General features: G+C 63.0%; 209 protein-coding genes, 1 tRNA gene and 1 riboswitch (1 of these 211 cut by a window edge). Of the genes, 141 read left to right on the forward strand and 69 right to left on the reverse strand.

The annotated features are described in order from the left end of the window. Nucleotides 1–151 precede the first annotated feature (151 nt). The 4 genes from B5F89_RS00005 to B5F89_RS00020 all read right to left on the reverse strand — a co-directional run bounded on the left by B5F89_RS00005 (nt 152) and on the right by B5F89_RS00020 (nt 3,792). A complete protein-coding gene (locus tag B5F89_RS00005; protein WP_087429769.1) occupies nt 152–1,285 on the reverse strand; it encodes a hypothetical protein in 1,134 nt (377 codons plus the stop codon). Next, nucleotides 1,282–1,962 (reverse strand): hypothetical protein, encoded by a 681-nt coding sequence (locus B5F89_RS00010; protein WP_087429770.1) that lies wholly within the window; start codon nt 1,960–1,962, stop codon nt 1,282–1,284. Before B5F89_RS00010 ends, B5F89_RS00005 begins: the two co-directional genes overlap by 4 nt. 321 nt (nt 1,963–2,283) lie before the next feature. After that, complete coding sequence (locus B5F89_RS00015; protein ID WP_087429771.1) at nt 2,284–2,769, reverse strand: hypothetical protein; 486 nt, start codon at nt 2,767–2,769, stop codon at nt 2,284–2,286. 174 nt (nt 2,770–2,943) lie between these two features. Further along, complete coding sequence (locus B5F89_RS00020) at nt 2,944–3,792, reverse strand: ATP-binding cassette domain-containing protein (protein WP_087429772.1); 849 nt, start codon at nt 3,790–3,792, stop codon at nt 2,944–2,946. 219 nt (nt 3,793–4,011) lie between these two features. Here B5F89_RS00020 and ilvA point away from each other — a divergent pair, with 219 nt between their 5' ends. The 9 genes from ilvA (at nt 4,012) to B5F89_RS00065 (ending at nt 16,155) form a co-directional block, all read left to right on the forward strand. Next, nucleotides 4,012–5,232: a threonine ammonia-lyase gene (gene ilvA / locus B5F89_RS00025; protein ID WP_087429773.1), complete on the forward strand. Its 1,221-nt coding sequence runs from the start codon at nt 4,012–4,014 to the stop codon at nt 5,230–5,232. 827 nt (nt 5,233–6,059) lie between these two features. Next, on the forward strand, nt 6,060–7,718 hold the full coding sequence (ilvD, locus tag B5F89_RS00030) for a dihydroxy-acid dehydratase (RefSeq protein ID WP_087429774.1): 1,659 nt from the start codon (nt 6,060–6,062) through the stop codon (nt 7,716–7,718). Further along, nucleotides 7,715–9,847 (forward strand): biosynthetic-type acetolactate synthase large subunit, encoded by a 2,133-nt coding sequence (gene ilvB, locus B5F89_RS00035; RefSeq protein ID WP_343206312.1) that lies wholly within the window; start codon nt 7,715–7,717, stop codon nt 9,845–9,847. Before ilvD ends, ilvB begins: the two co-directional genes overlap by 4 nt. A 2-nt stretch (nt 9,848–9,849) precedes the next feature. Continuing rightward, entirely contained in the window at nt 9,850–10,335 is a 486-nt protein-coding gene (ilvN, locus tag B5F89_RS00040; protein ID WP_087204453.1) for an acetolactate synthase small subunit, read from the forward strand. Nucleotides 10,336–10,570: 235 nt separating this feature from the next. Further along, nucleotides 10,571–11,566 (forward strand): ketol-acid reductoisomerase, encoded by a 996-nt coding sequence (gene ilvC, locus B5F89_RS00045; protein ID WP_087429775.1) that lies wholly within the window; start codon nt 10,571–10,573, stop codon nt 11,564–11,566. Nucleotides 11,567–12,159: 593 nt separating this feature from the next. Next, the gene (locus B5F89_RS00050; protein ID WP_087429776.1) at nt 12,160–13,167 is read left to right on the forward strand and encodes an ABC transporter substrate-binding protein; all 1,008 of its coding nucleotides are present in this window, start codon (nt 12,160–12,162) and stop codon (nt 13,165–13,167) included. Nucleotides 13,168–13,208: 41 nt separating this feature from the next. Further along, on the forward strand, nt 13,209–14,231 hold the full coding sequence (locus B5F89_RS00055; protein WP_087429777.1) for an ABC transporter substrate-binding protein: 1,023 nt from the start codon (nt 13,209–13,211) through the stop codon (nt 14,229–14,231). Nucleotides 14,232–14,400: 169 nt separating this feature from the next. Continuing rightward, nucleotides 14,401–15,357, forward strand: a complete 957-nt coding sequence (locus B5F89_RS00060) for an ABC transporter permease (RefSeq protein WP_087429778.1) — start codon at nt 14,401–14,403, stop codon at nt 15,355–15,357. Nucleotides 15,358–15,360: 3 nt separating this feature from the next. Further along, the gene (locus tag B5F89_RS00065; protein ID WP_087204448.1) at nt 15,361–16,155 is read left to right on the forward strand and encodes an ABC transporter ATP-binding protein; all 795 of its coding nucleotides are present in this window, start codon (nt 15,361–15,363) and stop codon (nt 16,153–16,155) included. Nucleotides 16,156–16,472: 317 nt separating this feature from the next. Here B5F89_RS00065 and B5F89_RS00070 read toward each other — a convergent pair whose 3' ends face one another. Then, nucleotides 16,473–17,288 (reverse strand): tyrosine-protein phosphatase, encoded by an 816-nt coding sequence (locus B5F89_RS00070; protein WP_087429779.1) that lies wholly within the window; start codon nt 17,286–17,288, stop codon nt 16,473–16,475. A 198-nt stretch (nt 17,289–17,486) separates the two neighbouring features. Here B5F89_RS00070 and B5F89_RS00075 point away from each other — a divergent pair, with 198 nt between their 5' ends. Further along, nucleotides 17,487–18,041 (forward strand): PTS glucose transporter subunit IIA, encoded by a 555-nt coding sequence (locus tag B5F89_RS00075; protein WP_087429780.1) that lies wholly within the window; start codon nt 17,487–17,489, stop codon nt 18,039–18,041. A 160-nt stretch (nt 18,042–18,201) separates the two neighbouring features. After that, nucleotides 18,202–19,641 carry an asparagine--tRNA ligase gene (gene asnS / locus B5F89_RS00080; protein WP_087429781.1) on the forward strand — a complete coding sequence of 480 codons (1,440 nt, stop codon included), beginning with the start codon at nt 18,202–18,204 and terminating at the stop codon, nt 19,639–19,641. A 255-nt stretch (nt 19,642–19,896) separates the two neighbouring features. Here the strand turns inward: asnS and B5F89_RS00085 are convergent, their stop codons facing one another. Then, nucleotides 19,897–22,038 (reverse strand): TIM-barrel domain-containing protein, encoded by a 2,142-nt coding sequence (locus tag B5F89_RS00085; RefSeq protein WP_087429782.1) that lies wholly within the window; start codon nt 22,036–22,038, stop codon nt 19,897–19,899. 158 nt (nt 22,039–22,196) lie between these two features. Between B5F89_RS00085 and B5F89_RS00090 the strand changes: the two genes are divergently transcribed. Together B5F89_RS00090 and B5F89_RS00095 are read left to right on the forward strand one after the other, a co-directional pair. Further along, nucleotides 22,197–23,171: an AraC family transcriptional regulator gene (locus tag B5F89_RS00090; protein WP_087429783.1), complete on the forward strand. Its 975-nt coding sequence runs from the start codon at nt 22,197–22,199 to the stop codon at nt 23,169–23,171. 18 nt (nt 23,172–23,189) lie between these two features. Continuing rightward, nucleotides 23,190–24,404: an aminotransferase class I/II-fold pyridoxal phosphate-dependent enzyme gene (locus B5F89_RS00095; RefSeq protein WP_087429784.1), complete on the forward strand. Its 1,215-nt coding sequence runs from the start codon at nt 23,190–23,192 to the stop codon at nt 24,402–24,404. A 269-nt stretch (nt 24,405–24,673) separates the two neighbouring features. Here the strand turns inward: B5F89_RS00095 and B5F89_RS00100 are convergent, their stop codons facing one another. Next, on the reverse strand, nt 24,674–25,297 hold the full coding sequence (locus tag B5F89_RS00100; protein WP_087429785.1) for an HAD family phosphatase: 624 nt from the start codon (nt 25,295–25,297) through the stop codon (nt 24,674–24,676). Nucleotides 25,298–25,460: 163 nt separating this feature from the next. Between B5F89_RS00100 and feoB the strand changes: the two genes are divergently transcribed. From feoB to rplL, 5 genes are all read left to right on the forward strand, one after another. After that, nucleotides 25,461–27,818, forward strand: a complete 2,358-nt coding sequence (gene feoB / locus B5F89_RS00105; RefSeq protein ID WP_087429786.1) for a ferrous iron transport protein B — start codon at nt 25,461–25,463, stop codon at nt 27,816–27,818. Between the two features lie 213 nt (nt 27,819–28,031). Then, the gene (locus B5F89_RS00110; protein WP_087429787.1) at nt 28,032–28,403 is read left to right on the forward strand and encodes a hypothetical protein; all 372 of its coding nucleotides are present in this window, start codon (nt 28,032–28,034) and stop codon (nt 28,401–28,403) included. Between the two features lie 110 nt (nt 28,404–28,513). Then, nucleotides 28,514–29,059 (forward strand): uracil-DNA glycosylase family protein, encoded by a 546-nt coding sequence (locus B5F89_RS00115; protein WP_087429788.1) that lies wholly within the window; start codon nt 28,514–28,516, stop codon nt 29,057–29,059. Between the two features lie 345 nt (nt 29,060–29,404). Continuing rightward, nucleotides 29,405–29,926: a 50S ribosomal protein L10 gene (gene rplJ, locus B5F89_RS00120; protein ID WP_087429789.1), complete on the forward strand. Its 522-nt coding sequence runs from the start codon at nt 29,405–29,407 to the stop codon at nt 29,924–29,926. A gap of 99 nt (nt 29,927–30,025) precedes the next feature. Then, the gene (rplL, locus tag B5F89_RS00125; RefSeq protein WP_087429790.1) at nt 30,026–30,406 is read left to right on the forward strand and encodes a 50S ribosomal protein L7/L12; all 381 of its coding nucleotides are present in this window, start codon (nt 30,026–30,028) and stop codon (nt 30,404–30,406) included. A gap of 148 nt (nt 30,407–30,554) precedes the next feature. Here rplL and B5F89_RS00130 read toward each other — a convergent pair whose 3' ends face one another. Further along, the gene (locus B5F89_RS00130) at nt 30,555–31,409 is read right to left on the reverse strand and encodes a MurR/RpiR family transcriptional regulator (RefSeq protein WP_087429791.1); all 855 of its coding nucleotides are present in this window, start codon (nt 31,407–31,409) and stop codon (nt 30,555–30,557) included. 180 nt (nt 31,410–31,589) lie between these two features. On the opposite strand from B5F89_RS00130, the gene B5F89_RS00135 reads away from it, so the two are divergent. From B5F89_RS00135 to B5F89_RS00155, 5 genes are all read left to right on the forward strand, one after another. After that, nucleotides 31,590–32,990 (forward strand): 6-phospho-beta-glucosidase, encoded by a 1,401-nt coding sequence (locus tag B5F89_RS00135; RefSeq protein ID WP_087429792.1) that lies wholly within the window; start codon nt 31,590–31,592, stop codon nt 32,988–32,990. Between the two features lie 309 nt (nt 32,991–33,299). Beyond that, the gene (locus B5F89_RS00140; RefSeq protein ID WP_087429793.1) at nt 33,300–33,557 is read left to right on the forward strand and encodes a hypothetical protein; all 258 of its coding nucleotides are present in this window, start codon (nt 33,300–33,302) and stop codon (nt 33,555–33,557) included. Nucleotides 33,558–33,761: 204 nt separating this feature from the next. Further along, nucleotides 33,762–34,685: a hypothetical protein gene (locus B5F89_RS00145; protein ID WP_087429794.1), complete on the forward strand. Its 924-nt coding sequence runs from the start codon at nt 33,762–33,764 to the stop codon at nt 34,683–34,685. A gap of 163 nt (nt 34,686–34,848) precedes the next feature. Beyond that, nucleotides 34,849–35,376: an RNA 2',3'-cyclic phosphodiesterase gene (thpR, locus tag B5F89_RS00150; protein WP_087429795.1), complete on the forward strand. Its 528-nt coding sequence runs from the start codon at nt 34,849–34,851 to the stop codon at nt 35,374–35,376. A 103-nt stretch (nt 35,377–35,479) separates the two neighbouring features. Continuing rightward, complete coding sequence (locus B5F89_RS00155; RefSeq protein ID WP_087429796.1) at nt 35,480–38,146, forward strand: Sau3AI family type II restriction endonuclease; 2,667 nt, start codon at nt 35,480–35,482, stop codon at nt 38,144–38,146. Between the two features lie 21 nt (nt 38,147–38,167). Here B5F89_RS00155 and B5F89_RS00160 read toward each other — a convergent pair whose 3' ends face one another. Beyond that, nucleotides 38,168–39,235, reverse strand: coding sequence for an HNH endonuclease (locus B5F89_RS00160; RefSeq protein ID WP_158098367.1), 1,068 nt, complete (start codon nt 39,233–39,235; stop codon nt 38,168–38,170). 185 nt (nt 39,236–39,420) lie between these two features. Between B5F89_RS00160 and B5F89_RS00165 the strand changes: the two genes are divergently transcribed. Further along, nucleotides 39,421–39,759: an HIRAN domain-containing protein gene (locus tag B5F89_RS00165; RefSeq protein WP_087429798.1), complete on the forward strand. Its 339-nt coding sequence runs from the start codon at nt 39,421–39,423 to the stop codon at nt 39,757–39,759. 64 nt (nt 39,760–39,823) lie between these two features. Here the strand turns inward: B5F89_RS00165 and B5F89_RS00170 are convergent, their stop codons facing one another. Continuing rightward, the gene (locus B5F89_RS00170) at nt 39,824–40,870 is read right to left on the reverse strand and encodes a YeiH family protein (RefSeq protein ID WP_087429799.1); all 1,047 of its coding nucleotides are present in this window, start codon (nt 40,868–40,870) and stop codon (nt 39,824–39,826) included. A 105-nt stretch (nt 40,871–40,975) separates the two neighbouring features. Between B5F89_RS00170 and B5F89_RS00175 the strand changes: the two genes are divergently transcribed. Next, on the forward strand, nt 40,976–41,875 hold the full coding sequence (locus tag B5F89_RS00175) for a LysR family transcriptional regulator (RefSeq protein WP_087429800.1): 900 nt from the start codon (nt 40,976–40,978) through the stop codon (nt 41,873–41,875). Nucleotides 41,876–41,918: 43 nt separating this feature from the next. Further along, entirely contained in the window at nt 41,919–43,406 is a 1,488-nt protein-coding gene (locus tag B5F89_RS00180; RefSeq protein ID WP_087429801.1) for a DUF2130 domain-containing protein, read from the forward strand. Nucleotides 43,407–43,501: 95 nt separating this feature from the next. Here the strand turns inward: B5F89_RS00180 and B5F89_RS00185 are convergent, their stop codons facing one another. After that, nucleotides 43,502–46,168 (reverse strand): DEAD/DEAH box helicase, encoded by a 2,667-nt coding sequence (locus B5F89_RS00185; protein WP_087429802.1) that lies wholly within the window; start codon nt 46,166–46,168, stop codon nt 43,502–43,504. A gap of 148 nt (nt 46,169–46,316) precedes the next feature. Between B5F89_RS00185 and B5F89_RS00190 the strand changes: the two genes are divergently transcribed. After that, nucleotides 46,317–47,348 carry a bile acid:sodium symporter family protein gene (locus tag B5F89_RS00190; RefSeq protein ID WP_087430097.1) on the forward strand — a complete coding sequence of 344 codons (1,032 nt, stop codon included), beginning with the start codon at nt 46,317–46,319 and terminating at the stop codon, nt 47,346–47,348. Here B5F89_RS00190 and B5F89_RS00195 read toward each other — a convergent pair. Together B5F89_RS00195 and B5F89_RS00200 are read right to left on the reverse strand one after the other, a co-directional pair. Continuing rightward, nucleotides 47,299–48,195 (reverse strand): methyltransferase, encoded by an 897-nt coding sequence (locus B5F89_RS00195; RefSeq protein WP_087429803.1) that lies wholly within the window; start codon nt 48,193–48,195, stop codon nt 47,299–47,301. The genes B5F89_RS00190 and B5F89_RS00195 overlap by 50 nt on opposite strands. Before the next feature lie 61 nt (nt 48,196–48,256). After that, on the reverse strand, nt 48,257–49,081 hold the full coding sequence (locus B5F89_RS00200) for a class I SAM-dependent methyltransferase (RefSeq protein ID WP_087429804.1): 825 nt from the start codon (nt 49,079–49,081) through the stop codon (nt 48,257–48,259). A gap of 73 nt (nt 49,082–49,154) precedes the next feature. Between B5F89_RS00200 and B5F89_RS00205 the strand changes: the two genes are divergently transcribed. The 3 genes from B5F89_RS00205 to B5F89_RS00215 all read left to right on the forward strand — a co-directional run bounded on the left by B5F89_RS00205 (nt 49,155) and on the right by B5F89_RS00215 (nt 53,644). Next, nucleotides 49,155–51,257 carry a tRNA uridine(34) 5-carboxymethylaminomethyl modification radical SAM/GNAT enzyme Elp3 gene (locus B5F89_RS00205; protein ID WP_087429805.1) on the forward strand — a complete coding sequence of 701 codons (2,103 nt, stop codon included), beginning with the start codon at nt 49,155–49,157 and terminating at the stop codon, nt 51,255–51,257. Then, nucleotides 51,244–52,218, forward strand: coding sequence for a fused MFS/spermidine synthase (locus tag B5F89_RS00210; protein WP_239286599.1), 975 nt, complete (start codon nt 51,244–51,246; stop codon nt 52,216–52,218). The genes B5F89_RS00205 and B5F89_RS00210 overlap by 14 nt, the downstream gene beginning before the upstream one ends. 142 nt (nt 52,219–52,360) lie before the next feature. Continuing rightward, nucleotides 52,361–53,644 carry a CapA family protein gene (locus B5F89_RS00215; RefSeq protein WP_158098368.1) on the forward strand — a complete coding sequence of 428 codons (1,284 nt, stop codon included), beginning with the start codon at nt 52,361–52,363 and terminating at the stop codon, nt 53,642–53,644. A gap of 124 nt (nt 53,645–53,768) precedes the next feature. Here the strand turns inward: B5F89_RS00215 and B5F89_RS00220 are convergent, their stop codons facing one another. The 4 genes from B5F89_RS00220 to B5F89_RS00235 form a co-directional block, all read right to left on the reverse strand. After that, nucleotides 53,769–56,198 (reverse strand): DEAD/DEAH box helicase, encoded by a 2,430-nt coding sequence (locus tag B5F89_RS00220; RefSeq protein WP_087429807.1) that lies wholly within the window; start codon nt 56,196–56,198, stop codon nt 53,769–53,771. A gap of 461 nt (nt 56,199–56,659) precedes the next feature. Then, nucleotides 56,660–58,030: an ATP-binding protein gene (locus tag B5F89_RS00225; protein WP_087429808.1), complete on the reverse strand. Its 1,371-nt coding sequence runs from the start codon at nt 58,028–58,030 to the stop codon at nt 56,660–56,662. Then, complete coding sequence (locus B5F89_RS00230) at nt 58,027–59,784, reverse strand: TerB N-terminal domain-containing protein (protein ID WP_204230527.1); 1,758 nt, start codon at nt 59,782–59,784, stop codon at nt 58,027–58,029. The genes B5F89_RS00225 and B5F89_RS00230 overlap by 4 nt, the downstream gene beginning before the upstream one ends. A 359-nt stretch (nt 59,785–60,143) precedes the next feature. Continuing rightward, a complete protein-coding gene (locus B5F89_RS00235) occupies nt 60,144–60,419 on the reverse strand; it encodes a hypothetical protein (protein ID WP_087429810.1) in 276 nt (91 codons plus the stop codon). A gap of 381 nt (nt 60,420–60,800) precedes the next feature. Between B5F89_RS00235 and B5F89_RS00240 the strand changes: the two genes are divergently transcribed. Genes B5F89_RS00240 through B5F89_RS00250 form a run of 3 tightly spaced genes read left to right on the forward strand, consistent with a single transcriptional unit; the run spans nt 60,801 to nt 64,441 of the window. Then, on the forward strand, nt 60,801–62,402 hold the full coding sequence (locus B5F89_RS00240) for an FAD-binding oxidoreductase (protein ID WP_087429811.1): 1,602 nt from the start codon (nt 60,801–60,803) through the stop codon (nt 62,400–62,402). A 3-nt stretch (nt 62,403–62,405) separates the two neighbouring features. Continuing rightward, nucleotides 62,406–63,212, forward strand: a complete 807-nt coding sequence (locus B5F89_RS00245; protein ID WP_087429812.1) for an electron transfer flavoprotein subunit beta/FixA family protein — start codon at nt 62,406–62,408, stop codon at nt 63,210–63,212. Beyond that, a complete protein-coding gene (locus tag B5F89_RS00250) occupies nt 63,212–64,441 on the forward strand; it encodes an electron transfer flavoprotein subunit alpha (protein WP_087429813.1) in 1,230 nt (409 codons plus the stop codon). The genes B5F89_RS00245 and B5F89_RS00250 overlap by 1 nt, the downstream gene beginning before the upstream one ends. On the opposite strand, the gene B5F89_RS00255 is transcribed toward B5F89_RS00250, so the two are convergent. The 4 genes from B5F89_RS00255 to B5F89_RS00265 form a co-directional block, all read right to left on the reverse strand. Further along, entirely contained in the window at nt 64,438–64,764 is a 327-nt protein-coding gene (locus tag B5F89_RS00255; protein WP_239286600.1) for a branched-chain amino acid transporter permease, read from the reverse strand. The genes B5F89_RS00250 and B5F89_RS00255 overlap by 4 nt on opposite strands. Beyond that, nucleotides 64,761–65,156 carry a hypothetical protein gene (locus B5F89_RS10265; protein ID WP_255375138.1) on the reverse strand — a complete coding sequence of 132 codons (396 nt, stop codon included), beginning with the start codon at nt 65,154–65,156 and terminating at the stop codon, nt 64,761–64,763. The genes B5F89_RS00255 and B5F89_RS10265 overlap by 4 nt, the downstream gene beginning before the upstream one ends. Further along, a complete protein-coding gene (locus B5F89_RS10270; protein WP_255375139.1) occupies nt 65,075–65,515 on the reverse strand; it encodes an AzlC family ABC transporter permease in 441 nt (146 codons plus the stop codon). Before B5F89_RS10270 ends, B5F89_RS10265 begins: the two co-directional genes overlap by 82 nt. A 72-nt stretch (nt 65,516–65,587) precedes the next feature. Further along, nucleotides 65,588–66,340 carry a cyclase family protein gene (locus B5F89_RS00265; RefSeq protein WP_087429814.1) on the reverse strand — a complete coding sequence of 251 codons (753 nt, stop codon included), beginning with the start codon at nt 66,338–66,340 and terminating at the stop codon, nt 65,588–65,590. Between the two features lie 206 nt (nt 66,341–66,546). On the opposite strand from B5F89_RS00265, the gene B5F89_RS10000 reads away from it, so the two are divergent. Both B5F89_RS10000 and B5F89_RS00275 read left to right on the forward strand, forming a co-directional pair. After that, nucleotides 66,547–66,666 carry a type II toxin-antitoxin system RelE/ParE family toxin gene (locus B5F89_RS10000; protein ID WP_158098369.1) on the forward strand — a complete coding sequence of 40 codons (120 nt, stop codon included), beginning with the start codon at nt 66,547–66,549 and terminating at the stop codon, nt 66,664–66,666. Next, nucleotides 66,659–66,937, forward strand: coding sequence for a HigA family addiction module antitoxin (locus B5F89_RS00275; protein WP_239286601.1), 279 nt, complete (start codon nt 66,659–66,661; stop codon nt 66,935–66,937). Before B5F89_RS10000 ends, B5F89_RS00275 begins: the two co-directional genes overlap by 8 nt. 78 nt (nt 66,938–67,015) lie before the next feature. On the opposite strand, the gene B5F89_RS00280 is transcribed toward B5F89_RS00275, so the two are convergent. Beyond that, complete coding sequence (locus B5F89_RS00280; protein WP_087429817.1) at nt 67,016–67,912, reverse strand: HD domain-containing protein; 897 nt, start codon at nt 67,910–67,912, stop codon at nt 67,016–67,018. Between the two features lie 141 nt (nt 67,913–68,053). After that, nucleotides 68,054–69,457, reverse strand: a complete 1,404-nt coding sequence (locus tag B5F89_RS00285; protein ID WP_158098370.1) for a serpin family protein — start codon at nt 69,455–69,457, stop codon at nt 68,054–68,056. 145 nt (nt 69,458–69,602) lie between these two features. On the opposite strand from B5F89_RS00285, the gene B5F89_RS10005 reads away from it, so the two are divergent. Then, a complete protein-coding gene (locus B5F89_RS10005) occupies nt 69,603–69,890 on the forward strand; it encodes a hypothetical protein (protein ID WP_158098371.1) in 288 nt (95 codons plus the stop codon). Between the two features lie 91 nt (nt 69,891–69,981). On the opposite strand, the gene B5F89_RS00290 is transcribed toward B5F89_RS10005, so the two are convergent. Together B5F89_RS00290 and B5F89_RS00295 are read right to left on the reverse strand one after the other, a co-directional pair. Further along, nucleotides 69,982–71,574: a hypothetical protein gene (locus B5F89_RS00290; RefSeq protein WP_087429819.1), complete on the reverse strand. Its 1,593-nt coding sequence runs from the start codon at nt 71,572–71,574 to the stop codon at nt 69,982–69,984. 10 nt (nt 71,575–71,584) lie between these two features. After that, nucleotides 71,585–72,235, reverse strand: a complete 651-nt coding sequence (locus B5F89_RS00295; protein WP_158098372.1) for an ABC transporter ATP-binding protein — start codon at nt 72,233–72,235, stop codon at nt 71,585–71,587. A gap of 130 nt (nt 72,236–72,365) precedes the next feature. Here B5F89_RS00295 and B5F89_RS00300 point away from each other — a divergent pair, with 130 nt between their 5' ends. Beyond that, complete coding sequence (locus B5F89_RS00300) at nt 72,366–72,656, forward strand: hypothetical protein (RefSeq protein WP_087430100.1); 291 nt, start codon at nt 72,366–72,368, stop codon at nt 72,654–72,656. Between the two features lies 1 nt (nt 72,657). Next, nucleotides 72,658–72,918 carry a hypothetical protein gene (locus B5F89_RS00305; protein ID WP_087430101.1) on the forward strand — a complete coding sequence of 87 codons (261 nt, stop codon included), beginning with the start codon at nt 72,658–72,660 and terminating at the stop codon, nt 72,916–72,918. A 135-nt stretch (nt 72,919–73,053) separates the two neighbouring features. Here B5F89_RS00305 and B5F89_RS00310 read toward each other — a convergent pair whose 3' ends face one another. Continuing rightward, on the reverse strand, nt 73,054–76,890 hold the full coding sequence (locus tag B5F89_RS00310; RefSeq protein ID WP_087429821.1) for a phosphoribosylformylglycinamidine synthase: 3,837 nt from the start codon (nt 76,888–76,890) through the stop codon (nt 73,054–73,056). Between the two features lie 411 nt (nt 76,891–77,301). Between B5F89_RS00310 and dltA the strand changes: the two genes are divergently transcribed. The 5 genes from dltA to B5F89_RS00330 are packed head-to-tail and all read left to right on the forward strand — an operon-like array spanning nt 77,302 to nt 81,789. Beyond that, nucleotides 77,302–78,861, forward strand: coding sequence for a D-alanine--poly(phosphoribitol) ligase subunit DltA (gene dltA / locus B5F89_RS00315; RefSeq protein ID WP_087430102.1), 1,560 nt, complete (start codon nt 77,302–77,304; stop codon nt 78,859–78,861). Nucleotides 78,862–78,872: 11 nt separating this feature from the next. Next, on the forward strand, nt 78,873–80,075 hold the full coding sequence (dltB, locus tag B5F89_RS00320; protein ID WP_087429822.1) for a D-alanyl-lipoteichoic acid biosynthesis protein DltB: 1,203 nt from the start codon (nt 78,873–78,875) through the stop codon (nt 80,073–80,075). Beyond that, nucleotides 80,068–80,349 (forward strand): D-alanine--poly(phosphoribitol) ligase subunit DltC, encoded by a 282-nt coding sequence (dltC, locus tag B5F89_RS00325; RefSeq protein WP_087429823.1) that lies wholly within the window; start codon nt 80,068–80,070, stop codon nt 80,347–80,349. The genes dltB and dltC overlap by 8 nt, the downstream gene beginning before the upstream one ends. Next, on the forward strand, nt 80,346–80,501 hold the full coding sequence (locus B5F89_RS10010) for a hypothetical protein (RefSeq protein WP_158098373.1): 156 nt from the start codon (nt 80,346–80,348) through the stop codon (nt 80,499–80,501). Before dltC ends, B5F89_RS10010 begins: the two co-directional genes overlap by 4 nt. A 16-nt stretch (nt 80,502–80,517) precedes the next feature. Next, complete coding sequence (locus tag B5F89_RS00330; protein WP_087429824.1) at nt 80,518–81,789, forward strand: D-alanyl-lipoteichoic acid biosynthesis protein DltD; 1,272 nt, start codon at nt 80,518–80,520, stop codon at nt 81,787–81,789. Between the two features lie 174 nt (nt 81,790–81,963). On the opposite strand, the gene B5F89_RS00335 is transcribed toward B5F89_RS00330, so the two are convergent. Further along, entirely contained in the window at nt 81,964–83,313 is a 1,350-nt protein-coding gene (locus B5F89_RS00335) for a homoserine dehydrogenase (RefSeq protein WP_087429825.1), read from the reverse strand. 378 nt (nt 83,314–83,691) lie between these two features. Here B5F89_RS00335 and B5F89_RS00340 point away from each other — a divergent pair, with 378 nt between their 5' ends. The 15 genes from B5F89_RS00340 (at nt 83,692) to B5F89_RS00410 (ending at nt 102,745) form a co-directional block, all read left to right on the forward strand. Next, on the forward strand, nt 83,692–84,954 hold the full coding sequence (locus B5F89_RS00340) for an ABC transporter substrate-binding protein (RefSeq protein ID WP_087429826.1): 1,263 nt from the start codon (nt 83,692–83,694) through the stop codon (nt 84,952–84,954). A 74-nt stretch (nt 84,955–85,028) separates the two neighbouring features. Continuing rightward, nucleotides 85,029–85,925, forward strand: coding sequence for a branched-chain amino acid ABC transporter permease (locus B5F89_RS00345; RefSeq protein ID WP_343206313.1), 897 nt, complete (start codon nt 85,029–85,031; stop codon nt 85,923–85,925). A gap of 9 nt (nt 85,926–85,934) precedes the next feature. After that, nucleotides 85,935–87,038, forward strand: coding sequence for a branched-chain amino acid ABC transporter permease (locus B5F89_RS00350; protein WP_087429828.1), 1,104 nt, complete (start codon nt 85,935–85,937; stop codon nt 87,036–87,038). Further along, complete coding sequence (locus tag B5F89_RS00355; RefSeq protein ID WP_087429829.1) at nt 87,031–87,906, forward strand: ABC transporter ATP-binding protein; 876 nt, start codon at nt 87,031–87,033, stop codon at nt 87,904–87,906. Before B5F89_RS00350 ends, B5F89_RS00355 begins: the two co-directional genes overlap by 8 nt. Beyond that, a complete protein-coding gene (locus B5F89_RS00360) occupies nt 87,907–88,608 on the forward strand; it encodes an ABC transporter ATP-binding protein (protein WP_087429830.1) in 702 nt (233 codons plus the stop codon). It begins immediately after the preceding gene. Between the two features lie 122 nt (nt 88,609–88,730). Then, nucleotides 88,731–89,414 (forward strand): copper homeostasis protein CutC, encoded by a 684-nt coding sequence (locus B5F89_RS00365; protein WP_087429831.1) that lies wholly within the window; start codon nt 88,731–88,733, stop codon nt 89,412–89,414. A gap of 14 nt (nt 89,415–89,428) precedes the next feature. After that, nucleotides 89,429–90,823 carry a GNAT family N-acetyltransferase gene (locus tag B5F89_RS00370; protein ID WP_087429832.1) on the forward strand — a complete coding sequence of 465 codons (1,395 nt, stop codon included), beginning with the start codon at nt 89,429–89,431 and terminating at the stop codon, nt 90,821–90,823. Nucleotides 90,824–91,254: 431 nt separating this feature from the next. Continuing rightward, a complete protein-coding gene (gene recJ, locus B5F89_RS00375) occupies nt 91,255–94,623 on the forward strand; it encodes a single-stranded-DNA-specific exonuclease RecJ (protein ID WP_087429833.1) in 3,369 nt (1,122 codons plus the stop codon). Nucleotides 94,624–94,653: 30 nt separating this feature from the next. Further along, nucleotides 94,654–97,002, forward strand: coding sequence for a bifunctional (p)ppGpp synthetase/guanosine-3',5'-bis(diphosphate) 3'-pyrophosphohydrolase (locus tag B5F89_RS00380; RefSeq protein ID WP_087429834.1), 2,349 nt, complete (start codon nt 94,654–94,656; stop codon nt 97,000–97,002). A gap of 3 nt (nt 97,003–97,005) precedes the next feature. Then, complete coding sequence (locus B5F89_RS00385; RefSeq protein ID WP_087429835.1) at nt 97,006–97,686, forward strand: MBL fold metallo-hydrolase; 681 nt, start codon at nt 97,006–97,008, stop codon at nt 97,684–97,686. A 45-nt stretch (nt 97,687–97,731) separates the two neighbouring features. Further along, a complete protein-coding gene (locus tag B5F89_RS00390; protein WP_087429836.1) occupies nt 97,732–99,228 on the forward strand; it encodes a family 1 glycosylhydrolase in 1,497 nt (498 codons plus the stop codon). A gap of 121 nt (nt 99,229–99,349) precedes the next feature. After that, on the forward strand, nt 99,350–100,216 hold the full coding sequence (gene fba / locus B5F89_RS00395; RefSeq protein WP_087429837.1) for a class II fructose-1,6-bisphosphate aldolase: 867 nt from the start codon (nt 99,350–99,352) through the stop codon (nt 100,214–100,216). Nucleotides 100,217–100,413: 197 nt separating this feature from the next. After that, nucleotides 100,414–101,868, forward strand: a complete 1,455-nt coding sequence (locus tag B5F89_RS00400; protein ID WP_239286602.1) for a transglutaminase-like domain-containing protein — start codon at nt 100,414–100,416, stop codon at nt 101,866–101,868. 44 nt (nt 101,869–101,912) lie between these two features. Beyond that, nucleotides 101,913–101,999 (forward strand) — tRNA-Leu (locus B5F89_RS00405). A gap of 188 nt (nt 102,000–102,187) precedes the next feature. After that, a complete protein-coding gene (locus B5F89_RS00410) occupies nt 102,188–102,745 on the forward strand; it encodes a ferritin family protein (RefSeq protein ID WP_087429839.1) in 558 nt (185 codons plus the stop codon). A gap of 127 nt (nt 102,746–102,872) precedes the next feature. Here the strand turns inward: B5F89_RS00410 and B5F89_RS00415 are convergent, their stop codons facing one another. Continuing rightward, on the reverse strand, nt 102,873–104,051 hold the full coding sequence (locus tag B5F89_RS00415) for a cation diffusion facilitator family transporter (RefSeq protein WP_087429840.1): 1,179 nt from the start codon (nt 104,049–104,051) through the stop codon (nt 102,873–102,875). Between the two features lie 237 nt (nt 104,052–104,288). Here B5F89_RS00415 and B5F89_RS00420 point away from each other — a divergent pair, with 237 nt between their 5' ends. Then, a complete protein-coding gene (locus tag B5F89_RS00420) occupies nt 104,289–105,266 on the forward strand; it encodes a hypothetical protein (protein WP_087429841.1) in 978 nt (325 codons plus the stop codon). Between the two features lie 6 nt (nt 105,267–105,272). On the opposite strand, the gene B5F89_RS00425 is transcribed toward B5F89_RS00420, so the two are convergent. Together B5F89_RS00425 and B5F89_RS00430 are read right to left on the reverse strand one after the other, a co-directional pair. After that, nucleotides 105,273–106,175 carry a YaaA family protein gene (locus B5F89_RS00425; RefSeq protein WP_087429842.1) on the reverse strand — a complete coding sequence of 301 codons (903 nt, stop codon included), beginning with the start codon at nt 106,173–106,175 and terminating at the stop codon, nt 105,273–105,275. Nucleotides 106,176–106,363: 188 nt separating this feature from the next. Then, complete coding sequence (locus B5F89_RS00430) at nt 106,364–107,761, reverse strand: aminopeptidase (protein WP_087429843.1); 1,398 nt, start codon at nt 107,759–107,761, stop codon at nt 106,364–106,366. 223 nt (nt 107,762–107,984) lie between these two features. On the opposite strand from B5F89_RS00430, the gene B5F89_RS00435 reads away from it, so the two are divergent. The 4 genes from B5F89_RS00435 to B5F89_RS00450 are packed head-to-tail and all read left to right on the forward strand — an operon-like array spanning nt 107,985 to nt 112,653. Beyond that, on the forward strand, nt 107,985–110,555 hold the full coding sequence (locus B5F89_RS00435) for a type I restriction-modification system subunit M (RefSeq protein WP_087429844.1): 2,571 nt from the start codon (nt 107,985–107,987) through the stop codon (nt 110,553–110,555). Nucleotide 110,556: 1 nt separating this feature from the next. Then, the gene (locus B5F89_RS10015) at nt 110,557–111,798 is read left to right on the forward strand and encodes a restriction endonuclease subunit S (RefSeq protein WP_158098374.1); all 1,242 of its coding nucleotides are present in this window, start codon (nt 110,557–110,559) and stop codon (nt 111,796–111,798) included. Between the two features lie 23 nt (nt 111,799–111,821). Next, nucleotides 111,822–112,007, forward strand: coding sequence for an antitoxin VbhA family protein (locus B5F89_RS00445; protein WP_087429845.1), 186 nt, complete (start codon nt 111,822–111,824; stop codon nt 112,005–112,007). After that, nucleotides 111,997–112,653 carry a Fic family protein gene (locus B5F89_RS00450; protein WP_087429846.1) on the forward strand — a complete coding sequence of 219 codons (657 nt, stop codon included), beginning with the start codon at nt 111,997–111,999 and terminating at the stop codon, nt 112,651–112,653. The genes B5F89_RS00445 and B5F89_RS00450 overlap by 11 nt, the downstream gene beginning before the upstream one ends. Nucleotides 112,654–112,671: 18 nt before the next feature. Here B5F89_RS00450 and B5F89_RS00455 read toward each other — a convergent pair whose 3' ends face one another. Beyond that, on the reverse strand, nt 112,672–113,127 hold the full coding sequence (locus B5F89_RS00455) for a restriction endonuclease subunit S (RefSeq protein WP_087430104.1): 456 nt from the start codon (nt 113,125–113,127) through the stop codon (nt 112,672–112,674). Between B5F89_RS00455 and B5F89_RS09935 the strand changes: the two genes are divergently transcribed. The 11 genes from B5F89_RS09935 (at nt 113,066) to B5F89_RS00510 (ending at nt 124,442) form a co-directional block, all read left to right on the forward strand. Continuing rightward, complete coding sequence (locus B5F89_RS09935) at nt 113,066–113,767, forward strand: restriction endonuclease subunit S (RefSeq protein ID WP_204230528.1); 702 nt, start codon at nt 113,066–113,068, stop codon at nt 113,765–113,767. The two genes, B5F89_RS00455 and B5F89_RS09935, sit on opposite strands and share 62 nt — an antisense overlap. A gap of 35 nt (nt 113,768–113,802) precedes the next feature. Further along, nucleotides 113,803–116,973, forward strand: coding sequence for an HsdR family type I site-specific deoxyribonuclease (locus B5F89_RS00465; RefSeq protein WP_087429847.1), 3,171 nt, complete (start codon nt 113,803–113,805; stop codon nt 116,971–116,973). 59 nt (nt 116,974–117,032) lie between these two features. Continuing rightward, nucleotides 117,033–117,959, forward strand: a complete 927-nt coding sequence (locus tag B5F89_RS00470; RefSeq protein WP_087430105.1) for a site-specific integrase — start codon at nt 117,033–117,035, stop codon at nt 117,957–117,959. 82 nt (nt 117,960–118,041) lie between these two features. Further along, the gene (locus tag B5F89_RS00475; protein ID WP_087429848.1) at nt 118,042–118,971 is read left to right on the forward strand and encodes a restriction endonuclease; all 930 of its coding nucleotides are present in this window, start codon (nt 118,042–118,044) and stop codon (nt 118,969–118,971) included. 77 nt (nt 118,972–119,048) lie between these two features. Continuing rightward, a complete protein-coding gene (locus B5F89_RS00480; RefSeq protein WP_087429849.1) occupies nt 119,049–119,669 on the forward strand; it encodes an SOS response-associated peptidase family protein in 621 nt (206 codons plus the stop codon). 115 nt (nt 119,670–119,784) lie between these two features. After that, nucleotides 119,785–120,243: a MarR family transcriptional regulator gene (locus tag B5F89_RS00485; protein WP_158098375.1), complete on the forward strand. Its 459-nt coding sequence runs from the start codon at nt 119,785–119,787 to the stop codon at nt 120,241–120,243. 13 nt (nt 120,244–120,256) lie between these two features. Further along, the gene (locus tag B5F89_RS00490) at nt 120,257–121,207 is read left to right on the forward strand and encodes a transporter substrate-binding domain-containing protein (RefSeq protein ID WP_087429851.1); all 951 of its coding nucleotides are present in this window, start codon (nt 120,257–120,259) and stop codon (nt 121,205–121,207) included. Next, nucleotides 121,207–121,992, forward strand: a complete 786-nt coding sequence (locus tag B5F89_RS00495) for an amino acid ABC transporter permease (RefSeq protein ID WP_087429852.1) — start codon at nt 121,207–121,209, stop codon at nt 121,990–121,992. The genes B5F89_RS00490 and B5F89_RS00495 overlap by 1 nt, the downstream gene beginning before the upstream one ends. After that, complete coding sequence (locus B5F89_RS00500) at nt 121,976–122,710, forward strand: ATP-binding cassette domain-containing protein (RefSeq protein WP_087429853.1); 735 nt, start codon at nt 121,976–121,978, stop codon at nt 122,708–122,710. Before B5F89_RS00495 ends, B5F89_RS00500 begins: the two co-directional genes overlap by 17 nt. After that, on the forward strand, nt 122,710–123,675 hold the full coding sequence (locus B5F89_RS00505; RefSeq protein ID WP_143758311.1) for a hypothetical protein: 966 nt from the start codon (nt 122,710–122,712) through the stop codon (nt 123,673–123,675). The genes B5F89_RS00500 and B5F89_RS00505 overlap by 1 nt, the downstream gene beginning before the upstream one ends. An 83-nt stretch (nt 123,676–123,758) precedes the next feature. After that, a complete protein-coding gene (locus tag B5F89_RS00510; RefSeq protein ID WP_087429854.1) occupies nt 123,759–124,442 on the forward strand; it encodes a 4Fe-4S binding protein in 684 nt (227 codons plus the stop codon). Nucleotides 124,443–124,601: 159 nt separating this feature from the next. On the opposite strand, the gene B5F89_RS00515 is transcribed toward B5F89_RS00510, so the two are convergent. Beyond that, on the reverse strand, nt 124,602–125,228 hold the full coding sequence (locus B5F89_RS00515; protein ID WP_087429855.1) for an HAD-IA family hydrolase: 627 nt from the start codon (nt 125,226–125,228) through the stop codon (nt 124,602–124,604). Between the two features lie 157 nt (nt 125,229–125,385). Between B5F89_RS00515 and polA the strand changes: the two genes are divergently transcribed. The 3 genes from polA to B5F89_RS00530 all read left to right on the forward strand — a co-directional run bounded on the left by polA (nt 125,386) and on the right by B5F89_RS00530 (nt 130,176). After that, nucleotides 125,386–128,166, forward strand: coding sequence for a DNA polymerase I (gene polA, locus B5F89_RS00520; protein ID WP_087429856.1), 2,781 nt, complete (start codon nt 125,386–125,388; stop codon nt 128,164–128,166). Continuing rightward, entirely contained in the window at nt 128,163–129,506 is a 1,344-nt protein-coding gene (locus B5F89_RS00525) for an MFS transporter (RefSeq protein ID WP_143758313.1), read from the forward strand. The genes polA and B5F89_RS00525 overlap by 4 nt, the downstream gene beginning before the upstream one ends. 202 nt (nt 129,507–129,708) lie before the next feature. Continuing rightward, nucleotides 129,709–130,176 carry a GNAT family N-acetyltransferase gene (locus B5F89_RS00530; RefSeq protein WP_158098376.1) on the forward strand — a complete coding sequence of 156 codons (468 nt, stop codon included), beginning with the start codon at nt 129,709–129,711 and terminating at the stop codon, nt 130,174–130,176. 73 nt (nt 130,177–130,249) lie between these two features. On the opposite strand, the gene B5F89_RS00535 is transcribed toward B5F89_RS00530, so the two are convergent. Both B5F89_RS00535 and B5F89_RS00540 read right to left on the reverse strand, forming a co-directional pair. After that, entirely contained in the window at nt 130,250–130,573 is a 324-nt protein-coding gene (locus B5F89_RS00535) for a type II toxin-antitoxin system RelE/ParE family toxin (RefSeq protein WP_087429859.1), read from the reverse strand. Beyond that, nucleotides 130,548–130,823, reverse strand: coding sequence for a type II toxin-antitoxin system prevent-host-death family antitoxin (locus B5F89_RS00540; RefSeq protein WP_087204348.1), 276 nt, complete (start codon nt 130,821–130,823; stop codon nt 130,548–130,550). The genes B5F89_RS00535 and B5F89_RS00540 overlap by 26 nt, the downstream gene beginning before the upstream one ends. Before the next feature lie 156 nt (nt 130,824–130,979). Here B5F89_RS00540 and B5F89_RS00545 point away from each other — a divergent pair, with 156 nt between their 5' ends. The 7 genes from B5F89_RS00545 (at nt 130,980) to folB (ending at nt 138,713) form a co-directional block, all read left to right on the forward strand. Beyond that, on the forward strand, nt 130,980–131,702 hold the full coding sequence (locus B5F89_RS00545) for a response regulator transcription factor (protein ID WP_087429860.1): 723 nt from the start codon (nt 130,980–130,982) through the stop codon (nt 131,700–131,702). Then, nucleotides 131,692–132,969: an ATP-binding protein gene (locus B5F89_RS00550; RefSeq protein WP_239286603.1), complete on the forward strand. Its 1,278-nt coding sequence runs from the start codon at nt 131,692–131,694 to the stop codon at nt 132,967–132,969. Before B5F89_RS00545 ends, B5F89_RS00550 begins: the two co-directional genes overlap by 11 nt. Before the next feature lie 414 nt (nt 132,970–133,383). Next, on the forward strand, nt 133,384–134,022 hold the full coding sequence (locus tag B5F89_RS00555; RefSeq protein WP_087429861.1) for a C39 family peptidase: 639 nt from the start codon (nt 133,384–133,386) through the stop codon (nt 134,020–134,022). A 420-nt stretch (nt 134,023–134,442) separates the two neighbouring features. Next, the gene (nrdD, locus tag B5F89_RS00560; RefSeq protein WP_087429862.1) at nt 134,443–136,665 is read left to right on the forward strand and encodes an anaerobic ribonucleoside-triphosphate reductase; all 2,223 of its coding nucleotides are present in this window, start codon (nt 134,443–134,445) and stop codon (nt 136,663–136,665) included. 140 nt (nt 136,666–136,805) lie between these two features. Continuing rightward, nucleotides 136,806–137,399, forward strand: coding sequence for an anaerobic ribonucleoside-triphosphate reductase activating protein (nrdG, locus tag B5F89_RS00565; RefSeq protein ID WP_087429863.1), 594 nt, complete (start codon nt 136,806–136,808; stop codon nt 137,397–137,399). Nucleotides 137,400–137,459: 60 nt separating this feature from the next. Then, nucleotides 137,460–138,008, forward strand: a complete 549-nt coding sequence (locus tag B5F89_RS00570) for an HD domain-containing protein (protein WP_239286604.1) — start codon at nt 137,460–137,462, stop codon at nt 138,006–138,008. A gap of 216 nt (nt 138,009–138,224) precedes the next feature. Continuing rightward, the gene (gene folB / locus B5F89_RS00575; RefSeq protein WP_087429864.1) at nt 138,225–138,713 is read left to right on the forward strand and encodes a dihydroneopterin aldolase; all 489 of its coding nucleotides are present in this window, start codon (nt 138,225–138,227) and stop codon (nt 138,711–138,713) included. Nucleotides 138,714–138,761: 48 nt separating this feature from the next. Here folB and B5F89_RS00580 read toward each other — a convergent pair whose 3' ends face one another. Further along, the gene (locus B5F89_RS00580) at nt 138,762–139,412 is read right to left on the reverse strand and encodes a SprT family zinc-dependent metalloprotease (RefSeq protein ID WP_239286605.1); all 651 of its coding nucleotides are present in this window, start codon (nt 139,410–139,412) and stop codon (nt 138,762–138,764) included. A gap of 179 nt (nt 139,413–139,591) precedes the next feature. Here B5F89_RS00580 and B5F89_RS00585 point away from each other — a divergent pair, with 179 nt between their 5' ends. Continuing rightward, nucleotides 139,592–140,020 carry a peptidylprolyl isomerase gene (locus B5F89_RS00585; protein WP_087429866.1) on the forward strand — a complete coding sequence of 143 codons (429 nt, stop codon included), beginning with the start codon at nt 139,592–139,594 and terminating at the stop codon, nt 140,018–140,020. Between the two features lie 236 nt (nt 140,021–140,256). On the opposite strand, the gene B5F89_RS00590 is transcribed toward B5F89_RS00585, so the two are convergent. The 3 genes from B5F89_RS00590 to rnhA are packed head-to-tail and all read right to left on the reverse strand — an operon-like array spanning nt 140,257 to nt 142,332. Beyond that, nucleotides 140,257–140,685: an acylphosphatase gene (locus B5F89_RS00590; RefSeq protein ID WP_087429867.1), complete on the reverse strand. Its 429-nt coding sequence runs from the start codon at nt 140,683–140,685 to the stop codon at nt 140,257–140,259. A gap of 24 nt (nt 140,686–140,709) precedes the next feature. Beyond that, the gene (locus B5F89_RS00595; RefSeq protein WP_087429868.1) at nt 140,710–141,801 is read right to left on the reverse strand and encodes a Gfo/Idh/MocA family oxidoreductase; all 1,092 of its coding nucleotides are present in this window, start codon (nt 141,799–141,801) and stop codon (nt 140,710–140,712) included. 42 nt (nt 141,802–141,843) lie between these two features. Next, complete coding sequence (gene rnhA, locus B5F89_RS00600) at nt 141,844–142,332, reverse strand: ribonuclease HI (RefSeq protein WP_087429869.1); 489 nt, start codon at nt 142,330–142,332, stop codon at nt 141,844–141,846. A gap of 169 nt (nt 142,333–142,501) precedes the next feature. On the opposite strand from rnhA, the gene B5F89_RS10275 reads away from it, so the two are divergent. The 3 genes from B5F89_RS10275 (at nt 142,502) to B5F89_RS00610 (ending at nt 144,805) form a co-directional block, all read left to right on the forward strand. Beyond that, the gene (locus B5F89_RS10275; RefSeq protein WP_255375140.1) at nt 142,502–142,627 is read left to right on the forward strand and encodes a hypothetical protein; all 126 of its coding nucleotides are present in this window, start codon (nt 142,502–142,504) and stop codon (nt 142,625–142,627) included. 98 nt (nt 142,628–142,725) lie between these two features. Next, nucleotides 142,726–143,916, forward strand: coding sequence for an aldo/keto reductase (locus B5F89_RS00605; RefSeq protein ID WP_087429870.1), 1,191 nt, complete (start codon nt 142,726–142,728; stop codon nt 143,914–143,916). 22 nt (nt 143,917–143,938) lie between these two features. Continuing rightward, nucleotides 143,939–144,805 carry a deoxyribonuclease IV gene (locus B5F89_RS00610; protein ID WP_087429871.1) on the forward strand — a complete coding sequence of 289 codons (867 nt, stop codon included), beginning with the start codon at nt 143,939–143,941 and terminating at the stop codon, nt 144,803–144,805. On the opposite strand, the gene B5F89_RS00615 is transcribed toward B5F89_RS00610, so the two are convergent. The 4 genes from B5F89_RS00615 to B5F89_RS00630 form a co-directional block, all read right to left on the reverse strand. After that, nucleotides 144,802–146,052 (reverse strand): glycoside hydrolase family 3 protein, encoded by a 1,251-nt coding sequence (locus tag B5F89_RS00615; RefSeq protein WP_087429872.1) that lies wholly within the window; start codon nt 146,050–146,052, stop codon nt 144,802–144,804. The genes B5F89_RS00610 and B5F89_RS00615 overlap by 4 nt on opposite strands. Before the next feature lie 116 nt (nt 146,053–146,168). Beyond that, nucleotides 146,169–147,410 (reverse strand): iron-containing alcohol dehydrogenase, encoded by a 1,242-nt coding sequence (locus B5F89_RS00620; RefSeq protein WP_087429873.1) that lies wholly within the window; start codon nt 147,408–147,410, stop codon nt 146,169–146,171. Nucleotides 147,411–147,458: 48 nt separating this feature from the next. Then, entirely contained in the window at nt 147,459–147,800 is a 342-nt protein-coding gene (locus B5F89_RS00625; RefSeq protein WP_087429874.1) for a hypothetical protein, read from the reverse strand. Further along, entirely contained in the window at nt 147,793–149,232 is a 1,440-nt protein-coding gene (locus tag B5F89_RS00630) for a DNA repair protein (protein ID WP_087430109.1), read from the reverse strand. Before B5F89_RS00630 ends, B5F89_RS00625 begins: the two co-directional genes overlap by 8 nt. A 197-nt stretch (nt 149,233–149,429) precedes the next feature. Here B5F89_RS00630 and pgi point away from each other — a divergent pair, with 197 nt between their 5' ends. The 10 genes from pgi to B5F89_RS00680 all read left to right on the forward strand — a co-directional run bounded on the left by pgi (nt 149,430) and on the right by B5F89_RS00680 (nt 158,313). Further along, nucleotides 149,430–151,124, forward strand: coding sequence for a glucose-6-phosphate isomerase (pgi, locus tag B5F89_RS00635; RefSeq protein ID WP_087429875.1), 1,695 nt, complete (start codon nt 149,430–149,432; stop codon nt 151,122–151,124). A 230-nt stretch (nt 151,125–151,354) separates the two neighbouring features. Then, nucleotides 151,355–152,389, forward strand: a complete 1,035-nt coding sequence (locus B5F89_RS00640; protein ID WP_087429876.1) for an SIS domain-containing protein — start codon at nt 151,355–151,357, stop codon at nt 152,387–152,389. A 21-nt stretch (nt 152,390–152,410) separates the two neighbouring features. Beyond that, nucleotides 152,411–152,830 (forward strand): PTS sugar transporter subunit IIA, encoded by a 420-nt coding sequence (locus B5F89_RS00645; protein ID WP_087429877.1) that lies wholly within the window; start codon nt 152,411–152,413, stop codon nt 152,828–152,830. Between the two features lie 17 nt (nt 152,831–152,847). Then, nucleotides 152,848–153,318, forward strand: a complete 471-nt coding sequence (locus B5F89_RS00650) for a PTS sugar transporter subunit IIB (protein ID WP_087429878.1) — start codon at nt 152,848–152,850, stop codon at nt 153,316–153,318. A 98-nt stretch (nt 153,319–153,416) separates the two neighbouring features. Continuing rightward, entirely contained in the window at nt 153,417–154,199 is a 783-nt protein-coding gene (locus tag B5F89_RS00655; RefSeq protein WP_087429879.1) for a PTS sugar transporter subunit IIC, read from the forward strand. Further along, entirely contained in the window at nt 154,183–155,040 is an 858-nt protein-coding gene (locus tag B5F89_RS00660; protein WP_087429880.1) for a PTS system mannose/fructose/sorbose family transporter subunit IID, read from the forward strand. Before B5F89_RS00655 ends, B5F89_RS00660 begins: the two co-directional genes overlap by 17 nt. Nucleotides 155,041–155,197: 157 nt before the next feature. Continuing rightward, nucleotides 155,198–155,935 (forward strand): GntR family transcriptional regulator, encoded by a 738-nt coding sequence (locus B5F89_RS00665; RefSeq protein WP_087429881.1) that lies wholly within the window; start codon nt 155,198–155,200, stop codon nt 155,933–155,935. Between the two features lie 53 nt (nt 155,936–155,988). Then, entirely contained in the window at nt 155,989–156,684 is a 696-nt protein-coding gene (locus tag B5F89_RS00670; protein ID WP_087429882.1) for an HAD family phosphatase, read from the forward strand. A 111-nt stretch (nt 156,685–156,795) separates the two neighbouring features. Further along, complete coding sequence (locus B5F89_RS00675) at nt 156,796–157,632, forward strand: Cof-type HAD-IIB family hydrolase (protein ID WP_087429883.1); 837 nt, start codon at nt 156,796–156,798, stop codon at nt 157,630–157,632. 3 nt (nt 157,633–157,635) lie between these two features. After that, the gene (locus B5F89_RS00680) at nt 157,636–158,313 is read left to right on the forward strand and encodes an HAD family phosphatase (RefSeq protein ID WP_087429884.1); all 678 of its coding nucleotides are present in this window, start codon (nt 157,636–157,638) and stop codon (nt 158,311–158,313) included. A gap of 194 nt (nt 158,314–158,507) precedes the next feature. On the opposite strand, the gene B5F89_RS00685 is transcribed toward B5F89_RS00680, so the two are convergent. Together B5F89_RS00685 and B5F89_RS00690 are read right to left on the reverse strand one after the other, a co-directional pair. Continuing rightward, nucleotides 158,508–159,293, reverse strand: coding sequence for a TatD family hydrolase (locus tag B5F89_RS00685; RefSeq protein ID WP_087429885.1), 786 nt, complete (start codon nt 159,291–159,293; stop codon nt 158,508–158,510). A gap of 5 nt (nt 159,294–159,298) precedes the next feature. After that, the gene (locus B5F89_RS00690) at nt 159,299–160,093 is read right to left on the reverse strand and encodes a tRNA threonylcarbamoyladenosine dehydratase (RefSeq protein WP_087429886.1); all 795 of its coding nucleotides are present in this window, start codon (nt 160,091–160,093) and stop codon (nt 159,299–159,301) included. 351 nt (nt 160,094–160,444) lie between these two features. On the opposite strand from B5F89_RS00690, the gene B5F89_RS00695 reads away from it, so the two are divergent. The 3 genes from B5F89_RS00695 to B5F89_RS00705 all read left to right on the forward strand — a co-directional run bounded on the left by B5F89_RS00695 (nt 160,445) and on the right by B5F89_RS00705 (nt 163,845). Beyond that, on the forward strand, nt 160,445–160,819 hold the full coding sequence (locus B5F89_RS00695; RefSeq protein ID WP_087204317.1) for a hypothetical protein: 375 nt from the start codon (nt 160,445–160,447) through the stop codon (nt 160,817–160,819). A 190-nt stretch (nt 160,820–161,009) separates the two neighbouring features. After that, entirely contained in the window at nt 161,010–162,689 is a 1,680-nt protein-coding gene (ettA, locus tag B5F89_RS00700) for an energy-dependent translational throttle protein EttA (RefSeq protein WP_087429887.1), read from the forward strand. 259 nt (nt 162,690–162,948) lie between these two features. Then, entirely contained in the window at nt 162,949–163,845 is an 897-nt protein-coding gene (locus tag B5F89_RS00705) for an ROK family protein (RefSeq protein WP_087429888.1), read from the forward strand. 382 nt (nt 163,846–164,227) lie between these two features. Here B5F89_RS00705 and B5F89_RS00710 read toward each other — a convergent pair whose 3' ends face one another. Both B5F89_RS00710 and B5F89_RS00715 read right to left on the reverse strand, forming a co-directional pair. After that, nucleotides 164,228–165,499, reverse strand: a complete 1,272-nt coding sequence (locus tag B5F89_RS00710) for a hypothetical protein (protein ID WP_087429889.1) — start codon at nt 165,497–165,499, stop codon at nt 164,228–164,230. A gap of 93 nt (nt 165,500–165,592) precedes the next feature. Continuing rightward, entirely contained in the window at nt 165,593–166,639 is a 1,047-nt protein-coding gene (locus tag B5F89_RS00715; RefSeq protein ID WP_087429890.1) for a hypothetical protein, read from the reverse strand. A 199-nt stretch (nt 166,640–166,838) separates the two neighbouring features. Between B5F89_RS00715 and B5F89_RS00720 the strand changes: the two genes are divergently transcribed. The 5 genes from B5F89_RS00720 to B5F89_RS00740 all read left to right on the forward strand — a co-directional run bounded on the left by B5F89_RS00720 (nt 166,839) and on the right by B5F89_RS00740 (nt 173,879). Then, nucleotides 166,839–168,941: an NAD(+) synthase gene (locus B5F89_RS00720; RefSeq protein ID WP_087429891.1), complete on the forward strand. Its 2,103-nt coding sequence runs from the start codon at nt 166,839–166,841 to the stop codon at nt 168,939–168,941. A gap of 39 nt (nt 168,942–168,980) precedes the next feature. Next, on the forward strand, nt 168,981–170,144 hold the full coding sequence (locus B5F89_RS00725; RefSeq protein WP_087429892.1) for an aminotransferase class I/II-fold pyridoxal phosphate-dependent enzyme: 1,164 nt from the start codon (nt 168,981–168,983) through the stop codon (nt 170,142–170,144). 218 nt (nt 170,145–170,362) lie between these two features. Then, a complete protein-coding gene (locus B5F89_RS00730; protein ID WP_087429893.1) occupies nt 170,363–171,313 on the forward strand; it encodes an L-lactate dehydrogenase in 951 nt (316 codons plus the stop codon). 1 nt (nt 171,314) lies between these two features. Further along, nucleotides 171,315–172,715, forward strand: coding sequence for a DUF2974 domain-containing protein (locus tag B5F89_RS00735; RefSeq protein ID WP_087429894.1), 1,401 nt, complete (start codon nt 171,315–171,317; stop codon nt 172,713–172,715). 159 nt (nt 172,716–172,874) lie between these two features. Next, complete coding sequence (locus B5F89_RS00740) at nt 172,875–173,879, forward strand: nucleoid-associated protein (protein WP_087429895.1); 1,005 nt, start codon at nt 172,875–172,877, stop codon at nt 173,877–173,879. A 99-nt stretch (nt 173,880–173,978) separates the two neighbouring features. On the opposite strand, the gene dapD is transcribed toward B5F89_RS00740, so the two are convergent. From dapD to B5F89_RS00760, 4 genes are all read right to left on the reverse strand, one after another. After that, a complete protein-coding gene (gene dapD, locus B5F89_RS00745) occupies nt 173,979–174,707 on the reverse strand; it encodes a 2,3,4,5-tetrahydropyridine-2,6-dicarboxylate N-acetyltransferase (RefSeq protein WP_087429896.1) in 729 nt (242 codons plus the stop codon). 76 nt (nt 174,708–174,783) lie between these two features. After that, entirely contained in the window at nt 174,784–175,533 is a 750-nt protein-coding gene (gene dapB / locus B5F89_RS00750) for a 4-hydroxy-tetrahydrodipicolinate reductase (protein ID WP_239286606.1), read from the reverse strand. Beyond that, nucleotides 175,526–176,416 (reverse strand): 4-hydroxy-tetrahydrodipicolinate synthase, encoded by an 891-nt coding sequence (dapA, locus tag B5F89_RS00755; RefSeq protein WP_087429897.1) that lies wholly within the window; start codon nt 176,414–176,416, stop codon nt 175,526–175,528. Before dapA ends, dapB begins: the two co-directional genes overlap by 8 nt. Before the next feature lie 3 nt (nt 176,417–176,419). After that, on the reverse strand, nt 176,420–177,796 hold the full coding sequence (locus B5F89_RS00760) for a diaminopimelate decarboxylase (RefSeq protein ID WP_087429898.1): 1,377 nt from the start codon (nt 177,794–177,796) through the stop codon (nt 176,420–176,422). Between the two features lie 9 nt (nt 177,797–177,805). Beyond that, nucleotides 177,806–177,971, reverse strand: a riboswitch (Lysine riboswitch). A gap of 183 nt (nt 177,972–178,154) precedes the next feature. On the opposite strand from B5F89_RS00760, the gene B5F89_RS00765 reads away from it, so the two are divergent. From B5F89_RS00765 to B5F89_RS00780, 4 genes are all read left to right on the forward strand, one after another. Continuing rightward, the gene (locus B5F89_RS00765) at nt 178,155–179,300 is read left to right on the forward strand and encodes an amidohydrolase (RefSeq protein ID WP_087429899.1); all 1,146 of its coding nucleotides are present in this window, start codon (nt 178,155–178,157) and stop codon (nt 179,298–179,300) included. Nucleotides 179,301–179,430: 130 nt separating this feature from the next. Next, on the forward strand, nt 179,431–180,609 hold the full coding sequence (locus B5F89_RS00770; protein WP_087429900.1) for a CDP-glycerol glycerophosphotransferase family protein: 1,179 nt from the start codon (nt 179,431–179,433) through the stop codon (nt 180,607–180,609). Nucleotides 180,610–180,619: 10 nt separating this feature from the next. Next, a complete protein-coding gene (gene tagD / locus B5F89_RS00775; RefSeq protein ID WP_343206314.1) occupies nt 180,620–181,141 on the forward strand; it encodes a glycerol-3-phosphate cytidylyltransferase in 522 nt (173 codons plus the stop codon). Nucleotides 181,142–181,353: 212 nt separating this feature from the next. Further along, nucleotides 181,354–182,832, forward strand: coding sequence for a family 1 glycosylhydrolase (locus B5F89_RS00780; protein ID WP_087429901.1), 1,479 nt, complete (start codon nt 181,354–181,356; stop codon nt 182,830–182,832). Nucleotides 182,833–183,213: 381 nt separating this feature from the next. On the opposite strand, the gene B5F89_RS00785 is transcribed toward B5F89_RS00780, so the two are convergent. The 3 genes from B5F89_RS00785 to B5F89_RS00795 form a co-directional block, all read right to left on the reverse strand. Next, nucleotides 183,214–183,942: a DUF6198 family protein gene (locus B5F89_RS00785; RefSeq protein ID WP_204230531.1), complete on the reverse strand. Its 729-nt coding sequence runs from the start codon at nt 183,940–183,942 to the stop codon at nt 183,214–183,216. A 1-nt stretch (nt 183,943) separates the two neighbouring features. Next, entirely contained in the window at nt 183,944–184,393 is a 450-nt protein-coding gene (locus B5F89_RS00790) for a MarR family transcriptional regulator (RefSeq protein WP_158098377.1), read from the reverse strand. Between the two features lie 172 nt (nt 184,394–184,565). Beyond that, nucleotides 184,566–184,769: a cold-shock protein gene (locus tag B5F89_RS00795; RefSeq protein ID WP_087205308.1), complete on the reverse strand. Its 204-nt coding sequence runs from the start codon at nt 184,767–184,769 to the stop codon at nt 184,566–184,568. Between the two features lie 289 nt (nt 184,770–185,058). Here B5F89_RS00795 and B5F89_RS00800 point away from each other — a divergent pair, with 289 nt between their 5' ends. From B5F89_RS00800 to B5F89_RS10335, 15 genes are all read left to right on the forward strand, one after another. Then, the gene (locus tag B5F89_RS00800) at nt 185,059–185,718 is read left to right on the forward strand and encodes a recombinase family protein (RefSeq protein ID WP_087429903.1); all 660 of its coding nucleotides are present in this window, start codon (nt 185,059–185,061) and stop codon (nt 185,716–185,718) included. 298 nt (nt 185,719–186,016) lie between these two features. After that, entirely contained in the window at nt 186,017–186,529 is a 513-nt protein-coding gene (locus B5F89_RS00805) for a hypothetical protein (RefSeq protein ID WP_143758314.1), read from the forward strand. 129 nt (nt 186,530–186,658) lie between these two features. Further along, the gene (locus B5F89_RS00810; RefSeq protein ID WP_239286607.1) at nt 186,659–187,483 is read left to right on the forward strand and encodes a sugar transferase; all 825 of its coding nucleotides are present in this window, start codon (nt 186,659–186,661) and stop codon (nt 187,481–187,483) included. After that, on the forward strand, nt 187,483–188,253 hold the full coding sequence (locus B5F89_RS00815) for a WecB/TagA/CpsF family glycosyltransferase (protein WP_087429906.1): 771 nt from the start codon (nt 187,483–187,485) through the stop codon (nt 188,251–188,253). The genes B5F89_RS00810 and B5F89_RS00815 overlap by 1 nt, the downstream gene beginning before the upstream one ends. Next, entirely contained in the window at nt 188,250–189,359 is a 1,110-nt protein-coding gene (gene wecB / locus B5F89_RS00820; protein WP_087429907.1) for a UDP-N-acetylglucosamine 2-epimerase (non-hydrolyzing), read from the forward strand. The genes B5F89_RS00815 and wecB overlap by 4 nt, the downstream gene beginning before the upstream one ends. Beyond that, nucleotides 189,307–190,470 (forward strand): polysaccharide pyruvyl transferase family protein, encoded by a 1,164-nt coding sequence (locus tag B5F89_RS00825; RefSeq protein WP_158098378.1) that lies wholly within the window; start codon nt 189,307–189,309, stop codon nt 190,468–190,470. Before wecB ends, B5F89_RS00825 begins: the two co-directional genes overlap by 53 nt. Continuing rightward, nucleotides 190,467–191,636 carry a Coenzyme F420 hydrogenase/dehydrogenase, beta subunit C-terminal domain gene (locus B5F89_RS00830; protein ID WP_087429908.1) on the forward strand — a complete coding sequence of 390 codons (1,170 nt, stop codon included), beginning with the start codon at nt 190,467–190,469 and terminating at the stop codon, nt 191,634–191,636. The genes B5F89_RS00825 and B5F89_RS00830 overlap by 4 nt, the downstream gene beginning before the upstream one ends. Then, nucleotides 191,636–192,808: a glycosyltransferase gene (locus B5F89_RS00835; protein ID WP_087429909.1), complete on the forward strand. Its 1,173-nt coding sequence runs from the start codon at nt 191,636–191,638 to the stop codon at nt 192,806–192,808. Before B5F89_RS00830 ends, B5F89_RS00835 begins: the two co-directional genes overlap by 1 nt. After that, on the forward strand, nt 192,799–193,848 hold the full coding sequence (locus B5F89_RS00840; RefSeq protein WP_087429910.1) for a glycosyltransferase family 2 protein: 1,050 nt from the start codon (nt 192,799–192,801) through the stop codon (nt 193,846–193,848). Before B5F89_RS00835 ends, B5F89_RS00840 begins: the two co-directional genes overlap by 10 nt. A gap of 86 nt (nt 193,849–193,934) precedes the next feature. Continuing rightward, complete coding sequence (locus B5F89_RS00845; RefSeq protein WP_204230533.1) at nt 193,935–194,522, forward strand: acyltransferase; 588 nt, start codon at nt 193,935–193,937, stop codon at nt 194,520–194,522. 168 nt (nt 194,523–194,690) lie between these two features. Next, the gene (locus B5F89_RS00850) at nt 194,691–195,986 is read left to right on the forward strand and encodes an O-antigen ligase family protein (RefSeq protein WP_087429911.1); all 1,296 of its coding nucleotides are present in this window, start codon (nt 194,691–194,693) and stop codon (nt 195,984–195,986) included. Further along, entirely contained in the window at nt 195,983–197,311 is a 1,329-nt protein-coding gene (locus B5F89_RS00855) for an oligosaccharide flippase family protein (protein WP_087429912.1), read from the forward strand. The genes B5F89_RS00850 and B5F89_RS00855 overlap by 4 nt, the downstream gene beginning before the upstream one ends. 12 nt (nt 197,312–197,323) lie before the next feature. Further along, entirely contained in the window at nt 197,324–198,445 is a 1,122-nt protein-coding gene (locus tag B5F89_RS00860) for a polysaccharide pyruvyl transferase family protein (RefSeq protein ID WP_087429913.1), read from the forward strand. Between the two features lie 67 nt (nt 198,446–198,512). After that, nucleotides 198,513–199,532, forward strand: coding sequence for a Coenzyme F420 hydrogenase/dehydrogenase, beta subunit C-terminal domain (locus tag B5F89_RS00865; RefSeq protein WP_255375144.1), 1,020 nt, complete (start codon nt 198,513–198,515; stop codon nt 199,530–199,532). Next, a complete protein-coding gene (locus B5F89_RS10335; protein WP_087429915.1) occupies nt 199,529–199,741 on the forward strand; it encodes a 4Fe-4S binding protein in 213 nt (70 codons plus the stop codon). Before B5F89_RS00865 ends, B5F89_RS10335 begins: the two co-directional genes overlap by 4 nt. Nucleotides 199,742–199,871: 130 nt before the next feature. On the opposite strand, the gene B5F89_RS00875 is transcribed toward B5F89_RS10335, so the two are convergent. After that, nucleotides 199,872–200,873: a hypothetical protein gene (locus B5F89_RS00875; RefSeq protein ID WP_239286608.1), complete on the reverse strand. Its 1,002-nt coding sequence runs from the start codon at nt 200,871–200,873 to the stop codon at nt 199,872–199,874. A gap of 109 nt (nt 200,874–200,982) precedes the next feature. Between B5F89_RS00875 and B5F89_RS00880 the strand changes: the two genes are divergently transcribed. Beyond that, on the forward strand, nt 200,983–201,408 hold the full coding sequence (locus tag B5F89_RS00880; RefSeq protein WP_087429916.1) for a helix-turn-helix transcriptional regulator: 426 nt from the start codon (nt 200,983–200,985) through the stop codon (nt 201,406–201,408). Between the two features lie 125 nt (nt 201,409–201,533). Here the strand turns inward: B5F89_RS00880 and B5F89_RS00885 are convergent, their stop codons facing one another. From B5F89_RS00885 to B5F89_RS00895, 3 genes are all read right to left on the reverse strand, one after another. Then, on the reverse strand, nt 201,534–201,965 hold the full coding sequence (locus B5F89_RS00885; protein WP_087429917.1) for an IS3 family transposase: 432 nt from the start codon (nt 201,963–201,965) through the stop codon (nt 201,534–201,536). A 410-nt stretch (nt 201,966–202,375) separates the two neighbouring features. After that, on the reverse strand, nt 202,376–203,149 hold the full coding sequence (gene istB, locus B5F89_RS00890; RefSeq protein WP_087429918.1) for an IS21-like element helper ATPase IstB: 774 nt from the start codon (nt 203,147–203,149) through the stop codon (nt 202,376–202,378). Continuing rightward, complete coding sequence (locus B5F89_RS00895) at nt 203,146–204,381, reverse strand: DDE-type integrase/transposase/recombinase (protein WP_087429919.1); 1,236 nt, start codon at nt 204,379–204,381, stop codon at nt 203,146–203,148. Before B5F89_RS00895 ends, istB begins: the two co-directional genes overlap by 4 nt. Before the next feature lie 209 nt (nt 204,382–204,590). Between B5F89_RS00895 and B5F89_RS00900 the strand changes: the two genes are divergently transcribed. The 3 genes from B5F89_RS00900 to B5F89_RS00910 all read left to right on the forward strand — a co-directional run bounded on the left by B5F89_RS00900 (nt 204,591) and on the right by B5F89_RS00910 (nt 207,765). Further along, entirely contained in the window at nt 204,591–205,343 is a 753-nt protein-coding gene (locus B5F89_RS00900; protein WP_158098381.1) for an ATP-binding protein, read from the forward strand. A 321-nt stretch (nt 205,344–205,664) separates the two neighbouring features. Next, nucleotides 205,665–207,050 carry an ATP-binding protein gene (locus B5F89_RS00905; RefSeq protein WP_158098382.1) on the forward strand — a complete coding sequence of 462 codons (1,386 nt, stop codon included), beginning with the start codon at nt 205,665–205,667 and terminating at the stop codon, nt 207,048–207,050. Between the two features lies 1 nt (nt 207,051). Further along, complete coding sequence (locus B5F89_RS00910) at nt 207,052–207,765, forward strand: RloB domain-containing protein (RefSeq protein WP_158098383.1); 714 nt, start codon at nt 207,052–207,054, stop codon at nt 207,763–207,765. Between the two features lie 109 nt (nt 207,766–207,874). Here the strand turns inward: B5F89_RS00910 and B5F89_RS00915 are convergent, their stop codons facing one another. The 3 genes from B5F89_RS00915 to B5F89_RS00925 all read right to left on the reverse strand — a co-directional run bounded on the left by B5F89_RS00915 (nt 207,875) and on the right by B5F89_RS00925 (nt 209,430). Next, nucleotides 207,875–208,321 (reverse strand): desulfoferrodoxin family protein, encoded by a 447-nt coding sequence (locus B5F89_RS00915; protein WP_204230534.1) that lies wholly within the window; start codon nt 208,319–208,321, stop codon nt 207,875–207,877. A gap of 74 nt (nt 208,322–208,395) precedes the next feature. After that, entirely contained in the window at nt 208,396–208,737 is a 342-nt protein-coding gene (locus B5F89_RS00920) for a hypothetical protein (protein WP_158098384.1), read from the reverse strand. 15 nt (nt 208,738–208,752) lie between these two features. Continuing rightward, nucleotides 208,753–209,430 carry a tyrosine-type recombinase/integrase gene (locus B5F89_RS00925; RefSeq protein WP_239286609.1) on the reverse strand — a complete coding sequence of 226 codons (678 nt, stop codon included), beginning with the start codon at nt 209,428–209,430 and terminating at the stop codon, nt 208,753–208,755. 27 nt (nt 209,431–209,457) lie between these two features. Here B5F89_RS00925 and B5F89_RS00930 point away from each other — a divergent pair, with 27 nt between their 5' ends. Both B5F89_RS00930 and B5F89_RS00935 read left to right on the forward strand, forming a co-directional pair. Then, the gene (locus B5F89_RS00930) at nt 209,458–209,652 is read left to right on the forward strand and encodes a hypothetical protein (protein ID WP_239286610.1); all 195 of its coding nucleotides are present in this window, start codon (nt 209,458–209,460) and stop codon (nt 209,650–209,652) included. Between the two features lie 92 nt (nt 209,653–209,744). Further along, nucleotides 209,745–210,764, forward strand: coding sequence for a protein kinase (locus B5F89_RS00935; RefSeq protein ID WP_158098386.1), 1,020 nt, complete (start codon nt 209,745–209,747; stop codon nt 210,762–210,764). Nucleotides 210,765–210,887: 123 nt separating this feature from the next. Here B5F89_RS00935 and B5F89_RS00940 read toward each other — a convergent pair whose 3' ends face one another. After that, nucleotides 210,888–212,027, reverse strand: a complete 1,140-nt coding sequence (locus tag B5F89_RS00940) for a hypothetical protein (RefSeq protein ID WP_087429926.1) — start codon at nt 212,025–212,027, stop codon at nt 210,888–210,890. Between the two features lie 388 nt (nt 212,028–212,415). Here B5F89_RS00940 and B5F89_RS00945 point away from each other — a divergent pair, with 388 nt between their 5' ends. Beyond that, a complete protein-coding gene (locus tag B5F89_RS00945; RefSeq protein ID WP_087429927.1) occupies nt 212,416–213,672 on the forward strand; it encodes an ATP-grasp domain-containing protein in 1,257 nt (418 codons plus the stop codon). 74 nt (nt 213,673–213,746) lie between these two features. Next, complete coding sequence (locus B5F89_RS00950; RefSeq protein WP_087429928.1) at nt 213,747–214,499, forward strand: aspartate/glutamate racemase family protein; 753 nt, start codon at nt 213,747–213,749, stop codon at nt 214,497–214,499. A gap of 85 nt (nt 214,500–214,584) precedes the next feature. Here the strand turns inward: B5F89_RS00950 and B5F89_RS00955 are convergent, their stop codons facing one another. Together B5F89_RS00955 and B5F89_RS00960 are read right to left on the reverse strand one after the other, a co-directional pair. Further along, nucleotides 214,585–214,974 (reverse strand): GtrA family protein, encoded by a 390-nt coding sequence (locus tag B5F89_RS00955; protein WP_239286634.1) that lies wholly within the window; start codon nt 214,972–214,974, stop codon nt 214,585–214,587. A gap of 218 nt (nt 214,975–215,192) precedes the next feature. Further along, a complete protein-coding gene (locus B5F89_RS00960) occupies nt 215,193–215,588 on the reverse strand; it encodes a GtrA family protein (protein ID WP_087429930.1) in 396 nt (131 codons plus the stop codon). Nucleotides 215,589–215,795: 207 nt separating this feature from the next. Between B5F89_RS00960 and B5F89_RS00965 the strand changes: the two genes are divergently transcribed. After that, nucleotides 215,796–216,683, forward strand: a complete 888-nt coding sequence (locus B5F89_RS00965) for a DegV family protein (RefSeq protein ID WP_087429931.1) — start codon at nt 215,796–215,798, stop codon at nt 216,681–216,683. A 173-nt stretch (nt 216,684–216,856) separates the two neighbouring features. Here B5F89_RS00965 and B5F89_RS00970 read toward each other — a convergent pair whose 3' ends face one another. Beyond that, the gene (locus B5F89_RS00970) at nt 216,857–217,387 is read right to left on the reverse strand and encodes a nitroreductase family protein (protein ID WP_087429932.1); all 531 of its coding nucleotides are present in this window, start codon (nt 217,385–217,387) and stop codon (nt 216,857–216,859) included. Between the two features lie 128 nt (nt 217,388–217,515). Here B5F89_RS00970 and B5F89_RS10020 point away from each other — a divergent pair, with 128 nt between their 5' ends. Next, nucleotides 217,516–217,668, forward strand: a complete 153-nt coding sequence (locus B5F89_RS10020) for a hypothetical protein (RefSeq protein WP_158098387.1) — start codon at nt 217,516–217,518, stop codon at nt 217,666–217,668. Here B5F89_RS10020 and B5F89_RS00975 read toward each other — a convergent pair. The 5 genes from B5F89_RS00975 to B5F89_RS00995 form a co-directional block, all read right to left on the reverse strand. Then, nucleotides 217,665–218,642, reverse strand: coding sequence for an RsmB/NOP family class I SAM-dependent RNA methyltransferase (locus B5F89_RS00975; RefSeq protein WP_087429933.1), 978 nt, complete (start codon nt 218,640–218,642; stop codon nt 217,665–217,667). The genes B5F89_RS10020 and B5F89_RS00975 overlap by 4 nt on opposite strands. Before the next feature lie 86 nt (nt 218,643–218,728). Continuing rightward, nucleotides 218,729–219,475: an energy-coupling factor transporter transmembrane component T gene (locus tag B5F89_RS00980; protein ID WP_087429934.1), complete on the reverse strand. Its 747-nt coding sequence runs from the start codon at nt 219,473–219,475 to the stop codon at nt 218,729–218,731. A 5-nt stretch (nt 219,476–219,480) separates the two neighbouring features. Further along, complete coding sequence (locus tag B5F89_RS00985; protein ID WP_087429935.1) at nt 219,481–221,334, reverse strand: energy-coupling factor transporter ATPase; 1,854 nt, start codon at nt 221,332–221,334, stop codon at nt 219,481–219,483. A 39-nt stretch (nt 221,335–221,373) separates the two neighbouring features. Beyond that, a complete protein-coding gene (locus B5F89_RS00990) occupies nt 221,374–221,949 on the reverse strand; it encodes a hypothetical protein (RefSeq protein WP_087429936.1) in 576 nt (191 codons plus the stop codon). Nucleotides 221,950–222,374: 425 nt separating this feature from the next. After that, complete coding sequence (locus B5F89_RS00995; RefSeq protein WP_087429937.1) at nt 222,375–223,295, reverse strand: diacylglycerol kinase family protein; 921 nt, start codon at nt 223,293–223,295, stop codon at nt 222,375–222,377. Between the two features lie 91 nt (nt 223,296–223,386). Here B5F89_RS00995 and rnd point away from each other — a divergent pair, with 91 nt between their 5' ends. From rnd to B5F89_RS01025, 6 genes are all read left to right on the forward strand, one after another. Next, a complete protein-coding gene (rnd, locus tag B5F89_RS01000) occupies nt 223,387–224,523 on the forward strand; it encodes a ribonuclease D (protein WP_087429938.1) in 1,137 nt (378 codons plus the stop codon). A 131-nt stretch (nt 224,524–224,654) separates the two neighbouring features. Next, the gene (gene xseA / locus B5F89_RS01005) at nt 224,655–226,202 is read left to right on the forward strand and encodes an exodeoxyribonuclease VII large subunit (protein ID WP_087429939.1); all 1,548 of its coding nucleotides are present in this window, start codon (nt 224,655–224,657) and stop codon (nt 226,200–226,202) included. A 54-nt stretch (nt 226,203–226,256) separates the two neighbouring features. Then, nucleotides 226,257–226,520: an exodeoxyribonuclease VII small subunit gene (gene xseB / locus B5F89_RS01010; protein ID WP_087429940.1), complete on the forward strand. Its 264-nt coding sequence runs from the start codon at nt 226,257–226,259 to the stop codon at nt 226,518–226,520. Between the two features lie 12 nt (nt 226,521–226,532). Further along, nucleotides 226,533–226,868 (forward strand): histidine triad nucleotide-binding protein, encoded by a 336-nt coding sequence (locus B5F89_RS01015; protein WP_087429941.1) that lies wholly within the window; start codon nt 226,533–226,535, stop codon nt 226,866–226,868. A 137-nt stretch (nt 226,869–227,005) separates the two neighbouring features. After that, nucleotides 227,006–228,178, forward strand: a complete 1,173-nt coding sequence (locus tag B5F89_RS01020; RefSeq protein WP_087429942.1) for an acetate kinase — start codon at nt 227,006–227,008, stop codon at nt 228,176–228,178. A 201-nt stretch (nt 228,179–228,379) separates the two neighbouring features. Continuing rightward, nucleotides 228,380–228,667, forward strand: the 5' end (the start) of a protein-coding gene (locus tag B5F89_RS01025; protein ID WP_087429943.1) for an acetate kinase. Its footprint extends 891 nt past the window's final position; 288 of the gene's 1,179 nt are visible here — the first part of the coding sequence; its start codon is at nt 228,380–228,382; its stop codon lies off the right edge, out of view.

Here is a 228,667-nt window from a genome sequence, read left to right on the forward strand (position 1 = left end):
GGTCCAGCCCTCCTCGAGCGCCATCAGCGCCAGCTCCACGTCCTCCCTGCTGTGCATGCGGACCTCCCGTCCGGACCGCCCCGCGGTCCAACTTTTTGTCCGCAGTCCCAAGCGTGCCGATTGCACACAGGGTGTGCCGATTGCACACGTCTCAGACCATCGCACTCCATTTGGCGTTCCAGGTTTTCGCCGCCTTAGAATCTCGCGGGATGCCAGCAGCATCCATAAGGTTGTGAAAACGTGCGGGGCGCAGGAGTTCATCGTTGGTGAACCTCAGCACGGGTATGCCGTAGATGGTCAATCGGCTTTCACGCTGACGCTCCCGAAGCATGGCTTCCTGCGCCGTTCGGGTGGTGCGTATCTTTGGGTCGAAATACTTGCCCTCTCCGTCGAACTCTCCAATGACCAGGCGCCCGTCGGGCAGACGCCATAGGAAATCGACTCGATAGGTGCGCTGAGGGTCAGTCGGATCGGTTATGGTTACTTGAAGCTCGGGTATCGCATACCCTTCGGAGATGCAGTGTGCGCGTATGCGGGATTCGCCGATACTTTCTGCGGCGCCACAGGCATAGGAAGCGACGAACAGGGGACGCTGTGCAAGGGGCTGTTGCTCCTGCTCGGATTCAAGGAGTTCAGTCAGCGTGCTGGTAGCGAGGCTCCCGCTTCGTATGGCTGCGTCTGCTATGGCAAGGGCGAATTCGAAGGGCAAATCGGAAAGGGATTCCCAAAGGGACTGCCCTATATCGGTGACGGGCATTCCTGATACGGTGACGACGCGGTCGCGCGCCAAAAGACGACGTGCGCTCAGGGCGGAGCGATTTGAGGGAATGCGTTTTGCAATGATGAGAATCAGTCGCTGGAGGATGTACGGGATATCGATATTCCACGCCAGCAGGGCACTGTGAGATCTGAAGATCCATGCTGGATGCAGCTGGTTTATGCCGCGCATGATATGGAGCGTTTGCTGGGATGTATCAAGCTCCACCCAAGAGGAGCGCCGGGCATAGAGCCCTTTAAAGGGAGAGACGAGATATTCTGACTTAAGCATGCGGAGGGCAGCCATTGCGTCTGCCCTCGTTGCTGGAACAAAACAGGAGCAGTCACGCTCTGCGGCAATAAGTCCCCGCTCAAGATCATGCTGGACCTGAAGGTACGTTCGCAGGGGGACGTGAGCGGCGTTGCCGCACGCTTGGGCATCATGCAAAGCGGAGCATTGCGCTTCGGTATTTTGCTGCTTGTTCGCGCCGGGCATATCCTGCGGCGCACTCACTCCCTCCGTCATCATGCGCTAAGGATCGACGCGCTCTTGCGGTAACGCCCGTCGATACCGATGGTGTCCCGCAGAAGCCGAAGGTAGAATCCTGCGAGCATTACCTCGGGTTTATCGGCGAGGTCCTCGGGGTGGATCATGCCGGGGCCGTCGAGAGCGGTGTAGCGCGGCTCGGCAATGTCGTAGAGATACACCTTGCCGACGTGATACCACTTGCCGTCAACCTTGGCGATGCGCTGGGCGATAGTACCGTCGCGCCAACGCTCAACCGAGCACAGGTAGGAGTCGGCCACCTCGTAGCGACGGTCGTCGCAGACGTCGATGAGAGTGCACGTGCCACGCTCGAGGTCTTTGCGATGGATCTCAAAGCGCGAGAAGAACTGTGTCCGCTCGATTTGCCTGAGCCGTATGAGCTGGTCCGCGTTCAGGCGACGCCCCGTCTGCTTGTGGTGCGTGACAAACCACGAGAACGGCGAGCGCCCCTCCACGCCGGGAAACTCAAAGAGAAGCCATTCACTAAAGAGAGGGCTAATCTCCTCGCGCGTGAGGTGGGGCTCTTTGCCAAAAAGGAATGCGGGTTCCACGAAGCCCATGAACATGGCGTTTGCGAGGTCGAGGACCTCCTCTTTGTGCGCTTGCCAGTACATGCCCACGATGTCGACGTCGTGCTCGATAGTTTTCTCGTCTGCCATAAGACCTCCTCGGTGTCGATGCGCCCGCCTTTTGCGAGCGCGTCCCCCGAGGATATGCAGGCCGTCAAACAGAATGACGCCGCTCGCTGACGCCGTTTGAACAGTCGCTTGATACGTCTTTGAGCGTTATCTAACCGGCCAGCTCAGAGGGGTCAAAAATGAGGTGCCCCGCCGCGAGGACGCATCCTCGGGCGGGGCGAATATCCATAGATTGCACAGATTGCGGGCTTTCGGGTTGCCAGGGGCGGGGACCTCGGGTCGCGAAGTCTTGCGAGCGTCGGCTCCGGGTTTCAAAATCGGACGAGCGAGCGTCCCGGCTTGTTAGGACTTGGTCTCCATGCGCGCGTGGCACTTGGGGCAGGTGACGATGATCTTGCCCTTGCCGCGTGGGACCGAGAGCATGGTGCCGCAGTTGGGACACTTGAGAAACGCCTTCTCCTTGCGCTCCTTCCACATCTTCTTGGCAACGCGGGCCTGTCGCTTGAGGTCGCTTGCGGAGGAGCCGGCTGACGACTTGGCGCTACCTGTACTGCGTCCGGTGCTACCGGCGTGCGAGCTGCCGCCGAAGTACTTGCCGATTACGGGGATGCGCGCGGCGAGGCGGCAAAACGCCTCGTTCTCCTCCCGGCGGGCGGAGATGTTTTTGGAGAAGGCGCGCACGAGGGCGAGGACGAGGATCGCGAGCGCAATGTAAGAGGCGGCGCGCACTTGGAACAGGGTGCCGACGAGCGCGAGCACCACGCCGATGCCGCCGAGTGCAGCGGAGAAATCGTCGACGCCGTTGCGGCCGTTCATGAAGTTTTGCATGTAAGACCTGCTCTTTCTGCTTTGGTTAGACTCGTGCATCTTACCCTTGCGCGCCGCATCCATCCGCATGAAGCGCAAAGACGCGCGAATCTGCGCAGGTCATTCACGGGTGTGGAGGGTGGCGCCGCGCGCTTGGCGCCTGTGCAGGTGAACAAGTGCAGGCGCGGCAGCCTCTTAGTATTTGCCGCGCAGGGCGTACCAGCCGTTATGCTCCTCGACCTCAAGCGGCACGCCAAACAGCTCGCTCAACACGTCGTCGCGCATGAGCTCAGCTTTGGGGCCGTCGGCAAAGACCTCGGCATCCTTGATGAGCAGGACACGGTCGATAGCGGGGATGATGTCCTCGGGGTAGTGGGTGACGAGTACCACGGAGCGCCCCTCGGCGGCGAGTAGGCTCATGGTCTCGCGCACGTGATACATGCCCTCGGGGTCAAGACCCGTGCAGGGCTCGTCGAAGATGAGGATCTTGGGGTCGCTCATGAGCTCGCGCGCCACGAGCACGCGGCGCACCTGGCCAGTCGAGAGGGTCATGACGTCGCGGTCGGCAAGGTCGGCAATGCCCAAGCGGTCGAGGGCCTCGATTGCGCGTGGGAGGGCAGACTCGGGCACGTCGACATGCTTGGGGAGTCCCAGTGTGCCAAAGATGCCGCCCATCACGATCTGGTCAACAGGCAGATGGACACGCACCTGGTCGTGCATGGTGGCGGACACGATGCCGAGCGCCTGCTTGATATCGGAGAGGAGGGGACGCGCCTGGCCGCGGAAGCGCACGGGCGGCTCGTCGCGATGGAGGGGGAAGACCTCGCGCGTGAGGAGCTGGATGAAGGTGGACTTGCCGGCGCCGTTGGGGCCGAGCAGGGCCACATGCTCGCCCTCGGCAAGGTCGAAATTGCCTACGGAGAGAATGGTGCGGCCAGCGCGAACCACCTCGGCATCGCGAATCTGAAAGAGCGGCTGCGTATTCGTTGCGTTCCGCGCGTCTGTTGCGTTCTGTGCGCTGGGTGCGCCCTGCGTCTCGTCCATAACGTACCCCCGTTGCTGCTGTTGCGTTTGTAACTGTACTACGGCTGCGCGCCGCCTCGCCTGTGCCCGCCGCGGATTGTTTCCAACCGTTTTCGCCCCGGGTGCGCCCGCACGCCGCGAAGAGGGCGGGCTCTGCTATGATGCTACTTTATCTAACAAAAGTATTTCATTGCCGTTTGCGCCCCCGACCGCGCGCAGGCGGCCAGGGGAGGGGGCGCCATGCCCGAGATGCTCACGCTCGACGCCTTTGAGGAGGCCTCGCAAAAGGTCAAAGAGGTCACGCAGGAGACCAAGCTCGTTGAGAGCCCGTATTTCTCCGCGCAGTGCGGCAACCGCGTATGGCTCAAACCCGAGAACATGCAGCGCACGGGAGCCTACAAGGTGCGTGGCGCGTACTACAAGATTTCGACGATGGGGCCCGAAGAGCTCGAGCGCGGCATCGTCACGGCAAGTGCCGGTAACCATGCGCAGGGCGTGGCCTTTGCCGCCACGCGCGCCGGCGCCCGTTCGGTGGTGATCATGCCCACGACCACGCCCCTTATCAAGGTGGAGCGCACCAAGGGCTACGGTGCCGAGGTCCTGCTTTCGGGCGATGTGTACGACGAGTCGTGCGACTTTGCCCTTGAGCTCGCCGAGCGCGAGGGCATGACCTTTATCCATCCCTTCAACGACCCCGTGGTGGCGACCGGCCAGGGCACCATCGCGATGGAGATCGTGCAGGAGCTGCCGCTGGTCGACACCATCCTCGTGCCCGTGGGCGGTGGCGGGCTCTCCTGCGGCGTGGCGACGTTTGCCAAGCTCTACAACCCCAAGATCCGCGTCATCGGTGTGGAACCGGCGGGCGCGCCGAGCCTCACGGCCGCGCTCGAGGCGGGCAGCCCCGTGAAGCTTCCTGGCGCGAACACCATCGCTGACGGCACCGCGGTGCTCGAGGTGGGCGATAAGGTCTTCCCGTACCTCCAGAAGAACCTCGACGACGTTATCACCGTGCCGGACGACGAGCTCATCGTGGCGTTCCTCGACATGGTGGAGAACCACAAGATGATTGTCGAGAACTCGGGTCTGCTCACGGTGGCGGCGCTCAAGCATCTAGCGCCCGAGAACCGCCGCGTGGTGTCGATTCTTTCCGGCGGCAACATGGACGTCATCACCATGAGCTCGGTGGTGCAACACGGCCTCATCCAGCGCGGGCGCATCTTCACGGTAAGCGTGCTTTTGCCGGACCGTCCGGGCATGCTCGTGAAGGTAGCCTCCGCCATCGCCGATGAGAACGGCAACGTCATCAAGCTCGAGCACAACCAGTTTGTCTCGACCAACCGCAACGCCGCTGTGGAGCTGCGCGTCACCATCGAGGCGTTTGGCGAGGAGCACAAGCGCCAGATCGTCGAGGCGCTCGAGCGCGCCGGCTTTACCCCCACGGTGGTCCAGACCGCGCTGTAGCGATTGCATCAATTCGCGCGTCTTGCACCTATCGGCACATTTCACGCCGGTAGGTACGACGCAGACACTGGGAGAATTGTGTATACCGAAAGATTGTGTATACCGAAACTTTCCCAGCGAATAGATGGCCCGTTGACGACACGTCCTTTAGCTGGGATTTTGCGAGCAATTCCGCGGCGACTTGCCCAGACGAGGGTGTTTGCGGCCTGTTTCGGTATACACAATTTGTTTCGGTATACACAATCTTTCAGCGCGCGCGACTGCGCTAGACGCTTCCGGCCTTGCGTACTTTGGCCTGATTTAGACATCTGCATCTCTTGCCGAAGTTGCCCATCCGAGCAATTGTGTTTGACTAAGAAACGGGTGCAAGCAATTCTAGGTAGAGCGCGCCTTTCGGGAAGTGCCTCCATATCCCGCGTGCGTTCCGTTCAGCCGTCGCCCGCTGCCGCCTGCCGATTGCCTTGTTTCGAGCTGGTTACCGTTGTTGCATACCACCGCGGGCACGCCTGCGCTCGGCGATACTTGCCAAACTCAGCAAATGCGTTGACAGGGCGAGTACCGGGCGTTCGTGCCACAGCGAGCGGGACAGTGTGAGAACCCGCGGCGGGTGACCGGGAACATACCCTCGAGCAGCTCGGCTGAACGCGTGCGAGCCAGCGCGGGCGATCCCCGCGAAGCACCGCCGCCAGTATGCCGCGCCGGAGCCCCCGTTACGGGCATCGCGCTTCGAGGGCCGCGCAACATGCGGCGCCTTACCTCGCATTTCTGATACATGTGAGCGAGCCGGCAGGAAGGCTCGCCTAACGGGAAGCGAGGCGTGAAGCAAGATGCGAAGCGATGCCGTAAAGAAGGGGCTGGCGCGTGCCCCCCACCGGAGCCTTCTCAAGGCGGACGGGCTCACCGACGAGGAGCTCGAGCGCCCGCTCGTTGCCGTGGTCTCGGCGCAAAACGAGGTTATCCCCGGCCACATTCACCTGCAGCAGATCGCCGACGCCGTAAAGGCGGGCATTCGCATGGCGGGTGGAACGCCGCTTCAGGTCAACACCATCGGCGTATGCGACGGCATCGCCATGAACCACGAGGGCATGCACTACTCGCTCACGAGCCGCGAGGTCATTGCCGATTCCGTTGAGTGCGCCATCCAGGGTCATCAGTTCGACGCGATGGTGCTCATCCCCAGCTGCGACAAGATCGTGCCCGGCATGCTCATCGCTGCGGCGCGTCTGAACATCCCCACAATGCTCGTCTCTGGCGGTCCCATGCTCGCCGGGCGTGACAAGTGCGGGCGCCAAACCGATCTCAACACGCTTTTTGACGCGGTGGGCGCCGTCACGGCGGGCACCATGACGCCGGAGGAGTGCGCCTGGCTCGAGAACACGGCCTGTCCTACCTGCGGCAGCTGCTCGGGCATGTTCACGGCAAACTCCATCTGCTGCCTCGCCGAGGCACTCGGCCTTGCCCTTCCCGGCAACGGCACCGTGCCCGCGGTGTACGCGGAGCGCATCCGCCTCGCCAAGAAGACGGGCATGAAGGTGATGGAACTCGTCGAGCAGGGCACCTGCGCGCTCGATATCCTGAACGAGGCCTCCGTCTACAACGGCATGGTGCTCGACATGGCCTTTGGCGGCTCCACCAACACGATGCTCCACCTGACGGCCATCGCGCACGAGGCGGGCTGCGACATCTCGATGCAGGATTGGGACGAGGTCTCTGCCAAGACCCCCAACATCGTGCGCATTGCGCCGGCGTCGAACCTCCACATCGAGGACCTGAACGCCGTGGGCGGCATCCCCGCCATCATCGGCGAGCTCGGCCGCGCGGGCCTTCTGCGCGAGGACGCCCTCACCTGCCATGGCACCATGGCGGAGTGGATTGCCGAGATTCCGCCCGCGGACGGCGAGATCGTTCGCACGGTCGACAACGCCTTCTCGCCCGTGGGCGGCCTCAAGGTCATGCAGGGCAACCTCGCGCCCGACTGCGGCGTGGTCAAGAAGAGCGCCTGCGCGCCCGACATGTGGCAGTTTGAGGGCACGGCGCGCGTGTTTGATAGCGAGGAGGCCGCCTGCGAGGCCATCTTTGGCGGCAAGATCAACCCGGGTGACGTGGTGGTTATCCGCTACGAGGGGCCGGCCGGTGGCCCGGGCATGCGCGAGATGCTCACGCCCACCTCGGCCATCTGCGGCATGGGGCTCGACCGCTCCGTCGCGCTCATCACCGACGGCCGCTTCTCCGGCGCGAGCAAGGGCCCGTGCATCGGTCACGTCTCGCCCGAGGCCGCGGCGGGCGGTCCCATCGCGCTTGTGAAGGAGGGCGATCGTATCGCCATCGACATCGAGGCCGGAACGCTTGAGCTCAAGGTGGCAGACGAGGAGCTCGCCCGCCGCCGCGCCGCTTGGCAGCCGCCGGCGCCCAAGTACACCCGCGGCGTGCTCGCGCGTTATGCCAAGCTCGTCACTTCTGCAGACAAGGGGGCGTATCTCTCATGATCGACCAGACGAACACCAGCGCTTGTGCCGCAGCTTCCATGGCGGGCAGCCCGCGCACGCCCGACATGCCCGACGACATCCGCCAGCACCGGTGCACGAGCGCCGTGGCGCCGCGCGAGGGCGCGGGCGACGGCACCACGCGTGAGGAGCGCCTCGCCTTAAAGGAGCTCGCCATCTCGGGCAAGCCCTTTGGTCCGGGCAGCCATACGGACAAAGAGGGCAAGACCATGACCGGCGCGCAGGCGATCATCGCCTCGCTTGAGGCCGAGGGTGTGGACGTGCTCTTTGGCTACCCCGGCGGCCAGGCCATCAAGATCTACGACGCACTTTACGACTCGACCAAGATTCGCCACATTCTGGCCCGCCACGAGCAGGCCGCTGTGCACGAGGCCGACGGCTATGCGCGCGCGACCGGGCGTGTGGGCGTGGTGCTGGTGACCTCGGGCCCCGGCGCCACCAACACGGTGACGGGCATTGCCACGGCCTACATGGACTCTGTGCCGCTCGTGGTCATCACCGGCCAGGTGACGCGCGGCGTCATCGGCACCGACGCGTTCCAAGAGGCGGACATCGTGGGCATCACCATGCCCGTGGTGAAGCACAGCTTCTTGCTCCAGAGCAACGACGACCTCACCCGGACGTTCCGCGAGGCGTTCTACATCGCCTCGACCGGGCGCCCCGGCCCCGTGCTCATTGACATCCCCTCCGACCTTGCGGGCGAGGAGATGGTCTTCCATTACCCCGATCAGGTGAATATTCCGAGCTACCGGCCCACGTACCGCGGCAACGCCAAGCAGGTGCGCCAGGCGGTCGAGCTCATTCGCGAGGCCGAGCGCCCCGTGCTCTACGTGGGCGGCGGCTGCGTGACGAGCCATGCCTGCGCCGAGGTGGTTGAGCTCGCCGAGAAAATGCAGATTCCCGTGGTGACGACGCTCATCGGCAAGGCCGCCGTGCCGTGCTCGAACCCCTTGAACCTCGGGCCCGTGGGCATGCACGGCTCCAAGTACGCCAACATGGCCATGACCGAGGCGGACCTTATCATCGCTGTGGGCGCGCGCTTCTCGGACCGCGTGACGGGCAAGCTCTCTGAGTTTGCGCCGCACGCCACGTTCATCCACATCGATATCGACCCGGCAGAGATTGGCAAGGTAGTGGACCCCCGCGTGCCCATTGTGGGCGACGCGCGCAACATCGTGTCCGCCATCAACGAGCGGCTCGATCGCGTAGGCGCAAAGCCCTGTGACGAGGAGTGGGTGAAGACCGTCTTCTCGTGGCGCGAGCGCTGGCCGTTCTATACCGAGGACTTTGCCGACTACCCGGACCGCATTGCCCCCGAGCAGGTGCTCGAGGCGCTCTCCGCCAAGCTCGACCCGCACGCGAGCGTGGTCACCACCGAGGTGGGCCAGCACCAGATGTGGGCGCATCAGCACATCCATCGCGAGGAGTCGCGCACGTTCATCTCCTCCGGTGGCCTCGGCACCATGGGCTTTGGCTTTCCCGCGGCGGTTGGCGCCAAGATCGGCCGCCCCGGCGCGCAGGTGGTCTGCATCGCCGGTGACGGTTCCATCCAGATGAACATTCAGGAGATGGCAACGGCCGTGGGCAACGGCGTCGCGGTGAAGATCCTGCTCATCGACAACAACGCGCTCGGCATGGTGCACCAGTGGCAGCGCCTGTTCTACCACGAGCGCTACAGCTGCACCGAGTTCACCGCCAACCCCGATTTTGTCAAACTCGCCGAGGCGTACGGCTGGGGCGCAGAGCGCATCAACCATCCCGACCAGATCGACGCCGCGCTCGACCGCATGCTCGCCTCCGACGGCCCGTACCTGCTCGACGTGATCATCCCCACGGCGCAGACGGTCTACCCGATGGTCGCCCCCGGTGCCGCCATCGACGACATCATCGGCGCCATCGACGTGACCTTGGGCGGCGTGCGTGTGACCGAGAAGGGCATGAGCCCGGCGGGCGAGACGGCGGGCGACATCGCCCATCCGTTGCCCCTGAACGAGCGTACCGACGGCGCATCGCGCACGGGCGGCGCCACGCACGTCTCCGACCCTGCGATGGGCGCCGAGGCGCGCCCGGCGATCGCCGCAGATGACGAGGCCCCGAAGGGAGGCGAGTAGCGATGAAATACATCCTCTCTGTACTCGTTGAGAACAAGCCCGGTGTGCTCAGCCGCGTGACGGGACTCATCAGCCGCCGCGGGTTCAACATCGACTCGCTCACGGTTGCCCCCACCGAGGACGTGACCATGAGCCGCATGACCATCATCGTCAACGCCGACGAGGTCGCCTACGAGCAGCTCACCAAGCAGCTGCACAAGCTCGTCTCCGTCTACAAAATCTCGGACCTCACCGAGGAGGACGCCATCGAGCGCGAGCTCGTGCTCTTCAAGGTGGTGGCTCCGCCCGACCGCCGGCACGAGATCATCGAAATCGCCAACATCTTCCGCGCCAACATCGTCGACGTGGGCAAAAACTCGCTCACGGTGGAGGCGACGGGCACGGCGAGCAAGCTGGACGCGATGGAAGACCTCTTCCGCAGCTACGGCATCCGTCAGCTCACGCGCACCGGCAAGATTGCGATGAGCCGCGGGGCGCGGGACGCCTAAGCGTGCCACGGGCTGCCGGACGGTGCCTCGCCATCCGCTTCGGGCAGTCCTGACTCGCACGGAGGCGCCGCTGGCGCCTCCGGCTCGTGCGGAACTTGCAGACGGTGAGGCACCGCCCGGCACCTTGTGCGACCGTACCTGCGTGTGAGTCAACAGTAGGGTTTTGCCGCAGTGTATCTGGATGCGGTGACCATAGCAGATAGGGTTTTAGAACCGATAAGGTAAGGAGTTGGAAATGGCCGTTACGATCTATTACGAGCAGGATTGCAAGCCCGAGGTGATCCAGAACATGAAGGTGGCCGTCATCGGGTACGGCAGTCAGGGCCACGCCCATGCGCTGAACCTGCTCGACTCGGGCTGCGACGTGCGCGTTGGTCTGCGTGAGGGTTCCAGCAGCTGGGCAAAGGCCGAGGAGGCGGGCCTCAAGGTCATGACGATGGACGCCGCCGCCGAGGAGGCCGACCTCATCATGATGCTCGTTCCCGATGAGACCCAGCCCAAGGTCTACGAGGAGCACATCAAAGACCATCTCAAGCCGGGCAACACCCTCGCCTTCGCCCACGGCTTCAACATCCACTTTGGCTACATCAAGGCACCCGAGGACGTGAACGTCATCATGTGCGCCCCCAAGGGCCCGGGTCACATCGTGCGCCGTCAGTTCACCGAGGGCTCCGGTGTGCCGGATCTGGCCTGCGTGGCGCAGGATGCCACGGGCAACGCCTGGGACATCGCGCTTGCGTACTGCTGGGGCGTGGGCGGTGCCCGCTCCGGCATCATCAAGGCAACCTTCAAGGAGGAGACCGAGGAGGACCTCTTTGGCGAGCAGGCGGTGCTCTGCGGCGGCCTCGTTGAGCTCGTGAAGGCCGGCTTCGAGACCCTTACCGAGGCTGGGTATCCGCCCGAGCTCGCCTACTTTGAGTGCTACCACGAGATGAAGATGATCGTCGACCTCATGTACGAGAGCGGCATCCACTTCATGAACTACTCCATCTCCAACACCGCCGAGTACGGCGAGTACTACGCCGGTCCCAAGGTCATCAACGCAGAGAGCCGCGCGGCCATGAAGCAGATCCTCGCGCGCATCCAGGACGGCAGCTTTGCGCAGGAGTTTGTGGACGACTGCAACAACGGCCACAAGTGGCTCCTCGAGCAGCGTGAGAAGATCAACGAGCACGAGATTGAGAAGACGGGCGAGAAGATCCGCTCGATGTTTACCTGGATTAAGAAGTAGCCCGCTCGTTTTTTGTCGTTTGGTCAAATCGGTGCGCGAGGGGGCAATCGCGCGCTCGGAAAAGCGTCCTCTGCGGTTGGCGGAGGACGCTTTTCTTCTGGCTATGGGTCATGTGGGGCGTGCGCTTGAGGCGAAATGCGTGTCTCAGCCGGTTCGCCCTCGTGGGAAATGCCCTCTCGCGGGGTGATTTGACCAAACAGGCGCCTGCGAACGCGCGCTGTGGCGTAGACTGGGAAGCAGGACAGACGGAGGGGGAGCGGCTCGTTGCGGCCCGCGCTGCGTTTGCCGAGCGGTGTGCTCCCCGGCAGCCGTCGTACCGCATCTGAGCGGGGCACAAGAGGGCCATACCTCGCAATGGGGTATCGATGGCGCAAATTCGGCGAACGGTATCTTGGGCGCGCGGAGCGTGCGCGCTAGGTTAACACTTGGTGACACCCCCGGCGACGCCGGGGGCTTGTCTATTATGGACAGCACCCGGCAAAAGCGCGCGCCGGCCTCTGGCCGATGAGCGTGTGCGGACGGCGGCTCGCATATGCACGGTGCCGCACGGAGCCGGTGGGAAGTATTCGTCTTCGAATGGAGGAGCTCGCATCATGAAGCGACTCAAGACCTTTGGCGCGGCACTTGCTACGGGAGCCCTTGCTCTTGCGCTTGCTGCCTGCGGCGGAAACGGCGGTACGGTAGGGGGCTCGTCCGCGGCATCGGACGACGCTGCTACCGGTACTACGTATAAAATCGGCGTCCTGCAGCTCACGGAGCACGCAGCGCTTGACTCCGCTAACGAGGGCTTTGTGGCCGCACTCGATGACGCGGGTATCGCCTACGAGATCGATCAGCAGAACGCGCAGAACGATCAGCCTACGTGCCAGACGATCGCGTCCAAGCTTGTGAACGACGGTGACGACCTCATCCTCGCCATCGGCACGCCCGCCGCTCAGGCTGTCTCGAGCGCGACCACCGACATCCCCGTCATCGGCACCGCCATTACCGACTTTGCCGAGTCCGGCCTTGTTGCCGATAACGACGCGCCCGGCGGTAACGTAACGGGCACCTCCGACCTCACGCCCGTCGCCGACCAGATCGAGCTCCTCGAGCAGCTCGTCCCCGAGGCAAAGACCGTCGGTTTGCTCTACTGCACGGCGGAGGCCAACTCTGAGGTTCAAATCAAGATGGCCGAGGAGGCGCTGGACGCGGCGGGTATTGCTCACGAGCGCTACACCGTTTCGAGCTCCAATGAGATTCAGCAGGTCGTCGAGTCGATGGTGGGCAAGGTAGACGCCGTCTATACGCCGACGGACAACACCATCGCCGCAGGTATGGCCACCGTCGCCATGGTCGCCAACGAGCATCAGCTGCCCGTCATCGTGGGCTGCGACACCATGGTTGAGGACGGCGGTCTCGCCTCCTACAGCATCAACTACTACGATTTGGGGTACAAGGCCGGCCAGATGGCCGTGCGCATCCTCACCGAGGGCGCCGACCCGGCCGAGATGCCCATTGAGTACCTCGAGGCCGAGGATTGCCAGCTCATTGCCAACCAGCAGACGGCAGATGAGGTCGGCGTCGATATCTCGGGTCTTGAGGGCGCAGAGATCGTCTAGCGCACCCCCGCCCTTTGGGGCTTCCAAGAAAGGATTTCACCATGGCTACGATTATCGATCGCCGCATGTTTGCTAAGGGTTTTGCCGCTACCGCCGTAGCGACGGGCGCCATCGCGCTCGCCGGTTGCAGTGGGGAAGAGGCGCCCGCCGGTTCCGGCGCCGCCTCCGGCACCTCCTACAAGATCGGCGTGCTGCAGCTCACCGAGCACAGCGCTCTTGATGCCGCCAACGCCGGCTTTGTGAAGGCGCTCGACGACTCCGGCATCACCTACGAGATCGAGCAACAAAACGCGCAGAACGACCAGTCCGCCTGCCAGACGATTGCGCAGACGCTCGTGAACGACGGCTGCGACCTCATCCTCGCCATCGCAACCCCTGCCGCGCAGGCGGTTGCGGGTGCGACGAGCGACATCCCCATCATCGGCACCGCCATCACGGACTTTGCCGCCTCCGACCTCGTTGCCGACAACGATGCACCCGGCGGCAACCTCACCGGCACCTCCGACATGAACCCCGTTGCCGATCAGATCGACCTGCTCCAGAAGCTCGTCCCCGAGGCAAAGACCGTCGGCCTGCTCTACTGCACCGCCGAGTCCAACTCCGACATCCAGATCGCCATGGCCAAGGAGGAACTCGAGGCTATCGGTCTCACCGGGGTCGAGTTCACCGTCTCGAGCTCCAACGAGATTCAGTCCGTGGTGGAGTCCATGGTCGGCCAGGTCGACGCCATCTACACGCCGACGGACAACACCATCGCCGCTGCGATGACGCAGGTCGCCTCGATTGCCAACGAGGCCAAGGTCCCCACCATCTGCGGCGAGGTCGGCATGGTCGAGGCCGGCGGCTTGGCTTCGATCTCCATCAATTACGAGGAGCTCGGTTACCGCGCCGGCGAGATGGCCGTCGAGATCCTCGCCGAGGGCGCCGACCCGGCCGAGATGCCCGTTGAGACCATGAGCGCTGCCGAGTGCGACCTCGTCTTCAACCAGGCGACGGCCGATGAGATCGGCGTCGATGTCTCGGCGCTCGTGGACGAGGGCGGCGAGGACGTGAGCGCGGCGTAAGGCGCCTGAGCGTTTCCACTCCATTTCGCGACGAGCTCCAGTGGCAGGCTCCCGCGGTCCCTGCTACACTGTCACATTACCTGCGCCTCGACGGGAGCTCCCCCGTCGAGGCACATTTGGCTGAACGGAACGGACGGAGCGTCCGTGCAACGATAGGGAGGCTTTCGCTATGGGACTCGCGCTGCTGGGTGCCGTATCCCAAGGTATTCTCTGGGGCATCATGGTGCTCGGGGTGTTTATCACCTATAAGCTGCTCGACATCGCGGATCTGACGGTCGACGGCAGCTTTGCGCTCGGCGGCTGCGTGTGCGCTGTCATGGTGGTCGGCGGGATGGACCCCCTGCTCGCCATCGTGGTCGCCATGGTCGCCGGCATGGTCGCGGGCGCCGTCACGGGCTTTCTGCACACCGTGTTTGAAATCCCTGCAATCCTCGCGGGTATCTTGACGCAGATCGGTCTGTGGTCCATCAACCTGCGCATCATGGGCAAGTCCAACACGCCGCTGCTCAAGAACGAGACCATCTTCAGCTCTGTGACCGATGCCACGGGTCTTTCCACCAATGTGGGCGCCATCATCGTGGGCGTTGTCATTGCGGTGGTCATCATCGTGGCGCTGTACTGGTTCTTTGGCACCGAGATCGGTTCGGCCTGCCGCGCCACCGGCAACAACGAGGCCATGGTGCGCGCGCTTGGCGTCAACACCAAGGTCACCAAGATGATCGCGCTCACGCTCTCCAACGGCCTCGTCGGCCTTTCCGGCGCGCTCATCTGCGAGAGCCAGAAGTACGCCGATATCGGCATGGGCACGGGCGCCATCGTCATCGGCCTTGCTGCTATCGTGATCGGCGAGGTGCTCTGGCGCGTGCTGCCGGGCGCCAAACTCCATGCCTTCGGCGGCCGTCTGACCTCTGCCGTGGTCGGCTCGATCGTGTACTTCCTCATCCGCGCCATCGTGCTTCAGATGGGTATGGACGCCAACGACATGAAGCTGCTCTCCGCCATCATCGTGGCGCTTGCGCTCTGCGTGCCCGTGGTGTGGGAGAAGTACCAGCTCCGTCGCGCCTACGCCCGCGCCTCGCGCGAGCTGCCCGAAACCGAAGGCGCCACCACCGAAGGGGGGCGATAGGCGATGCTGACACTCTCTCACGTTTCCAAGACCTTCAACGCCGGCACCATTAACGAGAAGCGCGCCCTTGTGGACTGCAATCTCCACCTCGCGCCCGGCGACTTTGTGACGATCATCGGTGGCAACGGCGCCGGTAAGTCGACGCTCATGAACATGGTCGCCGGCGTCTATCCCATCGACGCGGGCACCATCACGCTCGACGGCAAGAACATCTCGCGCCTGTCTGAGCCGGCGCGCGCCAAGTACCTCGGTCGCGTGTTCCAGGACCCGATGATGGGCACCGCGGCTGACATGCAGATCATCGAGAACCTCGCCATGGCCAAGCGCCGCGGCCGCGCCCGCACGCTCGCCTGGGGCGTCACGCGCGCCGAGAAGGAGGAGTACGCCGACCGCCTGCGCGAGCTCGGACTCGGGCTGGAGAAGCGCCCGACCGCCAAGGTGGGTCTGCTCTCGGGCGGCCAGCGCCAGGCGCTGACGCTTCTTATGGCTACGCTCACCGAGCCCAAGCTGCTGCTGCTCGACGAGCACACCGCCGCACTCGACCCCAAGACGGCGGCCAAGGTGCTCGACCTTACCGAGAAGATCGTGGCCGAGAAGAACCTCACCACGCTCATGGTCACACACAACATGAACGACGCCATCCGCATGGGTAACCGCCTCATCATGATGCACGAGGGCCGCATCATCTACGATGTTCGCGGTGACGAGAAGCGCTCGCTTACCGTGAAAGACCTGCTGCAGAAGTTCGAGGAGGTCTCGGGCGGGGAGCTCGCCAACGACCGCATGCTGCTGTCGTAGCCCGGCTTTCACCAAGGACGTAGACAACAAACGGCACCCGCGGGGTGCCGTTTTTTCTGCCGAGGGTGCGGCAACGTGCCCTCTCGCGCAAGATTGTGTATACCGAGAAATATTGTGTATACCGAAACCGCGCCCGTCCGGCGACACGAGGAACGTTTCCTGGGGTTTTCCCGGCTCGCAGGTCGAGGGGCCGAAGTTTCGGTATACACAATGTTTCGGTATACACAATTTCGCCGACAACCGCGCTTGAGCGGCTGCCTGCCGCCGCTGGTGCCGGGGACGTGGGGCGGGTAAGGTCGGCTGCGCGCAAGAAGTCGTTACTTCTCGAGGTAACGGTTCTGCAGCGTGGCGCGGTCATCCTCCGTAACGCCGAGCGCCTGCTTGAGGTAACCGTCGATGCCGCCGTACTCGCGCTTAAGGAAGCGGACGGCAGAGTTTAGGGCCGCCATGCGCGCAGCGTAGTCGATCGAGTACTCGAGCGGCGCGAAGAGGTTCGTGGCGAGGTAGTCACCCTCAATCTGGTGCCAGGACACGCCGAGCACCCACTCCACGAGCATGGACGCCATGCCGCAACGGTCGCGCCCCACCGAGCAGTGCCAGAGCGCTGCGCCCTCCTCGCAGGCAAGAAGCGCTTCGAAGAACTGCCGGTATCCCTCAAGACCGCCCGGACCTGCCAGGATAAAGGGATAGAACGCCTCCATAAAGGCATCGGGGTTCTGGGACGCCTGTGCCTTTTGCATGGCGACGGTCGCTTTGGTGGCGCGCTCCTGCGTGATGCCCGCCGCCTCCTCGGGCAGGATGTTGGCGTGCACATAGCGCACACCGGGGAAGTAGCGGACGGGGTCGGGGAGCTCGGAGAGCTCGATGTCGTTGCGCAGATCGACGATGAGGGAGAGATGATAGTCGTCGCGCAGGCGTGCGAGGTCCCCGTCGCTCGCAAAGCCGAGCGCGCCCGAGCGCAGCAGCAGACCTGGCTTGACGCGCCGTCCGTCGGCGCCAATGAGCTCGCCGAGGTCGCGTGTGTTGGGGAGCACCTCAAAATCAATGCGTCCGTAGCCCTCGCGGCCAGCGGGGCCGGGCAGCGCCGGGCGTTCGACGTAATCGGGAAGGTTCTCGGTCAGACCGGTTATCACGCAATGCTCCTTTGACGGTTCCGCGCGGGCGCTGCCGGGCGCGGTGGTTTCTCACGGTTATGTATTGTGCCACCACCGTCCGCCGCGAATGTTAGGGAACTGTATGGAATAGCGTCTAGAGCTTGAGTAAGATAGAGGCGAGCAAAACGCTCAGCGACAACGAGCGCTCGGCCGCTCTGGTATGGCGAGGAGGCCTCCATGAAGCTGTGGGACAAGATCAGAAAGACCGGTACGTCCGAGGAAGCCTATCGCCCCGAGCAGGCGACGTTCGCCGTGCGACCGGATACCGTGTACGCTCCGGTCTCGGGCGTGCTCGTGAGCGTCGAGGAGATTAACGACGAGGTCGTCTCCTCCAAGTTGCTGGGCGAGGGCTACGGCATCCTGCCCGTCGGTGACGCTATCTACGCGCCGGCAGACGGCCGCGTGGTGATGACGACCGTCACCAACCACGCCATCGGCCTTCTTACCACGACCGGTGCCGAGGTTATCATCCATATCGGCTTGGGTACCGTGGCGATGAACGGCAAAGGCTTCACCAGCTATGTCAACCAGGGCGACGAGGTCCGTGCCGGCACGCCGCTCATTGGGTTCGATTCCGCGACGATCAAGGACGCCGGTTTTGAGGATGTGGTGACCGTGGTGGTGTCCAATGCACCCCAGGTGGGGCACATCGAGTACGCCGCCGTCTCCAACACACTCATCGGCGACCGCCCGCTCGTAAAGATCGGCGACCCTCTGCTCGTCATTCGCTAACGGCGACAGCGCTCTTTACCCTGAACCCCGGCGCCCCGACGGCACGTCTCCGTCGGGGCGCCGTGTTGTCACGCGCGCTTCGGTCGCGTCTTGTCGGTCGCACCTGCTATCATGGTGTGCGCACAACATCGCCCGCACGGCGGGCTCGGAAAGGAATCGCATGGATCGCACCAAGATTGCGCAGCTCTACGCGGATGCCGAGGCGTTCGGCGGTAAAAGCGTCACCGTTGCTGGATGGGTCAAGTCCGTCCGCGACATGAAGAACTTTGGGTTTGTCACCATCAATGACGGCAGCTGCTTCCGCGACCTGCAGGTCGTTATGAACCGCGATGCGCTCGCCAACTACGACGAGATCGCGCATCAGAACGTCTCGGCGGCGCTCGTTTGCACGGGCACGGTCAAGCTCACGCCCGAGGCGCAGCAACCCTTTGAGCTCACGGCTGAGACCATCCGCGTAGAGGGCCCTTCGGCGCCGGACTACCCGCTGCAGAAGAAGCGCGCCACCGTCGAGTTCCTGCGCACCCAGCAGCACCTGCGCCCCCGCACGAACCTCTTCCGCGCGGTGTTCCGCGTGCGCAGCGTCGCTGCCGCCTCGATTCACGCGTTTTTCCAGGAGCGCGGCTTTGTCTACGTCAACACCCCCATCATCACCGCAAGCGACTGCGAGGGTGCGGGCGAGATGTTCCGCGTGACCACCATCGACCCGGCAAATCCACCGCGCGTGACGGCCGAGCAGGCCGCTGCCTCGGGCGGTACCCTCACCGAGGGCGATGTCGACTGGAGTCAGGACTTCTTCGGCGTGCCGGCGTCGCTCACGGTTTCTGGTCAGCTCAATGCCGAGAACTTTGCCATGGCCTTTGGCGACGTCTACACCTTCGGCCCCACGTTCCGCGCCGAGAACTCCAACACCACCCGCCACGCCGCCGAGTTCTGGATGATCGAGCCCGAGATCGCCTTTGCGGATCTTGCCGACGATATGGACCTTGCCGAGGCAATGCTTAAACGCGTCATTCGCGACGTGCAACAAAAGTGCCCCGACGAGCTCAACATGCTCAACCGTTTTGTCGACAAGGGCCTGATCGAGCGCCTGGAGCACGTGGCGAGCTCCGACTTCGCCCGTGTGACCTACACCGAGGCCATCGAGATTCTGGAGGAGGCCGTCGCTGCTGGCCACAAGTTCGACTACCCCGTGAGCTGGGGCATCGACCTGCAGACCGAGCACGAGCGCTTCCTCACCGAGCAGCACTTTAAGAAGCCGACCTTCGTGACCGATTACCCGGCCGAGATCAAGGCCTTCTACATGCGCATGAACGACGACGGCAAGACGGTCGCTGCGGCGGACTGCCTGGTGCCCGGCATCGGCGAGATCATCGGCGGCAGCCAGCGCGAGGAGCGCCTGGACGTGCTTGAGCGCCGTATCGCCGAGCTCGGTATGGACGCCGAGCAGTACAAGTACTATCTGGACCTGCGCCGCTTTGGCACCTGCAAGCATGCGGGCTTTGGCCTTGGCTTCGAGCGCCTCGTGATGTACCTCACGGGTGTGGGCAACATCCGCGACGTCATCCCGCATCCGCGGACCGTCGGTAACGCCGAGTTTTAAACTCCCCTCAACCAGAACGGCCCCTCCAGGCACCGTATCTTCGTCCTCGCTCGTCGGTCGCCGCCCTAAGGCGTGCCCCCTCCGTATTCGGACGAATCTACGGTACTTGGAGGTGCCGTTGTCTTTGTTGGGATAAGTTTGGCCTCCCCGGCGCTGTGCCCTTGTGGGCGGCGCCGGGGAGGCCTGTTTTCAGGGTCGGGTGCGGCTGCGTTCGCAACCGGGCGTGGCCGCGTCCGCTAACGGGTGCGGTCGCGCCTAGCCGATGAGCTCGACCTGCTTGGTGGCGCAGCGGGCGCCGTCCGCGGTTACCTCGATGGTGTGGAAGTGCTCAGGTGCGTCGATGTCGGTGGTGTAGCCGTCATCGTCGTAGAGCGTGTAGGTGATGCGCTCGGCGCTGCCCGGATTGGCGAGCACGCGCAGATGGTCGAAGTCCATCGCTTGCGTACTCGGCGCGGGCTTTGCGACGGGCACCGCGTGCCCGGGACGGATGAAGAAGACCATCTCGTTGAGGTCGGCGCTCACGTAGTGGTCGCCCGCGGCGAGGTCCTCGACGTCGTAGTCGTCAAGCGCGCGGTAGCGCACCATGCGCATGGGCTCGGGCAGATACACCATGCGGCCGCGCGCATTCTCCTCGATCACGGGCGCGATCATGAGGGACTCGCCCACAAGCAGCTGGTCCTCGACGCGGCGTGCGCGCTCGTCGTCGCCAAACTCAAAGGCGAGCGGCTTGAAGTAGAGGTCATCGGCAAGCGATGCCTTCACAAACTCGCTGTAGAGGTAGGGGAGAAGCGCGTAGCGCAGCTCCACGATATGGCGCATGGTGTCGACGTGCTTGAACGTGTCGAGCTCCTGCGCGCGGCGGCTCGAGGAGTGGTTGCGCATAAGCGGCGTGAAGACCGAGAACTGCAGCCAGCGCGTCATGAGCTCCTCGTTGGTGTCGCTACCAAAGCCGCCGAGGTCGGGGCCGCAGTAGAGGAAGCCGCACATCTGGATGCCTGGCATCTGGCAGACGGCGAGCTTCAGGTGCGACCACCAGGCCATGTTGTCGCCCGTCCAGATCCCGCTCACGCGGTGCATGCCGATCATGGAGCTGCGCGAGAAGAGCAGGATGCGCTTTTCGGGCGAGAGGCGGCAGAACGCCTCGCCCGCGGCACGCGAGAGGTTCGAGCCATAGAGGTTGTGCACGCGATCGTGGCGCACGCGCTTGCCGTCGATGGTGTGATAGAAGAGCTCGTAGTCGGCGGGGTTGTTGGAAAGGTTGGAGAAGGTGGCGACCATGTCAAAGAACGTGTTGAGGTCGAGCTCGCCCTGACGCAGCTCGTCTACCTTGGCATACGCCTCGGCGAGGCGTTCCTCGGTGTAGAAGATCGAGGGCTCGTTCATATCGTTCCAGAAGCCGTCGATCCCGAGATCGAGGAGCTTTTGGTACTGGTCACCAAACCAGCGGCGGTTGTCGGGGTCCATGACGTCGACCAGGTGGCAGTGGCCGGGCCACACGCCGAGGGTGAAGTCCTCACCGGCGGCGTTCTTGCAGAAGCGGTTCTCGGCCACGCCTTCCTCGTACACGTCGTAGCCCGGCTCGACCTTGAGGCCCGCGTCGATGATGGGGACGAGGTGGATGCCGTCGTCCTTGAGCTCGGCGGTGAGTTCCTCAAAGTGTGGGAAGCGCTCGCGGTCGACGGTGAAGCTCTTGTAGCGCTCCATGTAGTCGATGTCCATGTAGATGGCATCGAGCGGGATGCCCGCATCACGGTAGCGGCGCGCGATGTCACGGAAGTCATCCTCCGTCTTATAGGCCCAGCGGCTCTGCTGGTAGCCGAAGGCCCACTTGGGCGGGATGTAGCTTCTGCCCACGAGCGCGCGGAACTGGCGAACGATGTCGGTGGGGTCCTCGCCCTCGATGAGATAGAGGTCGCAGTCGGGGTATTCGAGCGCGACCTGGATGCGATCAATGTCGGTCTCGCCCATGTCGAAGGAGATGATGCCCGCGGTGTCAAAGAAGGCGCCGAAGGTCTCGCGCCCGCTCACGATAAAGAAGTTGTGGGCGCTGTAGAGGCTGTGGCGGTCCTCGGTGTGGCGCGCGTTGTCCATGCAGCGCGAAACGTAGGTAAAGTTGCGCTTGTTGATGCCGCGCACCTGCTCGCCAAGACCGTAGACGATGTCATCGGGATCCATCGTGTAGGTGAAGAAGAGCAGATCGGTGAGGTTGCTGGCGTCGAGCGGGTTTCCCTCCACCTCGCCGGGGTTGCTTACCTCGGTTGAGCGGTCGTGCTCGTGCTCGACGGGCTCGCCGGGGCGATGCACGGTGAAGCGGCGCACCTCGCCTGTCTCGGCCGCAGGCTTTGTAAGCACGGCATCTGTCTCGATGGGTTGTCCAAAACGATAGCGAACAATCATGAAGGCCAAACCTTTCTCGCATCGGTGCCTCGGCAGCGCGCCTTGGCTCTACGTGGGACGTTGTGCCACAAGATACCCTAGAGGGCCGGGTGGATTCTTGCGTGATTCGGCGGTATAACTATAACGATTATGACTTTTTGGCATGGAGGACGGTGCATATGCTCGCTCGCCTCAAAGAGGGTAGGGAACACGGGTCGGACCTTTTTCCGCTTGATACCTTTGACCAGCGTGCCCAAGCGGGGTGCGACATCGGCTACATCCACTGGCACGATGAGGTGGAGTGGGTCTATGTAGCCGAGGGCGCGATTGACGTGTTCGAGGACGGCAGCACGCGCCGCGTGGGCGTGGGCGAGCTCTTTGCCGTCGAGCCCCGCACCCTTCACCGCTACAGCGCAGTCGAGGACTGCCGCCTTCTTGTGATTGTCTTCGACGGTGGGCTTTTGGAGTTTGCGCAGGCAGACGTCGCATCGCGCCGTTATATCGACCCGTACCGCGCTGGTACCCTGACGGTGAGAAACCCGGTGCGCGACGAGGGCGGCGCCATCGGCGCGGCGTTTGAGCAGATTCTCTCCGACTGCCGCGATCTACCCCCGTGTTTTACGCTTGACGTGCGGATTTGCCTGCTGCGCATCTTCCAGGAAATCGTCCGCACCGGGAGCCTCGTGGAAAACGAGCGCGACCGTCACAGCCTTGCAGCAGCGGAGCGGGCGGTTCGCTACGTGCAGGATCATTACGCCGAGCAGATATCGAGCGCCACGCTCGCCCAGGTGAGCGGGTACCAGCCGCAGTACTTCTCGCGCTTTTTCAAGCGCGCGACCGGTCTCACCCCAACGGCCTTCATCAACCGCTACCGCATCGAGCGAGCCTGCGACGAGCTGTTGGATACCGACCGCTCGATTATCGATATCGGCCTGTCGTGCGGGTTCCAGTCCACGAGCTACTTCATCAAGAAATTCAAGGAGTTCAAGGAGGTCTCGCCCCAGCGGTACCGTAAGACGGTGCTCGGGAGCTATGGGGCGAACCGTGAACATTATCAGGCAATCGAGGTCGGTGGAGCAGGCGTTGACTTTGTCCCGCCTGCTGACAAAAATAGCGTTTGTGTCGCAAGAGGACTTGCCGCCCAGTGCGGCTAGGTACGGAAGAGGGAGCGCATGAAGTACGATTTCACGACCATCATGGACCGCCGCGGGCAGGATGCCGTTGCGGTGGACGGCCTGACCGACACGCCGACCGGCATGGCACCCACCAAGCCCGCCGAGGGCTTCGACGCCATCCCCATGTGGGTCGCCGATATGAACTTCCCTGTGGTCCCCACCGTGCCCGAGGCGCTTATCGAGCGCGCCCGTCAGCCGCACTTCGGCTACTTCGAGCCGCGCGACGAGTACTTCCAGTCCATTATCCGCTGGCACGAGACCCGCAACGGCGTCACGGGACTCCGCCCCGAGCACATCGGCTACGAGAACGGCGTGCTCGGCGGTGTGGTGTCGACGCTCCAGGCGTTCGCACGTCCGGGCGACGCGGTGCTGCTGCATAGCCCCACCTACATCGGCTTTACCGGCAGCATCGAGAACGCCGGCTTCAAGATCGTGCACTCGCCGCTCGTGCGCGACGAGGCGGGCGTTTGGCGCATGGACTACGCCGACATGGAGCGCAAGCTCGCCGAGCACAAGATTCACGTCGCGGTGATGTGCTCGCCGCACAACCCCTGCGGACGCGTATGGGAGCGCGCCGAGCTCGAGCAGGCGATGGAGCTCTACCGCAAGTACGACTGCGTGGTCATCTCGGACGAGATTTGGTCCGACATCATTCTCCCCGGGCACACCCACACGCCCACCCAGTCGGTTTCCGAAGATGCCCGCCAGCGCACCGTGGCGCTCTACGCTCCGAGCAAGACCTTCAACCTCGCGGGGCTTGTGGGAAGCTACCACATCATCTACAACGACTACCTGCGCGACCGCGTGGTCGCTGCCTCGTCCAAGGCGCACTACAACGAGATGAACGTGCTCTCCATGCACGCCCTCATTGGCGCCTACAAGCCGGAGGGCTACGAGTGGGTCGATGAGCTGCGCGAGGTGCTGGGCAAAAACGTCGACTGGGCGTGCCGCTATATCGACGAGCACTTCGAGGGCGTGCACGTAACCAAGCCCGAGGGCACCTACATGCTTTTCCTCGACTGCACCGAATGGTGCGCCGCACATGGGCGCGACGTCGACTGGCTGCTTACCGAGGGCTGGCGCGTGGGTGTCGACTACCAGGATGGCCGCCCCTTCCACGGCCCCTGCCATATCCGCGTGAACCTCGCGCTGCCGCTTTCGCGCGTGCAGGAGGCGTTCGAGCGCCTCGACCGCTACGTGTTCAACGCGTAGGGGCGTTCGCGGCCGGGGTAGGCTGCGCCGCGTGGAGCGAATGACACCCCTCTGCGCAAAAATGCGTTTGCTGACCTCCCATGAGCCCCAATGAGCTGGAATTTCTTTAGTGCCCTTTCGCCCCGGTGGGCAAAGGGCACTTTTTTGGGTAACAAAAGCCCAGATAAGCAGGGGGTTATTTTATAGATAGAGCTTTCAAAAAGGTCAGCAAACCATTTTTTGCGCAGAGCGACCACGGCTCGCCGCACACCAAACCTCGTTTGAGGGTTTTATTGTTGCCGTGACACGCCGATCGCCGCAGCGAGCGCCGCGACATCGCCCGTGAAGTGGAACGCCTGCATGCCCGCCACCTTGGCGCCCACACAGTTGTCCGCGTTGTCGTCGACAAAGAGGCATTCCGCCGGTACGAGCCCGTAGCGCTTGCAGAGCAGCTCGTAAATGGCGGGGTCCGGCTTCATGAGCTTCTCCTCGGCGGAGACCACGCGTCCCTTCATGAGAGGGTAGGCGGGGCAGTGGTCGAGCTGCTCATCGATACGGGTGCCGGCGTTTGAGAGCAGATAGAGGTTATAGCCTTGCTCGTAGAGGCGGCGGGCAAGGTCGTTTACCTCAGGGATAGGCTCGGAGTAGCGTGCCCAGTGCGCCGCCATATCGTGCAGGTTGGGCCAGAGCCGCTCGGGCAGGTGCGCCTCGGCGATGCGCAACATGGTCGGGTAGCCGATGGTGCCCGAGTCAAGAAGTGCCCATTCGCCGCGGCCAAAGTATGCCGCCTGCAAGAGCGCGGCGTCCTGGTCGTTATCAGAGAAGCGCGTCGCAAAGTACGGTCCGTTGAAGGTCATGAGCACGTTGCCCATGTCAAAGGCGATGTTTTTGATGGGGCGGGCGGCTGCGTTCATGGGCTCCTCCTGAGGGCGTGTTGTCCCGTACAAAAATATGATAACGATTGGCGCGCGCCGTCGCGAACGTTAGCCGAGGTGTGTATAGTAAGGCGGAATCACGTGATACTAATGCCCGGCGCGCCCGCTGCCGAGGTGTTTTTATAGGGATGGGGGACCGAGCATGACGCTCGATGAACTCGAGATTGGCAAGGATGCTATTGTTGCGTCCGTGGACTGTGACGACCCGTCGCTTCGACAGCATATCTTCGATATGGGCCTTACGCCTGGTATCGAGGTCACCATGATCAAGCTCGCTCCCATGGGTGACCCCATGGAGATTCGCTTGAGGGGCTACGAGCTCACGCTCCGGCGCGACGACGCGGCGCGCATCACCGTGTCCGACGTGCACGACGCGCATAACTGCCCGCGCCACGAGACCCCGGCGGGCGTCACGGCGCATCCCGCGCTTGGCGAGGAGCCGGCGCGCCCACGGCGCGAGGGTGCAGCGCTTTCTGAGTCGGCGCCCCTCACCTTCGCGCTCGCCGGCAACCAGAACTGCGGCAAGACCACGCTCTTCAACCAGCTCACTGGCTCCAACCAGCATGTGGGTAACTTTCCTGGCGTAACGGTCGACCGCAAGGACGGACAGATCCGCGGGCATGCAAACGCCACGGTGACCGACCTGCCGGGCATCTACTCGCTCTCGCCGTATACGAGCGAGGAGGTGGTGAGCCGCCAGTTCATTTTGGAGGAGCACCCCAACGCGATCATCAACATCGTCGATGCCACCAACATCGAGCGCAACCTCTATCTGACGCTCCAGCTCATGGAGCTCGATTGCCCCATGGTGCTTGCGCTCAACATGATGGACGAGGTGGCGGCAAACGGCGGTACCGTCGACGTGAACGCGCTCGAGGCGGCGCTCGGCATTCCCGTCGTGCCCATCTCGGCTGCCAAGAATCAAGGTATCGACGAGCTTGTCGAGCACGCGCTCCACGTGGCGCGCTTCCGTGAGCATCCGGGCCGTATCGATTTCTGTGCCGAGGACGGGCCCGATGGCGGCGCGCTTCACCGCTGCATCCACGGCCTTATCCACCTCATCTCCGACCATGCGGAGGCGGCCCAGATCCCCACGCGCTTTGCTGCGACGAAGCTCATCGAGGGCGATCAGCTGGTCATCGATGCGCTCGCGCTCGACGAAAACGAACTTGCCGGTGCCGAGCACATCATCTCGCAGATGGAGGACGAGGCCCACGCCGACCGCCTCGCCGCGCTGGCTGACATGCGCTTCTCCTTTATCGAGAGCGTCTGCGAGCGCTGCGTGGTGAAACCGCGCGAGAGCCGCGAGCACAAGCGCAGCGTCGCCGCCGACCGCATTCTCACCGGCAAGCACACCGCCATCCCGGTGTTTCTCGGCATCATGGCGCTCGTGTTCTGGCTCACGTTCGATGTCATCGGCCAGCGTCTCTCCGACCTGCTTGCCGAGGGAATCGACTGGTTCACCGGCGTGGTCGACGTGGCGCTCACCAACTTTGGAACGAATCCGGTGGTGCACGCGCTCGTGATCGACGGCATCTTTGCCGGCGTGGGCAGCGTGCTTTCCTTCCTGCCCGTTATCGTGGTGCTCTTCCTTTTGCTCTCCATCCTCGAGGATTCGGGCTACATGGCGCGCGTCGCCTTTGTGATGGACAAGCTGCTGCGCAAGATCGGCCTTTCCGGCCGGAGCTTCGTGCCTATGCTCATTGGCTTTGGTTGCTCGGTTCCCGCCATCATGGCGACGCGCACCCTTCCCTCCGAGCACGACCGCAAGATGACGGTCATGCTCACGCCGTTCATGAGCTGCTCGGCAAAGCTGCCGGTCTACGCACTCTTTGCGGGGACGTTCTTCCCCGATGCGGCCCCCGCCGTCATGCTCGCGCTCTATGTGATGGGCATGGTCGTGGGCGTCCTCGTGGCGCTTGTGCTCAAGGGGACGGCTTTCCGTGGCGACCCGGTGCCCTTTGTGATGGAGCTTCCCAACTACCGCCTGCCGAGTGCTAAGACGACGCTTCGCCTCGCGTGGGACAAGGCCAAGGGCTTTGCCACCAAGGCGTTTACCATCATCTTTGTGGCGAGCGTGGTCATCTGGGTGCTTCAGACCTTCGACATCCGCTTCAACGTCGTGGCGGACCAGGCAAACAGCATGCTCGCCGGCGTGGGCGCCCTTCTCGCCCCGGTGTTTGCGCCGCTCGGCTTTGGCAACTGGATGGCCGCGGCGGCCCTTGCCGCCGGCTTTGGCGCGAAGGAGAACGTGGTCGCCACGCTCACGGTGCTCATGGGCGGTACGACGGCTGCGCTCACAGGGCTCTTCACGCCGCTTACGGCGTTTGTCTTCCTCACGTTCACGCTGCTCTACACGCCGTGCGTGGCGGCGGTCTCGGCTGTCAAAAACGAGCTTGGCGTCCGCATGATGTGGGCGGTCATCGCCATGCAGTGCGGGGTCGCCTGGGCGGTTGCCCTCATCGTGCGGCTTGTTGGCATGGCGCTTGGCCTTGTATAGCGGCGTAGCGCCCGACCGTGCGCTCGCCTGCGCCCCGAGCGAGTCTGCCGCGCGCTGGCCGTTCTTGGCCGAGCTTCGCCACTCGCCGATTATTCCGACCGTTTGCGAGTGGAGTGGTAACTTGCGCGTTTCCTAACGGCAACAATACATGCGCAGGATGAGAGATACCCCGCGGGGCACCTCCCGCGCGGCGGAACCGAAGGGAGGACCACCATGATTCGTCCTGCTACTTCTTCCGATGCCGAGCGCGTCTTCCACCTTCTGTGCTGCGCTCAGGGCGCTCAGCGCCCGTACGGCGAGTTTGCCGAGACCTTTGCGGGCAGGCTCGCCTCGCCGGACGAGGCCTGCCTTGTTGCCGAGGAGGCCGATGGTACGGTCTGGGGCTTCATCGCCCTGCGCGCGACCGACCCGGCGGACGCGCATGATCCCATGGCAATTTCCGAACTTATTGTTGCCTCGCGCATGCGCGGCATGCAGGCGCACCTCATCGCGCGGGCCTACCGTTTGGTGCACGCCCTGCGCCACTGCGCGCGCACCCTCGCGCACCGCTCCCCGGGCGAGGTCCCGCAGCTGCGCATCGCCTAAGCGCGGTTCCGCCCCGCCATCCGCAGTTGGCCGTCTCGTCCCGCCGTCTGCAGCCGGCCGTTCGCGGTATCATCTGCTCATGGTGGCGCGTAGGCGAGCAGGGGAAGGCCATGGCGGAGTATCGGCATATCGAGCACAGCTTCGACCCCGTCTTTGACGAGCGGTCGCGCATCCTTGTGCTGGGCTCGTTTCCCTCGGTGCTCTCACGCGCGAACGCGTTTTTCTACGGTAACCCGCAAAACCGTTTCTGGCGCGTGATCGCCGCATGCACAGGCGAGGTAGTGCCGCCCAACGAGGGTGACCCGCTTGTCCCGGGCGCGCCGGCGGCGACGCTCGCTCAGTCGATCGAGGCAAAGCGTGCACTTCTCATCCGCCATCGCATCGCGCTTTGGGATGTGATCGAGAGCTGCGACATCAAAGGCTCGTCCGACGCGAGCATCAAAAACGTTGTGCCCGCTCGCATCGAGCGCATCTGCGACGTTGCCCCCATAGAGCGCGTGGTGGTAAACGGGGCGACGGCGGGCCGTCTCTACCGGCGCTACCTCGAGGCGCGGGTGGGTATCGAGGCCGAGGTGCTGCCCTCAACAAGTCCCGCCAACGCGAGCTGGTCGCTCGAGCGGCTCATCGCGCGCTGGAGCGAGGTACTTGGCGCATAAGCGGTTCGGGCATCGGTACCGCCGGCGTCTCCGCCGGCTAGGCGCAGGCTGCAGGGGCGCCGACGTGTCGGGTGTGTGTGCTTGCCATGGGTTTGCTTGACGCACGCAGCGCCATACGCGATACTATCACGCGTTAACGCACGATTCCGCTGCCAGAGACAGCCGGTGCCGCGGGGCCACAAGGCTCCAACGCTCAAAGGGGTAACCCGCCAGCCGAGGTGGTTGAGAGCCTAGACTTGCTTCTCGCCCCCGTCGCTCTTGCAGCACGGGGGTTTCTTTTTCGAGGCATCCCCGTCACGTCCTGCACGGGGTCGTGCCCGGAAAAGACGAGAAGGAGGTGTACGTATGCCAGCACAGTACAAGATCGAGAAGGTTGCCGAGATCGAGCAGCGTATCGAGGCCAACAACGGCGTCTTCGTGGTGAACTACCGCGGTCTCACGGTCAAGCAGTCCGAGGACCTGCGTCACAAGCTCCGCGAGGCCGGCGCCGAGATGAAGGTCTACAAGAACAACCTCGTTCGTCTCGCTCTTAAGAACCAGGGTCAGCCCGAGATTGACGATATCCTCGTCGGCCCCGTTGCCTACGTGTTCTATGAGAACGAGCCGGTCGAGTCCGCTAAGGCCCTGAAGGAGTTCGCTCAGAAGTCCAAGGGCGTGCTCGAGGTCAAGGGTGGTATCTCCGAGGGTAAGGCCGTTACGGCCGAGGAGGTCGCCGCTATCGCCGACCTGCCGACCAAGGACCAGCTGCTCGGCCAGATCGCCGGCCTTATCAACGGCTTCGCCCGCGATATCGCCGTCTGCGTCAACGGCGTGTCCTCTGGTCTTGCTCGCCAGATCTCCCAGATTTCCGAGCAGAAGGCCGCCTAACAGGCGTCCCGCGCGGCTTGCCGCGCACCGTGGCATTCGTGCCGCATCGTAGTTTTTCAGCTCCGCGCCATCCGGCGCGGGAACCGAAAGGATTTTAAAATGGCTAAGCTTACCAATGAGGAGATCATCGAGGCCCTCAAGGAAATGACCCTTCTCGAGGCTTCCGAGCTCGTCAAGATGATCGAGGACACCTTCGGCGTTTCCGCTGCTGCTCCGGCTGCCGTCGTGGCCGCTGGCCCGGCTGCTGGTGCTGCCGAGGAGGAGGAGAAGACCGAGTTTGACGTCGTGCTCGAGGGCTTCGGCGACAACAAGATCCAGGTCATCAAGGTCGTCCGTGAGCTCACCAGCCTCGGCCTCAAGGAGGCCAAGGAGGTCGTCGAGGGCGCTCCCAAGGCCGTTCTCGAGGGTGTCAAGAAGGAGGACGCCGACGCTGCCAAGGAGAAGCTCGAGGCTGCCGGCGCTGCCGTCTCCATCAAGTAACTCCCGGCAGGTCTGGTACCTGCTCATGGCCGCATAACATAGCGACCGCTTTGCAAGGGGTCGAGGGCATAGGTCCTCGGCCCCTTTTTTAATGCACATTTGCACATTTGGGGACGGGGTCGTTTTATGCATGCGCACTCTTGGGCGACTAACGGGTGCGCAGCGCCGTATAGGGGAGCGAGCGCTGCAGAAACGCCATGTTCTTGCGGTAGTCGCGCGCAAACACGCAGCAAAAAAGCGAGTCGAGTACAAACTGCACGGCGATATGGCTCGCAAACTGCGTGATACGGTGCTGCAGGCTCTCGCGGTCGCTCACCATGAGGTAGGCGTCGAGACTCGGCAGCGCTCGCCGGGCGCGCTGCGAGCCTACGAGGATGATGGGTGTGCCCTGTTCCCTCAGCACCGAGATGATGCGCCGATAGCTTGCCTGCAGCCCCGAGTAGCTGATGATGATGGCCGCATGCGTCTTGTCTGAGGCGAGGGCGAGCCTGCTCATACGCTCGCCCGAGAGCGGGCAGACGGCTCGTTTGCCGGCCGAGAGCAGCCGCTCCTCAAACATCTGCGCCGGGTAGACATTGTGCGAGCCGGTGTAGATCTCTACGCTCTTTGCCTGGGAAACGAGGCGAGCGGCGCGCTCGAGCTCGCTGGGCTCCAGGAGCTTTACCGTGTCGGCGACGGTGGTCTCGTAGAGCGTGGACATGTTGGCGACGATAGTGCGCTGCGCATCGCCCGGGGCAAAGGGGAAGTTCACATCGACCGTGGCGATTGGATCGGGTCGCGTGGCTTGGATCTTGCCCATCTCCAGCTTGAGCGCCTTAAAGCCAGAGAGGCCGAGCTTTTTGCAGAGGCGCTGGATGCTCGCCTTTGAGGTCGAGGTTGCGCGTGCAAGCTCCTCCAGCGTGTAACTGCCAAGACGCGCTCCCAGGTCCAACACGGCGTGGGCGAGCTGGAGCTCGGTGGGGGTGAGGTTCTCCGCTTGGGCGATGCGTTCTTCGATGGTCATGGGCGCCCCTCTCAGAAATACTCAAAACGATTCAATCTGAGTATAATCTAAGGCAAATCTGCCCTAAAAAGATGCAGAACATCTCAGACTTGCTGCGCCGCGCGCGAGCGACGGGCACACTGGAGATGTTCGGAAACGCGCGGCGCCGCACGGGGCCGCTGGGGCAGAAAGGACACCCACATGGCAGACAAGCAAGGCGTAAAGATCGTAACGATCGGCGGCGGCTCGAGCTACACGCCCGAGCTCATGGAGGGCTTCATCAAGCGCTACGACCGCCTGCCGGTGCGTGAGATCTGGCTCGTCGACATTGAGGATGGCCGCGAGAAGGTCGAGACCGTCGGCGCTATGGCGCAGCGCATGTGGGATGCCTCGCCCTACGACGTCAAGGTGCACATCTCCTTCGACCGCCGCGAGGCCCTGCCGGGCGCCGACTTTGTGACCACGCAGTTCCGCGTTGGCCTGCTCTACGCCCGCATCAAGGACGAGCGCATTCCGCTGTCCTACGGCATGCTCGGCCAGGAGACCAACGGCGCCGGCGGTATGTTCAAGGCGTTCCGCACTATCCCGGTCATCGGCCAGATCATCGACGATATGCGCGAGCTCTGCCCGGACGCCTGGCTCATCAACTTCACCAACCCCTCTGGCATGGTGACCGAGGCCGCCATCAAGCACTTTGGCTGGAAGAAGACCATCGGTCTTTGCAACGTGCCTGTGGGTTCCATGATCAACGAGCCCAAGCTCATCGGCTACGAGGAGAACGACCCGCGCCTCACGTTCCGCTTCGCCGGCCTCAACCACTTCCACTGGCACCGTGTGTGGGACGAGAACGGCCGCGAGGTCACCCACGACATCATCAGCCACCTGAACGACCGCGACAACGGCATGCCCGCCAACATCGACGAGGTCGAGCTCCCGCTTGAGATGCTCCACTCCATGGGCATGATCCCCTGCGGCTACCACCGCTACTACTACATGCACGAGGAGATGCTCGCGCAGGAGATCCGCGACTTTGGCAAGGGCGAGTGCCGCGCCGAGGTCGTGAAGAAGACCGAGGACGAGCTCTTTGAGCTCTACAAGAACCCGGAGCTCGACCACAAGCCCGAGCAGCTCGCCAAGCGCGGCGGTGCCCACTACTCCGATGCCGCCTGCGAGACCATCGCCTCCATCTACGGCGACACCAACACCCATATGGTCGTCTCCACGCAGAACAACGGTGCGGTGCCCGACCTTGCCCCGGATTCGATCGTCGAGGTCTCTGCGCTCATTGGTCGCCATGGCGCCGAGCCGCTCGCTTGGGGTCCCATGCCCAGCCAGGAGCGCGGCTGGCTGCAGTGCATGAAGGCCATGGAGGAGTGCGTCATCGAGGCCGCCATCACGGGCGACTACGGCAAGGCGCTCGAGGCGTTCTGCCTGAACCCGCAGGTGGAGAACGGCAAGAAGGCCCAGTGTGTCCTGAACGAACTCCTTGTGGCGCACGAGAAGTACCTGCCGCAGTTTGCCGAGAAGATCGCCGAGCTCAAGGCCGCTGGCGTGACGGTCACCGACGAGACCGCCGCCCGTCTGGTGGCCGAGGGCAAGTAACAAAGGTTTGCCGGCACCTCCGGTAACAACTGGTCCCCTCAATAGGCGCGCCCGCTTCCCGCGGGCGCGTTTTTGTGTCCCGCTATCTGGTGCAGGGCCGCGGGGCCGTGTCGCTCGGCACCACGGGCCGCGCGGCTCAGCGCCACGGGCAGTGCTGGGCACCGCGAGTGGCGCCGCTGCACCGGCGGACGGCGAGCGCCTTACCAAATCCTGACACGCGCCTCACGCGTGCTTGCCGCGCGCGGGGTAATCCTATCTCGTAACAGATGCCGGACGCGCAAGGCGCGGCCAGAGGATGAGGAGACGGTCATGAGCATGTTCGACGATATGGTTGGCGAGCGCGACAGCGAGTTCACCGGTCTCAAGGGCATGATCCTTCGCTATGTGGGCAACGTCTACACGCTGGTGCTCGTGGGCCTGTTTTTCCTGGCGTTTGCGCAGGCCTACCCGGGCGCTGCGCTGCCGTTGCGCATCTGCGCCGGCATCTCGTTTGTGCTCGCGGTCATCATAAAGCCCCTCAAGATGTGGTGGCAGGGGCGGCAAAACGTAGACAGCGCGCAAGGTTAGTAAGGCCGTACCTTCAATATCGTCATACCCCGTATACGTGCGCCTTTTGTGCGCAGGCGGGTTTCCAGCCCAAAACAACTCCGTTACCCCTAAACTGATTGGTCGCCGTCGGAAGACGGCTGATTTGACATGGCCGGAAGGCCCAAGATGGCGCGGAAGCGCCCCTAAGAGCGCCCGAGGTGGCGCGGAAAGTAGAAGGTCTGCATGGACGAGATGAACGAGACGATGAACGAGACCGTGGAAGAGACGATCGAGGCTCCCGTGGAGGAGGTCGCTGACGACATCGCTGCCGAGGCTGTTGAGCCCGAGGAGACCGTCGTCGAGGCCGAGGACGCCACCGAGGACGAGCCCGAGGTTAAGAACGTTCCCGAGGACCTGGACACCCAGCTCCTCGACAAGCTCAACCGCGCTGCGCGCCTTATGCGCAACCGTCGTAGCGCTCTCGAGCAGGAGGCCGAGGCCGACCGCGAGCGCAACGACAACCTGATGCGTGCCCTCAAGCTCCTGGAGCTCAAGCCCCGCATGGAGCAGAAGGAGATGGCCGACCTCATGGGCATGCGCCTGCGCGAGCTCAACGGCATCCTGGCCGAGGCCGAGAAGCACGACATCGTGGGCCGCATCGAGCCCGAGGACAACGACATGCGCGCCGTGGTGGTCTTTGCAAGCGAGGACGCCCAGGAGCTGGCTCAGGCTCAGGGCGAGAAGCGCAAGAAGTACATCCCCACGCTTTCCTCTGAGGACGCTCAGGCGCTGCTTGACCTCCTCGACAAGGTGATCGATCCGCTCGTGGGTATGGGTCTGGACGAGGACCGTGGCCCGCGCGGCGGCTTTGGCGACCGTGGTGGCCGTGGCGGCGACCGTGGTGGCCGCGGCGGCTTTGGCGACCGTGGTGGCCGTGGTGGCGACCGCGGTGGTCGCGGTGGCTTTGGCGGCGGCCGCGGTGGTGACCGTGGCGGTCGTGGCGGCTTTGGTGATCGTGGCGGTCGAGGTGGTTTTGGTGGCCGTGGCAACGACCGCGGCTTCGGTGGCCGTGGTAACGACCGTGGCGGCCGTGGTGGCTTCGGCGGCCGTGGCAACGATCGCGGTGGCCGTGGCGGCTTTGGCGATCGCGGCGGCTTCCGCGGCTAAGGCATCCCTGCCTTCTCCGAGTGTCAACTGGCGCCTTGGAACATAGATGATAGACGCGCCCTGGGCATCTGTCCGGGGCGCGTTTTGTTTTCCGGCGGACTGATACGCCGGCAGCGCCCCAAGCTGGGTATCATCGCTACATGGTCGCGGGGGGGAGGATGGTATGAGGACGTTTATCGCGCTCGAGTTGCCCGAGGCGTTTGAGGACGAGGTGGCCGACCTCGCGCGCCAACTGTCGGGCATGGTACAGGGCCGTTTCATGAAGCGGGAGACCTACCATCTGACACTTGCGTTTCTGGGCGAGATTGGCGAGGCGGAGTCTCGCGAGGTTATTGCAGTGCTTGACGAGGTGGCGGGCGTCTGCGGTACCGTTGCCCTGCGACCCACAGGTCTAGGAACGTTTGGCAAGCCACGCGATTGCACGCTCTGGCTCGGTCTCGCACAAACAGACGCGCTCATGGCTCTTGCAGGCGAGCTACTCACCCGGTTGGATGGGCGGGGCATCGCATACGATCGCAAGGCCTTCCGCCCACATATCACCCTTGCTCGTCGCGCCGTTCTTCCCAAGGCGCCGCTCGAGGACCTGGTGTTTCCCGCAGCAGACACCGCGTGCCGGCTAACGTTCTTCAAAAGCACGCTCTCGCAGGAGGGCGCCTCTTACAAACCGTTGTATTCGGTTGAGCTCGGGTAGGGTCGCGTCCCATTAGGGTTTGATAGAAGAAGATCCACGTAGAACATACGATCGATCGATACAATAATCGCGATCGAACTCATGTTCTTACGTGGTGGTTGCGATGGCCGTTTCTCAAATCGCATACGATGAGACCTCAGCGGAATCCATTGCTGCATATGCAAAGCAGCTGGAGGGAAAGACGCTTCGCACTGTTTGCGAGATTGATAGCCTTGCCGATTCCCATGTGAGGAAAGGTGCGTTCGGCAACGCCGTCGAGGAGCTGTTCTTCCACTACGATATCAACTCCAAGTCAGCGCCAGATTTTGAAGAAGCGGGCACTGAGCTCAAGACCACGCCGATAAAGAAGAGGAAGGGTGGTGGCTATTCCGCTAAGGAACGTCTTGTCATCAGCATGATTAACTACATGAAGGTTGTTGATGAGACGTGGGAGACAAGTTCGCTCCAAAAGAAGCTGCATAAGATTCTTCTTATTGCCTATCTGTACGATAAAGAGCTCAATCCGGTGGACTACCTCATCAAGCTGGTCGAGCTGTGGGGAATTCCACCCGAGGACGTTCCGACCTTCAAGAAGGATTGGGATATTGTCGTTAGCAAGATTCGTGCTGGTCACGCGCATGAGCTCTCAGGGTCGGACACGCTGTATCTGGAAGCGGCAACAAAAGCGTCTTCGGCTAAGGATCGAAGGAAACAGCCATTTTCCTCTGAGCTGGCAAAGCCGAGGGCTTGGGCGATTAAGCCGTCGTATATGACGGCGACCCTGAATCACATGCTTGACGCTCAGCGTATCGAGCGTCATCGTGGTGAGGACAATCTCGACCTCCTCAACCTCGTGAAAAAGCGCTTTGAGCCTTATATCGGGCTGACGGAGCTCGAGCTCGCCGACGTCTGTGGCTATGATTTCCGCGGCAAGCGGAAACCCAAGAATCTCTGCGCGCTCATCACCCGCTCGATTCTTGGTGTTCAAGAGGGTTCAAAGATTGCAGAGTTTGAAAAGGCGGGAATCAAGCCTAAAACGCTGCGGCTCAAATGCGACGGAGTGCCCAAGGAATCGCTTTCCTTTCCTGCATTCGACTATCGCATCTTGGCAGACACGCCCTTTGCCGAGAGCGATTTCTACGAACAACTGCACCAGAAATACCTCTTCGTAATATTCCGAGAACGAAAAAGCGAACGAGGCGTGTATCGCTTGGCAGAGGTGCTTTTCTGGCAGATGCCAGATCGTGATCTTCTGGAGGCGCGCCGTTGTTACGAGGAGATGCAGCGTCGTGTGCGCAGCGGCCATGCGGATCGATCGGTAAAGTCGACCGAGAACCGTTGTTGCCATGTTCGTCCGCATGGAAGAAATAAACAGGACGTTCTACCAACGCCCTATGGATCCTTCGAAACGAAAAAGTGTTTTTGGATCAATGCGCGCTATATCGGCGAGGAGATCGATAGAGTAAAGCGGGAACTTTTTGCCTCGACGTCGCAAGCGCTCGAGGAAAGAATCGAACGGAGAAACGTGTCGGGACATATTATTCGCGTAGCAGAACTGTTTGCCGGTGTGGGCGGGTTTCGCCTTGGCCTCGAGGGCTATGAGAACAAGGAGCATCCGGAATTCGCCATGCCTTCCGCAGGTCCTTTTGTGACGGTCTGGGCTAACCAATGGGAGCCGCCGGGATCGCCGGTGAAGCAGTTTGCTGCCCGGTGCTATGAGGCAAGGTTTGGCTACGGGTCGGTGGTGAACGAGGACGTTCATCTCGTGCTCGACGAATACGAAGCGGGCAAGATCGATATCCCCGATGTCGATATGGTTGTCGGCGGTTTCCCCTGCCAGGACTATTCGGTGGCAAAACCGCTTTCCCAGTCGAATGGTATCGAGGGCAAGAAAGGCGTTCTCTGGTGGGATATCTACCGGTTCCTTCAGCTTAAGAATCGGCCACGTTTCGTTCTGCTTGAGAACGTTGACCGTCTGCTGAAGAGCCCCGTTGGCCAGCGTGGCCGCGATTTCGCAATCATTCTATCCTGCTTTGCATCTCTCGGCTACGCGGTCGAGTGGCGAGTTATCAACGGTGCGGATTACGGCTTCCCGCAGAAGCGGCGCCGTGTATACATTTTTGCCGAGAGAACGGATGAGGGCTGGAACCTTGAGGAGCGCCTGTCTGACGGTGTGATGGCTGACGCATTCCCTGCGGAAGTGGTCGGTGGTGTGAATCGTCTCACGCTCCTTTCTGACCCGTATGAGAATTCGGAGCGCTTTGGCGCGGGGGCGAAGAAGTCACCGTTCTTGCGCGCCGGCGTAATGCAGAGCGGGGTGGTGGCGACCGCTGAAATCTCGCCGCGCTACGATGGCGACATGAAGGTGCTCGGGGACGTGCTTGTTTCTGACCAAGAGGTTCCAGACGACTTCTATGTTGAAGACGAAAAGCTAGACAAGTGGCGCTATTTCAAGGGTGGAAAGAGCGAGCCGCGCACCAACAAGAAGACCGGCTATACCTATACCTATTCGGAAGGTGCCATGGCGTTCCCGGATCCGGTGGACGCGCCGGCACGTACCATCCTCACAAGTGAGGGGGGGGGGTCAGCTTCCCGGAGCAAACATATCGTACAAGCCGGCGATGGCAGGTATCGGCGCCTGGTCCCCGACGAGCTCGATCAGCTGCAGGGTTTCCCGAAGGGCTGGACGGACACCGGCATGTCGGATGTTCGCCGTGCGTTCTGCATGGGTAACGCGCTGATTGTCGGTATCCCGCATCGCATCGGTGAGGCGATAGCGAAACGGCTGTAGTGCGCTATAGGCTCGGGAGAGCTAATTGCGTTCCAGAGCGCGTTTTGCTTGAACTGCCGTCCGCTCGCGATATTCTGCGAAATGAGCAGCGAGCCTTTGTTGAGACGGCCTGTGCCTCGTTGCGCGCGGATAGAGTATCGTCCGACCTTCAAGGTCACCGTATTCGCTTTTCATGAGGTTTGATGAGACGTGTACGGTGAGGTTATTGGGATCGATTGATATTAAATGGCGATCGAAGAGCTGGCGGATATCCGCTCGTAAGCATAGGCCGTTAGAGGGTCGGTTGCTTGCCATCCCAAGGTAAGACACGATACGGGTGACCTGGAGCGCGTTGCTTTCACTGCAGCCCGTGACCGCGCAGCGATTCTGATAGGTGGCGAGAACCTCTCTACGATACTGATGTTGACGTGCAGCCTGGATGAGAGGAATGAGGCCCTCTTGCTCCTCGCTGAGTCGTCCTGTTTTAAGGGCTCGCTCTATCTCTTCGGCGTTATTTTTGTTTATTCCACCGTCAAATTCGATCATGACGCGTTCGATTTCTGGCGTTGCGACAGATTCCGTGATGATGGGCGAGAGAGATGCCAGCGGCGTTTCAAGGCACACTGGGCCATGGAGCAGAAAAGACCGTGCGATCGTATCGTAGTGTTCGACAAAGGCCAGGCCGAGGCAAAGGTAGTCAGAGCTTGTCTTTTTTAGAAAGACTCCAACTGGAAGGCCGTCGCGTAGGCATTTGTGGAGGGCCTCGTTATATTGGGTGCTGGTAGACGTGCTGCCTTCGTTTTTTCGTTGCTCGCTATACGACATAACCCAAGTGCCGTCATCAAGCTCATGGATGCGATCTTGTGAGTAAAAGGAGTTGGCAGTAGAGGTGACCGAGAGTGCGTATTCCGCATTGCTTGGCTTATGGATTCCACGCTGAGCAGCGAGTTTAATACTGATATCTTTCGGGGCACTGCTTCCGTAGGGTCGAGGACCCCTCTCTCCCGCATGCTTATAAAACCATGCGTATGCATCGAGGAAAGCGTGTGGAGCAATACTCGTTGCTCTTTCAAGGGTTAGCGTTGCACCTTGATAGACCTGGATAGCCATATGCACTCCCATCGACTGTTCAATTAGATCACGTGGACTAGCTGTGATCAAGTTGTCGGTCGGTAAGTGGGATGACGCTTAGAAAGGCAAGCGTGGGACCAATTTCTTGTCCGCACGAGCTCGTACGCTTATTCCAGCAGAAAGGGGCACGCCAGCAAGCGCGCCCGCGAGGTTGGGAGGCAACCATGTACGAACCGTCACGCGTGCTCGCATCGTTTTACGTGGCAGGGTTTCAGTTCGGCGAAGGTGCTCTTGTCTTGGGAGATCTTACGGTTGGCGCGAGGCTGGAGATGGTCCTAGAGCCGGACAATCCGCACGATCCGTCTGCCATAGCGCTCCGTTTTGCCGGCAAGCGCATTGGCTATATCCCCGCCGAACATAACGAGCTCTTTGCGACCATGCTCTACTACGGTCATGCCGACGCTCTTGAATGCATCATCCAGCAGGTGTCTCCTGAGCGCAGCCCGTGGCATCAGGTGCGTGCTGCGGTCTATATCGCGGATGCGCGCTCTGTGCAGCAATAGGCGCATGAAAAGACCCCGCACCCTATAGAGTGCGAGGTCAGTGTGGGTGGAACTGTCTCGTGCGTTACCAGATGTCAAGCATGTGCTGCATGCCTAGGCTGACGGCGGCAATGCCAACCCAGCAGCAGAGGCCCATGAGGATGGGTTTGCCGCCCGTCCGCACGAGCTTCACCAGGTCGGTGTTGAGGCCGATGGCCGCCATCGCCATGACGATGAAGAACTTAGAGAGCTCCTTCACGGGTGCGGTGACCGTGCTCGGCAGGGCAAAGACAGTGGTGATGACGCTTGCGAGTACGAAGAAGATGATGAAGTAGGGGAAGATCTTCTTCAGGCTGAACGTGCCAGCGGACTCAGTGCCTCCCGCCGCTGCCGCCTTCTTGGCACGGCGTAGCTGCAGCACTGCCAGGGCGAGCGTAATGGGGATGATGGCGAGTGTGCGGGTTAGCTTGACGATGGTCGCGGTGTCGAGCGTGTTAGCGCCCGGATGCATGCCGTCCCAAGCGGACGCCGCCGCGGTTACCGAGGAGGTGTCGTTCACCGCGGTGCCGGCGAATAGGCCGAAGCCCTCGTTGGTGAGGCCGAGCATGCCGCCGAGTGCAGGGAAGATGAGGGCGGCGATGATGTTGAAGAGGAAGATGACCGAAATCGCCTGGGCGATCTCCTCGTCATCGGCATCGATGACAGGTGCGGTCGCAGCAATGGCCGATCCGCCGCAGATGGAGGAGCCCACGCCCACGAGCGTGGAGATCTTGGACGGGATTTTGAGTGTCCGGCACAAGATGAAGGCAATCACGAGGGAGGTGGTAATGGTCGAGATGATGATGGGGAGCGACGTGGCGCCAACCTGGGCGATCTGAGCAAGGTTGAGGCCAAAGCCGAGCAGGATGACGGCGTACTGGAGCACCTTTTTAGAGGTGTACTTGATACCCGTCTCGAGGGCGGCGGTGTCGCGGCTGCGCAGGAAGAGCGCGACGGCCATGCCGATGAGAATGGCAAAGACCGGGCCGCCGACTACCTCAAACTGCTTACCGAGCAGCCAGGCGGGGAGTGCTAGGGCTAGGCAGAGGGCGATGCCGCGGGCGTTGGTGCGTATGCTCTGGGCGAGTTGCATATGACCTCCTCAAAATCGTTTTCTCCATGCTATGCCCTTTGTCTCATAATGAGAATCTACCTAACAGTTATACTTGCATTAGAAATCGCTATAGGTTGGAGACCCGTGCTCGATTATCGCGTTCGCAGCTTTCTCGCCGTCTGCTCGCTCGGCAGCTATACCCGCGCCGCGGCAGAGCTTCATATCACTCAGCCCGCTATCACGCAGCATATTCGTGCCCTCGAGGCGCACTATGGGTGTGCGCTCTTTGAGCGAAGCGGGCGCGCGATGCGGCTGACGCCGGCGGGCGAGCTGGCGCAGCGGCGGCTTACCGTTGCGGCGAACGACGAGGGGCGTTTGCGCCGCGAGCTTGCTGCCCGCGCCGATGAGGGGGAGCGCCGGACGCTCAGACTCGGCTGCACACGCACCATTGCAGACTACCTCGCGCCGCGCCTGCTCGCCCACATAACAAGGACCGGAGGCCAGGGGAGCGTTGCCATGCGGGTGGGCAACACCGCAGAGCTCACTGCCGCGCTCGATGCCGGGGCACTCGACCTCGCGCTGGTGGAAGGTTCCTTTGACAGAAGCAGATTTGATGCCGAGGTGCTCTCTCGCGAGTCCTACATCGCCGTCGCCCGCGCCGGCGTGCGCCCTGCAGCGCTTGATGAGTTGCTCGACCGCGAGCTCGTGGTGCGCGAGGAGGGCTCGGGCACGCGCGAGATTTTAGAGCGTTTGCTTGGCTCCCACGATGTTTCTTTGGGCGACTTTGCGGGTCTGATCGAGCTCGGTAGCATCCCCGTTATCAAGGCGGTCGTGGAGGAGGGCGACGCGGTGACGTTTATCTATCGCATCGCGGTGGAGAACGAGCTCGCAAGTGGCGCGCTCGTTGACGTGACGCCTCCCGACCTCGCCTTGGAACACGACTTCACCGGTATTTGGGAACGCGGGAGCATCTACGGGGATGAGCTGCGCGCCCTTGTGGTGCAGTGGCGGGAACATCTTTGTCCGCACGGTGCGGTAGGCTGATGATGGGTACAAAGCACGCAAATGCATGCGGTTAGGAGCGACGATGAACGAGATTAGATGCCCCAAATGCGGAACGGTCTTTACCGTAGATGAGTCTGGCTATGCAGACATCGTGCGGCAGGTGCGTGACGAGCAGTTTGCTGCGGAGCTCGCAGAGCGCGCTGAGGCGTTTGAGCGCGAGAAGAGTCAGGCTGTGGCGCTTGCCGAGGCGAGCGTACGCGCGGAGGGCGACCGAGCTCTTGCTGCCGCCCGCGCCGAGGGGGAGCGTGAGCTTGCCGAGCGCACGGCAAAGATTGGAGAACTTACGGCAAAGCTCGATGCCGCTGAACGCGAGCGTGTGCTTGCGCAAGAGAGCGCCGTGGCTGCCGCACGTGAGGAGGCGTCGCGGAGTGTGGCCGATCTGCAGCGTGAGGTCGACCGTCTGACTGCTGAGTTGGGGCGTCGTGAGGATGCGGCGGCGCTTGAAGCGGCAAACGCCCGTCAGGAGATGGAGCGCAAGATAGCGGAGCGCGATCAGAAGATCGCCGAGCTCAACCAGAAGATTGCCGGTGAGGGCGCGGCGCGCGAGCTTGCCGTCACGCAAGCCGTTGCGGCGGTGGAGCGCGAGCGCGATGAGGCAAGAAGCGCCCTCGTTCACGAGAAGGCACTCTACGAGGCAAAGCAACAGCAGATTGAGGCAACCCACACGCTTGAGCTTGAGGAGGCCAAGAAGACCGCAAACGAGCTCATCCGCTACAAAGACGAAGAGATCGAGCGTCTGCGCGATATGAAGGCGCGCCTCTCCACCAAGATGGTGGGCGAGACGCTCGAGCAGCATTGTGAGACGGAGTTTAACCGCCTGCGTATGACCGCTTTCCCGCATGCGTACTTTGAGAAGGACAACGATGCGAGCGACGGCACCAAGGGGGATTTCATCTTCCGCGAGTGCGATGAGACGGGCAATGAGATCGTCTCGATCATGTTTGAGATGAAAAACGAGAACGATGAGACGGCGACCAAGCACAAGAACGAGGACTTCTTTAAGAAACTCGACCAGGACCGTAAGAAGAAGGGTTGCGAGTATGCAGTGCTGGTGACGCTGCTGGAGCCCGAGAGCGAGCTCTACAACACAGGCATCGTGGACGTGTCGTACCGCTACCCCAAGATGTACGTCATCCGTCCGCAGTTCTTCATTCCGCTTATCACGCTTCTGCGCAACGCCGCGATGAACGCGCTCGCCTACAAGCAGGAGCTTGCGCTCGTGCGCCAGCAAAACATCGACGTCACGAACTTTGAGGAAAAGCTCCTCAAGTTCCAGGACGGGTTTGCGCGCAATTACGGACTTGCGAGCCGCAAGTTCCAGACGGCTATCGACGAGATCGACAAGACCATCAGCCACCTGCAGAAGGTGAAGGAGAACCTGATTTCGAGCGAGAACAATCTACGGCTTGCCAACGATAAGGCGCAGGACCTCACCATCCGCAAGCTCACGCGCGGCAATAAGACCATGAAAGAGGCCTTTGACGCCGCACACGCGGAGGCAGGGGAATAGCCTCGCTTGGTCGAGCGAGTTTTGGGGACGGGGCCAAATCGTGCAACGAGCTGCCCCTTGTTGCACGATTCGAACCCGTCCCCATTTCACGCATTTCAGTCGAGGAGGTCCTCGATGAAGCCGACGCGGTAGTTGGTGAAGACCGCCTCGCCCTCTGCCTGCGTGGCGTCGAGGTCGACATCGGCCATGATGCCAAAGTCGCGGTCGCCTGCCTCGTCGGAGAAGATCTGGTGCACGTGCCAGACGTGTGCCGCCTGCTCGTCGGACTCGTCGATGGAGAGGAACGCCGTTGAGCGGGCATCCGCATCGGTGAGAATCTCCTCGTGCGCCTCGTGGTAGGCGTCGAGCGCCCTCTGCCAGCGGAGCTCGCCCATTCCCCATGCCTCGTCGAGCTCGCCCAGCTCGCGCATGTGGCCGCGCGAGGCGTGGCGCACGCGCGCGAAGAGCGCGTTGCGCACGAGCAACGTGACGCCGCGACGGTCCGCCACCACCTGGTCGGCGGCGGTGGGAGGTGCCGCGTCGAGGGCGACGGGGTCGCCTGCTGCCGCCCACTCGTCCACAAGGCTGGAGTCGATGGAGCGCACCATGAAGCCGAGCCAGCTTATAACCTCGTCGAGCTCGGGCGTTCGCTTGGACGTGGGTACGGTTCGGTCGAGCGCGCGGAACGCCTCGGCGAGATAGCGCAGAAGGATACCCTCTGAACGGGCAATCTTATAGCGCTGGATGTAGCCCTTGAAGTCCGACGCGGTCTCGAGCATGTCGCGCAGAACCGACTTGGGGCTGAGTTCGTAGTCGTTTGCCCACGGCACCTTCTGGCAGTACTCGGCAAAGGCAGCGTCGAGCAGGTCCTCGAGCGGCTTGGGGTAGGTGACCTCGGCAATGCGCTCGAGACGCTCCTCATAGTCGACGCCGTCCGCCTTCATGGCGGCCATGGCGGCATCGCGCGCGGCGCGCTCCTGGGCGCGCAGCACCTGTTTGGGGTCCTCGAGCGTGGCCTCCACCATCGAGATGAGGTCGAGCATATAGGTTTCGCTCTCGGGGTCGAGGAGTTCGAGCGCGGCGAGCAGAAACGGCGAGAGGGGCTGGTCGAGCGCGAAGTCCTCGGGCAGATCGACCGTGAGGGCAAAGTCGCGCTCGGGCTCGGCGTCTGCCGGCGCATCCGCCGCGAGCGGGACCTCGGTTACCACGACCACGCCGGAGTCGATGAGCGTGGCAAAGATCTCGTCGGCCCGCGCCTCGAGGGCGAGTTTTTCCTCGGGTGTCTGCAGGCTCTCCGCGATGAGCTCCGAGACGCGTGCGCGCGCGTCGCCGCCGCGCTCAACCATCGACAGCACCATGGAGTGCGTGATGGAAAGGCGCGGACGCAGGGTCTCGGGCGCGGCCTCGCAGAGGCGCTCGAATGTCTGCTTGTTCCAGGTCACAAAACCCTCGGGCGGCTTCTTGCGTTTGAGTTTACGGAGCTTCTTGGGGTCGTCGCCGGCCTTGGCGACGAGTTTGGCGTTCTCGATCTCGTGCTCGGGCGCCTCCGCTATGACCATGCCCTCGGTGTCAAAGCCCGCGCGGCCCGCGCGACCGGCGATCTGGTGGAACTCGCGCGCACGGAGGCGGCGCATCTTGTGGCCGTCGTACTTGGTGAGGGCGGTGAGTACCACGGTGTGGATGGGCACGTTGATGCCGACGCCGAGGGTGTCGGTGCCGCAGATGACGGGAAGGAGCCCCTGCTGGGCGAGCTTCTCCACAAGCAGGCGGTAGCGCGGCAGCATGCCCGCGTGGTGCACGCCCACGCCGCACGAGATGAGGCGCTTCAGGATCTTGCCAAAGGCGGTTGAGAACCGCGTGCCTCGGCTGATCTCTTTGATGCGCTCGCGCTGCTCTTTGGTGGCGACGCCAAAGTTGGCGAGCGCCGTGGCGGAGGCGAGGGCGGCGTCCTGCGAGAAGTGCACGATGTAAAGCGGAGCCTCTCCGCGGCGCAGCGCGAGCTCGACCGTGCCCTCGAGCGCAGTGTCGACGTATTCGAAGGCGAGGGGCACCGGGCGCGGCGCGTCGGCAACGGTGTCGACGGTGCGTCCGGTCTTCTGCTCGAGTGCCGCGGCGATGGCGGTGGTGTCGCCGAGGGTTGCGCTCATAAGCATGAACTGCGTGTGCGGCAGCGTAAGCAAGGGCACCTGCCAGGCCCAGCCGCGGTCGGGGTCGGCGAAGTAATGGAACTCGTCCATGGCGACGGTCCCCACGTCCGCCTCGTCGCCCTCGCGCAGCGCCTGGTTGGCGAGGATCTCGGCCGTGCAGCAGATGACGGGCGCGCCGGTGTTGATGTGCGTGTCACCGGTGATCATGCCGACGTTGTCGCGCCCGAGGACATCCACGAGGTCGAAGAACTTCTCCGAGACGAGCGCCTTGATGGGGGCGGTGTAGTACGCGCGGTGCCCCTGTGCCATCGCCATGAAAAGCTGCCCCAGCGCCACGAGCGACTTGCCGGAGCCCGTGGGCGTGCCCAAGATCACATGGTCGCCCGCGGCGAGGTCCATGAGGGCCTCTTCTTGATGCGGCCAGAGCTCGATGCCACGGTTCTCGCACCAGTCGAGGAAGCGCTCAAAGGCCTCGTCCGCCGTGAGCCAGGGTTCTGGCTCCTCGCCGTCCTCGGGTTCGAACCAGCTCGGCGAGAGCGCGCCGAGCGAGCCGGGTGCGGCGGGCGCGGTGCCGCCGGCGGCAAACGAGCTCGCGGCGGTGCGGTCGAGAGGGCTGTCGGTGGGTGTCGGCGTCATGCGCGGTAGCTTCCTTTCCAATCGCGTTCGCCTCCATTATGGCAGAGCGCCGGGTGTGTATATGACCGACGTGTTTCGGGCGTACTTCCCGTTTAGCGATCGTCTGCCGGTACTACCATTACGTGCGAACAAGAAAGGCGGCATGCGTATGCGCGGCATTCTAAAGATCGGTGACTTCATCGGCGGGCATATGCCTATTGTCGCTCCGCTGTGCGTGACGGCGGGCGTATTGTTTCCGCAGGTGTTCGGGCGCGTTTCCTGGACGGTGCCCTATCTGTTCGCCCTCATCACCTTCCAAGGGTCGCTCAACGTCACCCTCCGCCAGATTGGCGCGGCTTTCCGGCATCCGCGCGAGCTCGCCTGCATCCTTGCAACCACCATCGTGGTGATGCCCGCTCTCGCGCGCGTCCTTGCAGGCCTTGTGTTTTCCAACGCCGAGATTATCTGCGGCATCGTGATCGAATACAGCATCCCGGTGGCGGTGGTGAGCTTCATGTGGATCGACATCTTCCACGGCAACGCCTCGCTCGGTCTTGCCGCCGTGATCGTCTCCACGGTGCTCGCCCCCTTTACCATACCCGTCACGCTCCAGCTTCTCATGGGCGTTGCCGTTACAATCGACGCAGGCTCCATGATGCGCGACCTCGCCTTCATGGTGGCGCTGCCCGCCGTCGCGGGCGTGGCCGTCAACGAGCTCACCGCAGGCTGGGGGCACGAGCATCTTTCCGGCACGCTCTCGCCCTTCTGCCGCATGCTTCTTCTGGTGGTGATCACCTGCAACGCCACGGGGATGAGCTCCTACGTGCTTTCGCTCGACCCTATCGTGCTCGAGTCTGCCGCCTTCATCCTGCTGTTCGCCTCGCTTGGCTTTGTGCTGGGGATCGTCATCGCCCGCCTGCTCGATGCGCCGCTGCCCGACCTATTTTCCATCACATTCTGCACGGGGCTTCGCAACATCTCCTCCGGCTCCGTCATAGCCACAGAGTTCTTTCCCGGTGCCGTCATCATCCCGGTCATGATGGGGACGCTCTTCCAGCAGATCTTAGCCGCGGTGGCGGGAAGTGTCCTGAGGCGTATGGTGGGCGAGGAACAGGACCGTCAACGGCGACGCCTGCGTTTTACGCGGCTGCTTATGCGCTCCCGCCCGCGGCGCGCTCACGGGCACGGCGCCGGCGATTGATAAGGTTCATGACCGCCGCTTCCATACCGAGTGGAACGTAGTCAAGCAACTCGAGGTCGTCGGGCAGGTAGGCGACGAGGCTCTGCTCCACGTCGCGCCCGCGCTGAATCTGCGCCTTGGAAGGAGCGTCGCCGGGCGTTGCGCACACGCCCCATACTGCGGCGCCCTGTGCGGCGAGCCTGGCCTCGTACTCCGTCTCGGGAAAGCCCGGGTGCTCGCGGCGTACATCGTTAGACGACCAGATGATGCGATATCCTGCTGCCTCGAGCTGCACGAGCGTGTAGTCGCGCAGGGGTTGGCTGTCGGTGCGGAGTGTCAGAGTGCCGCTCGCCGCAAGAAGCCGCCGGTAGACGAGGAGGTTGTCGACCGTGGTGGTGCGCCGCCGAGCGAAGTGGCGCTTGGGGTAGGGCGTGGGGAAGTTCAAGGTTATGCCCGCGAGCTCGCCTGCGGCAAAGATGCGCTCGAGTGCAGCGGTCCCGCGTGGGATGACAAGGGCGTTTGGCACCTGCTCCTCGCAGATGCGCTGCGCGGCGTAGGCGATGCAGATGGGCTCGATGTCCATGCCAATATGGAGCTCGGCCGGGGAACGGCGGGCGCTTTCGACAAGAAACGCCCCTTTGCCGCAGCCAAGATCGAGGTGCACTGCGGCAAATCGGTCGCGTGCCGTCTGCGCCGCCCGGTCGGTCCGTGTTTCTTCAGCGGCGGGTGCGGAGGGTTCGAGCGGCCAGCACGCCTCAGCCCAACGTCCGGCATATGCCTCCGGGTGGGTTTCCATGGCGGTGCGGTAGCGCTCGAGGCGCTCCTCGAGCACGAAGTTCTTGGGCGTGCGGATGTGCGTGAGTCCCATAGGGGCCTTTCGGGCAGGTCGATGTCGATCGCTGATAGTATGGTGAGCCTGGGGCGTCCGGTCAACCGATGCGTCTGAGGACGAGGTAACGGTTCAGGGCACCCGATTTGCCGTCGGCAGAGAACCGCTCGACCTCCTGCGCGCAGTCCGCCACGCCGTGGGCGAGCTCAGAGATCTCGTTCTCGGTGAAGTGGTGGCAGTACCGCAGCGCCGAGGCATCGTCCTGCCAACCGAGGAGATAGTCGTTCGCGTCGAGTGCCGGCGCCGCCCCGCTTGCGCGGGCCTGTTCGGTGACCGTGCGCGCCTTGGCGGCCAGGCGCTCGTCATCCATGAAGCGCCAGAAGGAGAGAACGACGGTGCCGCCGGGCGCAGTCGATGTGATAAGCGTACGGATGACGGCGAGGCGGAGGTCCTTGCTAGGGACGTGGTGCATAAAACCAAAGCAGCACGAGAGGTCGCAGGCGGGGATGCCGGCAAACGACTCGAGGTTGTTGCTGGCCGCCGTGGGGGCGAGCAGCTCCTCTAGGATGTCGACTTCGCGGAAGTCCATGCGCACCTGTGCCGGCGCGAGTCTATCGCCGTCGCTCGAACAGGCGGAAGGATGACCCGCTTCAGCCAGTTCAGCGCACCGGTCGACCCCGTAGTAGTCGATGCGCGTATGGGGGAGGGCGCGGGCGAGGTGCCGTGCGAGACGCATGTTGCCGCACGCAAGGTCGAGCACGCGCAGGGGCTCGTCTACCTTGGCGTCAGTCGCCTCGGCGGCAAGTTCGGTTACGCGCGCCCAGCCCCGCCACGGCGCCGAGCGCGTGGCGGAGAAGGATGCGGCGTGGTCGCGGTAGAAACGGTTGTTGAGCGCAATGAGGGCGCGAGCGTCGTCGGTATCCATGGAGTCCTCTCGGCGCATGCACACATGCGCCCGGTCGCCGGGGAAAGCGGCTCTTAGTATAGAATCTCAGACTATGGAAGAGATTGTATTGCATATCGTCGAGCGTCTGCGCGCGGGCGAGCAGGTGGATGACCGCATGCTCGTGAAGCTCATCCATGCGGCGGCAAAGCGCGCGGGCGACGATAAGCGCGCCTTCGCCAAACGGCGTCTTCTGCCCTTTTACCAGCGTATCAAGACGGAGGAGCCCGAGCGCTGGGCATCGTGGGGCATCACGCCCGCTATTGAGCGCAAGCTCGTCCAGGTGCTTCGCATGAAGCCGCGCCGTTCGGCCTCGGGTGTGGCGACCATCACCGTCATCACCAAGCCGTGGCCGTGCTCGGGGTCGTGTCGGTTCTGCCCGAGCGACCTGCGCATGCCTAAGAGCTACCTGGCCGACGAGCCCGCGTGCGAGCGCGCCGCACAAAACGCCTTCGACCCCTACCTGCAGGTGTCTGCCCGTCTTACGGCGCTCGCGCAAATGGGGCACGCGACCGACAAGATCGAGCTCATCGTACTCGGCGGTACGTGGAGCGACTATCCGGAGGGGTATCAGACCTGGTTTATCCGCGAGCTTTTCCGGGCGTTGAACGATGGTGCCATCGCGGGCGTCGCGGAGAACCCGCTGCTGAGGGGTTTTGCCGACGAGGATACCGCCGCCCCCGCAGAGGACGACCCCGTGCCGCCCGGCGTGCGCCGCCGCCGCGCGGAGCTCGCCGCTTGGGGCATCCTGCCTGCAGCGCTCGAGTCCACTCACGGCGATGCCGCTCAGGCGCACGGTCAGCAGCCTACCCCATCCGCACCCCCGGCGTATCTGGGGATCGACGCCGCTGAGCTCGCCCGCCTGCAGGCTGAGGTCAACGCGGGCGCTACTGCCTACAACGCCGCCGTCACGCACCTCTTTGGCGAGAGTCCCGCCTGGCGCCGTGCCTCTGCCGCGCAGACCGCGTCGATCGAGGAGCTCGAGGCCGAACAGCACCGCAACGAGGATGCGCGCCACCGCGTCGTAGGCCTTGTCATAGAGACTCGGCCCGATGCCATCACACCCGCGCGCCTCGCCCTCATCCGCCGTATGGGCGCGACCAAGATCCAGATGGGCGTGCAGAGCACCTGCCAGCGAATCCTCGACATCAACGGTCGCAACACCGCGACCGACCGCATCGCCCGCTCCTTTTCGTATCTCCGCCTCTTTGGCTTTAAGATTCATGCGCACGCCATGGTGAATCTGCTTGGGGCGGACCTGGCGGGCGATAGGGAGGATTACCGTCGCCTCGTTACCGACCCCGCCTTTATGCCCGACGAGGTGAAGCTCTACCCCTGCGCCCTTATCGACGGCGCGGCACTCTGCCGCGATTGGGAGAGCGGTGCGTGGCGCCCCTATACAGAAGACGAGCTTATCGATGTGCTCTGCACCGACGTGCGCGCCACCCCCGCGTGGACGCGCGTGTCGCGCATGATCCGCGACTTCTCTTCGGGCGACATCAAGGCGGGTAACAAGAAGCCCAACCTGCGCCAGCTTGTGGAGGAGCGCCTACGGGCACAGGAACGCGCGGGCGAGGGGCCCGTGCGTGAGATTCGCTTCCGCGAGATCGGTACCCACGAGGTCGATGTGGACGAGCTCGTCCTCGATGAGGTCTCCTATCAAACCCAGACGACCGACGAACGCTTTTTGCAGTGGGTGGACGGACAGGGGCGCATCGCGGGCTTTCTGCGTCTGTCGCTGCCGCACGCGGACGCGGTCCGCGCGCTTGCGGAGGAGATGGCCGCTGCGGGGCTTGCGGCCCCTGTCCGGCCGAGCGAGGCCATGATCCGCGAAGTTCACGTATACGGCATGGCGGAGCGTGTGGGCGAGGCAGGCGCGGCGGCGCAGCACCGCGGGCTCGGCCGCGACCTGGTGGAGCGCGCCTGTGCTATTGCCCACGACGCGGGTTTCATGCACATAAACGTCATCAGCTCGGTGGGCACGCGCGCCTACTATCGACGGCTTGGCTTTGTCGATTGTGGTCTCTACCAGCGGCGCGACCTCACCAAGACGCAAAACGACGCGCATTCGGGCAAAAATGCTCAAGCCGGTTATGGGCATGAAAATCCGCAACACGGGCGGAAAGGTCAAAACGGAGGCTCTCATGAACATGCGTGACGCGCATCAGATGCTCGCGACGGTCGGCCTCATCTTGGTGATCGCCTTCGCCCTGCAGCTTGCGACTCTGCCGCCTGCGGGCATCGCCATCGTCTTGGTGGTGCTGGCGGTGGTCCTAATCGGGCTCTACCTGCACGGTCGCGCGCAGGCAAAAGCGGGCGCCGCGTCTCCTGCGCCTCAGGTGCGCGAGATCGCCTCTCCCGATGGCGAGCCGGTGCGCGTGCTCGAGAGCGATGGTGTCTACCAGTCGGCGACGTATCTTGACGAGCGGCGCTTCGAGCCGGTCTTTGCCTACCAGCGCGCCTTTGAGGTGATGTTTGAGGTAGAGGATGAGATGCGCGCCGCGTGCGGGCACGGTATCGAGCGCGCGCTCGCTATCGGCGGTGGCGGTTTTGCCTGGCCCAAGTACACCCTCACCCGCCATCCGGAGCTCATGCTCGATGTGGTGGAGTCCGACCCTTCGGTCATCGAGCTGGCACAGCGCTGGTTTTTTGTTGACGAGCTTAAGCGCCAGGTAGGCGGCAGGCTGTACATCATGGAGGCGGATGGCCGCGAGCTCATCGACGAGCTTGCACCCGGTATGGAGTTTGCGGCAACGCCCACGGCCGTGCACTGCCGCGCGCCCTACGACGCCGTGGTGAACGACACGTTCTCCGGCGCCGAGCCCGTGCTTGCGCTTGCCACCGTGGAGGCCGCGCGTTCCGTGCGCGCGACACTCCGCCCGGGCGGTCTCTACCTCACCAACGTGGTCTCGCGCGAAGAGGGGCGCGATCTCGCGTTTCTGCGCGACGAGGCGGCGACGCTCGCCGAGGTGTTCGCCCATGTGCACATCATCCCTGCGACCGACGAGCTCTGGGGCGGGGAGGACAACTACCTCATAATCGCAACCGACGGGGCGTATACGTTCACCGATGCCATTCCCTTTGACGAGGACTTTCTGGGCACGCCCCTAAGGGACTAAACGCCCAGCTGAGGCGCGAGCCCCGTTCAGGCGTCAGCGAGTGCAGACGGCGCCGTTGGCGGCACTTGCCGTGCGCGCGGTTTACCGCGCCGTTGCACCTTGCGTATACTGGCGAGAGAAGGCCGCGTCGATGGAGTGCCCCATGAAGCAGGATATGCCGAGCAACACACCGGACCGTACAGACGCGGGGCACCCTGTCCCGCATCTCGTTTCGCGCAGGAGCGTCCTTGCGGCGCTCGGCGGCGGCACAGCGTTGCTGTCGCTCTCCGCTCTTGCGGGGTGCGCGCCCGACCTTTTGGGTGGCGGCTCTGGTTCCATAGGGGCATCGGCGGGAGGCGGCCTTGCGACCATCGAGGATTCCGTCTCAGCGCCCCGGCGCGTATCCATCGCCATGGTGGGCGATGTGCTCGTGCACGAGGGCGTGTGGATGGGCGGCGAGCGTGCGGACGGCACGCGCAACTACGACCACATTTTCGCTCCCGCGCGCGAGCTTATCGAGGATGCAGACATCGCTATCGTGAACCAAGAGACCGTGCTCGGCGGCGATGCGCTGGGGCTCTCCGGCTATCCGGCGTTCAACAGCCCGCAGGAGATGGGCGATGCCGAGGCGGCAGCGGGCTTTGACGTGGCGTGCTCGGCCACCAACCATGCGCTCGACAAAGGTTTCGCCGGTATCGAGGCCACGCGCGCATTCTGGCGCGAGAACCACCCCGAGGTCGTGAGCGCGGGCATCGCCGAGACGGCCGAGGCAGCTGCCGAGATTCCGCTGATCACACGTGACGACATCACCGTTGCCATCTTGAACTACACCGAGAGCACCAACGGCATCCCCATCCCTGTGGCGAGTCCGTGGTGCGTGAACATGCTCGAGCGCGAGGCCATCGCCGCCGACGTTACCGCTGCGCGCGAGCAAGGGGCAGACATCGTGGTGGTCTGCCCGCACTGGGGCGTCGAGTACCAGCTCGAGCCCACCGACGGACAGCGCGAATGGGCGACCTATTTTGCCGAACTTGGTGTCGATGCCGTCATTGGCACGCACCCGCACGTGCTCGAACCGGTTGAGCTCATCGCGCGCTCGGATGGCGGCCAGATGCCCGTGTTCTGGTCGCTTGGCAACTTCATCTCCTGGCAGGCCCGCAAGGACACCATGGTGGGCGGATTTGCTGAGGTGACCTTTGAGATGGCTGGCGACGCGCCGCGCCTGGCCGGCGTTGCCCTCACGCCGGTGGTGAGCCACCTTTCGCTTGATACGCAGATGGCGTCCTATCCCATAGCCTCCTACACCGAGGAGCTTGCCAGCGCCAACGGCATCCGTCGATCGGGCGGGTGCGGCGACTTCACGCTCGCATGGTGCCACGACCTCTGCGCGCAGGTGCTGGGCGAGGGCTATGACCGCGAACGAGGGGTGTTTGAACTCACTGTCTAGCGCTCTAAGTGTTGCTTTGCAAGCTCTATATCTAGCGCGCTCTCCGCTAACACGTTTTTTTTGAGAACGCATCGATGTACCTGACCATGGTAGATGCGCTTCCAAATGTGTGAGCGAAATTAACCTATTGTCCAGTATTCCCGCGCCATTCTCGTACGCGCTCCCGCATGCCTGAGATATCGAGCACGCCCTCGGCAAAGCCTTTGCGCACAAGCTCGGCGGGCAAGAACTCGTCGTACTTGTCAAAGTAGGGGACCTCGCTCGGGTAGACGAGCTCGATCGGGTTCTCAATCGCTTCCGCCGCGTCCGCCACGGTGGCGAAGAACTCCTCTGAGCTGGCCTTCATCTTGAATTGCATGAAGTAGGGGCGGGCGACGTCCACGCCCGAGATGCCAAGGTCCTTGGCGCACTTGATCTTGATGAGGCGCTCGAGGGCGAGGAAGGCGTAGCTCCCGAGCCAGGGGATAAGGACCCAGGTGTCGCCGCCCAGGTTGATGAGAGGCTCGGTTGCCGCGCCCGAGAGCTCCGCGGTGCGCCGCGCCTGCGCGAGGCGGGCGCGTGCGTTCTCCAAGAGATAGGGATAGGTCTCGTGCGAGGCGAGGACCCGGCGCATGCGCTCGAGCACATGGGTATGGATGTCTCCCGGGCAGTCGCCAAAGTAGGCGGGAACGCGCCCCTTGACCTGCGTGCAGTACACGAGGTGGCGCTTCCAGTCGACCTCCTCGACCACCCAGCAGGCGCCCGCGATGGCAATGCGCTCGCCGGGCGGTGGCGGATTGACGATGGTGCCGAGCTCCGCCGATTCGCAGCGCACCGTGAACTCCTCGTTCTCTTGGAACACCGCGTAGAACTTGAACGAGTTGGTGTAGCGCTCGCCCGCAAGGCCGACGATGAGGCCGCCGCCCTCGGTCTGCTCGATATGATCAGTCTCGATGAGGTGGCGCAAAAGCACGCGGAAGTCGTCCGCCGAGACCCGGTGGAAGTAGGAGAGGGTGAGCACACGTGCGGCGAGTGCGGCCGGTGTGAGCTCGCCGGTCGACGCAAGCGTTGCCATGGTCTGGTGGTAGAGCAGGCTATAAGGCAAGCGGTCGAGGCGCGTCGGCTCGACCCATTTCTCCTCGCGATAGAGCTCTACGAGCGAGATGCCCTGCAAGAGTTTCCACGGGATAGTCTCCGGCATGGTGGTACGGGGCTCGGGCTGCTCCTCGCGCATGACAAAGTGCATCTCGGGCGGGCTCCCGCGCCTGCCGGTGCGACCCATGCGCTGCAGGAAGCTCGACACGGTGAAGGGGGCATCGATCTGGAAGGCGCGCTCGAGGCGGCCGATATCGATGCCGAGCTCCAGGGTCGCGGTGGTGACCGTGGTGTCGAGACGGTCCTCGTCGCGCATGATCTCCTCGGCGGTCTCGCGGATGGCGCTGGAGAGGTTGCCATGGTGGATGAGGAAGCGATCGGGCTCGTGCGCCGCCTCGCAGTAGGCGCGAAGCATCGTGCAGACCGCCTCGGCCTCCTCGCGGGAGTTTACGAAGACGAGGCACTTGGCGCCGCGCGTGCGTTCGAAGATGTAGCCGATGCCGGGGTCCGCGTCGGCGGGTGCCCGGTCGCTTGGGGCAAGGAGGGCACTTTCCTCAACGGGCGGGATGCGGACCTCATCGTTCTCGGCGTCGCCGTGCGGGGCTTCCGCGCCCGAGCCTCCCGCTGCGCTCGGCGTGCCGGGCAGCTCGGGCATCTCGTTTGCATCGACGCGCTCGACGGCAATGACGTCGGCCGCAATGGTACCGTCCGATCTGAGGACACTTGTCGCTGCGCCCGTGTGGCCAAACTCATCCCGCGCGCGCTCCGTCGCCTGTGGGCCGGTGATGTAGAAGTGCTCCATGGAGAGGCGCCAGGTGCGGCGGGGCTCTTCGAAGCGGGGGATGATGCAGCCCCGACTCGTGCCGGAGGCAAGAAGGGCGCCCGTGCGCTCGGGGTCGCCGATGGTTGCGGAGAGCCCTATGCGCCGTGGCTCGACGTCCGCCATGCGCGAGAGCCGCTCGATGAGGCAGAGCGTCTGGCCGCCGCGGTCACCGCGCAAAAGCGAGTGCACCTCGTCGATCACCACAAAGCGAAGGTCGCCGAAGAGCCTGGGCACCGCGGCGTGCTTGTGCATGAGGAGGGCCTCGAGCGACTCGGGCGTGATCTGGAGGATGCCGCTCGGCTCCTTCATGAGTTTGCGTTTGTGCGAGGCGGCGACGTCGCCGTGCCAGTGCCAGACGGGGATGTGCGCCTCGTCGCAGAGGTCGTTCAGGCGCAGGAACTGGTCGTTGATGAGAGCCTTGAGAGGACCGATGTAGAGGGCGCCCACGCTTGCGGGCGGGTCCTCGTCAAAGAGCGTGAGGATGGGGAAGAAGGCCGCCTCCGTCTTGCCCGAGGCGGTCGACGCCGTGAGGAGGACATGGTCATCGGTATTGAAGATGGCATCTGCCGCCGCAACCTGGATGGAGCGAAGCCCCTCCCAATCGTGGTCGTAGATGAAGTCTTGGATAAACGGCGCGTACCGTTCGAAGACGCCCATGTTTCCTCCTCCTCTCAAAGGCGCAGGCCCGTCAAACGTCAGACGCCCTAGACAACAATGGGCGTCCGACGCCCCGGTGAGACCCCGCGCTGCGTAGGGACGCGTTGGGGTATACTCGGTACGAGCAGAAGGTTTAAAGCCCTCCTGCGGTAAGGTGATAGGCGGGGAAGCCCGCGCCGAACAGCCGTCTCCGCATAAGGCGGCTGTTCCCATTTACGCGGCTTCACCCGTCGGTTAGTGTCTTATCCGATCAACAGAATCAGGATAATCACCAGTGCGAGCAGTATGGCTGCGGCGCACAGGAGACGAGTTAAAGCTGCGAGCATAGGATCCCTTCCCTCTCCCTGCGAGACTCGGAGGGCACCGCCCGCTCGATACGCTATAGTATACCACAGAATAGAACTAACGTTCGCTTACGTGATAAGACATGTTATATTGCTGGATACTTCAACCCCGAGTTCCTACAGCGTGAACTCGGCAAACGCCGACGCGTCGCGTACGGGAGAGCCTGGCGCGACCGAGGTGCCTGCTGTCGGCGCCGGAGCGCCGAGTGCGCTTGCGCCGGTACCTTCGCCCTCGTTGGGATCGCGGTCGGTTACTGCGCTGCCGCCGACCTCGCGCAGCAGATCGTCGACGGTGAGCTTGGGGTTTTGGTAGGCGATGTCAAGCAGCTCGATGAAGTCGCGGATGACCTCGCGCGGGGTGAGGTGCGTATCCGCTCCCACGCGGCCGAACTCAATCTTGAGGAAGTCAACGAGATTCTGCTCAGTGAGGCGCGGCTCGTACCCAAAGTATCCCGCATGAATCTGCTGGAGTTTCTCGATGAGGACGAGCAGCTCCTCGTAGGTGAGCGGATGCAGGTTGATGATGGGGGCGAGCATGTCGCGCATGTCCTCGCGGGCGAAGCGGCCCTGCGTGAGGCGTGAACGGAGCGCCTCGTAGGAGAAGACGCCGCGCCGCCGGTCCTCGATGGACTGCGGCGTCCCGCCCATGATGACGCCCAGGTGGTGCGCCTTGCCCTGGAGGGTGTCGTTATACATCGTGAGGATCTTCTCGTAGTTGTACTGGCGCGTGACGGTGTTGGGAATCTTGAAGAGATTCACGAGCTCGTCGATGAGGACGAGGAGCCCCTTGTAGCCTGCGCCCACAAGGAACTGCGCAAAGAGCTTGATGTAGTCGTACCAGTCATCATCGGTGATGATCGTAGTCGTGCCGAGCTCCGTGCGCGCCTCACTCTTGGTGCGGTATTCGCCGCGCAGCCACTTGATGACGCAGCTTTTGGTCTCGTCGTCCCCCTCGAGCGATGCCGCGCGATAGCGACGGAGCATGCGCGTGAAGTCGAAGCCGTGGACGAGCTCCTCGAGGGGCGCCATCTGGGCAGCGAGGGTGTCCTCACCGGTGGCATCATCGCCCGTTGCCGCCACCCAGCGGTCGAGGACGAGTGTTAGCGCACCACCCTCCGGGCGCGTTTTGGTGGAGAGGTTGCGGATGAGTTCTCGGTAGGTGGCAAGACCCTGACCCTGTCCGCCCTGCAGGCGGCGCTCAGGGGAGAGGTCCGCGTCCGCCACGACGAAGTTCTCGCCCATGGCGTGGGTGCGGATGGTCTGCAGAAGGAAGCTCTTGCCCGCGCCGTAGCGGCCCACGAGGAAGCGGAAGGACGCGCCGCCGTCCGCGATGAGGGCGAGGTCGGTCAGAAGTGCCCGAATCTCGACCTCGCGCCCCACGGTGATGTAGGGGAGACCTATGCGCGGCACGACGCCGCCCTTGAGCGAGTTCAGGATGACAGCGGCGACGCGCTTAGGAACGCGCGGTACAGATGCGGTATCGGTCATGATGCAATCAGCTCCCGTATGTCGTCACGGTAGTCGTCTATGATGCACGGGCCTGTGACGCCAAATTCGATGGCGGTGTCGCCGAGCAGGTCGAAGAGCTTCTCGTTGATGGTGTCCACCAGCAGGTCTTCAGAGATGCCGTCAGGTGTTGTTGCAGCCCGTCCGTCCAGAAGGGCGGTAACGTATGCCACTTCCTCAGGCGTGAGCAGCCCTCCTGATGGCGTCTGCACCATTGTTGGCTGAGTGGGCGCACCAGAGGGCGAGGCGAGCTCTTCCTCTGCGAGTTCCGCACGAACGGGAGGCGCCAGTGGCGCCTCCCGCAGAGCAGGACTGCTCGAAGCGGAGGGGGAGCCCGCAGCCCCCTCTTCCCGCTCCTCGTCGATGAGCAGCGCTTCTCGAGTTTCTGCCGCAGCGCTGCGGATGCCCGAGAGCTTGGAGAGGTCGATGTCTATGACGCGCGGTGCGGAAGTTTCCTTCCAGGTAAGCCACGTCTCTATCTCACGATCGATGATTTTCGCAAGATACTTGGGGCACTTGGCATCTTTGAGCTGTGGTTCGAAGGAAAGCGCCTCGCGCAGGCGGAAGTCGCAGGCACGAGCGATCTTGCCCCAGGCTTTGCTGCGCCCCTGGCCGCCGTAGATGCGTCGGCAGGTCCAAAGACCGCGACGGCAGCGGTAGCGGTGAATGGGGTCGAGCTCGTACTCGGCGTCTGCATGAGGGTGCTCCTCAAAGAAGACGGCGGAACCGAACATGGTATAGCCCATCTCGGCCTCCTCCCCAAACGAGCTTTCCACCAAACCGTGCGTACGGTTCTTTCGATAGTAGGCGAGCATGCGGACAAAGACCGCAGACGCCACATGGCGCAGGTCGTCAGGGTGCTCGTGGAAAAGGCTCGAGGCGCTCAGACGGTAGGAGGAGTGCAGGTCAATGGCCTCAAAGAGGCGCTGCTCTGTTGTCTCATCCGGTGGCAGGGGGAGAGCGGGCGCCTGGGTGCGGCGCGCCGACTTCCCGCCACCGGTTACAGTGCTGGATGCCGCTTTCTGCGGCAAGGCGGCATCTGCGAGCGGCACGTCCTCACCCAACCAATCGATAAGCGCCGGGTCAAAAGGCGCGAAGGCGCGCGCGATGGCGATGAGCTCGAGATCGAGCTTGCGGACAGGATCGTCGGACAGAAGCTCCGGGTCGAGCGCGTGGTAGATCACATAGTCATGGAGCCAGGCGCGCACGTTGCGGTCGATATCGGGGGCGAAGGCGCGAAAGTTCTCCCAGAAGGAGCGAATCTTGTGGTAGCCGTCGAGCGGGTTCTCGGCGCCGATACCGTTGATGAGCTCGTACAAGTAGACATAGGCAAACGACTTGGGTGCCTCGGCCACCTCGCCGCGGCGCACGGCAGCGCGCCAGGTGAAGTACCCCCGCAGCTGGCGGTCGCTCATATCGTTGTAGGTGGGGTAGTAGGAGGTGAAGCTCCCGTGGTAGGGGCAGTCGTCCTCAAAGTCCTCCATAAAGCGAGCCTGCCGGTAGAACAGCTCGGCCTCAGACAGCCAGCGGCCCCGCGACTCGGGCGAGCGCTCCTGCCAGCGCGAGATGCCGCGCATCTGGCGGTAGCGGTCGGGCAGGTAGCTCGCCATCTGGCGGCCGGTCCGCACGATGGGCTCGTCCTTATAGACGCTCTTTGAGAAATGGGAGCTCTGGCGCAGGCGCTCGTTAGCGTTGAGCCGTGCGATGAGCTCGTGAATATCGATGTCTGCCGTCATGTCCCACCTCCCGTTCATCTGCTACGTGGAATCTCTCTATCATACCACAGAGACAAACAGGTGTTCGTTATTGCTGCTGGATATGTTGCTGAGGTGTGGGACGGCGCTTCAGCCCATGGACCGCGACGGGCTAGCTAGATTCGTTTGTCCTGGAGGTCCCGGGCGCGCTCGATAATCGATGAGCAGGCGCGGGTTCACAAAGACCGTGGTGCCGCGCGAGACGATGGTGATGCGGTCCTGAGCCTCGCTCCCGTGGCGTCAGGCGCGCTTGCCGAGGTTCGCGCGCATGTCTTCCAGTCCCGAGAAGGTCGGGCCGCATGCGGTGACAAGCGTGCAGTCGGGCGTGGCGCATCCAGGTTTTAAGCCGCGTCACCTCCCGATTGGTAGGCGGTGGCAAGGTAGCGCTGCAGCTGTGCCTGCGCGGCGTAGGAGGTGAGGGAGGCCTGCGCGGCTGTTCCGCGTGCGGCTGTTGCAAGGCGCTCGGTGACCAGACGCCGCAGAGTGGGGTTGCGCAGTTCCGCACAGGTAGCGGATACGACACGAATGTTGGGAAACGCGTCCCGGTCAACCGGCATGCTTAGAGGGTCGTCGGTCACATCGAGAGCAACGTTGCTGTGGGGCCAGTACAGTGCCATGATCTCCTCCCGTCCTTGCGATGCGCCGGGCGCATCGTCTTCTCGCTCGATATGCCAAGCGTACGGACGAGGTCTTACAGATATTCGAAGGGGTCCAACCACAATCTGACCGGCCCAGCTCAGAGGCCCCGTTTGCGATTTTTAAAACGCTCGCGTCCGAGATGGGCGCGTGAAGGGGGTTCTTCCATATTGCGGACATATCCCCTGTATCTGGCACGATTCGCGGCGGCGCTTTCTTTCGGGACCGTTACGGCATTGGCTTGTTTGGGGGCGCATGCGGCGCGCCCGATACAATGGGGAGCACGCGCTTTTGTTTGGTAAAGTGCATCCTCACAGACGATGGTCCACGCGACGCGCCGGACCGCCCCGCAGGGAGAGACGATGGCAAGAGACAACGCCCAAGCGCTCATTCATACCTTCGACGCCGAGTTTGAGGACTACGCGCGTGACGAGTCGCGCAGCCGCGGCTGGGCAGAGAGCATCTCGTTCCCAACGGATGAGGACGAGGTCCGCGCCGTGCTGCGTGCGCTCGCTGCCGAGGGCGTGCCTGTGACAGTCCAGGGCGCCCGAACGGGCCTTGCCGCCGGTGCGGTGCCTGCGGGCGGCCATATCATGAACCTCTCACGCATGAACCGCTATCTGGGCTTGCGCAAAGACGGCGAGGGGCGCTTCTACCTGCGTGTCCAGCCGGGCGTTGTTCTGCTCGACCTGCGCAAGCATCTCTCTGCCCGCGACATTCCCGCAAGCGGGTGGGATGTGGCGTCGCGCGCAGCGCTGGACGCGTTTGCGCAGGCGCCCGTGCAGATGTTTCCGACCGATCCCACCGAGGCGTCCGCCTGTTTGGGCGGTATGGCCGCCTGCAACGCCTCGGGCGCGCGGAGCTATCGCTACGGCGCCATGCGCGGCCACGTGAGCGGCTTGCGCCTCGTGCTCGCCGACGGGGACGTGCTCGCGCTTCGTCGCGGCGAGGCGCGCGCCTGTGGCAGGGCACTTACGCTCACAACCGAGGGCGGTCGTACGATCGCGGTCGAGCTGCCGAGCTACCGCATGCCCGCGTGCAAGAACGCTTCGGGCTACTACGTTGCGGACGTTATGGACGCCATCGACCTCATCATCGGCTCGGACGGCACCCTCGGCGTCATAACCGAACTCGAGCTCGAGCTTATGCCCGCGCCTGCGGTCACCTGGGGGGTTAGCTGCTTTTTGACAGAGGAGCGGCAGGCGCTCGACGCCACGTGCGCGCTGCGCGAGCGGCTCTCGTGCGCCTCGGCAATCGAATACTTCGACCACGCCGCACTCGAGATTCTGCGCGCCCAGCGTGCGTCGGGCGCGGCGTTTGCCTCGCTTGTGGAGCCGCCTGAGGGGGCGGGGTGCTGCCTGTTTGTCGAGCTCGAATGCGCCTCTGAGGACGAGGCCATGGCGGAGCTTTCGCTTGTGGGCGAGGTGCTCGCCGCGGTGGGCGGAAGCGAGCGCGATACCTGGGTTGCCCGTACCGATACCGACCGAGAGGCGCTCACGTTCTTCCGCCATGCGGTGCCCGAGAGCGTGAACATGCTCATTGACGAGCGCCGCCGGACCGATTCTGCCATCACCAAACTCGGCAGCGACATGGCGGTGCCCAACGAGCGCCTGCACGAGGTCGTGGCGCTCTACCGCGCGACCTTGGCCGAGGCCGGGCTTGAGGCCGCCGCGTGGGGGCACATTGGCGACAACCACCTGCACGTGAACGTTTTGCCGCGCGACGCCGCAGATTACGCCGCCGGCAAGGAGCTTTTCGCCCGGTGGGCGCGCGAGGTCGCTGCCATGGGCGGTGCGGTCTCTGCCGAGCACGGTGTGGGCAAGCTGAAGCGCGACTTCCTCAAGACCATGTACGGCGAGGGGGCGCTTTGCGAGATGGCGCGCGTCAAGCGCGCGTTCGATCCCGCGGGTATGTTTGGCCGAGGAAACCTCTTTGACGAGAGCCTGCTGGAAGGGGGTGCGTGAGAGATGCATATCGTGGTCTGCGTAAAGGCGGTGCCCGCCTCGACCGAGGTCAAGATGGACCCGGTGACCAACACGATCGTGCGCGACGGCGGCGCGTCGGTGGTGAACCCATTTGACGCGACGGCGCTCGAGGTCGCGCTCTCTCTGGCCGAGGAGCGGCGGCGCGCGGGCGAGCAGTGTCGGGTGAGCGTGCTCTCCATGGGCATCCCGGCTACCGAGGCGCTTCTGCGCGATTGCCTGGCCCGCGGGGCGGACGGCGCGCTCCTTCTGTCTGACCGGGCGTTTGCCGGTGCGGATACCCTTGCCACCACCTATGCCTTGAGCTGCGGCATTGCCCATCTGGCAAAGCAGTGGGGCGAGCCTGATCTTGTGCTCTGCGGCAAGATGGCCGTTGACGGCGACACTGCGCAGATCGGCCCCGAGCTTGCCGCCACCCTTGGCGCGACGTGTGCGACCGATGTACGCGAGGTTCTCACCTGCGGCGCGGGCGCCGTAGCGGTGCGCGCCGCAGTGGATGGGGGTACCGCCGCGCTCGAGCTCCCACTGCCGGCGGTCCTTACGCTTGCACGCGAGGCGGCACAGCTGCGCATGCCGAGCATCGCGGGCGTGCGCGCCGCCGCTGAGATGCCGGTGGAGGTGCTCGGTGCCGCTGCCGTGGGCGCGGACACCGCACGCACGGGCCTTGCCGGGTCGCCCACGCAGGTGGTGCGCTCCTTTGTACCCGAGAGCCAGCATGAATCGGTGGCGGTCGACGGAACGCCGGCGGAGCAGGCGCTCCGCCTGGTAGAGATTATCGAGGGGGTGGCCTGATGGCGGGACTCGTAATCGACGCCGAGCGCTGCATTGGCTGCAAGCGCTGCGAGCGCGCCTGCGCCACGGTAGGAATCGAGGTCGTGGACCGACTCGCGCGCCCAACGGAGGGCTGCGTGCTTTGCGGGGCGTGCGTCGACGCCTGCCCGGTGGGCGCCATCTCGCTCGTGCGTGATGGGGCGGCTCAAAGCGATCTGGGGGCGTATCACGATATCTGGGTATTCGCGCAGGTGGACCGCGACGGATACCTCATGCCGGTCGCCCGCGAGCTTACCGCCAAGGCCCACGAGCTCGCCGCGGCGCGGGGCTGCGAGGTGGTGGCCCTGGTGGCCGAGGGAGAGTTCGCAGACGATGCGGCGGCGCACGAGCTCATAGCCTGCGGTGCCGACCGCGTGCTCCGGGCGCACGATGAGCGCTTCGCGCTGGTGGACCCGGAGCTGCTGGCAAGTTGGGTGTGCGCGCTCGCGCGTGCCCGGCGCCCCGAGATTGTGCTCTTTGGTGCCACGCCGCTGGGGCGCGAGCTCGCCCCGCGCGTGGCAGCGGAGCTCAAGACGGGTCTCACGGCAGATTGCACGGCGCTCTCCATCGACAGCGAAACGGGTCTTCTCCATCAGACGCGCCCCGCCTTTGGCGGCAACCTCATGGCGACGATCATGTGCCCCGTGCACCGTCCGCAGATGGCAACGGTGCGCCCCGGCGTTTTTGCGGCACCGGAGCTCGACTCCTCCCGCACGGGCGCGATTGAAGAGGCACCGCTCGATGCGGACGTACAGCCGCGCGTGCGGACCCTCGCCTTCGAGCGCGCCACCTCGTCCTCATCCATTGCGCAGGCAAAGCGGCTCGTGGTGGTAGGGCGCGGCATCGGCTCTAAGAAGAACCTCCCGCTTATGGAGCGCTTGGCGGAGCTTCTGGGGGCGCAGATCGGCTGCACACGACCGCTGGTGGAGGCGGGCTGGCTCGACTACGCGCACCAGGTGGGGCAGACCGGAGTCGCCGTCGCGCCCGAGCTCCTTGTGAGCATAGGCGTGTCGGGTGCGATCCAGCACCTGGCCGGTATCTCGGGCGCCGGCACGGTCATTGCCGTGAACGAGGACGCGCAAGCACCCATCTTTGGCGCGGCGCAGTACCGTGTGGTGGGCGATGCCGTAGAGGTGGCAGAAGAGCTCGTCGCAGCGCTCGAGGCTCGCGGTAGCGCGGGCACGCCCCCAAGCGCATCCTCGGCATGCTAGAACACGAAGTTCACGAGCACCATATAGAGCGCGGTCGAGGCAAAGATGGAAAGCAGCATGCTGTGGCGCCAGAGGTAGAGGCCGCCCGCAAGCAGGATGCCCGCCGCCTCGGGAATGCCGTGACTGCCTGCGAGGGGGTCAACGTCTTTTAAGCAGTAGACAACGAGCAGGCCAAAGACCGCGCCGGGCAGTGCGTGTCCAAGGTAGGAGATGTAGCGCGGCGTCTCGCGCCCCGGCGGGAACGCGATAAAGGCGATGGCGCGCGTGAGGACCGTTGCCGCTCCGGCGGCAAAGACGGTGATGAGCATCTGTGTGGTTGTCATGAGCGGCTCGCCTCCGCGGCGCTGTAAGCGCGCTCGATGCGCCCGCGCAGCAACGTGACGGCGATGAGGATGAGCACCATCGCGGGGATCATGAAGTTGTCTGCTCCAAAGATGGCGAGCGCCACCGCCGCAGCGAGGACGCCCGTGCAGGCGCTCAGGTGCTGCGCGTCCTTTTCCCACTGGTCGAGGAAGATCACCACAAAGAGTGCCGTCATGGCAAAGGAAACGCCCTCGATGGAGATGGCGACGACTGCGCCAAAGACGCTGCCCAGCGTGCAACCGACGATCCAGTAGAGGTGGTTGAACAGCGTCACCCAGAACATGAACCAGCCACGGTCGACGCCCGCGGGCGGCTCGGTGGCGTAGTTGATGGAGAAGGTCTCGTCACACATGCCAAAGATGAGGTGGGGACGTTTGCGACCGAGCCCCGGAAGCGCTCGAGCATTGAGAGGCCGTAGAAGAGGTGCCGGGCGTTGATGATGAGGACCACGGCAAAGGTGGTGAGGGGATCGAAGGCGCCGGCAAGCTGCGACGCTACGACAAACTCCGCCGACCCGGCGAAGATGACGATGCTCATGAGGGTGGGCATCCACCAAGGGAGGCCGAGCGAACCCGCATAGATGCCGCAGGTGATGCCTAGGAACACGAACCCGGCGAGAATGGGGATCGTGTGCGGGAACGCGGCCGCGAGCGCGGCGCGGGCACGGTTGCGGCGCGCGGCGAGGTAGGTTTGCGGGTCGGTTTCGGTCATGGGCGTATCCAGGGATAAAAGACGGCAGGACACCCTAGGGCGCCCTGCCGGTACGTGCGGTGCGTTTTGGTGCTAGGCAAAGACAGCGGCCACGCGCGCGGGAAGGCCCGTCGCGCCCTCGATGTGCGGCCACGTTACAAAGACGATGGCGCCGGTGGCGGGCACCTTGTCGAGGTTCGCCATAACCTCGACCTGAAGGTGCCCGTGGTCGAGGACCCAACGCTCGCAGGCAAGGTCATCGGCCTCGGCGGCAAGGTAGGACGCGTCGGTATCAAAGGTCTCGTGACCGTTCATCTGGATGCGGCGCTCCTCGTAGAGGAACTGGAGTGCCGGCAGCGACCAACCGGGGCAGTGCTCGCCGCCCTCGGCATCGAAGTTGTTGAGGGCGTTGTTGTCCGGCCAGCGCAGGTACCAGTCGGTGCGCAGCGCCACGAAGGCGCCCTCGGGGATGCGGCCGTGCTCGGCCTCCCACGCCTCGATATCCTCTACCGACACCGCAACATCGGGACCCTCGGCAGCAATCTTGGGCGTGAGGTCGATCACGCAAAGCGGCATGGCCATCTTATCGACGCCAAACGCCTCGGAGCCGACCTTGCCCGGGGTGAAGTGGCTTGGGAAGTCCACGTGCGTGCCAAACTGACCAGGGAACTTGTAGGTGTGGATGCGGCAGGAGAGCATCTCCTCGTCGTAGTCAAAGACAGTGCGGCAGAGCTCGACCGACCCCTCCGGAATGCCCGCCCAGTAGGGGCTCTCGTTGGTGAGCGGATGGGTAAGGTCGACCCAGGTTGCAGATTGCAGCTTCTCGAGTTCAGGCCAAAGGCTCATGGGGTCCCCTTTCCTAGGAAACAGGCTGTTGCTGAGTGTCTTGTATTGTAGGCGCCAGTTGGCTTGGCCACGGCTGAGGACGGGTTGTTTACATGGAAGCAAATCTGTGGCGCGCCCCACTAGCACGGAAAGTTTCATCTGAAAATAGGCTGTTTATGTGTAAGAATAGAACACATGTACGATATTGTGAAGTGATGGGAGGACGTATGGGATCGAGGGCGGTTGCAATATGCTCGAGCATCCGAGTCAATCGCCAGTGGCGTCTTTGTTTCCAATGGAATGGAGAGGAGGCGGTGGAAGTTGAATTCGTCGACTACCATGGCTGATATCGTGTCGACGCCAGGGGATATCCTGCTCGAGGAATTCCTTGTGCCTTTGGGCATCAGTCAATATCGGCTGGCAAAAGCGATTGGAAAACCCCAATCTGCTATTTCTGACATTGTGCGTGGGAAGCGCGCGATCACTCCAGAAATGTCGTTGCTGCTCGGTAAGGCGTTGGGGACATCTCCCATGTATTGGCTTAACCTGGAATCGACGTATCAGCTTAAGCTGCTGCAGGACCAAGATCTTTCCGACGTCGTAGCGTTGGTCGGATAGCTTCGTTCACCTCGGTCGCCAAGCTCGAGGTTAAGTCGAGCGTACTCGCGGAGGTATTGCGCCCTTGCGAACCTGTGGTTAGATTTGCTCGTCCACCCAAGCGCGCAGGTGTCCGTCCATCCGGTTCATGAGCTGCGCCGTCGCCCGGTTGGTGAAGGGGCGCTCGATGCCAAAGGGCCTCTCGAAGGGCTGGAAGATGAAGCCCTGGTCGAGTGCGATCTCGAGGCTTGCGGGATAGACGAGCTCGTAGGTGAAGCAGGAGAGGGCAACGAGGTAGTCCGCCGGCTCGGTCCTCTCGTCGCGCCGCACGCAGCGGTGCGCAAAGAACGCATCCTCGGTGGCGGGGGAGACGGCGCTGGCGAGAAGTTCGTCCTCTGTGATGCCAAGGACGGTCTGGACGTCGTCGGTGTAGGTGACGCGCAGGATGTCTATCTTGTCCGCATCGCGCACGACGTCGCAGACAGCGCGTGTGCGTATGTCAAGCTCATCGGGCAGGCGGAAGGCGCTGTGATAACCCACGGCCGCGCGGATGAGGGCGCTCGCGGCAGGATCTGAGGCGGCCTCGGGGGCAAACGCGGCGAGTGCACCCGCCTCGCGCGCATGCGCTGCGAAGGCGTCGTCTGCGCGAGCCGCCGCCACGACGTTTACGAGCACAGGGTCATCCAGGTGGCTGGCACCCTCAAAGAGCACGTCCACGCCGATGGCGGCATGGTCTGCCGAGGCGCGGTCGTTAAAGGTGTCCCAGCGCCTCAGCTGCTCAAAGCGGCCGATATCGTGCAAGAGGCCGGCGAGCCAGCAGAGGTCGATACCTGCCGGCGTAAAGCCCTGGGCGCGCGCAATCTCCTCGGCAAGTTCTGCAACGCGCAGGGTGTGTTCGATCTTGAGCGCCACGCGCGGGTTGCTCGCATCGTAGGGTGCCACATAGGCGTCAAACGCTGCTCGCGCCCTTGCGCGGTCGATTTCCAACGGTGCCATGGTTTTCAGCCTCTATTCTCGACAAAAGACAAATTGGCTAGATATGTTATCCAGTTTGCCCGGAAACTGGTAACAAACTCTTACCAGTTTTGTGAAGACATGACTGACCAGCTAGCCTGCTTCTCGCACCTGCAGTTTTCGCTATGCGTCCGGCATCGCCAGCATGGTGCCCGCAAAGACCGGCGTGCCCAGCTGATGGTCGATAATGAGGTAGGCGAAGGGCCGGTTGAGGATGACGTCGTAGACCACCGGCTCGTCAAGCGGTGCCGAGGCGCCCGCCTCCAGACCGATGGAGGTTGCCGCGGCGGCGCGCGTGCCCTCCTCGTTCACGTCGATAAAAGTCTTGTGCAACACCTGCCCGATATAGAGCGGTCCGTCCTCGTCGGTGCCCATGGGGGTAAAGTCGGCGAGCTCGGGGTCAAAGGCCGTGTTCATGCCGAGTGCGCGCAGCGCGTCCGTGAGCTCGGTGCCGTACTCGAACTTGAACTTAGGCAGGCCCGCATTGACCTCAGCGTTCACGACCGGCTGGAGGAGCGCTTCGAGCGCAGGGCCATCGAGCGCGGCGACGGCGTCGGCGAGGGAGACGCCCCCGCGCGGCAAGAGGCCCACAAAGACATAGCGATAGTCGGCGTACGGCCTAACGAAACCTTGGAGCTGCTCGTTCTCCACGTAGGCGCCTTCGTGCGAGCGCATCATCCGCACCGTTTGCTCGGTGCCGTCCTCGCACGTGAAGACGTCGTCCTCCACATCTGAGTCCTCATACGGTTCTTCCCAAGCGTCCTCAAAAGTGAGCGCGTTGATAAGGTAGAGCCGTGCCGCATCGGGGATTTCGCTGATGAGCTGCTCGATCATATGGTTGGTATGTTTGTCCACCCAGGCGTTGATGTCGTCTATGGTGGTTGCGTCAAAAGGTGCCGAGAATACGCTTGCATCGAGCTCGTTCGCGCAGGTGGCAAGGTAGTCGTCGCCCACCTCGAGAGAATCGGTTTCGCGGATCCAGATGGAGTTTGCCAGGTGGAGTGATGCCGTCGTGCCGCCTTCGTTATCGCCCTCGCCGTCGAGCTCGGTGCCCCACAGGTCGCCGGTCTCAAGATAGTGCGCATAGGTGCCCAAGTAGGAGTTGAGCTCGTCGGTGCCAAGGCCGGTTACCGCGGAGAGTTCGTCGAGCGTGGTGCCCGCGGCGCCGTTTTGTGCGAGCGCAAGCGCATAGCGAATCGAGAGGGGAGAGATGAAGGTGTTGGCGCGCTCGTCCTTTGCGCAGTCTGCCTGCGAGCAGGTGCGGAGCAGATTCGCTGTAAGCGTGTACGATGCCGATAATGCCTGTTCGTCCGACAGGATGGTATAGGGGTCCTCGCCGCTGATTGAGAAGGACGCCGCTTCGCGCGCAGGCTCGGTGAGGTCGGTTGCGGTGAGCGCAAGCGCGCCGTCTGTGTTGTCGCAGCCGGTAAGAGCCACCGGTGCCACAGCTGCGGTTCCCAGAAGCGCGGCAAGCTCCATCATCGAGCGGCGGGAGAGCACAGGGGCAACAAGGTCGTTCGTACGCATGGTGGCCTCCTTCTGGTCGGAGCGCGTTTTCCCATTGTACCCCGTGCGACGCAGCGGAATTATCGTTCGCACGCTGATTAGGGGGGGCACGTGGGGAATACTTCCCGTAAAGCCATTGCTGGCGAGAAAGAGAGAAGGTGCTGCCATGATTCCCGAGATTGTCCTATTGATCTCTGCAATCGCTGTGGTTATCAGCGCCCTGTGCGCATTGCGGGGCAGTCTCCCTAGGGCCGCTCTCGCCGCCCAGGGTGTGCTATGCACGGTGGTTCCCACGCTCATCATTGCCGATCTCAACCGCATGGCGCAAATTCCCGATTTTCAGGGGATGATTGACGTGCTACCCGCGTGGCTCTGGGGCTGCATCATCCTCATCGCCATCGTTGTGGTGCTGGACGTTGTGGCCGTCGTTCGCGAGCGTCGGAGCAACTGTTAGGCCGTTCACTCTATGCAGGACACGGTTTAGCTTGTCTCAAGGTTTTGCTTGCCAGGTTTGAGAACTCTCAGACGTTGAGCGGCTGTGCGGCTCAATGCAGCTGCACCGCCGCAAGGGTGGCGACGGCGACGGTGCCGATCCAGAATGCGAGAGGGACGGCGTTCGGCATAAGTGCTGAGGCGGCGGCAATCACGATGGCGAGGATTGCTGTCGCCGATTCGCAGGTAAGGCGAACGCGCTTAGGCATGAGGTCGACTACGTCGAGGGCGCCGATGCAAGCGAACGAGACGTCAAGCGCGACGGCGCATAGGACGAAATCAATCGTCTTGCCAGTAGAAACGCCTAACGCTCCCATGCAGAGGCCTACGGCGATCGAGGAGAGCGTGGCGACGATGAGGCCCGGCAGCACGTTCCAGATAAAGAGCACTTGCGTTGACACGGGAAGATGCTCTCGGAAGAAGCGGTTCCTCACGTCCGCGATAAAGACGCGGGCGAGCGTTCGGGGCGCATCTGAGCTGTTGATGGCGAGTAGGATCCAGCTTGCTGCGCCGAGTATGCGCGCGCCCGTCTCGCCGCCGAGTATTGCGGCCGTCGTACTTGCTTGCGCGAGCGTGCCGGATAGCAGTGCGGCTCCCAGCGGTGCGATGAGGGCGCCGGCGGCTATAAGGGCAGGTATCACAGCAATTTGCCGGACAAGCGAGATCGACGAGCGCGCAAGGACGACGAGCGAGCCTTGGGCGCGGGGCATACGGATGCGCGGTGAACGACGCGCCTCTCGACGACTTTTGGTGAGAGCTCGGTACGCCTTTGGGTTGTATACCGCCATGCGGCGTACTGTATACAGCGAGGGATTAGTCGCAGCCTCGCTAGAGAGTGCGACAGGGGAGAGCATGCGGGCGGCGACGGCGGCGAATAGAATTGCTGCGATAAAGAATATGCTCGCACCGAGCAAAGGAACAAGGTTTCCGTGCAGCAGGTCGAGCGCGATGTTCTGACACGTGGTGAACAACACCGCGGCGACGCAGACAAGGGCCGTCGCTCCGATAAGGACGGCGATTGCGAGCGCAGGGCGTCTCGCGCGTCCCAAGCGCAGGCGTGTTATTCCTATCACCCATGCGATGGCATATGCCGCAGAGCATGCAAGGCCCAGGGTAGCGCCATAGGGAAGACAACTGGGGAGCGTCGGGGCACCGCCTGCCGACGCTAAGGCAAAGGCGGCGACAAGATAGCCCGCGCACGTGCACGTGACCGCGCGGACAACAATACGCTTCGCAAGCTCGATGGCGCTCCACGAGATGATGGAGACGGGCTGCTGTGTGAGCCAGGCAACATCGGGCGGCGATGGAATCCAGGGAGCACGCCACGCCGCGCGTACTGTCCATGCTGCAGCGGCGGTGGCAGGAAGCACAAGCGCCGCACCAGCAATCAGGCGGCCTAAGTCTGCCAGCAGCGCTGCCTCTTGGGGACTTGATGCCTGCGCTGCACCAACGACAAGACCGAGGATCCAGAGCCAACAGGCGGTGACCGCCGCCCCCACAATCACAACGAGGTACGCAAGGTAGGCGCGCTCGGCGACACCGCGCGCCTCGTCGAGGTCCGTCCCAGCGGCCCAGGGCCAAAAGTTGAGCTCAGCACGCAGGTGCTTTGCTTCAAGCCATAAAAGCGCGGGAAGCTCGAAGGACATGAGGGCCTCGTTATCTTTCAACGTGCACGGTGTCGCTGTGCGCGCTGACGGCAAAGGGCTCGTTCGCGACATCGCATGTCGAGAGGGTCCCGTTGTCAAGTTTGAGTACGCGCGTGGGTACAATGGTTTTGAGCTCGTGGTGGCAGCTCATAAGCACGGCGCAGCCCTTGCCTGCGACGCGGGCAATCTCGTCTTCCAAGATTGCAGCGGAGGTGGGGTCGAGCGGGCCTGTGGGTTCATCAAGCAAGAGGCAGGCGGGCTCGAGCGCCAGTGCAAGCGAACAGGCGAGCTTCTGGAGCATGCCACGGGAGAAAGTCTGAGGGTATTGATCACAAAAGGACGCGATGCCAAAGCGTTCGAGTAGCCGGTCCGCCTCATTCCAACGCGCGTCCTCCCAGCGGTTGGCCCGACCAAGCAGCTCGACGTGTTCGTAGGCGGTAAGGTCGTCGTAGAAAGCGGGCACGTCCGCCACGAATGCCATGCGGTTGCGCTTCTTAGAGCTCAGCTTTTCAAGCGTCGTCCCCTCAAAGGTAATCTCACCAGCGCGCAAACGCTCCCACCCGGCAAGACAGCGCAAAAGCGTCGATTTGCCAGCGCCATTCTCGCCAACAAGAAGCACCATCTCGCCTGGCTCGAGTGCGAGTGAGACATGCTCCCACACGTTGGTGCGTCCGTAACCGAAAGCAATGTCAGGTGGGTAGTAGTCTGTAAATGGTATTGTATTAAGTATCAAATATGGGATCTGATACAATACCTTAAAGAGTGTTCTAGAACATACCAAGGAGTAGGAAATGGCTGCCATTTATTCTTCCGCAGCGCTCAAGACGCGTCAACGCGAGATTAAGAATGAGGCTCAGAAGCAGGTCGTGCATATCACAGAAAATGGTAACGCCGCGTTTGTTTTCTGCTCCGAGGAAGTCTTCGAGAGCGAGATTCGCCGCGCAGCGGAGAACGCCGCATACGAGGAGCGCATGCGTGCCGTACTGGAGCGCGGGCGAATCGATTACGCCACAGGACGTTTTATTGAGGGAACGGACTCCGCGTTGGCAGAAATCGAGCGGAGGGCGGCTGCCCGTGTCTAGGATGGTGTACACGGAAGGGTTTCTCGATGATGCTGCAGCAGTGTGGTCGGGACAGGTCCGGGATCGTCTTGGTCGCATGCTTGCCGCGATAGAGGCGTTTCCAGAAATCGGTTCTCGCGATATTCCGGCGTCGTTGCGCGCCCAATACGGGGACGGTATACGCAAAGCGGTGGTGGAGCCGTTCGATCTGATTTATGAGTATGATTCAAAGACCGATAGCGTTATCGTCTACGGTCTTGTCCATTTCCGAGCGGCACACTAACGGACGGTTTGTACGCCTCATATACGAATCGAAGAGGCCCCGGAGGGATTCCGAGTAAACATTCCGCAGGCGCACAGCGCCGAGGACGTTTACGAGGAACCCTCCGGGGCCTCCCGTGGGATGCGATATGCGCGTCTACGCGAAGTAGCTCACGCCGCCCTCGAAGATGGGCATGTACTTGTCGCCCGGCACGTTCTGGTAAAGACCGTTGCCGCTGCGTTCCACGTGGCCCATCTTGCCAAAGACGCGACCGTCCGGCGAAGTGATGCCCTCGATGGCCATGACCGAGCCGTTGGGGTTCACGTCGAGGTTCATGCTGGGCGTGCCCGCGGCGTCCACGTACTGCGTGGCAATCTGACCTCCGGCGATGAGCTGCGAGAGCACCTCGTCGTTGGCGACGAAGCGGCCCTCGCCGTGGCTGATGGCGACGGTGTGGATGTCGTCCACGTCGCACTTGGAGAGCCAGGGGGAGAGGTCGCTCGCCACGCGCGTGCGCACAAGGCGGCTCTGGTGGCGGCCGATGGTGTTGAAGGTGAGCGTGGGGGCGTCCGCGGTGGCGTCGACGATGTCGCCGTAGGGCACGAGGCCGAGCTTCACGAGCGCCTGGAAGCCGTTGCAGATACCGAGCATGAGACCGTCGCGTGCCTGGAGCAGGTCGCGGACCGCCTCGGTGACCTCGGGCGCGCGGAAGAACGCCGTGATGAACTTGGCGGAGCCGTCCGGCTCGTCACCGCCGGAGAAGCCGCCGGGGATCATAACAATCTGGCTCTCGCGGATGCGGCGTGCGAGCTCGTGGGTGCTCTCTGCAACCGCCTCGGGCGTGAGGTTGTTGATGACAAAGGTGTCAGCCACGGCACCGGCGCGCTCGAAGGCGCGGGCGGTGTCGTACTCGCAGTTGTTGCCCGGGAAGACGGGGATGATCACGCGCGGGCGCGCGAACGTCTCGCCGGTGTGGATCGCCTTGATGCGGCCGGTCTCGGCGCAGCGGTAGCTGACAGGCTCCACCGCGGGGAGCTTCTCGGCCTCATCGGCGGGCGTGCGGTAGGCAAAGACGCTCTCGATGCCGCTCTCCCACGCCTCCTGCAGCTCGGCAAGGTCGATGACCTCGTGTTTGCGACCGATGTAGGTGAGCTCGTAGGCCTCGTCGGTCTCGCCGAGCTCAAACACCTCAAGCTCGTCACCGTAGGCCGGCAGCTCGGCGCCGTCAGCAAGCTCTACGATGAAGCTGCCGTAGGCGTGGTCGGTGAGGTCGATGCCGTTCTCGTCCTCGATGCCCGGCGTGTAGGCAAAGCCGATGCGGTTGCCCACGCACGCCTTGAAGACCGCCTCGGCGATGCCGCCAAAGCCCGGCGTGGAGGCGGAGAGGACCTTGCCCTCGCGCACGAGCTGTTCGACAAGCTCAAAGGCCTTGAGCTGGCTCGTTGCTTCGGGGAGGACGCCTGCCCACTCGTAGGTGGGGCAGATGAGCGCCACGCGGTGGCCGGCGCCCTTGAACTCGGGGGAGACGACGTGGTCGAGCGAGCCGGTTGCCACGGCAAAGGAGACGAGCGTCGGCGGGACGTCGAGGTCCTCGAAGGAACCGGACATGGAGTCCTTGCCGCCGATGGCGCCGATACCGAGGTCGACCTGCGCCATGAGGGCGCCAAGCACCGCTGCCATGGGCTTGCCCCAGCGCTCGGGAACGTCGCGCAGGCGCTCGAAGTACTCCTGGAAGGAGAGGTAGGCGCGCTTGTGGTCAAAGCCGGTCGCGACGAGCTTGGCGACGCTCTCCACCACGGAGAGGTAGGCGCCGCGGTACTGGTCGGCGCTCATGATGTAGGGGTTGAAGCCCCACGCCATACCGGAGACCGTGGTGGTCTCGCCCATCACGGGGAACTTGGCCACCATGGCCTGAGCGGGGGTGAGCTGCGTGGTGCCGCCAAAGGGCATGAGCACGGTGGCAGCGCCGATGGTGGAGTCAAAGCGCTCGGCAAGGCCCTTGTTGGAGGCCACGTTGAGGTCGCTCACGAGGGTGCGCATCGCGTCGGCAAAGGTCTCCGCGTCGTCGCCCGGGGCCGCCGGAATCTCGTCGACAGCCTGGACGGGCACGTGGACGGCCTGGTGCTTGGGCGCGCCGTTGCTGGCGAGGAATTCGCGCGACAGATCCACGATCACGTCGCCGTCCCAGGCCATGCGCACGCGCTTCTCGTGCGTGACCTCGGCGATGACGGTCGCCTCGAGGTTCTCCTCCGCGGCGTAGCCCATGAACTCGTCGACGTCGTCCTCGGCCACGGCCACGGCCATGCGCTCCTGGGACTCCGAGATGGCGAGCTCGGTGCCGTCCAAGCCCTCGTACTTCTTGGTCACTTGGTCGAGGTCGATGTAAAGGCCGTCGGCGAGCTCGCCCACCGCTACGCTCACGCCGCCTGCGCCAAAGTCGTTGCAGCGCTTGATGAGGCGGCACGCGTCCTCGCGGCGGAAGAGGCGCTGGAGCTTGCGCTCCATGGGGGCGTTGCCCTTCTGGACCTCGGCGCCGTCCTTCTCGATGGACTCGACGTTGTGCGCCTTGGATGAGCCGGTGGCGCCGCCGATGCCGTCACGGCCGGTGCGGCCGCCGAGCAGGATGATCTTGTCGCCGGGTTGGGGCTCCTCGCGGCGGACGTGGGACGCCGGCGTGGCACCCACCACGGCGCCGACCTCCATGCGCTTGGCCACATAACCCGGGTGGTAGAGCTCAGAGACCTGACCGGTGGCGAGGCCGATCTGGTTGCCGTAGCTCGAGTAGCCGGCGGCGGCGGTGGTCACGAGCTTGCGCTGGGGGAGCTTGCCCGCAAGCGTCTCGGACACGGGCACCGTTGGGTCTGCGGCGCCGGTGACGCGCATGGCCTGGTAGACGTAGCTGCGGCCGGAGAGCGGGTCGCGGATGGCGCCGCCGATGCAGGTCGCCGCGCCGCCGAAGGGCTCAATCTCGGTCGGGTGGTTGTGGGTCTCGTTCTTAAAGAGGAAGAGCCAGTCCTCATCCGTGCCGTCGACGTCGACTTTGACCTTGACGGTGCAAGCGTTGATCTCTTCGGACTCGTCAAGGCCGGTGAGCACGCCCTCGTGCTTGAGCCACTTGGCGCCGAGTGTGCCCATGTCCATGAGGCAGACGGGCTTCTCGTCGCGGCCGAGTCGTGTACGCATCTCAAGGTAGCGGTCAAAGGTGGCCTGCACGACCTCGTCGTCGATCGTAACGTCGTCGAGCACCGTGCCAAAGGTGGTGTGGCGGCAGTGGTCGGACCAGTAGGTGTCGATCACGCGGATCTCGGTGATGGTGGGGTCGCGGTCCTCGGAGGCAAAGTACTCCTGGCAGAAACGCAGGTCGGCGTCGTCCATGGCAAGGCCGCGCTCGGCGATGAACGCGGCGCGGGCGGCCTCGTCCATCGCGCGGAAGCCGTCGAGCACCTCGACGGGCTCGGGCTCGGGGATCTCGGTCGTGAGCGTGTCGCGCAGCGCCAGGTCGCACTCGCGGGACTCAACCGGGTTGATGACGTAGTGCTTGATGGCCTCGACCGTCTTGGGCGCGAGGTCGCCGGCGATCACGTAGAGCTTGGCGCAGCGCACAGTCGGGCGCTCGCCCTGGGAGATGAGCTGCACGCACTCGGCGGCGGAGTCGGCGCGCTGGTCAAACTGGCCGGGGAGCGCCTCGACCGCGAACGCGGTGAGCCCAGGCGCGGTGACCGAGATGCCCTCGCCCGTGCCCGCGGCGCCGATCGTCACGCCCTCGATGGCGAGCTCGCGGCAGGCGGTGTCGACCTGGGGCTCGCTGAACACCACGGGGACGCAGCGCTCAAAGAGCGCCTCGTCGATGCCCTCGACATCGTAGACGTTCACAATGCGCAGGCTCGCCTCAGCGGGCAGGCCCTCGGCGATGACGGTGCGCAGCTCAGCCAGAAGCTGGTGCGCCTCCACATCGAATCCCGGTTTCTTCTCTACATAGATGCGCGAGACCATAGCGCCCCTTCCGTGGGTGTCGTTGCATACCGTCCCCATGATACCAGCGCACGGGGCAGCGCGACTCCGGAGCGGGGCCTTCGCGGAAAACGCAACCGGCCGCCCGAAAGGTTCCTCGCAAACGTCCTCGGCGCTGCGCGCCTGCGGAATGTTTGCTCGGAATCCTTTCGGGCAGCCGGGCGCGTGCCGTGACAGGCGCGTGTCGGGTTCGTGACTGTTCCGTAAGGCGATGAGCGCATGTTCGTCACACATCTGATCGAGCGCTTAAGCTGCGCTTATGTGCCGCTTAATCCGCGGCGGAGCGCGTTGACGGTGGGTGCGCTCGGTCGTACCTTCACCGGCGATGCAGGCGAGATGTCGCGCGTACGCCGCGGCACCTCGCAACGTTTTCGTTCGGGGTGGAGGAAAACCATGTTCTTTCTCGATGTGGTTGCGCGTTACGTGTCCGAGGCACCCGGAGCGCTCTGCGTGCGCACCTCAGACGGCGCAACGATGACCTACGGTGAGCTCTGGAACGCCTCGGGCGCCATTGCGGCACATCTTTTAGCGGATGCCGAGGGCCCGGTTGTTATCTTTGGCCACAAGGACCCCCTCATGGTCGCGGGCATGATCGCCTGCATGCGTGCGGGCCGCCCCTACGTGCCGGTCGACCGCCATTCGGTTCCCGCAGGGCGCGTCGCCTCTATCGTGCGCCAGCTGGGCGACCCGGTGGTGCTCGACGCCGAGGATGCGTTTCCTGCCGGGGTGCTCGCCCCGCATCGTATCTGCCGTGGCGATATCGAGCGCGCCGTGCGTGTGGGCGGGGAGCCCGATGCCCGCCTTGCCATCGCGGGTGAGGACCCCTGCTACATCCTCTTCACCTCCGGCTCTACGGGCGAGCCCAAGGGCGTTGCGGTGACGGCGGCGTGCTTTGACAACTTCTGCCGCTGGTCGCTCACGCTTGTGGGGGACCCGCGCCCGGGCAGGGTCTACCTCGACCAGGCTCCGTTCTCGTTTGACCTCTCGGTCTTTGAGCTCGCGGGCGCGCTTGCTCAGGGCGGCACGCTCTTCTCGCTCACCCATACAACGTTCGAGAGCGCCGCCAAAAAGGAGCAGGCGCTTGCCGCATCGGGCATCAATGTGTGGGTCTCCACGCCGTCGTTTGCCGAGCTCTGCCTTGCCGACCCTGCTTTTGACGCATGCCTTCTGAGCTCGCTTGAAACCTTCCTGTTCTGTGGGGAGACGCTCCCGCTTGCCTGCGCGCGTGAGCTTGCGCACCGCTTTCCGGAGGCGCGCATCTTGAACACCTACGGGCCGACGGAGTCCACGGTCGCGGTGACGGCGGTCGAGGTAACAGACGAGATGCTCGCCTGCGAGGAGCCGCTTCCCGTGGGCTCGCCGCGCCCGGGCACGCGCCTGCGCATCGTCGACGCGGCGGGCGAGAAGGCCCCGAGCGGCACCTGGGGCGAGGTCGTCATCGAGGGCGACACGGTGGCGGCGGGTTACTTCGGCCGTCCCGACCTTACGGTGGCGGCCTTTGGCGAGGCTGTGCTCGATGGTGAGCGGGTGCGGACGTACCGCACGGGAGACGAGGGCATGCTCGATGCCGCAGGTATGCTCCACTACCGCGGCAGGCTTGATGCGCAGGTGAAGATGAGTGGCTACCGTATCGAGCTCGGCGAGATCGAGGCGCAGCTGCGCCGCATCGCCCACGTGCGCGCCGCGGCGGTGGTTGCCGTCGAGCGCGACGGCCGCGTGCACCACCTTGCCGCCTTCGTGGTGTCTGACGCACCCCGACCCGCGGGGGATTTCCGCGCGGGTCTCGCGCTTAAAGAGGAGCTCAAGCAGGTGCTGCCGCACTACATGGTGCCCCGTACCATCCGTTTTATAGACGCATTGCCGCAGACGCCCAACGGCAAGGTCGACCGCCGGCTGCTTGCCGCTGTTGCCGCTGGCAGGCGAGTGCTCGCACCGGCGGACGACCGGGCGTAGCGGAGGGAGCCATGCAGTTCTATAGCTCGCCATCGTTTTTCTTGGCGCTTACTGCCCTCGCGCTGCCTGCGGTGGTGCTCGGTCTTACCGGCCGCTCCATCAAGCGCTACGGCGAGGCTGCCTCGCTCATCATGCTCGCGTTGCTCTTCTCGGCATCGCCCATGCAGCTTGCATGCTTCGCGGTCTTTGTTGTGGTGGCAGTTGCGGGCACCTTCGCGACGCTTGCGAGCTGGCGCTCGGGCCGCTGCAGCTTGGCGGTCTTTCGCGTGTCGCTCGCCTCTGTGCTCGCGCCCCTCGTCCTCTACAAGCTCACGGCTGCCGCGGGCGCGGGCGTAGCGGGCTTCATCGGTATCTCGTATGTGACCTTTCGCGCGGTGCAGGTGTTGATTGAGATTCGCGACGGCCTCATCACCGAACTCACGCTTGGCGACTACCTCTACTTCCTTACGTTCTTCGCGCAGATTACCTCGGGTCCCATCGATCGCTCGCGTCGGTTCCTCGCCGATGCAAACGGCACGCCCGGTCGCCGCGCCTATGCGGACCTTCTCACCCGCGGCATCCTGCTGCTGCTCGCCGGGGCCGTGCTCGAGCTTGTGCTCGCGACCATGGCCAAGGGCTTTTTCGACCCGGCGTCGGTGCCCACGGGCACGCCATCGCTCACGGCGCTGCCGGTGTCGGGCGCGGCACGCGAGGTCGTGCGCGCCTATGCCTATGGCATCTACCTCTTCTGGGACTTTGCCGGCTATTCCTACATGGCGATGGGCGCGAGCTACCTCTTTGGCATCCGGTGTCCCACCAACTTCCGCGCGCCGTGGCGGGCATGCGATCTTAAGGACTTCTGGAACCGCTGGCACATCACGCTCTCCACGTGGCTGCGCGACTTTGTCTTTATGCGCTTCACCCGCGCTGCGATGCGGCGCCGTTGGTTTTCGAGCCGCCTTACCACGGCGTGCGCGGGCTACCTCGTGAACATGGTGCTTATGGGCGCTTGGCACGGCCTTACGGTCGATTTCCTCGCCTACGGCCTGTACCACGGTGTGCTTCTGGCGGCGACCGAGGTCTACCAAAAGCGCTCGGCATTTTACAAACGCCATCGGCGCGAGCGCTGGTACCGGCTGCTCTCGTGGGCGGTCACTCTTCAGCTCGTGATATTCGGTTTCTCGCTGTTCTCCGGACAGCTCACCCAGATAGTAGGAGGGATTATCCATGGTTGAGAACGATAACGACAGGCGTGCCCTTGCTGCGCGCAAAGAGAAGATTGCGGACGAGGTGCTCGACCTCATCGGCGAGGTGTGCGATGACGACGCGGTGCGCGACGAGCGCGACCTCGACCTGTTCGAGGCGGGCCTTTTGGACTCGCTTGCCGCCATCGAGCTGTTGGTGGGGATCGAGGAGCGCTTTGGCGTGGACATTGCGCCCACGGCGGTGGAACGCAGCGAGATGAACACGCCAAACAAGATCATCTACCAGATTGCGGTGCGGCTGTGAGCGCTCGGGTCCGGAATTGGTTCTTCTCCAACACCACATCTGCTGCCGTCGCTTGGGCGCTTGCCGTGCTCGCGCTTGCCGCTGTGCTCGCGTGGTTCTTTGCACTCTCGCCCTACGGCGCGCCCGCCGCGCCGGTGTACGCGGAGTTCTAGGGGAGGGGAGTAGCCGATGGTCAAACGATTGGTTGCGGTTGGCCTCGCCTGCCTTGTCGCCGTGGGGGCGATGGGTGCGGCGGTGGCGGCGAGCGGCTCTGCCCTCGACGCGGCGGCTGGAGCGCGCGTGGCCTATCCCACGTCGGGCGAGGTGTCGAGCTTTGCGTTCATGGCGGACTCGTACGAGGAGCGCCGCGCCGCGGGCACCGAGCCCCTGCCGGTCTTTGGCTCCTCGGAGCTCAACCCGGCACCCGCCGGTCCCAGCCACCCCGCGGCGCTACTCACCGGCGGCGCCTACGGGATGGACGTCATGACGGTCGGCCGTGCCTTTTGCGCAGACCTTTGGCAGGCGATCGAGGTGGGTGCGCTTTCTACCAAGATGCCCGACGAAGGCCCGCGCAAGATCGTGATCTTCCCAAGTATGCAGTGGTTCATGTGCTACCGCCGACCCAAGGCGGAGTTCCCCGCGGCGTTTTCCGAGGGTGCGTTCGACGCCTTCATGGGAAACGACCGTATCTCCAGCGCGCTCAAGGAGCGCGTCCTCGCGCGCATGGCCGACTACGGTGTCGACCGGCGCTCCGCGGCGACTCCACTTGCCGATGCGGTGGAGACGCTCGACCGTGCGGCGGCGGGGGCGATGGGAGATGTGCGGCTCGGGCTTGACCTTGCGCTCGAAGGCGCGGGGGAGGCCCCTGAGGCGAGCTCCGCGACGCCCGACGCGCCTGATAGCCCTGCGTCAACGCCCGCTGATGCCGGAACGCGCGACGGCGCCCAGACTACTGCGGTGTCTGCTGCCGCGTCACCAGATTGGCAGGCGATCTTCGCTGCGGCAAACGCCCGCGCCCGCGAGGCGGCTGCCGGCAACGACCTCGGCCTTAACAGCGACTGGTACACCAAGAGCTGTGCATCCTGGCTCGCCGGTGCGCAACGTAGCTGGAAGGTCGCGGGCGATGCGTACTTCAGTGAGCAGGAGTTTGAGGACTTCGAGACGCTTCTTCAGGTCTGCCAAGAGGCGGGCGTGGAGCCGCTCGTGGTCATCCAACCGGTCAAGGGCGCACTCTACGATCAGACCATCTACAACCGCGGGGTGCGCGCACGCTACTACGACATAATCCGGGGCGCGTGCGCCCAGGCGGGCGTTGCCGTGGCGGACTTCTCATCCCACGAGTACGACCCGTACTTTCTGCGCGACTACTCGCACCCCTCAGACCTCGGCGGCGCCTATTATTCGCAGGCGATCTACACCCTCTACCAAGCTGGCGAGCCGGTCACCTCGTATCCCCGGTAAGACCCCGCCCGCCCGGCCGCGTCACAGCCACATTGGCGAGGATGGGGAATTGACCGCACGATGGCGTTAACGCAGGAGGGCGCCCGAAAGGATTCCGAGCAAACATTCAGAGGCGCGCAGCGCCGAGGACATTTGCGAGGAACCTTTCGGGCGCCCTCCGCCGTGCGTCAACTGTTAGTCGTTCTTCTCCGCGCCCTCGCTCCACGCCTCAACATCCTCGATGCGAATAACGCTTGCCACGCGGTCGACCTCGTCCATACCGTCGAAGATCTTGATGGCGGCATGCACGTCGCGCTCGAGCGCCTTGTGCGTGAGGAACACAACCGAGCAGGTGGTGCCGTTGCCGTCTTTGAGCTGGTGGATGGTCGAGATGGAGATACCGGCCTTGGCAAAGGCGGCGACCACGGGCGCGAGCGTGCCCACGCGGTCCTCGACCATAAGGCGGATGTAGTAGCGGGTCTCGAGCTCCTCGATGGAGCGCAGGCGCAGCACGCGGTCATAGGGTTCGGTCTCGGGCATGGGGCCCTCGCCGCGCGCGATGGCGTCGGCGAGCTCGAGCACGTCGCCCACCACGGCGCTCGCGGTGGGGAAGGAGCCCGCGCCCGCCCCGTAGAACATGGTCTCGCCCACGGCGTCGCCCACCACAAACACCGCGTTCATGGCGCCCGAGACGCCGGCGAGCATATGGTCGGCGGGGATCATCGTGGGGTGTACGCGCACGTCGACGCCCTTCTCGGTGTTGCGGGCGACGCCGAGGAGCTTCACGCGGTAACCGAGCTCGCGCGCCTGCGCGATGTCGGCGGCCGATACGTTGCGGATGCCCTGCATGTAGACGTCGTCGGTGGTAACGCGCGTGTGGAAGGCGATGGACGAGAGGATGGCCACCTTGCTTGCGGCGTCGAAGCCGTCGACGTCTGCCGAGGGGTCCGCCTCGGCGTAGCCCAGGCGCTGCGCGTCGGCCAGGACCTCGTCGTAATCGAGCCCCTCGGTCTCCATGCGGCTGAGCATGTAGTTGGTGGTGCCGTTCAGGATGCCGGCGACCGTGAGGATCTCGTTGCCGGTGAGGGCGTGCTCCAGCGCGTTCACGATGGGAATGCCGCCCGCAGCCGCCGCCTCGCACTTGAGCTGGACGCCGTGCTCGGCCGCGAGGCGCGCGAGCCGCTCCACGTGGCGGCCCAGAAGTGCCTTGTTGGCGGTGACCACGTGCTTGCCGGCGGCAAAGGCGGCCTCGAAGATCTCGGTCGCGGGGTGCTCGCCGCCGATGAGCTCGACCACGATGTCCACGGCGGGGTCCGCCACGAGCTCGCGCCAGTCGCTGGTGAGGGTGCCGGGTGCGAGCCCCAGCTCGGCCTCGCGTTCGGGGCGCATGTCGCAGACGCGGGCGATGCGCAGGTCGATGCCGTAGGCGCGCAGGTACTCCTCGCGGTGGCGCAGGATCGTGCGCGCGGTGCCGCCGCCCACGGTGCCGAGGCCGATGATGCCCACGCCCACGGTGCGGGCGGTCGTGCTGGTAGCGGCGGTCATGATCTGTCTCCTTTGCGGTCGAGTGCCGGATGTGCTCGGGCTTCGCGCGCCGGCGCGGCGTCGCGGGGCCTTTGCTATTTGTCTTGCCAACCCTAGGGGACCGGTAGCGCGACCGCGCACCGGCCCACGCCTGAAACCAAGATGTAACATGGCTTCTACGCTGCGGGTTGTCTTTAAAGCGCAGGTAGACTTTACCATACTGGTGTGCGCCGCGCGGGCGGGCGCCGCGAGGCGGCCTGCTCGGCGTGTTCGACCTTACCAACTCTCCAAAAAACGAGTAAGGTTAACGTCACCGCTATTGCTCAGGCGATGGCGCACGCATCATCAACCGTCAGCACGCACGCGCTATGGCAGGCGCGATAAGGGAAGGAGCGTCGCATGACCAACATGAATCTCAACCCCCAGATGAGCCGTCGTACCCTCATCGCCGGTGCTACCGCACTTAGCGCTGCCGGCATCCTCGCCGGTTGCTCGGGCGACGGTGACACCGCCTCCGCAGGCTCCACCGCCGGCACCACGGCTGCTGCCGGCGCCTTTAAGATCGGCGGCATCGGACCCACCACCGGTGGCGCCGCCATCTACGGCAACGCCGTCAAGAACGGTGCCCAGATCGCCGTCGACGAGATCAACGCCGAGGGCGGCGACGTTCAGTTCGAGCTGAACTTCCAGGACGACGAGAACGACGCCGAGCGCTCCGTCAACGCCTACAACAACCTCAAGGACTGGGGCATGCAGATCCTCGTCGGTACCGTCACCACCACCCCGTGCGTGGCCGTTTCCGCCGAGACCAACACCGACAACCTCTTCCAGCTGACCCCGTCCGGCTCCTCGACCGACGTCATCGGCGGCTTCGAGGATGCTGATGGCAACATCTCCATCCCGCGCAAGGAGAACGTCTTCCAGATGTGCTTCACCGACCCCAACCAGGGTGCGGCTTCCGCGCAGTACATCTCCGAGCAGCAGCTCGGCACCAAGATCGCCATCATCTACAACATCTCCGACACCTACTCCACGGGCATCTACAACAGCTTCAAGGCTGAGGCCGCCGACCTTGGCCTCGAGATCGTGTCCGAGACCTCGTTTACCGAGGACAACCAGACCGACTTCTCCGTCCAGCTGAACGACGCCAAGAACGCCGGCGCCGACCTCGTGTTCCTGCCCATCTACTACACCCCGATCTCGCTTCTGCTCACGCAGGCCAACCAGATGGGCTACGCGCCCAAGTGGTTCGGTGTCGACGGCATGGACGGCCTGCTCACCGTCGAGGGCTTCGACACCTCGCTTGCCGAGGGCTGCATGCTCCTGACGCCGTTTGTCGCCACCGCCGAGGACGAGGCCACCAAGGCTTTCGTCGGCACCTACAGCGAGAAGTTCGGCGAGACCCCCAACCAGTTCGCCGCTGACGCCTACGACTGCGTCTACGCGCTCAAGCAGGCCATCGAGACCGCCGGTGTCTCCGCCGACGCCGACTTCACCGAGATCTGCGACGCGCTCGTCGAGACCTTCACCTCGTCCGACTTTGCCTTCACCGGCCTTACCACCGCCGGCGAGGAGGCCACGTGGGCCGATACCGGTGAGATCTCCAAGCAGCCCATGGGCATGGTCATCCAGGGCGGCGTCTACATGCCGCTCGACGCGTAATGTCGCGTCCGACCGGCTCTGACGCCTAGATTCGGGCGGAGATCACCGCGCGCACGGTGGTCTCCGCTTTTCACATGGAAGGAGGGGACGTGGAAGTTCTCACCAACCTCATCAACGGTATGAGTTTGGGCAGCGTCTACGCCATCATCGCGCTCGGGTACACCATGGTGTACGGCATCGCCAAGATGCTCAACTTCGCCCACGGCGACGTCATCATGGTCGGCGCCTACATCTGCTTCTGCGCCGTGAGCTACCTGGGGCTGCCCGCCATCGCCGGCGTGGCGCTCTCGGTTGTGGGCTGCACCGTGCTCGGCATCGTGGTCGAGCGCCTCGCCTACAAGCCGCTGCGCAACGCGCCCAGCCTGAACGTGCTCATCACCGCCATCGGCGTGAGCTATTTTTTGCAGAACGCCGCACTGCTCATCATGGGCTCCGACCCCAAGAGCTTCTCGTCGATCATCAGCCTGCCCGCGCTCAACCTCTTTGACGGTGCGCTCACCATCTCGGCGACGGCGGTGCTTACCATCCTCGCCTGCGTGGCGATCATGGTCGCGCTCACGATGTTCACGGGTAAGACCAAGATGGGCAAGGCCATGCGCGCCTGCTCCGAGGACCGCGACGCCGCCCAGCTCATGGGTATCAACGTGAACTCCACCATCTCGATGGTCTTTGCCATCGGCTCGGGCCTTGCCGCCATCGCCGGCGTGCTCATGTGCCTCGCGTACCCCACGCTCATGCCCACCACCGGTTCCATGCCCGGCATCAAGGCCTTCACGGCGGCGGTGCTCGGCGGCATCGGCTCCATCCCTGGTGCGGCACTCGGCGGTATTCTGCTCGGCGTCATCGAGATCTTCGCCCGCGCCTACATCTCCACGCAGATCGCTGACGCGGTGGTCTTTGCGGTGCTCATCGTGATTCTGCTCATCCGTCCCGCTGGCCTTCTCGGCAAGCCGGTCAACGAGAAGGTGTAGGTGAGAGGTATGGGAATCAAGACGTTAAAGCCGCAGACGCGGTCCACCATCATCACCTATGCGATCGTTGTGGGCGCCTTTGTCCTCGTGACGATCTTGGACGGCCTCGGGCTCATCTCGCACTCGCTCTCGGGCCAGCTTGTGCCCATCTGCGCCTACGTGTCGCTCGCGGTGTCGCTGAACCTCGTCGTTGGCGTCTCGGGCGAGCTGTCGCTCGGACACGCCGGCTTCATGAGCGTCGGCGCCTTCACGGGCGTCGTCGTGGCCGGCTGCATGGCACGCGCCGGCGTGGAGAACGGGATCCTGCTCTTTGTGGGCGCCGCCGTGGTGGGCGCTATCGCCGCCGGTGTCATCGGCTTTTTGGTGGGCATCCCCGTCATGCGCCTGCGTGGCGACTACCTCGCCATCGTGACGCTCGCCTTTGGTGAGATCATCAAGAACCTGCTCAACATCTTCTACGTGGGCGTGGACGACGCGGGCCTGCACTTCTCGCTCACCGACTCCGCCTCCCTCGGCATGAGCAAGGGCACCATCCTCATCAACGGCCCCAAGGGCGCGGTGGGCATCGAGAAGGTTTCGACCTTCTTCATCGGCATCGTGCTCGTGCTCGTGACCGTGGCCGTGGTGCTGAACCTCATGCACAGCCGCGACGGCCGCGCGATCATGGCCGTGCGCGACAACCGCATCGCCGCGGAGAGTATCGGCATCAACACCACCAAGTACCGCCTCATGGCCTTTACCGTGGCCTCCGCGCTTGCCGGCGCGGCGGGTGTGCTCTACGCCATGAACTACTCCACCATCGTGCCGTCGCAGTTCGACTTCAACCAGTCGATTCTGATCCTCGTGTACGTGGTGCTTGGCGGTATGGGTAACATCTCCGGCTCGATCATCTCGGCCGCCTTCCTGACGGTGCTGCCCGAGGTGCTGCGCCCCATCAACAACTACCGCATGCTGCTCTACGCGATCGTCCTCATCCTCGTGATGGTCGTGCCGCATACCAAGATCTACCAGCGTATCGCCGACGCGCTGCGCCGTCGTTTCCGCAAGGGTGACTTTGACGACGCGCCCGTTGCCGAGGCTGTTGCCGAGGAAGGGGGCGAGGCGCATGAGTAGGCTCACCGATTTTGCCAAGCAGCGCCGTGAGAACACCAAGATGGTGCCGGTGCCGAGCGTCTCGATCATGCCCGAGCGCGACCTCGGCAAGGCGCCGGCGCTCGAGTGCCTGCACCTGGGCATCGACTTTGGCGGCCTCAAGGCGGTCGATGACTTCAACATCACCGTCGGCCGGACCGAGATTTGCGGTCTCATTGGCCCCAACGGCGCGGGTAAGACCACGGTCTTCAACCTGCTCACCAAGGTCTACCAGCCCACGCGCGGCACCATCATCGTCGACGGTCAGGACACCGCCGGCCTCGACCCGGCGCGCGTGAACCGCCTGGGAGTGGCGCGTACCTTCCAGAACATTCGCCTCTTCAACACGCTCACCGTGGAGGAGAACGTTGCGGTTGGCCTGCATAACCAGCACCATTGCGGCATGGCAACCTCCATCTTGCGCCTGCCCCACCACTGGAAGAGCGAGAAGTACTATCACGACCGCGCCCTCGAGCTGCTCGACATCTTTGATATGACGGGCCTTGCCGACCACGAGGCGGGAAGCCTGCCCTACGGCGCCCAGCGCCGCCTGGAGATCGTGCGCGCGCTTGCCACGAACCCCAAGCTCTTGCTCCTCGACGAGCCGGCGGCGGGTATGAATCCCTCCGAGACGGCCGAGCTCATGGAGAACATCGTCAAGATCCGCGACCAGTTCCAGATCGCGATCATGCTCATCGAGCACGACATGAACCTCGTCATGAACATTTGCGAGGGCATCTGCGTGCTCAACTTTGGCAAGATCATCGCCAAGGGTACGCCCGAGGAGATCCAGCAAAACGACGCCGTCATCGAGGCGTACCTCGGCAAGCAGAACAAGGAGGTGGCCTAGGTGCTTAGTGTCTACAACATCAACGTCTGGTACGGCGCGATCCACGCCATCAAGGGCATCTCCTTTGACGTGAACGACGGCGAGATTGTGGCCCTTATCGGCGCGAACGGCGCCGGCAAGTCCACCACGCTCAAGACCCTCTCGGGCCTTCTGCGCTCGCGCACGGGCTCGATCACGTTCATGGGCGAGGACCTCATGCACATGCCGGCCGAGCGCATCGTCGAGCACGGCCTTGTGCATGTGCCGGAGGGCCGTCGCATCTTCCAGCAGATGACCGTCGAGGAGAACCTCGACATGGGTGCCTACTCGCAGCCGCGCGACACCATCGCCGCCAACCTCGAGCGCGTCTACGCCCAGTTCCCGCGCCTGAAGGAGCGCCGTCGCCAGATTGCGGGCACGCTCTCGGGCGGCGAGCAGCAGATGCTCGCCATGGGCCGCGGCCTTATGGCAAACCCCAAGCTCCTCATGCTCGACGAGCCCTCGATGGGTCTCGCCCCCATTCTTGTGGAGCAGATCTTTGAGATCATCAAGTCCCTGCACGAGGCGGGCACCACGATCCTTCTGGTCGAGCAGAACGCCCAGATGGCGCTTTCGGTTGCCACGCGCGCCTACGTGCTCGAGACGGGCAAGGTGACCCTTTCTGGCACGGGCGACGAGCTTCTGCACAACGACGACGTCCGCAAGGCCTACCTCGGCGGGTAGCGCCGCGTCGCCAACCATAGCGGATTTTGGGCCGCCGCCTTTGCCGTTGGGGCAGGGCGGCGGCGTCTGTTTGTGCCACAATGAGGGGCGCTAACGTGTTCTTCAAAGGAAAGGACCTCCCCATGTCTGACCTTCTGCGCGAGTTTTGTGCCGAGAACTTCACCGGCGTGCCGGCTGCCATCGAGGCGGGAGCGCGCCGCATCGAGCTCTGCGACAACCTCGCCGTTGGCGGCACCTCGCCCTCGATGGGGGTCATCGAGGCGACGGTCGACTACGCGCACGCCCACGGCGCCCGTGTGATGGCCATGGTGCGCCCGCGCGGCGGCGACTTTGTGTATGACGAGCGCGAGCTCCAGATGATGGAGACCGATGCGCGCATCGCGCTTGCCCTTGGGGTGGACGGCATCGTGCTCGGCTGCCTTACGCGGGATGCCTTGGGCGAGCTCGAGCTCGACGTGGCGGCGCTCGAGCGCATCTCGGCCATCGCCCGCGAGGCCGCCTCTGAGCGCGGGGAGGCCGTTGATATGACGTTCCACATGGCCTTTGATGCCCTGCCCGAGGAGCGCCAGCTCGGCGCGATCGACACCATCGCTGGGCTCGGCTTCACGCGCATCCTGACGCACGGCGGTGTTGCCGGAACGCCCATCGAGGGCAACCTCGACCGTCTGGCTGCTTATATCGAGCGCGCGGCGGGCCGTCTCACGATTCTGCCGGGCGCCGGCATCACGTGGGAGAACGTGGAGGCAATCGCCGAGCGCCTGGGTGTCTCTGAGTGCCACGGCACCAAGATTGTAAAGCTCGCATAGGGGAGGCGCCGTACGTGACCGTCATCACAACGCAGCGCCTTATCTTGCGGCCGTGGGACGAGGTGGATGCCCCGGCGCTCTTTCCGCTTGCGAGCGATCCTGCCGTGGGGCCGGCGGCGGGTTGGCCTGCACATGCGAGCGAGGAGGAGAGCCTCGGCGTCATTCGCGACGTGTTGCGTGTGCCGGGGAGCTTTGCGGTCTGCCTGCGTGACGCGGGCCCCGCGGGTGAGCCAGCGGGTACGCTCGTGGGTGCCATGGCACTCAAGGACGCTGACGCGAGCGCCTACGTGACGGGCGCGGACGAGCGCGAGCTCGGCTATTGGATAGGCCGTCCGTTCTGGGGGCGCGGCTATGCGCCCGAGGCGGCTCGCGCGCTCATGGGCCACGCGCGCCGCACCCTCGGCATCCGCACGGTATGGCTCGGCTACTACGTGGGCAACCGCAAGTCGGCCCGCGTGCAGGACAAGCTTGGGTTTCGCTACGTGCGCACCGAGCGCGGCGTGGCGGTTCCCCTTTTAGGCGAGGTGCGCGACGAGGTGGTGAACCGCCTCGACCTGGCGGGCGGCCCCGCAGACGTCTGCGGCGAGGATAGCGCTGAGGGCGTCACCGCGGTAGTCCCCGCGGGAGATGGTGACGTCTCGTGCACCGCTGCCGCGGACGCGTCGGTCGAGCGCGCGCTTGCGGTGCTTGCCGCCCAGCCCGACCCGGCGCGCTTCTTAAGCATCATCGAGCCTCTGCGTTTGGGGCGGGTCACCGTGCGAGCGGTGGGCGAGGACCTCGGCGTGCTTGTGCGCTTCAAACGCAACGGCGCCTACTTTGCCGCGCCTGTCGACGACGTGGCTGCCCGCATCATGGCGGGGCTTGTCCCGGACCGCGCCCTCGTGAGTATGCCCGATGACCGCTATCTGCCCATTTTTCTTGACGGCGCCGACGAGGCCGAGGTCGATCCGGGCCGCTACGAGCTCTGGGTGTACGAGGGCGCCTCGTCGCCTGTGGCAACGGGTGCGGTTGCGCTGCCGGAGGGCTTTACCATCGCTCCGCTTGGCACAGACGCCGCAGACGTGGTCGACGCGCACTACAACCTGCTCAGCCGCTCGGGCATTGAGGACCACCTCGCCCGTGGCTGGATCCGCGGCGGCTTCGCTGCCGACGGCGCACTCGTGGGCTTTATCGGCGAGCACGACGAGGCGTCGATGGGCATGCTCGAGGTCTTTCCCGAGGCACGGCGCCACGGCTTTGCCCAGGCGCTCGAGGAGGCGCTCATCGGCGAGCTTCTTGCTACCGCCCGCACGCCTTACTGTCATGTGGCGCCCGACAACGAGGCGTCCCGCGCGCTGCAGGCAAAGCTCGGCCTGCGCCGCGTGGACACCGTCCAGTGCTGGTTTGGGATGCCGGAGCGACACGCCTAAAATGTGTACGGTGAAGCTGCCCAAATTGTGTACGGTGAAGCTGCCCAAATTGTGTATACCGAAACATTGTGTGCGGTGAAACTGTTTATCAAGTTTGGTTGAATTAATCGAAAGCCATCATCGCCGCAGGTAGTCAGCTTGCCGAGATTTGCAACACCGAAAACTCGCTCAGTTTCACCATACACAATTTGTTTCGCTATACACAATCTGCCCGTTAGTGTGGCGTGAGGGGCGGCTGCGCCGTGCCACATGTCCACACCGCGCCGGGCCGGCGGGCATCGCCAGTCGGCCTCGCATCGTCGGACGGCTGCATCGCGCTAGTCGGCTGCAGCGCACAGCGTGTTGGCCGGGGCTTGTCCGCTCGATATGTATAATGGAGATGTTCAACAGCTCGGCCCGCCGCAGCGGGCCATACAACAAGGACGTCTCCTATGGCATCGCTAAAAACGAGCCACCGCTGGGCGGTAGCTCCCCAAAACCCCCAACTTGCCCAAGAGCTCGCCGCCGGGCTCGGCATCGCGCCGCTCGTGGCGCGCATCATGGTCGCGCACGGCATCTCCTCGGTGGAGGAGGGGCGGCTGTTCCTCACCCCCTCGCTTGAGCGCGATTGGGCGGACCCGCTCATCATCCCCGGTATGTACGAGGCCGCCGCGCGCGTGGAGCGCGCCCTCGACGCGGGCGAGTCCATCGCGGTTTTTGGCGACTTCGACGTCGACGGCATCACGTCCACGTGTCTGCTCACCGAGGCCCTCCGCACCCTCGGTGCTTGCGTGACCCCGTTTATCCCGCACCGCTTCGACGAGGGCTACGGCCTCTCGCAGGCGGCGCTCGATCGCGTGATCGATACCTGCGCGCCCACTCTCATCATCACGGTCGACAACGGCATCGCGGCGCGCGACGAGGTGGCCTACCTTGCTGAGCGCGGCATCGACCTCGTGGTGACCGACCATCACGAGCCGTCCGACATGGTGCCCCAGGGCGTGCCCGTGACCGACCCCAAGCTCGCCTCCGAGGGCCCCTCGCGCGAGCTCGCCGGTGCGGGCGTGGCGCTCAAGCTCGTCCACGTGCTGGGCGAGCGCCGCGGGTTGCCTGACCTCTGGCGCGGTCTTACCGAGGTGGCGGCGCTCGGCACGGTGTCGGACATGATGCCGCTCACGCCCGAGAACCGCGCGCTCGTGGCAGACGGCATCGCCCACATGCGCGCCACCTCACGTCCCGGCTTCATTGCGCTCGCGGCCCTCGCCCGGGCGGACCTTGCCACCATCACGGCGGACGGCCTGTCGTTCTCGCTCATCCCCCGTCTCAACGCCGCCGGGCGCATGGCGGACCCCGCGCTCGCACTCAACCTGCTGCTTGAGCGCGACCCGGTGGAGGCGGGCCGCCTTGCGGCGGAGCTCGAGGCCGTCAACCAGGAGCGGCGCGACATCGAGGCGGCGCTTACCGAGGACGCGCTCGCCAAGGTGGAGGAGACCTACCGCGGCGGCCGCGTCGTGGTTGTGGGCGGCGAGGGCTGGCACGAGGGCGTGAAGGGCATCGTGGCGAGCCGTATCGTGAACCACTACCACGTGCCGGCGCTGCTCTTTTCTATCGAGGGCGACCAGGCGCGCGGCTCGGGCCGCTCAGTGGGCTCGGTCAACCTCTTTGAGGCGGTCGAGCGCTGCGGCGACCTCCTAACGCGCTTTGGCGGGCACGCGGGTGCGGTGGGCGTGACCCTGCCCGCTAAGAACCTGCCGGCTCTCCGTGAGCGTCTGGACGAGGTTTTGGCCGAGCTTCCCGCCGAGGCGTTTGAGGACACCTCCGAGGTCGCCGCGACGGTCGACTTGGGCGAGCTCACGATAGAGACGATTGAGCAGATCAGCCGGCTCGAGCCCTTTGGCCAGGGCAACCGCGTGCCGCTTCTCGCGGCAACGGGCGTCACCATGACGGACCGTTCCTGCGTGGGCCGCACGGGCGACCATATCCGCTTCACGGCGACCGACGGCATCTCGAGCGTGGCCGCGATCATGTTCCGCGCACCCGATGTGGACGCGCTTGTTGCCTGCGACAGCGCGGTCGACCTCGTCTTTGAGGCGGTGGCCGAGCACTGGCAGGGCCGCGTCAAGCCCAAGCTCATGGTGAAGGACATCCTGCGCCATGATGCCGCGGGTGCCGCGGACGCTGCGGGCGCTACGGCAGGAGCCGACGACGCCGATGCAACCCTGGACGCGCCGCTGCCTCCGCAGTGCGCCGCGGTGGCAGATGCGGTTAAGGGCACGCCCGCCGCGCTGGAGTGCTCCGCGGCGCCGCACACCGCGACCGCAACCAGCCGCCGCGCTATGCTCGCGAACCTCTCCTTTGACGAGCTCACCCGCTCGCTCGTGAACGCGCTCACGCACGGCGCCCGCCCCCACGAGGCGCAATCGCGCGCGCTTGAGGCGCTCGCACACGGCACGAACACCCTTGCCATCATGGGAACGGGGCGTGGCAAATCGCTCATCTTCCAGGTCCACGCCGTGCGCGAGGCGATTCTCCACGGGCGGGCGAGCGTCTTTGTCTATCCTCTCCGTGCCCTCATCTCAGACCAGGCTTTCCATCTTGCGCAGCTCCTCGGCGCCTGGGGCGTTACAGTGGGCGTGCTCACGGGCGACACCGACGCGGCCGAGCGCGAGCGCACGTTTGGCGCACTCGCGGCCGGTTCCCTCGACATCGTGCTCACCACGCCCGAGTTTCTTTCCATCCACCGCGACCGCTTTGCCGCCGCGCGCCGCGTGGGCTTTCTCGCGGTGGACGAGGCGCACCACATCGCAGACGCGCCGCGCGGCGAGCGCAGCGCCTACCTCGATCTGCCGGACGTGCTCGACGCGCTCGCGCACCCGACGGTGCTTGCCGTCACGGCCACGGCAGACGGCGCCACCGCCGCCTCGATCTGCCGGCTTCTGGGTATTGAGAACACGGTGGTCGACGACGCCGATCGTCCCAACCTAGAGATCGAGGACGACCGCGACCTGCCGAGCCGCGAGAACCGCCTTGTCTCCATCGTGGCGACGGGGGAGAAGTGCGTCGTCTACGTCAACTCCCGCGAGCAGACGGTCGCGCTCGCGCGCACGCTTCGCCAGCGCGTGCCCGGGCTCGGCGGCGCCATCGGCTTTTACAACGGCGGGCTCGACCGCACCACTCGCGCCCGCGTGGAGGAGGCCTTCCGCACAGGCGCGCTCACCTGCATCGTCTCTACCTCGGCCTTTGGCGAAGGCGTGAACCTGCCCGATATCCGGCACGTGGTCCTCTACCACATGCCCTTCTCGGCGACCGCGTTCAACCAGATGAGCGGCCGCGCCGGACGCGATGGCGAGCGGGCCCTCATCCACGTCATGTACTCCGCCCGCGACGCACGCATCAACGAGCGCCTGCTCGAGGCGGCCTCGCCCGAACGCGGCGAGCTCGTGGTCCTCTACCGGGCGCTCCAGACCATGTGGCGCAGCCACCGCGGCAAGACGGGGGAGAGCGCCTTCTTGGCGAGCGACCTTGACATCGCGAGCATGTGCCGCGCTATCGACGCGCGCGAGGTGGTGGACGAGCGCGCCGTGGCGAGCGGCATCAAGATCTTCGAGGAGCTTGGTTTTGCGCGCGTGACCGGATTCGACGACGGCCGCCGTATCGAGATGAGCGAGAACCCGGGTCACATGGCGCTCACCTCGTCGGTGCGCTACCTCGAGGGCCTGCGCGCCCGCCTTGCGTTTACAACCTTCCGAAGCTGGGCGCTCGACGCCTCGGCTCGTGATATGCTTAGCCGAATAGCCCACCCCATAACGCCTGCAAACTAGAGGGGTCCGCATAAGGAAAAGAGGGTCGCCATGGATGCTGCAACGCGTGCCGCGCACGATGCGTCGCTCACGTCTTCTGCCCAGATGGTCCACTATACGCATGCCGACGACCTCCCGCCCGAGATCTGCGCCGACGACTGGGACGAGCTCGCCTCGCTTTGCCGCAAGTACATGAGTGAGGAGGACTGCGCCCTTGTGGAGCATGCCTACTGCTTTGCGGCCGAGAAGCACAGCGCGCAGCGCCGCCGCTCCGGCGAGCCCTACATCAACCATCCCGTTGAGGTCGCGGTCATCTTGGCCGAGCTCAAGATGGACTCCGATGTGGTCTGCGCCGCGCTTCTGCACGACACGGTGGAGGATACCGAGGTCTCGCTCGCGGACGTTAAGGGTATCTTTGGCGAGACCGTGGCGGGCCTCGTGGACGGCGTCACCAAGCTCACCAATATCGAGGTCGACAACATGGACGAGAAGCAGGCGCTCAACCTGCGCAAGATGTTTCTCGCCATGTCGAAGGACATCCGCGTCATCATCGTCAAGCTTGCCGACCGCCTGCACAACATGCGGACGCTCGCGGCGCTGCGCGAGGACCGCCGCCGCTTCAAGGCGCGCGAGACCATGGACGTTTACGCGCCGCTCGCCGACCGCCTGGGCATGAGCTCCATCAAGTGGGAGCTCGAGGACCTCTCGTTCTTCTACCTGGAGCCCGAGGCCTACCAGCGCATCGCCCGCATGGTGGCAGAGAGCCGCGAGGTGCGCGAGCGCTACCTCGCCGAGACCATCAAGACGCTTACCGACGAGCTCAAAGACGCCGGACTCGAGGGCTTCCAGATCAACGGCCGCTCCAAGCACTACTGGTCGATCTACCAGAAGATGCGTCGCAAGGGCAAGGAGTTCTCCGAGATTTACGACCTCGTGGCCATGCGCGTCATCTGCCATACCGTGGGCGACTGCTACTCGGCGCTCGGCGCGGTGCACGCGCTTTGGCACCCCATGCCCGGCCGCTTTAAGGACTACATCGCCAACCCCAAGCTCAACAACTACCAGTCGCTGCACACCACGGTTATTGGCCCCACGGCGCGCCCGCTCGAGATCCAGATCCGCACCTACGAGATGCACGAGCAGGCCGAGTACGGTATCGCCGCGCACTGGCTCTACAAGCGCTCGGGTGGCTCGAGCGCTACCAAGACGGGCGACCAGCAGCGTCTGGACGAGCAGATCAACATGCTCAAGCACACGCTCGACTGGGCGGCCTCCGACGAGATTGACGACCCCAAGGAGTTCTTGCACTCGCTCAAGGTCGACCTCTACGACCAGGAGATCTTTGTCTTCACCCCCAAGGGCGAGATCATGAACCTGCGCGCGGGCTCCACCCCGCTCGACTTTGCCTACACCATCCATACCGAGGTGGGAAACCACTGCGTGGGCGCCAAAGTCAACGGCGTGGTGGCGCCGCTCACCCACGAGCTGCAGATGGGTGACCGGGTCGAGATTCTCACCAACAAGAACGCCAAGCCCTCGCGCGACTGGCTGGCGCTTGTCAAGACCCCTTCGGCGCGCTCGAAGATTCGCCGCTACTTTGCCGCCGCCACCAAGGACGACGACGCCGCAGCCGGCCGCGAGATGCTCTCCCGCGACCTGCGCAAGCGCGGTTACGGCATCTCCACCCAGCGCTCCACGCGCGCGCTCAACCAGGTGTGCGAGGAGCTCAACTACAAGCATCTGGAGGACCTCTTTGCTGCCATCGGCGCCGGCAAGCAGACGGCGCGCCTCGTGGGCAACCGCGTCCAGCAGATTCTGGACCCCAAGCCCGAGCTCCCGGCCATGGCGGCCGCCAACGTTTCGGTGGCGCCCGAGCGGGGGAGCAACCGCCGCCCGCAGACGAGCGGCAAGGGCGGCTCTGCCGTGGTGGTCAAGGGTTCGTCCGACTCTGGCCTGCTCGTGCGCCTCGCACACTGCTGCAACCCCGTTATGGGCGACGACATCGTGGGCTTTATTACCCGCGGTCGCGGCGTCTCGGTCCACCGGGCGGACTGCCCCAACGTGAAGGGCCTGATGGAGCACCCCGAGCGCATGATCGAGGTCGGCTGGGACACCCGGGCAGACGCTGCCTTCCGCGTGGAGATCGTGGCCGAGTGCCTCGACCGCATGGGCCTTCTCAAGGACGTCACCATCGCCATCGGCGACGCGGGGGCGAACATCCTCTCCGCCGCTACCTCCACAAACCGCGACGGCGTGGCCGTGCTGCGCTTTTTGGTGGAGATCTCCGACGCGAGCGGCCTCGACCCCTTGCTCGCCGCTATCAGCCGGGTCGACAGCGTCTACGATGCGCGCCGTCTGAAGCCGGGCGAGGGTGCGAGCCAGATGAAGCGGATAGGGTAGACCATGCAGCTTGATTTGACGCCTTGCGGTCCGGTCGACATTTCCTATGTGGTGAACGGGCCCATCGAGACCAACACGTACTTTGCGATCTCGGGCGACGAGGCCGTCGTCATCGACCCGGCGTGGGAGGGCGAGGAGCTCGCCCAGAGCTTCGCCGCCGCGCACCCCGGAGTGCGGATCGTCGCCATCGTGTGCACGCACGGGCACGCCGACCACGTGGGCGGTGTGGCGGGTATGCGCCGTGCACTCGGGCCCGAGGTGCCCTATCTGCTGCCGGCAGACGACGCCCAGATGCCCGCGGTGAACATCGCGCACCAGCGTAGCGCCTGGGGCATCGAGACCGAGGACCCCGGCGCGCCCGACCGCCTCATCGGCGAGGGTGACACCATCCCCTTCGGTACCGCCGCACTCCAGGTCATCGCCACCCCCGGGCACACGCCGGGCGGGGTCGTGCTCTTCTGCGCTGCCGAGGGCGGAGCAATAGCCTTTGTGGGCGACACGCTCTTCCCCGGGAGCCACGGCCGCACCGACCTCGCTGGTGGCGATGAGCGCGCCATCCAGGCATCGCTTGCGCGCCTGGGCGAGCTTTTGCCGCGCGAGACGCTCTGCCTTGTGGGGCACGGCCCCTCCACCACGGTCGAGCGCGAGCTCGCTACCAACCCGTTCATGGGCGCCGCCTGGTAGGGTGCGGCGCAGCAGGACGTATGCAAACGCGCGATAGGAGAGGCCATGGCTGACACGCATCACGGCACAGCGTTTCCCGAGGGCTTCCTCTGGGGCGGCGCCACCGCGGCAAACCAGTGCGAGGGCGGCTGGAACGAAGGCGGCAAGGGCATCTCTGCCGCCGACGTATTCGCGTTTCGCGACCCCAACAACGCCACGAGCGGGGCGGATATCCACGCCAACTGTGACGTGACCGACGCTGATATCGACGAGGCGCTCGCCGCAGACGATGACACGCGCTACCCCAAGCGCCGCGGCGCGGACTTCTACCACCGCTACGCCGAGGACATCGCCCTCTACGCCGAGATGGGCTTCAAGGTCTACCGCATGTCCATCGCCTGGAGCCGCATCTTCCCGCGCGGCGACGAGCAGGAGCCCTGCGAGGAGGGCCTCGCCTTCTACGAACGCGTTTTTGACGAATGCGCCAAGCACGGCATCGAGCCGCTTGTCACCATGAGCCACTACGAGCCGCCGCTCGCCTTCTGCCGCGAGTACAACGGATGGTACGATCGCCGCTCCATCGACTTCTTCTGCCGCTACGTCGACGTCATCACCCGCCGCTATGCCGGCAAGGTCAAGTACTGGCTCACTTTCAACGAGGTGGACTCGATTCTGCGTCACCCTTTCATGACCGGTGGCCTTATCGAGAGCCGCTGGACGCCCGAGGAGTTTCCCGCTGTGGTGCGCCAGGCGATGCACCACCAGTTTGTGGCGAGCGCGCGGGCGACCAAGATCTGCCACGAGAACATTCCCGGCTCCAAGGTGGGCTGCATGCTCACCAAGGTGACGTTCTACCCGTATACCTGCAAGGCCGACGACGTCCTCGCCGCGCAGCGGCGCATGCGCGAGACGTACTGTTACGGTGACGTGCAGGTCTTTGGCGCCTACCCGCACTACCTGTTGAACGACTATAAGAATCGCGGGGTCGAGATTCACCAGGAGCCGGGCGATGCGCAAGTGATGCGCGAGAACCCGGTCGACTTCGTGTCGTTTAGCTATTACATGTCGAGCTGCGCCGCGGGAGAGGCCAAAGGGCTCGAGGTGACCGAGGCAAACACCACCACAGGTGTCAAGAATCCGTATCTGCCTTCGTCTGAGTGGGGCTGGCAGATCGACCCGGTGGGGCTGCGCGTGTCGCTCATCGACCTCTACGACCGCTACCGCAAACCGCTGTTCATCGTAGAGAACGGCATCGGCGTGCGCGAGGAGCCGGATGACGAGGGCCGCATTCACGACGATTACCGTATCGACTATCTCTCGGCGCATCTGGCCGAGGCCAAAAAGGCGATTTTGGAGGACGGCGTCGAGCTTATGGGCTACACCTCGTGGGCGCCGATCGACTTGGTGTCAAACTCCACCAACCAGATGTCCAAGCGCTACGGGTTTGTGTACGTGGATGCCGACGATCACTGCCAAGGCACCTACGACCGTCTGCGCAAGGACAGCTTCTGGTGGTATCAGAAGGTCATCGCCACCAACGGGGCGGACCTCTCGGCCGAGTAGCACGCTCGCGTCCACCGCTCGGATTACCACTCGCGGAATGGGACGCCTTGCCGCCGAGAGGCCCCCGCGCCGTGGTACACTAATAGCGTCTTTGGGCAACCCTAGTTTTGGGAGGTTTTATATGCTCGTCAATGCAGCAGAGATGCTCAAGAAGGCTGAGGCCGGCAAGTACGCGCTCGGCGCCTTCAACACCAACAACCTGGAGTGGACCCTCGCCCTTCTCCAGGCCGCCGAGGAGGCCAAGAGCCCGCTGATCATCCAGTGCACCGCTGGTGCCGCTAAGTGGATGGGCGGCTTCAAGGTCTGCGCCGACATGGTCAAGGCCGCCGTCGAGGCTAGCGGCGTGACCATTCCCGTGGCGCTCCACCTCGATCACGGTTCGTATGAGGACTGCTTCAAGGCCATCGAGGCTGGCTTCACCTCCATCATGTACGACGGCTCCCACGAGGAGACCTTCCAGCTCAACCTCGACCGCACCAAGGAGCTCGTCGAGCTCGCCCACTCCAAGGGCCTCTCCATCGAGGCTGAGGTCGGCGGCATCGGCGGCACCGAGGACGGCGTGACCTCCAACGGCGAGCTCGCCGATCCGGCTGAGTGCAAGCAGATTGCCGACCTGGGCGTCGACTTCCTCGCCTGCGGCATCGGCAACATCCACGGCGTGTACCCCGAGGATTGGGCCGGTCTTTCCTTCGAGCGTCTCGGTGAGATCAAGGAGCAGGTCGGCGACCTGCCGCTCGTTCTCCACGGCGGCTCCGGCATCCCGGTCGACCAGATTCAGAAGGCCATCTCCCTCGGCGTTTCCAAGATCAACGTCAACACCGATCTCCAGCTCGTCTTTGCTGCGGCTACCCGCAAGTACGTCGAGGCTGGCAAGGACCTCGAGGGCAAGGGTTTCGACCCGCGCAAGCTCCTCAAGCCCGGTCGCGACGCCATCGTCGAGAAGACCAAGGACCTCATGGAGGAGTTCGGCTCTACCAACAAGGCGTAAGGTCTGACTGAAACCCTTGGTGGAATCCCCCGAGAGTTCCCACGCGAACGCCCTCGGCCTTTGGCCTGCGGAATGTTCGCTTAGGGAATCTCTCGGGGGATTCCCGCGTTTCAGGAGACCGGTTGCGGTAGGCTAGAAAAGACGCTGTCTGCGAAGGAAGCCCTGCGGGGTCCTTCTGTGTTGCGGGCGACGGCGTTATGAGTGAGGGGGGAGAGGCTGCTGTGGCGGTTGAGACGGTTTATCCCGAGGCGGGCGAGCTTGTCTGCGAGGGACCGGTGGGGTTCACCGATGAGGTGTCCAACGACGATTTCCGCTATCTCGATATCGGGCTTCCGCCCGAGATTGCGCGCCTAAAGGCGGCCGGGCACCTTACCGAGGCTCGCGATGCGTGCACGCGCCTGCTTGAGGCGGGCTGCGAGCGCGAACTGGCGGCGTGCCTGCGCGCCGAGCGCCACCGCATGGGCCGCCTTGCCGAGGACTTCTGCGTGCCGCGCGCCTCGGCCATCGCCCAGATCCGCCGCGAGTGGCCCGACTTTACCGAGCAGGCCTTCGACGACCTTATCGCCCGCGGCCGCATCGACTGGCGCTACGTAGACGGCGAGCTCTGCGTACTCGGAAACTTCCTCGATTCGCTGCGTGTCTACCCCGCCGAGGTGCCCGGTCTTGCACCCGAGCCGCCGCTCGACACCGCTACGCGCGACCGCATGCTCGCTTCCATGCGCGCGGAGGGTGCCGCCGAGCGCGAGATAACGCTTCGCGCAATCCTCGAGGTGCCCGCAGCACTGCCGGGCGAGACCGTTCGCGCCTGGTTGCCGCTTCCCGCTGCTTGCGCACTGCAGGGCGACATCGAGATTCTCGACGCCACGCCCGGCGCACGCATCGCGCCCGCGACCGCACCGGCGCGCACGGCCTTCTGGGAGTCCGATACCCTTCGTTCGTTCACGGTCACCTACCGCTACCGCGCCCGTGCCCCCTACGTTGACGCCTGGGCGGGCGACGTGCGGCAGACGGAGCGCATCGGTAGCGACCCCGAGCCCACGCCCGAGGACCTCGCCGAGTTCCGCCCGCACATCGCGTTCACGCCCTATCTGCGTGCGCTCGCCGCGTCGCTCGTGGAGGGCATCGACCGTCCGCTCGACCGGGCGCGCGCCATCTACGACTACGTGACCCGCCACGTCGACTACCGCTACCAGCCCGCCTACGCGCAGCTCGACGCCATCGCCGACTCCTGCGCCAAATCGCTGCGGGCAGACTGCGGCATCTTTGCCCTCACCTTCATCACGCTCTGCCGGATCGCCGGCGTGCCCGCGCGCTGGGAGAGCGGCCTCTACGTTGCCTGCGACCACGTGGGTCCGCATGACTGGGCGCGCTTCTACACGCCCGAGGCGGGTTGGCTCTGGGCGGACTGCTCCTTTGGTTCCTCGGCACGCCGCGCGGGCGATGAGGAGCGCCGGCGCCATCATTTTGGCAACCTTGACCCGTGGCGCATGGTCGCCAACCGCGCCTTCCAGGCGGAGCTCGACCCGCCGGCGGATGGCGTGCGATGGGACCCCTACGACAACCAAATGGGGGAGGCGAGTGTGGACGGCCGCGGCCTCGACGTGCGCGAGATGCGCCGCGCCGTGGAGCTCATCGAGATGCGCGAGGTTTAATGCCGGCAGCACCGATGTGTTGTGGTACGATAGTCCGGCGAAAAGCCTGAGTGGCGGAATTGGCAGACGCAGTGGACTCAAAATCCACCGATGGCGACATCGTGAGAGTTCGAGTCTCTCCTCAGGCACCACGCAAACCCAAGGGCCCTTCGGGGCCCTTTTGCGTTTGCATTCCGCCCATTCGGTATTGGTTATAAAAATAGTATCAATTTCTCGTCCAGACGCAGCTGACGATGTGTTAAGCTAGCGACACGCCTCGAGAGGACCCGTTCGGGCGAGGCTAAAACCGTCTGGTACCTGCAACGAAAAGGAGAACACCATGAAGTTCGTTTGCCCTGTCTGCGGTTATGTTGAGGAGTTCGACGGCGAGGAGCTTCCCGTCGATTTCAAGTGCCCCCAGTGCGGCGTCTCCGGCGACCGCTTCACCAAGATGGGCGGCGAGATGACCTGGGCTGCCGAGCACGTCGTGGGCGTCGGCTCGCTCCCCGAGGTCCCCGAGGACATCGTGGCTGACCTGCGCGCCAACTTCGAGGGCGAGTGCTCCGAGGTCGGCATGTACCTCGCTATGGCCCGCGTGGCCCATCGCGAGGGCTATCCCGAGATCGGCCTCTATTGGGAGAAGGCCGCCTTCGAGGAGGCCGAGCACGCCGCTAAGTTCGCCGAGCTCCTCGGCGAGGTCGTGACCGACTCCACCAAGAAGAACCTCGAGATGCGCGTCGAGGCCGAGAACGGCGCCACCGCTGGCAAGTTCGACCTCGCCAAGCGTGCCAAGGCTGCTAACCTCGATGCCATCCACGACACCGTGCACGAGATGGCTCGTGACGAGGCCCGCCACGGCAAGGCCTTCGCCGGTCTGCTTCAGCGCTACTTCGGCTAAGAGCCGCTCACGCGCTTAGCAACATATCCGCGCAACGCAAAGGGTGCGCTCCGGATCGGTCGGGGCGCACCCTTCTTTCGTTGCCTGCGGATTTGCCGTCGCAGAAAGGCTGCTAATCCCGCTCGCTCTACTGCTCCGAGCTCACGTAGCTCTCGTCAACGGTGATGACGCAGCGGCAGCTCGGATAGTGGTCGCGCACGATGTCGTCGATGCGGCGCTTGAGCTGGCTCTCGGTGATGGCAAGGTCGTGCGGCCGCACGCAATCGAAAATCACGTTGGAGTGCGTGGGGCCGGGGACGGTCCTCAGGTCGTGGATCGAGAGGCGCGGGTCGATGATCTTCACGGCCTGGTTGATCCAGTTGCGCATGTCGTTCACCTCGGGGTCGTCGGTGACGATGGGATCGTAGTGCAGGGTCACGATCATGCGGTCCTCGGTCTTAAAATCCTGCTCGATGTTATCGATAAGGTCGTGGCTCTCCATAGGGTTCGCCTCGGCGGCCATCTCCACGTGCGCGCTTGCAAACTGCCGGCCCGGGCCGTAGTCGTGCACCATGAGGTCGTGGGTGCCGAGCACGCCGGGGTAGCTCATGATCTTCTTCCGGATATGCTCGATGAGCTCGGCGGAGGGCGCTTGCCCAAGGAGCGGGTTCACCGTCTCGCGCACAAGGCCAATACCGCTCCACAGGATAAAGAGGCCCACGGCGGTACCCACCCAGCCGTCGAGGTCGAGCCCGGTCAGGTGCGCAATAACGGCGGAGGCGAGTACCGCGCCCGTCGAGATGACGTCGTTGCGCGAGTCCACCGCGGTTGCCTCGAGCGTCTCGGAGCCAATGCGGTGTCCGATGGTGCGGTTGAAGACAGCCATCCAGAGCTTCACGACAATCGAGAGAACAAGCACGACCACGAGCGCGGCCGAGAACTCGACCGGGGTGGGCGAGAGGATCTTCTCGATCGAGGACTTGATAAGCTCAAAGCCAATGGCAAGCACGAGCGCCGCCACGATGAGGCCCGAGAGGTACTCGTAGCGGCCATGGCCGTAAGGATGCTCGGGGTCGGCGGGGCGGCTTGCCAGCTTGAAGCCAAGCAGGCTGATGATGTTGGACGAGGCGTCCGAGAGGTTGTTCACCGCATCGGCGACGATGGAGACCGAGCCCGAGATGAGGCCCACCGCGCCCTTGGCAAGGCAGAGGGCGACGTTGCAGATGATGCCCACGGTGCCCGCAAACTGGCCATAGCGGGTGCGGACGGCGGGGTCCTGGGTGTTCTCGGCGCCGGGTACAAAGTGGCCGATGAGCCAATCGATCATGAGGTCTCCTTCAATATGAGACGCCGCGCGGGCGCTGGGCAGCCGCGCGGCGATGGTGTGCCATGCTACGATAGTACAAGCCGCGCCATCGCGCCATACAAGAGCGCCACCGGCTTGTTTTGTCACACACGCGTTGCGCCTTGTCGGCGGGCGCGTTTTGTCGTCTCCACCTTGCTCGGCGCGTGAGTATCATGTCGTTGCATCGTCACGTTCTCGTAGTTGGCTGAAAGGTGATTCATGATTCCAGACCAGCAGGGCCTTCCCGAGGGCCTGCCACGTTTTCGGGGCAACACGCACGCCCATTCCACCAATTCGGACGGACGTCTCGCGCCTGAGGCGGTGGCAGAGGACTTCCGCGCGCACGGCTATGCGTTTCTGTGCCTGACCGACCACGATTACTTCACTGATCCAGCTGGTGCCTACGACACCGACGGTTTCATCGTGCTGCCCGCTATCGAGGCGTCGGCGTACCTCTATGCGGATGAGGCGCGCACTGCGCTGCTAGCGTGTCACCATATGACGGGCATTCTCGGTACCGACGAGATGGTCGCCGCTGCCCCTAGTCGGTTTCACGACGGCGAGCGTCTCGAGCCGCTCTGCTACTTTGGCTCATGGGACGGCGCTGCCGCCGCTCGCGAGCTTGTGGCGCGTCTTACCGACCGCGGTTGCATTGCGATTTACAACCATCCCATCTGGAGCAGGGTAGCGCCCGCAGACGTGATGGGGCTCGATAACATTATCGGAATCGAGGTCTTCAATTATGACACGGTGAACGAAGCCGCCGAAGGCGAGGACACCGTTTTCTGGGATCTTATGCTGCGCCATGGCGCCCGCCTGGGCGGTATCGCTGCAGATGATTCGCACCACACGGTTGATTTTGATGACGTTTTTGGCGGTTGGATCGTGGTCGCGGCGCCTGAGCTCACGCGCGACGCAATCGTTCGCGCTCTTATCGAGGGTGCTTATTACGCGAGTTCGGGACCTAAGATTCACCAGTTTGGGGTAGACCACGGTGTCGCGTGGATCGAATGTGACCCGTGTGAGCGCATTGTCCTCGTTGCGGGAGGGCCCATTGGCGGCAACGTCGCGCGCATCGCACCGGCGGGCGAGCGCCTCACCCGCGCGGAGTTTGCGCTCAAGGGAACCGAGACGTACATTCGCTTTGAGTGCGTGGATGATCGGGGGCGCCGTGCCTGGACGAACGCTCTGCGCTGAGTGTCCCTACTCTGCTCGCATGAAGACGAGGGTCGTGTGCGCGGCAGGCGTGCGCGGGCGAGCGACGGTTGCCGAGAGCTCCGGTACCAAGCGGTAGCCCACATCGAAGCGCTCGAGCTCGCGGGCGTCTGCAACGCTGTGCTCCGCCATCCATCGGACCATAGAGCCGCGCGCGATCTTGGACGCCGTCGCGCGCTGGACCGGTTTGCCGCTGCGCAAAGCCTCGCCAAAGATGCAGGTAACCACCTGTGCGCTGGGCGAGAGGTGGGGGAGGACGGCGCGCGCGTACTCCACGCTCGCAAGGTTCACTACCGTGACGACCCCGCCGTCTGTCGCGGCTGCTGCGTCGCGTTCCTCAGCATCGCCTGCGCTTGCGGCCCTGCCGTCACTTCGGGCATCACCCTCAATCGCACGCGCCAGCTTGTCGTCCCAGAACGCATAGAGGTCGCGCGCCCCGCCGACGGCGAGCTTTGCCCCCATCTCGAGCCGGTAGGGCGCCACCGCGTCAAAGGGCCGCACGCAGCCGTAGAGGCCCGAGAGTATCCAGAGGTGCTCCGCCAGCCAGGCGAGCGCATCCTCGTCCATAACCTCGGGCGCCATGCTGCGGTACTGGATGCCCACGTAGGAAAAGACAGCCGCACTCACGCGTCTCGCCACAGCGGCATCGTCGAGTGCGTCCACGTCCGTCACGGACGCAAAGTCATACAGGCGCTCGACATTTTCGGTAAGGAGCTTCTCGTTCACACCCCAAAGCGTCCGCAGGCCCACCGGCCCCTGGGTGCGCTCGATGTCGCAAAGCGCCCGCCAGAGCCGCTCCGTCTCCCGCGGATACGGCGGGATCCCCTGTGGAGCAAAGGCGTCGCGCGCCACGCGCATCTGCTTGGCGGGGGAGATGATGACCTCGAGCACGGTTCCTCCTCAATACGCATGCGGGACGGCTAATCCGTTTCTTTATAGCATTTATCCCTGTCTAGGATCTCGTGAGCGCATCCGCCCATATAGCGCAAAGGCCCCGCCCCCCTTGCATAAGCGCGCATCCGCGAAGCGCTGCGCGCGTTGCAAGAGGGCGGGGCCTCAAGCTACGTGGTCGTCTGTGCCTACGCGCGGCCGATAAACGCCTTGTAGCCCTTGTACGCCTCGTAAACGTCGGCCTTGTTGGTGACCTCCCAAAGCGAGTGCATGCTGAGCACCGCCACGCCGGAGTCGATCACGTCCATGCCGTACTCGGCGAGGATGTAGGCGATGGTGCCGCCGCCGCCCGCGCCAATGCGGCCGAGCTCGCAGGTCTGGAAGTCAACGCCTGCCTCGTCCATGATGTCGCGCACAAGCGCCATGTACTCGGCGTCAGCGTCGTTGGAGCCGCCCTTGCCACGGGAACCGGTGTACTTGTTGAAGCAGAGGCCGTGGCCCATGATGGCGGCGTTCTTCTTCTCAAAGCGGTCGGCGTAAAGCTGGTCAAAGCCGGCAGATACGTCGGAGCTGAGCATGCGCGAGTTCGCGAGCGCACGGCGGAGCGCCAGCGCGCTGCCCTCGCCGGCGAGCGCCATAATCTCGGCCACGGTGTTCTCAAAGAAGCGGCTCGTCATGCCGGAGGCGCCCACCGAGCCGATCTCCTCCTTGTCGACGAGCAGGCACACGCTCGTGCGCTCGACCTCGGCCACGTCAAGCTGAGCGGCGAGTGAGGTGTAGGCGCACACGCGGTCGTCCTGGCCATAGCCCAGGATCATCGAACGGTCAAAGCCCATCTCGCGTGCGGCACCGGCGGGCACGACCTCGATCTCGGCGGAGAGGAAGTCCTCCTCGTCGATGTCGTACTTCTCTTTCAGGATGTCGAGCAGGTACTGCTTGACGGGCTCCTTGGCCTCGTCGTCCTTCTGCTCGTCAATCACCACAGGGCGGCCGCCCACGATGACGTCGAGGTTCTCATGGTCAACGGCCTCGGCAGCGGGCTTCTTCAGCTGGTCGCTTGCCAGGTGGATGAGCAGGTCAGAGACGCAGAAGACCGGGTCGTTCGCGTCCTCGCCCACGCACACCTCAACGGTGGTGCCGTCCTTCTTGCAGATGACGCCGTGCAGCGCGAGCGGGGTGGCGACCCAGTGGTAGGCCTTCACGCCGCCGTAGTAGTGCGTGTCGAGGTAGGCCATGTCGCCCGCCTCGTAGAGCGGGTTCTGCTTGAGGTCGAGGCGCGGGCTGTCAATGTGCGCGCCCAGGATGTTCATGCCGCTCTCCATAGGCTCGGTGCCGAGGTTCACGAGCATGAGGGTCTTGTTATGGCAGGTGGCGTAGACCTTGTCGCCGGCCTTGAGCTCACGGCCGAGGGCCGCGGCCTCCTCGAGCGAGATGTAACCCGCCTCGCGCGCGGCGGCCACACCTGCGACCACGCACTCGCGCTCCGTCTTGTTCGTGCTGATAAAGGCGCGGTAGTCGCCGCAGAGCTGCTCGAGCTCGGCCACCGCCGCGTCGTCGTACTTCTTCCAAGCGTTCGGACGCTCCATAGAGAAACCTCCTTGTTCTGCTAACAGATACCGCACGCCATGGTAGCACGGCAGGATGGGAAAAAGGTGCTAGTGCTGTCACAACATCACATCTGATTGAACGCGTGTGTCCGCATGCGTTGATTGCTCGTTGTCTCAACAGATTGAATGTATATCTTTTTCTTACGCTGTAGGAGAATGTAAGTCAACCGATCAAGCGGCATCTTATTCGGAAGGATTGCGTATGAACAAGCAGCAGCTGGCTTCGAAGATTTGGGAGTCCGCCAATAGGATGCGCTCGAAGATTGAGGCGAACGAGTATAAGGACTATATCCTGGGCTTCATCTTCTATAAGTTTCTCTCTGAGACTGAAATTGCTCGCCTTAAGGCGAAGGATTTCTTGGAGAGCGACCTTCCGACCTTGCGGGAAGAGGACTCCGAGCTGGTTGAATTCGTTAAGGATGAGTGCGGTTACTTCATCTCTTACGACAACCTGTTCTCAACATGGCTTGCCAAAGGTAAGGATTTCGGGATTGAGAACGTTCGCGATGCGCTTTCGGCGTTTGATCGCAATATCAACAAACCGCAGCGTCGTGTGTTCGACGGCGTCTTCGACACTCTCCAGACGGGACTATCGAAACTCGGCACCGATGCACGGAGCCAGTCCAAAGCGGTGCGTGATCTCGTGCAGCTCATTCGTGACATCCCTATGGATGGTCGTCAGGACTATGACGTACTTGGCTTCATCTACGAATACCTGATTTCTAACTTCGCTGCGAACGCAGGTAAGAAGGCGGGCGAGTTTTACACCCCGCACGAGGTCTCTCAGCTCATGAGCGAGATTGTTGCATGGCATCTCAAGGGCAGAGGCGAGATCAACATCTATGATCCGACTAGCGGATCGGGCTCGCTGCTCATCAATATCGGCAAGGCCGTTGCCCGTCTTAACGGAAACCCCGACTCCATCAAATACTACGCGCAGGAACTAAAGGAGAACACCTTCAACCTCACGCGCATGAATTTGGTGATGCGCGGCATTCTGCCGGATAACATCGTGGCGCGAAACGGCGATACACTGGAAGACGACTGGCCATGGTTCGAATCGGACGAGACCAAGGAAGAGACCTATGAGCCGTTGTTCGTGGATGCCGTGGTGTCCAATCCGCCGTATTCTCAGCGTTGGGATCCTCAGGACAAGGAGCTAGACCCGCGGTTCGAGTACGGTATCGCGCCCAAGTCAAAGGCGGACTACGCCTTCCTGTTGCATGATCTCTACCACCTTCGCCCTGATGGCATCATGACCATCGTCTTGCCGCACGGTGTGTTGTTCCGCGGCGGCGAGGAGGGCGCTATTCGCAAGAACTTAGTGGAGAACCGTCATATTCAGGCGATTATCGGTCTCCCGGCAAACATCTTCTTCGGTACCGGCATCCCCACCATCATCATGGTGCTGCGTAAGAATCGCCCGGCAGGCGAGAGCGATGTGCTCATTGTGGATGCATCCAAGCATTACGTTAAGGCGGGGAAGAGCAACAAGCTCCAAGCGAGCGACATCAAGCGCATTGTTGATGCTGTGACGGGCAATCGAACAATCGAGGGGTTCAGTCGCCCTGTATCGATTGAAGAGATTCGGGCAAACGACTACAACCTCAATATCCCGCGCTATGTGGATTCGTCGGAGGCACCTGAGACTTGGGATGTGTACGCATCCATGTTTGGCGGTGTTCCCAAGGCCGAGGTTGCTGCATTGGATCGGTATTGGGCGGCTTGGCCGTCGCTCAAGTCTGAGCTCTATATGGACGAGGGCGGTTGTTGCCTAGATCCGAAGAAGGGCGATCTTGCAGAGATGGTTCGGTCTAACGCTGACGTTCAGGCGTTCGTAGACGATTTTGATCAGTCACTGCTTGACCTGCCGAACGAACTTCGTTCTGTACTTATCAACAATCCCATGACGGTGGATGTGCTTGCCGAAGAGGGTGCGGTGAACAGGATTATTGAGCGAGCCATTGAAAATCTGCCACTTATCGATCCATATAACGCGTACCAATGTCTCGATGACGCATGGCAGGGTATCGCCATTGACTTGGAGATAATTCAGACTGAGGGTTTCGAGGCAGTACGCAAGGTCGACCCGAACATGGTCATAAAAAAGGTCAAGGGAGTTGACACCGAAGTTCAAGATGGATGGACGGGCCATGTGCTTCCCTTCAAGCTGGTGCAAGAGCAGCTGCTCTCTGATGATCTTTCGAAGATTAAGGAGAATGAGGGGCGTATCCCTCAGATTGATCAAGAGCTCTCCGAGCTGCTCGAGAACATGGATGAAGAAGATAAGGGATCGACCGACGCCGTAAACGATGAGGGGGATTCGTTTGTCACTGCTGCGCTCAACAAGGCAGTTAAAGCTTTGAAGGGCCAAGCAGAGTCAGATTTCGATCAAGCGCTTGTTCGGGCAAAGATGCTGAGTGACGAACAGAAGCGAGTAAAAAAGCAGATAAAATATGCTCGTTTTGAGCTGGAAGAGAGAACGAGGAAGGTAATGGCGTCGCTCACGGACGAGCAATGCCGCGCGCTGCTTGAGGAGAAGTGGATCAACCCTCTAATGGCCGGCCTTAATTCTCTTTCTCAAAACGTGATTGACGAATTCGTTGCCAAGGTACGGACGCTAAATGAGAAGTATGCGACCACCTATGCAGATGTGTGCCTTCAGATTGATGCAGCGGAAAAGGAGCTTGTCCAGATGCTTGGGCAGCTCACGGGTAACGATTACGACATGGCAGGCATTCAGGAGCTCATGAGCCTGTTGGGCGGTGAGTGACGTGACCGAGAAAGCTATGGTGCCGAGAATCCGTTTCAAAGGTTTCACTGACCCTTGGGAACAGCGTAAGTTAGGCAACTGTGGGACAACCTATAGCGGTCTGAGCGGTAAAACCAAAGAGGATTTCGGTCATGGCAACGCCAGGTTCGTTCCGTATACCAATGTCTTCGACAATCCCCTGACGGACACAGAGCGGCTCGAGGCAGTCGAAATAGATTCGAGCCAAAATAAAGTTGCGTATGGTGACGTGTTCTTCACCGTGTCTTCTGAAACGCCGGATGAAGTTGGTATGTCCTCCGTTTGGCTCTCTGACCAGGATGATGTTTACCTCAACAGCTTCTGTTTTGGATACAGACAAGATGCAACGTTTGACCCGCATTACCTAGCCTACATGCTCAGGTCAAGTTCGATTCGTTCCGATCTCACTCTGCTGGCTCAGGGGATCTCTAGATTCAACATATCCAAGAACAAGGTGATGGAGTTGAGCGTTGCTGTTCCGTCTGCGGCAGAGCAGAAGCAAATTGGTCAATACTTCGCCCACCTCGACAGTCTCATCACCCTTCATCAGCGTAAGTATGACAAGCTTGTTCAGATGAAGAAGGCTCTTCTTGACAAGATGTTTCCGAAAGCCGGCGAGTGCGTTCCAAAAATCCGCTTCAAGGGTTTCACTGACCCTTGGGAACAGCGTAAGTTAGGCGAGCTCTGCACTATTTCTAAGGGGCATGGCTACAGTAAAGCTGACATTAGGGATGCTGGCACCCCACTGATCTTGTATGGACGCCTGTATACCCAATATGAATCACGTATTGAGGGCGTGGACACTTTTGCCGTTGAGCAAGAGGGATCGCTTCTTTCGAAGGGTAACGAAGTAATCGTTCCTGCATCCGGGGAAACGGCAGAAGACATTGCCGTTGCATCATCCGTGCGCAGGTCAGGAATCATTTTTGGAGGCGATTTGAATGTCGTTACTCCAGTAAGCAAGCTTGATCCAGACTACACCGCGCTTGCTATAACGTACAGCAAAGCTCATGACGATTTAGCAAAGCGAGCACAAGGAAAATCAGTCGTACATGTCCATGGCAACGATATCGCCGAAGTTGAAATCTCTTACCCGTCGGAAAGCGAGCAGAAGCGCATATCTACGGTCGTTCTCGGTCTCGACAACCTCATCACCCTTCATCAGCGTAAGTTGGAATTACTCAAGTCCGTCAAGAAATCCCTCCTTGAGGGTATGTTTGTATAGGGGTTAACGAGGAGGTTTCTAGTATGGATCGCAAAAGATTGATGGAGGAAGCCATTCATTCGGGAGAGATGGAAGGTGCCTACGTCTCTGAAGAGTTCCGCAAGGACGCAGACGAGTACGTCAAGGGCGATATTTCCATTGAGGACTTAATGAGAAGGACCAAGCGTCGCTGGATAGTTGAGCGCAAAGAGGCTGCTCATGTCGGATGAGTTTGTTGACCCTTATATCGACCCTGCGACTGGGGTTTTGAAGAATCTCGTCGGCGCTGAGAGCTATGACGATCTTGCTCGCGCGGAAGGGGAACTTGCTTCCATGCGGATGGGCGAGCTATTCGAGCAGGGGAGCTTTCATCCAACTGGGACGCTCGAGGACTTTCAGCATATCCATCGCTGGCTCTTCCAAGACATATACGCTTGGGCAGGATGTATCAGGACTATCGAAATCCGCAAGAACACAGAGGACGCCGAGTTCTTTCTTCCCTCTGTCAATATCGAGATGGGCATGGAGTGGTCGCGCTCGAAACTTGAGCATGACGGCATGCTCAAAGGATTGAGCCAAGATCGATTTGTCGAGCGTTTGGCGTATCACTATGACAATTACAACTTCGTTCATCCTTTCCGCGAGGGGAACGGTAGGACACAGCGCGTGTTCTGGACGCTGCTCTGTCATGATGCAGGTTACGACCTTGATTGGCGCTTGGTTTCTGGTGTAGAGAACGATGAAGCAAGCCGGCTTGCGGCGGAGGATAGGGACTACTCGGCGCTTATTGCGATGTTCACGCGCATCGCGAAGCCTTGTGATCCGGCAGTTCCGATTAACAAAGAACTTGCTCCGGGCCGACACCTGAAAGATTGAGGGGATTGGTCTGTCCAGTTACTTACGCTGATGAAGGGTGATGAGGGAGTCGAGGCTGCGGAAGAGGGCGCCGATTGCGCGCTGCTCCTCAAACTCTGGCTCCACAACAATCGTTGAGCTGATTGATTGCTTCGATAGACTTGGTAATCCGGTTGATTCATTCTTCGATTTCCAGTCGACCTTCAGGAAGAGGCAGAAGGCAAAATCGAGATCAACTCTTGGTCGAGGAACTGAATAAAACAGCGTGTCAACGGTCCAAAACGGCGCATACAGGATATAGGGGTTGTCAATGGTCCCTTTCCTGCCGATTCCGATTGCGTCATCAGAAGATGAAAGAGCATCAGACACGCTCGTCATATAACCACCGGTCCCGTATACCGGAACATCCCCTGAAGGCAGATGCTTATAATCCTTGCCACTGCAAACGTCAACAACCTCCCCCAGCTCACGCTGTTCCCAAGCAGGAAGCTTAATTCGAGTAGATAACGGGGCTCTCGCTTGGGAACAGCGTAAGTTAAATGAATATCTTGAAACCTCAAGAGAGAAGAATGAGTCTTGCCGTTTTGGCAAGGACGATGTTCTTTCAGTCTCGGGCGACTATGGGATCGTTAACCAGATTGAATTTCAGGGCAGATCGTACGCTGGCACATCCGTTGCAAATTATGGTGTTGTCCATAAGGGCGATGTCGTATATACCAAATCGCCATTGAGGAGCAATCCATACGGGATTATTAAAACCAACAGGGGAAATGACGGTATTGTTTCGACTCTCTATGCCGTTTACCATCCGACAGAGAAGACTCATCCCGACTTCGTGCAGGTATATTTTGAGCAGAATGCGCGTATGAATAATTACATGGCGCCATTAGTCAGCAAGGGTGCCAAAAACGATATGAAGGTGTCAGCCGAGAATGCACTAAAAGGTGCGGTAACTTTTCCCGGAATCAAGGAGCAAGAAGTAATCGCGTCTTATTTCTCTCAACTGGACGATCTCATCACCCTTCATCAGCGTAAGCAAAAAAACGGTTTGACGGTCCACAAAGTCGCCGTTTACCTATCTCTGAGCTGTGAAAGAGGGGGTAACGGTAGAATGGGAAAAACTAACTACGAATAATCTGCCTGTTCGTTCTGTATCAGGGAGGACTTCTCATGGTCTTCGAGAATGAAGCTCAATTTGAAGAGGCTCTTATCGGCGTGCTCAAACAGCACGGATGGACTGACGACGTGTTGCGTTATCCGACGGAAGAGCAGCTTCTTCAAAACTGGGCGGACATTCTCTTCCGTAATAATTCAGGTATTGATCGACTCAACGGCTGCCCGCTAACCAAGAGCGAGATGGCTCAGATAATCGAGCAGGTGGAGACGCTTAAAACGCCCCTTGCGCTCAATTCGTTCATCAATGGCAAGACGGTGTCTATTAAGCGCGACAATCCCGACGATGTAGCCCATCTTGGCAAAGAGGTCAGCCTTAAAATCTATGACCGAAGGGAAATTGCCGCAGGCAATAGCAGCTACCAGATTGCCCAACAGCCCGTTTACCGTGCCAAGAACAAGTTACTGAACAGTCGACGGGGCGATATCTGCCTGCTCATCAATGGTATGCCGGTCATTCATATCGAGCTTAAACGCAGCGGGGTGCCGGTGAGCCAGGCGTGCAGCCAGATTGAGAAATATGCTCATGAGGGGGTCTTCTCGGGCATTTTTCGACTTGTGCAGATTTTCGTTGCCATGAATCCGGACGATGCGGTGTATTTTGCCAATCCCGGTCAGGGAACGTTCAATCCGAGCTATTTCTTCCACTGGGCGGATTTCAATAACGAGCCGATTTGCGCTGGTAAGCATTCGGGCGCAGATGAATGGAAGCGGTTTGCATCGCTTCTCCTCTCTATTCCTATGGCACACCAGCTCATCGGATTCTATACGGTTGCGGATAGTTCTGACGGCTGCCTGAAGGTACTGCGAAGCTATCAGTACTACGCTGCCAGCGGCATATCCGATAGGGTGCGCAAATGTGACTGGGACGAGCCGGTTCCCATGGGCCAGCCTGGAAGGCCTGGTGGATATGTCTGGCATACCACTGGCTCCGGAAAGACCATGACGAGCTTCAAGTCGGCGCAGCTCATTGCTGACTCAAAAGATGCGGATAAAGTTGTCTTCCTCATGGATCGCATCGAGTTGGGAACCCAATCGCTCAAGGAATACCAGTCTTTTGCCGATGATGCCGACGATGTCCAAGGAACCGAGAACACAGGCGTGCTTAAGGCGAAGTTGGATGATCCGGACCCGTCTAACACGCTTATCGTCACCTCGATACAGAAGATGAGCAATATCAAGGCGGGGAAAGGCAAAATCACCCAAGCGGAAATTGACCGCATGGCCAGCCGGCGCATCGTTTTCATCATCGACGAGTGCCACCGTTCCACCTTCGGGGACATGCTCCAAGATATCCGCCGATCGTTCCCAAACGCGCTCTATTTTGGATTCACTGGGACGCCCATTCTTGATGAGAATCAGAAGAAGAACTCTACGACTTCCATGATCTTTGGGTCATGCATTCACCGATACAGCATTGCCGACGGTATCCGTGACGGCAACGTATTGGGCTTCGACCCCTATATGGTTACTACGTACCGTGACGATGATGTGCGCGAGGCTGTCGCGCTCGAGCGCGCCAAGGCCAAGGACGTGTCCGAAGTGTATGGCGACGCCAAGAAGGCAAAGGTGTTCGAATACTACATGGATTCCTCGAAAGTTCCCATGGGTCCCATGGTGGCGCCTGATGGAACGCATATCAAGGGTATCGAAGATTACCTTACTGCGGAACAGTACGCTCCCGGTACGCCGCATGAGGACATGGTGGTTGCGGACATCATCGATCGGTTTCCCGTACTTAGCCATGGGAACAAGTTCCATGCGATTTTCGCTACAACTTCAATCTCCGAGGCTATCAGCTACTATCGCCTTCTGAAGGCGCACGCGCCGCAGCTCAACGTGACGGCGCTCTTCGACCCGAACATCGACAACAATGATGGCGCCACTATCAAAGAAGATGCGCTGGTTGAAATCGTCTCCGATTACAACGCCGCATATGGCAAGGAGTTCACAATTCCAACGTGGGCAAGCATGAAGAAAGACATCTCGGCGCGACTTGCACACAAGAAACCCTATGTGAATATCGATGCTAAACGCGAGGGACGCATCGACATTCTCATCGTGGTCGACCAGATGCTCACAGGTTTCGATTCCAAGTGGGTGAACACGCTTTATCTTGATAAGGTTATCGATTACGAGAACATTATTCAGGCGTTCAGCCGCACCAATCGCCTCTTTGGACACGAGAAGCCCTTTGGCGTGATTCGCTATTATCGTAAGCCTCACACCATGAAGGGCTTTATCGAGGCGGCGGTCAAGCTCTATTCAGGTGATAAGCCCCTCGACCTGTTTGTCTGCAAGCTGCCGGAGAACATTCTTTCTATGGATGCTCGCCTGATGGAGATCGAAGCAGTGTTCGAGGCTGCAGGCGTTCCCGACCTCTCGCGGCTGCCCGATTCCGTTGAGGCGTGCAAGAAGTTCGCCAAGGACTTCGCTGAACTCAGCGAGTTTCTAGAAGCCGCGAAAATTCAAGGGTTCTCATGGGATCAGCGTACGTATGAGGTGTGGGACGAAAACGGCGACACGGTATTCGTGGAGCCGACTATAGACGAACAGATCTATCTAATCCTTGTTCAACGTTATCGTGAGCTTGGAGGAGGGCCGGGACCCGGGTCGGAGCCAAGTGCCCCTTATGACCTTAAAGGCTATATCACGGCAATTGATACAGGGCACATCGATACTGACTACATGAACGCCAACTTTACCAAGTGGCTCAAAGCGCTCGCTCAGGGGGACGAGGAGCTGGAGAGGGCGGAGAAAGAGCTTCACCGCTCTTTCGCGGCGCTCACGCGGGAAGAGCAGAAGATCGCCGAGGTATTCCTCCATGATGTTCAACGCGGTGACGTGGTGCCCGAGGAGGATATGACGTTGCGCGACTACATCACCGCCTATGCCAAACGGGCAAAAGACGATCAGTTTGAGCGCGTCTCGGAGCTTCTTGGATGCAACAAGGACCTTCTCATCGAGATGTGCAGCGCTGACTTGCGCGAGGACAACCTCAACGAGTTTGGACGCTTTGATCGGCTTAAAAAATCCGTCGACGTGTCTAAGGCGCGCGCCTACTTCGAGGAGAAGGATGGCACATCCCTGCCCCCGTTCAAAGTGAATATCCTCGCAGCCAACCTGCTCAAGCATTTCGTGCTTAACGGTGGAGTGGACATTGCCTAACCCGGCGGTTCATTAGCCCTCATCAGCGTGGGCCAGAAGGCTGACGGAGGATGGTGAACATGGTAGGGACAATCAATGGCGACACGCTGCTTTGTACGTATTACGCTCAATGGATTCAGGTTTACAAGGCGGGTGCGATTCGCGATGTGACCATGAAGAAGTATGAGCTGTCGCTGAATTGGCTCAAGAAGTTGGCGCCCAAGCTCAAACTGCGGGAGCTGGACAGGACCGAATATCAGAGGCTTATCAACGGTTATGCTGAAGCCCATGAACGACAGACGACGATGGATTTTCATCATCAACTCAAGGGTGCCATTCTTGATGCAGTCGACGAAGGCCTTATAGAACGCGACCCCACGCGCAAAGTGATAATCAAGGGAAGAAGGCCCCGGCGCAAGAAGGTGAAGTATCTCAATCAGTTTGAGCTTCATGCCATACTCGAGGACTTGCAGCTCGGAGATTCACCTGACTGGGACTGGCTAATTCTTCTAGTGGCGAAGACGGGGCTTCGTTTCTCCGAGGCACTGGGGCTTACCCCGGCGGACTTCGACCTTGCCCATCAGACACTCGAGGTAAACAAGACGTGGGACTATAAAAACGGAGGCGGGTTCGTCCCCACGAAGAACGCCTCTTCTGTGCGAAAGGTCCAGATGGATTGGCAGCTGACGATGCAGCTGGCATCTCTGCTCAAAGAGCTTCAACCCGATAAGCCGTTGTTCGTGCATGGCAAGGTGTATAACTCGACGGCAAACGGCGTCCTGGCAAGGCATTGCAGAAATGCCGGAACACCGGTTATCTCCGTTCACGGCCTGCGACATACGCATGCCTCTATCCTGTTGTTTGCGGGGGTATCCATCGCGAGCGTCTCAAAGCGCCTCGGGCACGCCAGCATGAACACTACGCAAGAGACGTACCTCCACGTAATTCGCGAGTTGGAGAACAAGGATGTCGACATCATAATGCGTGCGATTTCAACGCTCATGTAAGGACTGTTTTGGCTACGCGCTGATGAGGGCTGCTTTACTGGTAAGCTGAGCATGGTGCTGATTTACGGTTGGGGGCTTTGCGATGGCGATTCCAAAGTATGACGAGCTGTTCGAGTACGTACTGCGGTTTCTTGCAGATGGGGCGGAGCACTCCGCGGCAGAGATGCGGGCTTCTATTGTTGCCGAGCTCAACTTGACCGAAGAGGAGCGCAACGAATATCTTCCCAGCAAGCGCCAGCGAGTAATCGATAACCGTATTGGCTGGGCTCGCACTTATCTCAAGAAAGCCGGTCTCATGCATTCGCCCAGGCGGGGCTGTTATCAAATCGACCAAGCAGGAGTAGACGCACTTGCTTCAGACTGCCCTATAGATAACGATTATCTTGTTCGCTTCGACTCCTTCCGTGTGTTCAAGGAGGAAAGTCGCGGCGGTGAAAAAAACGTCGGAGCAGATTCAAATGATGGAAATGCGGATGGTGCACAGTCCGAGACTCCTGATGAGGCTCTCGCCCAAGCATATGAAGAGATTACTGCCCAACTTGCTGATGAGATCCTAGAGGAAGTCATGAAGCTCACTCCCGTCGCTTTTGAGCACATGGTGCTCGACCTTATGGCAAAGATGGGTTACGGTACGCTCGAGGCGCCTGCGAGGACAACTCCGAAGACGGGCGATGAAGGGATCGATGGCATCATCATGCTCGATAAGCTCGGCTTCGATCTCATTTATGTGCAAGCAAAGCACTACGCGGTAAACCATGCCGTGGGGAGGCCCGATATCCAAGCCTTTGTCGGTGCAATCGCTGGCAGAGGAGGAAAGGGCCTGTTCGTTACAACGTCCCAGTTCTCCGCTCCCGCGGTTGCCTATGCCAAGATGCAGCATATCGTTTTGATTGATGGGCAGAAGCTCGCGCATCTTATGATCGAGAACGACTTTGGCGTTGCAACGAAGCAGACGTTCTTCATCAAGGCAGTAGACTCCGATACGTTCACCTCTTACGTGGAGGATGAGTAAGGGAGTTGCCCTCTGGGTATCGGAGTTCCTGCCGTGCTTGTCGGTTTTGCGCGCCCTGATGGAGGTCGTGGGTAACTATGTGCCAGCGAATGTGTCCGCTCACCGTTGAGGAGGCGGAGGAAGTGCTCGATGCCCGTCGTGCGACGGGTCGGGCGCGTCTGAACGCTGGCGATGAGGACTTCGACCCCGCGCGCGACGCGTGGCCGGGGTCGCTCGTGCCCGCCTACGTGCCCGGGGAGGACGGCGCCCTCGCCACGGTGTCGCTTATCTGGGGCTTCGAGTCGCCGCGGGACGGACGCCCCGTCTTCAACACGCGCCTCGACACGGCGCTCGCCCAGCTCGAGCGCGGGCGTGGCCTCTGGCTCGACGCTATCTCGCACGGTCGCTGTCTTGTGCCGGTGCGCGCGTTTTACGAGGGGCATATGACCGAGCGCGTGCCGAGTGAGCGCACCGGCAAGCCCGTGCGCCGCCAGTATCGCTTTCGTTTGCCGGGCGCCCGTGCCTTCCTGCTCGCCGGCGTCACGGAGGGAGGACGTCTCTCCATCGTCACGACCGAGCCCAACGCCGCGGTCGCGCCCGTGCACAACCGCATGCCGCTCGTGCTGGGGCCAGGGGAGTCTGCCATTTGGCTCTCGGGCGATTTTGCGAGCCTTGCCGACCGCAGCTGCATCGCGCTTGCCGCCGAGCCAGAGCTTTAACCGTACCGAAACGCCCTGAGGATCAGCATGCTCATCTAAAAATACTGGGATATCAAAATAAATATGGTATACTGGCAGCGTTGGCAGAGCGTTTTGGTGGGGGAGGTGCTTGAGTGTGGAGGATTTTGCCTATGAGGTCTCGCGTACGCGCAGACTGGTGAATCAGCTTCTTGTAACCGAGCTTGAGCGACGCGGCTATGCGGGACTCGCTCCTTCGCACGGCGACATTCTGGCGCAGTTGTTTGATAGCGAGCGGATGCGCATGACCGAGCTGTCGCGCCGAATCAAGCGCGATCCCTCCACTGTGACGGCTCTTGTACGGAAGCTCGTAAAGCTCGGATATGCCAAGACCGCGCGGGATGAGACTGATGGGCGCGCCACGGTGGTTCTGCTCACCAGGCGCGGGCGTGAGCTCGAGCGGGATTTTGCCCAGATTTCAGCGGTTCTGCGCGCTACGTGGATGGATGGCAACTCCGCAGAGGACCTTGCCACTGCCGCGCGCGTGCTTTCTGTTATGCAGCGCAATCTACGTGCGGCAATTGAGCGCAATAGCGATTCCCACAAGATCAAATGAAAGGATAAGAACCATGTTGAACCACCTTCACACCTCCATCAGCCGCCGCGGGTTTCTTGCTGCTGCGGCAGCGATTGGCACTGCCCTTGCGGGCTGCTCGAGCGGTCAGGGCGCGGCGAGCGGTTCGGCTGCTGCCGCGGACTCGGCTTCGTCGGGCGGTGCGCGAACGCTTCGCGTTGCCATGGAACTTGCCTACCCACCTTTTGAAACTAAGGACGACGCGGGTAATCCCTCGGGTGTCTCTGTCACGTTCATGCAAGACTTTGCGGATTCTTACGGTTACGACCTTCAGATTGACAACATCAGCTTTGACGGCCTCATCCCGTCGCTTCAGACCGGTAAGGCTGATGCCGTCATGAGCTCCATCACCATTACGCCCGAGCGCGAGGAGGAAGTTGACTTCACCGATCCCTACGCGGTGGCGCAGCTCGCGATTCTTGTTGGTGCGGACTCGGGTGTTGAGAGCGTAGAGGACCTCAACCAAGCGGGCAGGACCGTTGCAGTTAAGACCGGTTCGACGGGCGACGTCTATGCGACCAAGAATCTCGTCAATGCAGAGATTCTGCGCTTGGCGGACGAGAGCGCCTGCGTGACCGAGGTTGCCCAGGGACGAGCGGACGGTTTTTTCTACGACCAGCTCACCATCTATCGCAACAACCAAGCCAACCCCGACACCACGCGTGCGGTCTTTATTCCGTTTCAGGATCCCGAGTACTGGGGCATTGCCGTGGCCTCGGGCAATGACGAACTGCGTGAGGAGCTGAATGCCTTTATTGCCAAGAGTAAGACGAACGGCGAGTTCGATCGTCTGACCGGCGAGTACCTGGCTGAGGAGAAAGCCGCATTTGACGAGCTCGGCTTCCGCTGGTTCTTTGATTTTGAGGATGCCGATGCCGAGGGCTCGGCCGATGGCGCTGTTGGCACCGCGGCGGATGTTGAGGGTGCGGCGGGAGAGGACGCTTAATGCCAAATCCCTTTACCGTGCGCCCCGGCGAGCGACCCGGCCCCATAAAGGCAGCGGTTAGCTACCTCATTGTGGTTGCCCTCATCATTGGGTTCTTTTGGGTGTCGCTCTTGCAAGTGGGCGTAGCTCTCGATTTTAGCTTTGTGGCGCAGTACCGCGTGCGTATCTTGGACGGTCTTGTGCTCACGCTTGAGATTGCGCTCGGGAGTCTTGTGACGAGCCTCGCCATCGGTTTGCCCGTTGCGGTGGGGCAGGGGAGCCGCATCTTGCCGGTTCGCTACCTCTGCGATGTGTACGTCAAACTCATGCGCGGCACGCCGCTGCTCGCCCAGATCTATCTCTTCTTCTACATCGTGGGCACTGCGTGGGGTGTAGAGAACCGTTTGGCGGCGGGCATCATCATCCTCTCCATTTTCTCGGGTGCCTACATCGCCGAGATTGTGCGTGGCAGTCTGAACTCGCTCGACGCTGGACAGTTGGAGGCAGCGCGGGCGGTGGGCTTCACTCGGCGGCAGACGCTACGCTACGTGGTGGCGCCGCAGCTCGTGAGTCGCACGCTCCCGGCGCTTACGGGGCAGCTTGCAAGCATGGTCAAGGACTCGTCGCTGCTCTCGGTCATCGCGGTAATCGAGCTCACTCAGACCATGCAAGAAATCAGCTCTGCCACGTTCAATCTGTTTGGGACCTATCTCTTCCTCGCGGGGGCGTACCTTGTTCTCACGCTGCCCATCATGTTTGTGAGCCGCTACTTTGAGAGGAGGCTCGACTATGCGCATGCAGATTGAGGGCCTTTGGCAGAGCTTTGGCGACCGCCAAGTGCTGAGCGGCATTGACTTTGAGGACGATGTCACCACGCTTGCCGTCATCGGTCCTTCGGGTGGCGGAAAGTCGACGTTTCTCCGTATCCTGGGCGGGCTCTTGGCGCCGAGCGCAGGGCGTGTGGTGTTAGATGGCGAGGTCGTGCCTACTGATGAGGCCGCGCTTGCGCGCTACCGGGCGAGCCTAGGTTTTGTCTTTCAGGACGGCGGTCTTTTTCATCATCTTTCGGCGCGCGAGAACATTGCGCTGCCCTTGCGTGCCGTGCATGGTATGGATGAGGCGAGCGCGGCGGCGCGTGCCGACGAGCTGCTCGACCGCTTTGGCCTCGCTGGTGAGGGAGACAAACGTCCCGCTCAGCTTTCGGGCGGGCAACGACAACGCGTGGCTATCGCGCGCGCCGTGGCGCCGCGCCCTAAGATGCTTCTGCTCGACGAGCCTACAAGCGCGCTTGATCCCGAGTACACCACCGAGGTGCTCGATTTGCTGGCAGACCTCAAACGCGAGGGCACGCGCTTTATCACGGTCACGCACGAGATGGGTTTTGCGCGCCATGCGTGCGACAAAGTGGCGTTTCTCTGCCACGGGACGCTCATGGAATACGGTTCTGCGGCGGAGCTGTTCGCGGCACCCAAGACGCCCGAGTTGGGGCGCTTTTTAGGTAAGTTGCTGGAATGGAGCGTGTGATGGTTACGACGGGTTGCACGGGGGAGTGCGTACGGCGCGTGCCGAGCGGTCCTGCCGCAGATGAGGTCGCCTATGTGGCGGACGGCCCGGCGCCAGATGCCGCTTGGGTGGGAGTGCTCTACGAGTCGAGCGAATGGTCCGACTTCAAGCTTGCTCAGGAGCTCGCTGCGCGAGACGTGCCCGTGCGGATGATCGATATGGAGCGGCAGGATGCCACCGAGAACGCACTCTCATGTCAGCTCCTCGTGAGTCGCGTCTTTGCGAGTGCGCTCGAGCGCGGGCACGCCGCATCGCATGTGCACATGGCGGAGGTAGTTGCGCAAGCAGGCGAACGTGGGGTTATGCTTATCAATCCCGGGCGCGCCCATGCCTTTGAGGTGAGTAAGCGCGCTGCCACCGAGGCGCTCGGACGTGCGGGCATTGCGGTGCCGGCGGTTCTCGCGTGCGCTGTGCCCGCTGACATTGACCCGACCGCACTTGTTTACCCCTGCATCATCAAGCCCGACTGCGGCGGCCGCTCGGCGCGCACAGCGGTGCTGCACGATGAGGACGAGGCGCGGGAGTTTCTTGCCGAGGCGCCCGCGGCGACCGTCTTTATCGTCGAATCGTATGTGAGGTCGCGGGCCGGTTATCTCACACGCATAGAGATTGTGGGTGGTCGGGTTGCGCATTTGCACCGTCGGAGCATTGCCGCAAACGGCCTCTCGTCCTACCACTTCGGCTCCACCTACGAGCCCTACAAGGATTGCCCGCCCGACGTTATAGCCGCAGCGGAGCGCGCGGCGACGCTTCTTGGTTTTGAGCTCGGTAGCTTTGACGTTATCGAGACCGAGCGGGCTCCCGTCTTTATCGATGCCAATTCTGTCTCCAATGTGTCTGCGGATTGCGATGAGCTTTTGGGCTACGACCTTATGGCCGAGTACGCAACCTATATAGCCGCTCGGTACCGGGAGCTGTTTGGATAGTACCGCCATTTCGCCCGGCACCATGGTTCAGAGAGATGGGGCAGGGTGTGATAACCCGCTCCAAAAGAGAGGGGGGATCTGCAATGAAGACAATCGAAGAGGTATTCAATCTGTTTAACGAGGTGGGCTGCTGCAGCTTTGCCACGCTGGATGGCGCGGGTGGGGTTGATTCGCGCATCGCGCACTTCTTTGCCTACGATAACGAGGGGCTCTACCTGCGCACCATGCGCGTCAAACCGTTCTACCGCCAGCTCAAGCTCGGCGCCCTTACGGTCTCTGCCGAGAAGACCTCTGAGCACTGCACGTGGGATGATGACAACCTCCCGCACTTCCAACCCGGCTACATGGTGCGCGTCTCGGGGACGGTGCGCGAGCTCGCACAGGAAGAGGTGGACGCCAAGGCGGCGGCGAACCCGCTGTTCAACGTGGCTGTCTATGATATCAACAAGTATCCGGAGACCGTCGTCTTCGTGCTCGACCGCTTCCACGGCGAGTACTATGACTACGACTTCAATATGGTTCATCGCGACCATAAGATTTTGCGTGAGCGTTTCGCCTTCGGCGGTGACGCGTTTGAGGCGCCGGGCCTCTCTATCGATTCGGATCGCTGCATTGCCTGCGGCGCCTGCACCCAGGCCTGCACGCATAAGGCCATCTTCCCCACGGCAGATGGCGCAGCGTATGAAATCCATGGTGAGCGCTGTGACGAGTGCGGCAACTGCCACCACGCATGCCCGGCAGGCGCGGTGCGCTCCAAGGGCTGTTGACGCACACAGCGCCTCTGGGGAGCAACTGCGTGTAAGAGATGCTTTTGGTTGCCATCGGACCCAAGCGCACTTTGACTATGACGAGACGCGCGACCGCATCCGCAAGGACTCGTTCTTCTGGTATCGCAACGTTATCGCCTCAAACGGCGAGAACTTGGGTTAGAGCACCGCTTGTAAGATGTCCTTGGGGGCGTCGAGGACAACATCTGGCTCCTCGATGCCCTCTGAGGACGTGCTGCCCCACGTGGCGTAGCCAAAGGCCATGTGGGCGTTGCGCGCCGCCTCGTAGTCCGAGTGCGCGTCGCCGATGTAGATCGCCTCGGAGGGCTCAACACCCAAGCGCTCGAGGCACATGAGAAGCGGGGTGGGGTCGGGCTTGTGGCGGTCGGTGTCCTCGGCAAGCACCGCCGTTTCCATATAGCGGTCGATGCCTTTGGAGACAACGTCGATCTCGTACTGCGCGTGGGTCTTGGCAGAGACCACGGCCTGCGTGATACCGCGGGCGGAAAGCTCGGCAAATACCTCGTCAAAACCCTCGTAGAGGGTGGCGCCCTCCTCGTACTCGTTCACATAACGCGCCCAGCGCGCATAGGTGCCCTCGGGGTCCGCGACGCCGAGCGCCTCCATCACCTTCATGCCGGGCCACGGGGCAAACTTGAGCACCTGCTCAAAGGTCCACGCCTCGCCCGTCTCCTCCTCGATGATGCGCATGAGGGGGCACATGTTCATGTTGAGGGTGTTGAGGACGGTCCCGTCGATGTCATAGATCACGGCACGGCAGGGCATGGCGGTCCTTTCTTGTAGCAGCCGGGCGGGATGCTTGCGTCATTATCACACGCAGGGGGCGCGGGCGCGCGAGCCGGCAGCGATATGGCGCAACGTTGTGGCGCGTGTCCGCGCGGGCGGGTAGACTGGTAGGCAGCCAACCGGAGAGGATGCCCCCATGTCTGACACCACTGCGCCCAAGGACCGCCGTACGTTTGCTGTCATCGACGGCAACTCGCTTATGCACCGGGCGTTTCACGCCGTACCGCCCACCATGAACGCGCCGGACGGTCGGCCCACCAACGCCGTCTTTGGCTTTCTCAACATGTTCCTCAAGATGGTGGACGCGTTCCATCCAGACGGGGTCGCCGTTGCCTTTGACAAGGGCAAGCCGCGCGTGCGCATGGAGATGCTTCCGCAGTACAAGGCGCAGCGCCCGCCCATGGACCCAGACCTGCGCGTGCAGTTCCCCATGGTAAAGGAGCTGCTCTGCGGCCTTAAGGTGCCTATTCTTGAGGCCGAGGGCTGGGAGGGCGACGACATCCTGGGCACGCTCGCCCGCACCGGCGAGGCGGCCGGGTGCGACATGTACCTCATCACGGGCGACCGCGACATGTACCAGCTCTCTACCGAGCACGTGAAGATCGTGGGCACCAAGAAGGGCCTCTCCGACGTCCAGATCATGACGCCCGAGACGGTGGAGGACCTCTACCACGGCATCACGCCCGAGCTTGTGCCCGACTTTTACGGCCTTAAGGGCGACACGTCTGACAACATCCCGGGCGTGCCGGGCATTGGCCCCAAGAAGGCGAGCGCCCTCATTGCGCAGTACGGCTCGCTCGACGAGGTCATTGCGCATGCGGACGAGGTCAAGGGCAAGATGGGCGAGAACCTGCGCGCCCACATCGACGATGCCCTGCTCTCGCGCAAGGTGGCGACCATTCAGACGAACGCGCCGGTGGAGGTCGACTTTGACGCGACGGCGTTTCCCGCCTACACCGCAGACGACGTTACCGCGTCTCTTGGGGCGCTCGGCATCATGGCCATGCAGAACCGCTTCTTGGCGCTGCTCGGCGAGGAGGGTGCGACGGCTTCCGGTCCCTCGGAGCTCACGCTGCCCGAGGCCCTGCGTGCCGATGTGGCAGACGCGGCTGCCCTCGAGGCAGCGCTCGCAGAGCTCGACCGGGCGATCGCCGCAGGCGAGTGGCTGGGCGTGACGCTCGACGACGACCGCGAGGAGGGCGCGCTCTTTGGTCTTACGCGCACGCTCTGGGTCGCCACGTCGCGTGCGCTCGTGGCGGTGGACGAGCCCGCGGACGGCCCGACGGCGATTGTTGCGACTGGCCCCGTCGTCGGTTTTGCCTTTGAGGGCGGTCTTGTGGCGAGCGTGCTTGCGCGCCTGCTGCGCGAGGGGCACGTTGCCTCGCCAGATGTGAAGGCGCTTTTGCACGAGCTCTCGCCCGTGGACTCTGCCGAGGCGGAGCTTCTCGACCCGCTTTCGCTCGACGCGTCGCGCCTCTTCGACACCGTGGTGGCGGCATATCTTCTCGACTCGGTGCGCTCGAGCTTTGACGACGCGTACCTCGCCGATACCTACCTCGCGCTCTCGCTGCCCGTGGCGGCGGGGGAGGAGGGCGCCGACGACGATGCGCCCACGGTTGCCGCGCGCGCCGCAGTTGTTGCCCGCGCGTGCCAGGAGCCGCTTGCCGCCGCGCTCGACCGCGACGGTGCGCGTCCGCTCTTTGACCGGATCGAGATGCCGCTTGTGCCGGTGCTTTGCGCCATGGAGCGCACGGGCATGTACGTTGATCCCGAGCGCCTCTCCGCTCTTGCCGAGGGCCTGGGGGCAGAGATCGACGACCTCGCCCGTCGCATCCGCACCCTCGCCGGTGACGAGACCTTCAACATCGCGAGCCCCATGCAGCTCTCGCACATCCTCTTCGACGTGATGGGCCTGCCGACCCGCGGCCTCAAGAAGACCGCGCGCGGCTACTACTCCACCAACGCCCGCGTGCTCGAGGAGCTCGCCCGCGACAACGAGTTTGTCCAGCTCGTCCTCGAGTACCGCGAGAAGACCAAGATCAAGAGCACCTACCTCGATACGCTGGGCGCGCTGCGCCGCGCGGACGGCCGCGTGCACACCACCTACAACCAGACCATCACGGCGACGGGTCGCCTCTCCTCGTCCAACCCCAATCTGCAGAACATTCCCACGCGCTCTGCGCTCGGCCACACGGTCAAGACCGCCTTCACGGTCGCGCCGGGTAGCGTCTTTGTGGCGGTCGACTACAGCCAGATCGAGCTGAGGCTCCTCGCGCACCTCTCGGGTGACGCGCACCTTATCGCCGCGTTCAACGAGGGCGAGGACTTCCATGCCGAGACCGCCGCTCGCGTCTTTGACGTGCCGGTGGAGGAGGTCACGCCCGCGCTCCGCAGCCGCGCGAAGGCGGTTAACTTTGGCATCGTGTACGGTCAGCAGGCATACGGCCTCTCGCAGTCGCTCGATATCCCGCAGGCCGAGGCGCGCGAGATGATCGACCGCTACTTTGAGGCGTATCCGGGCGTGCGGACGTTTCTCGACCGCACGGTGGCGGACGCCAAGCAGACGGGCTATGCCGAGACGCTCTTTGGGCGCCGCCGCCCCATTCCCGAGCTCAAGATGCGCGTGCCCTCGCAGCGTGCCTTTGGCGAGCGCACCGCCATGAACCACCCCATGCAGGGCACCGCGGCGGACATCATCAAGATCGCCATGGTGCGCGTGGCGCACCGTCTGGAGGACGAGGGCTTTGCCGCGCGCATGATCTTGCAGGTGCACGACGAGCTCGACTTTGAGTGCCCCAAGGACGAGGTCGAGCGCCTCATCGCGATGGTGCGCGCCGAGATGGAGGGTGTGGTCACGCTCGCCGTGCCGCTTGTGGCAGATGCCTCGGTGGGCACCACCTGGGCAGACGCGAAGTGACACGTCGCATGCGTACCGGCCTGCCGGCGGGAACGTTTCTATTGGTAGCAACCCGCTTTCTTGTCTACCTTGGCGTGCAGGCGGCCTACTTCATAGGCATCATCGGGACGCTCACCTACGAGGTGGGCGCCTCCACCTGGGCGCTTGCCGGGGCGGTGGGCTTTTTCAACCTGTTCATCATCTTTGGCAACGCCGCCGGCGGGACGCTTCTCGACGTGCGCGGCCCCCGGCTGTATGCCGCGGTGACGCTTGCCGTGGCGGTGGCAACGAGCGTGCTCTTTCAACTTACCGCCCCCTGCGTGGCAAACGTGCTTGCCATGAGCTGCGCCTTTGGGTTTGCGACGGGGCTCGGCTTTGCCTTCCTCTCGGCGTATCCTGCCTATCTGACCGACGACGCCGACGAGCTCAAGCGCGTGAACGCCCTGCTCGCGGTGGTGTCCAACGTCGCAGTGGTGGTGGGGCCCGCCGTGGGCGGCATCATCGCCACGGTGTTGCCTGCCCAGCGCGTCTTTTTGGCCACGGCGGTGTTCTCCGCCGCCGCGGCGCTGCCCGCCTACCTGCTTGTGGAGCGGGTTTTGCGCGTCCGCGCGGCCAGGGTGCGTTCGCGCGCGCTCGACGCGCCCGTACCCGCGCCTGCCACTGTCTCGCCTGATGCATCCGATGCCGCCGCGTCTGGCGTCGCCGCACCCGCACCTGCGCCTGACGCTCCCGCTGCAACGTTTGCGGATTCGGTGCGAACGGTCTTTACCGTGCCCTCGCTCGCTTTGCTCTTTGGCGTGGGCGTGCTCGCCTACACCGGCTACGGCGCCTTCGACCCGCTTGAGTCGCTCTTCTACCGCGATGTCCTGCATGTGGGCATTTCCTGGATGGGCTGGCTCTCGAGCGCGGCGGGGGCGGGGAGCGTCATCGGGTCGCTTCTGGCAATCCGCGTGCCGCGCGCCCACGTGAACGTGCTCACCCTCATCCTCCTCATCGCCTTGCAGGGCGTAGGCTGCCTGCTCTACGTGGGCACGCCGTACGTGGTGTGCGCACTTGCGGGGCAGATGGTGCTCGGCTGCGCCTTTGGCATGGTGACGCCGCTCCAGAACACGCTCGTGCAGATGCATGCACCCATCGAGGTCCTCGGTCGCGTGAACTCGGTCATGAACGCCGGGTTCAACGGGGCGGGCGCGCTGCCGCTCTTTGCTGCACCGGCGCTCGCCGCCATCTTTGGCGTGCAGGGTGTGCTCGTGGGGGCGAGTCTGGTGGTGCTCGCCGTTCCGCTCGTCTACCTCGCTGTTCGCCGTCGCACGGTGGCGCGCATCGTGGCGGAGGAGCGCCGGCGCGGACAGGAGGGATAGCTTCGAAACGACCCTTGGGACCTTCCCACTCCCAGTTTTCATCTATTCAATAATCTGAGAGCGTGCGAGCAGATAGGCCACACACGAGCGACCGTCCTACCTCGGGTTTCCTCTTTTCACATTCATGGGATACTCGGTGACGCTTAGAGACATTATTGAATTCCCGCATTTTTGCGAAAGGAAACGTGAAAGGATACATCCTATGGCTCAGATCTCCCCGTCTTCAAGTACGAGTATCGTGGCGATTGGACCTGCGGACAGCTTGTGGGACGCGGCGCTCGCGTTCGTGGACGTCTGCCCGTGGCGCGGTGCCCGCTCGCTTGCCCGCAAGATGCGCGAGGGCTACTTCACCGGGTGGCAGCGTGTGATCTTGGCGACGGTCGATGGGGAGCCGGCGGGCTTTTGCACGCTCGCCGCGGAGGACGGCCTTGTGGACGACGACCGCACGCCCTTCATCGGCTACGTGTGCGTAGACGAGCGCCTCCGCGGCCGTCGCCTCTCCGAGCGCATGATCCGCGTGGCGGAGGACCTCGCCCACACGGCGGGTTTCACCCGCATGTACATCCGCTCGGGCGAGGAGGGGCTTTACGAGAAGTTTGGCTACGAGCCCTGCGGAGTCGGCCGCGACCGCCACGGCGAGGTCGAGACGGTGTTCTCACGCGAGCTCTGATTCCCACATTGCCTCAGGGCCACCCGTGCATGTGCCTGCGCAACGAAAGGGTGCAAAGCGTCAGTGCGTTGTATCAGCGGATGAGCTCCTCGATGTTGCGCGCTCGGCATAGCAGGCGTCTGACCTCCATGGTGTTACCGTCCACAACGTAGAACACCCGGTAATTCCCGACCCCAAAATAGTAATAGGGGAGAGGGCGCTTTCGAGTGGTGTGATACGTTGCCGCCATGGTTGGGTTTTGGAGGTGTGCCAAGATGCCCTTCTCCACGTCGTCTGCCAGGCGTTTGGCAGCGGAGGGATTGTGAAGGTCATGAGCAATATGGGCGGCTGCTGCGCTTAAGTCTTCCCAAAAAAGCGGCAGGTAGCTCAGCTTATAACGCGGTGGCTTCTGAGTCATGGCCGAGCATCTCCCTTACCGAACCGAAGACCTCATCATGCGTGTAGCGCAGGCTCATGCTTCTGGCCTGTCGGTCGGCGGCGTCAAGGGCGTTTTCCACGGTCTCACTCGCTCGTTGATATTGCTCGAAACTCATGACAACCATCGAGCCTCGTCCGTTTTTCGTCAAAAAGACAGGGCCATTCTCCGCGACGTCGCGCTCGATGTCGGTGTAGTTGTTTCTAAGGTCGGAAACAGGTCTGATGTTCATGACATCACCTCTTCTCTCAGAATACTATCAATATTATCAGATGCTTTTACGCCGAGCGTGGCGGTCGTGGCGAGCGGGTCGCGTCTTAGGATTTCCTTCATGTTCGCACGTCGCGCCCGCGCTATGCTGCTGCGTATAGGATGAGGAGGGAATGGCGTGAGCGAGAGAATACTGGTCGTGGACGACGAGCGCGAGATTTGCGACCTCGTCCGCGTCTATCTGGAAAACGAGGGCTATACGGTCGAGACGTTTCGTGACGGCGCCGCCGCGCTCGCGCGCATCGAGGATGTCCAGGCGCCCGCCTTCGACCTCGCTCTGCTCGACGTGATGCTTCCCGGTACGGATGGCTTCACCCTGTGCCGCAAAATCCGCGAGCGCCACACCTACCCCGTCATCATGCTCACCGCCAAAGGGGAGGAGGTCGACCGTATCACCGGGCTCACCCTGGGGGCAGACGACTACGTGGTGAAGCCCTTCTTGCCGCTCGAGCTCGTTGCGCGCGTGAAGGCGCAGCTTCGGCGCTACAAGACCTACTCGGCGGGCGAGGGCGGCTCTGCGGGTGGGCGCGATGCGGGCGAGGTGCTTACCTACGCGGGCCTTGTGCTCGACGTGCGGGCGCACCGCTGCACGCTAAACGAGCGCGAGCTCTCCCTCACGCCAACGGAGTTCTCTATCCTGCGCATCTTGCTGGAGGCCAGGGGTGCCGTGGTCTCGGCGCGCGACCTTTACTGCAAAATCTTTGGCGATGCGTACTACGAGAACGGTTCCGGCTCTATCACGGTGCACATCCGCCATCTGCGTGAGAAGTTGGGCGACTCGTTTGACGACCCAAAGTACATTAAGACTGTCTGGGGGTGCGGATACAAGATTGAACGCTAAGAGACGCTCCGGCACCCCGGTGCCGCCCAATACCCCCTCCGTCGACCGCCCGGCGCCGCCTCTCATCGCCGCGGCGGACGAGACTCGTCGCGAGCGCCTGCGGCTCGCTGCTGTCGTCATCGCGGGGGCTGCTGTGGGCATCATGCTCTACATCCTTCTCTTTCGTTTTGTTGATGACGGCCTAAACGGCGTCTTCGTCGACTGGTTCTTCTCGACCTTTGTCTCCACGTGGGAGGTCGACTATCAAACCAATACCACATACAACCTCGTCTTCAACCCCACGGGCGCCAAGGAGTTCTTTCTCAAGCTCGGCCTTGCATTCGTGCTGATCCTTGTGGTCGTGTCCGCGATTGCAGCGCATCTCTACGCCCGCCGGTGCTCGCGCGAGACAGCCGAGCGCGCGGCGGAGCTGCTTGCGTTTTTCATGCGCCACGACGCGGAGGCGAGCGAGGTCTTTCCCGACGGTTTTGGCGCGCTCGCGCTCACGGCGACCGAGGTCAAAAGCACGGCAGAGGCGCACGAACGGGCGCTGCGCGACGAGGCGCAGCGCAGAAGCGACCTCATCACCTACCTCGCGCACGACCTCAAGACGCCGCTCACCTCGGTTATCGGCTACCTCTCGCTTTTGGACGAGATTCCCGAGATGCCGCGCGAGCAGCGCTGCCGCTACGTGGGCATCACGCTCGACAAGGCGAAGCGCTTGGAGCGCCTCATCAACGAGTTCTTTGACATCACGCGCTACAACCTCTCACACATCGAGCTCGAGACGGAGAGCGTCGACTTGTCGTATCTGCTCGTGCAGATGGCAGACGAGTTCTATCCGCTGCTCGCGGAGCACGGTAACACCGTTTCGCTCACGGTCGAGGGCGCGCCGGCGAGCGTGGAGGCGCCGGGCGCGGAGCTCTGGATCACGGCGGACCCTGGCAGACTCGCGCGCGTGTTCAACAACATCCTCAAGAACGCCATCGCCTACAGCCACGAGGGGACCGAGATCGCCGTTGCGGCGGAGCGCTTTGAGCGTGCCGACGCGCCGGGGGAGCCGTGGGCGCGCGTCACGGTGAGCGACGAGGGGGCCACCATCCCGCCGCACAAGCTCGAGGCCATCTTTGACAAGTTCTTCCGTCTGGATGAGGCGCGCGCCACCTCCACCGGCGGCGCCGGGCTCGGTCTTGCTATCGCGCGTGAGATCGTGGAGCTCCACGGCGGGACCATCACCGCGGCGAGCGAGGCGGGGCGCACGACCTTTACCGTCGAGCTGCCTGCGTGAGGTGGCGCGTGCTGCCGGTAGTTTCGCCTGATGCGCGCGGTTTTGCGCGGAGAAGTCCCCTTAGGCAAATAGCGCCCCTAGGCAAACAATGCCGTTAGGCAAACCTTAGTGTTTCGCTCAAGTCTTGTTATGCGACCTGCCCCTATCTTGGGAGCGTGAGTTCCCCAAGAGAGAGGTCACCCTATGAGGCTTTGCGAGAATGCGCCGACACCTGCTCAGTCTGATATTACGTATGCGGTCGGAGGCACGCGGCCGCTGCCCGTCCGCGTTGCCCGGGCATCGACGCGCGTGGCCCCTGCGCGGTACCGGCGCGGTGCACATGTTCGCGCTGATGCAGTGCCGGGTGCGACCCGCTACCGCCGCCCCCGTCGCCCGCGCAGACGGCATCGGCTCCTTAAGGTCTTCGTCGTCGCGATGCTGGTTGTACTGACGGTGCTGGGTATGGCGGGGCGCGGACCCCTGAGCGCGCTTGGCGGCATTGGTTCCGCAGCAGGCCGGATGGGGGAGAGCGCGATGCGCACCATGGGGCTTGCGCCATCGTCGACCCCGGTTGCCGAGTGGCACGCCGGCGAGGTGCCGGAGCTCTACCAGATTGACCCTGTCTGGGCGGATGAGCCATACGCGGGCGGCACGGTGGGCGTGAACGGCTGCGGGCCCACGTGCCTCACCATGGCCTACGTGGCGCTCACAGGACGCACCGACATGGACCCCGCTGCCATTGCGGCCTTCAGCGAACGCGAGGGCTACACGGTCGACGGCATGACGGCCTGGGCGCTCATGACGGAAGGCGCCCATACGCTCGGCCTCACCAGCGAGGAGCTGCCGGCAAACGCGGCGAGTATTCGCGCCGCGCTTGAGGCGGGGCAGGTGATCATCGCAAGCGTGCGCCCGGGCGATTTCACCACGACGGGACACTTTATCGTGCTCGCCGGCATCGCCGCCAACGGCGAGCTGGAAATCCGCGACCCCAACAGCGCGGAGCGCACGCACGAGACGTGGAGTATCGACCGGGTACTCGGCCAGTGCGCCAACCTCTGGGCGCTGAGCGCATAGGGGCGGCGCAGGACGCCTCCGCCTGGCGGGGGCATGGATGTCCCGTCGCCACCGCCTGCGCACAACATCTTGGTCAAGAGGCAATCTGTGCCATTTGCCGAACGGTCAGCGGTCGATGTTGTGGAACAAATCTGGACGATAAAATCGTCACGGATGATACATGCGCAGGTGGGGGCGCCGCCGTCTCTCGGGCGTTTTGGGCGCCTAAACCAATTTATAATGTGTCCCGAATAAGTCCATTTATATCTACCTGCAGAAACACAATATGTTGTGTTGTGCAGAATAAAATCATCAGCATATGGTGAACGCGCGTGCCGTAAGATGGATAGCGCACCGCAGCGCCGCCCCGCAAACGACGGGCCCGCGCCGCGGTTTTGCACTCAGCTAACCCCATACGAGGAGAATGGAAACGGGACTCGCATGAAGATCATCAAGCGCAGCGGTACCGAGGTCGCCTTCGACATCACTAAGATCGAGAACGCCATTCGTTCGGCCAACAAGGACGTGGCCGAGCGCGACCGTCTGACCGAGCGCCAGGTCATCTACGCCTCGCAGAACGTTGCCGAGGCATGCGAGAACGCCGGCCACACCGTTTCGGTCGAGGAGGTCCAGGACCTCGTCGAGGACGAGCTCATGAAGCTCGACAAGTTCGAGGTTGCGCGCAAGTACATCATCTACCGCTACGTGCAGAGCCTGAAGCGCCAGAAGAACACTACCGACGACAAGATCCTCGCCCTTATCGAGTGCAACAACGAAGAGGTCAAGCAGGAGAACTCCAACAAGAACCCCACCGTGAACTCCGTGCAGCGCGACTACATGGCGGGCGAGGTCTCCAAGGACCTTACCAACCGCGTGCTGCTGCCGGCCGAGGTCGTCGAGGCGCACAACGAGGGCATCATCCACTTCCATGACTCCGACTACTTCGCGCAGCACATGCACAACTGCGACCTCGTGAACCTCGAGGACATGCTGCAAAACGGCACGGTCATCTCCGGCACGCTCATCGAGCGCCCGCACAGCTTCTCGACTGCCTGCAACATCGCTACGCAGATTATCGCCCAGGTGGCCTCCTGCCAGTACGGCGGCCAGTCCATCTCGCTCACGCATCTTGCGCCCTTTGTTGAGGTCTCGCGCCAGAAGATCCGCCGCCAGGTGGAGGCGGAGCTTGCCGAGCTCGGCGTCGACGCGCCCGAGGAGAAGATCTCGAGCGTGGTGGAGGACCGTCTGCGCGACGAGATCCGCCGCGGCGTTCAGACCATCCAGTACCAGGTCGTGACCCTTATGACCACCAACGGCCAGGCGCCGTTTGTGACCGTGTTCATGTATCTGGGCGAGGCCCGATCCGAGGCCGAGAAGCACGATCTGGCCATGATTATCGAGGAGACCCTGCGTCAGCGCTACGAGGGTGTCAAGAACGAGGCCGGTGTGTGGATCACGCCCGCGTTCCCCAAGCTCATCTACGTGCTCGACGAAGACAACGTCTACGAGGGCAGCCCCTACTTCTACCTCACGCAACTCGCGGCCAAGTGCACCGCCAAGCGCATGGTGCCCGACTACATCTCCGCCAAGAAGATGCGCGAGCTCAAGCTCTCGAAGGGAGAGAAGCCGGGCGAGGGCGATGTCTACACCTGCATGGGCTGCCGCAGCTTCCTCACGCCCGACCGCTCGGGCAACGGCTACGACAACGTGGCCCGCGCCAAGAACTACGAGCCGGGAAGACCTAAGTACTACGGTCGCTTCAACCAGGGCGTCGTCACCATCAACCTGGTGGACGTCGCCTGCTCCTCCGCGCGTGACGAGGACAAGTTCTGGCAGATCTTCGACGAGCGTCTGGAGCTCTGCCACCGTGCGCTGCGCTGCCGTCACGAGCGCCTGAAGGGCACCCTCTCTGACGCCGCGCCGATTCTTTGGCAGTACGGCGCGCTCGCGCGCCTCGACAAGGGCGAGACCATCGACAAGCTCCTCTACGGCGGTTACTCGACTATCTCGCTCGGCTACGCCGGCCTCTACGAGTGCGTGCGCTACATGAAGGGCGTGAGCCACACCGACGAGCACGGCCGCGACTTCGCGCTCGCCGTCATGCAGCGCATGAACGACAAGTGCGCCGAGTGGAAGGCCGCCGAGAACATCGACTACTCGCTCTACGGCACACCGCTCGAGTCCACGACCTACAAGTTCGCCAAGTGCCTGCAGCGCCGCTTTGGCATCATCCCCGGCGTGACGGACAAGGGCTACATCACTAACAGCTACCACGTCCACGTGTCCGAGAAGATCGACGCCTTCGACAAGCTCAAGTTTGAGAGCGAGTTCCAGGCGCTCTCCCCGGGTGGCGCCATCTCCTATGTTGAGGTGCCCAACATGCAGGACAATCTCAAGGCCGTCATCCGCGTCATGCAGTACATCTACGAGAACATCATGTACGCGGAGCTCAACACCAAGAGCGACTACTGTCAGGTGTGCGGCTACGACGGTGAGATCCAGATTGTGGAGGACGATGGCAAGCTCGTGTGGGAGTGCCCCAACTGCCACAACCGTGATCAGGAGAAGATGAACGTGGCGCGTCGCACCTGCGGCTACATCGGCACGCAGTTCTGGAACCAGGGCCGCACCGAGGAGATTCGCGACCGCGTGCTGCATCTGTAGCGGCTGAATCGTCCGATCGGAGGGCGGATACATCATCCCGTGCTCAAACAGCTTCGCTTGCGAAGAACTGCGCGCGGGACGATGTATCCGCCCACCGTCCTACGGAAGCTTCCAGGAGGGTTAGATAAGGAGTCGGTGGCATGAACTACGCTGAGATCAAATACTCAGACATCGCCAACGGCGAGGGCGTCCGCACGTCGCTCTTTGTCTCCGGCTGCCGCCGCGGATGCCCGGGATGCTTCAACTCGGGCGCGTGGAGCTTTGCCGCCGGCGAGCCCTTTACCCGTGAGGTTGAGGACCAGATCATAAAGAGCCTGGACCACCCGTTCTGCGACGGCCTCACTGTGCTCGGCGGCGAGCCCATGGAGCCCGAGAACCAGCTCGGCCTTGTGGGCTTTCTCGAGCGCGTGCGCGAGCGCTTCCTGCGGGGCGACGACGGTGCGCCCGCGAAGAGCATCTGGTGCTTTACGGGCGACACGCTCGACGAGCTTATGCCGGGCGGACGTCACCATACCGAGGTCACCGACCGCATGCTCGACTGCATCGACATTCTGGTCGACGGCCCGTGGGTGCAGGAGCTCTACGATATCAGCCTCAGGTTCCATGGTTCTTCCAACCAGCGCTTAATCGATCTCAACGCTACACGGGCCGCCGCTTCCGAGAAGGGTGTGAGCCTAGCGGAAGCTGTGGTTCCCTGGCGCGACGAGGAGGTCTATTCGACCCACTCTATGTAGCACGGGCGGCCGCGCGCATCGCTGCGCGGCCGTATTTCATCGCGAGAAGGGGGTTGCGCGATGACAGAGATGAAGGTTTCGGCACGTGAGCACAAGCGCGGTATGCCGTTTATGCCAAAGGTCGATGCGGTCTGGATGCATCCGACGTTTAGATGCGTCTATCGCTGGCTCGAGAAGCTCGAGCGCGACCGCGTCTTCTGCCGCCACGATCTCCGACACCTCATGGATACCGCGCGCATCATGTGGATCGTGAATCTCGAAGAGGGGATGGGCATTGACCGCGAGGTCATTTACGCGGCGGCTCTTCTGCATGATGTGGGAAAACCCGTTCAGTACACGCTCGGTGCCCCGCACGAGGAGGTCGGTGCGCGCCTTGCCGATACGATTCTGGCGAGCCTTACGGGGGACGAGGCGTTCTCGCCCTCCGAGCGGCGCGCGATTGTGGGGGCTATCCGCGGGCACCGTCGCCTGCGCGAGGGTGCAGAGCCTCTCGAGCACCTGCTCTATCGCGCCGACAAGGCGTCGCGCCCGTGCTTTGCCTGCCCGGCCGAGGTGCGGGAGGCCTGTTCGTGGCCGGATGAGAAGAAGAATCTCGCGATTCAGGTGTGATATCTATTCATGATTTGCCCAAAAGGGTGCCTGCGAATCAGGAACGCTTGGATTCCGCTGCCTTCCGACGGGTTGGTTCGCGGTGCCAATCCCATGGTTTGTACCGAACGAGCGCGTATCGCAACCTGCAACGTCGGCCTGAATGGGTATAGAAAGACTCGGACAAAAGCTAAAGGGACTACAGCGTTGCTTTTTGTGGTCCGGAAAAGAGGCATTATGGCGGACAAACATCTTCCGGAGGACACATCGGAGGGCGAGGAGAAGACGCTTGCGCAACGGGCAAAGGCAGGTCTACCTGCCACACGCCGCGAACTCGCCAAGGTCGATCCCGCAGCGCTCGAGCATGCGGACCGGATCATCATCAGTGGGCTCGAGGTCTTCGCTAACCACGGCGTCTACCCGGCGGAAAACGAGCTCGGCCAGAAGTTCGTGGTCTCGGCGACGCTCTTTACCAGCCTGCGCGCAGCGGGGGAGGCAGACGACCTCACCCTCTCAGTCAACTATGGCGAGGTTTGCCATACCATCGACGCCTTTTTGCGCGCACACACTTTCAAGCTCATCGAGGCGGCGGCAGAGGCGTGTGCCCAGCGCTTGCTCGCGGACTATCCGACGCTCCTTGCCGTGCGCCTGAAGATCGAAAAGCCATGGGCGCCCATCGGTCTTCCGCTCCAGAGCGTGGCAGTGGAGATCGAGCGCACGCGGTAAGTGGATGCGGGGCGTCGGCTTTAGCGGATAGGGTCGTGCCAGTGCTTTCTAACCCAAAAGATTTGAGGCGACCGTTGCGGCGGGGCGCTTGAGTATGCGTGCGATTTCGCGGTTGCGCGGGCAGAACCGATCGAGCAGCGCGTGGAAGCGGGCGTTGTGGCTCGGCTCCAGAAGATGCGTGAGCTCGTGGATGACCACGTAGTCGAGGCACTCCGGCGGGTAGGCGGCAAGCGCGCTGTTGATACGGATGCTCCGGCGCGCCGGCGTGCACGAGCCCCAGCGGCTCGTCATGCGCCTAATCTGCCAGCCGGCGGCATGTACGCCTACGCGCGCCTCGCCGCGCGCGATGGCGCTGGGAAGCGCCCGGGCGACTTCACGACGGTATAGCGCCTCGATCTCCTCGGCACCGCCCGGGGCGTGCTGAAGGCGTCCCCAGAGGGGGACGAGCCCGTCTGCGGTTGCGCCCGCGTGCGTTCTTTCGGCGGCGCGGGTGTGCACGCGCTCGATGTGCGCGGCAATCCAACCGGCGCGCCGATTGAGAAAGTCCTGCGCTACGGCTAGAGGGGTGCGCGTGGGGATGCTCAGGCTCACGGTGCCGTCGCGGTGGATACGCAGATTGAGATTTTTCACGCGTTTGCGCACTACGGTAACCGGGACGGTGCCCGCGGGGGTGCGTACCTCAAGTGTCGTAGTTGTCACAGCACCTCCTCGTGTCCGTCGCGCCGCCCTGCCCGGCTTTGTCAGGCCACCAATTGTAAGGGATTGCGCGCCCATCTCCTGATAATCCCTTTACTCAGGTAGAATGAACGCTGTTGTTGCAAACGAGCCGGGCTGTGCGCGGACCCAGATTCGCGCGCTCCGGTAGAAAAGGAGTTTCCATGTCCAACCAGGGTAAGAAGGTCCGCGCGCACTACCGCGGCACGCTCGACGACGGCACGCAGTTCGACAGCTCCTACGATCGCGGCGAGCCCATCGAGTTCACCTGCGGCGCGCACCAGATGATCGCCGGTTTCGACGCTGCCGTGCTCGACATGGTGGTCGGCGAGAAGAAGACCGTTCACATCCCGGCGGCGGAGGCCTACGGCGAGCGCCGTGACGACCTCGTGCTCGATTTCCCGGCGGCCCAGGTGCCCAATATCGAGCAGATTAACGTCGGCGACCGCCTGTTCCTCTCCGGCCCCGGCGGCCAGCCCGTGCCTGTTACGGTCATTGAGGTCAGCTCCGAGGGCGTTAAGCTCGATGCTAACCACGAGCTTGCCGGCAAGGACCTCAACTTCGACATCGAGCTCGTCGAGGTTGTCGAGTAGCGCATTTGCGTTGCATGTCACATATGCATCGACGGCCGCTTCCGCATCGCGGGGCGGTCGTTTCTTGTTTGGATGCTCATTTGGGGACGGGGTCGGAATAAGCAGGGCAACTGCCCTACCTGCTCATTTCGACCCGTCCCCAAATGTGCACGTCGGGTGATATGCAGAGGCGGGATCGTTTTATGCAATCACGTCTGCATACTTTGAACCCGTCCCCAAATGAGCGCAAATGAGCGCTAATTTGCCATGCGGAAGGCCTTCTCGTCTGCTTTGGGCGGCTGTTCGACGAGCTCTTCCAACCAGATACGGCACCGCAGGCGCCGATAGTTGTTATGCAGGGTATCGAGATGCCGGATGATGCCCGCGGGCGGTCCTTGAATCTCCATGTCGACCGAGCCGTCGGGCAAGTTCTCGACCCAGCCGGTAAGACCGAGGTCGCTTGCGATGCCGGCGTTGTTCCAGCGAAAGCCCACGCCCTGCACGCGCCCGGTAAAGCGCAGGTAGAAGCGACGGCAAGGTGGCTCGGCTGCATCGAGTTCGCCTTGCAGGCGCTCGATAAGTCCCTGCTCGAGGGGGCTGCGCGCATCAGCGGGGTTGTCCCCGTCATCGGCAACCGCGGCGGGGTTCACAAACGGGTTCTCGCGAAGGCGGTCCCAGATTCCCATGATGCCTCCAATCGGTAGCGCACTTTAGCGAGCGTCTGCGGGAAAGACGATGCCCGCCTGGCGGCGCGCCTCATCCATAAGGGCGATCGAGGTGAGGGTCACGTCGCGGAAGTACCCGACGGTGCCAAACGGGCCGGCCGCCGCGTCGAGCAGGTCCGCGCCCGCGCGCACCGCCTCCACCGCCGCTACAAAGTCGGCGAGCTCGTATGCCATGGTGTTCGCGCAGCCGGGGAGCTCAAGCTCACGGCTGTGTGCGCCCTCGGCGGGACGCACCTCCTTGGCGGCGCCGCGCAGCGCCCGGCCGCGGTAGTCGATGCGCGCCTGCATGGGGACGGATACGCCCGCAAAACTGAGCGTCGCCTCTTCGCCCTCGATCTGGCAGGGGAGGTTGTCGTTGGTGATCTTGGCGTAGCTCAGCGTGGCGGACATATGCGGGTAGCGGGCGACGATGGTGCCCGCACCGTCGAGCGCGCCCGCGGTGAGCTCGCGCGTGTCCTCGTCGAGCAGGACGGGCGTGCAGGTTATGGCGTCCGGCTTGCCAAAGAGAGCGATGAGCGCCTCAACGCAGTACACGCCGATGTCCATAAGCGCGCCCGAGGCCATCCGGCAATCGAAGATGTTGGTCTGCCGCCCGGCAAGAATCTCGTCGTAGCGCGAGGAGTACTTGCCAAAGCGCAGGTCCGCGCGGCGAATGCGGCCGAGCTCGCCGAGCGCGTCCCGCACCGCCCAAAAGGCGGGGTCGTGCACCGGGCGCATGGCCTCGAGCGCGACGACGCCTGCATCGCGCGCCGCGTCGAGCACCGCCTTGGCCTCGCGCTCATTTGCGCCGAGGGGTTTCTCCACCATCACGTGCTTGCCGCCCGCGATGCACGCGAGCGCCTGCTCGGCGTGGAGGGCGTTGGGGCTACCGATGTAGACGGCATCCACCGCGTCGCTCGCCGCAAGCTCGCCCAGGTCGCTGAAGGGGAGTGTGCCGCCGCGCTCGGAGGTGAAGCTCGCCGCGCGCTCGGCGTTGCGCGAGAGCGTGCCCACAAAGACGGCGTCTGCGCTCTCGTTCACGACCTCGATGAAGTCGCTCGTGATCATGCTGGTGCCGATGGTGGCGATGCGAAGCATGGATGAACCCCCGTTCGGTCTCGGTCCCGCCGGCCCTGCCTATCAGTCCGCGTCGTCTGCGGTAAAGCCGGCGTCTTCGCTCAGTCTACCCGAATCTGCGGCGGTCGTTGCGAGCTCGTCGCAGCGCTCGTTCTCCGGGTGGCCGGCATGGCCCTTCACCCAGGTGAACGTGACCGTGTGCGGCTCCTTGGCAGCAAGCAGGCGCTGCCAGAGGTCGATGTTTTTGACGGGCTTTTTGTTTGCGGTCTTCCATCCGCGGCGGATCCAGCCCTCGATCCAGTGCTGGTTGAAGGCGTTGACCACGTACTGCGAGTCGGAATGCACCTCGACCTCGCAGGGACGGTTCAGCGTCTCGAGCGCCACGATGACCGCCATGAGCTCCATGCGGTTGTTGGTGGTGAGGCGGTACCCGCCCGAGAGCTCGCGCGTGAACGTCTCTCCCGCGCGGTTGGTGTAGGAGAGTATCGCGCCAAACCCGCCGTTGCCGGGGTTGCCGCGCGCCGAGCCGTCGGTATAGATCGTGACCTTCACGAAGCCGCCTTTCTGTACGCGCCCCGCCCGTGTGGGGTCGCGCCCTGTATTATCCCCCAGAACCGCCCGGCGAGACAAACGCCGCGCCTTTGCACGGGGCTTACGGTGCGCTTGCGGGCTCCTGTTGGGCGCGCGCTAGCCTAGATGCATACGACGAAAGGGGAGGGACATGTCGATCATCGCTGCCGGTGTGCTCATGGCGGGAGGTATCGCGGCGCTTCTGGCGTCCGATTGGGCGCACGCGCTCGAGGATGCCGCGGACGAGGTCTCCGTAGAGGAGGACCTCCAGCGGTAGGGCCGCGCGGCCTTGCGCTCCCGCGGCCCTGCGCGCCTTGTGTCCGTCTTGCACCGCGCGGTACACTTGCGGGCGACGTCCGTCGTCCGAGGAGGGCTATGCAGTACCGCACCGACCCCAAGACCAACAACCGCATCTCCGCCCTCGGCCTGGGGTGCATGCGCTTTCCCGCTACCGTGCCGGGGCGCCCGGATGCCCGCGCTGCCGAGACCATTATCGCACGCGCGGTCGAGCGCGGGATAAACTACCTCGACACGGCCTACCTCTACCCGGGAAACGAGGCGTGCGTGGGCGCTGCGCTCGAGCGCTTGGGCCTGCGAGATAAGGTGTTTCTCGCCACGAAGCTCCCGCACGGGTCCTGCAAGCGCCCGGAGGACTTCGACCGGTTCTTTACCGAGCAGCTGCGCCGCCTGCGCACGGACCGCATCGACTACTACCTCATCCATAACGTGACGAGCCCTGCCCAGTGGGAGCGCCTGCGCGCGCTCGGCATCGAGGCGTGGATCGCGCGCCAGAAGGAGGCGGGGCGCATCGGCGCCATCGGCTTCTCCTATCATGGCAGCACCGGCGACTTCACAACGTTGCTTGACGCCTTTGCGTGGGACTTTTGTCAGATTCAGTACAACTACGCCGGTGAGAACTACCAGGCGGGCACAGCCGGTCTCAAGGCGGCTGCGGCGCGCGGGCTTGCGGTGTTTGTGATGGAGCCGCTTCTGGGCGGTAGGCTCGCCGGCAAGCTGCCTCCCGATGCTAAGCGCATCCTCGAGGGGGCGAGAACCGACGTGCTCGACACGCCGGCCGCCTGGGGGCTCGCCTGGGTGTGGGACCACCCCGAGGTGACGATGCTGCTCTCGGGCATGGCGTCGCCCGAGCAGGTGGACGAGAACGCCCGCACTGCCTCCGGCGCGCTTGCGGGCGGCCTCACCGAGGAGGAGCATGCGGTTATCGAGCGCGTACGCGCCGTCTTTGAGCGGGCCAACCGCGTGCCCTGCACCGGCTGCAACTACTGCATGCCCTGCCCGCAGGGAATCAACATCCCGGGCTGCTTTGCGGCGTACAACGCCTCGTTTGCGCACAGCTGGTTCACGGGTGTGGCGCAGTACTTCACGGCGTCGGCCATCAGAAGCGGGCATCCCAAGCTCGCGACCAACTGCGTGCGCTGCGGTGCGTGCATGCGGCATTGCCCCCAGCACATAGAGATTCCCGACCGCCTGGACGATGTGCGTCGCCGTCTCACGCCGGGGCCGGTGGGGGCGGCGCTGCGCCTGCTTGCGCGGTGCGATCGCTAGAAACAGAGATTAAGGATCTGCCATGTTCTATGTAGGATGCCATCTCTCCATCAGCCAGGGCTTTGAGGCCATGGGGCACACGGCGTTATCGATCGGCGCCAATACCTTTGCGTTCTTCACGCGCAACCCGCGCGGCGGCAGCGTGCGCGAGCTCGATCTGGAGGATATCGCGCGCCTGCGCAACCTTATGGACGAGCACGGCTTTGGCCCGCTCGTGGCGCATGCCCCTTACACGTACAACCCGTGCTCCGCTAAGGAGCGGGCACACGAGTTTGCGCTCGAGGCCATGGGCGAGGACCTCCGCCGCATGGAGGCGCTGCCGGGGATGTACTACAACTTCCATCCCGGCGCGCACGTGGGCCAGGGCGTGGAGCGTGGCATCGAGCTCATATCCGACGTGCTTTGTCAGGTGATGTTTGAGGGCATGCGCACGCGCGTGCTTCTTGAGACCATGGCGGGCAAGGGAACTGAGGTGGGGAGCCGCTTTGAGGAGCTCGCCACCATCATCGAGCGCGTGGAGGCGGCCCGCCCCGAGTTCGCGGGAAACCTTGGCGTCTGCCTCGATACATGCCACGTGAGCGATGCGGGTTATGACATCGTGCACGACTTGGACGGCGTGCTTTCTGAGTTCGATTGCGTGGTGGGGCTCGAGCGCCTCTGCGCGGTGCATCTCAACGACTCCAAGAACCCGGTGGGTGCGCACAAGGACCGGCATGCCTGCCTTGGCGAGGGCTATCTGGGCAGCGCCGAGCTGGGCGGCGGCTGGGATGTGCTTGCCGCCGTGGTGAACCACCCTGCGCTCGCGCATCTCCCGTTCATTTTGGAGACGCCCAACGACCTCGATGGCTATGCGCGCGAGATTGCGGAGCTGAGAAGGCTGCGCGCCTAGGCGAGGATGCCCGCCTGCTCCTTTACGGTAAGAACGCGCAGGACGCTCTCGTCGATGCGCTCCTTGGTGATGGTGCCGGCGTTGACGGCATCGAGGACGCCCTGGTATGCGGCGTTGAGATCCTCGGGCATGAGGAGCATGTCGCCGCCTGCCTGGAAGAAGCGCACTGCGGCGTCCGCCGGACCGAAGTTCTGCGTGATGGCGCCCATGGAGAACGAGTCGGTGATGATAACGCCCGTGAAGCCGAGCTCGCCGCGCAAAACGTCGGTGATCATCACCTGCGAGAGCGATGCGGGCAGTCCGTCGGCGGCGAAGTTGGGGGTCTCGATGTGGCCGACCATGACGAAGGGACAGCCGGCCTCGATCGCGGAACGGAAGGGGGCAAACTCGCAGGACTCGATCTCCTCGCGGGAGCGCTCGGCGTAGACGGCACCGGTGTGAGAGTCGCCGGCGGTGTCGCCGTGGCCGGGGAAGTGCTTGACGCAGGGGAGGGTGCCCGTCTCGAGCATAGCCTCGACCTCTGCGGAGACCATCGAGGCAACGAGCTCAGGGTCAGACCCAAAGGAGCGCACGCCGATGGCGGTGTTGTTGGGGTTGGTGAGGACGTCGGCATCGGGGGCGAAGTCGAGGTTGAAGCCGATGTCGCGCAGATAGGTGCCGATGGACGTGCCGACCTCCGCCGCCCGGGCGGGGTCACCCGTGGCACCGATCTCTGCCATGTTGGGGAACGTGGGCACGTCGAAGAGCCCCGACTTGGCGACGCGAGCGACGAGTGTGCCGCCCTCCTCATCGACGCCGAGGAACGGCGGGATGCCGGCACCCGCGGCGCGGCAGAGCTCGTCGGTGCCGGAGAGCAGGTCGCGGACCTGCTGGGCACCGGTGAGGTTCTGGGCGAAGTAGATGAGGCCGCCCACCGGGATGCGCCCGAGGGCCTCGGCCGTCATGGAACCGGCGACCGTCGCCACGGAGGCGCCGGTGAGCTTCTCGGGCGTGACGCAGAAGAGTTGGGCGACCTTCTGCTCGAGCGTCATCTTCTCAAGCGTGCGCTCGGCGAGCGTAGGTTCGGGCTCGGGTTCAGGCTCAGGCTCGGCAGGGGTTTCCTCCGTACCGGGGTGGTCGGAGATCTCGGGCGTTTCGCCGCGCTCGGGCAGGACGCTCTCCAAGATATCGCAGCCTGCAAGGAGGCCGGTGGCGGCGACTCCGCCCATGGCGACAAGGCCGCGGCGCGTAATGGTCGAACGATGCATGGCTTCCCCCTTCCCCGAGCGTTTGCTCCCCAACGCTCTCATAATCCGTCTCGCTGCACAAGAGGTGTCAACGCCTTGTTGCGCCGTTTTGGCGTCGCCGGCGCTGCGCCGGTGTCCTAGAGCGCGCTTTGGTAGATGGCGCGCGCGTCCTCGAGTGTGAGGGTGGCAAACGTGCCAAAGCGTTCGCCGCGCGTTACCTTGAGGCCCTCGAGCAGCCGGTCGATGTCGCCCTCGGTGATGCCGAGCTCGCCCAAGGTGCGGGGCATGCCGAGCGAGACAAAGAAGTCCTGCAGCTCGTCGATGGCGGCCTCCACCGCATCCGCCACGGCGCGCTCGGGCGTGATGTCCTCGTCGATTCTGGAAAGATCATCCACCTCAGGGTCGACGGGCTCGATGCCAAAGACCTCCTCGGCAAACGTCAGGAAGCGCTCGGGATGCTCGCCCCACACGTAGCGCATCCACGCGGGGAAGACGACCGCAAGGCCGGCGCCGTGGGTGATGGAGGTGTCGAGGGCGGAGAGCTCATGTTCCATCCCGTGGCACGTCCAATCGCCGTCGCGCGCGCCGGGGACGTTGAGGCCGCAGCCCGCGAGTCCGTTGTGTGCGAGCGTGCCCACCCACATGAGGTTCGCGCGAGCGTCGTAGTCGCGCGGGTCCTCCATGACGCGGGGCGCCGCCTCCATCGCCGCGCGGATGAGCCCGCAGGCGATGTGGTCGGTCACCGGCACGGAGGGCTGCCCCGAGAAGAAGCGCTCCATCACGTGGCTGATCATATCGGTGATGCCAGCGGCGGTCTGGTACGCCGGCAGCGTGAAGGTGAGCTCGGGGTCCATGATGGCTACGGCGGGGCGGTTGAGATCGGTGTTGACGCCGCACTTCATGCCCAGCTCGTCGTTTGAGATGACGCACGAGTCCGATGCCTCGGAGCCAGAGGCGGGGATGGTGAGCACCGCTGCCGCGGGAAGGGCGCGCGTTGCGGTGGCACGCTTGCAGAAGAAGTCCCACACGTCACCCTCGTAGGGTACGCCGAGCGCGATGGCCTTCGCAGTATCGATGACAGACCCGCCGCCCACGGCAACGATGGCGTCGACCGACTCGCCGCGCGCCGTCGCGATGCCCTCGCGCACGAGGGCCACTTCGGGGTTGGGGCGCACGCCGGCAAGCTCGGTATGGGCAATGCCCGCCGCATCGAGCGAGCTCAGCGCGCGCTCGAGCGTGCCGGTGCGCACGACCGACCCTTGGCCGTACACCACAAGCACGCGCTTCCAGCCCTGTGCGGCAAGCGTCTCGCCCGTGCGGTCGCAGGCGCCGCGCCCAAAGACAAAGCGGGTGGGGGAGTAGAAGTTGAAGTCGTTCACAAAAGCCTCCTCGACGTAAAGGGTCCCCAAGAACAATACCCCAAAGCGCTAGGCTACGACCTCGAGCTCGCGCAGGTCGTCGAGGGCGATGGTCGTCTCGACGATGGTGAGGGTTCGGTAGATAAGGTCTATGCGCGCCACGCACCCGGTGAGCTCGACGTAGGCGTCGCGGTCGTAGTAGACGGCGTGCACCACCTGACCGCGCGCGAGGCCGGCGAGGGTCTCGGAGAGGGAGCGCGCCTCCTCGTCGGTGAGCTCGTGACGGGGCTCGATAACGCGCTCCTCGGCACGTACGAGCTCGTAGTAGCCCCTCAGTGCCGCGAAGGGCATGAACTGGGCCGCGCGGTCGGCGCGCACACGTCCACTCGCGGTCAGGCGCCTCTCACTCATGGTGTCCTCCCACCTGCTCGTTGCGCTCGCGGGCGGTGCCGGCATCGGTCAGGCTGATGCCGCGCACGAGGGCGTTCTTGCCAAACTTGCTTTTTACGGCCACGACGGCGCTCGCAAGGTCGTGCTCGCGCGCGTCTGCCTGCGTATCGGTAAAGAGGTCGACGGTCGCAAACTCCTCGGGCATGAGGTTGCCGAGGCCGACATTGATGCGCCGTATCCGCCGTGCGGGGTCGACCGTTTCTGTCCAGAGCCGCTCGAAGTGGGCGAGGAGCTTTCTGCGCGAGTTGGTCCGCTCGCCAATCTTGCGCGACCCACCCGCGTGTCCAAACTGCCTGCGCGCGCCGACCCGCCGTGTGCCGTGCTCGCCGCGAAAGACCTCGCCCGCATCGGTGCCCGGTGCAGGCGGCATCGCGCCATCGCCCGGACCGCTCCCGCCGTGCGCGCCCTCGGACCCCGCGCCGACAAGGTCCGCGCGGGCGTAGCCCACATAGAGCGAGATGTGGTCGCACACTTCGCCGCGCTCCACGAGCTCGAGGGCCGAGGCGTCCACCATCTCGCGCAGGACCAGGTGCGCCTCATCATGGGTGTAGTCGCGCGGCAGGACCTGCCCGTTCACGTAGGAGCTCTCGTCCGGTCGGTAGGCCTGTATGTCGGCGATCGTGGTGGGCTCGCGTCCAAAGGCGTGGTCGATCAGGTACTCGGCATTGACGCCGAGCTCGCGATAGAGGATCTCCTCGTCGAGCGCCGCCACGCCCATGAGGTCGTACACGTGGTACTTGGCAAGGCGCGCCGCGATTCCCGGGCCGATGCCCCAGATATCGGTGATGGGGCGGTGGGGCCATATCTCGCGCCGAAAGCTCTCCTCGGTAAGCACGCCGATGTTGTCCGGCACGTGCTTGGCGGTAATGTCGAGCGCAACCTTGGCAAGAAAGAGGTTGGGACCGATGCCCGCTGTGGCGCAGATGGAAAAACGGTCGCGCACGCGTGCCATGAGCATCTCGGCAAACGCGCGCGGCTCCACCCCGTAGCGCCCGAGGTAGGGTGTGGCGTCGATAAAGCACTCGTCGATGGAGTAGGGGTGGATGTCTGAAGGGCTCACGTACTCCAGGTACGTGCCGTAGATTTTGGCCGATACCTCCATGTAGTGGCGCATGCGCGGGCGCGCCATGATGGTGGTGGCGAGGATTTCGTCGGGAATCTCGAACACGCGGCAGCGGTTGCGGATGCCGAGCTTCTTTAGTGCCGGCGTGATGGCAAGGCAGATGGTCGTGTTGCCGCGGCTGGGGTCTGCCACCACGAGGTTGGTGGTAAACGGGTCGAGCCCGCGATCGGCGCACTCGACGCTCGCATAGAAGGTCTTGAGGTCGATGCAGAGGTAGCAGCGCGTATCCTCGGCCGTATCAAGCGGCTCGTCGGCGTCTGGCGCAGGCATGGGCACGGGCACGGTCTCTACCACAGGACACCTCCTCACACTGAACGTATGTTCGATAATAGACGCTCGCCCGGACAAGGTCAATCCGGTAACGCGGCTAATCTTGTCCGCACATGCGCTAGAATGGGGGCGTCTATGCAACGAGGCGTCTTCGCGCCGCTTTTCGGTAGAAAAGACCCGTAGCAAGGGAGGATCATATGTCCTGTGTTCCCGCACCGATCGATGCCACCCAGACGGAGGCTTGGGCGGCCCTGAAGGCCCATTACGAGGCCCTTCAGCGTGACGGCATCAGCCTTAAAGATTGGTTTGCCGCCGACCCCGAGCGCGTTGAGAAGCTCACCTTTGACGTGAACGACCTGCGCTTTGACCTCTCCAAGAACCTCATGACCGACGAGACGGTGAAGCTGCTCTGCGACCTTGCGCGTGCCACGAACGTCGAGGAGCGCCGCGACCAGATGTACGCCGGCGTGCATATCAACACCACCGAGGACCGTGCCGTGCTGCACACCGCGCTCCGTCGCCCGGAGAGCGAGATCGGTACCATCATGGTCGATGGCCAGGACGCCGTGGCAGACGTTCGCAACGAGCTCTCCCGCATGTACGCCTTTGCCGAGAAGGTCCGCTCCGGTGAGTGGAAGGGTGTTACGGGCAAGCGCATCGAGCACCTCGTCTCCATCGGCATTGGTGGCTCCGACCTCGGCCCGGTCATGGTCTACGAGGCGCTCAAGCCCTTTGCCGACGCCGGCATCGACTGCCGCTACATCTCCAACATCGACCCCAACGACATGGCCGAGAAGGTCAAGGGGCTCGATCCCGAGACCACGCTCGTCATCATCGTCTCCAAGACGTTCACCACGCTGGAGACGCTCACCAACGCGCGCGAGGTGAAGGCCTGGATGCTCGCCAAGCTGGCCGAGCAGGGCGCTATCGACGGTTCCGACGCGCAGAATGCCGAGGCCATCGCCAAGCACTTCGTTGCCGTTTCCACCGCGCTCGACCTTGTAGCTGACTTTGGCATCGACCCCGAGAACGCCTTTGGCTTCTGGAGCTGGGTCGGCGGCCGCTACTCGGTCGACTCCGCCGTGGGTCTCTCGCTCATCGTCGTGTACGGCCCCGAGCGCTTTGAGGAGTTCCTCGCCGGCTTCCACGCCATCGACGAGTACTTCCAGAACACCCCGCTCGAGCAGAACGCCGTTGCGCTCATGGGCATGCTGAACGTGTGGTACCGCAACTTCTTTGGCGTCTCGAGCCACGCGGTGCTGCCCTACAACCAGTATCTGCACCGCTTCCCGGCCTACCTCCAGCAGCTCACCATGGAGTCCAACGGCAAGCAGGTCCGCTGGGACGGCACGCCGGTTACCTGCGATACGGGCGAGATCTTCTGGGGCGAGCCCGGCACCAACGGCCAGCACGCCTTCTACCAGCTCATCCACCAGGGCACGGCCATGATCCCGGCCGATTTCATCGCCTTCGTGAACACCGAGAACCCCTACACCGACGGTGACCAGGATGTGCACGAGCTGTTCCTCGGCAACTTCCTCGCCCAGACCAAAGCGCTCGCCTTTGGTAAGACCGCCGACGAGGTCCGTGCCGAGGGCACGCCCGAGGAGATCGTGCCCGCGCGCGTCTTCACCGGCAACCGCCCGACCACCTCGATTTTTGGCGATCGTCTGACCGCCTACGCGCTCGGCGAGCTCATTGCCGTGTACGAGCACATCACCTTTGTTGAGGGCACGGTTTGGGGCATCGACTCTTACGACCAGTGGGGCGTCGAGCTCGGCAAGCAGCTTGCCAAGCAGATTACGCCTGCGTTCCACGACGACGCCGCTCTCGCGGAGCAGGATGCGTCCACCAAGTCGCTTATCGAGTTCTATCGCGCGCACCGCAAGTAAACGGCGCAACATAGCCTGATGCAGGGCGGCGGCACTGAAGACGGTGCCGCCGCCCTATCCGTTTGCAGGGGAGTCATACGGGCACTGGTACACCAAAAATAGGACAACATATAACGTCTGCAGACAAATATCGACCGTTCACCGGTATCTAAGATGTTATAAGACGTTTTAAATTTCGGGCTGCTATAGTTCATATCGTCATATAACGACTGTTCCAAAGGAGGAACACTATGGCAGAACTCGAGACCATCCAGTTGTCCAAATTCGACATCGATGAGTATCTCAGGGACGGTGATGCTACGGTCGCGGCATGCGCCGAGGCCAAGGCAGTTGCCGATGAGATTCACGAGCAGGGGTATGAGAACATCTTCCTGCTTGGCATCGGCGGCACCTATGACGAGCTCGACATGGTGCGCTACTTCATGAACAAGTACTCCGAGGTTGAGGTTCACCTCATCAACGCCGCCGAGTTCAACGTCCTTGGTAACAACCGCCTCAAGAAAAAATCCCTTGTGGTGACTGCCTCCGCCTCCGGCGATACCAAGGAGATCGTCCGCGCCGTCGACGCGATCGTCAACCAGGGCATTCGCGTCGTCGCCTTCACGCGCAATGACACCCCGCTTGGCAAGCTTGCCACCAAGGTCATCGCCGCCCCCGTTGCTACGGGCCGCTGCGACTTTACCTATCTGCTGTTCGATGCCTTTGCGCTGCGCCTCCTCAACCTGCGTGGTGACTTTGATCGCTATGACGACTTCATCGCCCAGACGAAGAACATCTTCCACGACCTCGTGGACATCCGCATCAAGTTCGAGCCCCGTGCCGAGGAGATCGCGCGTCAGTTTGCGCACGAGCCCTACACCATCTTTATCGCTTCGGGCGCCCTCTGGGGTGAGAACGTGCTGTTCTCCATGTGCGTCCTCGAGGAGATGCAGTGGATCCGCACCCGCGCCGTCACCTCTGCCGAGTTCTTCCACGGCACCCTCGAGCTCGTCGAGCCCGGCGTGCCGGTGATTCTCACCAAGGGCGAGGACGAGTGCCGCGAGCTCGACAACCGTGTTGAGGCCTTCTGCCGTCAGTACACGGATAAGTTCGCCGTTATCGATACCGCTGAGTTTGCCATCGACGGACTCGATCCGGAGTTCCGTCCTCTGGTCTCTCCGATCATCGCTGCCGCGACCCTTCACGAGCGTCTGTCCAAGCACTACGAGACCGAGACCAAGCACAACCTCGCGTATCGTCGCTACTATCGTCAGTTCTCGTACTAACAGATGGGGGAGGTGCCTTGCATGCGGCATTTCATCCTGGCTACCCACGGACGCTTCGCCGCAGGCATTCGCGAAAGCCTCGAGTTAGTCTTCGGCGCGCAAGAGGGTATCAGTACGATATGCGCTTTTGTCGATGGGGCGAGTGATATCCATGCTCTTGTCCAGGATGCCTTGGACCAGAAGCCGGAAGACGTCGACATCGTGGTGTGCACGGATATCTTTGGCGGCAGCGTGAATAACGAATTCCTCAATGCGTTGCCCAGCCATCCGCGGGTCCATCTCGTTGCCGGAATGAACCTGCCGATGCTCATCGCCTTGTTTCTCTCGCCCGAGCCCGACACCGCGGCGCTCATTCGCTCGGTGCTCGCATCGGACGACATCAAGCCCCGCTATTGCAACGACGAACTCCGCGCCGCTGCAGATGAGGATGAGGAATTCTAAACGAGAGGAGGGTCCTCATGATCAAACTCGTACGCGTCGACCATCGCCTGCTTCATGGCCAGGTTGCCGTATCGTGGGTCAACGGCATCGGTGCGGATTGCATTCTTGTCGCGAGCGACACGGTGGTAAACGATCCGGTGTGGAAGACCACGCTCAAGCTCGGCAAGCCGGCGGGCTGCAAGCTCGTCATGAAGAACATCGCTGATTCCATTACGGCGATCAATAGCGGCGTGACCGATAAGTACAAGCTTATCGTGGTTGTTCAGACCATTGCCGATGCAAAGCGTCTGGCAGATGGTTGCCCCGTCATCACGAGTATCAACCTGGGCAACACCAAGGAGAGCGCTACTACCAAGCAGGTGAGTCGCCAGATTTTCTTGGAGCCTGACGAGATTGAGATGCTACGCGAGCTCGATGCCCGCGGCGTTGAGTGTGAGATCCGCCCCATGGCGGCTGACACTAAGACAAACGTCATCCCGCTTCTCTAACCCTGCGGCGGCCGGGTGTCATGATCTCCCCGCGCTCGGCCGCATCTCTTTTCATTCTGTCTCTTCAAGTAAACCAATTCTATTGAAAGGAGAAAGCCATGCTGATGCAGGCTTTGCTGGTCGGTCTTGTCGCGGCCTTTGGCACGCTCGACACCGCGCTTGGAACCAGCTACCTTCAGCGCCCCATCGTGCTTGGTCCGCTCGTGGGCCTCGTGCTGGGCGACCTTGAGACGGGTCTTGTCATCGGAGCGAACCTCGAGCTTCTGTTCATGGGCGCAATCTCTGTCGGCGCCTACATTCCGCCCGATGTCATCACCGGCGGCGTTCTTGCGACCGCGTTTGCCATTTCCACCGGATCTGGCCTTGAGGCGGCTTACGCCCTCGCGATGCCTATCGGTCTTGCAGCACTCGGTATCAAGAACGTGTTCTATGCGATTCTTCCGCTCATCCTTCCTTTGGCCGATCGTGGTGCAGAAGAGGGGAACGACGGCAAGATCAAGCTCACCTATGTGCTGCTCGGCCTCTTTGGTAAGACCATCTGGACCTTCTCGCTGACGTTCTTCGCGTTTTATCTCGGTTCTGAGGCCGTTACTGCTGCGCTCAACTCTGTACCGTCGTTCGTGTTCGACGGCCTGGGTATCGCTGCTGGCATCCTTCCCGCCATGGGCTTCGCGATGCTCATGCGCATGATCGTCAACAAGAAGCTAATCCCGTTCTTCGTTGCGGGCTTTGCGCTGGCTGCTTACCTTAACCTTTCCGTTCTCGCCGTTGCCATCTTCGCCGTCGTCATCGCTATCGAGAAGCTCGACTTCCTCGAGGAGCGCCCGATGGTCGCTGCAGCAGCCGCGGGTGTAGATGGAGGCGATGACGATGACTTCTAAGATGAACGACCAGGCAACGCAGGATGCCTACCAGGGCGATATTACCAAACAAGATCTCACCCGCATGGCGGTGAACCCGGGTGCCCTGGGCATGGAGTACTCCTGGAACTACCCGAAGCAGATGAGCGTCCCCTTCTGCCTCATGCTCAACCCGCTGCTGAAGAAGATCTACAAGAACGACCCCAAGGGCTATTCCGAGGCTCTGCAGCGCCATCTCGAGTTCTTCAACATCACCATGTACTTCGCGCCGTTCGTGGGCGGCGTGGTCGCTTCGATGGAGGAGCGCGTTGCGAAAGGTGAGATGGCACCCGAGGCCATCAACCAGGTGAAGGCGGCGCTCATGGGCCCGCTGTCCGGCATCGGCGATTCTCTCTTTTTGGGAACGCTGCGCGTGATTGCCGCTGCGGTGGGTATCAGCCTCGCAGTCAACGGCAACCCCTTTGGCCCGATTGCGTTTCTGCTCATTTACAACATCCCGACGTTCCTCACGCGTATCATCGGTGCGCACAAGGGCTATGAGCTTGGTGTCTCCTTCCTGACGAAGGCCCAGGAGAGCGGGCTCATGGACAAGGTCATCTATGCGGCGGGAATCATCGGCGTCATGGTTATCGGCGCTATGACCGTCACGATGACCTCGGTTTCCATTCCGATCGAGTTCGGTCAGGGCGAGAGTGTCCAGACCATCCAGAGCGTCCTTGACGGCATCCTCCCCGGCATGCTTGCTCTTATCGCTCTCGGTCTGTACTACTGGGCGCTGAGCCACAAGGTCAGCCCGATGGTTCTCATCATCATCACTATGGTGGTTGGCGTGCTCGGTGCCTTCACGGGCGTCCTCGCCTAGCACCAATACCGGTTTGCCCCTTACCGTGATTGCGTAGGGTGACGCGGCGGCAAGGTTCAATCTTCCGTGAACGAACCTTGCTGCTGCATTCTTATGAAGTCATCCTATAATGTATATAACGTGTTAGTTGGCATACCGCTGAAGGGAACGTTGCGCTATGGGTGCCAAGCTGCTTGAGGATTCTTCGACACCTCTGTACCAACAGGTTGCGAACGATCTGAAGACAACGATTGAAAACGGCATCTATCGGGTTGGACAAAAGATTCCCCCCGAGCCCGAGTTGAGCCAGCTGTATTCCGTGAGCAGAATTACCGTACGGAAGGCAATCGAACTTCTTGTTGAGGACGGGCTGTTGTCCAAGCGACAGGGCAAGGGCACGTTCGTCTGCCAGAGTGAGCCCTTGCGAAAGATTCGGGATGATCGCAGCTCAAAGGTCATGGGTTTTTCTGAGTCATGTCGCGCCAACGGGGTTGTTCCTGGCGCTGTGCTGCTCTCGCGCGCCGTCGAGCCAGTTCCAGAAGAAGAGCGACCGTTCTTCGGTCCGGACGTGGAACAGGTTATTTCCATCGATCGCGTCCGCACCGCCGACGGGCAGCCGCTCATGGTCGAATCCAATTTGTTTGCTGCGCTTGGCTTGGAGTTTTTGGAGAGCGCGCCCCTGGACGACTCATCGCTGTTCGATATCATCGCCGAGAAGACAGGCAGGCATGCGGTCCGAGGCAGTGCGCAGTCGCTCAACATCATGCTCGCTGACGAGCGCTTGGCAAAGCTTTTGAACGTCCCCATCGGAGAGCCGCTTTTTTACCTTCTCGGGCACTATCACGACCAGTTTGGAAAGCCTCTCTACGTGGGCAAGCAGTTCATTATCGGATCGCGCTATACCTTCACGATGTGATGCCGACTTCCCCGATGCGCCCGGGTCCAGGGCGCGGAAGGACAGTCAGTGTTATGGATACCGAATTCCCGTTTAAGGCCGTCATCTTCGATATGGATGGCGTCATTGTTGACTCCGAGGCGTTTTACCAAAGCGTACTTAGGCAATTCGTCACGTGGCTGGGTATCGATGTCTCCTCGGAGGAGCTTCTTGGCCTCATCGGAACGGCCCAGCAGGTGTTCGACAGGACGTTGGTCGACTGGTATCGCGCGGCGGGGGAGGGCGAGTACTCCGTCCCCGAGGCGAAGCGCCGTTATCGTGCATGGCGAAGCGCCATACCGTGCGACTATCACGATCTGATGTTCCCCGGTGTTCCCGAGGCAGTTGCGGGTCTGAAGAGTCGCGGCGTTCGACTTGCCCTCGCGTCCTCTTCGCCCCGCTCCAACATCAAAGAGGTCCTCTCCGCTTGCGGCATCTCTCGCTTCTTCGAGATCATCGTCTCTGGCGCCGAGCTCAGGGAGAGCAAGCCGAATCCCGCTATCTATCTGCATACGCTCAAGCTTTTGGGCCTACCCGCCGACTCGTGCTGCTGTATCGAGGACTCCGTGCCGGGCATCACAGCGGGAAAGCGCGCAGGACTCACCGTTATCGCGCGTCGAGAGGAGCGCTTCGGCTTTTCCCAAGACGCTGCCGATCTTGTGGTCGATCGAGTTGACGACGTTCTGCGCCCCGATGCGCTCGCAGCGCTTGGACGCCATCGCATCCGCTAGGTCTCGTGACCCGTCTCCGCAGTTTCGTTGGTTGCTGGCGCGATGCTTACCTCTGCGTAACGACCGCGTGGTACTATGGCGCCTGTTTGGAATCCAACAGGAAGGACAGCCGTGGCTATCAAGGCGATCGCGCTCGACATTGACGGAACGCTTACCAACGACGAGAAGGTCGTGACCCCGCGCACCAAGGAGGCGCTGTTTGCCGCCCAGCGCGCGGGCATCCGCGTCATCCTCGCCTCGGGGCGCCCGGTGCAGGGCCTGCGCGCCCTCGCGCGCGAGCTCGAGCTCGACCGCTACCACGGCCTTCTTGTCGCCTTCAACGGTGCGCACGTGGTAGATGCCGAGACCGATGAGGTCCTCTTTGATCAGCCCATGGCGGTGGAGGACATGCGTGCGCTTCTTGACCACCTGCGCAGCTTTGACGTCATCCCGTGGGTGACGGAAGGCGAGCATCTCTATGTTGAGGACGCCTACCGCTGCGAGATTCTCCACAAGGGCCGGCCCATCAACATCGTCAAGTACGAGCGCGACGCGTGCGACCTCAAGATCTGCGAGGTGCGCGATCTTGCCGAGGTGCTCGACCATCCGCAGGACAAGATCCTGACCGCCGGCACGGATACCTACCTCGCCACCCATTGGGAGGAGATGTACGCACCGTTTCGCGACCGGCTCTCGGGCATGTTCACGGCGGACTTTTACTTTGAGTTCATGGCGCCCGGCATCAACAAGGCGCATGCGCTCGCCGGCGCGCTTCCCAAGCTCGGCATCGACGCCGCTGAGGTCGCGGCGTTTGGCGACGGTCAGAACGACGCGGCCATGATCGCATGGGCGGGCACGGGTGTTGCCATGGCAAACGCCATCGACGAGACCAAGGCGGTTGCCGACATGGTCACCGCTTCCAACAACGAGGACGGCATCGCACTCGCCCTCGAGAAGATTCTGGGGTAGGGCATGAGAGACGACTTTCCGTTTGCCGCCGTCATCTTCGACATGGACGGCGTGATTGTTGATACGGAGCGCTATTACTGGGACGAGCTGCGCATTTTTGCAGACCGCCTAGGTATCGATGTGACCGATGGGGAGCTTGACGCGCAGGTCGGCCAGTCCACGCAGGCGTTTTTGCGCATGCTCGTCGACTGGTACGAGCGCGCAGGTCGAGGTCGTATGACCGTTGACGAGGCGTCCCGCACCTATGACGCATGGGCCCAGACGCAGGAATGCGACTACGCGGCGCTGCTGAACCCGGGCGTGCACGAGGGCATCGCCGGCCTCAAGGAGCGCGGGGTGCGTGTGGCGCTCGCCTCGTCGTCGCCTCTCGACAACATCCACGCGGTGCTGGCGGCGTGCGGGCTCTCGGACGCGTTCGAGGTGATTGTCTCGGGCGTGGACTTCACCGAGAGCAAGCCCGACCCCGACATCTACCTCCATACGCTCGCCAAGCTCGGCCTTCCCGCTGGGGCGTGCTGCTGTATCGAGGACTCGGTCCCGGGCATTGCGGCCGGCAAGCGCGCGGGCCTTACCGTGTTTGCCAAGCGCGAGGAGCGCTTTGGCTTCTCGCAGGACGCGGCGGACGCCATCATCGACCGCGTGGACGACATTCTGGACGCGGCGCCGCGCCTGTTTGGGTAGGTTTTGCCAGATTGAAGACATTCGATGCGGAAATGGGCATCAAGTTGTCGTGTTGGCGGGTACACCGGTGGCATGGCTTCGCGACAGCTGCGGAAACGGCTGGATTTGAAACGATCTATGTGACGCCTGGAGAATTTGATGCCCATTTTAGGCGTGAGCCTGCGACCACGTGCTTGCTCGTTTGTGGTCAGGTGCTACCCAAGATGTAAAAGAGCTGCACTTGTCGTCGCAATGGTGTGGCCGAGTGCGTCTTGCGGCACGCGCCGGATTTCCGCGATGGTTGCAAGCGCTCCCGTGAGAGACGCCTCGAGGGCCTCTGCGCTGTAGGGGGCGTCGAGTCCCGGCGGGGCGTCCGTCTCAAGGAGGAGCCTGCCTTCCGGCAGCTGCCGGGCGTACTCGCGTCCGCGCTTACTTTTGAGCATGTGCTCGCTTATCGAGAAGTAGCAGCCGAGGCGCCGCGCCCGGGCGAACTCCTCGGAGCTGCCGCTGAACCAATGGAAGATTACCGATGTGCCGGGGTGCGCATCCGCTCCCGCAACGCCCGTGCGCTCGAGGATGTCGAGCGCTGTCGTTGCGGCGTGAATGGCGTGGATGGAGATGACGCGGTGGGGGAGCGGGTGCTTTGCGATGGCGCGACAGATGCTCTCGAACGCGGCGATCTGCAGCTCCTGCGTGTTGCCCCCGCGGCGCCCAAAGTCGAGTCCCACCTCACCTATATAGGCGAGCTCGCCCGCAAGCTCTGCCGTGAGGTCGGCGTCGGCGGTGCCGCACCTGCCGTCGGCGAGCCACCAGGGGTGCAGGCCCACGCCCACGCGCACGTTGGTGTGCGCGCGGAGGCGCTCTTGGGCCGCGAGCGTGTCAGCCGGGGTAACCGGCGTGTCGAAAATGGCGATGCCGCGCGCCGCCGCGTCGCGCGCGACCTCATCCGCGTTACTCATGCGGTCGAGGTGGCAGTGCATGTCCACAAAGCGCCAGGCCATGGCCCTCACGCACCTTGGACGAGGTTGCGGATAACGTGCCCCGCGATCATCTGCCCCATGATGGGAGGCAGGTACGAGGCGGTGCCGAGGGTGGGGCGCTGGCCCTCGCTCGGCGCGTCGACGGCGTCTGCGCCCGTGCCTGTTACCGGCAGCGCGCGCGGCTCCTCAAAGGACGAGAGCACCGTGAGATGCCGGATGCCGCGACGACGGCACTCTTTCCGCACGATGCGCGCGAGCGGGTCGTGCGAGGTCTGCGCGATGTCGCAGATGCGCAGCTTCTCGGGGTCGAGCTTGTTTGCCCCGCCCATGCTGGCGATAAGCGGCGTTGCCGTCCGCTCCGCCCACTCGGCGATGGCGAGCTTAGTTGAGACGGTGTCGATCGCGTCTACCACGTAGTCGATACGCCCGACGCCGGCGAGTACCTCGGCAAAGAGACCCTCGACGTCCTCTGCGCGCACAAACCGGTCGAGCGCGACTACCCGCGCGACGGGGTTGATGGCGTGCACGAGCTCAGCGGTCACCTCGACCTTGCGACGGCCGACGGTTGTGGTGTAGGCGATGGCCTGCCGGTTGATGTTGGAGGGTGCAACCGCGTCGCCGTCGACCACGACGAGTGTGCCTACGCCGCCGCGCGCGAGCGCCTCGATGCAGTTGGAGCCCACGCCTCCGCAGCCGAGGACCATGACGGTCGAGGCAGCGAGACCCGCGAGCCCGGGAGCACCCCATACAAGCTCGAGGCGCGAGGTGGGTGTCTCATGGGCATCCGTCGATAGCGGCGTCTCACCCTGCTCAAGATTCATGACCGGCCCTTTCGGTTGCAGTTTCTGGCATTGTAACGCACCGGGTTTTGTGCGCACGACATGAGAACATACGAACACACGTTCAGCTGGCGGATTTAGTTCTGATGGGAGGTATCACTTTTGTAAATGGCCATTGACTTATGCTATCAATAGGGGTGGATATGAAGTACCGCATGCTACGGGAGCACATTCGAGACCTTGCTCGCAAACGGGGTTTGCCAGTGATTTGGAGCGAGGGCTCCAGTCACGCGAGAGTTTCGGTTGGTGGACGGACGACGACCATACCTCGGCATAGCGAGGTGAACGAGATTACGGCTCGGGCGATTCTTATGTATCTGTTCGGAGGCAACGATGGCAATTGATGTTACGGCACGCGTTACGAGGTCAAATGGCTGGTGGGCGATTTCTGTCCCCGAGATTCCTGGTCTGTTCACGCAGGCGAAGAGGCTTGATCAGGTCGAGCGGATGGTTTTGGATGCTGCCTCCCTGTTGAACAAAGATGTCTCGCATGTCGAGGTGGTTCCCGTCTTGGACGAGGATGCCCAGATAATGTTGCGGGAACTGGGGGAGACGCGTGCGAAAGCCGAAGCGCTACAAAAAGAATCCTCTGACATGACCAAAAGGGCCATCAGGCTGTTTCAGGCGGAAGGATTGACGCTGAGAGATATCGCCTCGTTGATCGGGCTCTCACCCCAGCGCGTATCGGTCATTGCGAGAGAGGGATAGTCTTTTGCGAGGAGCGCTCGCATCAGCCTCTGGTTTCGTGATGGAGACGGCCGGGCGCACTCGCGTTTGCGGCTGCTACCTGAGAGTATGGTGCAGGGCAAAAGAGCACGGGAGCGCGTGTGCGCCGCCGGCGGATGCTAACCGGCCGGGTGCGCGTGTGCGGTCCCGTGCAGTAGGACAAGGAGTTTCAATGGCAGAGTTCATCTACCAGATGTACCAGGCGCGTAAGGCCCATGGTGACAAGGTCATCCTGGACGACGTGACGCTCAGCTTCTACCCCGGCGCCAAGATCGGCGTCGTGGGTCCCAACGGCATGGGCAAGTCGACGCTCTTGAAGATCATGGCGGGCATCGAGGAAGTTTCCAACGGCGAGGCGCGCCTCACGCCCGGCTACACCGTTGGCATCCTCGAGCAGGAGCCTCCGCTCGATGACGACAAGACCGTGATCGAGAACGTGCGCATGGCTTTTGGCGACCTGCTGGCAAAGGTGGACCGCTTCAATCAGATTGGTGAGGAGATGGCCGCGCCCGACGCGGACTTTGACGCCCTCATGGCCGAGATGGGCAAGCTCCAGGATGAGATCGATGCAGCCGACGGCTGGGATATCGACTCAAAGCTCGGCCAGGCGATGGACGCGCTCCAGCTGCCCGACTCCGACATGCCGGTTTCCGTCCTCTCCGGCGGCGAGCGCCGTCGTGTGGCCCTCTGCAAGCTTTTGCTTGAGGCGCCGGACCTGCTGCTGCTCGACGAGCCCACCAACCACCTCGACGCGGAGTCGGTGCTGTGGCTCGAGCACTTCCTTAAGAACTACCCCGGCGCCGTGCTCGCCGTCACGCACGACCGTTACTTCCTCGACAACGTTGCCGAGTGGATCTGCGAGGTCGACCGCGGTCACCTCTACCCATACAAGGGCAACTACTCCACCTACCTTGAGACCAAGGCGGCCCGCATCGCCGCCCAGGGCCAGCGCGACGCCAAGCTCGCCAAGCGCATGGCGGCCGAAATCGAGTGGGTGCGCTCGAGCCCTAAGGCGCGCCAGGCCAAGAACAAGGCCCGTCTTGCCCGCTACGAGGAGATGGAGGCCGAGGCCCGCGCGAGTCAGAAGCTCGACTGGACCGACATCCGTATCCCCGTGGGTCCGCGTCTGGGCGCGAAGGTCCTCGAGGTCGAGCACCTGCACAAGGAGTTCGACGGCCGCGTCCTTATCGACGACCTGTCCTTCACGCTGCCGCGTGCCGGCATCGTGGGCGTCATCGGCCCCAACGGCGTGGGCAAGTCGACGCTCTTTAAGATGATCATCGGCGAGGAGAAGCCCACCTCGGGTTCCATCGAGCTCGGCGAGACGGTCAAGATTTCCTACGTTGACCAGGGCCGCGCCGGCATCGACCCCAACAAGACGCTCTGGGAGGTTGTCTCGGGTGGTACCGACAAGATGCTCGTGGGCGAGACCGAGGTCCCGAGCCGTGCGTACGTGGCGAGCTTTGGCTTCAAGGGCTCCGACCAGCAGAAGCGCGCGGGCGTGCTCTCCGGCGGCGAGCGCAACCGCCTGAACCTTGCGCTCACGCTCAAGCAGGGCGGCAACCTGCTTCTGCTCGACGAGCCGACGAACGACCTCGACGTCGAGACCCTCTCCTCGCTCGAGGCGGCGCTGCTCGAGTTCCCGGGCTGCTCCGTGGTCATCAGCCACGACCGCATGTTCCTCGATCGCGTCGCGACCCACATCCTCGCTTGGGAGGGTACCGACGAGAACCCGGGCAACTGGTACTGGTTCGAGGGCAACTTCGCCGCTTATCAGGAGAACCGCGTGGCGCGTCTTGGTGAGGACGCCGCCCAGCCGCACCGCATCCACCGCAAGCTCACCCGCGACTAGAGCGCAGCGGCGGCGGGGGCGCCGCTGTGTTGTGGGTACCGCGGTGGCCGGGGGTTGTGGCGTTGTGGGTGTCGCGGTGGCCGTGGCTGCCCGATGTCCCGCAGCGCTCGCTGCGGCGCATCGCCATAGAGTCTCGTGCGCACACAGGTAGCAAATGCTACTAAATGAAGTCAGTGACGGGTCCGTCGGTATGTGCCGGCGGGCCCTGTGCTATTCTGGCAGCGATTTTCCTTTTGGTGCTCCGGTGAGGGGAGAGACAATGGCGGAGAAGGTTCTTCTGGGCTCGCTCGAGGCGGGCGGCACCAAGATGGTGCTCGCCACGGGTTACGCGGACGGCACGATTGTGGAGCGCGGGCGGTTTGACACCACGACGCCCGAGGAGACGGTGCGCAAGTGCGCGGAGTGGTTCGCCGACCGCGGCGTTGCGGCGCTCGGCGTGGGCGCGTTCGGCCCGACGGCGGTCGATCCGGCGTCCCCGCGCTTTGGCCAGATCCTCACCACGCCCAAGCTCGCCTGGCGCGACTTTGACCTGCTTGGCACGCTCAAGGCGAGCTTCGATATCCCCATGGGCTACGACACCGACGTCAACATCGCCTGCTTGGGCGAGGTCACGTTCGGCTGCGCGCGCGGTCTCGAGGACGTGCTCTACCTCACCATCGGCACCGGCGTGGGCGCGGGCGTGATGGTGGGCGGCAAGCTCATCCACGGCATGCTGCACCCCGAGGCGGGTCACGTGCTGCTCACGCGCGACCCGCGCGACCCCATGCCCGAGGGCGAGTCGGGCTGCCCCTTCCATGCCAACTGCCTCGAGGGCCTCATCGCCGGTCCGGGCGTGGCCAAGCGCTGGGGCGGCAAGAGCGCGAGCGAGCTTGCCGATGACGAGTTCGCCATGGACCTGCTCGGCGGGTACCTCGGCCAGGCGCTCATGGACTTCATCCTCTGCTACGCGCCCAAGAAGGTCATCATCGGCGGCGGCGTTGCCGACCATACACCCATCGTCCAGGTTGCGCGCAAGAAGGTGGCCGAGTACCTGAACGACTATCTGGTCACGCCCGAGGTGGCCGACCTCGATAGCTACATCGTGAACAACTCTCTCGAGGGCAACCAGGGCATCCTGGGTGGCCTCGAGCTTGCCCGCCGCGCCCTCGAGGCGTAAGGGCATCGCCCCCCCGGCAAACTGGTTGCTTGCCTGCTGGCAGGACGCTTGCCTGAAGGTGGGACACTAGCTGGCAAGACACTTGCTGGCGGCCCATTAGAAGAAACCAGGTTCACACGAGTTTTGAGCTGCTCAGGCGCGTGCGAACTTGGTTTCTTTGGTTCTGATGGCTTAAGAAGCCAAGTTTAGGTGCATTTCAGGCTGTCTAAGTGCGCCTAAACTTGGCTTCCTTTGTAGAGGCGATCCGCAAAACCGTGTTTACCAGCTCTCCAGGGTGCTGAGGAGCTGGTAAACACGGTTTTGGCTGAAAACACTTCGGCAAAACAGGGTTTACCAGTGTTTGGATGCGCCAGTTGCATGGGTGCGGTTTGGCGCCGTGCTGTTAGTCGTCGTGCTCGACCGAGGCAATCGACCAAGTGGCGCCTTCGCCGGAGGTTGCTCTGCCGCCACGGCGCTTGATGGTGACGCGCACTTCGTGGCGCTCGCCCTCGCGGATGTAGGCGACGGGGAAGGTCGCGCGCGAGCGCGTGCCTTCGAGCGTTCCAGCGAGGCGAGCGATGTCAAAGTACGCGCTCAGGATGCCGAGGACGTCTGCCCCGTAGGGGAGCAGATGCGTGAGGGCGAGCAGCAGGTCGCCCGGGCAGTAGACCTCGCGCGTGAAGTCGAGGGGGTAATCGGCTGCGGGGGCCGGCGCCGCGGATGTTGCTGGTTCGGGCACTGCCGCCGAGGGAGACGCCGGCACGGGGGTCTCTGCGGGTGCGGTGGCAGCGGCGTGAGCTTCGCGCTCAGTGGCGGCTGCCGGGGTCTCGTCCTTGTCGACCGAAGGCATCTCGGGCTCGGACGACATGTCCTCTGTGGGCGCGTTATCCTCCGTCGGGTCGTACAGGATAGTGAACGAGATGGAGGGTACATGCTCGGGTGCCGGCGCAGGTTCAGCTTCCTCCTGGGGCTCCGGCGCGGGCTTGTCTGCCGGCTCAGGCTCGAGCTCGGACGCGCGCTCGTCTGCCGCATCCGTCTCGGGCTTGGGCTCCGGCGCGGGCTCGGCTGCTTCTTCGGGCGCAGCTTGCGCTCCGGTCTCAGCGGCAACTTCAACGGCTGACTCCGGAGTGGTGACGATAGTCTCGGGTGCGGTCGCCGCGTCTACCTCAGGTGCAGCTGACGCATCTACCACAGGTGCGGCGATGGCGTCTGCCTCGGGTGCGATGTCGGGCTCCACCCCGGGCGTGCTCGCAGCTGCATCGTCGGTGGACTGAGCCTCGGGCTCGGGTTCGGGGCGCTTGACGCGGCGCGGCTTCACAGCTCGCAGGGTTCTGTCAGCCTTCTTGCGCTTCCACGATTTGCCGCCCGCTTTGGTGCCGCCCTTGTCAGTGTCGCTCGCGGCGAGGGCTTCGTCCCAAGCAGGTTGCGCCATCACGGTCGCATAGATACGGTTGCCCTTGAAGATCTTGAGCAAGATGAAGTCATCAAGCGCCTCAAGGAGTTCGCGCGTCGAGGCAAAGCCGAGGTCCTCTGCTCCGAGGTGCTCAGATGCGAGCGCCTCCTCCACGGCAGGCAGAAACGTCTGCTTGCCGGCGCCGAGGGCGTCGCGAAGAAGTCGATACAGGTAGATATGGTTTCCCGGCGAAAGCGTCGGGGTCTCTGTGCGTGGTGCCATGCTCGTCCCTTCCTATGTCGTAGAGACTCATCTTAACACCTGCGCCAGAAGGGGCCATCGCGTAGGAGATGGGGCTCCGGGCGCTTTCGCGCATCAATTGCGCGCGGTTGCGGAGGACGTTTCTGATGGTGAACCGGTCGCGCCTGCAACAGCACTGTTGAAGGATGAGCCCGTGCTCGCGTCCGTTTCGCCCCCGGTGCTGGCGTCTCCGCCTCCGTTGCCGCTTCCGCCATTGTCCGTTACGTTGTCAGTGTTCACCTCACTGCTCGAGCTCTGTGCGACGGTGTCGGATTCGCTTGCGTTGTTGCCGACATCCGTGCCCGTGGTCGTTGAGGAGGCGTTAGAACTACCGGTGGCACCTGTGTTTGTACCAGTGTTCGCGATCTGGTCCCCATCTGCGGCGGCATCCGTACTAGGAACTGAGCTCGGCGTGTCGCCCCCGGACGTTTCTGAATCGCCAACGTTCGTGTTATCTGCCGCGGAGGTCCCCGGGCTCTCAGCGGTGGGGGCAGAAAAGAGCGGTTGGGTTTTAGTGCCAAGGCCCGCTCCGCTTGTGCCCAGCATGATGAGGAGGGCACAGACCGCAACTGCAACGGCGGCGGTGGCGATGGAGAACAGAGCTACCTTGTGTTGCGTGCTTTTGCGCTCGGTGGCGGCGCGCGCCTGCAACTTTGCCGGTGCGACGCGAGCGCCCCGTACCGGTATTGAGCGCCCGTCGATTACCGTCGTGGGGTCGGCGAACGCCTCTGCGCTCATTTGGCGCACGCGTGTCGAGGGGACATACTCGCTCGCCGCAGAGGCTGCCTCGCGCACCGCCGCACCGCCGCGGCGGATCTTCTCGGCCCCGGCGTCGAGAAAGCGACGGTAGATTTGCGACGATACGACGGTTACCACCGAGCTCACTGCCGCGCCGATGACTGAGCCGCCGATACCAATATGCGAGGCAAGTACAACAGAGGTGGCGGCAGCAGCAGCACCGGCGGCTATCTGCGCGATTGAGATACCGTCAAAAAGCCCCGGTTTCTCAATCGCCATGAGCTGAGTGTGGCCGATGGATTCGGGTGCGCGCGTCTTGTTTTCATCTCCGCGTCGCACGGTGCGCGGACGTTTGCGGTCAAGGTCAGTATAGGAAGATGCCATGTTCATAGCCTCCGATCATGGCAGCAATGGTCACGTGGTAACCCTAACGCGCCCGGCGGCGGATGGCGTGAGCGCGCGAGCGAATTCACATAGGTGATACCCGCGTCCGGCGCGCCCCGCTATACCGCCCGCCAGACGGTACAATATCGTCAGAACCAATACGGGCGCGCCGGCAGGCGTGCGGCTGAGAGGGGATGCGATGGAGGAGCTGACGTTTACCGGGTTCGGGAACGGCGACGCGGGCGTGGGGGGAGCGTGCGCGGCCGACGGTTTCTTCCGTATCGCCGCCGCGACTCCTAAGATCCGTGTGGGCGATGTCGAGGCCAACGCCGCCGCCGTGCTCGCGGAGGTCCGCCGCGCGGCCGAGGCGGGGGTGGGTGCGCTCGCCCTGCCCGAGCTCACGCTCACTGGCTACACCTGCGCGGACCTCTTCTTCGACCGCACGCTGCTCATGTCCTGCGAGCGCGCTCTGGTACGTCTGCTGGAAGAGACGCGCGACCTGCCCATTCTCTTCACTGTTGGCCTGCCGGTCGCCTACGGCGAGGCGATCTACAACTGCGCCGCGGTCTGCTGCGCCGGCCGTTTGCTCGGCCTCACCGTCAAGCAGCACATCCCCAATTACAGCGAGTTCTACGAACGCCGCTGGTTTGCCCCCGCGCCGATGAACCCGATCGGTTTCATTTCCTTTGCCGGGCAGCCCGCCGTACCCTTGGGCGCACGCATCGTCTACCGCTGCGTGGATCTGGGCATGGACGCCGTTGTGGTGGGCGTCGAGATCTGTGAGGACCTGTGGGTCGCGCAGCCGCCCTCGACGGACATGGCCGTGGCACAGGGGGCGACGATCATCCTCAACCTCTCCGCATCGGATGAGATCATCGGCAAGGCGGTCTACCGTCGCGACCTTGTGCGCACGCAAAGCGCCCGCCTCTTCTGCGCGTACGCCTATGCGGATGCGGGGGAGGGCGAGTCCACGACCGACCTTGTCTTTGCGGGCGAGAACCTTGTGGCGGAAAACGGTAGCCTCCTAGCACGTACGCCGCTGTTCAGCTGTTCTGCTGCGATTGCCGATGTGGACCTCGACCGGTTGTTGGCGGAGCGTCGACGCACGACTACGTGGCAGCGTCCCGAGTTCGCGCGAGCCGGCTCGCACGAGGTTACGTTTTCCTTTGCGGGGGATAGGCCATCCGAGGCATCCGCTGCAGTGCGAGAGGCGACGGGCGGTGCGTCGGACGACGCCCCTGCCGCGGCAATGACCCAACAGCCGGCATCGACGCTCATGCGCTCCGCCCTCGACATCGACCGCGTCTTCCCGAGCGCGCCCTTTGTGCCAGCGGACGCGGGTGACCTTGCCGAGCGCTGCGAGGAGATCTTGAACCTTCAGGCCCACGGTCTTGCCACGCGTCTTGCCCACACGAGCACGAAGCGTGCCGTGATCGGCCTCTCGGGCGGTCTCGACTCTACGCTGGCGCTTCTCGTCACCGTCCGCGCCTTCGATATCCTCGGTCTTGCACGCACGGGCATCACGGCGGTCTCCATGCCGGGTTTTGGCACCACCGCGCGCACCAAGTCCAACGCGCAGACGCTCGCCGAGGCGCTCGGCGTCGACTTCCGCGAGATCTCGATCCACAAGGCGGTCGAGCAGCATTTTGCCGACATCGGGCACGACCCCGCGGTCACCGACGTCACCTACGAGAACAGCCAGGCGCGCGAGCGCACCCAGATCCTCATGGACCTCGCCAACAGCCAAGGCGGTTTTGTGATCGGTACGGGCGACCTCTCCGAGCTCGCGCTCGGGTGGGCCACCTACAACGGCGACCATATGAGCATGTACGCTGTGAACGCGAGCGTGCCCAAGACCCTCGTCCGTCATCTGGTGCACTACGCCGCGGGTGTCTTTGGCGGCACGATCGAGGCAACGCTTATGGACATCCTCGCCACCCCGGTCTCGCCGGAGCTTTTGCCGCCCACGGGCGACGGCCAGATCGCTCAGAAGACCGAGGACCTTGTGGGGCCGTACGAGCTCCACGACTATTTCTTCTACCACCTGCTGCGCTTTGGCTTTGCGCCGGGCAAGATCTTCCGCATGGCGCTCCGCTCGTTCGAGGGCGTCTACGATCGCGAGACCATCCTTAGCTGGCTTCGCGTCTTCTACCGGCGCTTCTTCGCGCAGCAGTTCAAGCGCAGCTGCCTGCCCGACGGCCCCAAGGTGGGCTCGGTCACGCTCTCGCCCCGCGGCGACTGGCGTATGCCGAGCGACGCGGCGGCCACGCTGTGGCTCGCCGAGATTGATCGTCTCGCGTAGGCGAAGGTAGAGGGACGTATCTTGAGGAGTTGACCTTCCATGCAGTTTTCAAAGCGGTTGGATCAGTTTGGCGAGGAGGTCTTTGCCTCGCTCAACCAAAAGCGCCTGGCGCTTGAGGCAGCGGGGCGCAAGATCTACAACCTCTCGGTGGGCACACCGGATTTCCATCCCTATGATCATGTGGTCGAGGCACTTGTCTCCTCGGCGAAAAACCCCGATGACTGGAAGTACAGCTTAGGCGACCTTCCCGAGCTCAAGCAGGCGGTTTGCGCGTACTACGAGCGCCGCTTTGGTGTGGGCGGTATCACGCCTGACATGGTCACCTCCTGCACGGGCACCCAGGAGGGGATGGGGCAGCTCGCGCTCGCGCTTCTTGATCCTGGCGACATCGCGCTCGTGCCCGACCCGTGCTACCCCGTCTTTGCCGGCGGTGTGAAGATCGCGGGAGGGGAGTGCGCCTACTACCCGCTTTCGGCGGAGCACGACTTCTTGCCCTACGTGGCGGGCATCGACCCGGAGCTTGCCGACCGTGCCAAGTACATGGTGGTGTCGCTTCCGGCCAACCCCGTGGGCAGCGTCGGTACGCCCGAGGTCTACGACGAGATCATCGCCTTCGCGCGCGAGCACGACCTTCTCATCATCCACGACAACGCCTACTCCGACATCGTCTACGACGGGCCGCGCGGCGGGAGCTTCCTTGCGCGCCCCGGTGCGCTCGAGGTGGGCGTGGAGTTCTTCTCGCTCTCCAAGTCGTTCAACGTCACCGGTGCGCGTGTGAGCTTCCTGGTGGGCCGGCCGGACGTGGTCGCCGCCTTTGCAAAGCTGCGCGGGCAGACCGACTTTGGCATGTTCTATCCCATCCAGCGCGCCGCCATCGCCGCGCTCGAGGGTCCGCTCGACGAGGTCGAGCGCCAGCGCCATCTCTATCAGAAGCGCCGCGATGCCCTCTGCGACGGGCTCGAGCGCATTGGCTGGGAGCGCCCCAACGCGCACGGCACCATGTTCGTGTGGGCCAAGATTCCTGGCGGGCGCACCGACTCGATGGCGTTTTGCGAGGAGCTCATGGAGCGCGCGGGCGTGGTCGTGACCCCCGGCGCGAGCTTTGGTCCGCATGGCGAGGGCTATGTGCGCATGGCGCTCGTTCTGCCGCCCGAGGGTCTTGCCGAGGCGGTTGCTGCCATCGAGGCGGCGGGCATCCGCTAGCCGCCGTGCGCTAGGGCGCATCCGCTAGCCGTCGCACACCACCGCGCTTCGCCGCGCCGCTGTGCGCCGACGCACGCCACGGCATACCGTCGCGTCCGCTTCTGCTGCCGGTTGGCGATTCGCGGCGCCCGTGCCCGGCAAAATGGGTACTATTCGAGATGCCATAGGGGTATATCGCGCGGGCGGAACAGGACCCCGCGCGCCACAAAGGAGGAAACATGGTAAACGATCGTAAAGTCGCCGTTGTGGGCTGCGGTTTCGTGGGTTCGTCGTCGGCGTTCGCCCTCATGCAGAGTGGCCTGTTCTCTGAGATGGTGCTGATCGACGTCGACCGCAACCGCGCGGAGGGCGAGGCGCTCGACATCGCGCACGGCGTTCCCTTCGCAAGTCCCATGAAGATCTACGCGGGCGACTACTCGGATGTTTCCGACGCCGCCATCATCGTCGTCACCGCCGGCGCCGCCCAGAAACCGGGCGAGACCCGTCTCGACCTCGTCAACAAGAACGTCGGCATCTTCAAGACCATCATCCCGCAGATCCGCGAGAGCGGGTTCTCGGGCGTGCTGCTCATCGTCTCCAACCCCGTTGACGTGCTCACCTACGCCGCCATCCGCATGTCCGGTCTGCCCGAGGGCAAGGTCATCGGCTCGGGAACGGTGCTCGACACGGCACGCTTGAAGTACATGCTTGGCGAGCACGTGGACGTAGACCCGCGCGACGTACACGCCTACGTCATGGGCGAGCACGGCGACTCCGAGTTCGTCGCTTGGTCGAGCGCCCAGGTTGCCGGCGTGCCGCTCTCCACGTTCTGCGAGCTCCACGGCCACCTCAATCATCGCGAGGCCGAGGCGCGCATCGCCGAGGATGTCAAGAACAGCGCCTACGAGATCATCGAGAAGAAGCGCGCCACCTACTACGGCATCGCCATGAGCGTGAAGCGCATCTGCACCGCCATCATGCGCGACGAGGGCTGCGTGCTGCCCGTCTCGAGCCTCATGGTGGGCGAGTACGGCCTCGAGGACCTCTGCATCTCCCTGCCGACGGTCGTGGGTCGCGACGGCGTGGTCTGCCGTGTCCCCGTCTCGCTCGACTACGACGAGATGACCCAGCTCAAGGATTCCGCCGAGGCGCTTAAGGCCATCATCGACCAGGTCGATTTCGAGGCATAAGATGCCCAAGCAGAAGAAGGGGCGCGCGGCGTCTGCTTCTTCGATACCCGCCGGCGCCAAGCCCGCGGGAAAGCGCGCGTCCGGCGTGGAGCCCGTCTCCGCCCCGGGCGTCGCGCCTTCGGAGGGCAACTTCGTCACCTACGTCCAGACCCAGCTCGATACGCTCGACACGCGCCCGCTCGGCGCGGTCGACAGCCTCGTGCTCTCGTGGATATCCTATTTCCGCCTGCGCGAGGACGCGCCATGCTACGCGGGCTTCTGCAGCTGGGAGGGGCTTCCCGTGACGGAGCTTTTGCGCGCCGAGGACTTTGGGACCATGCTCGGTGACAGCTGGGACCCTGCGGGCAGCCGCGATCTGCTTTTTGCTGTGTGCGCGAATCCGCGCTTTCGCGGGATGCGCGTCTGCGGCTACCGGACGAGCTTCTCCGAGCTTGCCGAGGAGCAGTTCGCCGCCATGACCTTCCGCCTGCCGGACGGCTCGGTCTACGTGGCCTTTCGCGGCACCGACTCCACCCTTGTGGGGTGGAAGGAAGACTTCAACATGGCCTTCCAGAGTCCGGTGCCGGCCCAGGTCTCTGCGGCTGAGTACCTTGAGGAGGCCGCGCACGCCTGCCCGGGGTCGCTCTTTGTGGGCGGCCACTCCAAGGGCGGCAACCTCGCCGTCTACGCCGCCATCATGTGCCCGCACGCCCTCCAGGACCGCATCGTGCGCGCCTTCTCGCACGACGGCCCCGGCTTTAACGAGAACTTCCTGCGCGGTGCCGGCTTTGCGCGCATGCGCGATCGCATCGACAAGACCCTGCCGCGTTCCTCGATCTTTGGCATGATCTTCGAGGACCAGGAGGATTACGCCATTGTCGACAGCACGGGCTTCTCGCTGCTGCAGCACAACCCCTTCACCTGGGTGGTCGAGGGCAACGAGTTCAAGCAGGTGGAGCACATCTCCGCCGGCGCGCGCTACCTCGACAAGACCCTCGCCGACTGGATGGCGCGCATTACGCCCGAGGAACGTGGCGAGGTCATCGACGCGTTTTTTGACATCATCGGCGCGACGGATGCGACCTACTTTGCCGAGATTCGCGACAACTGGCAGGAGAGCCTGCCCAAGATGCTTGCCGCGGCGAGCGAGGTCCCGCCCGAGACCCGCGAGCTCATCAAGCGCGTTATCGCCGCTCTGCTGCGCGCCGCCACCGTGGGCAAAGTCGCAGGTGCCGCCAGTCGCGCCGCCGATGCGGCTGGGCAGTTCATAGAGGCCGCATCGCAGGCGGCCGGCGAGCTCTCTGCGCAGCTGCCGGCGAGCACCCAGGACGCGGCGGCGATCGCGCGCTTGGGCGAGCAGGTGGATGCCGATGCCCTAAAGCGTCTTGCGCGCCTGGCAGAGCTCTACCGTGTCGAGGAGTAGCCGGCCCGTCCCTCGGCTTTCTGTCCTGCCAGCGAGCCCGCTCCGCTCGGCGCACATTGCGCGCCCGCATCTGCCTGCCCCCGCATTGCCCGCCCGCGCGGTATACTGGTTCCTCGTTTGCGCACCACGCGCGACCGTCTCTACCGTAAAGGAAGCTCCATGCAGATAATCCACGCCGTCTTGCACGTCCTCGACTTTGAGTCCGCCGTGAACGTCCTCTCCGAGCGCGAGCTCGCCCTCGACACCCGCGCCGTGCGCTCGTTTGTGAGCAAGCACCTCTCGCGTGCCCGTGCGGCTGCCGACAATCGTCGCGGAGAGTTTGCCGAGGACAGCGCCTTTGCCGGCGAGCTCAAGCGCTACTTCTTTGGCGAGCGCGCGTTCCTCGACCTCTCGCAACAGGTGGCCGAGTTCCTCTCGGGCGAGCTTTCGCGCGCCGATAAGCTCGAGTCGACCGATGTGCTGGTGGCCGATTTTGACGACGATGACGACGTTCGCTGGTTTGCGGTGCTTCTGCTCACGAGCCGTATGGCCTTCATGCACGAGGTGGACAACGCGCAGGGCGCCACCTCCTGCGACATCGCGCGCCACTTCGCCATCCTGCCCGCGCCTTCGCAGAAGCTCACCTCCTATGCGCTCGTGCGTGCGAGTTCGCTCGAGGTCCTCTACCAGGACAAGGCGAGAAGCATCGCCGGCGCCGACCGCATGCTCATCCCCGAAGGGCTTCTCCAGTGCAGCGAGGGCGTGTCGAGCAAACAGGTGATGGACACCGTTGCCCGCGTGGTTGCCGAGGTGGCCGAGGAGCACGGCGCCAATACCGCCACAGCGCTCGCCGCTGCCAAGGCCGCCATGGTCGAGGCCGTGGAGGCGGACGAGGAGCTGCCGCCGTGGGATGTGGTCGACGAGGCTTTTGAGGATGAGCCGGTGCTCCGCGATGCCGTCAGGCAAGCCCTTGCCGAGGAGCAGGTGCCCGAGCGCGTGGTTGTGGAGCGCGCGCAGGTGGAGCGCTCGGCCGTGCGTAACATCAAGATCCGCACCGACACGGGCATCGAGATCACCATCCCGGCAGAGATGGCGGGCAACGCCGAGTACGTGAACTTTGTGAACGAGCCCAACGGTCTCATCTCCATCGAGCTCAAGAACATCGGCAGCATCCAGAACCGATAACGCTTCGGATTCCGTTGAAATGTACGGAATATGTATGGTGCCCGGCAGGCCTTGAAAAAGTCTGCCGGGCACCGGTGATCTGAGCGGCTCTCGAGCTCTCTACAGCTGACGCAGACCCTCCTCGAGGCCGGTCTTGCTGTCTGTCTTGTCGTCACGCTGCTTGATAACGCGCGCGGGGATACCGGCGACGACCGCCTCGTCGGGCACGTCGGTGGTGACGACAGCGCCCGCGGCTACCACCGCGCGACGGCCCACGTGCACGCCCTCGAGGACCACGGCGTTCGCGCCGATCATGACGTCGTCCTCGACGATGACGGGCGTGGCGCTGGCGGGCTCCACCACGCCGGCGAGCACGGTTCCGGCGCCAATGTGGCACCTCTTGCCCACGGTTGCGCGGCCGCCCAGGACGGCGCCCATGTCAATCATGGTGCCCTCGCCAATCACGGCGCCGATGTTGATGATTGCACCCATCATGATGACGGCGTTGTCGCCGATCTCCACCTGGTCGCGGATGATCGCGCCGGGCTCGATGCGGGCGTTGACGCCCTTGAGGTCGAGCAGCGGCACGGCGGAGTTGCGGCAGTCGTTCTCAATCTCAAAGTGAGCGATGTCATCCTTGCAACGCTCGAGCACAGGCTCGAGGTCGGCCCAGTTGCCGTAGACGATGCGGCACTTGTGCCCGCCGTAGACGCGGACGGGGTCGGCGGCACCCGCGCCGTCGCCCGCCTCCCAATCGATGTGGGCGCCGCTCTTCTCGCGGACCGTGAGCTTCACGGGCGTCTTCTTGGGCGCGCGGGCGATGAAGTCGATGATTTCCTGTGCGTTCATGCATCAAGCCTTTCGTGTGGTGTCGGTCGAACTCGTGGTGCCAGTCGATATTGTGGCGACAGCAAAAGTCGTGGTGTCAGTCGAACATGAGCTGGTCAAAGGTGTAGAAGCCCGTTCCTCGGCCGATAAGTCGTGCGGCGGCGGCGAGTGCGCCATGGACAAAGATCTCGCGACTCTCGGCGCGGTGGGTCAGGGTGACCTCCTCGCTCGGGCCAAAGAAGTGCACCTCGTGCACGCCGGCAACGGTGCCGCCGCGCAGCGAGTGCATGCCGACCTCGTGGGCGTCGCGCGCACCGCACATACCCGAGCGGCCAAAAACGGGGGCGTATCCGTCGTCGCCGGCCTCAGCATGCGTGCCCACGACCTCGTCGAGGAGCATCTTGGCGGTACCGGAGGGCGCGTCCGCCTTCTGGTTGTGGTGGGTCTCGACAATCTCAACGTCAAAGCCGGGGAGCTCGCGCGTTGCCTGGGCGGTGAGGTGGCGCAGCGCCGCCACGCCGATGGAGTAGTTGCCCGACCATACAACCGGTGCCACCTCGCCAAGCAAGCGGATCTGGGCGAGCTCGTCGTCGCTATAGCCCGTGGTGCCCGAGACGAGGGCAGCTCCCGTACGGCGCACGTAGGCTGCAACGGCGTCGAGCGCCGCTACGTTCGAGAAGTCGATGATGGCGTCCGCCGCGGGCGCACTCTCAAGCTCGGAGAGGTCGAAGCCAATCTGTGCCACGACCTCAAACGCCGGCTTGCCCGACGCGTCCTGCGCGGCCTCGGCAAAGGTGCGGATGAGCGTGCCCATGCGGCCCGCTCCCATGATTGCAATCTTATGCAAGGATGCCAGCTCCCTTCATGGCCTCGGTAAGTTGCGCGCGTGTGTTGTCTGCCATGGGGCAGAGCGGCAGGCGGTAGTTCGCGCCGATTATACCCATCTGCGCGAGGGCCTCCTTCACGGGGATGGGGTTCACCTCGCTAAAGAGCGCGCGCACAAGCGGCAGCCCCGCGATCTGGATCTGGCGGGCGCGGTCGACGTCGCCGTCGAGATAGGCGCGCACCATGTCGTGCACGAGCTGGGGCTGGACGTTTGCCCAGACCGAGATGACGCCCGAGGCGCCGAGGCTCATGAGCGGCACGACCATGTCGTCGTTGCCCGAGAACATCTTGAAGGTGGGGCTGAGCGTGTGCGCGATGTTGGCGGCGTACGCGATCGACCCGCTCGCCTCCTTGATGGCCATGATGTTCTCGTGCTCGGCCAGACGCTCGACGTTTCTCACGCTGATGGAGCAGCCCGTGCGCCCGGGGATGTTGTAGAGGATGCAGGGTACGTCCACCGCGTCGGCGACGGTGGCGAGATGGCGGTAGATGCCCTCCTCGTTCGCCTTGTTGTAGTAGGGGGTGATGATGAGCAGGCCGTCGGCGCCCAAGCGCTCGTACGAGCGGCTCTTGGCGAGCATCGTGGCGGTCGAGTTAGATCCCGAGCCTGCGATGACGGGCACCCGCCCGGCGACGCGCTCGACCACAAAGGCGCAGACCGCGTCGTCCTCCTCATCGGTCATGGTCGAGCTCTCGCCCGTGGTGCCGAGCGTGAGGATTGCGTCGGTGCCGTTTGCAAGGTGGAAGTCCACGAGGCTGCCGAGCGCGTCGAAGTCGACGTTGCCGTCCTCGTCAAAGGGCGTTACGAGCGCGACGATCGAGCCTTCCAAATCTCTGATGTCCATGGGTTACTCCTCTCCGTCTTTCGACGTAGTTTTAGCCATGTGCCGCTCGGCGCATGTAAGCACGCGCCGCCCCGCATCGGTCACGCCGACCGTTGCGAGGTAGTCGAGCGGGGTCTCCGCCCGGCGGATGAGCTCGCAGCTGCCGTCCCGGTGCAGGAGCACCTCGGCGGAGCGGAGCCGGGCGTTGTAGTTGTAGCCCATGGAGTGGCCATGGGCGCCGGCGTCGTGGATAACAAGGAGGTCGCCAATCTCAACCTCGGGAAGCTCCCGGTCGATGGCAAACTTGTCGTTGTTCTCGCAGAGACCACCCGTCACGTCGTAGGTGCGCGTCGCTTCGGCGCGACTCTTGTCGGGGCCGCCTTCCTGACCGACGACGGTGATGTGGTGGTAGGCGCCGTACATGGCAGGGCGCATGAGGTCGGCGGCGCAGGCATCGACGCCGATGTAGTCCTTGTAGATGCGCTTCTCGTGGAGGGCGCGGGTCACCAGACAGCCGTAAGGGCCCATCACGAAGCGGCCCATCTCGGTGAAGATGGACACATCTCCCATGCCGGCGGGCACGAGGATCTCTTCAAAGGCGCGCCGCACGCCTTCGCCGATGGCGCGGATGTCGTTAGGAGTCTCGCCGGGGCGATAGGGGATGCCCACACCGCCGGAGAGGTTCACGAACACCACATGCGCCCCGGTCTCGCGCTCGAGCCTAACCGCAAGTTCAAAGAGGATCCGCGCGAGCGCCGGGTAGTAATCGTTGGTAACCGTGTTGGAGGCCAAAAACGCGTGGATGCCAAACTCCTCGGCACCGCGGTCCTTGAGCATGCGGAACGCCTCGAAGAGCTGCTCCTCGGTCATACCGTACTTGGAGTCGCCGGGGTTATCCATGATGCCGTTGGCGAGCCTAAAGAGGCCGCCCGGATTGAAGCGGCAGCTCACCGTGCGCGGAATAGGGCCGGCGACCTGCTCGAAGAAGGGGATATGCGTGATGTCGTCAAAGTTCACGATAGCGCCGAGCTCGCGCGCGAGCGCAAAGTCGGCGGCGGGCGTGTCGTTCGACGAGAACATGATGTTATGCCCTGTGACGCCCGATCCCTCGGCAATCATGAGCTCGGTGGCACTCGAGCAGTCGAGGCCACAGCCGCGCTCGGTGAGGAGCTTGATAAGGGCGGGGTTGGGGTTTGCCTTGACGGCGAAGTACTCCTTGAACCCAGGGTTCCAGGCAAAGGCCTCGTGGATGGCATCGATGTTGTTACAGATACCCGCCTCATCGTAGAGATGAAACGGGGTGGGGAAGTGCCCTGCGATTGAAGCGAGTTGGTCTTTAGTGACAAACGGCTGCTTGGCCGTGTACGCGGCGGTCGCAGCGGCGGTATCGCGCTCTGTCATGCGAGCTTCCTCTCGAGTAGCGCTCCTGCAGATGGCAGACAGTCCCGCGGGTGTTTCCCGCAGGCCCACCCGGTGCCCGTGCCCGAGCGACCGAGTTCGGCGGGGTCGCCTCTTCGCGGGGTCAATGCCTGCCGGCTCACCCGCGGGTCATCTCGCCCGCTCCTCTATCGAGTTTAGCCACTTTAGCATATAAAAGCACCTGCCCACAACTGCATCTAACGCAGAATGCATGCGTGTTGCCGTTGGGTTTCTTGGCTCGGCGCGCTGAAGGTCGGCGCGATAAGAGAGAGGGCCTGCGCCATTTTTGTGATGCGGCGCTACGGCTACAATGGGGCGGTACATCGACAAGGAGGCCGCTATGCTCAACAATCAGACCGCTGCTCTCGAGGAGCTCACGCGCTACCGCCGCGACCTGCATCGCATCCCCGAGCTCGATTGCGACCTGTCCCAGACCATCGCCTACGTAAAGGGCGTGCTCGAGGGGCTGTCGTGTGCCATCTTTGAGCCGTGCGAGGGTGCGGTCTGCGCCTATTTCGACTTGGGTCGCCCGCACACAGTTGCCGTCCGCTCAGATATGGACGCCCTGCCCGTCACCGAGGCGACGGGCCTGCCGTTTGCGAGCGAGCACGCCGGATGCATGCACGCCTGCGGGCACGACGGGCACATGGCCATGGCGCTCGCTGCCGCCACCTGGGTCGATCGCGTCCTTTCCGGTGCCGAGGGTGCCTTCGACGCGTCCGCTTTTCCCCGGAACATCCTCTTTGTCTTCCAGCCCGCGGAAGAGACCACGGGCGGCGCCAAGTACGTGTGCGAGAGCGGTGTCTTCGAGCGCACCGCCACCGAGCGCATCTTCGGCTTCCATCTCTGGCCCGATCTGCCCGAGGGCGTCGTCGCGTCGCGCCCCGGCGCGCTCCTCGCGCGATCGAGTGAGACCACGCTTACGTTCCACGGCGTCTCGAGCCATATCGCCAAGTGGCGCGAGGGACGCGACGCACTGGGTGCTGCGGCGCGCTTTGTCGTGGGGTCGAAGTGGCTTTCCAACCGGCTCGCGCAGGACGAGCCCATGACGCTGCGTTTTGGGCGTCTCGATGCGGGTACGGTGCGAAACGCCGTTGCCGCCGAGGCGCGCGTCGAGGGGAGCCTGCGGGTCTTCTCGGATGCGATGTTCGACCGCGCACGCGAGGAGGTCCGCGCCCTTGCAAGCACCGCGGCGGAGGAGGAGGGCGTGAGCTTCGACCTCACGTTCTCGGAGGGTTATCCGCCTGTGGTGAACGACGGCGCGCTCTACGCGGAGGTCGCCGGCGCCCTTGCTGACATGGAAACCGTGCCCGAGCCCCTGCTCATCGCCGAGGACTTTGCGTTCTACCAGCGCTGTATCCCGGGGGTCTTTATGTTGCTCGGCACGGGAACGGGCATTCCGCTTCATGCGGACACTTTCACTTTTGACGAGCGCGTGCTCGTGCGCGGTCTTGAGACCTATCAGCGGCTGCTCGTCCTCAACTAACCGATTTCGGCCTGTTAGGTTTCTTGGGGGTTTGCGCGCGCCCTGTTCGTGCCAGCGGCGTTTGCGCGTATCATAGTCAACGTATGTGAATGCGCAGGGTGCGCCGACGTTCAGGAAGGGGAGGACGCGCATGGTCATGAAGCTCGCAGCGCTCGTCATCTCGGCGATCTTTCGCGTCTTCTCGCTTTTCCCACAGCGCAAGAAGATTGCGCTGCTCTCGCGTCAGTCTGCCCGTCCCTTTGATTTTGAGCTCTTGGAGCCGGCGCTTGCCCGAGCCTTCCCCGATTACAAGATCATCTGGTGCTGCGTGACGCAGGGCGGCAAGATGACGGTCTTGCTCATGTTGAGGCAGCTCTGGCATGTCGCCACCGCAGAGGTCTGCCTGGTAGACGGGTACGTCCCCGCTGTCTCCATCCCCAAGGGGTCGCGTCGCTCGGCCTGCATCCAGCTCTGGCATGCGCTGGGCGCCGTCAAGAAGTTCGGTTTCCAGTCGCTCCATACCGCCGCCGGGCGCTCGCCCGAGGCGGCACGCGCGTTCTCCATGCACGCCGGTTACAACTGCATCGTCGCCGGATTCAGCGGTGCGGTGCCTGCGTTTGCCGAGGCATTCGGCTACACCGAGGACAAGTTTTTGCCGCTCGGCCTCCCGCGCTGCGACTATCTGATTCGTCCCGAGTATGCCGAGGAGCGCGCCCGTCGCTCGGCCTCCCTTGCGGCTCACATTGCAGCGCTGCCGGCGCCCGCTGCCGCAGACGGTGCCGCCTCTGTGAAGCGCCCTGTGGTCCTTTACGCCCCCACCTTCCGCAAGAACAATGCCAACCCCGCTTGGCTTGCCGACGCGGTCTGCGCGCTTGACGCGGCGCTTCCCGCCGAAGTGGCGCTTGTAGTGTCGGCGCACCCGCTCGACGTGGAGCACCTCGAGGGCCGCTCGCTTACCCGCCGCGTGCTCGTTGCGCGCGATGCCGCCACTATCGACGCAATTCATGTGGCTGACTATGTAGTGACCGATTACTCCGCTGTGGCGTTTGAGGCGCTTCTTGCAGACAAGAAGACGTACTTCTACGTGCCCGATATCGAGGAGTACCGCACCTCGCCCGGCCTTAACGTCGACCCCGTCGCAGATGCGCCGACCATCTCTACGGCAGACGCCGCCGAGCTCGCGGACCGTATCGCGTCCGACCTCGCGGTGGACTCCTACGACGCCGCTGGCGCCCGCGCGTTCGCACGCGCCTACGGCATCGACCCAGACCCAACCTACTGCGCCGTCGACGCCATTGTCGACGTGGTGCGCACCTACCTCAAGAACTAGGGGACCGCTCATGGACGACAACGTCATCAAGATGGTCGAGAACGCTCAGGCGACGGGCGTGGGGGTAGCCGATGCAGACGCACCGCGCGTCCTCATCGAGCAGGACCCCGGCTTTGCCGCCGCACATCCGCACGTGGGCGTTCGCCGCGTGCTCACCTACGGCACGTTCGATCTGCTCCACTACGGGCACATCCGCCTTCTGCAGCGCGCCGCCGCGCTCGGCGACTACCTGATAGTTGCCCTCTCCACCGACGAGTTTAACGCGGCAAAGGGCAAGCGCAGCTTCTACCCCTATGAGGTGCGCCGCGAGATGCTCGAGGCTATTCGCTACGTGGACTTGGTGATTCCCGAGAGCTGCTGGGAGCAGAAGCGCACCGACGTGGAGACCTACCGGGTCGATGTGGTCTGCATGGGCAGCGACTGGGCGGGCGACGAGCGCTTCGAGGCCCTGCGCGACCTTTGCGACGTGGTCTACCTCGATCGCACGGACGGCATTTCCACCACCGACGTCAAGAGCCGCCTCAAGGGCTAGGTCGACCTGCGCGTACGACCCTTTGGTTCCGCATCGCAGCGTCTCGCGGCGTCGCGCCGTCCGCACATGGTGTCAAAACATATCAGGTTGCTCCCGCCACGACTCTCCCGCACCGAAAAGAAGTGTCCGTTACCCGAGTCACGTTGCGCTCATGTCGTTTGATGGGCATAACTTGAATATGCCTGTGTAAAACGGACGAGAGGAGCAAAACCATGGCATTTCCTGAGGGTTTCCTGTGGGGCGGAGCTACTGCTGCCAACCAGTGCGAGGGCGCATGGGATGTTGACGGCCGCGGACCGGCCGAGACCGACATGCTCACGGGCGGCACGGTCGACACCCCGCGCATGCTGACCTACCGCATGCCCGACGGCACCGAGGGCGCCGTGCCCCAGTGGGATGGCCTGCCCAAGGGCGCCAAGCTCGCCGTGCTTGACGGATATCTCTATCCCAACCACGACGGCATCGACTTCTACCATCACTACAAGGAGGACATCGCGCTTTTTGCCGAGATGGGCTTCAAGCAGTACCGCATGTCCATCTCCTGGAGCCGTATCTACCCCAAGGGCATCGAGGACGAGCCCAACCAGGCCGGTCTCGACTTCTACCGCAACGTCTTCCTGGAGCTCCAGAAGTACGGTATCGAGCCGCTCGTGACCATGTGGCACTTCGACACCCCCAACTATATCGAGGAGGAGCTCGGCGGTTGGGAGAACCACGACACGATCGCGCTCTTTGACAAGTACGCCAAGACGATCCTGACCGAGTACAAGGGCCTCGTGAAGAACTGGCTCACCTTCAACGAGATCAACAACACTATCTCGTTCCTCGGTATGATGGCCCCCGCCACCGACGAGCAGTTCCAGGGCGCCTACCAGCACCTGCACAACAAGTTCGTCGCGAGCGCGCACGCCGTCAAGATGGCGCACGAGATCGACCCCTCCTACAAAGTGGGCTGCATGATCTGCGGCATCGTCGACTACCCGCTGACCCCCGACCCCGACGACGTGATTGCCAACCGCTACATGTGGGAGAAGAGCCTCTTCTACTGCGGCGACGTTCAGTGCAAGGGTAAGTACGGCACCTATGCCAAGCGCCTGTGGGACGAGCACAACGTGAAGCTCGAGATCACCGATCAGGACCTCAAGGATCTCGCCGAGGGCCCGGTGGACTTCTATACCTTCAGCTACTATCAGTCCGCCTGCGTGACCACGCACACCGATGCCGAGACCACCAAGGGCAACATGACCATCGGCGCCAAGAACCCCTACCTCACGGCATCCGATTGGGGCTGGCAGATCGACCCCAAGGGTCTGCGCTACTTCCTCGAGCTCATCTACGATCGCTACGAGAAGCCGCTCATGGTCGTGGAGAACGGCCTTGGCGCGTACGACGACCTCGTTGAGGGCGAGTACGGCGAGATGACCGTTCACGACCAGTACCGCATTGACTACCTGCGCGAGCACGTGAAGGAGATGGAGATCGCCATCGAGCACGGTGTCGACCTTATCGGCTACACCACGTGGGGCTGCATCGACCTCGTCTCCGCCGGCACCGGCGAGATGCGCAAGCGCTACGGCTTCATCTACGTCGATAAGAACGACGATGGCACGGGCAGCTACGCGCGTTACAAGAAGGACTCCTTCGCCTGGTACAAGAAGGTCATCGCGAGCAACGGCGAGGACATCGCCTAGCGCAAGCAGAGTGAAGGCGCGCTTCGCGTGCGAAACGACGGGTCAGCCTTTCCCGCCGGTAGGGGTGAGCGATAAGGCGTAACATCACGTCCGGCAAGCTGCAATCGCGCTTGATGATGCGAAAACCGCCGCTGGTCCTGTAAGACGGGCCGGCGGCGGTTTGCGTTTTTGGGCACGACTCCCGTTGCGTCACGCCGTCTCACGTGCTCAAGTCGGTTATGAGCGTTAATTCGCGCCCCTTCTGCCACCACGGCTCGATACGGTCGAAAAACGTCAGGGAAATACCAGTTGAGTGCTTTATAAGACTAAAGTATCGATGCTATCTTTTGCGCAATACGCTCATAACCGACCTGAGCATACGCTTTCCGGTTGGCGGAGGAGTTACAGCGCTTCCTCTGGCGCCCCCATGGCGTCACGCGTGAGGCTCGAGATATGGGCAAGCACGGGCATATGCCGGTTGAGGACGTTCACGATGCGACCGACGGCAACGGCGGACACCACCGTTCCCACGCCGACCCCCGCAACGCGCCCGAGCAACAGGAACGAGAGCGCAAGCGCCACCACAACAAGTGTGGTGTCAAACGCGGCCTTGCAGCTGCCGAAGGGCTTTTGCGTGACGGCGTTGATGGCGCGCACGATGCCCTCTCCGGGAACGAGGATAACGTTGGGTGCGACCTCGATGGCGATTCCGAGGGCAAGCAAAAAGCAGCCCACGGCGAGAGCTACCGCCTGAGCAGGAAGGGTGGTAAGCGAGATAGGAGAGAGGACAAGCGCGCTCACATCGATAAGCGAGCTGAATACGATGTTGACGATCACCTGCAGAAACTGCACCGGTTTGAAGTCACGGCGCAGTAGGGCGACCTGCCCCACGATGAAGAGCATGTTGACGATGAACGTAAAGGCGCCAAAGGAGAGACCAGACGCCTCGGCGAGTACGTAGGCCACGCACGAGATGGCGCCGACGCCCAAATCGGACTTGGCAATGAGAGCGATGGCAAACGAGGTGATCATGACGCCGAGGGCAAACCACAGGTATCGGGCGACCAGGTGGTTGCGCCGCATGGTCTCCATTGCCGGGATGCGGCGGTTGCTGCGTTGGGTGAGGGTCATGCTACGCCTCACCTCCGTTTTGCTTGAGGTTGCGTATGACGCGCGCGAGAAGGTCCGAGAGCTGGCGTCGCTCGTCCTCGGTAAGACCGTCGAGCGCGACTTCATCGACGCGCGCCGTGTTGGCTGCGGCAACGTGTGCGCGCTCGGCGCCGGGCTCGGTCAAAAGCACGCACGCCTCGCGCCGGTTGCCCGCTCGGACGGAGCGCGTAATGAGGCCGTCTGCCTCCATGCGCGTAAGGATGCTCGTAACCGTTGACTTATCGAGGGCGCATCCCTCGCCGATCTCCTTCTGCGTGCAGCCGTTGTGCGTGGTCAGGTACTGGAGAATCTTCGGTTGGCCGGGCGTGAGGCCCACGGCGCGGGTGAGGCGCGTGATGGCTCGGTTGGAATGGCTGAACGCTATCAGCAGCTGCCAGTCAATGTTGCGTTCCCAAGGATCGATGTCCGCCACGCCGCCTCCAAAAGTTTGAAACAAAACTGTTTGAAAACAAACTAACAAAGAAGGTTTGCGTCGTCAATGTATGGTCTCTGGGGGAGTTTGCCGTAATCTGGGGGAGTTGGCAGCAAAAAAGAGGGGCTCCCGTAGGCGCCCCTCCTAGCCAGTCTGCTGTGTGACCGAGAGCTTAGAGCTTGCGGACGTTGGAAGCCTGCAGCTTGCCGTTCTGACCGGTCGTGACGTCGAACTCGACGCTCTCGCCCTCGTCGAGGGTCTTGTAGCCGTCCATCTGGATCTCAGAGAAGTGAACGAACAGGTCATCCCCGTCCTCGCGGGAGATGAAGCCGTAGCCCTTCTCGGGGTTGAACCACTTAACCGTACCTTGTGCCATGACGTGCCTTTCTTTCGTGCCCTTGCGGGCAAAAGGTGCGCTTTCGCGCGAAACAGGAGCGACCGTGCGGCCGCGAGGGATATGGTACCCCACTGGAGCGTGCTTCAAGCAGACTTTTTCAACTATTTCCCGATGGTGAAACCCAACTGAATTCCGAGGTCGCAGCTCAGATATAGCTGCAGTCAAAGGGTGTGTGCCGGTCCTTAGTGATGCGGGCTTTTTCGTTTTCTGATTGGCCATGCGACAGGCATCAGATGCACCGCTGGAATAGCCAAGGGAAAGGATGACGATGGCGGGCAAAGTGTACGGGTATGCGCGCGTGTCGACGCGCGAGCAGAACCTCGATCGACAGCTGGACGCGCTTGCTGCCTTTGGGGTGGACGAGGTCTTTGCCGACCACGCAAGCGGAAAGAGCTTCGATCGTCCGGCGTGGCTGCGCCTCATGGATGCGCTTGAGGCGGGCGATACGCTCGTGGTGAAGTCGATTGACCGTTTTGGGCGCAGCTACGACGAGATTCTGGAGCAGTGGCACTGCATCGCCAAGCAGGTGGGGGCGGCCGTAGTGGTACTTGACATGCCCTTGCTCGATACGCGGCAAGGGTGCGCAGGCGTGACGGGTGTGCTTATTGGCGACATCGTGCTGCAGCTGTTGAGCTACGTGGCGCAGGTGGAGCGCGAGAGCATTCACCAACGGCAGGCGGAAGGCATCGCCGCCGCCAAGGCGCGCGGGGTCAAGTTTGGACGTCCATCTAAGGAACGCCCGGCGTCATATGCAACGCTAAGAGACCGCTGTCGCGTGCGAGAAATCACCAGAGCTGAGGCGGCAAAAGCGATGGGCGTCTCAGTCAGCACGCTGGATAAATGGATGCGCGAAGACGAGTGCGTTTTGAGGCAAAAAAGGGGAGAGCAGCATAAGAACCTGCAGGTAAAAGAGGAAATGAGAGAGTGAAAAAGTACACCTTTAAGGAGGGGGTCATCTCGAGCCGGTGAGACGTGAAGAGTGTGTAAGGGCTGTGTCAGATGTCGGAAAAGAGGCGATTCGAACCTAGACAGTGACGATGGAGCGACTATACTTTACAATCGCTTAAGAGAAGATAAAGGTATACCTTTCTGCGCTTTACGGAGCGTGTGTGGCCGAGGGGAGGGCTGGGATGCCGGTTGCGGAGAGTGTTTCCGCTGCGTCTGGTCGGCGCGGTGGGCGTTTGGCAGATGGGTTGCCGCGCGGACGTCGCTCGCCTCGGGGGCGTTTGCGCTGGTATCTCATCCAGGTGCCGGAAGGCCGCGAGCGGTCGCTTTGCGGGGACGTGCTCCGGTTGGTACCGCGCGACGTTCTGGCCGATGCCTTTGTCATCATGCACGAGCGCTGGATGAAGCGCTCGGGTGAGTGGTTTACGCAGGAATGCGTGATGCATCCGGGATTCATCTTTGCGGTGACAGGAGACGCCGCGGCGCTTTCCAAGGCGCTCGGCACGCTTACGCTCCCGGTGCGTCCCGCGGCTGCCGACGAGCGCTCGTGGGCTCCGCTTGCCGATGAGGCACGCGACTGGTTTGCCGCCGCGATGGACGAGCGGCATGTGATCCGCAGTTCTACGGCGGTGATCGCGGACGGCGCGCTCCACGTTGAGGAGGGGCCGCTCGTGGGTCAAGAGGACCGGCTGAGCGGGCTCAACCGTCACAAGCGCTTCTGCCGCGTGCGCGTGGCGGATGCGGACGGCGGCTTTGTGGAGAGCGTGCCGCTCAGTGTTCCGAGTAAGAGCTAACGGCGCCATCGCGCTGATTTTTGGAGACCGGTGCCGGGATGGGATGGAACGAATCGCAGGACATAACTCCGCACATGCGGCGGGGGGGGGGCACTCGATGCTCGGGATAGCGCCGCGGGGGCGTGTGTGATGGCTGCTGCGAAAAAGCCGGCGTTGCAGGTGCCTGTGGCCGGATTGCAGGCAGGGACTGGCTCGGCTCAAAACCATGATTCGTCAGCGGCTTCTGCTGGCGAGGTGCATGGATCTTGGACTCGCGCGGATGTTACCGATTCTGAGGCGGCGCATATGCTGTACGGTGCCGACTCCGGAGTGCAGCCTCTCCTCGATCGGCACGCGTACCGCACGGTCAAACGTATTATCGATATCGTGGCATCGGGCGCTGTCATTGTTGTGCTGCTGGTCCCCAGCGTTGTTTTGTCTGCGGCGATCTGCATAGCTTCGCCCGGCGCCGGTCCGCTCTATAGCCAGTTGCGCGTGGGGCGGGTACGTCGTGACGGCACGTTTTACCTCTTTCGCATGTGGAAGTTCCGCTCCATGGTCCCACATGCCGACAAGCTGCTCGACGAACTGAAGGATTTGAACGAGGCCGACGGCCCCATGTTCAAAATCAAGGACGACCCGCGTGTTATTCCCGGCATTGGAAAGTTCATCCGCAGGCATTCGATTGATGAGCTACCGCAGTTGCTGAACGTCTTTGCCGGTCAAATGAGCCTCATCGGACCGCGCCCCGCCCTGCCGAAGGAGATTCTTCAGTACGACGGTCGCGCCATGCAGCGCTTGCGTGTTAAGCCTGGCTGCGGCGGCGCATGGCAGGCCGGTGAGCGTAGCGACTCGTCTTTTGAGGGCATGGTCGATCTTGATCTTGAGTACATCGAGCAAAGCTCGCTCGCGCACGACCTCGGACTCGTTTTTGGGACCCTGCGCTCGATGTTTAGCGGGAAGGGGGCGTACTGATGGCTGAAGGCACTTCGTTTCCCGGACGTGTCGCCGTCATGGGGGTTCCGGTTGACCCTTGGACGATGGCCCAGACGGTTGCCAAGACTAAGGAGCTGATTGGCTCGGACTCGTTCGCACACCTTATCGGCGTGAACGCCGACAAGGTGTTGCAGATGCGCGACGATCCTGAGATGGACGCTATCGTGCGTCGCTGCGAAATCGTCAATGCCGACGGCGCCTCGATGGTGATGGCTGCTCGGAGGCTCGGGGTCTCCGTACCGGAGAGGGTCGCGGGTATCGACCTCATGGGAGAGCTGTGTGCGCTTGCGGAGAATGAGGGCTACCGAGTGTTTCTTCTCGGTGCCAAGCGCGAGATCGTGGAGCGTACGCGCGACGTGCTCTTAGGGAACTATCCGGAGCTCCCCATCGCGGGCGTTCGCGACGGCTATTTCGGGGAGGACGAGTTCGACGCCGTCGCCGACGAGGTTCGCGCGAGCGGCGCGCAGATAACCTTCGTGGGAATCACCTCGCCCAAGAAGGAGCGCCTGATCGAGCGCTTCCGCGAGCTCGGGCTCAAGGGCGCCTACGTGGGCGTGGGAGGGAGCTTTGACGTCGTGTCCGGGGCGATTCCACGTGCCCCCATATGGATGCAACGGGCCCACTTGGAGTGGCTGTTCCGCATGATGCAGGAGCCCGGCAGGCTTGCAAAGAGATACGTCGTCGGCAACGCCCGGTTCATGGCGCTGCTGCGCAAGGAGGAGAAGCGGATGAAGGGGGCTTCCCGGTGAGGAAGGTCATGCTCGTCTTCGGCACCCGCCCGGAGGCCATCAAGATGTGCCCGCTCGTGCTGGAGCTTAAGAATCGCCCCGACGAGTTCGAGACGGTCGTGTGCACCACGGGCCAGCACCGCGAGATGCTCGACCAGGTCCTAACCGTGTTCGGTGTGGAGCCTGATTGCGACCTGCACGTGATGAAGCCCGGGCAGACGCTCTTCGACATCACGAGCGACGTGCTGCTGAGAATCAGGTCTGTACTGGAGGATGAGCGCCCTGACGCCGTGCTCGTCCACGGGGACACGACGACCTCCTTCGCGGCGGCGCTGTCCGCCTTCTACCTCCAGATTCCCGTGGGACACGTGGAGGCGGGCCTGCGCACCCGGAACCTCTACTCTCCGTGGCCCGAGGAGTTCAACCGCCAAGCTGTGGACGTGGTCTCCCGGTGGTACTTTGCGCCGACAGAGACGTCCCGTCAGAACCTCCTCGACGAGGCGAAGCCCGACGAGAGGATCTTCGTCACCGGCAACACCGGCATCGACGCGCTGAGGACGACGGTCAGGGACGATTACTCGAACCCCTGGCTCGACTGGGCGTCGGACAGCAGGCTCATCCTCATCACGGCCCACCGCCGCGAGAACCTGGGCGAGCCCATGCATCGCATGTTCCGCGCCATACGCCGCGTCATGGAGGAGCGGCCGGACACGAAGGCGATCTACCCCATCCACATGAACCCCCAGGTGCGGAAGGCCGCCCACGAGGAGCTGGACGGCTTCAGCAGGCTCAGGATCATCGATCCGCTCGAGGTCGTGGACTTCCACAACTTCATGGCCCGCTCCTACCTCATCCTCACCGACTCGGGCGGCATCCAGGAGGAGGCTCCCTCCCTCGGCAAGCCCGTGCTCGTCATGCGCGACACGACCGAGCGCCCCGAGGGCGTGGCGGCGGGGACGCTTCGGCTCGTCGGCACCGAGGAGGAGAGAATCTATCACGAGTTTTCCCACCTGCTCGACGACCCCGCGGAGTACAGGGCAATGTCCCATGCCTCCAACCCGTACGGCGACGGACATGCGAGCGAGCGAATCGCCGGGATCTTGGCTGGGGGCGGTGCAGATGAATAGGGGTCTTGGCAAGCCGAAGGTTGAGATCCTGACCATCCACTTCGGGATAAACCACGGCTCGGTTCTCCAATGCTACGCGCTCTCGAAGACGCTTCGGGAGCTGGGAGCCGAGGTCGAGGTCGTCGACTACGTCCCGGCGCGCTACAAGATGTGGAACAACGTCAAGATTAAGTACCCCGAGAAGAGCCTCCCGTGGAAGCTGGCGTTTTTGCTCGCTAGCTCCGTGATCAGGTTTCCCCAGAAGGTCGTTTTTCGAGGATACCTGAAAAAGCATCTCGCCCTGAGTCGACGCTTCTCCGAGCCGCGCAAGCTTGCCGATGGGTGCCCGGACGCCGACCTCTACCTCGTGGGCAGCGACCAGGTCTGGAACTCGAGCTACAACGGCAGAGAGGACAAGAGCTACTTGCTCGGGTTCGCGCCGCAGGGGGCGGCAAGGGCGTCGTACGCAGCGAGCATCGGCAAAGACGAGTTGACCGAGGAGGAGGGTTCTGGCATCGCCCGCGGCGTCCAGTCGTTTTGGGGCGTCTCCGTGCGGGAGGAAAGGGCTGCCGAGCAGTTGGCAAACTTCGGCGTCGAGGCGCGCGTCGACCTGGATCCGGTCTTCCTGCTCGACCGCGAGCAATGGTGCGAGCTCGCCTCGACAAGGACGAGACGAGAGCCGTACGTCCTGGTGTACGTCATCGCCCAAGGCTACGAGGAGATGGTGCGCCAGGCCCGCGAGATCGCGGACCGGCTCGGCGCGAGGCTGTACATCCTCTCGGTGAGGCCCATCCGCATTCCCGGCGTGGACCGCAACTTCCTGTTCGCCACCCCCTCGGATTTCCTCGCGCTCTTCAGGGACGCCGCCTTCGTGGTGTCGAACTCGTTCCACGGCACGGCCTTCTCGATCATCTTCCGCAAGCGCTTCCTCACCTACGCCGCGAGGTACAACGCCCGCATAGAGAACATCCTCTCCATCATGGGTTTGGGGCGCCGTCTGGTGACCAAGAGGTTCGATGACGCCTTGGTTTCGGAAGAGATCGACTACGTTGCCCCGGCAGCCGCGATCGCTAAAGGCGCGGAGAGCGCCCGCGCCTACCTTCGGGGGCTTCTCGAGGAGGCTGCGCGATGATCGGAAGCATCGGCCCTGCCTGCACGGGCTGCGGCGCATGTATCGCCTCCTGCCCCAAGTCGTGCATCTCCATGGAGGAGCGAGAGCTCGGGCACATGTATCCCGTGGTGGACGAGCAGATGTGCGTCGGCTGCGGAGCTTGTCTGCGCGCGTGCCACGCGGCGAGGCCCTTCGAGCAAGGGGCGTTCGAGGGGCGCGCGTTCGCCGTTCAGGCGATTGATCGGGAAATCCTGGAGGATTCGTCTTCGGGCGGAGCGTTTTCCCTCCTTGCTGCGGAAGTGCTCCTAGCGAACGGCGTCGTGTACGGATCGCGCTGGAAGCGCGGGGAAGGCGCGTCTCACGTCAGGGTCACGGCGCCTGGAGGGCTGGACGCGCTGCGCCGCTCCAAATACGTTCAGAGCGATACGACGGGGATATTCGGTCTCGTCAAGGGCGATTTGGCTGCGGGAGCCGACGTGCTGTTCGTCGGGACGCCCTGTCAAGTCGCGGCGCTGAAGGCGTTTCTCGGCAGCGATTCCGAGAATCTCGTGACCGTCGACCTCGTCTGCCATGGTGTTCCTTCGTCCGCCTTTTTCGAGGATTATCTTCTATGGTTCGAGAAAAAGACGGGGAAATCCCTGATTGAGTACAACTCACGTGACAAGGTCGCTGCCGGTTGGTCCTACCTCGGTTCGTACAGAACCGAGGCAGGACCAAGGTCGGCCCTACCGGTCGATGACCCATACGTTCTAACATTCAACCAAAGTGCCACGTTCAGGCGGTGCTGCTACGCATGCCCCTATGCCGGGGCGAGGCGCGTCGGTGACATCACACTCGGAGACTTCTGGGGCGTCGAGCGGCTTCACCTTGGTGTCGACCTCGACGGCGGGGTCTCCGTTGCGCTTGCCAATTCGAAAAAGGGACTGAATTTTCTCAATCGTGCATGCGCAAACAGCGCTTTTTTCAAAGAGGTGCGGTTCGATGACGCCGCGCGGTCGAACGCCAACCTGACCCGACCCTCGTCACTGCCGTCCGAGCGCGAGGAGTTCGCCGACGCGTACGCGGCCGGCGGGTTTCCTGCGGTCGCGTCGTTGGCGGCGCGCCGCTACAAGAAGGAGATCCTGAAGAGCCGCTTCAAGCGCGCCGTGCCCACGTCGATCAAGCGCCTCGTCAAGGGGGCGGTCTGATGGCGGTAGCGAAGAAGGTCATGCACGTCACCATGCGATGGGGCCACGGTGTCGGCGGGGTCAAGCGGTTCATCCACAACGCCGTCGAGGCCCTGCCGGAAGACGAGTATCGGCAAGTCGTCGCATCCCTGGGCCCCGTCACGGGAGAAGATCAGGGGCTGACGGTTCTCGGCCCGGTCGTCCAGGACGGACGGCTCGCGGGAAAGCGCAGCATGCTGGACATGATGCGGTTCTTCGAGACCGAGTCGCCGGACGTCGTCCACATACACTGCAACAACGGCGTCGGCCTGCTCTGCGCGGAGGCGGCGCGCCGCGCGGGGCGAGTTGTGCGGGTGGTGCACTCGCACAATTCTTCGCTTGGCAGCGGCGAGCTGTGGAAACGCGCCGGCGATGCCGCGCTCAAGCTGATGTACTCGGCTTCGCCTACGGCGCGCGTCGCGTGCTCAAAGGTGGCAGGCGACTGGCTCTTCGGCAGCAGGCCCTACACGGTCATCAGGAACGGCATCGACCTGGAGAGGTTCGCGTTCTCCCCTGAGCAGCGTACGGCGGTGCGCGAAGCGCTAGGCGTACCTGAGGGGGCATCCCTAATCGGGCTCGTCGGCGCTGGGATACCGGTCAAGAACACATCGTTCGCCATCGAACTTCTCGCCCGTCTGCGTGAAGCCGGGCGAGACGCATACCTCGTCCTCCTCGGGGAAGGCGAGGAATCGGAGATGCTTGTCGCGCGCGCCGCAGAGCTAGGGGTTGCGTCTTGGACGCACTTCACCGGCACTGTGAGCGACGCATGGCGCTACTACAGCGCCATGGACTGCCTTATCATGCCGAGCTTTTACGAAGGACTCCCCATTACCCTTATCGAAGCCCAAGCCAACGGTCTACCCTGCGCCGTTTCAGACACCGTCTCCCGAGAGGTGGACGTAGCCGGAATCGTCAGCTTCCTTCCGCTGGATGATTGCACATCCTGGCTAGATGGTACAGACCGTGCGGTTTCAAAAGGGTGTCTGCGATGCATCGGAGACTCACGACTCACCGTCTCACAAATCAAAAAAGCTGGTTATTCAATTGAAGATCTTGGTTCGCAACTGAGAACGCTATACGCAGGCGAGTCTCAAGTGCGTAACAACCAAGATAGTGATAGTGATAGTGACATTAGGGGGCTCTTGTGCTTTTAGCGCGAAATGGGAAACCGACGATCTCGGCCATAGTGCCCGTCTACAACGTCGAGCGCTACGTCCGCCAATGTCTGGACGCCCTGCTCGCCCAGACCTACCCGCTGGAGGAAATCATCCTCGTGGACGACGGCTCTACGGACTCGAGCGGTGCCATCTGCGACGATTACGCCGCCGCACACGAGAAGGTCATCGCTGTACACAAACAGAACGCCGGCCTCGGCTACGCGCGGAACACCGGCTTGGACAGCCTCACACGCCCGAGCGACTACGTCATGTTCGTCGATTCCGACGACTGGCTGGAGAAGGACGCCGTCGAGTACCTCGTCAGGGCGCTCGGCGGCGACCCGGCCGACTGCGTCATCGGAGGCCACACGAAGAAAACCGCCGATGGCGAGACCGTCTTCGAGCTCAAGTTGGAGAACCGCCGCTTCGAGGGCTCCGAGGTCCAGGAGGAGCTGCTGCCGCGCCTGTGCGGGAGCATGCCGTCATCGCACGATTCCGTGCCGATGTCGGCATACTCCGCCTTGTACAGGCGGAGCATGCTCGAGGAGCACAGCCTGCGCTTCCCCTCCGAGCGGGAGATGATCTCGGAGGACTTCGTTTTCAAGTTCTACTTCCTCCTGCACGCGCGCACGGCCGCCCTCAGCGACTTCACCGGCTACTGTTACCGCACCGCGCAGGGTTCCCTCACCACGAGCTACCGTCCCGACCGCTTCGAGGCGTGCGTCAGGTTCTACAAGAGGGTTCAGGAGATGATTCGCGAGGAGAGCCTCACCGATGAGTGCCTGCTCCGCCTCGACAAGACCTTCTTCATCTACCTCCGCATGTGCGTCAAGCAAGAAAGACCGAAAGTGAGCGGGTCTCATCGCGAAGAGGCGCTGCACAGCCTACAAAGCATGGTCTCCGCAGAAGTAGTCCAGAAGGCGATTGAGTCGTACCCGGTCTCTCGTCTTGGGATTCGGCAGCGATTCTTCCTTCGCCTGGTCGAGAAGCGCCGGGCGAGCACTCTTCTGGCTCTGGCAAACGCGGGAGTGCTCTAGGCAAGGGCGCAGAGAAATCCGAAGTTGCGGGAAAGCAAACGGACAGAGCGAGACATGCTCCCATCGGAATCAAAAGGAGGTAAGAGATGGGGAACCCGGTCAATGCGATATGCAGAAAGCTGCTGTACGGCTATAAAGCCACAAGCAAGTCCTACATCGACCACCTGAGAAGGATCGGAACCGAAATCGGTCAGGACGTGTACATTTACAACCCCGATATCACGCATATCGACGAGACCAACCCCCATCTGCTCAGCATGGGCAACCACGTCCGCATAACGGGCCCCGCAACAATACTGACCCACGATTACTCATGGTCGGTGATCAAGCACAAGTACGGCGAAATCTGCGGAAAGCAAAGGGCCGTCACGATTGGCGACGGGGTGTTCGTGGGCTGGGGCGCAGCCGTCCTTTGCGGCACGACGGTTGGCGACCACACGATAATCGGCGCCCAGGCTGTGGTGAGCGGCAGGGTCGATTCCGATTCCGTCTACGCGGGAAACCCTGCAAAAAAGATAGTGACGCTAGATGAGTTCTACGCGAAAAGAAAAAGAGAAGCAACTCGCCGAGGCAGTTGCTTATGTGAATGCTTATTACGTGCGTTTCGGGAAGGAAATCCCTGCCGAGAAGCTAGACGAGTACTTCTTCCTTTTCGCATCAAAAGAGAACGGTGAACTTTACCGATACAAGATAGGGCTTATGGGGAACGAGGCGAGAACCCTAGAAATGTTAGGCGCAACGCAATCCCGATTCGATTCCTCCGAAAGCTTCTTGGCCTATTGCAAGGAACAGCGTTGATGTGCGGTTCGAAATTGCGAGTTTTTTGAGGGTGCAGAATCTGAATGACGGCAACTGAGTTTATATCGAAAAGGCAGTTTGACCTCAATGCGATTATTTTCATCGTGTCGATGGCTATTGCGCTGCGATACAATCGCGAGTCGATCATTATCCGCAATGTCGGCTATGTGTTCGATCTGTTCTGGATTGCTCTTGCGGCAATTACGTTGCTCCGAGGGCGGAATAGGATCTCAGGGAACAGTTCGGATTACAAGCCCATTGCGCTACGGCTGATGCTGCCGAAGATATTTATCTGGACGTACGGGATTGTGCTGGTTATCGTCGGACTGGCGGATATCGAAGCCCTCTCAACCGGTTTTACGGTGCTGGCTACCTTCGTTCTACCGATCTCGGCCCTCTACTTATTCAGGTCAAAGACAGTCGACTACGTCTTTTGGGCAAACCTTATAACGTTTCTGTTCGAAGTGTGCATGATATTGATGCAGTCGGGACCATCCGCATTACTGACCGCGGTCGCATCAATCGGGACCGCCGATGCGGTCAATCCCTTCGAACATTACTCTTGGACGTTCCTGTCTGCTTTCTTCTTCGTGTATTACACCTATTTTGTTAATGACAAAGAGCTTAAGTACAGGTGGGTCTACCAAGCAATATCCATCGTGATGTTCGTGTTGGGGTTCAAGCGCATCTTGCTTGCGGCGGTAATCGTCGTTGCGATCATCTTCGTTGCGGCTAACCGTATGCAAAAGAAAAACGGCATCATGCTGCTGCGCGCAGTTCTCGTAATGATAGGCATCGGTTGTATCCTGATGGTGTGGGGCCTTTATGACGGATGGTTGTTTGATCTGCTCAATTCGAGTGGTATCAACATGATGGGACGGACGATCTACTGGCGCCACATCGTGAACCTCACGGAGTTTGATATTACCTATCTTGGGAATGGCGTGAACTGGACGTATCAATGGTTGGCAGACAATCTCTACTATTTGGGCGGTGCGGGGGCTCTTCACAACGACATTCTTAAGATGTATGCGGAAATCGGATTCGTGGGTTTCCTTATCTGGCTGTATCTCTTCCTCTGGTCTATACCATCTTTCATCCAAAAGAAATACGGCTACAGGGCGCTGAAAGCATATGCGGTATTTACTGCGATGATATTCGTAATATATGCAACGGATAACGTTGATACGTATTACGGGCCGCAGTTTTTGTACATATCCTTCATTGTCACCCAAGCAATGCTTTCGAAAGCGCAGGAAGACGATGTGGCACCAGGGCCAGTTCGCCGTGCTTCGAATAGCGCTTCGTTGTCGACATTTAAACATGGAGTGATTCGGTGAAGATATCAGCCAACATCAGAAACGTCTTCAAGATATCGTCGGGGACGGTTGCAGGCCAGCTGTGCTCCGTCGTATCGTTGCCTTTCATCACCCGCATCTACGGAGCCGACATCATCGGCGCATGGGCGATAATCACGTCGGTCTCGGGAATCGTGAATACGATTTCCGACATCGGGCTGACAAATTCCCTCATGGTTTGCGAAGAGAAAGGGATCGAGAACCAGTACCGTGCGATTTCTGCTCTGAACGTCGCCGTGTGCTCATTGTGCACGCCTCTGGTTGCGCTGTACTGCGCGCTGCTGTCGTACGACGCTGCTCGCATGGTGACAGTTGTGGTCTGCACGTTGATCTACTCAATCACCCTGCAGCAGGTCTCCATCAACTACATGCTCCTGAACAGGCGCCAGGAATACGATGTGCTCATGAAGAACCCACTGATCAATCAGCTGGTGGCGGCAGCCGCGTCGATAGCGCTCGGCGTGACCGGCTTCATCTCCTGGGGTTATTTCGTCGGGATGATCGCAGGCCAAATCGTTACGTTGGCCCATATGAGGCGGAGAGTCGCCATCCCGTACCGGAGAGTTCCGTTGGCGTACTACCGAAGTCTGCTGTCGCGGGAGAGGGACTTCATCATCAACCAGACGCCTTCCAACATCGCCTACCAGGTGAGAAGCCAGCTCCCGACCCTGATAATCGGCTCCCTTTTCGGAACCACGGTGCTCGGCAACTTCTCAATCGCCCAGAAGCTCCTGAACATACCGGTCACATTCATCGGGCAGGCGGTCGGCAACGTTTTCTACCAGCGCATTGCATCGATGAGAGAAGATGTGGGAGCCATCGCTCGGTTCGTCCAACGGAACATGCGCCGCACGATGCTGGTCGCAATCGCCCCGATGGCGTTCCTCATCGCGCTGGGAGGCCCCATCATCGACCTCGTATTCGGCAGCGGATACGAGCTGGGGGGCGCGATGGTCGGAGTGATCGGCTTCCAATCGCTGTTCTCGTTCCTGACCGCATCGATAAAGGGGGTCGACATCGTGCTCGGTAAGCAGCGGTATTCGATGCTTACCGGTATCGGGCACGCTATCGTCGCACCGTTGTCCATGACAGTGGCGTACTTGGCGACGGGAGACGTGATCGTATGCGTCGCCGCGATGGTCGCCGGATTCATAGTCGTTCAGGTTCCATACTATGCCACGCTCTACCGCTATATGGGGCTAAGCGTGCCGCGCTATTTGGTGGAAGTTCTCGCGATGCTTATCGGGACATTCCTGCTCTCGGTACTGATCAGAGAAGTTGTCGGTTCGTTTATTCAGATCAATTAAAAGGATTAATGTATGAAGAAAACAGAGATTTATGTTGCAACGATTATCGACTCATACAACTATGGAACAGTCCTGCAGGCAGTTGCAACAAGAGGAGTCCTCGATAAGTTCGGCGATACCAAGTTTGTAGACTACCGCAGGGCATATTGGACGAATGCAGAACTGGTGAAACGCTGCATCAGGAGAACTTCGAACCCTATCAAAGGCATGCTAAGCGCTGCATCCCAAATGTCCAATCGCATAATATCGCACAGGATATTCCGACCATTTGTCGAGCGCCATCTCCCGCTATGCCCTTCAGGCAACTTCGAGAACGGAGGGGATTTCTCGAAGGACGCGATTTACTGTGTCGGTAGCGATCAGACGTGGAACTACGAATGCAACGAGGGCATCGACCCTGTGTTCTTCCTCAAGAACGTGCCTGACGAGTGCATCAAGATAAGCTATGCGGCGAGTTTCGGGAGAAGCGAGCTGCTTGAGGAGGAGAAGGCAGAAGTCGCAGGGCTGCTGCAACGATTCACGGCGATTTCGCTGCGCGAGCCATCGGGAGTCAAGGTGCTTGAAAGCATGGGAATCACGGGAGGGGTCGTGATCCACGACCCGGTGCTGTTGTGTGGAAGGAACATGTTCGAGCGGCTAGCGGAACAGGCACGGCAAAACAACGGCAAGCCATACGTGTTGGTCTACCAGCTGAACAAAGGGCAGACGTTGCTTGCATATGCTGACAAGCTTGCGAAAACTGCAGGTTGTAACGTCGTCAAAATCTCCCTCGACTGGAAGGAAAGACTGCCAGAAGGCTGGAGGAAGGAGCTGTTCCCGTCAGTCGAGCGCTGGGTCTCCCTTTTCCGCGATGCTTCGTATGTCGTAACAGATTCGTTCCATGGCACGTGCTTCAGCCTCCTATTCCACAAGTCGTTGGGCGTTTTCGATCCTCCGAAGTATTCAGTGCGTCTTCATGACGTCCTCCGGGATTTCGATATGATGCGAAGGCTGTTGTCAGCGTATGATGGCGAGCCTCCGCTCCTGAGTTCGATGGAGGAAGTCGACTGGGATGTTGTCGACAACCAGTTTGTGCAGTACCAGGAATACGCCTATGGCTGGCTTCAGGAGGTGCTCTCGTCTGATGGTCGCTAAAAGCACCATGCCGTCTACGGTCGGAGAGCGGTTTGACGGGGAGAGGAAATGCCGCAAGAGCCGCGCCATGGCGACCCTAGTGCGACATGATGCCAACGCTTCGTGCATTGCTGCGGTAAACTCGTCTCAAGAAGAGCTCATGGCTTCATCTTCAGGAGGAGCTTTCTCCATCCTCGCACGTGCCGCACTTAACAGGAATGGGGTTGTCTACGGTCATGCTTATGTCGCCCCTACTAAGGTGAAGTGCGTTCGCATCGATAATGCGGCTGACCTTCACCGACTGCGCGGCTCAAAGTACGTCCAGAGCGAGATGGGTGCAATTATGCGTGACGTACTTGCCGACTTGCGCGCTAAGCGCGAGGTCGTGTTTAGCGGCACCCCCTGCCAGGTCGCTGGGCTCAAATCTTTTCTCGCCGCAAGGGGGGCATCGACAGATCGGCTGTTGCTTATCGACATTGTTTGTCATGGCGTGCCGAGCCCGGAGTTCTTTGCCGACTGCATGGACTGGGAGTTTCACGGCGACAGTCTGAGTGAATTGCGATTTCGCGATAAATCGGAGGGTTGGGGGTGCGTCGGCGCGGCATTTGTTACCCTTGGCTCTAATCATGATTCTATGTCCCGCAAGCGCGCTCTTTCGCCGAAGACGTCGTACTATTACACCCGCTTCCTTGCGGGCGATGTCTACAGGGAGAGCTGTTACCGTTGTCCCTACGCAGGCGGAAAGCGACCAGGGGACATAACTCTCGGCGACTTTTGGGGCATAGACCACGCGGCGACAGGGCTAAATCCCAAGCAAGGCATCTCACTCGTCATCGCAAATACTGCCAAGGGAGAGTTGGCCCTGCGTACCGTAAAAAATGCGTCGCAGTGGGCTGAGCGGCCGCTCGATGAAGCGGTCGCCGGGAACGACCAGTTGCGCCACCCGACCACTCGTACGGCTGAGCGCGACAGGATTCTTGCAGATTGGAAGGCGCGCGGCATAGCCGCTCTCGAATCAGATTTCCGCCGCGAGACCGCTTGGGAGCGTCGAGCCTGGCTTGCCAAGCGAGTTGTCAAGAAGCTCCTGAAAGGGGTGCCAAGCCGATGAGCGTGGACTCGAATAGCGTACCGATTCTGTACGCGGACGACTCGGAGTGCTGCGGTTGTGGAGCATGTGCGTCGGTCTGCCCCAAAGACGCGATTACAATGCAGCCCGATCGCTACGGGTTCCTCTACCCGAGTATCGACGGAGATGCATGCATTCGCTGCCACCTGTGCCTCAAAGTCTGCGCGTTTAATTTTGATTTGCGGGTGTGACTCCAAGCCGGCAGCGGGAGTCTTGCTGTCGGCGCCTCATCAACATATCCCATTGATACAATGAAAGCGCTGGAGGTAAGGGCGATGCATCCCGTTCCAGCGCTTTGGCATCTTCAAGATAGTGACCCTGTTATTTGATGCCAACCGCCACATCGTCGCATACCGAGTCTTCGTTGCGTGTAGCGCGCCCGCCCAAAACAGCAACCCGGGCCATCTCAGCCATGTCCTGCTGTTTCTCGGCGGAGGTGTCCGTGATGATGCTGTCATCGAAGCTGACGCGCACGTCACCCTCGTCGGGAAGCGCCGCGCCCAGCGAACGCGACACCGCCATCACGGCGCGGCATATCCCTGCGACCGCCTTCTCCAGCACGTGCTCGTGTCGCCGGATGTTCCGCATGAGCGCACTGTTATCCGACGGCACCTCCGTGGCCGTCCTCACGTACCCCGCCCCGTCGAAGTCAAAGTACGTGATCCCGAAACCGCACAGGTCTCCCAGCATCTGCAGCGCCGTCCGCAGCGCCTTCGCTTGCGCGTCCGTGCGCAATGCGGGCGCGAACTCCTGTATCGTGTCCTCCGTGCTCATAACCTTCCGGAACACGGTGCAGTCCTGCCGCCCGAACGGGATCGAAACCTTGCGCCCCTTGCCGTCCTCCTCCTGATCGAACATTACGTCCGAAAGGAACACCCGCATCTTCCCGTTGTCCACCTCGGAGATCATGGCGTCGAACGCGAGGTCGACCGCCTGTATCGCGTCCACCGCGTCCGCAAACACCGACTGCCCGCACGGCGACATATCGACCCTGGTGTTGTCAATAGCCGGTTTCATGATAGCGAACGTAGGCCACTCGCTGCCCGTCTCGTAGACCGGGCACACGCCTACAGGTGCGACCCCGTTGCCCTGCTCGTCGAAGCAAACCGTCTCGATGCGGTACCCATCGCGCCCACGCAGGTTATTCTCATGCCCGCTTGTCACCAGTCTTCGCCCACACAGAAAGCTGCACCCGCTTCCCGTCTTGCAAAGCGCCGCCCCTCCATCGCAGTGCACGCCCCATCGATCAATCAGTCGCCCCATCAAGAACTCCTCCGACTCAAGCGCCACCTCAATTCTCAGCGCAAACTCCCGGCTCAGCACACCTGCCCAAACCTTTTGGCAACGCAAATTCGCCCAAAGACGGTCCTGCAAAAGCGGTTAGGTGGTACCGTGGTCGCAGCCTGACGGCCCGAATCCAAAGGGAGGTTGCGTGGAGCTCGCAAAGCGCATCAGAGAACATCGCGAGCGGCTGGGAATGTCCCAGGCCGATCTGGCAAAAGCGGTGTTCGTGACACGGAACACTATTTCCAACTGGGAGACCAACCGCACCTATCCCGATGTGCAGAGCCTGCTCATCCTGAGCAACCTGTTCGGCGTTAGCATCGACTCCTTGGTCAAGGAGGACTCGCGCAAAATGCAGGACGCGCTGGCGGCAGGAGCAAAGAAGATGGCCCGTCTCGGCGTTGTCATGATGGCGTTCGGCCTTGCCCGCCTGGTATGGGTGATCATGGGCATCGTGAGTATTTGCCCCGCTGAGCACCACAGATTATCGCGATTCAGCACCGGCAGCATTGCGAATCGGCACCGGCCGCGGCATGGGTCGGCACCGCGACCGGCGCCCGCACAAGAGCTCTAGCCCGAGTCTCCGCCCAGCTTCCTCCTCATGTTCATCTCGCCCATGCCGAACCATGCGGCGCCGTGGACGATGCGGTCCATGATGGCGTCGGCGTGGTGAATTTACCCCGATTTCGTTGACACCCTCTACGCCGCCGAAGCGGCCTCCTGCGCATGCCTCGCCTCGAACCCCTCGGGGCTGAGGTTGCCGGGCGCGGAGTGGATCCGCACCCTGTTGCAGGAGCACTCGATGTAGTCGAACATCTCCAATGCCGCCTGATCCCGCGTCTCGAGCGTGCGGGCGTGCGCGCACCCCGCCTCGACGGGCCCCATGGGCGACTCCATCGCCGCGTTGTCCCACGGGCTCGCGATCGAGCCCGTCGACGGCCCGATGCCGGCCTCGCGCATCGTCTTGCCGATCGGGAGCGAGACGTGCCGGCTCCCGCGGTCGCTATGGTGGATGCGGCCTCCGGGCGGCCTGCGCCCCACGATCGCCGTCTCCAGCGCGTCGTCGGCGGGCTCGGCCGCCATGCTCGCCGACATCGGCCAGCCGGCGGTCTTCCCGGACCAGATGCCCATCGCGGCCGCCAGGCAGGGCCGCCCCCGGTGCGCGCGCGTAGGCGATGTCGGCGAGCCGGGCCCCGCTCGGGCCGTCCGCGCTGAAGCCTCGCCGCACGAGGCCGGGCGCCGAGTCGGCCCGCGGCGCAGCCTGCTCGGCCCCGCCCTCGGGGCGCTTGGCGCAGCCGCGCGTCGCGCCCGCCCGGCCGTTCCCGCGCATGATGCGCGCCGCGCGCTCGCGCGACGCGCGCCCTCCGCGCCGGCGCAGCCCCGCGAAGGCCTCCGGGGCGCCGTAGATGCGGCGGCTCGCCTCGCAGACCCCGGAGATCTGATACCGTCAACCTATTTTTCGCCATCTGCGCAAACGAATCGGCGCCGATCGCGCTAACGTACTTTCACCGGTTCCGCCAACGCTTTTCCACCGTTTTCGGCTATTCGGTGCCCCTCCTCTCGCGCGGCAGGTCCTTCAGCCGGTAGGACCTGCCCGTGATCTTGATGGCGTGGCAGTGGTGGCAGACGCGGTCCGCGATCGCGCTCGCCGCCACGTCGTCCCCGAACACCTTCCCCCACCCGCCGATGCCGACGTTGGTGGTGATGATGGTCGAGCGCTGCTCGTAGCGCGTCGAGATGAGCTGGAAGAGCAGGTCGGCCCCGCCCTCGCCTATGTCGAGGTATCCCAGCTCGTCGATGACGAGCAGCTTCGAGTGCGCGTAGTACTTGAGGCGCTTCCTGAGGATCCCGCGGGCCTGCGCGTCCTGGAGGTCCTCGACGAGCCTGGCGCAGTCCATGAACCTCACCTCGCGCCCCGCCCGCACGGCCTCGATGCCGATGGCCACGGCGAGGTGGGTCTTGCCCACGCCCGGGCTGCCGACGAGCAGCACGTTCTCGGCGCGCTCTATGAACCTGAGCGTCGCGAGCTCCTCGATGCGGGCCCTCGGGACGCTCGGCTGGAAGTCCCAGTCGAAGTCGGCGAGCCCCTTCACGTAGGGGAAGCCCGAGGAGCGTATGCGCTGGCGGACGATCCTCGCCTCGCGGGCGGCGACCTCGACGCGGGCCATCTCCTCGAGGGCGGAGCAGAAGTCGCGCTCGCCCGCGGACACCATGCGCACGTAGTCCGGCAGCGAGGCCGCCATCTCGTGGAGCCCGAGCGCGGAGAGGTTGTCCCGCGCCCTGATCGAGGGGCTCGCCTCGGCGACGGCGCTCACTCGCCACCGCCCCCTCCGAGCGCGTCGAGAAGGTCCGGGTTGGCGCGGGCGGCCGCGCGTATGTCGCCGTCCGCCCAGCGCTTGCCGTCGAGCGCCTCCATGTAGTGCTCCTCCCGGTAGACGATCGGGCCGGCGGCCTCCGCGGCGTCGTGCACGGCCACCTCCTCGCCGCCCATGCGGACCCTCACCTGGCCGCCGGGCATGGCGACGACGGTGACGCGCCTGCCGATGCAGCGCCTGGGCACCGACCACTGGCGCCCCGCCGCCCTCACGAGCATCGTGGGCGGCACGGTCTGGACGCTCACGTCCCCGACCATGGACTGCAGGAGCCGGGCGTTGCCGATCGGCCTGAGCGACTCCTTCTCCCGCATGAACAGGGCGTTCGGCGGCAGGCCGGTGGTCTCGTTGGGCTCCTCGTTGCTTCTGAGCTCTATGCGCGCGACGCACTCGAGGAGGCCCTCCCAGCCCGTGAACTCGCCCTCGTACGCGCGGAGCCTGGAGAGGAAGCGGTTCGCGCTCTCGTCCTTGCCCTTCGTCTCCGGCGTCCCGGGGCGGCAGAGCACGAGCCTGAAGCCCGCCTCCTCGGCGAACCTCCACGCGCGCTCGACCTTCCGCCTCCTGCCCCCGGAGAAGGCCACGAGGGCCGACATGTTGTCGGTGACGCACTCCTCGGGGATGCCGCCGAAGGTCAGGAAGGCGTCCAGCAGGCACGCGAGCAGGTCGTCCGTGGTCCTCGTCCTCGTGGGTATGAAGCGGTGCCTGCGGGAGTGCCCGAGCGTGCCCGACCACACGTTGAACTCGAGGACCTCGCCGTTCGCGTCGGCGAGCCTGACGTCCTCCTTCCAGTCGAACTGCAGCTGGCGGCCCGGCGGCGTCTCGAAGCGCGGGTGCGCCTCCGGGGAGGGGGAGCCGAAGGCGACCCCCTGCCTGCGGCACCACGCGGTGAACGCCCCGTAGCCGGGCAGCGGCGGGTCGTTGTGCAGGTGCAGCAGCATCTCGTGCACCCCCTTCTTCGTCGCCCCGGGGAGGACGGCCTTCGCCTCGACGATCGGCCGCACGCGCTCGAACGCGCTCTCTCGGTCGGACCTGCGGTCCTCCACCTCGCCGCCCTCCCTCCAGTACTTGGCCACGGTGTGCCGGTCCAGGCCGTGCCTCCTCGCTATGTCGCTGAAGTTCGGCTTGGTCCCGGCGGCCCTGTGCATGTTCAGCTCGCCCATCAAGTTCCTCTCCATCCGCGCTCCTCCCGAAGGGTCCCGGTCCTCGGTCGGAGCATATCCTCGTTTGCGAACATGGTGAAAATGCGTTAGCGCGGATGGCGGGTTTCCGTTGGCGCGGACGGCGCGAAGCGTTTGCGCGAATGGTTGTTTTTACATTAGCGGTATCAGAAGTCGGCCGGGCGCCTGCGCGGCGCCGACGCCTACCGGAGGGGAGGCGACCGCGGATGCTGACCGAGGAGCACCTCGACATGCTCACGAAGTTCAGGGTGAGGGCGATGGGCGACAAGCTCCGCGAGATGGTCGAGGACGACGCCTACGACCGGTACAGCTTCGAGGAGCGGATGGAGATGCCGATCGAGGCGGAGGCCTCGGCCCGCCGCGACCGCAAGGTCGCCAAGCCCGTGCGGGAGGCGCGGTTCAAGCTCCCCTCCGCCTGCGCCGGGGACATCGTCTACCTGAAGGAGCGCAAGCTCGGCCGCGACCGCGTCGCCAGGCTCGCGCCCTGCGGGTGGGTCGAGGACCGCGAGGTGGTGGTGATCATCTCCAAGACGGGCTGCGGCAAGAGCTTCATCAGCCAAGCGCTCGGCAACGCCGCGTGCCGCAGGCCCTTCACGGTGCGCTACGCCCGGCTCGCCGACATAATGGACGACCTGAACCGCTGCCGGGCGGCAGGTGACGGCAGCTACTGCGAGCGCATGGACGCCTGCAAGCGCGTCCAGCTGCTCATCGCCGACGACTTCCTGACCACGCCGATCGCGACGCAGGGCGCGATCGACCTCTTCGAGATCATGGAGGCCCGCGAGGGGCGCGCGGCGACGCCCATCGCCTCGCAGCTCGAGCCCGACGAGCGGTACCTGAGGATCGAGGGCGAGCTGATGGCCGACTCGATACTGAACCGGGTCGCCACGGGCGCGCGCTACATCGATCTCGACGGTCCGAACATGCGGGAGTACTTCGCCAAGAAGAGGGACTCGTAGCGGTACCAGGGGAGCCTACTCGCGGTACCGCCGGTTGCTGACCGGCGGTACCATTCGGGCTGATTGGCGTTACCAAACCGGGCTGCTACTCAGTATCACCCGAAGCTATCCGCGGAACCATTCGGGTCGGCCAACATTACTAAATCGGGCCGCCTGAGCGTGGAATCCTGAGGCAGGTTAATTCAAAGAAAACGATACGGTCTGTTGAAGCCATCAATACTGTTTCTAAATCTGATGGCTTACATCAGTAATAGACTAAGTGAAGCGAAAAAATCGTCTCATGATATACTCGCATTGAACACAACAGAAGGGGAGTGCAAGATGCTGATTAAGTTTTCGTGTCAGAATTTTCGCTCGATCGGCATGCAACCGCTGGAGCTCAGCATGGTTGCCGCGCCAAAAATCAAGATGCATCTTGGACACATCTCCTCACCTCTGGATACTGTCAAGTTGCTTCGTAACGCCGCAGTGTATGGTGCCAATGCGGCTGGTAAGAGCAACGTGGTTCGCGCGCTCGATTTTATGAAGGCGTCTGTGGTAAACGGCTCGCTTCCGCAAGACACAACGCGAGAGTATTGTCGCGTGGGCGAAGGCTTCTCCAAAGAGATGACTACGTTCGAGATGCAATTTGAGATTGATGGTCAAGCGTACGACTATGGATTCTCCTGCGCGTTAATAGACTACCGCGTTATTTCCGAGTGGTTGTACGAACTTGGCGATTCCGAAAAGATGCTGTTTGAGCGTGCTAACGGCGCGGAAATTACCTTCAGCGATGAGTTGCTTGGAGCGGTTTCTAAAAACGATCGCATGCGTGCGCACATCTACAAAGAAGACTTCGTCAACCAGGTAAAGACCGCTCCGCCCCTGTTGTTTCTGAGCGCAGTGGGTCGTGACAAACGTTTTGATGAGTCGTCCCCGTTGAGCGCGTTTTCCCGTTCCTATCGTTGGTTTGCTCGTAATCTTCATGTGATGGTGGCTAATCAGCCATCGCCGACTTCAGATTTTTATGTCGGCGACAAGACGCTCAACGAAGTCGCTGAGGTTCTCGCGTCGTTCGATACGGGCATCTCGAATCTCTCGAAGCGCGAGATAAGCATGGAGGAGCTCGAGCGTCAGTTTAGTTTCCCACTTGCCATGAGCATTCGCCAGCTGCTCTCTCAGCCGCAGCTTGGAGGCGATTTGGTCCTTACTGTGCGTGATGGCGCCGCGTTTGTGGGCGTAGAGCGCCATGGCTCCGAAGAGCCGACGGTTACCATCCTCGAGATTCGACATCAGGGTTCCTCTTCCTCGTTCGCGTTTGGCGATGAATCCGATGGTACGCGTCGACTATTCGATTTCATGGACTTGCTGTTCAGTAAACAGAAGGATGCCGTGTTCATTGTCGACGAAATCGACCGAAGCCTGCATCCGATGCTTACGCAGCAGCTTGTTGATTTGTTTAACGAGATTCACAAAGAGGATGCCTGTCAGCTGCTTTTCACTACGCACGAAAATGCAATTATGTCCTACGACTATCTGCGTAAGGACGAGATTTGGTTTGTGGACAGGGATGCGGAGGGGTATTCTCACCTCTATCCCCTCGATGACTTTGAGTCCGTTCGGACCGATTCAAGGCTATCAAAGCAGTACCTGGAAGGCCGTTACGGTGGCATTCCGGCGCTTTCGATGGCACGGGCGCTTGCGGCATTGCAAGAGGGGGAGGAGTAACATGCCTCCGCTACTGGATCGGAGCACGTGGAACCAGCGCGGCGAGTTGGCGAAGCGTAAGCCCAAGGGCCGCTGCTTTCTGCTTGCCGAAGGAGCCAACACCGAGTATTGGTATCTTGAACGCCTTTCCTCGATGTTGGCCAAACGCAACCTTCCCAAACGTATAGATATGGTTCCCATTGAACGAACGGAAGACGATAAGAATAAATCTAATCCGCGTGCGCTGTACGATCAAGCACAGCGGATTCGCGGGGACGAGGATGGAACGTTCGGCTTCGATGAGAGCAACGATATCGTGGTGGTTCTCTTTGATATCGATATCTATCGTCGTAATCCCCAGCGGTATAGCACCGATCTCCAGGACCTTCGCAATGTCGCTCGTGTAGCGGTGACGAACCCGAGTTTCGAGCTGTTTTTATTGCTTCATCTTGAAGGCGCGATCGAATCTATCATTAAGCCCAATGAGGAGAGCATCCTGAAAAACGGCTACCACCCAGGGGGCCATCGTAGGTATGTTGAAGTGTTGGCAAGCGAAAACCTGGGAATGAACACCAAGTCAAATAAGGGCATTGCGAATCTTGCTGAACGATTTAACGTGGCAGCGCGGCAGGAGGTGCAATTGAATCAAGACCCCGATAAGGCCCTCGACCGTCTGACAAGTAATGTGGCACAGGTCATCCAGGATATCATTACCGAGGCGGATAGCGCTGTCTGACACGCACGGGATTACTTGCTGCCGGAGGATTTGGCCCATTTTCTGGGTGCAGCCAATGAAGTCTACGGTAAACACCTTTAGATTTGCCGCATCCCGTTCGTTACGCCCCCTACCTCCTCCTAGGCGTCCGCATGCGAAAGAGCCCGTGGCGGTTGCAGAACGCGTACAGGTATCCGGAGCTGCCGATGCGAAAGCGCGCCTCGGCGGACTGCTCGGGGTAGAGCTTGCGCAGCTGCATGCCGTCCATCGTCGCGTAGGCGATGAAGCTCACAAAGTGATCCTTGGTCATGGGGTGGTCGAGCGTGACGTACCACTCGTCCTCGATGCGCTCGACCTTGATCGCGTGCGGTCCCTCATCGGGCGCATCCTCCGCATCCTGTGGCATCAGCTGGCTCCCGCAACACGAGAACGCCCCCTCGCCGAGCGCCGTTACCACGTTTCCGCAGATGGGGCAAACGTAGAACTTGGCACGCAAAAGGTTGCCCGCGCGGTTGGCGTTCTCACGCACCTCTCCGGTGAGGAGCTCGGCCACAGAGACGCCGAGCGCCCCCGGCAAGTCCCTCCACGAGCGAGATATCGGGCAGGCCGCGCCCGCTCTCCCATTTAGAGACGGTTCGTTGGTTGAGCTTGTTAGATTGCCTCTGAAACTCGCAGGTCAGGGGCGGTGGTGATTACTTGGAACTTGGGGCGGTCGGGCTGCTGGTACGAATCTGGTACGAATCGTTCCTCGGTTTGTACCGGGGCTTGTTCCGGCGCTCTCGTGCGGCGTGACGGACGGACGTGGCGGACCTTGTAGGGGCGGCCCTTCGGGGCGTCCTCGGCGTGCTTCGCCATGAACTCCTCCTCGGCGCCGATGCTCTGGAAGGCGCCTTCCATGACGTCGGTGGCCTCGCGCTTCTGGTCCATGTTCACATGGGTGTAGATGTCCATGGTGATGGTGGCGCTGACGTGGCCGGCGAGCTCCTGCATCACCTTGGGGTGCACGCCCTACTGGGCGAGCATCGAGAGATAGGAGTGGCGCAGCTCGTGGAGACACCAACCGTCCAGGCCGAGGAGCTTGCGGTCGCGCTCCCACCATTTGCCGAACGTGTCGGGATGCACGCGCTGGGCGTAGAAGTCGAGGACGACGGGCGTGTCCTCGGTCTGCTCGCTCCAGCCCTTCTTGAGCCCTCGGTGAAGGTAGTTGCGCGTGAGAAAGTACTCCTGCTGGGCTTTCTTGCGGCGCAGCAGCGCGTCGCAGACGAACTCGGGCATGGGGAGGTTCCTCATGCCGGCGTGGGTCTTCGCCTCCTTGAGGTTGCGGAACGCGTCGAAGTTGTGGTTGACGGTGAGCACCTTGTTGTCGAAGTCGATGTCTCGCCACGACAGCGTGCAGATCTCGCCCCGGCGGAGCCCCATCGTGATGGCGAGGAAGTAGCCGATATCGCACGAGGTCTCGACCTCGAGCTGGTCGACGAGCTGTCGCATGCGAGCCGGCGTGAGGGCCCGCTTCTCCTTGGTGTCGACTTTGGGCGTCGCCACCTTGTTGATGGGGTTGCGCACGATGACCTCGCGCTCAACGAGGTCGCGGAACATGAGGTCGAGGGTCTTGTTGATCTGGTTCAGGTAGGCCCCGCTCGACGGTTTTCCCGAAAGCGTGTCGCCCTGGCGCATCGCCGCGTACATGTCCTCGATCATCTCGGGCGTGATAAGGTGCTTCGCCTAGCGCTCGCCATGGGCTGCGATCTTATTGAGACGCGTCGTCTGCTGCAGGCTGCCGGTACGAACGAGCTGTACTGCAAGGACCGCCGCGACGCGATTATCATCTTCTGCATCGATCATGGCTACGGCCTCCAACGTACGGACGAGGAGCTCTACCGCTTCGGCGAGGAGACACTCGGCGAGTGAGCGGTGGTAGCGCGGCGCAAAGGTGGCGCCGTCCGGCAGCCGGACGGATTCGGCCGGTGTCTGATACCATGGGCCCTATGGATACAGAAGGTATGACAGACGACCTGGCCGCGTACCTTGAGGCGGTAGGGCGCGAGGACTCCTTTGTCGTGGAGAGACGCTTAGGAGGGGGAGGGCGCACCACGGAGCTCGTGGTCGTGTCGGAGTACGTGCCCGGAGAAACCCTCGAGGAGGTCACGCGCGCCCGCGGGGCATCGCTCGCGCTTGCGCAAAAGGTGGTTCCCGAGGTGTGCGACGCGGTCGAAGAGCTGCATAGCGCGTGCGACCCGCCCCTCATCCACCGCGATCTCAAACCGCAGAAGATCATCGTTGCGCCCGCTGGGCTCTTCCTTATCGACTTTGGCATCGCGCGCCGCTTTCGCGAGAAGGCGGAGACGGATACCGTGCGTTTTGGCACGCGCGCGTACGCGCCTCCCGAGCAATACGGGTTCGGTCAGACCGACGTGCGGAGCGATATCTACGCTCTTGGCGGCATTCTGTGGTATTGCCTGACCGGGGACGACCCTTCTGCGTCGCTCGTACCGCACGAGGTGTCCGGGCGGGTGGGCGAGAAGCTCGCTGGCGTCATCCGCCGAGCCATGGCCTTCGATCCTGCTGAGCGCTTCCAGAGCGTCGCAGAACTCGCGCGCACCTTTCGAGAGGCCGTTGGCGATGCGGCCGGCACCGCCAAAGCCGGTATGCCCCGTGCAGCGGAAGATGCACGTCAAGCAGATGGGAGGCGCGGGAGCGGCTTTTTCCGTACCAACCTTTTGGGCGTTGCACGCAATGTCGTGCTCCTGCTGATCGCGCTTGCCTGTATTCCCCAGGCTTGGCAGGGCGTGGTCGCCCCTCGGGCGGAGTATGCCGGCAAGTCGCTGTGGTACCTGGTTGCGCTCAACTTCCTGCTGACACTGCCTCTGGTGTGGGGTGCGCTCTATCTTGCGATGGACCGCACCGTGCTTGCGCGCCTCATTCCCGGCCTCGCCCAGAGAAGTCGCCTCAAAGACGCGTGCATCATCGGTATCTACCTCGTCATCGCCTTTGTTATCGCGCTGTTCATCCCGTCGTCGTGAGGCGATTCGGCTTATCTCGTATCTGAGCGCCGGACGATTCGTCTCCTTGAGGGATGGGCGCGATATTGGGGGGTGGGCGCCATACGAAAAGGGCCCCGTGCGGGGCCCCGAGTCGCTTGCGACTTAGATGCGAGCCATCTGGCCGCCGACCTTGTTGTACCAGTCCTGCCACGTGGGCGGGCAGTACTTCTTCGCAGCCGCAGGCGTGAGGGTAGTGCCGTACATGCGCTTGAGGTACGAGACGTGGTAGGTGATGGCCTCGCCCCAGCTGCCAAAGCCGAGCCAGCCGCCGCCCAGGGCGCGCATGCCCCAAGCGTTGTAGCTGTTGGCGCAGTGGGCGCCCTTGGTGCTCTCGATGCAGCTGATGGCGGGGGACCAGCGGGGGTCAACGCCGGTGTTCCATGAGCACTCGGCAAAGATGGCGCCGGTGCCTGCAAGCGGGGAGCCTGCCAGATAGGCGTTGATGCGGCTCGTCCACTCGGCGATGAACTCCTCGCGGGAGAGGTTCCAGTTGACCGCGCCGGAGGGAACCGTGTTGGTGACGGTCTGACCGGTCTGGGTGGCGGTGCTGTTGGGGTTGTCGCCGCTCTCACCGGTGCCCTCCGCGGGAGCGGTCTGCTCCTCGGCGGACTGGGCGGCAAGGGCCGCGAGCTCTGCGGCAGCCTCAGCCTCGGCCTTGGCCTGCGCGGCGGAGCGGGCCTGCTGCGCCTCGGCGAGAGCGCTGGCAGCGGCCTTCTTTTGCTCCTCGAGCTGGGCCTTGGCCTGATCGAGCTCGGTCTTCTGGCGCTGGAGCTCCTGCTCCTTGGCGTTGAGCTCCTCGATGGCGGCGTTGTTGGAGGACTGGATCTCGTCCATGTAGACGACGCTCGTGATGAGGTCGTTTAGGCTCTGCGACTTGAGTACGAAGCTCACGAGCGGGTTGGAGTTGCTCTGATACTTGTACGCGTCGCGCATGGCCTGGCTCGCCTCGGCCTGAAGGGCAGGGATTTCTGCCTCAATCTCGGCGATGCTGGCGGTGTTCTCGTCGACCTTCTGCTGCAGCTCGTCCAGCTTGGACGCGGCCTCGTCGTAGGCGGCGGCGTACTGGTCGACCTGGCTCTCCGCCGCAGCGAGCTCCGCCTGGGTCTCCGCCGAGACGGCATAGGCCGCGGTGGGGGAGACAAGGGGGGTCGTCGCGAAGGCGACAGCGAGGGCGGCGCATGTGAGCGCGCGCGCCGGGCGCTGTGCGATGACGCTGATGATCGAGCGGTTGGAATCTCGCATAGAAGTCCTCGTCCTCGAGATACGACATACCGAATGTGCAGTAGCAAGTATAGTACGGCTCTTTTAAAGAATAACCCCCTACCCAATCCTTAAGGCTCAAGTTGAAGGTTTAAGATTGGGCGCGACCTGCGGCTTTGGCGCATCGTTGAGAAACTGTGGAGTTTCAAGCTCATGTTTAAGGTTAAGGCTTGAGGCCGTCCGGTGCCCGCGCGTATCCGCATGTCACGTCGGCTTTGAGCTGTTTGAGATGGGGAACGTGTAGGTACGCCCCGGGTTGGGCTCGCAGCGCCGTTGCGAGCGCTACACTTATACGGTTTACCATCCCGCTGTGCGCCCGTTGACGGCGTTGCGCGGCGGGAGTGTATGAGTTGATCAAGAAGGGGAGAGCATGGCCCTCAGTTTTGTCGAGCGTGAGTTCATTCCCGTCCTGTTGGGCGGCGACATCAACGTGTACTCCGTGGCGCGCGCGTTCTATGAGCAGTATCAGGTGCAGAGCGTGGCGTTTGGTAAGTACCACACCGGCCCTGCCTACCGCAGCCTCCTTATCGACTACCGCCCTAACGAGAAGATCGACACCGAGGAGGTCTTCCTCTCTACGGTGAACGCCTTCGCCCACGAGCATGCGGACAAGAAGATCGTGCTCATGGGCTGCGGCGACGGTTACGTGGCGCTCATCGCCCGCGCCAACGACGCCGGCGCGCTCGCCGAGAACATCATCGCTCCGTACGGCCCCTTTGAGCTTATGGATAGCTGCCAGAAGAAGGAGGTCTTCTACGACCTCTGCGAGAAGCACGGCGTGCCCTACCCGCACACCTTCACCTTTACGGCGGCCATGGCGGCAGACCCGGCGCGTACCGCGGCAGCGCTCGACGCCCTCGATTTCCCGTTCCCCATGATCTTGAAGCCCTCCGATGGCATCGCCTACTGGGAGCACCCCTTTGCCTCGCAACAGAAGGCCTACACCATCGCCTCGCGCGCGGAGCTCGAGAGCGTGATTCGCGACGTTTACGCCTCGGGTTACGAGGACGACCTCATCATCCAGGATCGCGTGCCGGGCAACGACGAGTACATGCGCGTGCTGACGAGCTACTCCGACCGCTCGGGCAAGGTGCGCATGATGTGCCTGGGCCACGTCCTGCTTGAGGAGCACGGCCCGCACGCCCAGGGCAACCACGCCTGCATCATCACTGAGCCCAACGACGAGCTCATGGGTGGCGTGCGCGAGCTTTTGGAGGACCTGCACTTTGTGGGCTTCTCCAACTTTGACGTCAAGTTCGACGAGCGCGACGGCTCGTTCAAGTTCTTCGACTTCAACACGCGTCAGGGCCGCAGCAACTACTACGTCACGGGCTCGGGCTTTAACGTTGCCAAGTACGTGGTGGAGGAGTACGTCTACAACCGTCCCTTCAACCCGGAGTTTGAGACGGCGCGCGACGAGCACCTCTGGACGGTCGTGCCCCGCGGCGTTATCAAGCGCTATGTCCGCGACCCCGAGCTTCGCGACCGGGCGCTGCGCCTCATGCGCGAGGGCAAGAGCGTGAACCCCGTCTTTATGAAGGGCGACTTCACGCTGAACCGGTGGCTCCGCATGGTGCACACCACCATGAACCACTTCAAGATCTTCAAGCGCTACTATCACGCGTAGCATATTTGGGGACGGGTTCGTTTTGTGCGTCTCGTCCCACGTGGGTAGGCGCACGGCGACAGGAGGCGACGCACATGGAGAAGCTCGGCGTGATCGGCGGCATGGGCCCCGAGGCTACCTCGTACTTCTATGACGAGGTGGTGCGTCACACCGAGGCTTCGTGCGACCAGGAGCACCTCAACATGGTGATTCTCTCGTGCGCCTCCATGCCCGACCGCACGCGCGCTATCGAGACGGGGGAGCACACGGAGCTTCTCGCTGAGATGCGTGCGGCAACCTCGGCGCTCGAGAGCCTCGGCTGCGCGCGCATTGCCATCCCGTGCAACACCTCGCACTACTTCTATAGTGAGGTGCAGGCCATGACGCGGGTGCCTATTATCCATATGCCGCGCGAGGCCGCGCGCTACGCCGCTGCGGGCGCCGTGGCGGGGGAGCGCGGCTTTGACCCTGCGCAGAGCGCGGGGCTTTTCGAGCGGCCCATCAAAAAGATCGGCATCATGGGGACCGACGGCACCGTGCGCTCGGGCGTGTACGCGCGTTCCTGTGCGGAGGCCGGGGTCGAGGCGGTGGTGCCGAGCCCGGAGCGCCAGAGGGACGTGATGTCGCTCATCTACGACGACGTCAAGGCTGGCCGCGAGCCGCATTTCTACCTGTTCGAGCGCGTGCTCGAAGAGCTCACCGAGGCCGGGTGCGACCGCGTGATCCTTGCGTGCACCGAGCTCTCGGTCCTGAAGCGTTACCGCGAGATGCCGCCGTTGATTCTCGACGCGATGGACGCGCTCGTGCGCGAGTCGATCGTGCGCTGCGGGGCGACGTACCGCGCATAGGTACGGCGGCACCGAGCGGGCGCCGAGCAGGCATAGTGCGCAGTCGTATTGAATTGACGGGCGGGGGCTGGCGTAGCCGGCCGGATTAGCTGGCGAGGAACTTCTTGCGACTGAAGAAGTTGTACCAGGTCACGCAGAAGGTAGCGATGACCTTCATGGCCTGGTAGGCGATGTTGAGCATCGTGACGCCCACAAACATAAAGACATCGTTGAGGCCGAGCCCTACGGCGGAGAGAATCGCAAAGATGGTGAACTCGCGCTTGCGACTCATGTCATCGCGATGGTCGAACACGTAGCGCATGCTGAGCGCGTAGTTGAGCGCGACCGACGCGAGGAACGAGACCGTGGTGGCAAGGAGGTAGTCGCAGCGCAGGCCCTCTACCAAAAGGACGAGCAGAAGCCAATCAACGGCAAACGAGATAATGCCCACAGCGGCGAACTTGGCGAACTGCTGCGTCGAGGGCTTGTAGAGCATGGCGCGCACAGCGTACCTCCCTTCGGTGTGACGAGATGCGGCGCAAATACCATGGGGCGGCTGGACCGTCAAGAATGGCATCCGCGAGTAACAGCAAACTATACGGTAAACGTTACCCGCATGGGGCGATGAGCCACACGTCCGCAGGAAAAGCGCGCTTTCTGCACAGTTGATGCAAGAACCGCCTTGCGGTGTAGCGGCATTGTGCGGAGGCGCTCTTACTTGCTCTCGTCGCCCTCGAGAAAAATCTTGCGCGTTACAAAGTTCCAAATCATAACCACGCAGGTGGCGAGTACCTTGACCAGGCGATAGTCGAGCGAGACAAACTCGGTGCCCACCCACATGAGGGCGTCGTTGATGAGCAGGCCAATGACGGAGAGGACGACGAAGATGATAAACTCGCGCCGGCGGCTCATGCCCTCGCGATGGCTAAAGACATAGCGCATGCTCGCCACGTAATTGAAGACGACCGAGACAATGAACGACGCCGTTGCGGAAGCGACCGGGTTCCATCTGGCGAGCTCGGTGAGCGCGATGAGGACGGCGAAGTCGATGACGGTGGCGATGACGCCTACGATGCCAAATTTGACGATCTGAGCAAGGAGTTTCTGCACGACGATCCTTTCACAGGTTTTGCGACGAGCCAGTGTAGCATGCCGCTGTGACGCTTTGATGGGCGACCGGCGGCGCCCGTGTCGGTTGATACAAGGGAGCAGGTGCCCATTCTCGCTGTTAGCGCTCCTATAGACGAGTAAAATGTACACAACTATGCCCCTATGGGCCGGTGTCCTCGGGCGCCGGATGGGAGAGGAGTTTTTCTTATGAGCGATTACGTCCTGAGCGCCGAATCCACGGCGGATTACCCGCGCTCGTTTTTTGAGGAGCGCCACATCGCGTGGGTGCCTTTCCACTACAACCTCGATGGTGTGAGCTACGCCGACGACCTCTACACCTCCATCACGCCCGAGGCGTTCTTTGACAAGATCAAAGCGGGCGCCCAGCCCACGACCTCTCAGGTAGGCGTTGGCGAGTACGTGGAGCTGTGGGAGCCGTATCTCAAGGAGGGCAAGGACGTCTTGCACCTTACGCTCTCAAGCGGCATCTCGGGTTCGTACAACTCCGCCTGCATCGCCGCCGAACAGATGAAGGCCGCCTATCCCGACCGGGTGGTGTGCGTGGTGGACTCGCTCGCCGCATCCGCCGGCTTTGGCCTCCTTATGGAGTACCTCGCCGACCTGCGTGACGGCGGCATGTCGTTTGCCGACGCGTGCGCGTGGGCGGAGGCGCACAAGCGCAACCTCAACCACTGGTTCTTCGTTTCCGACCTCGACTGCCTGAAGCGTGGCGGACGCGTATCGGCCACGAGCGCGCTGCTCGCCAACGCTCTTAAGATCTGCCCCGTGCTGAACGTCGACCACGAGGGCAAGCTCATCCCGCGCCAGAAGATTCGCACGGTCAAGAAGGCCGTTGCCGAGCTCGTCCGCATGATGGAGGAGCATGCCGAGGGCGGGCGCTCCTATGCGGGCAAGTGCTGCCTGTCGCAGTCCAACTGCCGTGCCGAGGCGGAGGCCGTGGTTGCGGGTATCGAGGAGAAGTTCCCGCAGCTCAAGGGAAAGATCGCTATCTACAACATCGGTACGGTCATCGGTTCGCACACGGGCCCCGGCACCGTTGCTCTCTTCTTTATGGGAGACGAGCGCGTCGACTAAGCTTGCGCCAACTCATAATTCGGTGCGATTTCAGAATCTTACCTATCGGTAGGATGTGAGTGAGCGTGGGAGGAGCGCCCGCCTTGCGCGCGATTCGCGAAGCGGCGGCCGTAAGGCCGCACTGAGCGCGCAGGGTGGGCGCCCCTCCCCGTCAGCCAACATGGCAAGGATGTCTATCCGCAATGGTCGGCAAAGGTCTCCCAGGTGACCATCTGCTCGAGCGGAATGGACTCATCGTGCAGATGCGCCGGATGGCTCTCCTCGCTCGGGTAGCCGAGGGGCATGATGGAGATGATACGGTGCGTACGCGGGATCTCGAACTGGCGCCTAAGCTCCGAGGGGTCGATGAGGCCGACCCAGCAGCTGTGGATGCCGAGTTCTGAGGCCTGAAGCATCATATGCGTGGCGACGATGGAGGTGTCCACGATGCCAAAGTCCACCACGTCAGGACTCCTCGACGCCACGGTCATGTCATAGGTGAGCACAAGCACCGTCGGTGCGCCGAAGCGGCACTTGCTCGCGCGGTCGATCTTGGTGAGGCCCTCGGCGCTCTGCACGACGAGGATGCGCTGGGGTTGGAGGTTGCGCGCCGTGGGGGCAACGCGGCCCGCCTCGAGGATCTGTGCGAGCTTCTCGGGCTCGATGGGGTCTGGGGCGAAGTGGCGCTCGGAGTAGCGGCTCTTCGCAAGGTCTAGAAACGCCATGGCACTCTCCTGTTCTTTTTGCCCATATCGCTCCTTCAGGCATCGGGCCCGCAGCCCTTTGCTAAGCTGAGAGGTGCTTAAACCAGAGTGTACCCTCCCAAGCGGGGGATAAGATAGCAGGTGTTGGTATGTTTGAGATTCTTGGTGAGGTGCTCGGCCCCATCGCGCTCGTGCTTGTGGCGATCGTTGTTGCCGCGCTCCTGTACCTTGTGGTGACGACCATCAAAGCGAGACGCGAGGAGCGCCGCGACCAGACGCAGGGCGGCTCGCACCGCCGCTAGCGTGCCTTCTTGCGGATGACCGCGATGTAGAAGCCCTCGTAGAGCCGCGTGGGGCAGATGGTGAGCGTGCCGGCGAGCCCATTGGCAAGCAGGGGCAGCTCGCAACGCTCCGCGGCGTCGGCAATCGCCTGCGCGGTGGCGGGACGCGCCGGAGCGTCCTCGGCAAGCGCGCCGGTAAGGGGCATGACCTCGCAATCGCGATGCCGCTTGAGGGCGGCCATTACCTGCTCTTCGTTTTCCTGGGGGAGGATGGAGCAGGTCGAGTAGACAAGTACGCCGCCCGGTTTGAGAACGGTGAGTGCCCGATCGAGAAGTGAGCGCTGTGAGCGCGTGACCTTGGCGAGGAGCTTCTCGGTGATGCGCACGGCAGCCTTCGCGTCGCCCGCGCGTACGGTGCCCGAGCCCGTGCAGGGCGCGTCGAGCAGAATCTGATCAAAGGAGAAGAACTCGTCGAGGCGGCGCGCGTCGGTCCGCATGACGTTCACGGCGGTGACGCCGAGCTTGTTGAGGTTGAAGGTGAGCTTCTCGGCGCGTGGGGCGCTCATCTCGCAGGCGGTGAGGTGCGCACCCGGTGCAAGGGCGGCCATCTCGGCGGTCTTGCCGCCGGGCGCGGCGCACATGTCGAGCACGTCGGCGCCGTCGCGCGGCGCGAGGGCGAGCGGCGGGATCATAGACGAGAGACTTTGCAGGTAAACCTTTCCCTCGCGGTAGAGGGGCAGGTCCCAAACGGCACGCTTGCGCGTGTCGCCGAGTATGAAAGCGTCGCTGTACCACGCGACGCCCTCGTGGGCGATGTCCGCAGCGTCGAGCTCGCTCGCGACCTCTTCGCGCGCGGCGCGCAGGGTGTTGGCGCGCAGCGTCACCGGGCGCTCGCGTGCCTCGGCAAACCCGCGAAAGATGCGCTCACAGGTATCTGCCGGATACCGCTTCTCGATCTCCTGTGCCAGAAATGCAGGCAGGCCGCTTTCGCTCATGTGCTCTCCTTGGGTTGCGCGTTACCCCTCGCATGGTAGCAGAAGGCGTGCGCGCCCGCAGAGCGCCGGTGCTTGGTGGGACGTGCCTAGAGCGCCGCGCCCGCGGCGATAAGCAGGATGCAAAGGACGCCGACTACGACGTCACGTGCGCGGAAGGGGTAGCGTCGGTAGCTGCTCTCACGCGTGCGCAGGTAAAAGCCGCGCTGCTCTGCCGCAAGCGCCGTCGCATCGGTCTTGCCCACCGAGGTCACGAGCAGAGGCACGCAAACCGGCAGCATGAGCAGGAGCTTTTTCACCGGGTTCTTGGTGTCAAACTCCACGCCCCGCGCCGTCTGGGCCTCCATGATGGCGTTCATCTCCTGCGTGAAGACGGGGACAAAGCGCAGCGCCGTGGTGAAGGTGAACGCGTACTTGTAGGGGATGTGCAGCTTTTCCACGCAGGCGTTGGCAAGATCGGTCGTCTTGGTGACGGTGAGCACAAGCACGAGCGGCAGCGCCACGCCGAGCAGGCGCAGGCACGCCTTGGTGCCGGAAACGAGGCCGTCGGTCGTGATAAAGAGCGCGATCACCTCGCCGCGGCGCACGAACGCGAGCTGCAGCACGAGCATGAGCACGGCAACGGGCACGAGAACCTTGAGAAGCGACAGCAGGCGTGACCCGCTGCCCGCGTAGATGCCGAGGACAAGCGTGAGGAGGAGAAGGCCGATAAGGGCGGCGTAGCCGTCGGCGAGTACCGTGGCGATGATGATGGCGGCGGCCAGCGCGAGCTTGGTCACGGGATTCAGGCGATGCAAGACGGTATTGCCCGGTACGTAGTCGATGACGTTCAGCATGGCTCTCACGCCTCCCTGGCGTCGGTTGCGGCGTCTGCTTTGGTGGCGGAGGGCAGCGGTGCCTCGGCGGCGTTTGCCCCTCCACCTGCGAGTGCCTCGGTGGTGTCCACGATGCCCGCCACCTCGGAGATGCGGGCAAAGGCGGGAGAGACCTCGCGTGCGAGGCGCTGCGAGAGCTCAACAACCTGCGGCGGCTTCACGCGGGCGCGCGCCATGAGCGCGGCGTCGGCAAAGACCTCTGCCGTGGCGCCGCGGGCGAGGATGCAACCGTCTGCCATGACCACGAGGCGCTCGGCAAAGTCGGACACGACCTCCATGTCGTGGCAGACCATCACCACAGCAGACCCGTGCTCGGCCATCTCGCGGACCGTCTCCATAACGGTCATGCACTCGCGGTAGTCGAGGCCGCTCGTGGGTTCGTCGAGGACGACGACCGCGGGTTCGCAAACTACGACCGAGGCGAGTGCGACCATCTGGCGTTGCCCGCGCGAGAGCGAGAAGGGCGCCTCGTCTGCCGGAAGGCCAAAGCGCTCGATCACGCGGCGGGCGCGTGCCTCGGCATCTGTTTGCGAGACGCCGGCGAGCTCGAGGCCAAAGGCAACCTCTTCGAGCACGGTGTTCTTGCAGAGCTGGTGGTCGGGGTTCTGGAAGAGCGTCGCCACGTGGCGAGCGATGCGCGACACGGGAACCTCACGCGTGTCGAGGCCGGCGATCACGACCGAGCCGGAGCTCGGCTTGAGAAGACCGTTTAAAAGCTTAGTGGCCGTGGTCTTGCCGGCGCCGTTTTGGCCGACGATTCCCACGAGCTCGCCGGGATAGACGGTAAGATCGAGGTTGTTCACCGACGCGCCGCCGCCGGGGTAGGCAAAGGTGACGCCCGAGAAGCGCACGATGGGCTCGGCGCCCTTGGCGTGCGGCCGCGGCGCGGGCGCGTGGGGCGAGGCCGTGGCTCGACCGAGCGCCCTCGCTTCAACGGGCGCCGGTGCGCCCGCACGCGCTTTAACGATGTCGGCGATAAGCGCGGCGGCTTCGTCCACGTTGAGGCAGGGGTCGCCCGCCGGACAGAGGCCGCGGTGGGCGAGGCTGTTTGAGATGCGAGCCGTGCGCGGGCTGTCGACGCCGATGGCGCGGAGCTCGGAGCTGTGCGCAAAGACCTCGTGCGGCGTGCCGTCGAGCGCTACGCGCCCCTCGTTCATGACCACGAGCCGATCGCAGTACTCCGAGAGGAGCGCCACCTTCTGCTCGATCACTATGACGGTGATGCCCTCGTCGCGGTTGAGGTCGCGCAGCACGTCAAAGACCATGCGGGAGCTCACCGGGTCGAGCGCCGCGGTGGGTTCGTCAAGTACGAGCACGCGCGGTGCGAGCGCCAGAATCGCGGCGATGGCGACCTTTTGCTTCTGCCCGCCCGAGAGGGTGGCGATTTCGCGGTCGCGGAGGTCGGCGATGCCCACGGCGTCGAGCGCGGCCTCAATGAACTTCTCGATATGCCTATGGTCGACGCCAAAGTTCTCGAGACCAAAGATGAGTTCGTCCTCCACCACCGAGGCGACCATCTGCGCGTCGATGTCCTGGTTGACCGACCCCACAACGCGCGAGATGTCGGTAAGTGTGACCTCGCAGGTGTCTGAGCCGTCGACAATGGTCTCGCCAAAGAGCTGGCCGGTGAAGTGGTGGGGGATGGCGCCCGAGAGGACGGAGGCGAGGGTCGACTTGCCCGCCCCCGACGGGCCGATCACGCCCACAAAGGCACCCGGCTCGATGGCAAGCGTGATGTCGTCGAGGGCGCGCGCGTCCTCGTGACCATAGGAGAACGAGACGTGCCTCATCTCGATTATCGGATCGGCGGTCGGTTGCATGGGGTCCTCTCGGAGGTCGGGGTTACGGGGTGGGCGGTGCTAGTCGGCAAGCTTGAGGGCGTGCTTGATGGGCAGGTAGAGCGCGCCTACGAGGATGGCATTGAACACCGCGGTGAGGGCGACGACGGGGAGCATCAGCGAGACGAGGCTCGTGTCGAACTGCATCATGGCCATCTTGATTACCATAAAGATAGCGCCGGAGAGGAACGTCGTCACGAACGTGCCCACCGTGGGGATGACGGCCTTGGCGCCCGTCTTCATGCCGGCGTTGACGATAAGGGCCATCACGACGGCGGCGATGCCCTCGGCCACAAAGTCGATGCCGGGGCTTGTGGTGGTGATCTGGATTACCGCGGCGGAGACGAGGCCGATGATGAGGGCCTGCACGGCGTTGGGCCGCACGATCAAGATGGTGAGGCAGAAGGCGGAGATGATGAACTCGGGTGCGATGGTGCCCGCCGAGATGGTCGAGATGGCCTTGCCGACGGTGAAGTTCAAGATGAAGCCGGCGGCGAGGAGCACGGCGAGCAGGACGAGGGCCTTTACGTCGAGCTTTCCGCGGTCGACGGAGGTGACGGTGCGGGCCTGAGCGGAGGTGTTGGTGTTCTGCGTCATGGTAATCAGCCTTTCTGATGCATATTTGGGGACGGGGTCGAAATGTGCAACTGCCTGGTTGGGGACGGGGTCGAAACGATCGCGGAGGCGCGTGGTGCGAATCCGGTCGGTCAATTAGGCTGGCGGAGGCGTGATAGCAAAAAGGCCCCCGGTCAACCCGGGGGCCTTTACGTGCACTATCTATAGGCGCGAAGGGCTCACCGTTGACCGGCCGAGTTCACATCACGCCACCACCAGTTGTTGAGAGCAAGGTTGGTGTTTCTCATGACCGGTGGCTCCTTTCGGTTAATCGCGGTGAGCCTTAAAGCCCACCCATCTGGCGTTGCGAGCACTATAGCACAGTAAAGCGCCCTGCCGTCCGTATCCGTTAAAGATTGCTGTTGTGTTACGCCGCGGCCGGGCGAACAGCGCAGGCGAGCACGACCTTACGCGCGCGTGAGCGGCGAGAACTCGTCCACAATAAGGTCGAGGCAGCGGGGCAGCACACGCGCGCCAAACACGCCCGAAGCGCTGTCCACAAGCTCGCCGTCGAACTGCATGCCGAGCGAGGGCGAGCAGCGCACCATGACCTCGCGCGCCTGGAACATCTTGAGCTGCGGGCGGCCGAGGTTCTTGCCCGCCGGGTCGATGACAGCGGCAAGAGCGGTGGGGAGGAGCTGCACGAGTCCCACCGGCTCGATGACGGCGATGTCGAGAAGGCCGTCGTTCATCCGGCAGTCGGGAAAGAGGTTGATGCCGTTTTGGATGACGGCGGTGTTGCCGATCATGCACGAGATGCCGTCGAGTTCCTCGACCACACCGTCGTGCTCGATGGAGAAGTGGGCAACCTCGGGCTCGAGCGTGGAGAGTGCCGAGAGGAAGTAGGCGATCTCGCCGATGTCGCGCTTTGCGGGTGCCGCCTTCTTCATGATGGTCGCGTCAAAGCCCGAGCCGGCGATAATGGTGAAGCCGTGCCGCTGCGTCGCGCCCGACTCGTCCTGCCAGAAGAGCTCGCCCATATCGACCTGGGCGGTGCGCCCGGCGCGGCAGGCCGCCGCAAGGGCCGCGATCTCGGAGCCGTTGCCGATGTTGTTGAAGAACAGGTTCGCCGTGCCCGAGGGAAATACGAGCACGGGTACATGCGTGTCGCGCAGGCAGTCGAGGACGTTGGCGACCGTGCCGTCCCCGCCCGAGACGACCACGCGGTCAAAAGAGCGCGCGTCGCGCGTCGCATCCTCGGCCTCCATACCTTGGCCGATGAAGCGCATGACAACCTCATCGCCGGCGGCAGCGAGCGCGTGCTCGAATGCAAAGATCTCATCCGAGCGCGGACCCGACGCAAGATTGTGGATGATGAGGCACCGCATGGGGCGTTTCCGTTCCGACTCAAAGCGCGTATAGTTACATTGTCGTATCCTACCCCCAAGACCCATCTCGATACCGAGGCCAAGGGAGAGCATGATTATTTCTACAGAGAGCGAGCTCGCGGCGTTCTGCGCGCGGGCCGCCGCGTTCGATGCGGTCGCTGTTGATACCGAGTTTCTGCGCGAGCGGACGTTCCATCCGCGCCTGTGCCTCATCCAGGTAGGCACCCCCGACGAGTCGGTCGCCATCGACCCCATTGCCCTCGAGGGGTACCTCGACCCGCTGGCTCAACTGTTTGTGAACCCCAAGGTCCTCAAGGTCTTCCACGCATGCACGCAAGACATGGAGGTGCTGCTCCATACGCTTGGTGTGCTTCCCGCCCCGATATTCGACACCCAGGTTGCCGCGGCATTTTTGGGCGAGCGCCTGCAGATTGCCTACAACGGCCTTGTCCAGGCGTTCTGCGGCGTGACGCTTCCCAAGACCGAGTCGCTTACCGACTGGTCGCGCCGCCCACTCACCGACCAGCAGATTGAGTACGCCCTAGACGATGTCCGCTATCTCATCAAGGCGTACGGCACCATTTCTGAGCGCCTTGAGACGGAGGGACGCCTGTGGTGGGTGCTCGACGAGATGCGCCCGCTCATGGAGCGCTCGCACTACGAGACGGACCGCCGCGAGGCCTACAAGCGCGTCAAGCGCATCAACTCCTGCACGCGCAAGCAGATGGCGATCGCGCGCGAGCTCGCCGCCTGGCGCGAGGGCCGCGCCGAGAAGCTCGACATCCCGCGCAAGTGGGTCATGTCGGACGAGGTGCTCGTCGCGCTCGTCAAACGCGCGCCCCGCGAGGTGGCCGACGTGAGAAGCGTGCGCGGCACCGAGCAGCTCGCCGATGGCGACGTCCACGCCATCCTCATGGCGGTTGACCGCGGGCGCCGCTGCCCGGCGGATCGCCTGCCGCCCGCCCAGCACGCGCGCCGTGCGCTCACCAGCGAGCTCGAGAGCGTCGTGGATCTCATGTACGCCCTTTTGCGCCTTGTGGCGGAGCGCTCCGGTGTGGCAACGGCAATGATCGCCTCGCGCGATGACCTTGCCGACTACATCGATCATCCCGAGCGCAGCCCGCTGCGCGACGGCTGGCGCTTCGAGCTGGTGGGAACGCGCCTTGACGACCTGCTCTCGGGTAACATGGGCCTCACCGTCAAGGATCGTCGCATCGAGATCCTGTAGCAAAGGGCCGCAAAGGGGCGGGGTGTTTCGTCAACCTTGCCGTTACCAGAACCTTGTCCGCGCGTCGGGGTAGACTGGATAGTAACCAGCAAGGCGGGCACGCACCCGCTCTATATAGATACGGAGGGCACATGACCGGATGGAACTTGACGGGAAAGAGCACCCGTCCACGTGCCGCCACAGAACCCTTGCCCTGGGAGCAGGGTGCTACACCAGGTAGCATCCCTGCGGCCGCTGCTGCCACCGGCGCAGACGGCGGGGGCGCTGCCGAGCAGGCGGAACAGGACCCAAACATCCTTACCGTGACGCAGGCGGTCGGCCTTGCGGGTGCAACCTTGGCGGAGCTGCCGCCTATCACGGTGCTCGGCGAGGTGTCGGGCTTTCGCGGGCCGTACGGTGCCCGCGGCCACTGCTACTTCCAGATAAAGGACGAGTCGAGCTCGCTGGAGTGCATCATCTGGGGCGGCGTCTACAAGGCGAGCCCCTATGAGCTCAGAAACGGCCTCAAGATGCGCTTCACGGGCAAGTTTGAGGTGTATGCCCGCACCGGCAAGATGAGTTTTCAGATCTCGCGCTTCGAGCCGGTGGGGGAGGGCCTTTTGCGCCAGCAGGTGGCCGCCCTTGCCGAGAAGCTGCGCCGCGAGGGGCTCATGGACGAGTCGCGCAAGCGCCCCATCCCCGCGTTCTGCACGCGTGTGGCCGTAGTGACCTCACTTTCTGGTGCGGTCATCGACGACGTGAAGCGCACGCTCCGTCGCAGAAACCCGCTCGTTGAGCTCATCTGCGTGGGTTCCAAGGTGCAAGGCGAGGGTGCCGAGGCCGAGCTCATCGAGGCGCTCGCCCGCGCCGCCGCCATCGAGCCCGCGCCCGACTGCATCCTGCTCGTGCGCGGTGGAGGCTCCTTTGAGGATCTCATGACCTTCAACGACGAGGCACTCGCCCGCGCCGTCGCGGCGTCCCCCGTGCCCGTCATCACCGGTATCGGCCACGAGCCCGATACCTCCATCTGCGACATGGTGAGCGACCGCCGCTGCTCCACGCCCACGGCGGCGGCGGAGTCGGTGGCGCCCGCAGCGACCGAGCTCGCAGAGCTCCTCGCCACCCGCGAGCGCAGGCTTGCGGCTGCCTTGTCTGCCATGGTGGCAGACGGCAAGGCGGGGCTCTCCCGTGCGCTTGAGCGTGCCTCTCGCGCGATGGGAGAGCGTCTCTCGCGCGAGGAGCTTTCCCTGCGCGCGCTCGCAGCGCGCCCCTGCCTCACCCGGCCGGACGAGACGGTGCTCCGCCGCGCCGCGGAGCTCGAGCAGAGCGCCGACAGGCTCGAGGCGGCCATGGCAAGGGGCATGGAGCGCCAGGCCGCGTCGCTCGACGCCCTCGCTGCGCGTCTGCCTGCGCCGGGCTCGCTTATCGCCGAGCCGCGCCATGCGCTCGAGCTCGCCCTTGCGCGTCTTGCACGCGAGGGGAGGGAGCTCACCGCGGCGCGCGGGGCGGACCTTGCGCGCCAGGCGGCGTCGCTCGACGCCCTATCGCCGCTCAAGGTTTTGGGACGCGGGTACGCCATCGCTTACCGCGAGGGCACGGTGGCGACGAGTGCGACCACGTTTGCCGCTGGCGACGAACTCACGGTGCGCTTCGCAGACGGCGAGGTCGCGGCAGCGGTCGAGCGCGTGGACGCAAAGTAGCACTCACGGCAACGGTAACCCATGGGCCTTGCGCCCGAGAGAAAGGATATACACATGGCAGAGAAGAAGATCGAGGAGCTCACCTACAAGGAGGCCTCCCAGGAGCTCGAGCGTATCATCCGCGCGCTGGAGTCCGGCGAGATGGAGCTCGAGCAATCGCTCGAGAGCTACACACGCGGTGTCGCACTCGTGAAGAGCCTGCGCGAGCGTCTTGATTCTGCCGAGCAGCAGGTCAAGATCCTCGAGAAGGATATGGACGGCACGGACACGCTCGTGGCGGGCGAGGCCGCGTCGACCGACGACACGCTGAGCATCTAGGGAGTGAACATCATGTCCGACTGCATCTTCTGCAAGATTGCCAACCACGAGATTCCCTCGACGGTCGTCTATGAGGACGACGTCGTCATCGCCTTCGACGACCTGAACCCCCAGGCGCCCGTGCACACCCTCGTGGTGCCTAAGGCGCACTACGAGAACATCGTCGACGGCGTGCCGGCAGAGACCCTCGCCGCCATGGCAAACGCTGTGGCCGAGGTCGCGCGCGCCAAGGGCCTTGACCAGGGCTTCCGCGTGATCACCAACACCGGCGCCGCCGCTGGCCAGACCGTCATGCACCTGCACTGGCACGTGCTCGGCGGCCGCGATCTGGGCGAGGGCCTCGTCTAGTCCCGCCGTCTGCCGCGCTCCGGAGCCCGGCTGCATGTCTGCGGTCCATCTTGACCCCTCATGGCCGGGTTTGGCGGTAAAATAAAGCTGTTGTGTAGCTTCGCGCCGGCACTCGGCGCGCGATCTGAGGGAGACTCATGAACGTTCTCGTTGTCAATGCCGGTAGCTCCACGCTCAAGTACCAGCTCATCGATACCAAGACCCACAAGGTTTCCGCTAAGGGTTCTTGCGAGCGCGTGGGCTTCACGGGCGGCACCTTCACCCACACCGTTGCCGGCGCGCCCAAGGTCACCGACAACATCGAGTTCCCCGACCACAAGGTTGCCATCGAGGCCGTGCTGAAGGACCTTGAGTCCCACAACGTCAAGATCGACGGTATCGGTCACCGCATCGTGCAGGGCGGTTGGTATTTCGGCGACTCCACGCTCGTCGACGCCGACATCCTCGCCAAGATCCGCGAGGTCGCTCCGCTCGCCCCGCTCCACAACAACCCCGAGGCCAACGTCATCGAGTACTGCCTCGAGCAGTATCCCGACCTGCCCAACGTTACTGTCTACGACACGGCGTTCCACTTCAACATGCCCAAGGTCGCTCAGACCTACTCGCTGCCCGCCGACGTCTGCGAGAAGTTCCACATCCGCAAGTACGGCGCCCACGGCACGAGCTACCGCTACATCTCCCAGAAGGTCTCCGAGATGACGGACGGGGCTGCGCACAAGGTCGTCATCTGCCACATCGGTTCGGGCGCTTCGCTCGCCGCCGTCCAGGACGGTCAGTGCATGGACACCACCATGGGCCTCACCCCGCTCGACGGCGTGATGATGGGCACCCGCTGCGGCTCCATCGACCCGGCTACCGTCTGCTACCTCCAGCGCGAGGGCGGCTACTCCTTTGACGAGGTCGATGACATGATGAACAAGAAGTCCGGCCTCATCGCTATCGCGGGTACCAACGACATCCGCGATATCGAGCAGGGTGCCGCCGACGGCGACGCGGGCTGCAAGCTCGCCTTCGACATGTTCGTCTATAAGATCGCCGCTAAGGTCGCCGAGATGGCCACCGCTATGTGCGGCATGGACACCCTCGTCTTCACCGCCGGTATCGGCGAGCACGCTCCGGCTGTCCGCGCTGGCGTTGCCGACCGCCTCGCCTGGATGGGCGTCAAGATGGACCACGCCAAGAACGCCCTGCGCGCTGATGGCGGCTGGTGCCTCTCCACCGCCGATTCGCCTGTTGCCATCTACGTGATCCCCACCGACGAGGAGTACATGATCGCTGCCGACGTCGAGCGTATCGTCAACGGCAAGTAGTGCGCACCCGATAGCGCAAGATGCTATAGATAGCGGCGGCACGAGGGTATATGAGCCCGTGCCGCCGTCCGCCCGCCGCCTGCGGACGCTTGGCGAATGGTGCCCGGCGCCCGCAGGCGGCGGTGTTACGGTTAAATATGCGGGTGCGCCCGCACAGAAGACCCCGGCCGCTCGGTCGGGCACGACCCTTAAAGGAGACCCATGAACGTCCTCGTTGTGAACGCCGGCAGCTCGAGCCTCAAGTACCAGCTTCTCGATACCGAGACGCGCGAGATCGCGACCAAGGGCAACTGCGAGCGCATCGGGCTCGACCGTGGCATCTTCACCCACACCGACCCCTCGGGAGAGAAGGTCGTGGAGGACGCGCTTTTCCCCGATCACAAAGCAGCTATCGACCGCGTCCTCAAGACGCTCGACGCCGAGGGCCACACCTTTGAGGGCATCGGCCACCGCATCGTGCAGGGCGGTTGGTACTTCGATGACTCCGCG

It is taken from the genome of Collinsella sp. An307 (genome assembly GCF_002161805.1).
GTDB lineage: Bacteria > Actinomycetota > Coriobacteriia > Coriobacteriales > Coriobacteriaceae > Coprousia.

Bases quoted from the DNA above. Each gene is read 5' to 3' on its own strand.
- B5F89_RS00220 (WP_087429807.1), bottom strand. From the start codon at position 56,198: ATGGGCGTCTTCGAACGGTACGCGCCGTTTATCCAAGACTTCATCTAC.
- B5F89_RS00155 (WP_087429796.1), top strand. From the start codon at position 35,480: ATGGCCGTTTCTCAAATCGCATACGATGAGACCTCAGCGGAATCCATT.
- B5F89_RS00940 (WP_087429926.1), bottom strand. From the start codon at position 212,027: ATGCGAGATTCCAACCGCTCGATCATCAGCGTCATCGCACAGCGCCCG.
- B5F89_RS00515 (WP_087429855.1), bottom strand. From the start codon at position 125,228: ATGCCCTGCCGTGCCGTGATCTATGACATCGACGGGACCGTCCTCAAC.
- B5F89_RS10335 (WP_087429915.1), top strand. From the start codon at position 199,529: ATGAGCGTGGACTCGAATAGCGTACCGATTCTGTACGCGGACGACTCG.
- B5F89_RS00925 (WP_239286609.1), bottom strand. From the start codon at position 209,430: ATGTACGCGGCGATGCGCCAGGGCGACACGCTTTCGGGAAAACCGTCG.
- B5F89_RS00230 (WP_204230527.1), bottom strand. From the start codon at position 59,784: ATGACGGCAGACATCGATATTCACGAGCTCATCGCACGGCTCAACGCT.
- B5F89_RS00770 (WP_087429900.1), top strand. From the start codon at position 179,431: ATGGTCATGAAGCTCGCAGCGCTCGTCATCTCGGCGATCTTTCGCGTC.
- B5F89_RS00695 (WP_087204317.1), top strand. From the start codon at position 160,445: ATGGCAATTGATGTTACGGCACGCGTTACGAGGTCAAATGGCTGGTGG.
- B5F89_RS00570 (WP_239286604.1), top strand. From the start codon at position 137,460: ATGACAGAGATGAAGGTTTCGGCACGTGAGCACAAGCGCGGTATGCCG.
- B5F89_RS00400 (WP_239286602.1), top strand. From the start codon at position 100,414: ATGAGTGAGGGGGGAGAGGCTGCTGTGGCGGTTGAGACGGTTTATCCC.
- B5F89_RS00500 (WP_087429853.1), top strand. From the start codon at position 121,976: ATGCGCATGCAGATTGAGGGCCTTTGGCAGAGCTTTGGCGACCGCCAA.
- B5F89_RS00860 (WP_087429913.1), top strand. From the start codon at position 197,324: ATGAAGAAAACAGAGATTTATGTTGCAACGATTATCGACTCATACAAC.
- B5F89_RS00900 (WP_158098381.1), top strand. From the start codon at position 204,591: ATGCTGACCGAGGAGCACCTCGACATGCTCACGAAGTTCAGGGTGAGG.
- B5F89_RS00435 (WP_087429844.1), top strand. From the start codon at position 107,985: ATGAACAAGCAGCAGCTGGCTTCGAAGATTTGGGAGTCCGCCAATAGG.
- dltC (WP_087429823.1), top strand. From the start codon at position 80,068: ATGGTTGAGAACGATAACGACAGGCGTGCCCTTGCTGCGCGCAAAGAG.
- B5F89_RS00935 (WP_158098386.1), top strand. From the start codon at position 209,745: ATGACAGACGACCTGGCCGCGTACCTTGAGGCGGTAGGGCGCGAGGAC.
- B5F89_RS00950 (WP_087429928.1), top strand. From the start codon at position 213,747: ATGGAGAAGCTCGGCGTGATCGGCGGCATGGGCCCCGAGGCTACCTCG.
- B5F89_RS00640 (WP_087429876.1), top strand. From the start codon at position 151,355: ATGGCAGAACTCGAGACCATCCAGTTGTCCAAATTCGACATCGATGAG.
- B5F89_RS00495 (WP_087429852.1), top strand. From the start codon at position 121,207: ATGCCAAATCCCTTTACCGTGCGCCCCGGCGAGCGACCCGGCCCCATA.
- B5F89_RS00615 (WP_087429872.1), bottom strand. From the start codon at position 146,052: ATGCATCGTTCGACCATTACGCGCCGCGGCCTTGTCGCCATGGGCGGA.
- B5F89_RS00530 (WP_158098376.1), top strand. From the start codon at position 129,709: ATGGCTCAGATCTCCCCGTCTTCAAGTACGAGTATCGTGGCGATTGGA.
- B5F89_RS00290 (WP_087429819.1), bottom strand. From the start codon at position 71,574: ATGTCCTTCGAGCTTCCCGCGCTTTTATGGCTTGAAGCAAAGCACCTG.
- B5F89_RS00510 (WP_087429854.1), top strand. From the start codon at position 123,759: ATGAAGACAATCGAAGAGGTATTCAATCTGTTTAACGAGGTGGGCTGC.
- B5F89_RS00795 (WP_087205308.1), bottom strand. From the start codon at position 184,769: ATGGCACAAGGTACGGTTAAGTGGTTCAACCCCGAGAAGGGCTACGGC.
- B5F89_RS00800 (WP_087429903.1), top strand. From the start codon at position 185,059: ATGGCGGGCAAAGTGTACGGGTATGCGCGCGTGTCGACGCGCGAGCAG.
- B5F89_RS00885 (WP_087429917.1), bottom strand. From the start codon at position 201,965: ATGGGCATCTGGTCCGGGAAGACCGCCGGCTGGCCGATGTCGGCGAGC.
- B5F89_RS10005 (WP_158098371.1), top strand. From the start codon at position 69,603: ATGATTCCCGAGATTGTCCTATTGATCTCTGCAATCGCTGTGGTTATC.
- B5F89_RS00100 (WP_087429785.1), bottom strand. From the start codon at position 25,297: ATGAACGCAGCCGCCCGCCCCATCAAAAACATCGCCTTTGACATGGGC.
- B5F89_RS00240 (WP_087429811.1), top strand. From the start codon at position 60,801: ATGGCAAGAGACAACGCCCAAGCGCTCATTCATACCTTCGACGCCGAG.
- B5F89_RS00970 (WP_087429932.1), bottom strand. From the start codon at position 217,387: ATGGCGTTTCTAGACCTTGCGAAGAGCCGCTACTCCGAGCGCCACTTC.
- B5F89_RS00135 (WP_087429792.1), top strand. From the start codon at position 31,590: ATGGCAGACAAGCAAGGCGTAAAGATCGTAACGATCGGCGGCGGCTCG.
- B5F89_RS00330 (WP_087429824.1), top strand. From the start codon at position 80,518: ATGGTCAAACGATTGGTTGCGGTTGGCCTCGCCTGCCTTGTCGCCGTG.
- polA (WP_087429856.1), top strand. From the start codon at position 125,386: ATGTCTGACACCACTGCGCCCAAGGACCGCCGTACGTTTGCTGTCATC.
- B5F89_RS00735 (WP_087429894.1), top strand. From the start codon at position 171,315: ATGCCCAAGCAGAAGAAGGGGCGCGCGGCGTCTGCTTCTTCGATACCC.
- tagD (WP_343206314.1), top strand. From the start codon at position 180,620: ATGGACGACAACGTCATCAAGATGGTCGAGAACGCTCAGGCGACGGGC.
- ettA (WP_087429887.1), top strand. From the start codon at position 161,010: ATGGCAGAGTTCATCTACCAGATGTACCAGGCGCGTAAGGCCCATGGT.
- B5F89_RS00490 (WP_087429851.1), top strand. From the start codon at position 120,257: ATGTTGAACCACCTTCACACCTCCATCAGCCGCCGCGGGTTTCTTGCT.
- B5F89_RS00005 (WP_087429769.1), bottom strand. From the start codon at position 1,285: ATGATGACGGAGGGAGTGAGTGCGCCGCAGGATATGCCCGGCGCGAAC.
- B5F89_RS00535 (WP_087429859.1), bottom strand. From the start codon at position 130,573: ATGACTCAGAAGCCACCGCGTTATAAGCTGAGCTACCTGCCGCTTTTT.
- B5F89_RS00275 (WP_239286601.1), top strand. From the start codon at position 66,659: ATGGCTGATATCGTGTCGACGCCAGGGGATATCCTGCTCGAGGAATTC.
- B5F89_RS00265 (WP_087429814.1), bottom strand. From the start codon at position 66,340: ATGAGCCTTTGGCCTGAACTCGAGAAGCTGCAATCTGCAACCTGGGTC.
- B5F89_RS00215 (WP_158098368.1), top strand. From the start codon at position 52,361: ATGAAGCAGGATATGCCGAGCAACACACCGGACCGTACAGACGCGGGG.
- B5F89_RS00075 (WP_087429780.1), top strand. From the start codon at position 17,487: ATGAAGCTGTGGGACAAGATCAGAAAGACCGGTACGTCCGAGGAAGCC.
- B5F89_RS10000 (WP_158098369.1), top strand. From the start codon at position 66,547: ATGGGATCGAGGGCGGTTGCAATATGCTCGAGCATCCGAGTCAATCGC.
- ilvC (WP_087429775.1), top strand. From the start codon at position 10,571: ATGGCCGTTACGATCTATTACGAGCAGGATTGCAAGCCCGAGGTGATC.
- B5F89_RS00995 (WP_087429937.1), bottom strand. From the start codon at position 223,295: ATGCGGTGCCTCATCATCCACAATCTTGCGTCGGGTCCGCGCTCGGAT.
- B5F89_RS00090 (WP_087429783.1), top strand. From the start codon at position 22,197: ATGCTCGCTCGCCTCAAAGAGGGTAGGGAACACGGGTCGGACCTTTTT.
- B5F89_RS00210 (WP_239286599.1), top strand. From the start codon at position 51,244: ATGAACATGCGTGACGCGCATCAGATGCTCGCGACGGTCGGCCTCATC.
- feoB (WP_087429786.1), top strand. From the start codon at position 25,461: ATGACGCTCGATGAACTCGAGATTGGCAAGGATGCTATTGTTGCGTCC.
- B5F89_RS00465 (WP_087429847.1), top strand. From the start codon at position 113,803: ATGGTCTTCGAGAATGAAGCTCAATTTGAAGAGGCTCTTATCGGCGTG.
- B5F89_RS00280 (WP_087429817.1), bottom strand. From the start codon at position 67,912: ATGGCACCGTTGGAAATCGACCGCGCAAGGGCGCGAGCAGCGTTTGAC.
- B5F89_RS00410 (WP_087429839.1), top strand. From the start codon at position 102,188: ATGAAGTTCGTTTGCCCTGTCTGCGGTTATGTTGAGGAGTTCGACGGC.
- recJ (WP_087429833.1), top strand. From the start codon at position 91,255: ATGGCATCGCTAAAAACGAGCCACCGCTGGGCGGTAGCTCCCCAAAAC.
- B5F89_RS00255 (WP_239286600.1), bottom strand. From the start codon at position 64,764: ATGACAACCACACAGATGCTCATCACCGTCTTTGCCGCCGGAGCGGCA.
- B5F89_RS00895 (WP_087429919.1), bottom strand. From the start codon at position 204,381: ATGGAGAGGAACTTGATGGGCGAGCTGAACATGCACAGGGCCGCCGGG.
- B5F89_RS00865 (WP_255375144.1), top strand. From the start codon at position 198,513: ATGGCGACCCTAGTGCGACATGATGCCAACGCTTCGTGCATTGCTGCG.
- B5F89_RS00365 (WP_087429831.1), top strand. From the start codon at position 88,731: ATGTCTGACCTTCTGCGCGAGTTTTGTGCCGAGAACTTCACCGGCGTG.
- B5F89_RS00200 (WP_087429804.1), bottom strand. From the start codon at position 49,081: ATGGATACCGACGACGCTCGCGCCCTCATTGCGCTCAACAACCGTTTC.
- B5F89_RS00420 (WP_087429841.1), top strand. From the start codon at position 104,289: ATGATTCCAGACCAGCAGGGCCTTCCCGAGGGCCTGCCACGTTTTCGG.
- B5F89_RS00345 (WP_343206313.1), top strand. From the start codon at position 85,029: ATGGAAGGAGGGGACGTGGAAGTTCTCACCAACCTCATCAACGGTATG.
- B5F89_RS00140 (WP_087429793.1), top strand. From the start codon at position 33,300: ATGAGCATGTTCGACGATATGGTTGGCGAGCGCGACAGCGAGTTCACC.
- B5F89_RS00645 (WP_087429877.1), top strand. From the start codon at position 152,411: ATGCGGCATTTCATCCTGGCTACCCACGGACGCTTCGCCGCAGGCATT.
- B5F89_RS00445 (WP_087429845.1), top strand. From the start codon at position 111,822: ATGGATCGCAAAAGATTGATGGAGGAAGCCATTCATTCGGGAGAGATG.
- B5F89_RS00785 (WP_204230531.1), bottom strand. From the start codon at position 183,942: ATGACCCTCACCCAACGCAGCAACCGCCGCATCCCGGCAATGGAGACC.
- B5F89_RS00625 (WP_087429874.1), bottom strand. From the start codon at position 147,800: ATGAGTGAGAGGCGCCTGACCGCGAGTGGACGTGTGCGCGCCGACCGC.
- B5F89_RS00815 (WP_087429906.1), top strand. From the start codon at position 187,483: ATGGCTGAAGGCACTTCGTTTCCCGGACGTGTCGCCGTCATGGGGGTT.
- B5F89_RS00760 (WP_087429898.1), bottom strand. From the start codon at position 177,796: ATGACAGAGCGCGATACCGCCGCTGCGACCGCCGCGTACACGGCCAAG.
- B5F89_RS00765 (WP_087429899.1), top strand. From the start codon at position 178,155: ATGCTCAACAATCAGACCGCTGCTCTCGAGGAGCTCACGCGCTACCGC.
- B5F89_RS10275 (WP_255375140.1), top strand. From the start codon at position 142,502: ATGTCGATCATCGCTGCCGGTGTGCTCATGGCGGGAGGTATCGCGGCG.
- B5F89_RS00605 (WP_087429870.1), top strand. From the start codon at position 142,726: ATGCAGTACCGCACCGACCCCAAGACCAACAACCGCATCTCCGCCCTC.
- B5F89_RS00725 (WP_087429892.1), top strand. From the start codon at position 168,981: ATGCAGTTTTCAAAGCGGTTGGATCAGTTTGGCGAGGAGGTCTTTGCC.
- B5F89_RS00685 (WP_087429885.1), bottom strand. From the start codon at position 159,293: ATGGCCTGGCGCTTTGTGGACATGCACTGCCACCTCGACCGCATGAGT.
- B5F89_RS00630 (WP_087430109.1), bottom strand. From the start codon at position 149,232: ATGCCTGCGCCAGACGCCGACGAGCCGCTTGATACGGCCGAGGATACG.
- nrdG (WP_087429863.1), top strand. From the start codon at position 136,806: ATGAACTACGCTGAGATCAAATACTCAGACATCGCCAACGGCGAGGGC.
- dapA (WP_087429897.1), bottom strand. From the start codon at position 176,416: ATGGACATCAGAGATTTGGAAGGCTCGATCGTCGCGCTCGTAACGCCC.
- B5F89_RS00825 (WP_158098378.1), top strand. From the start codon at position 189,307: ATGCGAGCGAGCGAATCGCCGGGATCTTGGCTGGGGGCGGTGCAGATG.
- B5F89_RS00115 (WP_087429788.1), top strand. From the start codon at position 28,514: ATGGCGGAGTATCGGCATATCGAGCACAGCTTCGACCCCGTCTTTGAC.
- B5F89_RS00810 (WP_239286607.1), top strand. From the start codon at position 186,659: ATGGCTGCTGCGAAAAAGCCGGCGTTGCAGGTGCCTGTGGCCGGATTG.
- B5F89_RS00390 (WP_087429836.1), top strand. From the start codon at position 97,732: ATGGCTGACACGCATCACGGCACAGCGTTTCCCGAGGGCTTCCTCTGG.
- folB (WP_087429864.1), top strand. From the start codon at position 138,225: ATGGCGGACAAACATCTTCCGGAGGACACATCGGAGGGCGAGGAGAAG.
- B5F89_RS00710 (WP_087429889.1), bottom strand. From the start codon at position 165,499: ATGGCACCACGCACAGAGACCCCGACGCTTTCGCCGGGAAACCATATC.
- ilvA (WP_087429773.1), top strand. From the start codon at position 4,012: ATGCCCGAGATGCTCACGCTCGACGCCTTTGAGGAGGCCTCGCAAAAG.
- B5F89_RS00185 (WP_087429802.1), bottom strand. From the start codon at position 46,168: ATGACGCCGACACCCACCGACAGCCCTCTCGACCGCACCGCCGCGAGC.
- B5F89_RS00305 (WP_087430101.1), top strand. From the start codon at position 72,658: ATGGTGTACACGGAAGGGTTTCTCGATGATGCTGCAGCAGTGTGGTCG.
- B5F89_RS00980 (WP_087429934.1), bottom strand. From the start codon at position 219,475: ATGCTGAACGTCATCGACTACGTACCGGGCAATACCGTCTTGCATCGC.
- B5F89_RS00715 (WP_087429890.1), bottom strand. From the start codon at position 166,639: ATGGCATCTTCCTATACTGACCTTGACCGCAAACGTCCGCGCACCGTG.
- B5F89_RS00480 (WP_087429849.1), top strand. From the start codon at position 119,049: ATGTGCCAGCGAATGTGTCCGCTCACCGTTGAGGAGGCGGAGGAAGTG.
- dltB (WP_087429822.1), top strand. From the start codon at position 78,873: ATGCAGTTCTATAGCTCGCCATCGTTTTTCTTGGCGCTTACTGCCCTC.
- B5F89_RS00670 (WP_087429882.1), top strand. From the start codon at position 155,989: ATGGATACCGAATTCCCGTTTAAGGCCGTCATCTTCGATATGGATGGC.
- B5F89_RS00660 (WP_087429880.1), top strand. From the start codon at position 154,183: ATGACGATGACTTCTAAGATGAACGACCAGGCAACGCAGGATGCCTAC.
- B5F89_RS00085 (WP_087429782.1), bottom strand. From the start codon at position 22,038: ATGATTGTTCGCTATCGTTTTGGACAACCCATCGAGACAGATGCCGTG.
- ilvN (WP_087204453.1), top strand. From the start codon at position 9,850: ATGAAATACATCCTCTCTGTACTCGTTGAGAACAAGCCCGGTGTGCTC.
- B5F89_RS00540 (WP_087204348.1), bottom strand. From the start codon at position 130,823: ATGAACATCAGACCTGTTTCCGACCTTAGAAACAACTACACCGACATC.
- B5F89_RS00505 (WP_143758311.1), top strand. From the start codon at position 122,710: ATGGTTACGACGGGTTGCACGGGGGAGTGCGTACGGCGCGTGCCGAGC.
- thpR (WP_087429795.1), top strand. From the start codon at position 34,849: ATGAGGACGTTTATCGCGCTCGAGTTGCCCGAGGCGTTTGAGGACGAG.
- B5F89_RS00385 (WP_087429835.1), top strand. From the start codon at position 97,006: ATGCAGCTTGATTTGACGCCTTGCGGTCCGGTCGACATTTCCTATGTG.
- B5F89_RS00665 (WP_087429881.1), top strand. From the start codon at position 155,198: ATGGGTGCCAAGCTGCTTGAGGATTCTTCGACACCTCTGTACCAACAG.
- B5F89_RS00945 (WP_087429927.1), top strand. From the start codon at position 212,416: ATGGCCCTCAGTTTTGTCGAGCGTGAGTTCATTCCCGTCCTGTTGGGC.
- B5F89_RS00740 (WP_087429895.1), top strand. From the start codon at position 172,875: ATGCAGATAATCCACGCCGTCTTGCACGTCCTCGACTTTGAGTCCGCC.
- B5F89_RS00450 (WP_087429846.1), top strand. From the start codon at position 111,997: ATGTCGGATGAGTTTGTTGACCCTTATATCGACCCTGCGACTGGGGTT.
- xseB (WP_087429940.1), top strand. From the start codon at position 226,257: ATGGCAGAGAAGAAGATCGAGGAGCTCACCTACAAGGAGGCCTCCCAG.
- B5F89_RS00415 (WP_087429840.1), bottom strand. From the start codon at position 104,051: ATGATCGATTGGCTCATCGGCCACTTTGTACCCGGCGCCGAGAACACC.
- dapD (WP_087429896.1), bottom strand. From the start codon at position 174,707: ATGAACGCACAGGAAATCATCGACTTCATCGCCCGCGCGCCCAAGAAG.
- B5F89_RS00015 (WP_087429771.1), bottom strand. From the start codon at position 2,769: ATGCAAAACTTCATGAACGGCCGCAACGGCGTCGACGATTTCTCCGCT.
- B5F89_RS10020 (WP_158098387.1), top strand. From the start codon at position 217,516: ATGTTTGAGATTCTTGGTGAGGTGCTCGGCCCCATCGCGCTCGTGCTT.
- pgi (WP_087429875.1), top strand. From the start codon at position 149,430: ATGTCCTGTGTTCCCGCACCGATCGATGCCACCCAGACGGAGGCTTGG.
- B5F89_RS00310 (WP_087429821.1), bottom strand. From the start codon at position 76,890: ATGGTCTCGCGCATCTATGTAGAGAAGAAACCGGGATTCGATGTGGAG.
- B5F89_RS00650 (WP_087429878.1), top strand. From the start codon at position 152,848: ATGATCAAACTCGTACGCGTCGACCATCGCCTGCTTCATGGCCAGGTT.
- B5F89_RS00720 (WP_087429891.1), top strand. From the start codon at position 166,839: ATGGAGGAGCTGACGTTTACCGGGTTCGGGAACGGCGACGCGGGCGTG.
- B5F89_RS00010 (WP_087429770.1), bottom strand. From the start codon at position 1,962: ATGGCAGACGAGAAAACTATCGAGCACGACGTCGACATCGTGGGCATG.
- B5F89_RS00690 (WP_087429886.1), bottom strand. From the start codon at position 160,093: ATGAATCTTGAGCAGGGTGAGACGCCGCTATCGACGGATGCCCATGAG.
- B5F89_RS00910 (WP_158098383.1), top strand. From the start codon at position 207,052: ATGCCTCCGCTACTGGATCGGAGCACGTGGAACCAGCGCGGCGAGTTG.
- B5F89_RS00380 (WP_087429834.1), top strand. From the start codon at position 94,654: ATGGATGCTGCAACGCGTGCCGCGCACGATGCGTCGCTCACGTCTTCT.
- B5F89_RS00165 (WP_087429798.1), top strand. From the start codon at position 39,421: ATGTACGAACCGTCACGCGTGCTCGCATCGTTTTACGTGGCAGGGTTT.
- ilvD (WP_087429774.1), top strand. From the start codon at position 6,060: ATGCGAAGCGATGCCGTAAAGAAGGGGCTGGCGCGTGCCCCCCACCGG.
- B5F89_RS00850 (WP_087429911.1), top strand. From the start codon at position 194,691: ATGACGGCAACTGAGTTTATATCGAAAAGGCAGTTTGACCTCAATGCG.
- B5F89_RS00285 (WP_158098370.1), bottom strand. From the start codon at position 69,457: ATGCGTACGAACGACCTTGTTGCCCCTGTGCTCTCCCGCCGCTCGATG.
- ilvB (WP_343206312.1), top strand. From the start codon at position 7,715: ATGATCGACCAGACGAACACCAGCGCTTGTGCCGCAGCTTCCATGGCG.
- dltA (WP_087430102.1), top strand. From the start codon at position 77,302: ATGTTCTTTCTCGATGTGGTTGCGCGTTACGTGTCCGAGGCACCCGGA.
- B5F89_RS00430 (WP_087429843.1), bottom strand. From the start codon at position 107,761: ATGGAGCGTCCGAACGCTTGGAAGAAGTACGACGACGCGGCGGTGGCC.
- B5F89_RS00590 (WP_087429867.1), bottom strand. From the start codon at position 140,685: ATGGGAATCTGGGACCGCCTTCGCGAGAACCCGTTTGTGAACCCCGCC.
- B5F89_RS00245 (WP_087429812.1), top strand. From the start codon at position 62,406: ATGCATATCGTGGTCTGCGTAAAGGCGGTGCCCGCCTCGACCGAGGTC.
- B5F89_RS00610 (WP_087429871.1), top strand. From the start codon at position 143,939: ATGTTCTATGTAGGATGCCATCTCTCCATCAGCCAGGGCTTTGAGGCC.
- B5F89_RS00170 (WP_087429799.1), bottom strand. From the start codon at position 40,870: ATGCAACTCGCCCAGAGCATACGCACCAACGCCCGCGGCATCGCCCTC.
- B5F89_RS00195 (WP_087429803.1), bottom strand. From the start codon at position 48,195: ATGGGACTCACGCACATCCGCACGCCCAAGAACTTCGTGCTCGAGGAG.
- rplL (WP_087429790.1), top strand. From the start codon at position 30,026: ATGGCTAAGCTTACCAATGAGGAGATCATCGAGGCCCTCAAGGAAATG.
- B5F89_RS00845 (WP_204230533.1), top strand. From the start codon at position 193,935: ATGGGGAACCCGGTCAATGCGATATGCAGAAAGCTGCTGTACGGCTAT.
- fba (WP_087429837.1), top strand. From the start codon at position 99,350: ATGCTCGTCAATGCAGCAGAGATGCTCAAGAAGGCTGAGGCCGGCAAG.
- B5F89_RS00050 (WP_087429776.1), top strand. From the start codon at position 12,160: ATGAAGCGACTCAAGACCTTTGGCGCGGCACTTGCTACGGGAGCCCTT.
- B5F89_RS00780 (WP_087429901.1), top strand. From the start codon at position 181,354: ATGGCATTTCCTGAGGGTTTCCTGTGGGGCGGAGCTACTGCTGCCAAC.
- B5F89_RS00955 (WP_239286634.1), bottom strand. From the start codon at position 214,974: ATGCTCTACAAGCCCTCGACGCAGCAGTTCGCCAAGTTCGCCGCTGTG.
- B5F89_RS00555 (WP_087429861.1), top strand. From the start codon at position 133,384: ATGCTGGTTGTACTGACGGTGCTGGGTATGGCGGGGCGCGGACCCCTG.
- B5F89_RS00990 (WP_087429936.1), bottom strand. From the start codon at position 221,949: ATGACGCAGAACACCAACACCTCCGCTCAGGCCCGCACCGTCACCTCC.
- B5F89_RS00350 (WP_087429828.1), top strand. From the start codon at position 85,935: ATGGGAATCAAGACGTTAAAGCCGCAGACGCGGTCCACCATCATCACC.
- B5F89_RS00055 (WP_087429777.1), top strand. From the start codon at position 13,209: ATGGCTACGATTATCGATCGCCGCATGTTTGCTAAGGGTTTTGCCGCT.
- B5F89_RS10270 (WP_255375139.1), bottom strand. From the start codon at position 65,515: ATGACCGAAACCGACCCGCAAACCTACCTCGCCGCGCGCCGCAACCGT.
- B5F89_RS00180 (WP_087429801.1), top strand. From the start codon at position 41,919: ATGAACGAGATTAGATGCCCCAAATGCGGAACGGTCTTTACCGTAGAT.
- B5F89_RS00975 (WP_087429933.1), bottom strand. From the start codon at position 218,642: ATGAGCGAAAGCGGCCTGCCTGCATTTCTGGCACAGGAGATCGAGAAG.
- B5F89_RS00655 (WP_087429879.1), top strand. From the start codon at position 153,417: ATGCTGATGCAGGCTTTGCTGGTCGGTCTTGTCGCGGCCTTTGGCACG.
- B5F89_RS01015 (WP_087429941.1), top strand. From the start codon at position 226,533: ATGTCCGACTGCATCTTCTGCAAGATTGCCAACCACGAGATTCCCTCG.
- B5F89_RS00730 (WP_087429893.1), top strand. From the start codon at position 170,363: ATGGTAAACGATCGTAAAGTCGCCGTTGTGGGCTGCGGTTTCGTGGGT.
- B5F89_RS00300 (WP_087430100.1), top strand. From the start codon at position 72,366: ATGGCTGCCATTTATTCTTCCGCAGCGCTCAAGACGCGTCAACGCGAG.
- B5F89_RS00020 (WP_087429772.1), bottom strand. From the start codon at position 3,792: ATGGACGAGACGCAGGGCGCACCCAGCGCACAGAACGCAACAGACGCG.
- B5F89_RS00595 (WP_087429868.1), bottom strand. From the start codon at position 141,801: ATGCTTCGCATCGCCACCATCGGCACCAGCATGATCACGAGCGACTTC.
- B5F89_RS00065 (WP_087204448.1), top strand. From the start codon at position 15,361: ATGCTGACACTCTCTCACGTTTCCAAGACCTTCAACGCCGGCACCATT.
- B5F89_RS00905 (WP_158098382.1), top strand. From the start codon at position 205,665: ATGCTGATTAAGTTTTCGTGTCAGAATTTTCGCTCGATCGGCATGCAA.
- B5F89_RS00205 (WP_087429805.1), top strand. From the start codon at position 49,155: ATGGAAGAGATTGTATTGCATATCGTCGAGCGTCTGCGCGCGGGCGAG.
- B5F89_RS00985 (WP_087429935.1), bottom strand. From the start codon at position 221,334: ATGCAACCGACCGCCGATCCGATAATCGAGATGAGGCACGTCTCGTTC.
- B5F89_RS00340 (WP_087429826.1), top strand. From the start codon at position 83,692: ATGACCAACATGAATCTCAACCCCCAGATGAGCCGTCGTACCCTCATC.
- B5F89_RS00060 (WP_087429778.1), top strand. From the start codon at position 14,401: ATGGGACTCGCGCTGCTGGGTGCCGTATCCCAAGGTATTCTCTGGGGC.
- nrdD (WP_087429862.1), top strand. From the start codon at position 134,443: ATGAAGATCATCAAGCGCAGCGGTACCGAGGTCGCCTTCGACATCACT.
- B5F89_RS00130 (WP_087429791.1), bottom strand. From the start codon at position 31,409: ATGACCATCGAAGAACGCATCGCCCAAGCGGAGAACCTCACCCCCACC.
- asnS (WP_087429781.1), top strand. From the start codon at position 18,202: ATGGATCGCACCAAGATTGCGCAGCTCTACGCGGATGCCGAGGCGTTC.
- B5F89_RS00225 (WP_087429808.1), bottom strand. From the start codon at position 58,030: ATGACCGATACCGCATCTGTACCGCGCGTTCCTAAGCGCGTCGCCGCT.
- B5F89_RS00705 (WP_087429888.1), top strand. From the start codon at position 162,949: ATGGCGGAGAAGGTTCTTCTGGGCTCGCTCGAGGCGGGCGGCACCAAG.
- B5F89_RS00475 (WP_087429848.1), top strand. From the start codon at position 118,042: ATGGCGATTCCAAAGTATGACGAGCTGTTCGAGTACGTACTGCGGTTT.
- B5F89_RS00335 (WP_087429825.1), bottom strand. From the start codon at position 83,313: ATGACCGCCGCTACCAGCACGACCGCCCGCACCGTGGGCGTGGGCATC.
- B5F89_RS00190 (WP_087430097.1), top strand. From the start codon at position 46,317: ATGCGCGGCATTCTAAAGATCGGTGACTTCATCGGCGGGCATATGCCT.
- B5F89_RS00095 (WP_087429784.1), top strand. From the start codon at position 23,190: ATGAAGTACGATTTCACGACCATCATGGACCGCCGCGGGCAGGATGCC.
- B5F89_RS01020 (WP_087429942.1), top strand. From the start codon at position 227,006: ATGAACGTTCTCGTTGTCAATGCCGGTAGCTCCACGCTCAAGTACCAG.
- B5F89_RS00110 (WP_087429787.1), top strand. From the start codon at position 28,032: ATGATTCGTCCTGCTACTTCTTCCGATGCCGAGCGCGTCTTCCACCTT.
- B5F89_RS00965 (WP_087429931.1), top strand. From the start codon at position 215,796: ATGAGCGATTACGTCCTGAGCGCCGAATCCACGGCGGATTACCCGCGC.
- B5F89_RS00835 (WP_087429909.1), top strand. From the start codon at position 191,636: ATGGCGGTAGCGAAGAAGGTCATGCACGTCACCATGCGATGGGGCCAC.
- B5F89_RS00355 (WP_087429829.1), top strand. From the start codon at position 87,031: ATGAGTAGGCTCACCGATTTTGCCAAGCAGCGCCGTGAGAACACCAAG.
- xseA (WP_087429939.1), top strand. From the start codon at position 224,655: ATGACCGGATGGAACTTGACGGGAAAGAGCACCCGTCCACGTGCCGCC.
- B5F89_RS00250 (WP_087429813.1), top strand. From the start codon at position 63,212: ATGGCGGGACTCGTAATCGACGCCGAGCGCTGCATTGGCTGCAAGCGC.
- B5F89_RS00235 (WP_087429810.1), bottom strand. From the start codon at position 60,419: ATGGCACTGTACTGGCCCCACAGCAACGTTGCTCTCGATGTGACCGAC.
- B5F89_RS00680 (WP_087429884.1), top strand. From the start codon at position 157,636: ATGAGAGACGACTTTCCGTTTGCCGCCGTCATCTTCGACATGGACGGC.
- B5F89_RS00145 (WP_087429794.1), top strand. From the start codon at position 33,762: ATGGACGAGATGAACGAGACGATGAACGAGACCGTGGAAGAGACGATC.
- B5F89_RS00470 (WP_087430105.1), top strand. From the start codon at position 117,033: ATGGTAGGGACAATCAATGGCGACACGCTGCTTTGTACGTATTACGCT.
- rnd (WP_087429938.1), top strand. From the start codon at position 223,387: ATGATTATTTCTACAGAGAGCGAGCTCGCGGCGTTCTGCGCGCGGGCC.
- B5F89_RS00160 (WP_158098367.1), bottom strand. From the start codon at position 39,235: ATGGCTATCCAGGTCTATCAAGGTGCAACGCTAACCCTTGAAAGAGCA.
- B5F89_RS10265 (WP_255375138.1), bottom strand. From the start codon at position 65,156: ATGTGTGACGAGACCTTCTCCATCAACTACGCCACCGAGCCGCCCGCG.
- B5F89_RS00830 (WP_087429908.1), top strand. From the start codon at position 190,467: ATGATCGGAAGCATCGGCCCTGCCTGCACGGGCTGCGGCGCATGTATC.
- rplJ (WP_087429789.1), top strand. From the start codon at position 29,405: ATGCCAGCACAGTACAAGATCGAGAAGGTTGCCGAGATCGAGCAGCGT.
- B5F89_RS00585 (WP_087429866.1), top strand. From the start codon at position 139,592: ATGTCCAACCAGGGTAAGAAGGTCCGCGCGCACTACCGCGGCACGCTC.